This window comes from Cystobacter fuscus, from assembly GCF_044360685.1.
Taxonomy (GTDB): domain Bacteria; phylum Myxococcota; class Myxococcia; order Myxococcales; family Myxococcaceae; genus Cystobacter; species Cystobacter fuscus_C.
This window is the reverse complement of sequence record NZ_CP043491.1, coordinates 5,692,556-5,921,118: the sequence shown is the minus strand read 5'-3', so window position 1 is coordinate 5,921,118 and position 228,563 is coordinate 5,692,556. Positions and strand designations below refer to the sequence as shown.

Annotated in this window: 192 protein-coding genes and 3 tRNA genes (2 of these 195 running past the window's edge); 91 read left to right on the top strand and 104 right to left on the bottom strand. The window is 69.1% G+C overall.

Annotation, left to right across the window (positions count from 1 at the left end; genetic code table 11):
• The 7 genes from F0U63_RS24315 to guaB form a co-directional block, all read left to right on the top strand.
• Window positions 1–164 carry the final stretch of a VWA domain-containing protein gene (locus tag F0U63_RS24315; protein ID WP_395848295.1) on the top strand. It extends 1,234 nt beyond the left edge of the window, so only the last 164 of its 1,398 coding nucleotides appear in the window; the start codon falls outside the window, past its left edge; it ends in the stop codon at window positions 162–164.
• 19 nt (window positions 165–183) lie between these two features.
• Window positions 184–687: a hypothetical protein gene (locus F0U63_RS24310; RefSeq protein WP_395848294.1), complete on the top strand. Its 504-nt coding sequence runs from the start codon at window positions 184–186 to the stop codon at window positions 685–687.
• 83 nt (window positions 688–770) lie between these two features.
• On the top strand, window positions 771–2,153 hold the full coding sequence (miaB, locus tag F0U63_RS24305) for a tRNA (N6-isopentenyl adenosine(37)-C2)-methylthiotransferase MiaB (RefSeq protein ID WP_395848293.1): 1,383 nt from the start codon (window positions 771–773) through the stop codon (window positions 2,151–2,153).
• 35 nt (window positions 2,154–2,188) lie between these two features.
• Entirely contained in the window at window positions 2,189–2,701 is a 513-nt protein-coding gene (locus F0U63_RS24300) for a gamma carbonic anhydrase family protein (protein ID WP_395848292.1), read from the top strand.
• Between the two features lie 41 nt (window positions 2,702–2,742).
• A complete protein-coding gene (locus F0U63_RS24295; protein ID WP_395848291.1) occupies window positions 2,743–3,198 on the top strand; it encodes a cyclic nucleotide-binding domain-containing protein in 456 nt (151 codons plus the stop codon).
• A 365-nt stretch (window positions 3,199–3,563) separates the two neighbouring features.
• Window positions 3,564–4,316, top strand: coding sequence for a DedA family protein (locus F0U63_RS24290; RefSeq protein WP_395848290.1), 753 nt, complete (start codon window positions 3,564–3,566; stop codon window positions 4,314–4,316).
• 126 nt (window positions 4,317–4,442) lie between these two features.
• Complete coding sequence (gene guaB, locus F0U63_RS24285) at window positions 4,443–5,900, top strand: IMP dehydrogenase (RefSeq protein ID WP_395848289.1); 1,458 nt, start codon at window positions 4,443–4,445, stop codon at window positions 5,898–5,900.
• A 31-nt stretch (window positions 5,901–5,931) separates the two neighbouring features.
• Here guaB and F0U63_RS24280 read toward each other — a convergent pair whose 3' ends face one another.
• Window positions 5,932–6,534: a hypothetical protein gene (locus F0U63_RS24280; protein ID WP_395848288.1), complete on the bottom strand. Its 603-nt coding sequence runs from the start codon at window positions 6,532–6,534 to the stop codon at window positions 5,932–5,934.
• A 96-nt stretch (window positions 6,535–6,630) separates the two neighbouring features.
• On the opposite strand from F0U63_RS24280, the gene guaA reads away from it, so the two are divergent.
• Complete coding sequence (gene guaA / locus F0U63_RS24275; RefSeq protein WP_395848287.1) at window positions 6,631–8,184, top strand: glutamine-hydrolyzing GMP synthase; 1,554 nt, start codon at window positions 6,631–6,633, stop codon at window positions 8,182–8,184.
• 108 nt (window positions 8,185–8,292) lie between these two features.
• Here the strand turns inward: guaA and F0U63_RS24270 are convergent, their stop codons facing one another.
• Entirely contained in the window at window positions 8,293–10,380 is a 2,088-nt protein-coding gene (locus F0U63_RS24270; RefSeq protein WP_395848286.1) for a S46 family peptidase, read from the bottom strand.
• Between the two features lie 383 nt (window positions 10,381–10,763).
• On the opposite strand from F0U63_RS24270, the gene F0U63_RS24265 reads away from it, so the two are divergent.
• A complete protein-coding gene (locus F0U63_RS24265) occupies window positions 10,764–11,306 on the top strand; it encodes a hypothetical protein (RefSeq protein WP_395848285.1) in 543 nt (180 codons plus the stop codon).
• Between the two features lie 4 nt (window positions 11,307–11,310).
• Here F0U63_RS24265 and F0U63_RS24260 read toward each other — a convergent pair whose 3' ends face one another.
• From F0U63_RS24260 to F0U63_RS24215, 10 genes are all read right to left on the bottom strand, one after another.
• Window positions 11,311–12,444, bottom strand: a complete 1,134-nt coding sequence (locus F0U63_RS24260; protein WP_395848284.1) for a serine/threonine protein kinase — start codon at window positions 12,442–12,444, stop codon at window positions 11,311–11,313.
• Window positions 12,445–12,583: 139 nt separating this feature from the next.
• Complete coding sequence (locus F0U63_RS24255) at window positions 12,584–13,468, bottom strand: ribonuclease H-like domain-containing protein (protein WP_395848283.1); 885 nt, start codon at window positions 13,466–13,468, stop codon at window positions 12,584–12,586.
• Window positions 13,468–13,899 carry a (deoxy)nucleoside triphosphate pyrophosphohydrolase gene (locus tag F0U63_RS24250; protein ID WP_395848282.1) on the bottom strand — a complete coding sequence of 144 codons (432 nt, stop codon included), beginning with the start codon at window positions 13,897–13,899 and terminating at the stop codon, window positions 13,468–13,470. The genes F0U63_RS24255 and F0U63_RS24250 overlap by 1 nt, the downstream gene beginning before the upstream one ends.
• Window positions 13,896–15,026, bottom strand: coding sequence for a PQQ-binding-like beta-propeller repeat protein (locus tag F0U63_RS24245; RefSeq protein WP_395848281.1), 1,131 nt, complete (start codon window positions 15,024–15,026; stop codon window positions 13,896–13,898). The genes F0U63_RS24250 and F0U63_RS24245 overlap by 4 nt, the downstream gene beginning before the upstream one ends.
• 40 nt (window positions 15,027–15,066) lie before the next feature.
• On the bottom strand, window positions 15,067–15,870 hold the full coding sequence (locus tag F0U63_RS24240; RefSeq protein WP_395848280.1) for a tol-pal system YbgF family protein: 804 nt from the start codon (window positions 15,868–15,870) through the stop codon (window positions 15,067–15,069).
• 78 nt (window positions 15,871–15,948) lie between these two features.
• On the bottom strand, window positions 15,949–17,496 hold the full coding sequence (gene der / locus F0U63_RS24235) for a ribosome biogenesis GTPase Der (RefSeq protein WP_395848279.1): 1,548 nt from the start codon (window positions 17,494–17,496) through the stop codon (window positions 15,949–15,951).
• An 8-nt stretch (window positions 17,497–17,504) separates the two neighbouring features.
• Window positions 17,505–18,446, bottom strand: coding sequence for a GTPase Era (gene era, locus F0U63_RS24230; RefSeq protein WP_095987632.1), 942 nt, complete (start codon window positions 18,444–18,446; stop codon window positions 17,505–17,507).
• A 181-nt stretch (window positions 18,447–18,627) separates the two neighbouring features.
• Window positions 18,628–19,395, bottom strand: a complete 768-nt coding sequence (gene rnc / locus F0U63_RS24225; RefSeq protein ID WP_395848278.1) for a ribonuclease III — start codon at window positions 19,393–19,395, stop codon at window positions 18,628–18,630.
• An 11-nt stretch (window positions 19,396–19,406) separates the two neighbouring features.
• Window positions 19,407–20,552, bottom strand: coding sequence for an acyl-CoA dehydrogenase family protein (locus F0U63_RS24220; RefSeq protein WP_395848277.1), 1,146 nt, complete (start codon window positions 20,550–20,552; stop codon window positions 19,407–19,409).
• A 36-nt stretch (window positions 20,553–20,588) separates the two neighbouring features.
• On the bottom strand, window positions 20,589–22,118 hold the full coding sequence (locus F0U63_RS24215; protein ID WP_395848276.1) for an acyl-CoA carboxylase subunit beta: 1,530 nt from the start codon (window positions 22,116–22,118) through the stop codon (window positions 20,589–20,591).
• Between the two features lie 199 nt (window positions 22,119–22,317).
• Here F0U63_RS24215 and F0U63_RS24210 point away from each other — a divergent pair, with 199 nt between their 5' ends.
• A complete protein-coding gene (locus tag F0U63_RS24210) occupies window positions 22,318–22,662 on the top strand; it encodes a YtxH domain-containing protein (RefSeq protein ID WP_395848275.1) in 345 nt (114 codons plus the stop codon).
• 91 nt (window positions 22,663–22,753) lie between these two features.
• Here the strand turns inward: F0U63_RS24210 and F0U63_RS24205 are convergent, their stop codons facing one another.
• From F0U63_RS24205 to F0U63_RS24175, 7 genes are all read right to left on the bottom strand, one after another.
• Entirely contained in the window at window positions 22,754–23,965 is a 1,212-nt protein-coding gene (locus tag F0U63_RS24205) for a hypothetical protein (protein WP_395848274.1), read from the bottom strand.
• 59 nt (window positions 23,966–24,024) lie between these two features.
• On the bottom strand, window positions 24,025–24,489 hold the full coding sequence (locus F0U63_RS24200) for a peroxiredoxin (RefSeq protein ID WP_395848273.1): 465 nt from the start codon (window positions 24,487–24,489) through the stop codon (window positions 24,025–24,027).
• A gap of 89 nt (window positions 24,490–24,578) precedes the next feature.
• Window positions 24,579–25,046, bottom strand: a complete 468-nt coding sequence (locus F0U63_RS24195; RefSeq protein ID WP_395848272.1) for a hypothetical protein — start codon at window positions 25,044–25,046, stop codon at window positions 24,579–24,581.
• A gap of 29 nt (window positions 25,047–25,075) precedes the next feature.
• On the bottom strand, window positions 25,076–26,245 hold the full coding sequence (locus F0U63_RS24190; protein WP_395848271.1) for a hypothetical protein: 1,170 nt from the start codon (window positions 26,243–26,245) through the stop codon (window positions 25,076–25,078).
• A gap of 13 nt (window positions 26,246–26,258) precedes the next feature.
• Complete coding sequence (locus F0U63_RS24185) at window positions 26,259–26,795, bottom strand: YceI family protein (protein WP_395848270.1); 537 nt, start codon at window positions 26,793–26,795, stop codon at window positions 26,259–26,261.
• A gap of 162 nt (window positions 26,796–26,957) precedes the next feature.
• Window positions 26,958–29,756, bottom strand: coding sequence for a M28 family peptidase (locus tag F0U63_RS24180; RefSeq protein WP_395848269.1), 2,799 nt, complete (start codon window positions 29,754–29,756; stop codon window positions 26,958–26,960).
• 89 nt (window positions 29,757–29,845) lie between these two features.
• Window positions 29,846–30,868 carry a hypothetical protein gene (locus F0U63_RS24175; protein WP_395848268.1) on the bottom strand — a complete coding sequence of 341 codons (1,023 nt, stop codon included), beginning with the start codon at window positions 30,866–30,868 and terminating at the stop codon, window positions 29,846–29,848.
• A 176-nt stretch (window positions 30,869–31,044) separates the two neighbouring features.
• Between F0U63_RS24175 and F0U63_RS24170 the strand changes: the two genes are divergently transcribed.
• Both F0U63_RS24170 and F0U63_RS24165 read left to right on the top strand, forming a co-directional pair.
• A complete protein-coding gene (locus F0U63_RS24170) occupies window positions 31,045–32,685 on the top strand; it encodes a LysM peptidoglycan-binding domain-containing protein (RefSeq protein ID WP_395848267.1) in 1,641 nt (546 codons plus the stop codon).
• A 181-nt stretch (window positions 32,686–32,866) separates the two neighbouring features.
• Entirely contained in the window at window positions 32,867–33,598 is a 732-nt protein-coding gene (locus tag F0U63_RS24165; protein ID WP_395848266.1) for a class I SAM-dependent methyltransferase, read from the top strand.
• A gap of 21 nt (window positions 33,599–33,619) precedes the next feature.
• Here the strand turns inward: F0U63_RS24165 and F0U63_RS24160 are convergent, their stop codons facing one another.
• Window positions 33,620–34,396, bottom strand: coding sequence for an enoyl-CoA hydratase-related protein (locus F0U63_RS24160; protein ID WP_395848265.1), 777 nt, complete (start codon window positions 34,394–34,396; stop codon window positions 33,620–33,622).
• 104 nt (window positions 34,397–34,500) lie between these two features.
• Between F0U63_RS24160 and F0U63_RS24155 the strand changes: the two genes are divergently transcribed.
• Complete coding sequence (locus tag F0U63_RS24155; protein WP_395848264.1) at window positions 34,501–36,471, top strand: TIM44-like domain-containing protein; 1,971 nt, start codon at window positions 34,501–34,503, stop codon at window positions 36,469–36,471.
• A 132-nt stretch (window positions 36,472–36,603) separates the two neighbouring features.
• Here F0U63_RS24155 and F0U63_RS24150 read toward each other — a convergent pair whose 3' ends face one another.
• From F0U63_RS24150 to F0U63_RS24135, 4 genes are all read right to left on the bottom strand, one after another.
• Window positions 36,604–37,818: a M23 family metallopeptidase gene (locus F0U63_RS24150; protein WP_395848263.1), complete on the bottom strand. Its 1,215-nt coding sequence runs from the start codon at window positions 37,816–37,818 to the stop codon at window positions 36,604–36,606.
• Between the two features lie 158 nt (window positions 37,819–37,976).
• Complete coding sequence (locus F0U63_RS24145; protein WP_395848262.1) at window positions 37,977–39,212, bottom strand: DUF1501 domain-containing protein; 1,236 nt, start codon at window positions 39,210–39,212, stop codon at window positions 37,977–37,979.
• 11 nt (window positions 39,213–39,223) lie between these two features.
• Window positions 39,224–40,846, bottom strand: a complete 1,623-nt coding sequence (locus F0U63_RS24140; RefSeq protein WP_395848261.1) for a DUF1800 domain-containing protein — start codon at window positions 40,844–40,846, stop codon at window positions 39,224–39,226.
• A gap of 111 nt (window positions 40,847–40,957) precedes the next feature.
• Window positions 40,958–41,764: an SDR family NAD(P)-dependent oxidoreductase gene (locus F0U63_RS24135; RefSeq protein WP_395848260.1), complete on the bottom strand. Its 807-nt coding sequence runs from the start codon at window positions 41,762–41,764 to the stop codon at window positions 40,958–40,960.
• Window positions 41,765–41,918: 154 nt separating this feature from the next.
• Between F0U63_RS24135 and F0U63_RS24130 the strand changes: the two genes are divergently transcribed.
• Complete coding sequence (locus F0U63_RS24130) at window positions 41,919–43,391, top strand: methyl-accepting chemotaxis protein (RefSeq protein ID WP_395848259.1); 1,473 nt, start codon at window positions 41,919–41,921, stop codon at window positions 43,389–43,391.
• A 36-nt stretch (window positions 43,392–43,427) separates the two neighbouring features.
• Here F0U63_RS24130 and F0U63_RS24125 read toward each other — a convergent pair whose 3' ends face one another.
• The 5 genes from F0U63_RS24125 to F0U63_RS24105 form a co-directional block, all read right to left on the bottom strand.
• A complete protein-coding gene (locus tag F0U63_RS24125) occupies window positions 43,428–46,556 on the bottom strand; it encodes an efflux RND transporter permease subunit (RefSeq protein WP_395848258.1) in 3,129 nt (1,042 codons plus the stop codon).
• A gap of 12 nt (window positions 46,557–46,568) precedes the next feature.
• Window positions 46,569–48,128 carry an efflux RND transporter periplasmic adaptor subunit gene (locus F0U63_RS24120; protein ID WP_395848257.1) on the bottom strand — a complete coding sequence of 520 codons (1,560 nt, stop codon included), beginning with the start codon at window positions 48,126–48,128 and terminating at the stop codon, window positions 46,569–46,571.
• Complete coding sequence (locus tag F0U63_RS24115; RefSeq protein ID WP_395848256.1) at window positions 48,125–49,327, bottom strand: TolC family protein; 1,203 nt, start codon at window positions 49,325–49,327, stop codon at window positions 48,125–48,127. Before F0U63_RS24115 ends, F0U63_RS24120 begins: the two co-directional genes overlap by 4 nt.
• A 90-nt stretch (window positions 49,328–49,417) precedes the next feature.
• Complete coding sequence (locus F0U63_RS24110) at window positions 49,418–50,413, bottom strand: M56 family metallopeptidase (protein ID WP_395848255.1); 996 nt, start codon at window positions 50,411–50,413, stop codon at window positions 49,418–49,420.
• Window positions 50,410–50,820, bottom strand: coding sequence for a BlaI/MecI/CopY family transcriptional regulator (locus F0U63_RS24105; protein ID WP_395848254.1), 411 nt, complete (start codon window positions 50,818–50,820; stop codon window positions 50,410–50,412). The genes F0U63_RS24110 and F0U63_RS24105 overlap by 4 nt, the downstream gene beginning before the upstream one ends.
• A 389-nt stretch (window positions 50,821–51,209) precedes the next feature.
• Between F0U63_RS24105 and F0U63_RS24100 the strand changes: the two genes are divergently transcribed.
• Together F0U63_RS24100 and F0U63_RS24095 are read left to right on the top strand one after the other, a co-directional pair.
• Complete coding sequence (locus tag F0U63_RS24100) at window positions 51,210–52,223, top strand: M91 family zinc metallopeptidase (RefSeq protein WP_395848253.1); 1,014 nt, start codon at window positions 51,210–51,212, stop codon at window positions 52,221–52,223.
• Between the two features lie 5 nt (window positions 52,224–52,228).
• Entirely contained in the window at window positions 52,229–53,479 is a 1,251-nt protein-coding gene (locus F0U63_RS24095) for a M91 family zinc metallopeptidase (protein ID WP_395848252.1), read from the top strand.
• A 27-nt stretch (window positions 53,480–53,506) separates the two neighbouring features.
• Here F0U63_RS24095 and fabF read toward each other — a convergent pair whose 3' ends face one another.
• On the bottom strand, window positions 53,507–54,748 hold the full coding sequence (fabF, locus tag F0U63_RS24090) for a beta-ketoacyl-ACP synthase II (protein ID WP_395848251.1): 1,242 nt from the start codon (window positions 54,746–54,748) through the stop codon (window positions 53,507–53,509).
• Between the two features lie 144 nt (window positions 54,749–54,892).
• Between fabF and F0U63_RS24085 the strand changes: the two genes are divergently transcribed.
• Entirely contained in the window at window positions 54,893–55,513 is a 621-nt protein-coding gene (locus F0U63_RS24085; RefSeq protein ID WP_395848250.1) for a TetR/AcrR family transcriptional regulator, read from the top strand.
• Here F0U63_RS24085 and F0U63_RS24080 read toward each other — a convergent pair.
• From F0U63_RS24080 to F0U63_RS24060, 5 genes are all read right to left on the bottom strand, one after another.
• Entirely contained in the window at window positions 55,510–57,063 is a 1,554-nt protein-coding gene (locus F0U63_RS24080) for a LysM peptidoglycan-binding domain-containing protein (protein WP_395848249.1), read from the bottom strand. The two genes, F0U63_RS24085 and F0U63_RS24080, sit on opposite strands and share 4 nt — an antisense overlap.
• Before the next feature lie 219 nt (window positions 57,064–57,282).
• Entirely contained in the window at window positions 57,283–60,750 is a 3,468-nt protein-coding gene (locus F0U63_RS24075; protein WP_395848248.1) for a methylmalonyl-CoA mutase family protein, read from the bottom strand.
• A gap of 73 nt (window positions 60,751–60,823) precedes the next feature.
• A complete protein-coding gene (meaB, locus tag F0U63_RS24070; protein WP_395848247.1) occupies window positions 60,824–61,807 on the bottom strand; it encodes a methylmalonyl Co-A mutase-associated GTPase MeaB in 984 nt (327 codons plus the stop codon).
• Complete coding sequence (scpA, locus tag F0U63_RS24065; protein WP_395848246.1) at window positions 61,804–63,993, bottom strand: methylmalonyl-CoA mutase; 2,190 nt, start codon at window positions 63,991–63,993, stop codon at window positions 61,804–61,806. Before scpA ends, meaB begins: the two co-directional genes overlap by 4 nt.
• A complete protein-coding gene (locus F0U63_RS24060; RefSeq protein WP_395848245.1) occupies window positions 63,993–65,870 on the bottom strand; it encodes a methylmalonyl-CoA mutase family protein in 1,878 nt (625 codons plus the stop codon). Before F0U63_RS24060 ends, scpA begins: the two co-directional genes overlap by 1 nt.
• 130 nt (window positions 65,871–66,000) lie before the next feature.
• Here F0U63_RS24060 and F0U63_RS24055 point away from each other — a divergent pair, with 130 nt between their 5' ends.
• From F0U63_RS24055 to F0U63_RS24045, 3 genes are all read left to right on the top strand, one after another.
• Entirely contained in the window at window positions 66,001–66,624 is a 624-nt protein-coding gene (locus F0U63_RS24055) for a DsbA family protein (protein WP_395848244.1), read from the top strand.
• A 58-nt stretch (window positions 66,625–66,682) separates the two neighbouring features.
• Window positions 66,683–66,997, top strand: a complete 315-nt coding sequence (locus tag F0U63_RS24050) for a PilZ domain-containing protein (protein WP_395848243.1) — start codon at window positions 66,683–66,685, stop codon at window positions 66,995–66,997.
• Window positions 66,998–67,350: 353 nt separating this feature from the next.
• Window positions 67,351–68,109, top strand: coding sequence for a hypothetical protein (locus tag F0U63_RS24045; protein ID WP_395848242.1), 759 nt, complete (start codon window positions 67,351–67,353; stop codon window positions 68,107–68,109).
• Between the two features lie 12 nt (window positions 68,110–68,121).
• Here F0U63_RS24045 and F0U63_RS24040 read toward each other — a convergent pair whose 3' ends face one another.
• Complete coding sequence (locus F0U63_RS24040; RefSeq protein ID WP_395848241.1) at window positions 68,122–68,721, bottom strand: hypothetical protein; 600 nt, start codon at window positions 68,719–68,721, stop codon at window positions 68,122–68,124.
• A 282-nt stretch (window positions 68,722–69,003) separates the two neighbouring features.
• Between F0U63_RS24040 and F0U63_RS24035 the strand changes: the two genes are divergently transcribed.
• Both F0U63_RS24035 and F0U63_RS24030 read left to right on the top strand, forming a co-directional pair.
• On the top strand, window positions 69,004–69,870 hold the full coding sequence (locus tag F0U63_RS24035) for a DUF1206 domain-containing protein (protein WP_395848240.1): 867 nt from the start codon (window positions 69,004–69,006) through the stop codon (window positions 69,868–69,870).
• A gap of 153 nt (window positions 69,871–70,023) precedes the next feature.
• Window positions 70,024–71,589 (top strand): penicillin-insensitive murein endopeptidase, encoded by a 1,566-nt coding sequence (locus F0U63_RS24030; protein WP_395848239.1) that lies wholly within the window; start codon window positions 70,024–70,026, stop codon window positions 71,587–71,589.
• Window positions 71,590–71,609: 20 nt separating this feature from the next.
• On the opposite strand, the gene F0U63_RS24025 is transcribed toward F0U63_RS24030, so the two are convergent.
• From F0U63_RS24025 to F0U63_RS24005, 5 genes are all read right to left on the bottom strand, one after another.
• The gene (locus tag F0U63_RS24025; protein ID WP_002621034.1) at window positions 71,610–72,530 is read right to left on the bottom strand and encodes a hydroxymethylglutaryl-CoA lyase; all 921 of its coding nucleotides are present in this window, start codon (window positions 72,528–72,530) and stop codon (window positions 71,610–71,612) included.
• A gap of 216 nt (window positions 72,531–72,746) precedes the next feature.
• On the bottom strand, window positions 72,747–73,475 hold the full coding sequence (locus tag F0U63_RS24020) for a class I SAM-dependent methyltransferase (protein WP_395848418.1): 729 nt from the start codon (window positions 73,473–73,475) through the stop codon (window positions 72,747–72,749).
• Between the two features lie 101 nt (window positions 73,476–73,576).
• Window positions 73,577–74,770: a methionine aminotransferase gene (locus F0U63_RS24015; RefSeq protein ID WP_395848238.1), complete on the bottom strand. Its 1,194-nt coding sequence runs from the start codon at window positions 74,768–74,770 to the stop codon at window positions 73,577–73,579.
• A gap of 17 nt (window positions 74,771–74,787) precedes the next feature.
• Window positions 74,788–75,738, bottom strand: a complete 951-nt coding sequence (locus F0U63_RS24010) for a phosphatase PAP2 family protein (RefSeq protein ID WP_395848237.1) — start codon at window positions 75,736–75,738, stop codon at window positions 74,788–74,790.
• Entirely contained in the window at window positions 75,735–78,233 is a 2,499-nt protein-coding gene (locus tag F0U63_RS24005; protein WP_395848236.1) for an RND family transporter, read from the bottom strand. The genes F0U63_RS24010 and F0U63_RS24005 overlap by 4 nt, the downstream gene beginning before the upstream one ends.
• Window positions 78,234–78,617: 384 nt before the next feature.
• Here F0U63_RS24005 and F0U63_RS24000 point away from each other — a divergent pair, with 384 nt between their 5' ends.
• Window positions 78,618–80,159 carry an aminotransferase class I/II-fold pyridoxal phosphate-dependent enzyme gene (locus F0U63_RS24000; protein ID WP_395848235.1) on the top strand — a complete coding sequence of 514 codons (1,542 nt, stop codon included), beginning with the start codon at window positions 78,618–78,620 and terminating at the stop codon, window positions 80,157–80,159.
• A 6-nt stretch (window positions 80,160–80,165) separates the two neighbouring features.
• Window positions 80,166–81,350: an N-acetyltransferase gene (locus F0U63_RS23995; protein ID WP_395848234.1), complete on the top strand. Its 1,185-nt coding sequence runs from the start codon at window positions 80,166–80,168 to the stop codon at window positions 81,348–81,350.
• A 57-nt stretch (window positions 81,351–81,407) separates the two neighbouring features.
• Here F0U63_RS23995 and F0U63_RS23990 read toward each other — a convergent pair whose 3' ends face one another.
• Both F0U63_RS23990 and F0U63_RS23985 read right to left on the bottom strand, forming a co-directional pair.
• On the bottom strand, window positions 81,408–81,974 hold the full coding sequence (locus F0U63_RS23990) for a phospholipid-binding protein MlaC (RefSeq protein ID WP_395848233.1): 567 nt from the start codon (window positions 81,972–81,974) through the stop codon (window positions 81,408–81,410).
• A 76-nt stretch (window positions 81,975–82,050) separates the two neighbouring features.
• A complete protein-coding gene (locus tag F0U63_RS23985) occupies window positions 82,051–83,559 on the bottom strand; it encodes a TolC family protein (RefSeq protein WP_395848232.1) in 1,509 nt (502 codons plus the stop codon).
• A gap of 233 nt (window positions 83,560–83,792) precedes the next feature.
• On the opposite strand from F0U63_RS23985, the gene F0U63_RS23980 reads away from it, so the two are divergent.
• Together F0U63_RS23980 and F0U63_RS23975 are read left to right on the top strand one after the other, a co-directional pair.
• Window positions 83,793–84,716 carry a class I fructose-bisphosphate aldolase gene (locus tag F0U63_RS23980; protein WP_395848231.1) on the top strand — a complete coding sequence of 308 codons (924 nt, stop codon included), beginning with the start codon at window positions 83,793–83,795 and terminating at the stop codon, window positions 84,714–84,716.
• Window positions 84,717–85,084: 368 nt separating this feature from the next.
• On the top strand, window positions 85,085–86,194 hold the full coding sequence (locus F0U63_RS23975; RefSeq protein WP_155893987.1) for a polyprenyl synthetase family protein: 1,110 nt from the start codon (window positions 85,085–85,087) through the stop codon (window positions 86,192–86,194).
• A 202-nt stretch (window positions 86,195–86,396) separates the two neighbouring features.
• Here the strand turns inward: F0U63_RS23975 and F0U63_RS23970 are convergent.
• The 6 genes from F0U63_RS23970 to F0U63_RS23945 form a co-directional block, all read right to left on the bottom strand.
• Window positions 86,397–86,469 (bottom strand) — tRNA-Ala (locus F0U63_RS23970).
• Between the two features lie 74 nt (window positions 86,470–86,543).
• A tRNA-Ala gene (locus tag F0U63_RS23965) sits at window positions 86,544–86,616 on the bottom strand.
• A 51-nt stretch (window positions 86,617–86,667) separates the two neighbouring features.
• Window positions 86,668–87,066 (bottom strand): hypothetical protein, encoded by a 399-nt coding sequence (locus tag F0U63_RS23960; RefSeq protein WP_395848230.1) that lies wholly within the window; start codon window positions 87,064–87,066, stop codon window positions 86,668–86,670.
• A gap of 60 nt (window positions 87,067–87,126) precedes the next feature.
• Window positions 87,127–88,521 (bottom strand): RsmB/NOP family class I SAM-dependent RNA methyltransferase, encoded by a 1,395-nt coding sequence (locus F0U63_RS23955; protein ID WP_395848229.1) that lies wholly within the window; start codon window positions 88,519–88,521, stop codon window positions 87,127–87,129.
• A complete protein-coding gene (locus F0U63_RS23950; protein WP_395848228.1) occupies window positions 88,518–89,192 on the bottom strand; it encodes a response regulator in 675 nt (224 codons plus the stop codon). The genes F0U63_RS23955 and F0U63_RS23950 overlap by 4 nt, the downstream gene beginning before the upstream one ends.
• 63 nt (window positions 89,193–89,255) lie before the next feature.
• Window positions 89,256–89,341, bottom strand: a tRNA-Leu gene (locus F0U63_RS23945).
• 93 nt (window positions 89,342–89,434) lie between these two features.
• On the opposite strand from F0U63_RS23945, the gene F0U63_RS23940 reads away from it, so the two are divergent.
• The 3 genes from F0U63_RS23940 (at window position 89,435) to F0U63_RS23930 (ending at window position 93,261) form a co-directional block, all read left to right on the top strand.
• On the top strand, window positions 89,435–90,181 hold the full coding sequence (locus F0U63_RS23940; RefSeq protein ID WP_395848227.1) for a tetratricopeptide repeat protein: 747 nt from the start codon (window positions 89,435–89,437) through the stop codon (window positions 90,179–90,181).
• A 328-nt stretch (window positions 90,182–90,509) separates the two neighbouring features.
• On the top strand, window positions 90,510–91,478 hold the full coding sequence (locus tag F0U63_RS23935) for a diguanylate cyclase (protein WP_395848417.1): 969 nt from the start codon (window positions 90,510–90,512) through the stop codon (window positions 91,476–91,478).
• Between the two features lie 58 nt (window positions 91,479–91,536).
• A complete protein-coding gene (locus tag F0U63_RS23930; protein ID WP_395848226.1) occupies window positions 91,537–93,261 on the top strand; it encodes a two-component system response regulator in 1,725 nt (574 codons plus the stop codon).
• Here the strand turns inward: F0U63_RS23930 and miaA are convergent.
• The 4 genes from miaA to F0U63_RS23910 all read right to left on the bottom strand — a co-directional run bounded on the left by miaA (window position 93,249) and on the right by F0U63_RS23910 (window position 97,094).
• Window positions 93,249–94,157 carry a tRNA (adenosine(37)-N6)-dimethylallyltransferase MiaA gene (gene miaA, locus F0U63_RS23925; protein ID WP_395848225.1) on the bottom strand — a complete coding sequence of 303 codons (909 nt, stop codon included), beginning with the start codon at window positions 94,155–94,157 and terminating at the stop codon, window positions 93,249–93,251. The genes F0U63_RS23930 and miaA overlap by 13 nt on opposite strands.
• 50 nt (window positions 94,158–94,207) lie before the next feature.
• The gene (gene hisS / locus F0U63_RS23920) at window positions 94,208–95,455 is read right to left on the bottom strand and encodes a histidine--tRNA ligase (protein ID WP_395848416.1); all 1,248 of its coding nucleotides are present in this window, start codon (window positions 95,453–95,455) and stop codon (window positions 94,208–94,210) included.
• Window positions 95,456–95,478: 23 nt separating this feature from the next.
• Window positions 95,479–96,321: an archaetidylserine decarboxylase gene (gene asd / locus F0U63_RS23915; protein ID WP_395848224.1), complete on the bottom strand. Its 843-nt coding sequence runs from the start codon at window positions 96,319–96,321 to the stop codon at window positions 95,479–95,481.
• Between the two features lie 62 nt (window positions 96,322–96,383).
• Window positions 96,384–97,094, bottom strand: a complete 711-nt coding sequence (locus tag F0U63_RS23910) for a hypothetical protein (protein WP_395848223.1) — start codon at window positions 97,092–97,094, stop codon at window positions 96,384–96,386.
• A 104-nt stretch (window positions 97,095–97,198) separates the two neighbouring features.
• On the opposite strand from F0U63_RS23910, the gene F0U63_RS23905 reads away from it, so the two are divergent.
• The 4 genes from F0U63_RS23905 to F0U63_RS23890 all read left to right on the top strand — a co-directional run bounded on the left by F0U63_RS23905 (window position 97,199) and on the right by F0U63_RS23890 (window position 102,056).
• Window positions 97,199–99,121 (top strand): ATP-dependent DNA helicase RecQ, encoded by a 1,923-nt coding sequence (locus F0U63_RS23905; protein ID WP_395848222.1) that lies wholly within the window; start codon window positions 97,199–97,201, stop codon window positions 99,119–99,121.
• Window positions 99,122–99,178: 57 nt separating this feature from the next.
• Window positions 99,179–100,558, top strand: a complete 1,380-nt coding sequence (locus F0U63_RS23900; protein WP_395848221.1) for an SET domain-containing histone-lysine N-methyltransferase — start codon at window positions 99,179–99,181, stop codon at window positions 100,556–100,558.
• Between the two features lie 63 nt (window positions 100,559–100,621).
• Window positions 100,622–101,545 (top strand): DUF2381 family protein, encoded by a 924-nt coding sequence (locus F0U63_RS23895; protein WP_395848220.1) that lies wholly within the window; start codon window positions 100,622–100,624, stop codon window positions 101,543–101,545.
• A 10-nt stretch (window positions 101,546–101,555) separates the two neighbouring features.
• Window positions 101,556–102,056 carry a hypothetical protein gene (locus F0U63_RS23890; RefSeq protein WP_395848219.1) on the top strand — a complete coding sequence of 167 codons (501 nt, stop codon included), beginning with the start codon at window positions 101,556–101,558 and terminating at the stop codon, window positions 102,054–102,056.
• 8 nt (window positions 102,057–102,064) lie between these two features.
• Here the strand turns inward: F0U63_RS23890 and F0U63_RS23885 are convergent, their stop codons facing one another.
• Both F0U63_RS23885 and F0U63_RS23880 read right to left on the bottom strand, forming a co-directional pair.
• A complete protein-coding gene (locus F0U63_RS23885; RefSeq protein ID WP_395848218.1) occupies window positions 102,065–103,252 on the bottom strand; it encodes a sialidase family protein in 1,188 nt (395 codons plus the stop codon).
• A gap of 81 nt (window positions 103,253–103,333) precedes the next feature.
• Entirely contained in the window at window positions 103,334–104,170 is an 837-nt protein-coding gene (locus F0U63_RS23880; protein WP_395848415.1) for a Uma2 family endonuclease, read from the bottom strand.
• 271 nt (window positions 104,171–104,441) lie between these two features.
• On the opposite strand from F0U63_RS23880, the gene F0U63_RS23875 reads away from it, so the two are divergent.
• The gene (locus tag F0U63_RS23875) at window positions 104,442–105,056 is read left to right on the top strand and encodes a PH domain-containing protein (protein ID WP_395848217.1); all 615 of its coding nucleotides are present in this window, start codon (window positions 104,442–104,444) and stop codon (window positions 105,054–105,056) included.
• A gap of 101 nt (window positions 105,057–105,157) precedes the next feature.
• Complete coding sequence (locus F0U63_RS23870; protein WP_395848216.1) at window positions 105,158–106,420, top strand: tetratricopeptide repeat protein; 1,263 nt, start codon at window positions 105,158–105,160, stop codon at window positions 106,418–106,420.
• A gap of 37 nt (window positions 106,421–106,457) precedes the next feature.
• On the opposite strand, the gene F0U63_RS23865 is transcribed toward F0U63_RS23870, so the two are convergent.
• From F0U63_RS23865 to F0U63_RS23805, 13 genes are all read right to left on the bottom strand, one after another.
• Window positions 106,458–107,564, bottom strand: coding sequence for an NAD(P)/FAD-dependent oxidoreductase (locus F0U63_RS23865; RefSeq protein WP_395848215.1), 1,107 nt, complete (start codon window positions 107,562–107,564; stop codon window positions 106,458–106,460).
• 125 nt (window positions 107,565–107,689) lie between these two features.
• Complete coding sequence (locus tag F0U63_RS23860) at window positions 107,690–108,415, bottom strand: double-CXXCG motif protein (protein ID WP_395848214.1); 726 nt, start codon at window positions 108,413–108,415, stop codon at window positions 107,690–107,692.
• A gap of 24 nt (window positions 108,416–108,439) precedes the next feature.
• Window positions 108,440–109,141, bottom strand: a complete 702-nt coding sequence (locus tag F0U63_RS23855; protein ID WP_395848213.1) for a TIGR02269 family lipoprotein — start codon at window positions 109,139–109,141, stop codon at window positions 108,440–108,442.
• Between the two features lie 99 nt (window positions 109,142–109,240).
• Window positions 109,241–109,864 (bottom strand): Uma2 family endonuclease, encoded by a 624-nt coding sequence (locus tag F0U63_RS23850; RefSeq protein ID WP_395848212.1) that lies wholly within the window; start codon window positions 109,862–109,864, stop codon window positions 109,241–109,243.
• A 310-nt stretch (window positions 109,865–110,174) separates the two neighbouring features.
• The gene (locus tag F0U63_RS23845) at window positions 110,175–110,837 is read right to left on the bottom strand and encodes a hypothetical protein (protein ID WP_395848211.1); all 663 of its coding nucleotides are present in this window, start codon (window positions 110,835–110,837) and stop codon (window positions 110,175–110,177) included.
• A gap of 215 nt (window positions 110,838–111,052) precedes the next feature.
• Window positions 111,053–112,513, bottom strand: coding sequence for an IS66 family transposase (gene tnpC, locus F0U63_RS23840; protein WP_395848210.1), 1,461 nt, complete (start codon window positions 112,511–112,513; stop codon window positions 111,053–111,055).
• A 73-nt stretch (window positions 112,514–112,586) separates the two neighbouring features.
• Entirely contained in the window at window positions 112,587–113,045 is a 459-nt protein-coding gene (locus tag F0U63_RS23835) for a hypothetical protein (protein WP_395848209.1), read from the bottom strand.
• A 359-nt stretch (window positions 113,046–113,404) separates the two neighbouring features.
• Window positions 113,405–114,136, bottom strand: a complete 732-nt coding sequence (locus F0U63_RS23830) for a metallophosphoesterase (protein ID WP_002620992.1) — start codon at window positions 114,134–114,136, stop codon at window positions 113,405–113,407.
• A gap of 9 nt (window positions 114,137–114,145) precedes the next feature.
• Window positions 114,146–114,496: a TIGR02266 family protein gene (locus F0U63_RS23825; protein WP_395848208.1), complete on the bottom strand. Its 351-nt coding sequence runs from the start codon at window positions 114,494–114,496 to the stop codon at window positions 114,146–114,148.
• A gap of 163 nt (window positions 114,497–114,659) precedes the next feature.
• Entirely contained in the window at window positions 114,660–115,586 is a 927-nt protein-coding gene (locus F0U63_RS23820; RefSeq protein WP_395848207.1) for a PfkB family carbohydrate kinase, read from the bottom strand.
• A gap of 93 nt (window positions 115,587–115,679) precedes the next feature.
• On the bottom strand, window positions 115,680–117,203 hold the full coding sequence (locus F0U63_RS23815) for an MlaD family protein (RefSeq protein WP_395848206.1): 1,524 nt from the start codon (window positions 117,201–117,203) through the stop codon (window positions 115,680–115,682).
• A 12-nt stretch (window positions 117,204–117,215) separates the two neighbouring features.
• Entirely contained in the window at window positions 117,216–117,956 is a 741-nt protein-coding gene (locus F0U63_RS23810; protein ID WP_395848414.1) for an ABC transporter ATP-binding protein, read from the bottom strand.
• Between the two features lie 29 nt (window positions 117,957–117,985).
• A complete protein-coding gene (locus F0U63_RS23805) occupies window positions 117,986–118,735 on the bottom strand; it encodes an MlaE family ABC transporter permease (RefSeq protein ID WP_395848413.1) in 750 nt (249 codons plus the stop codon).
• Window positions 118,736–119,021: 286 nt separating this feature from the next.
• Between F0U63_RS23805 and F0U63_RS23800 the strand changes: the two genes are divergently transcribed.
• From F0U63_RS23800 to F0U63_RS23785, 4 genes are read left to right on the top strand one after another with little or no spacing between them, the layout of a single operon-like run.
• On the top strand, window positions 119,022–119,600 hold the full coding sequence (locus tag F0U63_RS23800; protein WP_395848205.1) for a hypothetical protein: 579 nt from the start codon (window positions 119,022–119,024) through the stop codon (window positions 119,598–119,600).
• A gap of 40 nt (window positions 119,601–119,640) precedes the next feature.
• On the top strand, window positions 119,641–121,053 hold the full coding sequence (locus tag F0U63_RS23795; RefSeq protein ID WP_395848204.1) for a hypothetical protein: 1,413 nt from the start codon (window positions 119,641–119,643) through the stop codon (window positions 121,051–121,053).
• Window positions 121,050–121,748 (top strand): hypothetical protein, encoded by a 699-nt coding sequence (locus F0U63_RS23790; RefSeq protein ID WP_395848203.1) that lies wholly within the window; start codon window positions 121,050–121,052, stop codon window positions 121,746–121,748. The genes F0U63_RS23795 and F0U63_RS23790 overlap by 4 nt, the downstream gene beginning before the upstream one ends.
• Window positions 121,749–121,760: 12 nt before the next feature.
• Window positions 121,761–123,128: a M50 family metallopeptidase gene (locus F0U63_RS23785; protein WP_395848202.1), complete on the top strand. Its 1,368-nt coding sequence runs from the start codon at window positions 121,761–121,763 to the stop codon at window positions 123,126–123,128.
• On the opposite strand, the gene F0U63_RS23780 is transcribed toward F0U63_RS23785, so the two are convergent.
• From F0U63_RS23780 to xopAJ, 5 genes are all read right to left on the bottom strand, one after another.
• Window positions 123,113–123,820 (bottom strand): RluA family pseudouridine synthase, encoded by a 708-nt coding sequence (locus F0U63_RS23780; RefSeq protein WP_395848201.1) that lies wholly within the window; start codon window positions 123,818–123,820, stop codon window positions 123,113–123,115. The two genes, F0U63_RS23785 and F0U63_RS23780, sit on opposite strands and share 16 nt — an antisense overlap.
• Window positions 123,817–125,181: a M16 family metallopeptidase gene (locus F0U63_RS23775; RefSeq protein WP_395848200.1), complete on the bottom strand. Its 1,365-nt coding sequence runs from the start codon at window positions 125,179–125,181 to the stop codon at window positions 123,817–123,819. The genes F0U63_RS23780 and F0U63_RS23775 overlap by 4 nt, the downstream gene beginning before the upstream one ends.
• Window positions 125,181–126,536 carry a M16 family metallopeptidase gene (locus F0U63_RS23770; protein WP_395848199.1) on the bottom strand — a complete coding sequence of 452 codons (1,356 nt, stop codon included), beginning with the start codon at window positions 126,534–126,536 and terminating at the stop codon, window positions 125,181–125,183. The genes F0U63_RS23775 and F0U63_RS23770 overlap by 1 nt, the downstream gene beginning before the upstream one ends.
• Window positions 126,537–126,697: 161 nt before the next feature.
• Window positions 126,698–126,943 (bottom strand): hypothetical protein, encoded by a 246-nt coding sequence (locus tag F0U63_RS23765; RefSeq protein WP_395848198.1) that lies wholly within the window; start codon window positions 126,941–126,943, stop codon window positions 126,698–126,700.
• Window positions 126,944–126,981: 38 nt separating this feature from the next.
• Complete coding sequence (gene xopAJ, locus F0U63_RS23760) at window positions 126,982–128,160, bottom strand: XopAJ/AvrRxo1 family type III secretion system effector zeta toxin (protein WP_395848197.1); 1,179 nt, start codon at window positions 128,158–128,160, stop codon at window positions 126,982–126,984.
• Between the two features lie 414 nt (window positions 128,161–128,574).
• Here xopAJ and F0U63_RS23755 point away from each other — a divergent pair, with 414 nt between their 5' ends.
• The 6 genes from F0U63_RS23755 to F0U63_RS23730 all read left to right on the top strand — a co-directional run bounded on the left by F0U63_RS23755 (window position 128,575) and on the right by F0U63_RS23730 (window position 133,393).
• Entirely contained in the window at window positions 128,575–129,798 is a 1,224-nt protein-coding gene (locus F0U63_RS23755; RefSeq protein ID WP_395848196.1) for a cytochrome P450, read from the top strand.
• A gap of 119 nt (window positions 129,799–129,917) precedes the next feature.
• On the top strand, window positions 129,918–130,604 hold the full coding sequence (locus tag F0U63_RS23750) for a hypothetical protein (RefSeq protein ID WP_395848195.1): 687 nt from the start codon (window positions 129,918–129,920) through the stop codon (window positions 130,602–130,604).
• 365 nt (window positions 130,605–130,969) lie between these two features.
• Window positions 130,970–132,196 (top strand): DUF2380 domain-containing protein, encoded by a 1,227-nt coding sequence (locus F0U63_RS23745; protein ID WP_395848194.1) that lies wholly within the window; start codon window positions 130,970–130,972, stop codon window positions 132,194–132,196.
• The gene (locus F0U63_RS23740) at window positions 132,193–132,663 is read left to right on the top strand and encodes an NUDIX hydrolase (protein WP_395848193.1); all 471 of its coding nucleotides are present in this window, start codon (window positions 132,193–132,195) and stop codon (window positions 132,661–132,663) included. Before F0U63_RS23745 ends, F0U63_RS23740 begins: the two co-directional genes overlap by 4 nt.
• Before the next feature lie 21 nt (window positions 132,664–132,684).
• Window positions 132,685–133,155 (top strand): NUDIX hydrolase, encoded by a 471-nt coding sequence (locus F0U63_RS23735; protein ID WP_395848192.1) that lies wholly within the window; start codon window positions 132,685–132,687, stop codon window positions 133,153–133,155.
• Window positions 133,156–133,240: 85 nt separating this feature from the next.
• On the top strand, window positions 133,241–133,393 hold the full coding sequence (locus tag F0U63_RS23730; protein WP_395848191.1) for a hypothetical protein: 153 nt from the start codon (window positions 133,241–133,243) through the stop codon (window positions 133,391–133,393).
• Between the two features lie 95 nt (window positions 133,394–133,488).
• Here F0U63_RS23730 and F0U63_RS23725 read toward each other — a convergent pair whose 3' ends face one another.
• Entirely contained in the window at window positions 133,489–134,505 is a 1,017-nt protein-coding gene (locus tag F0U63_RS23725) for a hypothetical protein (protein WP_395848190.1), read from the bottom strand.
• A gap of 134 nt (window positions 134,506–134,639) precedes the next feature.
• On the opposite strand from F0U63_RS23725, the gene F0U63_RS23720 reads away from it, so the two are divergent.
• From F0U63_RS23720 to F0U63_RS23705, 4 genes are all read left to right on the top strand, one after another.
• Complete coding sequence (locus tag F0U63_RS23720; RefSeq protein ID WP_395848189.1) at window positions 134,640–135,110, top strand: NUDIX hydrolase; 471 nt, start codon at window positions 134,640–134,642, stop codon at window positions 135,108–135,110.
• A 35-nt stretch (window positions 135,111–135,145) separates the two neighbouring features.
• Window positions 135,146–135,943 (top strand): subclass B1 metallo-beta-lactamase, encoded by a 798-nt coding sequence (gene bla, locus F0U63_RS23715; protein ID WP_395848188.1) that lies wholly within the window; start codon window positions 135,146–135,148, stop codon window positions 135,941–135,943.
• A 123-nt stretch (window positions 135,944–136,066) separates the two neighbouring features.
• The gene (locus tag F0U63_RS23710) at window positions 136,067–136,981 is read left to right on the top strand and encodes a peptidoglycan-binding protein (RefSeq protein WP_395848187.1); all 915 of its coding nucleotides are present in this window, start codon (window positions 136,067–136,069) and stop codon (window positions 136,979–136,981) included.
• A gap of 77 nt (window positions 136,982–137,058) precedes the next feature.
• Window positions 137,059–138,273 (top strand): cytochrome P450, encoded by a 1,215-nt coding sequence (locus F0U63_RS23705; RefSeq protein ID WP_395848186.1) that lies wholly within the window; start codon window positions 137,059–137,061, stop codon window positions 138,271–138,273.
• 39 nt (window positions 138,274–138,312) lie between these two features.
• Here the strand turns inward: F0U63_RS23705 and F0U63_RS23700 are convergent, their stop codons facing one another.
• The 5 genes from F0U63_RS23700 to F0U63_RS23680 form a co-directional block, all read right to left on the bottom strand.
• Window positions 138,313–139,140 carry a hypothetical protein gene (locus F0U63_RS23700; protein ID WP_395848185.1) on the bottom strand — a complete coding sequence of 276 codons (828 nt, stop codon included), beginning with the start codon at window positions 139,138–139,140 and terminating at the stop codon, window positions 138,313–138,315.
• 40 nt (window positions 139,141–139,180) lie between these two features.
• A complete protein-coding gene (locus F0U63_RS23695) occupies window positions 139,181–139,807 on the bottom strand; it encodes a DUF4142 domain-containing protein (protein WP_395848184.1) in 627 nt (208 codons plus the stop codon).
• A gap of 120 nt (window positions 139,808–139,927) precedes the next feature.
• Window positions 139,928–140,698, bottom strand: coding sequence for a hypothetical protein (locus tag F0U63_RS23690; RefSeq protein WP_395848183.1), 771 nt, complete (start codon window positions 140,696–140,698; stop codon window positions 139,928–139,930).
• Between the two features lie 95 nt (window positions 140,699–140,793).
• The gene (locus F0U63_RS23685; RefSeq protein WP_395848182.1) at window positions 140,794–142,569 is read right to left on the bottom strand and encodes an ATP-binding protein; all 1,776 of its coding nucleotides are present in this window, start codon (window positions 142,567–142,569) and stop codon (window positions 140,794–140,796) included.
• Between the two features lie 84 nt (window positions 142,570–142,653).
• Window positions 142,654–144,531: a trehalase family glycosidase gene (locus tag F0U63_RS23680; protein ID WP_395848181.1), complete on the bottom strand. Its 1,878-nt coding sequence runs from the start codon at window positions 144,529–144,531 to the stop codon at window positions 142,654–142,656.
• A gap of 324 nt (window positions 144,532–144,855) precedes the next feature.
• On the opposite strand from F0U63_RS23680, the gene F0U63_RS23675 reads away from it, so the two are divergent.
• The 3 genes from F0U63_RS23675 to F0U63_RS23665 all read left to right on the top strand — a co-directional run bounded on the left by F0U63_RS23675 (window position 144,856) and on the right by F0U63_RS23665 (window position 148,410).
• Window positions 144,856–146,115, top strand: coding sequence for a hypothetical protein (locus F0U63_RS23675; RefSeq protein WP_395848412.1), 1,260 nt, complete (start codon window positions 144,856–144,858; stop codon window positions 146,113–146,115).
• Window positions 146,116–146,258: 143 nt separating this feature from the next.
• Window positions 146,259–146,885 (top strand): hypothetical protein, encoded by a 627-nt coding sequence (locus F0U63_RS23670; RefSeq protein ID WP_395848180.1) that lies wholly within the window; start codon window positions 146,259–146,261, stop codon window positions 146,883–146,885.
• 283 nt (window positions 146,886–147,168) lie between these two features.
• Window positions 147,169–148,410 (top strand): cytochrome P450, encoded by a 1,242-nt coding sequence (locus tag F0U63_RS23665; RefSeq protein WP_395848179.1) that lies wholly within the window; start codon window positions 147,169–147,171, stop codon window positions 148,408–148,410.
• 6 nt (window positions 148,411–148,416) lie between these two features.
• On the opposite strand, the gene F0U63_RS23660 is transcribed toward F0U63_RS23665, so the two are convergent.
• Together F0U63_RS23660 and F0U63_RS23655 are read right to left on the bottom strand one after the other, a co-directional pair.
• The gene (locus tag F0U63_RS23660; protein ID WP_395848178.1) at window positions 148,417–149,079 is read right to left on the bottom strand and encodes a response regulator; all 663 of its coding nucleotides are present in this window, start codon (window positions 149,077–149,079) and stop codon (window positions 148,417–148,419) included.
• A 4-nt stretch (window positions 149,080–149,083) separates the two neighbouring features.
• Complete coding sequence (locus F0U63_RS23655; protein ID WP_395848177.1) at window positions 149,084–151,180, bottom strand: serine/threonine protein kinase; 2,097 nt, start codon at window positions 151,178–151,180, stop codon at window positions 149,084–149,086.
• A 404-nt stretch (window positions 151,181–151,584) separates the two neighbouring features.
• Here F0U63_RS23655 and F0U63_RS23650 point away from each other — a divergent pair, with 404 nt between their 5' ends.
• From F0U63_RS23650 to F0U63_RS23620, 7 genes are read left to right on the top strand one after another with little or no spacing between them, the layout of a single operon-like run.
• A complete protein-coding gene (locus F0U63_RS23650) occupies window positions 151,585–152,364 on the top strand; it encodes a hypothetical protein (protein ID WP_395848176.1) in 780 nt (259 codons plus the stop codon).
• Between the two features lie 31 nt (window positions 152,365–152,395).
• Window positions 152,396–152,734, top strand: a complete 339-nt coding sequence (locus F0U63_RS23645; protein WP_395848175.1) for a c-type cytochrome — start codon at window positions 152,396–152,398, stop codon at window positions 152,732–152,734.
• A gap of 21 nt (window positions 152,735–152,755) precedes the next feature.
• On the top strand, window positions 152,756–157,033 hold the full coding sequence (locus tag F0U63_RS23640) for a DUF4114 domain-containing protein (protein ID WP_395848174.1): 4,278 nt from the start codon (window positions 152,756–152,758) through the stop codon (window positions 157,031–157,033).
• 14 nt (window positions 157,034–157,047) lie between these two features.
• Complete coding sequence (locus tag F0U63_RS23635; protein ID WP_395848173.1) at window positions 157,048–157,584, top strand: hypothetical protein; 537 nt, start codon at window positions 157,048–157,050, stop codon at window positions 157,582–157,584.
• Window positions 157,581–158,870, top strand: coding sequence for a PilW family protein (locus F0U63_RS23630; protein ID WP_395848172.1), 1,290 nt, complete (start codon window positions 157,581–157,583; stop codon window positions 158,868–158,870). Before F0U63_RS23635 ends, F0U63_RS23630 begins: the two co-directional genes overlap by 4 nt.
• A complete protein-coding gene (locus F0U63_RS23625) occupies window positions 158,867–159,487 on the top strand; it encodes a Tfp pilus assembly protein FimT/FimU (protein WP_395848171.1) in 621 nt (206 codons plus the stop codon). Before F0U63_RS23630 ends, F0U63_RS23625 begins: the two co-directional genes overlap by 4 nt.
• Before the next feature lie 58 nt (window positions 159,488–159,545).
• Window positions 159,546–161,258, top strand: coding sequence for an HAD-IG family 5'-nucleotidase (locus tag F0U63_RS23620; protein WP_395848170.1), 1,713 nt, complete (start codon window positions 159,546–159,548; stop codon window positions 161,256–161,258).
• Between the two features lie 3 nt (window positions 161,259–161,261).
• Here the strand turns inward: F0U63_RS23620 and F0U63_RS23615 are convergent, their stop codons facing one another.
• Window positions 161,262–162,074 carry a class I SAM-dependent methyltransferase gene (locus F0U63_RS23615; protein ID WP_395848169.1) on the bottom strand — a complete coding sequence of 271 codons (813 nt, stop codon included), beginning with the start codon at window positions 162,072–162,074 and terminating at the stop codon, window positions 161,262–161,264.
• A gap of 103 nt (window positions 162,075–162,177) precedes the next feature.
• Between F0U63_RS23615 and F0U63_RS23610 the strand changes: the two genes are divergently transcribed.
• The 3 genes from F0U63_RS23610 to F0U63_RS23600 are packed head-to-tail and all read left to right on the top strand — an operon-like array spanning window position 162,178 to window position 165,850.
• Window positions 162,178–162,684: a (2Fe-2S)-binding protein gene (locus F0U63_RS23610; protein WP_395848168.1), complete on the top strand. Its 507-nt coding sequence runs from the start codon at window positions 162,178–162,180 to the stop codon at window positions 162,682–162,684.
• Complete coding sequence (locus F0U63_RS23605; protein WP_395848167.1) at window positions 162,684–163,670, top strand: FAD binding domain-containing protein; 987 nt, start codon at window positions 162,684–162,686, stop codon at window positions 163,668–163,670. Before F0U63_RS23610 ends, F0U63_RS23605 begins: the two co-directional genes overlap by 1 nt.
• A 2-nt stretch (window positions 163,671–163,672) precedes the next feature.
• Window positions 163,673–165,850 carry a xanthine dehydrogenase family protein molybdopterin-binding subunit gene (locus tag F0U63_RS23600; RefSeq protein ID WP_395848166.1) on the top strand — a complete coding sequence of 726 codons (2,178 nt, stop codon included), beginning with the start codon at window positions 163,673–163,675 and terminating at the stop codon, window positions 165,848–165,850.
• Window positions 165,851–165,927: 77 nt separating this feature from the next.
• Here the strand turns inward: F0U63_RS23600 and F0U63_RS23595 are convergent, their stop codons facing one another.
• The 4 genes from F0U63_RS23595 to F0U63_RS23580 form a co-directional block, all read right to left on the bottom strand.
• Window positions 165,928–166,545, bottom strand: a complete 618-nt coding sequence (locus tag F0U63_RS23595; protein ID WP_395848165.1) for a hypothetical protein — start codon at window positions 166,543–166,545, stop codon at window positions 165,928–165,930.
• A 7-nt stretch (window positions 166,546–166,552) separates the two neighbouring features.
• On the bottom strand, window positions 166,553–167,959 hold the full coding sequence (locus tag F0U63_RS23590) for a hypothetical protein (RefSeq protein WP_395848164.1): 1,407 nt from the start codon (window positions 167,957–167,959) through the stop codon (window positions 166,553–166,555).
• Between the two features lie 482 nt (window positions 167,960–168,441).
• Window positions 168,442–170,607 (bottom strand): diguanylate cyclase, encoded by a 2,166-nt coding sequence (locus F0U63_RS23585; protein ID WP_395848163.1) that lies wholly within the window; start codon window positions 170,605–170,607, stop codon window positions 168,442–168,444.
• 4 nt (window positions 170,608–170,611) lie between these two features.
• Window positions 170,612–170,887, bottom strand: a complete 276-nt coding sequence (locus tag F0U63_RS23580; protein WP_095987753.1) for a septum formation initiator family protein — start codon at window positions 170,885–170,887, stop codon at window positions 170,612–170,614.
• A gap of 158 nt (window positions 170,888–171,045) precedes the next feature.
• Here F0U63_RS23580 and F0U63_RS23575 point away from each other — a divergent pair, with 158 nt between their 5' ends.
• Entirely contained in the window at window positions 171,046–172,872 is a 1,827-nt protein-coding gene (locus F0U63_RS23575) for a hypothetical protein (protein ID WP_395848162.1), read from the top strand.
• 12 nt (window positions 172,873–172,884) lie between these two features.
• Here the strand turns inward: F0U63_RS23575 and F0U63_RS23570 are convergent, their stop codons facing one another.
• Window positions 172,885–173,409, bottom strand: coding sequence for a peroxiredoxin family protein (locus F0U63_RS23570; RefSeq protein ID WP_395848161.1), 525 nt, complete (start codon window positions 173,407–173,409; stop codon window positions 172,885–172,887).
• The gene (locus tag F0U63_RS23565) at window positions 173,406–173,849 is read right to left on the bottom strand and encodes a Fur family transcriptional regulator (RefSeq protein ID WP_198316076.1); all 444 of its coding nucleotides are present in this window, start codon (window positions 173,847–173,849) and stop codon (window positions 173,406–173,408) included. Before F0U63_RS23565 ends, F0U63_RS23570 begins: the two co-directional genes overlap by 4 nt.
• Window positions 173,850–174,074: 225 nt before the next feature.
• Here F0U63_RS23565 and F0U63_RS23560 point away from each other — a divergent pair, with 225 nt between their 5' ends.
• The 4 genes from F0U63_RS23560 (at window position 174,075) to F0U63_RS23545 (ending at window position 177,291) form a co-directional block, all read left to right on the top strand.
• Window positions 174,075–175,289, top strand: coding sequence for a hypothetical protein (locus F0U63_RS23560; protein WP_395848160.1), 1,215 nt, complete (start codon window positions 174,075–174,077; stop codon window positions 175,287–175,289).
• Between the two features lie 14 nt (window positions 175,290–175,303).
• The gene (locus F0U63_RS23555) at window positions 175,304–175,657 is read left to right on the top strand and encodes an FmdB family zinc ribbon protein (protein ID WP_395848159.1); all 354 of its coding nucleotides are present in this window, start codon (window positions 175,304–175,306) and stop codon (window positions 175,655–175,657) included.
• Between the two features lie 293 nt (window positions 175,658–175,950).
• Window positions 175,951–176,547 (top strand): hypothetical protein, encoded by a 597-nt coding sequence (locus F0U63_RS23550; protein WP_395848158.1) that lies wholly within the window; start codon window positions 175,951–175,953, stop codon window positions 176,545–176,547.
• Between the two features lie 15 nt (window positions 176,548–176,562).
• The gene (locus F0U63_RS23545) at window positions 176,563–177,291 is read left to right on the top strand and encodes a hypothetical protein (protein ID WP_395848157.1); all 729 of its coding nucleotides are present in this window, start codon (window positions 176,563–176,565) and stop codon (window positions 177,289–177,291) included.
• 59 nt (window positions 177,292–177,350) lie between these two features.
• Here F0U63_RS23545 and F0U63_RS23540 read toward each other — a convergent pair whose 3' ends face one another.
• The 3 genes from F0U63_RS23540 to F0U63_RS23530 all read right to left on the bottom strand — a co-directional run bounded on the left by F0U63_RS23540 (window position 177,351) and on the right by F0U63_RS23530 (window position 179,779).
• On the bottom strand, window positions 177,351–178,658 hold the full coding sequence (locus tag F0U63_RS23540; RefSeq protein WP_395848156.1) for a PQQ-dependent sugar dehydrogenase: 1,308 nt from the start codon (window positions 178,656–178,658) through the stop codon (window positions 177,351–177,353).
• A 41-nt stretch (window positions 178,659–178,699) separates the two neighbouring features.
• Window positions 178,700–179,437 (bottom strand): PHP-associated domain-containing protein, encoded by a 738-nt coding sequence (locus F0U63_RS23535; protein WP_395848155.1) that lies wholly within the window; start codon window positions 179,435–179,437, stop codon window positions 178,700–178,702.
• Between the two features lie 66 nt (window positions 179,438–179,503).
• Window positions 179,504–179,779: a hypothetical protein gene (locus F0U63_RS23530; protein ID WP_002620895.1), complete on the bottom strand. Its 276-nt coding sequence runs from the start codon at window positions 179,777–179,779 to the stop codon at window positions 179,504–179,506.
• Between the two features lie 223 nt (window positions 179,780–180,002).
• On the opposite strand from F0U63_RS23530, the gene F0U63_RS23525 reads away from it, so the two are divergent.
• The 11 genes from F0U63_RS23525 to F0U63_RS23475 all read left to right on the top strand — a co-directional run bounded on the left by F0U63_RS23525 (window position 180,003) and on the right by F0U63_RS23475 (window position 195,496).
• Window positions 180,003–180,209 (top strand): hypothetical protein, encoded by a 207-nt coding sequence (locus tag F0U63_RS23525; protein WP_395848154.1) that lies wholly within the window; start codon window positions 180,003–180,005, stop codon window positions 180,207–180,209.
• A gap of 500 nt (window positions 180,210–180,709) precedes the next feature.
• Window positions 180,710–182,710, top strand: a complete 2,001-nt coding sequence (locus F0U63_RS23520) for an alpha-1,4-glucan--maltose-1-phosphate maltosyltransferase (protein WP_395848153.1) — start codon at window positions 180,710–180,712, stop codon at window positions 182,708–182,710.
• 17 nt (window positions 182,711–182,727) lie between these two features.
• On the top strand, window positions 182,728–184,386 hold the full coding sequence (gene treS, locus F0U63_RS23515) for a maltose alpha-D-glucosyltransferase (RefSeq protein WP_395848152.1): 1,659 nt from the start codon (window positions 182,728–182,730) through the stop codon (window positions 184,384–184,386).
• Window positions 184,383–185,720, top strand: a complete 1,338-nt coding sequence (locus F0U63_RS23510) for a phosphotransferase (protein ID WP_395848151.1) — start codon at window positions 184,383–184,385, stop codon at window positions 185,718–185,720. Before treS ends, F0U63_RS23510 begins: the two co-directional genes overlap by 4 nt.
• A complete protein-coding gene (glgB, locus tag F0U63_RS23505) occupies window positions 185,717–187,918 on the top strand; it encodes a 1,4-alpha-glucan branching protein GlgB (RefSeq protein WP_395848150.1) in 2,202 nt (733 codons plus the stop codon). Before F0U63_RS23510 ends, glgB begins: the two co-directional genes overlap by 4 nt.
• A gap of 102 nt (window positions 187,919–188,020) precedes the next feature.
• Entirely contained in the window at window positions 188,021–188,524 is a 504-nt protein-coding gene (locus tag F0U63_RS23500; RefSeq protein ID WP_395848149.1) for a DoxX family protein, read from the top strand.
• 57 nt (window positions 188,525–188,581) lie between these two features.
• Complete coding sequence (locus F0U63_RS23495) at window positions 188,582–189,142, top strand: hypothetical protein (protein ID WP_395848148.1); 561 nt, start codon at window positions 188,582–188,584, stop codon at window positions 189,140–189,142.
• A 169-nt stretch (window positions 189,143–189,311) separates the two neighbouring features.
• Complete coding sequence (locus F0U63_RS23490; RefSeq protein ID WP_395848147.1) at window positions 189,312–190,622, top strand: hypothetical protein; 1,311 nt, start codon at window positions 189,312–189,314, stop codon at window positions 190,620–190,622.
• Window positions 190,619–191,959, top strand: coding sequence for a hypothetical protein (locus F0U63_RS23485; protein WP_395848146.1), 1,341 nt, complete (start codon window positions 190,619–190,621; stop codon window positions 191,957–191,959). The genes F0U63_RS23490 and F0U63_RS23485 overlap by 4 nt, the downstream gene beginning before the upstream one ends.
• Window positions 191,960–192,116: 157 nt before the next feature.
• Window positions 192,117–194,159: a hypothetical protein gene (locus F0U63_RS23480; RefSeq protein ID WP_395848145.1), complete on the top strand. Its 2,043-nt coding sequence runs from the start codon at window positions 192,117–192,119 to the stop codon at window positions 194,157–194,159.
• Complete coding sequence (locus F0U63_RS23475; RefSeq protein ID WP_395848144.1) at window positions 194,156–195,496, top strand: hypothetical protein; 1,341 nt, start codon at window positions 194,156–194,158, stop codon at window positions 195,494–195,496. Before F0U63_RS23480 ends, F0U63_RS23475 begins: the two co-directional genes overlap by 4 nt.
• 16 nt (window positions 195,497–195,512) lie before the next feature.
• On the opposite strand, the gene F0U63_RS23470 is transcribed toward F0U63_RS23475, so the two are convergent.
• Window positions 195,513–196,571 carry an acyltransferase domain-containing protein gene (locus tag F0U63_RS23470; protein WP_395848143.1) on the bottom strand — a complete coding sequence of 353 codons (1,059 nt, stop codon included), beginning with the start codon at window positions 196,569–196,571 and terminating at the stop codon, window positions 195,513–195,515.
• 313 nt (window positions 196,572–196,884) lie between these two features.
• Here F0U63_RS23470 and F0U63_RS23465 point away from each other — a divergent pair, with 313 nt between their 5' ends.
• From F0U63_RS23465 to F0U63_RS23455, 3 genes are all read left to right on the top strand, one after another.
• The gene (locus F0U63_RS23465; RefSeq protein ID WP_395848142.1) at window positions 196,885–198,687 is read left to right on the top strand and encodes a serine/threonine protein kinase; all 1,803 of its coding nucleotides are present in this window, start codon (window positions 196,885–196,887) and stop codon (window positions 198,685–198,687) included.
• 65 nt (window positions 198,688–198,752) lie between these two features.
• Window positions 198,753–200,456: a sensor histidine kinase gene (locus F0U63_RS23460; protein WP_395848141.1), complete on the top strand. Its 1,704-nt coding sequence runs from the start codon at window positions 198,753–198,755 to the stop codon at window positions 200,454–200,456.
• Window positions 200,457–200,523: 67 nt separating this feature from the next.
• Window positions 200,524–201,801, top strand: a complete 1,278-nt coding sequence (locus F0U63_RS23455; RefSeq protein WP_395848140.1) for an extracellular solute-binding protein — start codon at window positions 200,524–200,526, stop codon at window positions 201,799–201,801.
• 18 nt (window positions 201,802–201,819) lie between these two features.
• On the opposite strand, the gene F0U63_RS23450 is transcribed toward F0U63_RS23455, so the two are convergent.
• Both F0U63_RS23450 and F0U63_RS23445 read right to left on the bottom strand, forming a co-directional pair.
• Window positions 201,820–202,515, bottom strand: coding sequence for a fumarylacetoacetate hydrolase family protein (locus F0U63_RS23450; protein WP_395848139.1), 696 nt, complete (start codon window positions 202,513–202,515; stop codon window positions 201,820–201,822).
• An 81-nt stretch (window positions 202,516–202,596) separates the two neighbouring features.
• Entirely contained in the window at window positions 202,597–204,891 is a 2,295-nt protein-coding gene (locus tag F0U63_RS23445) for an NADP-dependent malic enzyme (RefSeq protein ID WP_395848138.1), read from the bottom strand.
• Window positions 204,892–205,249: 358 nt separating this feature from the next.
• Here F0U63_RS23445 and F0U63_RS23440 point away from each other — a divergent pair, with 358 nt between their 5' ends.
• Together F0U63_RS23440 and F0U63_RS23435 are read left to right on the top strand one after the other, a co-directional pair.
• Window positions 205,250–206,023, top strand: a complete 774-nt coding sequence (locus tag F0U63_RS23440) for a hypothetical protein (RefSeq protein WP_395848137.1) — start codon at window positions 205,250–205,252, stop codon at window positions 206,021–206,023.
• Between the two features lie 23 nt (window positions 206,024–206,046).
• Entirely contained in the window at window positions 206,047–206,517 is a 471-nt protein-coding gene (locus tag F0U63_RS23435; protein WP_395848136.1) for an NUDIX hydrolase, read from the top strand.
• A gap of 32 nt (window positions 206,518–206,549) precedes the next feature.
• On the opposite strand, the gene F0U63_RS23430 is transcribed toward F0U63_RS23435, so the two are convergent.
• Complete coding sequence (locus F0U63_RS23430) at window positions 206,550–207,311, bottom strand: hypothetical protein (protein WP_395848135.1); 762 nt, start codon at window positions 207,309–207,311, stop codon at window positions 206,550–206,552.
• Window positions 207,312–207,429: 118 nt separating this feature from the next.
• Here F0U63_RS23430 and F0U63_RS23425 point away from each other — a divergent pair, with 118 nt between their 5' ends.
• Entirely contained in the window at window positions 207,430–209,094 is a 1,665-nt protein-coding gene (locus F0U63_RS23425; RefSeq protein ID WP_395848134.1) for a Na+/H+ antiporter, read from the top strand.
• Between the two features lie 32 nt (window positions 209,095–209,126).
• On the opposite strand, the gene F0U63_RS23420 is transcribed toward F0U63_RS23425, so the two are convergent.
• Window positions 209,127–210,284, bottom strand: coding sequence for a Gfo/Idh/MocA family protein (locus F0U63_RS23420; RefSeq protein ID WP_395848133.1), 1,158 nt, complete (start codon window positions 210,282–210,284; stop codon window positions 209,127–209,129).
• A gap of 149 nt (window positions 210,285–210,433) precedes the next feature.
• A complete protein-coding gene (locus F0U63_RS23415) occupies window positions 210,434–211,339 on the bottom strand; it encodes a LysR family transcriptional regulator (RefSeq protein ID WP_395848132.1) in 906 nt (301 codons plus the stop codon).
• A gap of 261 nt (window positions 211,340–211,600) precedes the next feature.
• Between F0U63_RS23415 and F0U63_RS23410 the strand changes: the two genes are divergently transcribed.
• From F0U63_RS23410 to F0U63_RS23400, 3 genes are read left to right on the top strand one after another with little or no spacing between them, the layout of a single operon-like run.
• Window positions 211,601–212,596, top strand: coding sequence for an aldo/keto reductase (locus F0U63_RS23410; RefSeq protein WP_395848131.1), 996 nt, complete (start codon window positions 211,601–211,603; stop codon window positions 212,594–212,596).
• 34 nt (window positions 212,597–212,630) lie between these two features.
• Window positions 212,631–213,161 carry a cupin domain-containing protein gene (locus F0U63_RS23405; RefSeq protein ID WP_395848130.1) on the top strand — a complete coding sequence of 177 codons (531 nt, stop codon included), beginning with the start codon at window positions 212,631–212,633 and terminating at the stop codon, window positions 213,159–213,161.
• Between the two features lie 15 nt (window positions 213,162–213,176).
• On the top strand, window positions 213,177–213,509 hold the full coding sequence (locus F0U63_RS23400; RefSeq protein WP_395848129.1) for a carboxymuconolactone decarboxylase family protein: 333 nt from the start codon (window positions 213,177–213,179) through the stop codon (window positions 213,507–213,509).
• A 112-nt stretch (window positions 213,510–213,621) separates the two neighbouring features.
• Here the strand turns inward: F0U63_RS23400 and F0U63_RS23395 are convergent, their stop codons facing one another.
• Window positions 213,622–214,059: a hypothetical protein gene (locus tag F0U63_RS23395; protein ID WP_395848128.1), complete on the bottom strand. Its 438-nt coding sequence runs from the start codon at window positions 214,057–214,059 to the stop codon at window positions 213,622–213,624.
• Between the two features lie 282 nt (window positions 214,060–214,341).
• On the opposite strand from F0U63_RS23395, the gene F0U63_RS23390 reads away from it, so the two are divergent.
• Complete coding sequence (locus F0U63_RS23390) at window positions 214,342–215,940, top strand: cellulase family glycosylhydrolase (RefSeq protein WP_395848127.1); 1,599 nt, start codon at window positions 214,342–214,344, stop codon at window positions 215,938–215,940.
• A 114-nt stretch (window positions 215,941–216,054) separates the two neighbouring features.
• The gene (locus tag F0U63_RS23385) at window positions 216,055–216,312 is read left to right on the top strand and encodes a hypothetical protein (RefSeq protein ID WP_395848126.1); all 258 of its coding nucleotides are present in this window, start codon (window positions 216,055–216,057) and stop codon (window positions 216,310–216,312) included.
• Between the two features lie 24 nt (window positions 216,313–216,336).
• On the opposite strand, the gene F0U63_RS23380 is transcribed toward F0U63_RS23385, so the two are convergent.
• The 3 genes from F0U63_RS23380 to F0U63_RS23370 all read right to left on the bottom strand — a co-directional run bounded on the left by F0U63_RS23380 (window position 216,337) and on the right by F0U63_RS23370 (window position 219,728).
• Window positions 216,337–217,143: an N-acetylmuramoyl-L-alanine amidase gene (locus F0U63_RS23380; RefSeq protein ID WP_395848125.1), complete on the bottom strand. Its 807-nt coding sequence runs from the start codon at window positions 217,141–217,143 to the stop codon at window positions 216,337–216,339.
• A gap of 141 nt (window positions 217,144–217,284) precedes the next feature.
• Entirely contained in the window at window positions 217,285–219,450 is a 2,166-nt protein-coding gene (locus F0U63_RS23375) for a malate synthase G (RefSeq protein WP_395848124.1), read from the bottom strand.
• A gap of 107 nt (window positions 219,451–219,557) precedes the next feature.
• Window positions 219,558–219,728: a hypothetical protein gene (locus F0U63_RS23370; RefSeq protein WP_395848411.1), complete on the bottom strand. Its 171-nt coding sequence runs from the start codon at window positions 219,726–219,728 to the stop codon at window positions 219,558–219,560.
• A 102-nt stretch (window positions 219,729–219,830) separates the two neighbouring features.
• Here F0U63_RS23370 and F0U63_RS23365 point away from each other — a divergent pair, with 102 nt between their 5' ends.
• The gene (locus F0U63_RS23365) at window positions 219,831–221,951 is read left to right on the top strand and encodes a prolyl oligopeptidase family protein (RefSeq protein ID WP_395848123.1); all 2,121 of its coding nucleotides are present in this window, start codon (window positions 219,831–219,833) and stop codon (window positions 221,949–221,951) included.
• 20 nt (window positions 221,952–221,971) lie between these two features.
• Here the strand turns inward: F0U63_RS23365 and F0U63_RS23360 are convergent, their stop codons facing one another.
• On the bottom strand, window positions 221,972–223,072 hold the full coding sequence (locus tag F0U63_RS23360) for a citrate synthase (protein WP_395848122.1): 1,101 nt from the start codon (window positions 223,070–223,072) through the stop codon (window positions 221,972–221,974).
• Window positions 223,073–223,166: 94 nt separating this feature from the next.
• Window positions 223,167–225,455, bottom strand: a complete 2,289-nt coding sequence (locus F0U63_RS23355) for a xanthine dehydrogenase family protein molybdopterin-binding subunit (protein WP_395848121.1) — start codon at window positions 225,453–225,455, stop codon at window positions 223,167–223,169.
• 190 nt (window positions 225,456–225,645) lie between these two features.
• Between F0U63_RS23355 and F0U63_RS23350 the strand changes: the two genes are divergently transcribed.
• The gene (locus tag F0U63_RS23350; protein ID WP_395848120.1) at window positions 225,646–226,899 is read left to right on the top strand and encodes a hypothetical protein; all 1,254 of its coding nucleotides are present in this window, start codon (window positions 225,646–225,648) and stop codon (window positions 226,897–226,899) included.
• Window positions 226,900–226,983: 84 nt separating this feature from the next.
• Here F0U63_RS23350 and F0U63_RS23345 read toward each other — a convergent pair whose 3' ends face one another.
• Window positions 226,984–228,563: the 3' portion of a DUF4082 domain-containing protein gene (locus F0U63_RS23345; RefSeq protein ID WP_395848119.1), read on the bottom strand. Its footprint extends 565 nt past the window's final position; only the last 1,580 of its 2,145 coding nucleotides appear in the window; the start codon falls outside the window, past its right edge; the stop codon is at window positions 226,984–226,986.

Genomic DNA, 228,563 nt, shown 5'->3' with positions numbered 1-228,563 from the left:
AGCGCAAGTGCAAGCGTCTGCTCTGGGTGTGCCCCGAGGGGCGCGACAACTGGGGGCTTGGCGACAGCGAGATGCTCACCTATTCGAAGCACTGCCACCACGCCGTGGTGGTCAACTCTGTGGCCGCGCTGTCCCGCATCGCCGAGCAGCTCGTCCCCGTCTGACCCAGAAGAGGCCAGTCCCATGTCCCGTTCCATGTTCGATGACCTCGACGCGACCCCCTCCGGAGCCATGGAGGCGGTCGATTCGCGCACGCTGCGGCTGTCCGCCCATCCCCTCACCGAGGAGGAGCTCCAGGGGCTCATCCGCTACCAGGAAGCCTTCCTCGCCCGCGTCGAGGGCCCCTCGGGAGGGCCGGCAGCGGTGGCCGACGCCCACCAGGCGGGCCTGGAGGCCTCCGGGCTGGACGTGAAGCGGGTGGAGCTGGGCACGGTGCTGCTGCGCGCCTACTGTGGCCAGCGCTGGACCGCGCGCCGGCTGCGCACCCGGCTCGTGGAGCTGGAGGCCCAAGCGGACGCCGCGTCCGCGGAGAAGGTGGCCAAGGCGCGCACCGAGCTGCGCCGGATCGAGGACCTGGAGCCCCTGGCCCGGCGCCATGGCCAGGCGTCGTTGGACCTGCTCGCCCCCCACGAGGAGCACCTCGTCGCCCTGCATGCCCGGATGCAGCGGGCGCTGACCCGGGCATGAGGCGCTCGCGTGCCCGCCCGCCCGGGTGTTGCAATCCGCCGGGCCCCGTCGGATAAGGGCCCGTTCTTCATACGGAAAGACCCATGAAGCGCTACTTCATCCACACCTTCGGCTGCCAGATGAACGTCAACGACTCGATGCGGATGGGCGAGGTGCTGGGCTCGCTCGACTACCGCCCGACGCCGGTGGCGGAGGAGGCGGACCTCATCATCCTCAACACCTGCTCCATCCGCGAGAAGGCCGAGGACAAGATGCTCTCCGCGCTGGGCCGCTACCGCACGGTGAAGCTCGCGCGCGGCACGCTCCTGGGCGTGGGCGGGTGCGTGGCGCAGCAGGAGAAGGAGAAGCTGCTCAAGAAGGTGCCCTACCTGGACTTCGTCTTCGGCCCGGACTCCATCGCCAAGCTGCCGGACATCATCGGCCGGGTGAAGGGCGAGCGCGAGCGCGTGGTGGAGACGGCCTGGGTGGACTCCGAGGAGTACGTCTTCCCGCGCGCGGACCCCGAGACGAGCCGGGGCAAGGTGACGGAGTTCGTCACGGTGATGAAGGGCTGCGACAACGTGTGCTCCTTCTGCGTGGTGCCGCACACGCGCGGCCGCGAGGTGAGCCGGCCCTTCCCGGACGTGCTCACCGAGGTGGCCAGCCTCGCCCAGGTAGGCGTGCGCGAGGTGACGCTCATCGGGCAGAACGTGAACTCGTACCAGGGCGGGGTGAGCTTCGCGCAACTGCTCCTGCGCTGCGCGGAGGTGCCGGGCATCGAGCGCGTGCGCTTCACCACGAGCCACCCGCACGACCTGTCCGACGAGCTCATCGAGGCGTTCCGCGTCCAGCCGAAGATCTGCCCGCACTTCCACCTGCCGGTGCAGAGCGGCTCCAATCCGGTGCTCAAGCGGATGCGGCGCGACTACACGGTGGCGGAGTACCTCGAGCGGCTGGGCAAGCTGCGCGCGGCGCGTCCGGGCATCGCGATGACCACGGACATCATCGTGGGCTTCCCCGGGGAGACGGAGGAGGACTTCGCCCTCACGATCGCGCTCACCGAGCAGGTGCGCTACGACAACCAGTTCTCCTTCATCTACAGCCCCCGGCCGAAGACGGGCGCGGCGCTGCGCGAGAACGACTGGGGCCCGGTGCCCCACGAGGTGAAGATCGAGCGGCTGGAGCGGCTGCAGAAGCTCCAGCGGCGCATCAGCGGGGAGATCACCCAGGCGCTGGTGGGGCAGGAGGTGGAGGTGCTGGTGGAGGGCCCCTCGCGCTACAACCCGCTCAAGCGCTTTGGCCGCACGGCGGAGAACCGCACGGTGAACTTCGACGGAGACGCCCCGGCGGGTGCCTTCGTGAAGGTGAAGGTGGAGAGCGCCACGCCCAACCAGCTCTCCGGCAAGCAGCTCGAGGTGCTCAGCCCGCCCACGGTGATGCCGCCCGCCGAGCTGCCCCAGCCCCCCGAGACCTGCGTCGTCGCCTGAGCAGCCCCCGTTTCCCCTCCCCGAGGTATCCCGCCATGGCCCTGCGCCGCTTCCGAGATCAGTCCCCGCGCATCCACCCGAGCTGCTTCATCGAGGAGTCGGCACAGGTCATCGGCGACGTGGAGTTGGGGGAGGACAGCTCGGTGTGGTTCAACTCGGTGCTGCGCGGGGACGTGAACGGCATCCGCATCGGCCAGCGCACCAACATCCAGGATCTCACGATGATCCACGTCACCGGCCAGACCGAGACGGTCATCGGGGACGACGTGACGGTGGGGCACCGGGTGATCCTGCATGGCTGCCGGGTGGGCCACCGCGTGCTGGTGGGCATGGGCGCCATCGTCATGGACGACGTGGAGATCGGCGAGGACTGCATCATCGGCGCGGGGACGCTCTTGACGCCCGGGACGAAGATTCCCCCGGGCTCGCTCGTGGTGGGCTCGCCCGGCAAGGTCAAGCGGCCGCTCACCCCCGAGGAGCGCACCTTCCTCATCGAGTCCGCCCGGCACTACGTGGAGACCGCCGGCGAGCACCGCGCCAGCCGTTAACGAAGTGACGTGCGCCCCCCCGCGTGCTAGGACCCCCCGTCATGGAGGTCGCAGCCGCACTCAAGGCGTGCCCGCTCTTCAAGGACTTTTCCGATGTCGGCATCCAGATTTTCGCCGCCATCGGAGTGGCCCGGGCCTTTCCCAAGGGCTCGGCCCTCTTTCAAGAAGGGCGTACCGGAGACTCGCTCTTCATCGTCCACGAGGGCTCGGTGCGCTTGAGCGCGAAGAGTCCCACGGGCGGAGAGGTGGCGCTCGCCGAGGTAGGAGGGGGCGAGCCCCTGGGCGAACTCGCCCTCATCCAGAAGGGAGAGCGGCTGTGCACCGCCACCGCCCTCACCGATGTGCTCGCCGTGGAGATCCGCCACGCGGACTTCCAGAAGCTCACCACCCAGAAGCCCCAGGCCTGCGTGAAGCTCCTGATGAGCGTCATCCTCCACTTCAGCCAGAAAGTCCGCGACAACCAGGGCGCCATGAAGTCGCTCGTGGGCAAACCGTGACCCGCTCCTTGTCGCGCTCCGTGCTACCTTTCGCCCGCGGCGAGGCCCGAATGCCCGGGGCGGAGCGGAGCGTGTGCGTGACGGGAAGTTCCTGGCATACAGGATGGCCAGCGGCTGCCACCTGGACCTACCTCATCGAGCGCTTTTTCAGAGAGGACGCCGCGGGAAAGATGGCGCGAGCGCCTGGCCGCTCCTACGCAGGGAAGCAGGGCGCCTCCAGGGAAAGAGCGAGCGGACAGGCATGAGCGCTATCCTGGAGCCGGTCCCGGAGTTTTCGCGAAGCAGGCGTGGTTGATGCGTGGGCGTTTCAAGGGCGGCGCCGGGTAGTGTCCGGGGCGTCCACGGAAGCGAAGAGAGACACGAGCGTGCAAGAATTCCTCACCAACTTGCTGGGCAGTACCCACGGCGTCCTCGCCTACGTCACCGTGTTCGGAATCCTGGTGGCGTGTGGCCTGGGGGTGCCCCTGCCCGAGGACATCTCGCTCATCCTGGGTGGCTTCCTCGCCCACAAGGGCGCGGCCAGCCTGGCCGGCATGATGTTGATTGGCTTCGGCGGCATCCTGGTGGGCGACAGCCTCATCTTCCTGGCGGGCCGGCGGTTGGGCTCGAAGGTGGGCCGCTCGCCCACGGGCTTTCTGGCGCGCGTCGTCACGCCCGACAAGCGCGCCCGGGTGGAGGGGCTCTTCGCCCTGCACGGGCAGAAGATCGTGATGATCGCCCGCTTCCTGCCCGGCGTGCGCGCGGTGACGTACTTCACCGCCGGCTCGGCGGGCATGTCCTACGCCCGCTTCATCTTCTGGGATGGGCTCGCGGCGCTCCTGTCCGCGCCCTTCTTCGTGTGGCTGGGCTTCCACTTCGGCGACAAGCTCGACTACGCCATCGAGCGGATGAAGGAAGGGCAGCTCGTGGTGGTGGGCGGCCTCGTGGTGGTGGGCCTGGGTGCGTTCCTGTGGCGCAAGCGGCTGGGCGCCCTGCGCGCCGAGGCGCTCAAGGCCGCGGTGAAGCCCGGGTCGCTGTCGGCCCACCTGTTGACCGGCATGGCCTCCGAGGCTCCCTCGGCCAGTGCCTCCGTTTTCGAGAAGTCCTCGGGTAGCGAGGGCCTGCGCATCCGCGAGTGAGCCGGGCGCGGATGAGCCCCTTTTTCCGCCTGGGGAGCGGGGGAACAGGGGGTGAAAAACACCGGATCATTGCGCCTGCCGTCTCCAACCCGTATGGAAGCGGCACTTTTCCCCCCGGGAGCGCCCATGCTGATCCCCGATGTCCCGCTCGCGTTGACCTTCGATGACGTCCTCCTCCTTCCGGCCGAGAGCGAGGTGCTTCCCCGCGACGCCGACCTGTCCACCCGGCTCACGCGCAACCTGCGGCTGAACATTCCGCTGCTCTCGGCCGCCATGGACACCGTCACCGAGGCGCGCACCGCCATCGCCATGGCGCAGGAAGGCGCCATCGGCGTCATCCACAAGAACATGACCCCCGAGCAGCAGGCGCTCGAGGTGAGCAAGGTGAAGAAGTTCGAGAGCGGCATGGTGGTGGATCCCATCACCGTGGAGCCGCAGGCGCCGCTCGCGCGCGCCATCGAGCTGATGCGCCAGTACAACATCTCCGGCATTCCGGTGGTGCAGGGCCGCAAGCTGGTGGGAATCGTCACCAGCCGCGACGTGCGCTTCGTCACGGACCTGGGCCAGAAGGTGGAGACGGTGATGACGCGCAAGCTCGTCACCGGCCGCGAGGGCATCAGCCAGCCCGACGCGCAGAAGCTCCTGCACGAGCACCGGATCGAGAAGCTGCTCATCGTGGACGAGCAGTTCGAGCTGCGCGGCCTCATCACCATCAAGGACATCGAGAAGCGCCGCACCCGTCCCAACGCGGCCAAGGACTCCAAGGGCCGGCTGTTGTGCGCCGCGGCCGTGGGCGCCTCGGCGGACCGCGAGGCCCGGGTGGACGCGCTGGTGAAGGCCGGCGTGGACGTCATCGTCATCGACACGGCGCATGGCCACTCGCGCGGGGTGATCGACGCGGTGCGCGACACGCGCAAGAACTTCCGCGGCTTCGAGCTCATCGCCGGCAACGTGGCCACGGCCGCGGGCACCCGGGCGCTCATCGAGGCGGGGGTGGACGCGGTGAAGGTGGGCATCGGCCCCGGCTCCATCTGCACCACGCGCGTGGTGGCGGGCGTGGGCGTGCCCCAGCTCACCGCCGTGGACGAGTGCTCGCGCGAGGCGGACAAGCACGGCGTGCCCATCATCTCCGACGGCGGCATCAAGTACTCGGGCGACATCGTCAAGGCGCTCGCCGCCGGGGCGAGCACGGTGATGATCGGCTCGCTCTTCGCGGGCACCGACGAGGCGCCGGGCGAGGTCATCCTGTACCAGGGCCGCAGCTACAAGAGCTACCGCGGCATGGGCTCCCTGAGCGCCATGAAGCAGGGCGCCAAGGATCGCTACTTCCAGTCGGACGTGGAGGCGGTGAAGCTCGTGCCCGAGGGCATCGAGGGCCGCGTGCCCTACAAGGGCAGCCTGGGGATGAACATCCACCAGATGCTCGGGGGCTTGCGCAGCGGCATGGGCTACGTGGGCTGCGCCACCATCGAGGAGCTGCGCGCCAAGGCCCGGTTCGTGCGCATCACCTCGGCCGGACTCAAGGAGAGCCACGTGCACGACGTGATCATCACCGAGGAAGCGCCCAACTACCGGGTGGAGTAGGGCGCGGGAGGGGAGCCGTGCGGCGCGGCGGCTACTTGCCGCGCTTGCGCGGGGCGGCGGGCTCGTCGTCACCGCCCGCGGGCCCCACCTGCTTCTCGGTGGCGAGCACCCGGGCGAGCAGCTGCTCCTTGTCCTCGGGGTTGAGCGTGTCGATGGCCTGGCGCAGGGTGTTGAAGTCCAGCCGGGCCACGGTGACGGTGTTGCCGCCCTTGATTTCCTGCACGGTGGGCACGCTCACCAGCTCGCGCACGTAGGTCTCGAACTCCACCTTCACGTCCGCGGCCTGCTGGATGCAGTTGTCCCGGGCGGCCACGAGCTTCTGGCTGCCCTCGGTGTAGTTCAGGTCCGGGTTGCGCGTCATCGCCTCGTCGAAGGTGGCCTTGCGCTTGATGAGCGAGCTGTAGAGCTCGATGTAGCTGATCACCCGATCGGTCTCGGGGCGGTTGACGTTGCGCGCCTGGTTGAGGGCATCGCCCGTGTCGTCGCAGTGCACCTTGCCCAGCGCGGCGGCGTCCTGCGTGCCACGGGCCTGCAGGAACTCCGTTTCGCGATCCAGGCGCTCATCCGAGGAGATTTCCTTCACGCAACCGGCGGAGGACAGCAACAAGACGGTTGCAACGGCGGGCAGGCGCATCCAGGACCTCTTCGAGCGGGACTTAAAGGTTGATTTCCGAAAGTTTCTAGCGGTAAGGGCCGCATCCGTCAACGCGCGCATCCCAGGGAGAGTGTGGTGGATATCCACGCAGAGAAGATTCTCATCCTCGACTTCGGCAGTCAGTACACGCAGCTCATCGCGCGCCGGGTGAGAGAGCTCGGTGTGTACTGTGAGATTCACCGGCCGGACCTGTCGGCCGAGGAGATCCGCCGCTTCGCCCCGCGCGGCATCATCCTGTCGGGAAGCCCCTTCTCGGTGGACGCGGAGGGCGCACCGCGGTGTGACGCCTTCGTCTTCGAGGCCGGGGTGCCGGTGCTGGGCATCTGCTACGGGCTCCAATTGTTGTCCAAGCTGTTGGGCGGCAGGGTGGATCGCTCGGCGCATCGTGAATTCGGGTCGGCGGAGGTGGAGGTGCTCACGTCGCGCGGGCCCCTGGCGGCGTTCGGCGTGGGCGAGCGGGTGAAGGTGTGGATGAGCCACGGCGATCGGGTGGACGCGCTGCCTCCGGACTTCGAGTCCATTGGCCGCAGCGGCAACTCGCCCTTCGCGGCGGCGGCGCACCGCACCCGTCCCATCTACGGGCTGCAGTTCCACCCCGAGGTGGTGCACACGCCCGCGGGCAAGGAGATGCTGCGCGCCTTCCTGTTCACCGACTGCAAGGTGAGCGGGAGCTGGACGATGAAGGGCTTCATCGAGGAGGCGCAGGAGGCCATCCGCCGCCAGGTGGGCGAGCACGGCCGGGTCATCTGTGGCCTGTCGGGCGGCGTGGACAGCTCGGTGGCGGCGTTGCTGTTGCACCGGGCGATCGGCGCGCGGCTGCAGTGCATCTTCGTGGACAACGGGCTCTTGCGGCAGGACGAGCGCGCGCAGGTGGAGGCGCTCTTCGTGGACCGCTTCCACGTGCCGCTCAAGACGGTGGACGCGCGCGAGCGCTTCCTCGGCAAGCTCGCCGGCGTCACGGATCCCGAGAAGAAGCGCAAGACGATCGGCCGCGAGTTCATCGCGGTGTTCGAGGAGGCGGCGCAGGAGGTGCGGGGCGCGGAGTTCCTCGCACAGGGCACGCTGTACCCGGACGTGATCGAGTCCGTGTCGTACAAGGGGCCCTCCGTCACCATCAAGAGCCACCACAATGTGGGCGGCCTGCCGGAGAAGATGAACCTCAAGCTGGTGGAGCCCTTGCGCGAGCTGTTCAAGGACGAGGTGCGCGTGCTGGGCCGCGAGCTGGGGCTGCCGGACGAGATGGTGTCCCGGCAGCCGTTCCCGGGGCCGGGTCTGGCCATCCGGGTGCTGGGGGAAATCACCGAGGAGCGCCTGGCGCTGGTGCGCCGCGCGGACGCCATCGTCCAGCAGGAGATCCGGGACGCGGGGCTGTACCGGGAGCTGTGGCAGGCGTTCGCGGTGCTGCTGCCGGTGCAGAGCGTGGGCGTCATGGGTGACGAGCGCACCTACGAGTCCACGTGCGTGCTGCGCGCGGTGACGAGCGTGGACGGCATGACGGCGGACTGGGCGCGGCTGCCGTACCCGGTGCTCGAGCGCATCTCCACGCGCATCACCAACGAGGTGCGCGGCATCAACCGCGTCGTCTACGACGTCTCGTCCAAGCCGCCCGCGACGATCGAGTGGGAGTAGGGCGAAGACACAAAACAAGAAGACAAAAAACAAAGGGGGCTGCCCGGACTCACCGGGCAGCCCCTTTTTGTTTTGTCCGCTTTGTTTTGTCCGGGAGGACGCGGCGGACTACTGCTGCGGTCCCGAGCCGCCCTTGCCGGTGGACGCGGTGCCAGGGCGCAGCTCCTGGACGATGCGATCGGCCTTGTAGACCTTCTGGAGCGCCTCGATGAGGGCATCGCTGTGGACGGCGACGGCGCGGTTGGCGGTCTCGTCGTAGCCGTAGTCCCCGCCGAGCGACTGGATGTTGCCGTCGAAGACGAGGCCGACGATCTCCGCGTTCTGGTTGATGACGGGCGAGCCCGAGTTGCCGCCGATGATGTCGTTGGTGGTGACGAAGTTCATCGGGGTGTTGGGCGACAGCTGCTTCTGCGCGGCGAGCCAGCTCTTGGGCAGGGCGAACGGCTCCTCGCCGGTGGCGTGCTCGAAGGTGCCGCTCATGCGGGTGAAGGGCTCCACCTGCTTGCCGTCCTCCGGGTAGCCCTTCACGGCGCCGAAGGACAGGCGCAGGGTGCCCGTGGCGTCCGGGTAGATCTTGGTGCCGTAGATGTCGAAGCGGGCCTGGGCCACCAGCTCGCTGTTCTTGCGGATGACGGCCTCGACCTCGGTCTCATACCGGGTACGGATGGCGCGGGCGTCGGGGTCCACCAGGAGCGCCAGCTGGATCATCGGATCCTTCGAGGCCGCGATGGCCGCCTTGCCACCGGAGAACAGCTGCTCGCGCACCTTGAGGTCCGCCAGCTTGGAGCCCTGGACGACCCGGGTGGCCAGGGTGCGCGGAGACTCCTTGCCGAGCACCTTCTTCACGAAGGGGTGATCCGGCCCGAGGTCCTCACGCATCTTGGTGAGCGAGAACGTCAGCTGGGCCACCTCCAGCTCCGGGTAGATGGGCGCCTTGCTCATCGTCTGGAGCTTGAGGGTGGGCAGGCTGGCGTCATTGAAGCCCCGCAGCCGCTCGGCATCCGGCTTGGGCAGCTCCTCGGCGGCCCGCACCAGGGTGCGCGCCAGGCCGAACAACTGCGAGCTCGGGCCGCCTTCCTGGGCCTCGTACTCCTTGAGCATGTTCCGGTAGGTCTGCTGGGCGCGGGCGATCTCGTCCCAGGCCATGCCGTACCTGGCCTTCATCTTCGGATCCGCGTTGACCTTCGAGCGCAGCTCCTGCTCGGCGGCGAGCTTCTGGGCGAAGAAGTTCTTGTCGGCGAGCTGCTCGAGCTTGCCCTTGTTGGCCTTGAGGCCGTTCTCCACGCCGAAGAGGAGGTTGTTGGAGGTGCGCTTCTGCTCGGCGCCGCGGTTCTGGTACTCGGTGACGAGTCCGCGAAGCTCCGAGAGCCGGAAGAGCTGCCGGGGCAGCGCCACGTCCCGGAGGAACTCGAGCTGGGAGATGGTGAGGCCGCGCGAGGTCCGGCCCGGGTTTCCCGGGATGAAGGTGAGTTCGCCTTCCTTGGCGCCGTGCTCGGACCACTTGAAGTAGTGGCTGGGCCGGGCGGGCTTGCCGTCCTTGCCGTAGACGCGCACGAACGCCACGTCCAGGTCGTACCGGGGGAACTCGAAGTTGTCCGGATCGCCGCCGAAGAAGGCGATCGCGTGCTCGGGCGCGAACACGAGCCGCGCGTCCTGGAAGCGCTGGTACTTGTAGAGGTTGTAACGGCCGCCCTGGTACAGGGTCACCACGTCGCAGCGGACCTGATCACTCGTGGTGCAGGCCTTCTCCAGCTTGGCCATCTCGGCCTTGAGGCTGTCGGCGTAGGCCTTTCCGGTGAGGCCCCGGGTGGCGGTGTTGAGCTGCTCGGTGACATCGGTGATTTCCTGGAGCTGATTGATCTCCAGGGCCGGGCATTGGAGCTCCTCGGCGGGCGTCTTGGCGTAGAAGCCGTTGGCGATGAGATCCTTCTTGGCGGTGGACAGCTGCTGGATGCAGCCACGAGCACAGTGATGGTTCGTCATCACCAGGCCATCCGCGGAGACGAAGCTCGCCGAGCACCCGTAGCCGAAGCGGGCCGAGGACAACCGGACGGTGTCGAGCCAGTCCTGGGAGGGCTCGAAGCCGTACTTCGCCTTGACCGTGGCGGAGGGGAAATTGTTGTACGTCCACATGCCTTCGTCGGCGAGCGCGGGAGCGACGCCAAGCAGAGAGGCGGTGAGAAGCAGGCGCTTCATGGGTTTCCTTTCGGGGCGGCAGGGGCGCGGAGTTGTTCCGGGAATCGTGGGTCGCCGTCAAAGCGCCCGAAAATTCCGGGCCCGCCAACACACGAGCAGGGCGTTGATTCCACGGTCACGTCCTGAGGTGCTTGCCGATCCGGTACACGGGCCTGGCTCGGCGCATCGGCCGTCCCGGTGGGCGTGGGGAGAGGCTGAGGGGCGCTGGAGGACCGGTGACGGAGCCCCAGTCTCCACCCAGCCACTTAGTTTACATAACGCATCTTATCAGACTCCAAGGCAGGAGTGCGTCCCAGGGCCCCCGGGCGGCTCCCGGGCTCCCGTACCCGGTGCATGTTCGCGCTTCTCGGGTTCCGCTTGGGGACATAGGGTCTCCCGCCTCTATGCGACTCCTCTCCTTGAGCGTCGTCGGCGCGGCCGCGCTGAGCCTGGCCGGATGTCCGAAGCCCTCCGCCCCCACCGAGGATGCCGGCACGGCTGCCATCTCCCCACCGGACGCGGCACTCGCTCAACCCGGGCCCGCCACCTTCACGCTTCGCTACACCCTGGCGGACGCCGGCACGGAGTCCATTCCCGTGGTTGGCGAGGAAGAAGGACGTCCGATCGTGGAGCCCACGTCGGCGCTCGAGCTGCGCAGCTCGCGGTCGCTGCGCAACTACCGCGTCCGTTTGTTCGACGAGTCCGATCGGGCCCTGGTATCGGATGACACCGCCGAGGAGTCTTCCGACGGAGTGCTCTACCGGATCTCCCTGCCCACGCCGCTCAAGTCCGGCCATGGCTATGTCCTGGTCATCGACGCGCAGACTGGCACCTCGATGACCGACGCCCAGGGCCGGGAAATCGCCGACATCCGGATGCCCTTCCAGGTGTCCGGGGAAAAGGAAAAACCACCACCGCCGCCCGCGAAGAAACGACGCTCTCGCTAAGGGTTCAGTGTTCGGTCGTCGTCGTCCGGCGCGAGGGCTCCGGGAAGACATCCGCTTCGAGAACATCCGCGGACGCGCGCAACAACTCCGCTTCCTTCACGGCCACCAGCACCTCGCGCGCCGCCTCCGGCCGTCCATAGGGCCGGCCCTTCACCACGAGCAAGGCCCGGAGCGCGTCACGCAGTTCCAGTCCCGACGCATAACGGGCGGACGGCTCGCGCTGGAGGGTCCGGTGCACCACGGCCCGCAGGGGCTCGGAGAGTCCTTGGGTGGCCCGCTCCACATCCGCGGGGCCGAACCGTTCGATGCGCGCGGCCATCTCCGCCACCGGCACCCAGCTGGGTTCCTCACAGCGAAGCTCATCCCGCACGTGGACCTCCACCGTTCCTGGGCCCGCCGCGCGCGCCGCCTGCTCCACGTCTTCCAGGTCGAACAGGTGCTTGCCGGTGAGCAGCTCCAGCATGACCAGGCCCAACGAGAACAAATCCGAGCGGTGATCCACCGGCTCCATGCGCATGCGCTCGGGGGACGCGTAGGCGATGTCCCCGCGCAAGACCGAGGCCGTGGTGGCATCCCGTCCTGGCAACAGCGAGTACGCGACTCCGAAATCCACCAGCTTCACCTCGCCATTGATGCCCACCCGGATGTTCTCCGGCTGGATGTCCCGATGGACAATCCCCAGGAATCGCCCCCGTTCATCCGTCCGGGTATGCGCATAATGAAGTGCATCCGCGATCTCCGAGGCCACGTGGCAGACGAAGGCCTCGGACATGGGCCGCTGCCGCATGGCCGCGACGCTCAGGACGGTTTCGAGGGAATGCCCCTCCACGTACTCCATCACCACGTAGGGCCGCCCTCCATGCAGCATCCACTGGTACACCTTGGCGATGCCGGGATGGTCGAGCCGGTACGCCAGTTGGACCTCCTGCACCAGGCGCTGCTTCTGCTTCTCATTGACCGGCCGCGACAGCCGCTTGAGCACGACGCATCCGGCCGGTCCCATCGCGTGGCGGCGCCGGGCCAACAGCAGCTCCCCCGAATGGCGGCGGCCCAACTTCCGAACGAGTTCGTACCGGGTTCCATCCACGGAAAAGAGAAGTTTGGGAGGGGTCGAGGACTCGGACCTGTCGATGGACATCTTCGGGCTCTCCTTTGTGCTGCACGCCAACGCCGCGCCGGGTAATGCCAGAGGTAGGGCTTGAGCGCCGAACCTCCAGCGTCAACCACCCTACCAGCCCGGACTGACACGGCCGCCCGACCTCCCCGAGCTGTCGGCCTCAGTCCTGGCGCAGATCCCGATCCTGGGCGCGCACCCGCTCGAGCACCTTCAAGTCGCGTTGCGTGGGCCCGAGCTCCAGGATGAGCCGGCTCACGTCGTAGAGGACCTCGCCCCGCTCGAACACGGGCAGCCGCGCGACGGCGTCCATGTTCAGATCGTCCAGGGCGCGGTTGTAGGCCGTGTCCATCAACGCGCGCAGCTGGAAGGAGTCATAGAGGTTGTACTCCACCAGGAAGCGCAGGGCTTCCACGTCGCCCCGGGCGAGATAGGCGCGCCACAACAGCACCGCATCCCACCCGTTCACGCCCTTCATGTGGGGAGGCCGTCCCAGGCCCAGCTTGTCCTCGAGCTCCTTCAGCCCGCCCCCCATGCCCAGCCGGCGGCACACGAAACGCAGATCGATGTGCGCCTCGGGCGTGGGAAAGCGCTTGCCGAAGTACTGCCGCAGCACGGGCACGTCGAAGCACGAGCCGTTGAACGTCACCCACAAGCGCCGCTGCGCCATGGCCTCGGGCAACTCGTCCATGTTGCGTCCGAGGATGAAGACGCGCAGGCCGTCCGCGTCGAACAGGGCCACCACCGTGGGCTCCTGCTCCTGGTTTCCATTCGTCTCGATGTCGAAGTACAGCGCGTCGCGAGCGAACTCGGGGTACAGCCGCCAGTGCTCACGAGGGGGAATCATGGCCGCCAGCGCTGCCAGATCCTTGCGCTCCAGGGCCTCTCGGGCCATGGCCAGACGCTGGCGGGCCAGTCCATCCACCTTCTGTCCGAGCACCACGCCACTCTCCGGGAAGTCCTCCCAGGTGTGGATGCCGCGGGCCCAGAGATCCTTCTCCTTCCAGGGGCCTACGCCAGGAATGAGCTGGAAGGTGCGCCGCACCATCAGCGCAGCGGACCCAACCTGCCCGCCACCAGCTCCTCCAGGGGTGGAAGATCCGCCTCGCAGAACGGCAGCGTCCGCATCTGCTCCGGCGTCAGGAACGCCAGCGCCTGGGCTCCCAGGGTCTTCGGCTCCCCCGACTCCAGCCGGGCCACGTACAGCGTCAGGTCCACCGTCAGATCCGGGTACTCGTGTCTGCCCGCCCATAGCCGCCTTCCCACGTGGAGCGTCACATCCAGCTCCTCCCGGCACTCGCGCACGAGCGCTTCGGGCTCGGACTCGCCGGGCTCCACCTTGCCGCCTGGAAACTCCCAGAGCAGTCCACGGCTTCCCCCCGGCAGGCGCTGCTGGACGAGGAACCGGGTGTCATCCCCGGGCCGGTAGATGAGGGCGGCCACCACCCGCACCGCCTTCTTCACCGCCCCCGAGGTCAACCACTCCTCCCATCCAGACGCAGGGCGTACAGGTAGCCGTTGTTGGACAGCACGTACGCCTTGCTCCCCACCACCCGCGGCGGAGCCGAGATGCCCTTGCCCGGGTTCCACGCGATGCGCGAGCGGCCCGTGCGCGGATCCACGAAGAGCAACGAGTACTGGGCGGGCACCAGGAGCATGCCCTTGACCAACACCGCCTCGAGCCCGGCCCGTTCCTCCAGGGGGCGCGACCAGATGAGCTTCCCATTGTCCGCCAGGTACGCATCCAGGCGGTCATCCCCCGTGGCGATCACCACGTCCCCGTGGACCATCAGCGAGGTGATGCCTTGCGCCACCGAGGTCCACACCACGTCGCCCGTCTCGGCCTCGAGGGCATACAGGCCCCCCGTGTACGACGCGGCGTAGACCCGGCCCGACGCATCCAGCACGGGCGAGGTGTCCACGTCCATGAACTGCCTGGCGCCCGTCTGCGCGAGCGACTTCTCCCAGCGCACGCCGCCATCGGCCAGGTCCAGCGACACGAGCGAGCCGTCGGAGAAGCCCACCCAGGCCGTCTCACCCCGCACGGCCGGCGTGGAGGTCCGGTGGATGGTGAAGCCCGCCGGAGGATCCCTCCGGTACAGCCACGCGAGCTCTCCCGTGGCGCGCTTCACCGCGAACAGCGTGTCACTCTGCGAGGCCACCAGCACCAGGTCGCCGGCGATCACCGGGGCCGTCGCCAGCGCCTCCTCCGCCGCGTACCTCCACTTCAACTGACCCGTGCGCGCGTCCAGGGCATGCAGCCCGCCATCCGTGCCCGGCACGTACACCGTGCCGTCGTCCACCGTGGCGCCCGCGTAGAAGAGCGTGCCCACCCGGTAGCTCCACGCCTCCCGGCCCCCGGCTCCGAGGCTGCGCACATACCCGTCCCGGGTGAGCGCGATCACCCGCTCGTTCCGCTCGTCATAGGCGGGCCGGGCCTGCTCTCGCGGGGCGTACTCGAGCAGCGTGGGCTCGACCAGCGGCTTCCACCAGTCCACCGAGAAGTAGTGACGGGGCGGCTGCACGGGGGCGGAGGTCACCGGATTGCCGTACACCGGCACCGTCTGGCAGGCCCCCAGAAGGCCCACCGCCCCGAGCCCACCCACCCAAGACTTCCACCAGCGCGAAATCCTCATAGGCCCGCGTCTACCCCGCGTCCTGGGCCGCGGCCGGAGCCGCCTTCGGCTCGGGAATCTTCACGCCCTCGGCCGCGAGCACCGCCAGCCGCTCGGTGGCGAGCCGTCCCGCCGCCGTGTTCGTCTGGGTCGACTTCAGGTCCGCCAGGAGCTGCGCCGCCTCGTCCTTCTTGCCCTGGGCCACGAGGATGCGCGCCTGGTGGTACTGCCCCATGCCCTGCAGGAAGCCCCCCGCGTCCAGCTTCGCCATCTCCTGGAAGGACGCGAGCGCCTGGTCGAGCTGCCCCTTGGCCTCGTGGGCATAGCCCTGGCCCTCGCGTGCCGACACCATCAGCGGCTCGTTCTTCTCGCCCTTGGCGATGTACTCGTCGAAGGCGGCGAGCGCTCCGTCGTAGTTGCCCAGCCGGTACTGCGCCTTGCCCAGGGGCAGCGCCGCCGTCACCGCCGCGTCCGAGCCCCCATTCGCCGCGCGGAAGTCGCTCAGCGTCTTGACGATCGCCTCGTCCTTCTCCTTCTCCGACTTGAAGGGCGGCTCCTGTCCCGCCTCCGCCGGCTGGAGATCCACCCCGGTCACCACCGGCCGCTCGAGCACCGTCAGCGCCTGGCCCAGCTGCTTGGAGGCCTTCTCCTCTCCGCGGCTGGAGAAGTAGTGCACCGTCGCGGCGATGAGTCCTCCCACCAGCAGCACGCCCAGCGCGGCGCCGATGATCTGCTGCCGCTTCATCAGCCAGTTACTCGCCTCGGCGCCATAGAGCTGGAAGGCGTCCTGCGCGGTCAGCTCCTGCTTCGTCATCTTCTCGGACTTTTCGGCCACGGTGGTGCGCACCTCTGCTCGGGGGTCGAAGGGCGCGCAATCTACGGAGCGCGCACCCGGAGTGTCAACGCGGACCGGCTAACGCTTCCCGGTCTGCTTCGGCCTCTTGCGGGCCGCTCGCTTCTCTTGTCCCGGCCGCTCGCGGAAGAGCAGGCGGATGGGGACGCGCAAGTCGAACGTCTTGCGCAACTGGTTGGTGATGTAGCGCCGGTACATGTCCGGCACGCCCTCGGGCCGGTTGCAGGTGATGGCGAAGGTGGGCGGCGCTGTGCCCACCTGGGCCATGTAGTACACCCGCAGCGGCCCCCGCCCCACGATGGGCGCCGGGTGGCTCTCCTCGATGTGCTTGAGCAGCCGGTTGAGCTGGGGGGTGGGCGAGCGGTAGCGGAACTGATCGGCCAGCTCCACCGCCAGCTCCAGCACCTTCTCCACCTTGGAGCCGGTGAGCGCCGAGGTGAAGACAATGGGCGCGTAGTGCACGAACTTCAGCGCGTACTTGAGCTCCTCGCGGAAGATCTCCTGCTTGCGCTGATCCGTGCTGATGAGATCCCACTTGTTCACCACGATGACCAGCGCGCGGCCCTTCTCCTCGGCCAGGCCCGCGAGCTTGGCGTCCTGGTCCACCGCGGGCTCGGTGGCGTCCATCAGCAGCACCGCCACGTCGCTGCGCTCCATGGACTTGAGCGCCGCCACCACCGAGAACTTCTCCAGCCGGTGGGCGATCGTCTTCTTGCGCCGGATGCCCGCGGTGTCCGTCAGGATGACCTGCCGGTCCTTGTACTTGAGCTCCGAGTCGATGGGATCCCGCGTCGTGCCCGGCACCTCGCTGGCCACCACGCGCTTCTCCTTGAGCAGCGCGTTGACCAGGGTGCTCTTGCCCACGTTGGGCCGGCCGATGATGGCGATCCGGATGGGCCGCTCCTCCTCCTCGTCCTCGCCCTCTCCGTTCTTCGCCCCGATGGGGATCGCCGCCGGAGCCTCGCCCTCCCCCTCCTCGTCCCCTTCCCCGTCCTCGTCTTCCTCGCCCTCGGGCACGTACCCGAACGCCGTCTCGTCCTCTTCCGACACAGGCTCGTCGAGCGCCGTCTCGGCGAAGGCCTTGGCGGCCAGTTCCTCGTCGTCCATGGGCGGCAGCTTGCCCACGACGGCCTCCATCATCGTGCCCACGCCCAGGCCATGCTCGGCGGAGATGGGGAACACCTCGCCCAGGCCCAGCCGGAAGAACTCCGAGGCGTGCGCCTGAACGAGCTGCGACTCGCTGTCGAGCTTGTTGGCGGCCACCACCACGGGCTTGCCGCTCTGGCGCAGGTAGGTGGCCACCTCCTGGTCCGCCGCGGTCAGCCCCGCGCGCGCGTCCGTCACGAAGACGATGGCGTCACACTCCTCCACCGCGAGCTGCGCCTGCTCGCGCACCTGCTGCAGGAGCGAGTCCTTCTCCCCGGGCACGAAGCCGCCCGTGTCGATGATGGTGATGAACCGGCCCTCGCACTCCACGTCCCAGTAATGCCGGTCGCGGGTGACTCCGGGGATGTCCTCCACCAGGGCGATGCGGCGCCGGGCGAGGCGATTGAAGAGCGTGGACTTGCCCACGTTGGGGCGTCCCACGATGGCGACCAGAGGCTTCATGTGGCTTTCTACTCGTAACCCAGCTTCTTGAGGCCCTCGGGCCGCTCGCTCCACCGGGGCTCCACTCGCACCCGGAGCGAGAGGTACACGTGCGCCCCCAAGAGCCGCTGGATGGCCTTGCGCGCGTCCGTACCGATCGTCTTCAACATCTGGCCCTGCTTGCCGATGATGATGGCCTTCTGACTGTCCCGCTCCACGTAGATGGAGCCCGAAATCCGGATGAGCCCCGCGAGCTTGCCCGGTGGCGTGCCCGGTGGCGGCTCGCGCTCGGACTCGTCGAAGAAGTCCACCAGCACCGCCGTGGAATACGGAATCTCCTGGCGGCAGTGGCGCAACACCTGCTCGCGGATGTACTCGGCCACCAGCGTCTTCTCCGCCTGGTCCGTGAGCACGTCCTCGGGAAACAGCGGCTCGCCCTCGGGCATGTGCCGCAGCACCGTCTGGAACAGGCCCTCCACCCCGTCGTCCTCCTTGGCGGAGATGGGTATCACCTCGGCGAAGGGGAACTCCCGGCGGTACAGGTCGATGAGCGGCAGGAGCACCGGCTTGGGAATGGTGTCGATCTTGTTGATGACGAGGAAGGTGGGCTTGCCCGTCTTCTGCAGCCGCTCGAGGATGTGGCGGTTGCCCGGACTCACCTCCTGCTTCTCCGTCCCCGTGGGCTCGATGACGAAGAGGACCAGGTCCACCTCGTCCGCGGCCTGCAGGGCCACCTCCACCATGTACCGGTTGAGCTCCCCCTTGGCCTGGTGGATGCCCGGGGTGTCGAGGAAGGCCACCTGGCCCTCCGGCCGCGTCACCACGCCCAGGATGCGGTTGCGGGTGGTCTGCGGCTTGGGCGAGACGATGGCGAGCTTCTCGCCCGTCAGTTGATTGAGCAGCGTGCTCTTGCCCACATTGGGACGGCCGATGAGCGCGGCGAAACCGCTGCGGTGGGTGGGAGGAGGCATCTGAAGCGTCGAAGGTCGAAGGTGATCAGGAAAACCCCCTCTCACGAGGAGACTTCCCCAGGACAGCGCAAGAACAACGGACCCGCCGCGCGTCATTGCGGGCGGACGGGCTACCGAGCCAACGGTGGAACGTGGGCCGACGCGCGACCTTATTCGTCCCGTCCAGTGGGACCAAGTAGTTTCAACCCGGTCTGTCCTCCTTCGGACCGGAATCCGCCGGGGAATCCGGAGGTTCCGGCTTTTCCCCCCGTGCCAACCACTTCAAGGCGGCATGGGCGGCGTTCTGCTCGGCCTCCTTCTTGCTGCGGCCCGTGGCGCGCGCGTACACGTCCGGCCCCAGCGACACCTGCACCTCGAAGACCTTCTCGTGGTCGGGGCCCGCCTCCGAGATGCACTGGTAGCGGGGCGTGACCTTGAGCTGCTCCTGGGCCGTCTCCTGCAGCTTCGTCTTGTAGTCCAGCCGGCTGAGCGCCTGCGCCACGCCGTCCAGGGCCTCGGCGAAGTGCCGGTCCACCAGCCCCATCACCGGCCCCAAGCCCGCCTCGAGGTAGAGCGCGGCGAAGATCGCCTCCAGCGCGTTGGCCAGGAGCGAGCTCTTGTCCCGGCCCCCGCTGAGCTCCTCGCCCCGTCCGAGCAGCAGCAGCTCACCCAGCGCCAGGCGGCGCGCGATGCGCGACAGGCCCTCCTCGTTGACGATGCGGGCACGCAGCGGCGTGAGCTCCCCTTCGCGCATCTGGGGAAAGCGCTCCATGAGCCGGTGGCCCACCGCCAGGTTGACCACCGCGTCCCCGAGGAACTCCAGCCGCTCGTTGTCCTGGAAGCCCTCGCCCCGGTGCTCGTTGACCCAGCTCTTGTGCGTGAGCGCGGTGAGCGCCAGCTCCGGCCGGGGGAATACCACCCCCAGGCGTTCCTCCAGGTGCTTCACGCGCTCGGCGAGCGGCGGTGTCATCCCAGGCCCCTTCACGTGCCCTTGAAGACCTCGCGCGCGATGATGGTGCGCTGGATCTCGCTCGTGCCCTCGCCGATCTCACACAGCTTGGCGTCGCGCAGGTAGCGCTCGACGGGGAACTCGCGCGTGTAGCCGTAGCCGCCGTGGACCTGCACCGCCTTGTTGCAGGCGCGTGTGGCCGCCTCGGAGGCGAACAGCTTCGCCATGGATGCCTCCTGGCTGTAGGGCCGGCCCGCGTCGGCGAGCAGGGCCGCGCGGTGCACCAGGAGCCGCGCCGCGTCCAGCTCCGTCTTCATGTCCGCGAACATCCAGCGCAGGCCCTGGAACTCGGAGATGGGCTGGCCGAAGGCGGTGCGCTCGCGCGCGTAGCGCACCGACTCCTCCAGCGCCCCCCGCCCCAGGCCCACCGCCAGCGCCCCGATGGTGATGCGGCCCTTGTCGAGGATCTTCATCGTGTCGATGAAGCCCGAGTCCACCTCGCCCAGGCGCTGGCTGTCCGGCACCTCCACGCCCTCGAGCACCAGCTCCGCCGTGTCGGAAGAGCGCATGCCCAGCTTGCCGTGGATGGAGCGCTGGCTGAAGCCCTTCATCCCCTTCTCCAGGATGAAGGCGGTGATGCCCTTCTGCTTCTTCTGCGGCGTGGTGACCGCCAGCACCACGAACACGTCACCCACCGTGCCCTGGGTGATGAACATCTTCGCGCCGTTGAGCACCCACGTGTCGCCGTGGCGCACCGCCGTCGTCTTCATCCCCGCGGCGTCCGAGCCGCTGCCCGGCTCGGTCAGGCCCCACGCGCCCAGCCACTCTCCGCTCGCGAGCTTGGGCAGGTACTTGCGCCGCTGCGCGTCGTTGCCGAAGACGCGCAGGTGGCTCGTCCCCAGGCCGTTGTGCGAGGCCACCGTGAGGGCGAGCGAGCCGTCGTAGCGGGCGATCTCCTCCACCGCCACCGCCACGGCCAGCGAGTCCATGGCCGCTCCGCCGTACTCCTCGGAGACCAGCATGCCCAGCACACCCAGCCCGCCGAGCTCCCGCACCACCTCCAGCGGGAAGGTCTCGTCCTTGTCCCACTCGCGCGCGAAGGGACGGACCTTGGCCTCGCAGAAGTCACGCAGGGAAGATTGAAGAGCTCGATGGCTTTCGGGAAGTTCGAAGTCCATGGTCGGGATGTATCGCAGAGGGGGGTAGGAGGGCTATCAAACCGGGTAGACGCCGTGCTTCTTGGCGGCCCGGGGTTGGAAACGGCGAGAATACAACTCGAAGCGCTGCAACAATTCATGACGCAGCCGCTCACCCGGGACGATCTCGTCCACCACCAGCTCGCTCGCCAGCTTGAACAGGTCCACGTCTTCCTTGTACTCGTCGCGCAGCTGCTGCACGTAGGCGGCGCGCTCGGCCTCGGGCTTGTCCTGGATCTTGTTGAAGTAGACGGCGTTGACGGCCGCCTCGGGCCCCATCACCGCGATCATCGCCTGGGGCAGCGCGAGCGTGGCGTCCGGCGCGAAGCCCGGCCCGCTCATGGCGTACAGGCCCGCGCCATACGCCTTGCGCACCACCACGCAGATGCGCGGCACGCTCGCCTCGCTCACTGCGGAGATCATCTTCGCGCCCGAGCGGATGATGCCCGCGCGCTCCACCTTGGTGCCGATCATGAACCCCGGCACGTCCGCCAGGTAGAGCAGCGGGATGTTGAAGGCGTCACACAGCCAGATGAAGCGCGCCGCCTTGTCCGCCGAGTCCACGAAGAGCACGCCGCCCTTGTACTTGGGCTGGTTGGCCACGATGCCCACCGGCCGTCCCCCGATGCGCGCCAGGCCGGTAATCAATTCCTGGGCGAAGAGCTTCTTCACCTCGAACCAGCTCCCCTCGTCGATGAGCTCCGCGATGAGCGCGTGCATGTCGAAGGGCTTGTTCTGATCCGCGGGGATGATCTCCTCCACCCGCTTGCCACTCACCTTGGGCGCGCGCGCCTCCACCACCGGGGGCGCCTGGGTGAAGTTCTCCGGGAAGAAGGAGAGGTACTTCTTGGCCGCCTCGATGGCCTCCGGCTCCGTCTTCACCAGCACGTCGCCGCAGCCGGACACCGAGCAGTGCATCTTCGCGCCGCCCATCTCCTCGAGCGTCACCTTCTCGCCGATGACCATCTCCGCCATGCGCGGGCTGCCCAGGTACATGGAGGCGTTGCCGTCCACCATGATGACCAGATCGCAGAACGCGGGGATGTACGCGCCGCCGGCCGCCGAGGGCCCGAAGAGCAGGCACACCTGCGGCACCTCTCCGGACAGGTGCACCTCGTTGTAGAAGATGCGGCCCGCGCCCCGCCGGCCGGGGAACATCTCCACCTGATCCGTGATGCGCGCTCCCGCCGAGTCCACCAGGTAGAGCAGCGGACAGCGCAGGCTGCGCGCCGTCTCCTGGATGCGGAGGATCTTCTCCACCGTGCGCGCGCCCCAACTGCCCGCCTTCACCGTGGAGTCGTTGGCCATGATCGCCACCGGACGCCCCGCCACCCGGCCCAGGCCCGTGATGACGCCGTCCGAGGGCAACTCCGGGTCCAGGTTGTTGGCGAGCTTCGCGTCCTCGACGAACGAGCCCTCGTCCACCAGGAGCCGGATGCGCTCGCGCGCGAACAGCTTGCCCGTTTCCTGGTTCTTCGCGTGGTACTTCTCGGCCCCGCCCCGCTCCACCTGGGCGCGCTTTTCCAGCAGCTTCTGGTCGGATGACATGGCGCCGGGGGCATAGCAGAAAGGGGCTCGCCTGGCTGCTTCCGACTTCCTCGCGAACGTTGGCCATGAAGCCGAGTGGACAAGCGCACGCCGGGGGGTGCCATCCCGGACAACCCTGCCTACCTTTCTTCCTACCAAGGACGAACTACCGTGGGGGAGTTCTGTGCCTTGCCTGGGTCATCGGACAGAGGAGGACGGAATGATGTTCGCGAAAAAGGCCACGCTCGCGGCGAAGAGTGACTTGTATCGGAAGTTCCTCGCCAAGAAGCTCCTGAAGGATCTGCCCAAGTACGCGCGCAACCGGTGGGAGGACTTCGATCCGGATGATGCGCTGCACTATGTGGGCCTGACCACCTACAAGCCCGCCAGCTCCTCGTTCGCGGGCATCGGCGCCTTCGTCATCGGCTGCGCCGTCGGCGGCATCGCCGCCCTGCTGCTCACGCCCAAGACCGGGCCGGAGCTGCGCACCAACGTCAAGGACAAGGCGATGGACTACCTCGGCAAGCAGGGCATCAACGTGCCGGAGAAGACCGCCAACGCCTGAGCCGCACCGCGTCAGGCATTGTTCTGAGCCCGGAGGGTGCCGGCACCCGGCATCCCCCGGGCTTTTTTGTTTTGTTTTGTTTGTTTCGACCTCAGTACACCCGCAGCAGCCGGGTCCGGATGTCGAAGTGGGGCCGACGCACGTCGAGGATCGTCACCTCGCCCCGCGTTTCCTCGAAGGAGCCCCCGAGCAGGCTCGTCGCGAGCAGCGCCGAGACATAGGCCGCGTCCGAGGCGTCGAGCGTGTGCAGCTTCGACAGTTTGATGGTGCGCGAGAAGCTCACGCGGCCCTCGACATTCCAGACGCTGCGCACCGTGGGCGCCCGGGTCCTCGCGGCGAAGTTCTCCGACGCGGGGCCCAACGCCGCCAGGGATGCGGGGACCTTGTCGAGGACATAGGCGTCGAAGAGGGGGTTGCCCGAGCCTCGCAGCAACTTCACCCCCAACAGCTGTCCCGTGGGCGACTGCTCCAGCTCGAGCTCCACCGACATCGTGTTGGCGCCCGCCACGCTCCTGTCCAGCTCTCCCAACGGATCGCGCGCCCGCCGAGCCCTCGCGCCCGCGGTCCCCGAGCGCGCCACGTCCTCCAACCGCTCCGTCCCCGAGGGCCCCCCCGTGGCGTCGTCCGGATTGCCCGTGGCCCCGTAGCGCGCGGCCCCCTCCAACAACCCGCGCGGATTGAGCGCGGGCAAGAAGTGCCGGAGCACTCCCTGGTAGTCGAAGAGCGGCGAGCCCGTCAGCCCCTTCTCCAGCGCATGGTCCATCTGGCTGAAGTAGGTGTCGACGAGGCCACCCTCCACACGCACCGTGGCCAGGCCGTCATCGAGCAAGCCCTGGACCCGGCCCCGCACCCGCTCGCGCTCCTCCGCCAGGCGTTGCTCGGGCGATGGCCCCTCCCCCGGTCTCCAGGTGTGACCCCGGGGCTCGTCCGCGGCGGCGCTCCCCTGCTCCACCGGCAGTCCTCCCGGGCCCGGAAACAGCCGCACCGCTCGCGGCATGTCCGGCGCCTGGAGAACATCCGGTGCCTCGGGGACGCTCGCAGGGCCCGATGCGATGGGCGCCGGGGCGGGCGCTGGCGCGGAGACCGGCTTCTGCGCGCGAGGTGTCCGGGACGGCCGGTGGGGCGTCTCCCGGGGCGGCACCGCGGGAGGCTCCACCCCAGGAGGCGCACGAGGCGCTTCGTGCTCGGTGAACTCGAGCAGGATGGGCTCGGAGCGGGCCTCGGTGGGAGACTCGAGCGAGGGGGGCCTCGCGCGCCACAGCAGCAGACCCAGGGCCCCATGCAGGACCAGGGACAGCAGCAAGGCCCCCAGCGGCCAGGAGCGCCACCAGGAACGAGCCCCGCGCGATCGCCGCGTGTCCGTCAGGAGGCACTCAGGCGCTTGAGGACTTCCATCGCCTCGGAGATGTGCTTGGTGGACTGGAGCTGGGAATTGAAGACGTGCCGGACGATGCCCTCACGGTCGATCACATACGTGACCCGGCCCGGCACCAGCCCCAGGAACGAGCGCGGCACACCGTAGCGCTTGCGCAGCTCGCCGTCCGCGTCGCTGACCAACGTGAAGGGCAGCCGATACCTGGCGGCGAAGGCCTCGTGCTTCGAGGCGTCGTCGGAGCTGACCCCGATGACCTCGGCGCCCGCCTGGACGAAGTCCTCGTAGGAATCACGGAAGGAGCAGGCCTGGGCCGTGCACCCCGGGGTGTCATCCTTGGGATAGAAGTAGAGAACGACGGCCTTCTGCTGACGCAGGGACTTGAGATTGGCCGGACTCCCATTCTTGTGGGTGAAGTTGAAGTCCGGGGCTTCGTCGCCAACCTTGATCGTCATGAGGAGGACTCCGCGTGAAAAGGAGCCCTCTGTATAATCGCCCGCCCTCTCGGCCGAAAGGAATGATGAGGGCGGGCCCGTCCGGACGCCTACTGCCGACGGCGCCTGCGCAAGAGCCACAGCCCACCGAGCAGCAGGCCCACCGGAGCGCCCGGCGCCACACCGCACCCGTAGGAGGGCTCGGGCAGCACATTGCCTCCACCCGGCTCCCCGCCCGGACCACTGTTCCCGTCGCTCACGTTGGGATTCCGGCCCGCCTTCAGCTCCTCCGTGTCCGGCGTGCCGTCGCTGTCACTGTCCACCTTCTCGGTGTCGAGCGCGGCCAGCGCCTTGCTCAACGAGGCCACGTCATAGGGCACGACCTTCCGGGCGAGCAGCGACTTGCCGAAGGGTGTGGTCACCGTGCCCATGCCAGGAGCGCCCTGGTGGCAGACCGCGCACGAGGGCTGGCTGGCGAGTCCCAGATCGTTGTGGATGACTTCCGGAAAGTTGGGGGTGGCCCTCGCGGCGGTGGCGCCGAGCAGGACGACTCCCAGGAGGCCGGCACGCGCCAGCATGTGCGGCAAGCCGCGATTGGATGGGTTGTTCATAGCAAGAGGTGCAACTGACTGAGAATGGAAAGGGTGTTGGTGCCGCCCGTCTCGGTCGCGAACCTCCGCACGACACCATCCACACGCAACTCGACCTGGGGCAGGAAGGAGAAGGCCAGTCCCAAACTTCCGCCCACGTTGGTGCCCACGCCTCCCACCGTGCGCAGGGTCTCACCCGAGACGATGACGTGCAGGCCCTGCACCGGCTCGATATCCGCCTGGAGCAGGCCGGTGTAGCCCAGCCCCGCGCTCTGATCCCGAGAGGAGTTGACGAGCAGATCCACCTCGCCGAGCAACACCACGGGACCGTTCACCGCCCAGCGGCCGAAGACGCCGTGCGCCTGCCGCCAGAAGTCCGGCTGCCGCGAGTCCACGTCATACGCGGCGCGCGTGGCGAGGCTGCTCACCCCCAGCGCCAGGTTCGTCCGCGGAGACCACTCGAAGTAGCCCGAGTAGCCGCGCTCCCGGTACTCATCGGGCTTGAGCAGGAAGTTGCCCGCGATGCCCATGAGCTCGCCGCGGAAGCCCTCGCCGTTGTAGGCGACGGCCAGGCCGTACTGCTGGTGCTCGTTGGTGTCGGTGCGCGTGCGCTCACGCACCCACGAGGTGTGCTCCACGTTGCGCAGACCGAACGGCAGGTTGATGCGGCCCGCGCGCACCAGCAGCGTCTGGTTCTCGTTGTCCCAGCCGAGCCAGTGGTCGCGCGACACGACGTTGTTGGCCTCGGTGGTGGTCAGGGCCGCCAGGCGCGCGCGGCGCAGCGCGAAGCCCAGGCTGGCGTTGGCGCGGAACTGGCCGAAGGTGGCCTGGGCGCGGATGTCGCTCGCCATCTGCACCGGCCGCACCGTCGGGTCCGCCGACCCCGCCTGGTTGACGAGCGCGCCACCGCGGAAGGACAGCCCCAACAGGAGCCAGTCCGGCGTGTTCACCGCGCCGAAGAGAAAGCCCGTGCTGGGACTGACCTCCTCCTTCACCTTGCCGTAGTTGGCGGCGAGCAACAGCTCGGACTGGGCCCGCCCGTAGGCGGTGACGAGGCCAGCTCCCGAGGGGTCCGCATGGCACGCGGCGCAACTGGAGTAGCCGTGGCGGATCATCCACGTGTAGGCCTCGGCCCGAGGCGACACGAGGAGTCCGAACAGGAACAACACGACGAGAGACTGACGCATGGGCGAGCGATTCCTACTTCTTCTTGAACTGGAACGAGGTGAGCGTCTCGATGTCGGGCTTGACCGTCACGCCCAGGTAGTTCGGCAGGATGATGTCGAAGTCCTTGAGGTTGAGGGGCAGCTTGCCACTCGCCTCGTAGGCATCCCCCGTGCGCTTGAGGGTGTAGGTGACGGACACGTCCTTCGTCTTGCCGTGCAGGGTCATCTTCCCCGGCACCGTCTGGGTGGTCGTCTTCCCATCCTCCGGCAACTGGATGGCGGTCCAGAGCACCTCCAGCACCGCGTGCGGGAACTTCTCCACCTCGAGGTACTTCTCGCGCATGTGACGGTCGCGCAGATCAATGCCTGTCTTGAGCGTCGCCAGCGGCACGGAGATGACCACCGTCTTGCCATCGTCCTTGAGGGTCACCTCCTCGGTCTTCCCCTCCAGCTTGAAGCCAGCCGGCCCCTTGCCGGAGAACGTCGCGCTCGCGGGTCCACTGCGCTCCAAATCCGCGAGCACGGGGGTCGCCACCAACATCATCAGAGTCAACAGGATCTTGGATCTCATTCAGCACACTCCCATCGGGTTGACTGGAACTTGACGCCAAACGTCATAGACGCTTCAAGGGCGATAGGGAACCCCCATCACCCTCGTGGGCGGGTCCGCGAAATCCACGGACATCATCGCGTCGCACATCACCAAGACACCGCACGACGATTTTCCAACAACTCAGCGTCGCTGGCTCTCCTGGAACGTCACGGACAGCTTCACCTCCTGGCCCTCGCGCAGGACGACGGCGGTGACGGTCTCGCCGGGCTTGGAGGCATTGAGCGCGTACATCAAATCCTCCACGCTCCCCACGTCGTGGGTGCCGAGCCGGATGAGCACATCCCCCCGCTTCATGCCGCCCTTGTCCGCTCCCCCACCCGGCCGCACACCCGCGAGCAGCACTCCGCGTGTGCCCTCGGGGGGCGCATAGTCCGGCACGGTGCCAAGCGAGGCGTTGAACGAGCGCATGTCCCCGGCGGGCGCGGGCGCGGGCACGTTGCGATAGGTGAGACGCCCGGGCCTCGCGCTCACCTCGGCGGCGACCTCGGACACGATGAGCCCCACCTGCGCGAGCCCCGCCGCGTTGATGCGCGACGCGCTGTCGGACGGCTTGTGATAGTCGCCGTGAGCGCCCGTGAAGAAGTGCAGCACCGGAACACCCGCCGCGTAGAACGGCGTGTGGTCCGACGGCCCATACCCATCCCCCGAGCCATCGCACTGCACGCGGGCCAGGGCGCACGCGGGCGCGAGCACGTCACGCCACTCCTGGCCGGACTCCACTCCCAGCACCGCCAGGTGGTTGTTGCGCAGCCGGCCCACCATGTCGAGGTTGATCATCCCCACCACGTCCTTCATCGCGAGCCCCGCAGGCGGCGAGCGCGTCCACGCGGTGGAGCCCAGCACGCCCAGCTCCTCGCCCGAGAAGGCCGTGAAGTAGACGTCCCGCTGCAACCGCTCCCGCTTCGCCGCGAGCAGCCGCGCCGCCTCCAGCAGGCCCGCCACGCCCGACGCGTTGTCATCCGCGCCCAGGTGCGGCTCGTGGCTGTCGGGCGCCAGCGAGCCCCGTCCGCCCGTGCCCAGATGGTCATAGTGCGCGCCCACCACCACCACGCCGGAGGCCGCGCGCGCCTCGGGAGCCGCCGCGGGCAGCCTACCCACGAGGTTCCACGCGTCCTTCTGCACCTTGTCGAGCCGCACCACGACGCGGCCGCGCACCTTCTTCTTCTGCTCGAGCTGCTGGAGCACGGGCTCGAAGCCCGCGCGCTGGAGGATGACGGCGGGCAGTCCCGCGTCCTGGGCGCCCTCGGGCCGCAGCGGCGGCAGGCGGGCCTCGGTGGGCGCGCCGTGCGCCCCCGTGGCCGCGCCCGCGGGCCAGTCCACCACGATGAGCGCGCGCGCCCCCGCCTCCTTCGCCACCCACGCCTTGTGACGCAGGTCTCCATAGCGGCGCTGCGCCTCGCTCGAGGCGAACGCGGGCTGGTCGGGAACGAAGCGCCGCACCACGACGATCTTCCCCTTCACCGCGAGCCCCGCGTAGTCATCCACGCCCAGCTCCTTCGCGCGCACGCCATACCCCGCGAGCACCACGTCGCCGCTCACGTCCCCCTCGGCGGAGAAGCCCAGGGGCAGGAACGCCTCGTCCTTCGCCCGGAGCGAGCCCAGCTCCAGCGCCGTGCCGGCGCCGGCCTTCACCTCGGTGGTGACGGAGAAGCGCTGGCGGAAGGTGCCGTTGTCCCCCGCGGGCACGAGCCCCAGCGCCGAGAAGCGCTGCTCGAGGTAGCGCGCCGCCTGCTCGAGCCCCGGCGTGTCCACGCCCCGGCCCCCCTGCTCGGGGGCCGCGAGGAAGCGCACGTCCTTCATCACCCGATCCGCCGGCAGGGGCGCGGCCGTGGAGGCCGGCACGTCGTCGTTCCACTCGGCGATGAAGACGTTGGTGTCCTGGCGGCCCGGCGCCGTCTCGCGGTTGGAGGAGAAGGCGAGCTGCTTGCCGTCCGGAGAGAACAACGGGAAGCCATCGAAGCCGGGCGCGGTGGTGATGCGCTCCAGGCCCGAGCCGTCCACGTTCACCGCCCAGATGTCGAACTCCCGCCCGCGAGCGTTCGGGTAGTTGGTGGAGAAGAGGATGCGCTCGCGCGTGGGGTGCCAGGACGGAGCGAAGGAGGCCACGTTCAGGTAGGTGATCTGCGTGGGGTTGGAGCCATCCGCGTCGGCGACATAGAGCTCCAGCTTCGTGGGCCGCACGAGCCCCTGGGCCAGCAGCGCCTGATAGTCCTCCAGCTCCTTGCCCGGCGCGGGCCGCGACGCGCGCCAGACGATCTTCGTGCAATCGCGGTTGAAGAAGGCGCCGCCGTCGTAGCCGGGCGTGGAGGTGAGCCGCTTCACGTTCCCCCCGTCCGCGTCCATCCGGTACAGCTCCAGGTCCCCATCACGCACGGACGTGAAGACGATGGAGCCATCCTTCGGGCACACCGTCGCCTCGGCGTCGTAGCCCGGCGTGCGCGTGAGGGGCCGCCGATCCGAGCCATCCGCCCGGGCCTTGTAGATGTCGTAGCCCTCGTAGAGCGGCCATACGTAGCCCTTGCTCATGTCGGGCTTGGGCGGACAGGCGGCACCGGCCTCGTGCGTCGAGGCGTAGATGACCTCGTCATCTCCCGGCAGCGCATAGGCACACGTGGTGACGCCCTCGCCGCTGGAGATGGGCCGCGTCGCGCCCGTCTTCGCATCCAGCCAGTAGATGCGATCGCACTGCTGCCCCTCGAGCCGGGCCTGGAAGGTGAGCGCCTCGCCCGAGAAGGCCCAGTACGCCTCGGCGTTCTCCCCCGCGAAGGTGAGCTGCCGCAGCGAGCCCAGGTGCCCCTCCCCTTCCCGCGCGGGAAGCGCCTTGGGCGGAGTGGACGGGGTCTCGCTGGACGGCGCGGGCGCGGAAGGCGCATGGGCACAGCCCAGGAAGAACAGGACGCCGAGGGAGAGTCTTTTCATTCGAGAGCCTGGAAGTTGATTTTGATTATCAATATCAACCCCTCCGGACATGTCGAGCGAATTCGGCGCGTGAACGCCGCACCGCGGGCTCAGTCGTGCTCGCTCTCGCAGTTCTTCTCGGCGTCCACGCGGAACGCGCCCTTCTTCGCGTCGCGCACGTAGGTGTGGCTCCGGGCGAAGAGCTCGGGACTGGTGAGTGACACGATGCCCTTGGCCGCGTCCGTCACCTTCCACTCCACCTGCTCGCCCTGGCCACCCTCGGGGGTGAGCTCCAACACGTAGGCCCCGGTGCCCGCGCCGGGCTCAAGCTTCGTCACCCGGACGCTCGTGCTCTCCTGCCCGAGCTGGATCTCCATCCGCGCGCCGTCCGGCTGGAGGGTGAAGGCACGGGTCTCGGCCGAGCAGGGCTTGAAGATGACGTAGCCCTTGCCCTTCTTCGTGAGCTCCACCCACTTGCCCGCGAGCGGCTGGAGTTGCTCGGCCTTCACCGCGGGCGGGGCCGCGGCGGCCGGAGCGGCCGCGCACTCGAGCTGGGTGCGCTGGAGCAATCCCGCCGTCGTCTTCTTTCCCTTGAAGCGCGCGGGCACCAGGTCCGGCTCGGTGGCGGGGAGATAGGCCTCCACCGTGTCGCCTTGCACCACGTACGCCTTGCGCTGGGTGTTCCCCTCGTCCGTGGCCTGGAAGTACACGCGAGGCGCGCTCACCTTGCACGACGCGGGAGGCGTGGCCGCCTGGGCGCGCGAGAACTCGTCACGGCCCGACCACCCGGCGCCACAGCAACCCGGGTTCGTCCCCTCCAGCACGAAGCGTCCTGGAGCCACGGCCAGGCTCAGCTTGCCAGGCGCGAGGTCCGGACCCGCCAGCGTCCAGCGCGTGGCCGTCTTGCTCTTCACCACCAGGGTGCATTCGCAGGTGCCCGCGCTCTCCCCCTGGGGAAACGAGCCCTGGTAGTGCACCAGCGTCTCGTTGTCGCCCTGGACGATGGCCAGCTTTCCGCCCGCCTTCTTGTACACGCCCGTCGCATCCCCCGCCGGCTGCGCCCCCGCCGCCAGGGCGCCCATCCCCACCACCCACCCCACGATTCCCATCCAGTGACGCATCGCGTTGCCCATCGGTTCGTTCTCCCTTTCGGACCGCTCGGCTGGTGAGCCTATCGCCTCATCCACTCTCTCCGTGGGTGGTCCCTTTGAGAAATCGAGAGGAAACTTTCTCATCAAACGTTCGATGATCCTGAAAATCATCTCCACGGCCCCGGCGGGGACGTGGCCTGCCCAGTCGGAGTCGGTCCATGACGGGAGTGAGTAACTACAAGGTTCGCTCGGGCGACACGCTGTCGGCCATCGCCGTGCGCTACAACACCACGGTCGCCGAGCTCGCCAGGAGCAACGGCATCAAGAACCCGGACAGGATCGCCGCCGGCCAGACCCTCAAGGTCCCCGACAACTTCGAGAGCAAGCCCCGCGCCTCCCTGCCCAGGGACGGTGACGGCGCCCTCCAGGTTCCCACCCAGGGCGGCTACACGGTCCGCGCCGGAGACACGCTGTCGGACATCGCCAAGAACCTGCACACCACGGTGTCGGCGCTGGCCAAGGCCAACCACATCCAGAATCCGGATCGGATCTCCACCGGGCAGAAGCTCACGCTGCCGGGCGGCTCGGGCTCGACGGGTGGAACGGCCCCGGCCGGCAAGCCCTCCTCCAAGCCCTCCACCCCGGCCGCCAACGCGGAGCTGGGCAGCCTGAGCCGCAAGTACGAGGCGCGCGGCCCGGGCACCGTCTCCACCGGCAAGGGCGACCACGGCGGCGTGTCCTACGGCTCGTACCAGTTCGCGTCCAAGAACGGCTCGGCGAAGGCCTTCGTCGATTCGCTGCGCACCAGCCACCCGGACTACCACGCCGCGCTGTCCGGCCACGCCCCCGGCACCAAGGAGTTCTCCGCCGCCTGGAAGCAGCTCGCGGCGAAAGATCCCAAGGGCTTCGACAAGGCCCAGCACGACTACATCAAGGCCACGCACTACGACGTGGGCGCCGCGGAGATCAAGAAGGCCACGGGCCTCGACGTCAACCAGCGCTCGCAGACGCTGCGCGACGTGGCCTGGTCCACCTCGGTGCAGCACGGGCCCAAGGCCGCCGATAACATCTTCAAGCGCGCGCTCGCCGGGCGGGATCCCGCCAAGGTGAGTGACGAGCAGCTCATCAAGGACATCTACGCCGAGCGCGGCCGCAAGAACGCCAACGGCGAGCTGGTGTACTTCTCGAGCAGCTCGAAGAAGGTCCAGCAAGGCGTGTCCGAGCGCTACAAGAGCGAGGGCCCGGACGCCCTGGCCCGGCTGGCGCGCGAGCGCGAGGGCGGAGTGGCTCCGGCCGAGACCGAGAGGGTGAAGCCCACCGGGGACGGCAAGACGGCGAAGGTGAAGGTGCCCTTCTTCAGCCAGTTCGAGGGCGGCCACGGCTACACGCCGAGCGATACGGCGTGCTTCAAGGCGGCCACGGCCATGGCGAAGGCGGCGGGCGCCACGGTGACGGGGCCGGATCGGCGCATCCAGCTGGGCACCAGCGAGAACAGCAAGGGCCGGCTCACGGTGAACCCCCAGAAGGCCGCCGAGGGACGCAACTACATCGACCGGCAGCTCAACGTGAACAAGCCCGTGGTGGTGGGCGTCAGCCACAAGGACGCCAGCTACAACGCGGACGGGCTGACGGACCACTTCGTCACCATCACCGGCCGGGGCACGGACGACAAGGGCCGCACCTACTACACCTTCCACGATCCGGGCACCCGCCACGCCAGCAAGGGCCAGGACACCCACCCCAACAACCGCTTCTACGTGGATGAGCGCACCGGCGGCCTGTACCGGCCGGGCTCGTCCGCCACGGGAGAAATCACCGGGCGCCACTACGACGTGGCCATGGTGCGCCCCAACGCCTGAGCGGCGGCCTTCCGTGCGCGGGCCCGGAGCCCTCTTCGGGCCCCCGCGCGTTCATCCCCGGGTGGGGCCTGATCGAAATCCCCGCCGATCCCGCCTGAACCCCCGCTCTCCCGCGGCTTCGGCTTCCGACGCATCCTCCCTCCACATCGCCCGCCTCCCGCGGGCCCACCGAGGATGCATCATGGCCCACCAGCACTCCGACCCCTCCGTCCACCACATCGTTCCGGGCTTTGGCGCCGACCGCGCCGTCCACTACGACACCCAGGCATCCGTCACCCTCGCCGGCGCCCAGGCCATGTATGAGCTCGGCGTCAGCGCGCTGACCGCCCAGCTCGACGGCCAGGACGCCGCGTCGCTGCTCTTCGTGGGACTGGGCACGGGCGCGGAGTTGATGCCCTACCAACGCTTCGACGTGCCGGGCTGGCGCTTCACGGGCATCGATCCCTCCGAGGCCATGCTCGCCGTCGCCCGTAACCGCCTGGAAGCCGAGGGAATGCTTTCCCGGACGCACCTGCACGTGGGCGAGCTGCACACCCTGCCCCCCGGGCCCCCGTTCGACGGCGCGCAGATGATGGGGGTGCTGCACCACGTGGAGGGCGAGGAGGCCCGCCTCGCGCTGCTGCGCGAGGTGACCCGGCGGCTCAAGCCCGGAGCACCCCTCGTCGTGGGCTGCCGCGTCGGCATGGACCCCGAGCTGATGAACGTGGAGCTGCGGCGCTGGCGGGCGTATGGCCTCCCCCCGGAGTCGCTGGAGCATCGGCGCCAGGCCTTCTCCAAGATGCGGCCCATCGAGTCCGATGCCGCCCTGTTCGCGATGTTCGCCAAGGTGGGACTGGTGGCTCCACGTCCGATCTTCGTCTCGCTCCAGTACAAGGTCTTCCTCGCGCGCTTCGAGCCCGGGGCCGCGAGCTGAGACCCCGGGTGCGCGCGCGTCTCAGCGGCCCTTGTAGACGGGCTTGCGCTTCTCGGCGAAGGCCTTGAGGCCCTCGAGCCGGTCCTCGGTGGCGAGCACCGTCTCGTAGTGCCGCAGCTCCAGCGCGAGCGCCTCGTCCAGCTCCAGCGACACGCCCTCGTCGATGGCGTGCTTGGCCGTGGCCACCGCCAGGGGCGCGTTCTCCACGATGCTCTCCGCGAGCGAATACGCCGTGTCCAGCAGGTGCCCCTCGGGTGCCAGCCGGCCCACCAGCCCGATGCTGAAGGCCTCGGCCGCGTTGAGCCGCCGCCCGGTGAGGATGAGATCCTTGGCCCGCCCGGGGCCCACCAGCCGCGTGAGCCGCTGCGTTCCGCCTCCGCCGGGGATGATGCCCAGCTTCACCTCGGTGAGCCCCAGCTCGGCCGCGGGCGCCGCCACCCGCAGGTCACACGCGAGCGCCAGCTCCGTGCCCCCGCCGAACGCCGCCCCGTTGAGCGCCGCGATGAACACGCAATCGCTCTTCTCGATCGCCCGGAGGGTGCGCCGCAACCCGTCCAGGAAGGCGCGTACCTCGGGCTCGCTCATGGTGCTGCGCTCCTTGAGGTCCGCCCCCGCGCAGAACGCCTTGTCCCCCGCTCCGGTGATGATCACCGCGCGCGTGTCGTGCCCCCGCGACACCCGGTCCACCAGCGCCTCCAGCTCCGCGCGCATCGCCCGGCTGATGGCGTTGCGCCGCCCCTCGCCGTCAATGGTCCAGATCTCTATGGGCCCGCGTGCGTCGACCTTGAACTCCGCCATGTACCCCTCCCTGAAGACCGGCCCTCCACCGGGCCGCCACTCGGCCGCCAGCCTGCGGCGAGTCCTCGGACCTGACAAGGCGGAAACGGTTAGAGTGAGGGGTGATGCGAACCGCGCTCCCCAGCTCCCTCGTCCGCCGGGCTCCCTGGCTCCTCGCGAGCCTCGGGCCCCTGTTGCTCCTTCCCCTCGTGGCCGATGCCCGTGGCGGAGGGGGTGAGCACTACACCGCCCCCTCCCGGGACCATGACTCGGATGGCGGTGGGGGCGGCGGTATTCCCATCTGGCTCATCTTCGAGCTCGTGCGGTTCACCTTCCGCTACCCACACATCATGCTGCCGCTCTTCGCGCTGTGCTGGGTGGGCTGGCACTTCTACCGCAAGAACCTCCACCCCACGGGCGCCACCCAGCGCGCGCTCCAGCAGCGCGAGGCCGAGTACCGCACCACCTTCTCCTCCCGGGACGTGCAGGGCTGGGTCAACGCGCTGCGCCTCAAGGATCCCCAGTTCGAGCTGCAACCCCTGCTCGACAAGACGCGCCAGCTCTTCCTCCAGCTGCAGGACGCCTGGTTCCGGCGCGACATGTCCCCCGTGCGCCCCTTCCTCTCGGACGCCACCGCCCAGCGCTTCGACGTGCAGTTGCGGCTCATGCACGCCCAGGGGGTGCGCGACGCCATCACCGACATCCAGGTGCTGGACGTGCAGCTCATCGGGCTCGATCAGAGCAAGTGGTTCGACACCGTGCACCTGCGCGTGCGCGCCCAGATGCGCGACAACGACGTGCCCGCCTCGGCCTCGGACGAGGAGGCCATCGCCGCTGCCCGGCGTGTGCCCCCCGAGGTCTTCACCGAGGTCTGGTCCTTCGTGCGCAAGCCCGGGGTGCAGACGCGCATCGGCGAGGATCTCTTCCAGGGCAAGTGCCCCAACTGCGGCGCCCCGTACAATGGCGGCGCCACCAACCGCTGCGGCTACTGCGACGCCATCGTCAACTCGGGCAACTACGACTGGACGCTCTCGGAGATCACCCAGGGCATGGAGTACGTGCGCCACTACGCCCAGGTGGACCACCTGCTCGACGCGCGCGAGTCGGATCCCGCCCTCAACCTGCAGATCCTCGAGGACCGCGCCTCGCTGCTGTTCTGGAAGTGGGTGGACGCCCAGAGCCGCTCCAACACCCAGGGCCTGAACAAGGTGGCGGCGCCCGAGTTCGTCTCCCGGCTGAACGAGGACACGGAGCAGTTGCGGCAGCGGCGCCTGCGCCGGGTGTTCCTCGAGTGCGCCGTGGGCGGTGTCACCACCCGGGGCTTCGACGTGGTGCCGGGCGGGTTCGATCAGGCCCACGTCGAGGTGCGCTGGAGCGCGCGCATGGGCCAGGGGCCCGTGGGCAGCAAGCCCCCCGCTCTGCCCACCGTGCCCCAGCGCTGGGTGTTCACGCTCGTGCGCAAGCATGGCGCGCGCACCAACACGGACAACGGCATGTCCACCTCGCGCTGCCCCCAGTGCAACGCGGCCCTGACGGACTCGGCCGCCATCTCCTGCGACTACTGCGGCACGGAGCTGGGCCGCGGCGAGCGCGACTGGGTGCTGGCCTCCGCCGACCCCTACGAGTCGTGGAACGTCCGCGAGCAGCGGCGCTTCGACGCGTTGCCTCCCCGGCCCCGGCACGCCATCCCGCTCGAGGGCGTGACGCCGGTGGAGCCCGAACCCGCGCCCGCGCCCAAGCACGGGGATGACGTCATCACGGATCCCCAGGAGCGTCAGCGGCTGCTCTACATGATGGCCGCGCTCGCCAGCGCGGATGGGCAGGTGGATCGCACCGAGCGCAAGCTGCTGGAGGACTGCGCGCGCCGCTGGAGCGTGCCCTGGAGCAACGTGGAGATGGCCATCAACGCGGGGCCGTCGCTGTTCACCCGGCTGGTGCAGCGCGGCACCCCCGAGGCCGAGGTCTTCCTGCGCAACCTCGTGGACATGGCGCTCGTGGACGGACGCATCGATCGCAAGGAGCGGCGGATGCTGGAGTTCGCTGCCAGCCACCTGGGCTTGCAGGACAAGCTCGCGGCGCTGCTCAGCGACCACTGACGGAGGGCGGGCCCCGTCTCTTGGCGGACAAGGGATGGGGCTCGTGCCGCCCGATGTGTCCACCCTGCCCTGGCGTGGTGGCGTCGGCCTTTGCGAAGACGCGCGAATGGCAAGCACTTCGACGCGAACGCGCTATTTCGATCGCGGCTGATTGAAGTCGATCAGCATTCCCCGCACTGGAAGTTCACGTGTGCGTTTGTCCCGGTTCTTTCCGGTGTCAACCACGTATTGGTCGATCAGGTAAGGGATGCCTTCAGCCGCCATGAGGTCCGGTGCGGTCGCCAGCTGGAAATGGAGATGCGGTTCGCGAGCATCGCCCGAGTTGCCGATTCGCGCCAACACCTGGCCGCGCCTCACACGATCTCCCTTTTTCACGCGCAGGCTGCCCGCCTGCAGGTGAGCGTAGTACGCGAACTGCCTACCGCCCAGGTCGAGGACGACGCTGTTGCCCGCGGCTGTTTCCATGGTGATGGGCACGGCCGTACTGAATCCCGCGGCGGTGCGGGGAGTATTGTCCGGAAGGCCATCCTGGGTGCTGACGACCGTGCCATCGGCCACGGCCAGCACTTGCTGACCATAGGCATGGTACGCGTGGACATCGCGCGCATCACCGGAGAAGGAGGCGTTTTCCCGGATCTGCTTCCAGTCGATGGCGTAACGGCGGGAAATCTGCGCGACACCACCGGCGACGAACAGGCCCAGCCGATGGTGGGAGTCGTTGCTGGGACCGTTCGCGGCAATCCAATCCGTCCCCGACACGGGCGGTGCCAGCACACGTAGCGGCGTATGCGCGGTGCCGATGTCCGGGCTGCTGACCACGGCGTTTTCCAGGAAAACGCTGTGACGCAGCTTGCGCGGAACCGGTGCGCCCTCATCGAACGCCAGGCAAAAGAAGGCGACCGCGGAACTACCGCCAGCCAACTGGAACCCGTCATCCGCTCCACTGGAGGGGGCTTGGCCGCCAACTGGTTGCAACAGCGAATGGAGCTGCTGCGCTTTGAACTCCAGTATCGGCTTCTCGGCCGGAGTGTCCGCATCGAGCACGTCAACGGCGCGGATCTTCATGGCGGCGTCCGAGAAGTTCTGCAGGCGCAATTCGTAGATCAGGTAATTGCGGCCCGCACTGGGGAAGGACGTGGGCTCGAACGGCGTGCGGATTTCGAGCTGTGGCGGCGGAAAGACGGAGGTGTCACCCAGGAAGACCGAACTGGCCGCCAGAGACCGTCCGACCTTCTGGCAACCCTCCGCTGGATCGCCGCTCGCCGCGGCGACCGCCGTTTGGCTCGTGATGACCGCCAACAACATCGAGCCCCATGAATGCCGGCCGCCGCGTGGCCTGATCGACATCTGCTTTCTCCCTCGGCGCGGTGGTGCGTACCGCCTGCATGTCGCTGCGATTATCCGGGTTTGCAGAGTGACAGAAAGGAAAACAGCGGAGAAACCCCAGCAGGCACTGCCGATTGAAGAGGTGATGCACTCTTGAGGCCGCCTCCCCGGAAGCCCCGTCACCCGCGCAGCAAGCTCAGCCGCGCCTCGGGCCTCAACTGGAAGCCCGGGAACACGGACGCCAGGGAGCGCACGCCCAGGTGTCCCTCCAGCGCCTCGGAGAGCACGACGCGGAAGTCCGTGAGCGAGGGCACGTCCCGCCCGTCCAACAGGTGCTCGGGCGCGAGTCCCTTCCACGGCCCCACCACGCGCCCTCCGCGCACGCCGCCGCCGAGCACCAGCATCGCGCTCCCCGTGCCATGGTCCGTGCCCCGGCTGCCGTTCTCCTTCACCGTGCGGCCGAACTCCGTCATCACCACCACGAGCACGTCGCTCCACCGCGGCCCCAGGTCCTGGACGAACGCCCCCAGGGCCTCGCCGAGCTCCCGGGCCCGCGAGGCGAAGTGGCCCGTCGTGATGCCCTGCGCCATGTGCGTGTCCCAGCCCCCCATCTCGGTGGCGGCCACCTGGAGCCCCACGTCCGCGCGGATGAGCCGCGCGATGTCCTGCAGCCGCTTGCCCAGCGGCGAGCGGGGATAGGCCGCTCCGTTCGCCGGGGGCAGGTCCGCCAGGCCGTCATCCCGCACCCGCGCGAGCGCCGCGCTCGCCTCGGCGCCCGTGGTGCGCAGGGCCTCGTCCACCGCTCCGGCATAGAGGGACGCGAAGGTGGCGCCGCGTTGGGGCTCGCGCAGCCGGAAGTCCGCCAGGGCCTCCAGCGCCAGGGCCGGAGCCGTGCCCGCGAGCGCTAGCGGCAGGGTGTCCTGTATCGCCACGGCGCGAAAGGCACTCGCCGGCTCCGCGGGGAGCTGTGCCAGCACGCGGTTGAGGTAGCCCTCGTGGGTGGACTTCACCCCGGGCGTCCCGGTCTCGACGAAGTCCTGGGCGTCGAAGTGGCTGCGCATCGCCTGGGGCAGCCCCACCGCGTGCACCACCGCGAGCGTGCCGTCGCTCCACTGGGGCATCAGCGCGGCGAGCCCCGGGTGCAGCCCGAAGGTGTCATCCAGGCGCCGCGCGGCGTGCTCCCCCGTGGCGCGCAGCGCGATCGTGGGCCGCAGCCGGACATAGTCCGCGTCCCCCACCGGAGCCACCAGCGAGAGCCCATCCGCCCCTCCGCGCAAGAAGAGCGTGACGAGCACCCGGCGCCCGCCTCCGGGCACCTGCTGCGCGGCGCGGGCGAGGAAGGGGGGCGCGGAGGCCAGGCCCAGCAGGGACAGGCCCGAGGCCTGGAGCAGCAGACGGCGCGACAGGTGCGGCATGGCGGTTGACCTCACTGCTTCTGGAATTCGGGGGAGCCGAGCAGCAGGCCCGCCGCGCGGCGGACGTCCAGGGGCCGCAGCTCCCCATCCGGCATGGAATCGGGCGCGAGCGCGGAGAGCAACGTGGCGCGGGTCTCGGCGGACAGGGGCTCGAAGAGGAGCCGGGGGGCGAGCGAGTCCAGGAGCACCGCCACGTTCGCGGGAGGCAAGGCCCATCCCCAGGGGAACTCCACGCGGGTGCCCTTTATCCTGCCCCCGGAGAGATCGAGGGCGAAGTTGATGCGCTGCACGAGGGCGCCGGTATTCACCCAGGGGGCCGCGTGTTCCGGGAAGCCCGTGGGCGCGGGGGCGCGATAGAGGGACTGGCCCATGCGCTCCACCACGCGGGAGAGCGCCGGCCCGCCATCCGTCCGGGCCCCCAGGGCGCGAAGGCTGGAGACCACCAACTCCAGAGGCGTCTTGGTCAGCGAGCCCAGGGCCTCGTCGGACCAGAACTCGGGCGAGGTGAAGAGGGCCGAGTACACGGCGCGCAAGTCCCCCTCGGTGCGCAGGAACACCTGGGCCAACCGCTCCACCAGTGCAGGGGGCGGTGCTTCCGACACGAACTTGCGCGCCAGCTTCGTGGCGATGAAGCGCGCGGTGGCGGGGTGGCGCGCGAGGATGTCCAACACCCGCTCCCCATCCTCCTGTCCTCCCCCCGCGGGCAGCGCCACGCCGAGCACGTGCTTGTCTCCAACGTCGTGCATGGCGGGCTGGAAGGCGAAGACGGGCGCGCGATCGGGTTCGTCGATCGTCCAGCCCGTGAAGGCCCGCGCCACCTCGCGCACATCCTGTTGCGAGTAGCCGCCATCCACCCCGAGCGTGTGCAGCTCCAGCAGCTCCCGGGCATAGTTCTCGTTGAGTCCGGTGGACACCTTCTTGCCCCCGCCCTTGCCCGACGCGGGGCCCTCGCTCGCGCTGCGCCAGTTGTCCAGGTAGAAGAGCATGGCGGGGTGGCGCGCGGTGGCCGCCAACAGCTCGCGGAAGCGCCCGAAGACGTGGGGCCGCAGCGCATCGCGCTCGAAGGACATCACCATCCAGCGCACCGGCCCCTTGTCCACCGACACGTTGAAGTGGTTGAACCAGAAGTCCACCAGCACCTCCTGCAACTGGCGCTGGCCGTCCACCGCGCGCAAGAGCTTCTGGGTGCGCAGCTCCTGGTCCACGCGTCCGGGCAACATGTCCGCTCCCAGCATCTCCGTGAGCCGATCCCGATCCTCCTGCGTCTCCAGCCGGATCCCCAGCTCCCGCGCATGATCCTGGAGCAGCGGATAGCGCTCCCTCAGCTCCTTCATGCCGAAGGTCACCGTTGGCAGGGTTGCCAACTGGCGCTCCACGGCCTCGTCGGGGATGTGCTCGGGCCATAGCTGCCGCTCCACCCAGGACGCGACGCCCACGCGGCGCACCTCCTCCCAGTCCCGGGGCGAGGGCCCGAAAGCCAGCCGCCGCAGCACGTGCAGGGCCCGCTTGTCCGCGCTCCACCCGGTGGCGGGCCACGTGAGGCGCGGGGGCGTCGTCGCTCGCTCCCGGGGGCCGGACGCACACCCCGGCAGGGTCAGCAGGCCCAGGAGGCTCCACAGGAGGGCTCGGGACATGGCAGTCATCCTCCGTCATCACACCACAGAGAGGCCCCAGGTTGATTGCTCCGCCAATGAAACCCGAGGACGTCGTCCAACCACCTGGGATTCCTGGGGATTTCCCAGGCCCTACGTCCCGCTCGCGTTGAGGTAGCGGGTCATGCGCAGCTTGAGCGCCAGCGGCGCGAACCTCACGAACCAGGCGCTCAGCACGTTGAGGAAGCCCGGAATGACCACCGCCTTGCCCCGCTTCATGCCCCGGTAGCCCACCTCGGCCACCTGGCGCGCGTTGCCCGTGCCGAGCGGTCCCGCGAAGAGCCGGGGCCGCTGGTGCTCGGAGGCGCGCACGGAGAACTCCGTCTCGGTGTAGCCCGGGCACAGGGCCGTCACCCGGACGCCCTGCCCTCGCAGCTCCTCGTGGAGCGCGTTGGAGAAGGACAGCACGTACGCCTTGGAGGCGAAGTAGACGGCCATGAGAGGGCCCGGCAGGAAGGCCGCCGTCGACGCGACGTTGAGCACGTAGCCCCGGCCCCGCGCCACCATCCCCGGGAGGAACGCCCGGGTGAGCGCGGTGAGCGCCCGGATGTTCAGATCGATCATCCCGAGCTGGGACTCGGCGGGCAGCGTGGCGACGGGGCCCGCCAGGCCGAAGCCGGCGTTGTTCACCAGCACCTCGATGGAGAGCCCCCGCGCCTCCACCTCGCGTGTCACCTCGGCCACGCCCCCGGGGGTGCCGAGATCCGCGCCCACCACCACACAGGGGGTGCCATGGGCGCGCTCGAGCTGCTCGGCCAGGGCGCGCAGGGGCTCGGTGCGCCGGGCCACCAACACCAGCGCGTGCCCCTCGCGCGCGAGTACCACCGCCAGCTCCCGGCCAATGCCGCTGGAGGCTCCCGTCACCAGTGCATACGGCCGCGTCCGCGAGTCTTGATCCATGCCCTCCACGCTTCCCCGGGCCCGCACGGGCCGTCAACCGCTTTGTGTGGACAGAGGGAGCAGGCGGAGGGGCGCGCCGAACGCCCACGGTTCGCGTACACTCCGGGCACGCTGGTGTTTGGGGGGGCCCTCCCCCGGCCGAGGAGACGAGACGATGTTTTCGAGATGGACCGTGGGGCGGCAGTTCTTCGTGGGTTTGCTCCTGATCTCGACGTTGATTACGTGCTTCATCTTCCTGACCCGGAACAGCACCCAGAAGCTCATGAACGCCGCGCTCCTCGTCGAGCGGAGCCATCAGACGCTCGGGCAGCTCGAGCGGGTCTTCTCCCTCATCAAGGACGCGGAGTCGGGACAGCGCGACTACCTCATCACCGGCAACGAGGACGCGCTCGAGCCCTACCGCCAGGCGTCGACCAACCTGACCCGGGAGCTCGAGCCCCTGCGCACCTTGCTCTCCGGCAGCCCCGAGCAACTGCGGCGTCTGGACACGTTCAAGAGCCTGGCCGATCAGCGCCTGGCCAGCCTGCGCGCCAACATCGACACGCGCCGCGACCAGGGGCTCGACGCCGCCCTGGCGCGCCTGAAGAACAGTGAGGGCCCGCGGGTAATGGAGAGCCTGCGCGGGACGGTCGCCGAGCTGCGCCAGCATGAGGAGCAGCAGCTCGCGGCGCGCGAGCAGGGGCGCACGGACGAGACGGCCGAGCTGGACAGGTTCTTCTGGATCGACGGCTTCGCGCTCCTGGTCTTCACCTCGCTGGTGGCGCTGGTCATCGGCAGGAGCCTGGAGCGCAAGCTGCAGACGGCCATCGCCCAGGTGCAGGGCTCGTCGGCCGAGCTGCACTCGGCGGCCTCGCAGCAGGTGTCCGGTGCGCGCGAGCAGGCCTCGGCCACGACGGAGATCTCCATCACCGTGAAGGAGCTGTTGTCCACGTCGCGGCAGATCGCCGGCAGCGCCCAGCAGGTGGCGCGCGTGGCGGACGACACCGCGGGGGCGGCGCAGACGGGCAAGGACACGGTGCAGCGCGCCCAGGAGGCCATCGACGTGGTGAGCCGCCAGGTGGACGCGATCGTCACGCACATGCTGGAGCTGGGCAAGCGCTCGCAGGAGATCGGCGGCATCCTGGACATCATCAACGAGCTGTCCGAGCAGACGAACATCCTCGCCATCAACGCGACGATTGAAAGCGCGGGCGCGGGCGAGCACGGCAAGCGCTTCGCCGTGGTGGCGGATGAAATCCGCAAGCTGGCGGACCGGGTGGGCGGCGCGACCAAGGACATCCGCGTGCTCATCGACGAGATCCGCGCCGCCTCCAACACCACCATCATGGCCACCGAGGACGGCTCCAAGGCGGTGCAGAGCAGCGCCAAGCAGTTCAGCGAGGTGGCCGGCAACTTCCGGCGCATCGCGGAGCTGGTGCGCTCCAACCTGGACGTGGCGCGGGAAATCGAGCTGAGCACCCAGCAGCAGACGACGGCGGTGGAGCAGGTGAACACCGCCATCCTCGAGGTGGCGCAGACGGCCCGTCAGGCGGAGACGACCTCCTCGCAGACGATGCAGACGGCCAATCAGCTCTCGCAGCTGTCCAAGCAGCTGCACGCCATCGTCAACGCCCGCGCCGAGGCCTGAGCCGCGCGCCGAGGCCCCTGCCCTGGCGGTCCCACGTCACGGGGCCCCGGGGGGAGCCTCGGCCCCTTGCCTGTCCGCGCCACGCGCCAGCGCGCCGAAGCGGCGGTACAGGGCGGGCACGACGAACATGTTGAGCGCGGTCGAGCTCGACAGGCCGCACAGGATCACCACGGCCATGGGGGCCTGGATCTCACTGCCCGGCTCGCCACCGGAGAGCGCGAGGGGCACCAGGCCGAGCCCCGCCGCGAGCGCCGTCATCAGGATGGGCACGAGCCGCTCCTGGGCGCCGCGCCGGACGGCCTCGTCGATGTCGCGTACGCCCTCCTCGTGGACCAGGTGCCGGATGTGCGAGACGAGCATGATGCCGTTGCGTGTCGCGATGCCGAACAGCGTGATGAAGCCCACGAGTGACGCGATCGAGAGCACCCCACCCTGGAGCAGGACCCCGGCCGCGCCTCCGATGAGCGCCAGGGGGAGGTTGGCCATCACCAGCACCGCGTCCCGCACCGAGCCGAACGCCGTGTACAGCAGTCCGAACATGCCGACGAGGCACGCGAGGCCGAGCAGCCCCAGGGTGTGGGTGGCGCCTTCCGCGCTCTCGAACTGCCCCCCATACACGATCTGGTAGCCCGCGGGCAGGCGCACCGCGCGTTCCACGGCCGTCTGGATGTCGCGCACCACGCTCACGACGTCACGCCCCGCGAGGTTGCAGCTCACGACGAGCTTGCGCTGCACGTTCTCCCGGCCGATCTCGTTCGGCCCCCGGTCGCGGTGGACGTGCGCGAGCGCGCGCAGCGGAACCCTGGCTCCGCGCGGCGTCGTCACGAGCAGCTCCTGGAGATCCTCGAGGGACTGGACGCGGCTCGGCTCGGTGCGCACCACGAGATCGAAGACCGCCTGTCCTTCCATCACCTGCGACACGACATGCACGCCCGACCCCACCTCCAGAGCGCGCGCGACGTCGGCGATGCGCAGGCCATGGCGGGCGATGGCGACGCGATCGAAGCGGACGCGCACGAAGGGGATGTCCGCCTGCTGCTCCCGGGAGAGATCCACCACGCCCGGCACACCGCGCATCGCGGCTTCGACCTCGGTGCCCACGCGGCGCAGCTCGGCGAGATCGTCTCCGAAGACCTTGACCGCGATGCTCGCCCGCGTGCCGGAGAGCATGTGATCGATGCGATGGGAGATGGGCTGGCCGATCGTGATGCTCACCCCCGGCAGCAGCGAGAAGTCCCGCCGCAAGGCCTCGAGGAACGCCTCCCGGGAGCGCTCCGTCTCGCGCAGGCTCACGTCGAGCTCGGAGGCATTCACCCCCTGGGCGTGCTCGTCCATCTCGGCGCGGCCCGTGCGGCGCGCGACGGAAACCACCTCGGGATGCCGCAGGAGGAGCTGTTCGATCCGCCTTCCCGTGGCATCGAACCCGGCGAGCGAGGTGCCAGGAAGCGTCACCGCCGCGATGGTCAACGTGCCCTCCCGGAACTCGGGGAGGAAGGAGCGGCCCGACAGCGCGAGCGCGACACCCGCCGTCGCCAGCAAGGCGAACGAGACCGAGGCCACGAGCCGCCAGCGCTGGATGGCTCCGTCGAGCAGCGGCGTGTACTCGCGCTTGAGCCACAGGGACAAACGCGGCTCGTGCGCCGCGGAGACGGCCTTCGAGCCGGGCAGCAGGTAGGAGCACAGCACCGGGGTGAGCGTCACGGCGACGAAGAGCGAGGCGGCGAGCGAGACCACGTACGCGACCCCGAGCGGCTGCAGGAGCCGCCCCTCGACTCCGGAGAGGAAGAACAGCGGCAGGAAGACGAGCACCACGATGAGCGTCGCGAAGACGATGCTGCCGCGAATCTCCTGGCTGGCGGTGAGGACGATCTCGAGCGCGGGGCGCCGGGAGCCCTCGGGCAGCAGCGCGTTCTGCCGCAGGCGCCGCACGACGTTCTCCACGTCGATGACCGCGTCGTCCACCAGCTCGCCGACGGCGATGGCCATGCCGCCCAGGGTCATGGTGTTGAGGGTCGCACCGAACGCGGACAGCGCGAACACCGCCGTCACGAGCGAGAGCGGAATGGCGATGAGGGTGATGGCACTGGCGCGCCCGCTGCGCAGGAACGCGAGGACGATGAGGAGCACGAGCACGACACCATCCCGAAGCGCCTCGAGCACGTTGCCAATGGCCACCTCGATGAAGTCCGCCTGGCGGAAGATGTCGCGCTGGAGGGTCATTCCCGAGGGCAGCGTGCGTGACAGCTCGTCGAGTTCCCGGTCGATGCGCCGGGTGAGCTCCAGGGTGTTGGAGCCCGGTTGTTTCTGCACGCCGACGATGACCGCGGGCTGGCCGCCGAAGGAGCCTTTTCCCCGGGCGAGCGCGGCGCCGATCCGGACCTCGCCGAGGTGACGCACGAGGACGGGCTGCTCCCCGCGCCAGGTGACGAGCGTCTCCGCCACATCCTCGGGCGTGCGCACCCGGCCGACGCCGTGCACCAGGTACTCCTGTCCCCCCTCGTTCACGAAGCCCGCCGACACGTTGGTGTTCGTCTCCTCGAGTGCCCGGACCACCTCCCCCACCGTCACCCCCTGGGCCGCCAGACGCTCGGGCCGGAGCACGACCTCGAACTGCCTGCGCTCACCGCCCGTCACGATGACCTGCGACACGCCGGGCACGGCGAGCAACCGCCTGCGCAGCGTGAAGTCCGCGAACGTCCGCGCCTCCATCTCCGTCGCCTGCCCGGCCGTCACGGCGAGGAAGAGGATCTCCCCCATGATGGACGAGATGGGGGCGAGCACTGGCGCCTCCACCTCGGCGGGAAGCGCGTCGCGCACGAGCTGGAGCTTCTCGCTCACGGTCTGCCGAGCGCGGTAGATGTCCGTCCCCCAGTCGAACTCGGCGTAGATGACCGAGATGCCGACCCCCGTCGCCGAGCGCACGCGCCTGACGCCCGGCGCGCCGTTGAGGGAGGACTCGATGGGCAGGGTCACCCGCGTCTCGAGTTCCTCGGGCGCCATGCCATGCCCCTCGGTGATGACGGTCACCGTGGGCGCCGTGAGATCCGGGAAGACGTCGACCGGCATCCGCGAGGCGGTGTACGCCCCCCACACGAGCATCACGCTCGCGACGATGAGCACCGCGAGGCGATGCGAGAGGGAGCCACGAAGAATCGCGTCGATCATGCCGGCGCCCTCTCAGTGCGAGTGCCCGTGGGCGGGAATGGAGCCGCTCGACGCGGCGAGCTTCACGGACCACGCGCCGCGCGTGACGACATGCTCTCCGGCGCGAACGCCGCTCAGCACCTCGACCTGGCCCCGGTCGCGCACCCCGAGGCGTACCACCCGGCGCTCGAAGGCCTCTCCCTCCACCTGCACGAAGACGACGGACACGCCACTGTCGTCGACCACCGACGACTCCGGTACGGCGAGGGCACGGCGCTCCTCGCCGTTGACGAGGAAGACACGCGCGAACGCCCCCACCGCCCACCGGGCCCCCGCGTTGTCCACCGCGAACACGAGCGGAAGCGTGCGCGTGAGCGGATCGATGACGTGTCCCCGAGCGACCAGCGCGTCGGCGGGAAGCTCGATGGCCTCGTCACTGCCCTCGACGAGGAACGACGCGCCCCGGGGAGTGCCGAGCCGGCCCACGTCGACCTCGGGCACGCGGGCCTCCAGCCAGAGCTGGGTGAGATCGGTGACCCGGAACAGCGGCGCGCCCGCCTCGACGAAGGCGCCCGGGGCCACGTGCACCTCGGTGATGGTGCCCGCCAACGGAGCGCGCAGGGAAACCGTGCCCTCGCCACTCCCGGCCATCCGTTGCACGCGGCGGAACTGCTCGAGCCGCCGCCGCGCCGCCTCCAGCGAGGCCTGGGCGTCCTGGCTCGCATGGACCGCCTCCTCGACGCGCCGCTCGGGCACCGCTCCCTCGGCCCGTAGCTTCTCGAGGCGTTCGCGCTCGCGCTCCGCGAAGCGCAGCTCCAGCTCCGCGCGGGTGACGGCCAGCTCGAGGGACGCCACGTCCGCGGCCTCGAGCCGGGGCGCGATCGCCCCGAGTGGATCATCGACGGAGACCTGCTGGCCGAGGCGTGGAAAGGCCTTTCCACTCGTCGCGACCCGGCCCGCGGCGGGCGCCCTCACGAGGACCTCTCCGTCGGACCGGGCACGCACCTCGCCGGTGGCGCGCAGGGTCGGACGCAGGGCGTGCTCGGAGACGAGCGCGGTCGCGAACTCGATGGGCCACTGCTGCTCCTTGAGGAACGGGATGCGGCCCGGGACCTCGGGCTCCTCGGGGATCGCGGCGCGCGCGGCGGCGGCGCTCTCGAACACCGTCACGTCGCCGAGATCGTGGTCCGCGGACAGGCCCGGCGCCCGGATCTCCACGAGCAGCCGGCGCCTGCCCGCAGCGGCCGGCTTCACCACGGGGCGGAAGATGCCCGGAACCGACGGGCCCTGACTGTCGAAGCGCTCCTCACCGGAGTCACCCCGCAGCACCACGCTCACCCGCCCCTCGGCCAGCGCCGCGAAGCCCTCGAGCTTCGTCACGTGGGCCGCGCAGGGCGATTCCTCTCCACGCACCAGCGCTGGCAGCTCGATGAAGAGCTCACTGGCCTCGGTCCAGTGCGTCCATGAGAGCGCGGGCCGTTCGTCCGCCGCGTCATGCCCGTGCGCATGGCCGTGCTCCGCGTCACCATCGTGGGAATGTGAGTGGCACGCCACCACGAGCACGAGGGGCAGGAGAATCCTCAGACGTTTCATGGCAACCCCACTCCCGTGAGCCGATCCAGCTCGATGCGCGCCCGGCGCGCGGCGTGCGCCATGTCGAGCGCGGTGAGGGAATCGTCCGTGGCACCCCGGCAGGCATCGAGCAGCTCGAGCAGCCCCAGCTCCCCGCCCGCGTACCCCGCCGAGGCGATGCGCACGAGCTCGCTGGACACCTCGGTGGTGCGCTCGTGGAACTCCGCGGCGGCGCGGCGCAGCCGGACGGCTTCCGCCCGGGCGCCCGCCAACTCCCCGTCGAGCTCCGACTCGAGCAGCGCGCGACGCCCTCGCGCGGCCCGGGCCTCGCCCTCGGCGATATGGGCGAGCCCCGACGAGCGATCCCACAACGGAAGCGACAAGGACGCCCCGAGCAGGAACCCATCGGTGCGCCCCTGGCTTCCGAGGTCCACGCCCTTCCAGCCGCCCTCGAGCAGCAGGTCCGGTGCCCACCAGCGGGAGGCCGCGCGGTGCTCGAGCGTGGCGGCCTCGATGCGCAGGTCGAGCGCCAGCAACTCCGGACGCGAGCCACTCGAGGCGCGCAGGGCCGGGAGCTCCGCGGGGTCCGTCTCGGGCAGGAGCGTTCCCGTCACACCCGGCGCGGGCACGTCGGCGCCGAGGAGTGCCTGGAGCCGGGCCCGTGCGCGCTCGAGCGCGGCCTGCTCCGTTTCCAGCCGGCCCGTCGCCACGGCGCGCTCCCGCTCGACACGCCTCCGGTCGTACGTCGCGGCATCGCCTCGTTGCTCACGACGCGTCACGAAGGTCAGCGCCTGCTCGATCCGCTCCCCCCACCCTTCCAGCGTGCGGACCCGGGCTTGCCGATAGAGCACCTCGTGGAAGCGCAGACGGGCCTCCGCGGCGACCGACAGCCCCGCGGCCTCACCTTCCCGCCGGGCGGCACGTGCCCGCGCCTCGCCGGCCTCGCCCTGGAGCGCGCGCCGGGCGCCGAGATCGAACGTCTGGGCGAGCGAGAGATAGTCCTCGCGCGACCCGGAGGCGCCGAAGGTCTGCTCGCGCGTGAACGCGAGCTGCGGGTTGGGATGGGCGCCCGCGGCCCGTCCACGTCCCTGCTCGGCGGTGACGTCTCCCTCGAGGGTATCGCGCAGCGGGGCCCGGCGAAGCGCGCGGGCCACGGCCTCGCTCTCGGTGAGCACCGGGCCCGGTTCGGACTCCCGCGCCTCGGCGCTCGCGGCGAACACGAGGACGAGCAGGAGGCGCGCGAAAAACCGAGCGTCCCTCGGTTTTCCGCGCGGACGAAGACAGGTCGGGAGAGCGAGGGCCATGACAGATCAGTGAGCGACGACGGAGAGAAGGGACTCGGTCAGGTGGTGCAGCGTGGCGGAGGTGCCGAGTACGCCCATGAGCGCGGCGACGAGACCGAGCGCCACCCCGCGCAGCGACCGCGTGGGCACGGGCTCGGCGAGCAACGACTCCACGCGCCGCGCCACCGCGCATTGCCCGAACGCGACGGCCACGGGCACGAGCCGCTCGGCCACCGCGTGCCGCGTCGCGCGCTCGACGCTCAAGATCGCGGAGGCCACGGCGACACGATCGCCCACGGCCCTGGCGGCGTCCTCGTCACACGCCTGCTCGGCGGCGATCTCCAGCTCGCGCACGAGCCAGCGCGCGACCCGGGGCAGGTGCACTACGGCCAGCGCGCGCACGAGGCTGGCGACGAGGGCATCGCGGCGGCGCACATGGGCCCGCTCGTGGGCCAGGACGACGGCGCGCTCCTCCTCGCCGAGCGAGTCGAGCAGCCCGCGCGACAGCAGCACCCGGGGGCGCCAGAGGCCCGCCGTCAGGCACACGGGCCGCGAGGTCTCCAGCACGATGACCCCCAGGTCCCGGCGTGGCTCGCCGGTCCTCGTGAGGGCACCGAGCACGCGCACCGCGCGCACCACGTCCGAGGCCCCGAGGGCCACGCGCAGCGAGGCGTAGCTCACGAGGAAGACGAGCCCCAGGACCCAGGCCAGGTGGATTCCGCTGCCGGGCAGGTGGACGAAGCACAGGTGCGCATGCCCGTCGTCATGCGTGGCGCAGTGGTCGAGCTCCGGCACCACGAGCGAGAGCAGCGACGGGAGGCTCGCGGACAACATGAGCGCGAGCGCCGTGAGCACGGGCAACACCGCCAACAAGACGAGGGCACGATGGCGGGCCCTCGGCTCCCAACGCGACAACCGGGCCGCGAACGCGCGCGCCCCCACGGCCGACAGGAGCGAGCCGAGGGCGAGGAACGCGACCGCGGCCAGCAGGAAGAATTGCACGCTGTGCAGGGCGGGGCTCATCGCGACCCCCGTTCGAGTCTCCGCCGCCGCTCCGCCACGAGCGCTTCCAGGCGCTCGAGGTGCTCCAGGCCCGCGCGCTCGGTGACATCGACGAACGCCGACACCACGGCCTCGGCCTGCCCATCCATCAAGCCGCCGACGAGCTCGCCCACGAGGTCGCGGTGGAACTCCTCGCGGCTCACCCGGGCCTTGTACACGTGCGCGTGGCTGACCTTGTCCCGTTCGAGCAGCCCCTTCTCGAAGAGGCGTTTGAGCGTCGACTGGATCGTGTTGAGCGTGATCCCCCGCCGCTTGCCGAGTGCCGCGTGAACGGACTTCGCATCGCCGTCACCTCCCGACCACAGGTGGTTCATCACGGCGGCTTCGAGCTCACCGAGCAGCGGCGGACGAACAGGACCGGACCCCATGGTCCACGACGTTAGGGAAACAAAAACCGACCGTCAATCGGTGCTCCCCTCCATCGCTGGAGCACGAACAGTCCGTTCGTCGTGGGAGCGACAACCCGCCGCTCTCGTCCTGCGAGACTTTTCGTGCCTGATTCTCGAGAACTGGTTTTCAGGCACAAACTGGAAATGAATGGGGCCGGTTTCGCATCTTTCGTCGAGTCGTGACGATAATGTCGGAAATGAAAGTCAACCGGCCGAACGCCAGCGCACCTCCTTCACCGACGACCCCGACGGCTCGTAGTGCGCCGACATCGCCGACGACTCCCACTTCACCCTCGGCGCCCACGCAGCGCACCCAGGCCACGGGCCCCACCGCTCCGCCCCCGGTCACCGATTCACTCTCCACGACCATGCGGCCCTCGGCCCGGGGGGGCGTCAACCTGAGCGGCACCACCGCCCCTCCCCCCGCTCCACCGCCGCCTCCCGCTCCGCGCCCTCCCCCGGCCTCCGCCTCCGGCAAGCCTCCCCAGAGCGTGAACGCCTCGCTCCAGGAGGAACTCAATCGGGCGTCGCTCAAGCCGGCGAACCACGGTGTCGTGCATCCGGACCTGCCGGGCATCCGCACCCACCGCAATCCGTTGTCAGAGCCCCATGAGTACGCCGACTTCACGCGCGACGCCCGGGTCTCCACGCACCGGCTGATGGAGACTCCCACCGGCAACCAGATGTTGACGGACATCAACAACAGCACCGGGCGGCTCAACCCCGGCGCCACGGGGACGCCCCAGAAACCCCTGACGGCCGTGGACATCCACTCCGCCAACAAGATGACCCACCAGCCCCGGGTCTCCCCGGGAGCCACCGATGCGCAGAAGCTCGCGGAGTCGAAGCCCGCGTACCGCTTCGATGGCCAGCCGGGCACGGGCGCCGCCAGCACCGTCAAATACAATCCCAATGGCGGCAGGAGCGAGCCGGGGGACGTGGCGCTGCGTCCCGGGGACTTCCGCGCCAACAGCCTGGGGCACGAGATGGTTCACGCCCATCGCGCGGCCCATGGCGTCCAGGTCGCCCCGCTGGAAGCCAGCAAGCATGCCCAGCACCCCGCGCTCAAGCCCTTCGAGCCCAAGAATCCAGGGGATGTGAACTATCCCAAGGAGGTCATCAACCAGCACGCCCTCCTCAAGGAGGAGTTCGAGACGGTGGGCCGCCAGCGCACTCCGGGCAATCCCGATGCTCCGACGGAGAACAAGATCCGCAAGGAGCTTGGGATGCCCCCGCGCACGAACTACTCGGGTGAGGTTCCCGGGGGCGCCAACCATCAAGAGCTGCTCGAGGTCAACAAGCACGTCAAGGGCAGTGTCTTGGATCGGCTCACCCAGAAGCAGCCGCCGGTCGCCGAGATCGTCAACCATCTGGAGAAGTGACACCCATGAAAGTCAACCGGCCGAACGTCAGCACTCCCCCTTCTCCGACGACCCCGACGGCTCGCAGCGCGCCGACGACTCCCACCGCGACCCCGGCGCCCACGCAGCGCGCCCAGGCCACGGGCCCCACCGCTCCGCCCCCGGTCACCGATTCCCTCTCTCCGACCATGCGGCCCTCGGCCAGGGGGGGCGTCAACCTGAGCGGCACCACCGCCCCTCCCCCCGCTCCGCCTCCCCCTCCGCGGTCCGCCACGACCGCCGCGCCCGGCCAGCCTCCCCGGAACGTGAACGCGTCGCTCGAGGAAGAACTCAAGCAGGGCCGGGCGTCGCTCAAGAAGACCGACCACGGCGTGGTGCACCCGGACCTGCCCGGCATCCGCACCCGCCGGGACAACCTGCCGGCCCATGAGTTCGCGGATCACACGCGCGACTCCCGGGCCTCCATCCACACGCTGATGGAGAACAATCCGAATGGGACGCAGTCCGTCGGCAACAAGATGCTGACGGACATCAACGGCAGCACCGCGCGACTCAACAATGGCTCCCTGGGGACGGCCCAGAACCCGGCGACGGCCGTGGACATCCATGCCGGCAAGTCGATGACCCACGGGCCCCGGCTGGGCGAGTTCGACCGGGTGGCCATCGGCAACGATCTGGCCGCGCTGCGCCCGGGTGACAAGGCGGGCCAGGCCCAGGTGATGGAGAAGCACCAGCAGAAGGCGCTCCTCGAAACAACCCCGGCCTACCGTGCCGGTGGTCACGCGGGCGCGGGCCGGGCCAGCACGGTGACCTACAACGCCAATGAAGCCAGCTCCCCCACGAATCGCGCCAACAGCCTGGGGCATGAGATGGTTCACGCCCATCGCGCGGCCAATGGCATGCAGGTGGGAACGGTGCAGCACAGCAATCTCCAGCACCACCCTGTCTTCGATTCAGCCAGCGGAGGCGACCCGAAGCTCCAGGGGAAGGTCAACTTCCACGCCCAGCTCAAGGAAGAGTTCGAGACGGTGGGGATGCAACCGACCCCGGGGCGTCCCAATGCTCCGTCGGAGAACAAGATCCGCCAGCAGCTCGGGATGCCGCAGCGCACGGACTACTCGGGCTACACCCCCGAGGATGCCGCGGCGGGTCTGCAGGACATGAAGCAGGTGCCCGATACCCGCACCGCCTGGCAGAAGGTCAAGGGCGCGCCCATCCCCGGAGCGGACCAACGGGCCCAGGACGTCCAGCAGATCGTCAACCACCTGGAGAAGTGACCCGGGGAGGCGTGCCCCCTCCCCGCCTCATGCCGGCCGCTGGAACACGAGCGACACGTTCGTCCCCCCGAAGCCGAACGAGTTGCTCATCACCGCCTCCACCCGCTTCTCGCGCGCGCACTGGGGGATGCAGTCGAGGGTGATTCGGGGATCCTGCTTCTCGAGGTTGATGGTGGGAGGCAGCACCCCGCGCTGGAGCGCCAGCACACTGATGACGGCCTCGGCCGCGCCAGCCGCGCCATTCATGTGCCCCGTCATGGACTTGGTGGAGGAGACGGCGACCCGCTGGGCCGCCTCGCCGAACACCTGGGCGATGCCCTCCATCTCCAGCACGTCGCCCACGTCCGTGGACGTGCCATGGGCGTTGATGTAGCCGATGTCCGAGGGCGTGAGTCGCGCGTCCGCCAGGGCGAGCCGCATGCTGCGCTGGGCGCCCTCATGGCCGGGCGCGGGGTGCGTCACGTGGTACGCGTCCGAGCTGGCACCATAGCCGGACAGCTCCGCGTACACCTTCGCGCCGCGCGCCCGGGCGTGCTCCCACGTCTCCAACACCAACATCCCCGCGCCCTCGGCCACCACGAAGCCGTCGCGATCCACGTCGAAGGGCCGGCTGGCGCGCTCGGGGGCGTCATTGCGCGTGGACACCGCCTTCATCGCCGCGAAGCCGCCCACACCCAGAACCGTAATGGGTGCCTCGGCGCCACCGACCACGGCCGCATCGTAGTCGCCGCGCTGGATGCCCCGGAGCGCCTCGCCCAGGGCGTGGGCGCTGGTGGCGCACGCGGAGTTGGTGGACCAGCTCGGACCCTTGATGCCATGGCGCAGCGAGATGTGGCCCGGCGCCATGTTGATGATCATCTGCAGGATGAAGAAAGGGCTGATGCGGTCCGCCCCCTTCTCCAGCACCCGCCGGTAGGTCTCCTCCAGGCTGCCGATGCCGCCAATCCCCGAGCCGACGAGCACCGCCACCCGCTCGGCGTTCTGGGGGGTGATGACCAGCCCCGAGTCCTTCATCGCCATGTCCGCGGCGCCCACCGCGAACTGACAGAAGCGGTCCATCCGCCGCAGCTCCCGCCGATCGATGAAGTCCTCGGGGCGGAAGTCCTTCACCTCTCCGGCGATGCGGCAGTCCAGTCCGCTCGCGTCGAAGAGCGTGATGGGCCCCACGCCGCTCTGGCCTCGCACGAGCGCCTCCCAGCTCTTCTCCACGCCCGTGCCGCAGGGGCTGATGAGCCCCAGCCCGGTCACCACCACGCGTCGCTTCTCCATCGGGACCACCCTCCTCTGGCTCGGGCCCGCCCGGCTCCCTCCCGGGCAAGCGGCCTTGAACGAGGATGATATAATGGTCATAATCTCATTGTCCATGTCCTGAAGTTGCCAGGGTGGCTTCCATTCGATGATGATCGCCATTCCATGAGATACGGACCCGAGCACAAGCAGTCGACACGCACGCGCATCCTCGCGGCCGCGGAGTCGCTCTTCCGCAAGCACGGCTTCGAGGGGGCGAGCGTGGAGCGCGTCATGCGCGCCGCGGGCCTGACGGTGGGGGGCTTCTACGCGCACTTCGCGACGAAGGAGGCGATGGTCGTGGAGAGCCTGCGGGCCTTCCTCCAGCAGCGCCGGGCGCAGTGGGGCGCGGGGCTCGAGGAGCTACGGGGCCAGGAGTGGCTGGGCCACTTCGTGCGCCGCTACCTCAACCAACAGCTCCGGGATGATCCGACGACGGCCTGCATCATGCCGTCCGTCCTGTCGGACCTCACGCGCTCCTCTCCCGAGGTGCAGGCCATGCTCGCCGAGGAACTCGACGCGCTGGCGCGCGATGCCCAGGCGCACCTGGAGGACGAGCCGGGCAGGACGGCGCGCCAGAAGGCGTTGGCGACGATCGTGGTGTGCTTCGGGGCCATGACGCTGGCGCGGGCCACGGCCTCGCAGCCGCTGTCGGACGAGCTGCTCGCGGCCGCGCGGGCCCTGCTGCTGAACCCGGGGGAGGCACCGCCCACCTCCCCTGCCCCGGGCCCCAAGCAGCGCGCCTAGAAACCGCGCGAGGCCAGGTACTGGGCGCGGGCCCACACGTCGGACGAGTAGTCGCCCCCGGTGGAGCCGACATCCATGTTCGCCACGGTCCGCACGTCGTCGGTCCCCATGTTGTACGCGGCCACCGCGCCACGAAGCTGCTCGGCGGGGCTCCAGTCCGGGTGCTCGCTCTGGATGGTCCGCAGGTTGTCGCGCAGCAGCCCGGCGGCGGCGGCGACGTGCTCCCGGCTGTAGGGCCCACCCCGGACGAGTTCGGGGTTGTGCTTGGCGTCGATCTGCATCAGCCCGTAGCCGTTGGGATCGTACTTCGCGGTGCCATCCGGGTTCAGGGCATTGCCGCCACGGGACTCGCGGCTGGCGATCGCGGCCAGCAGCGCGGGAGGCAGACCGTACTCGTTGCCCACCTGCTGGAAGGTGTCCTGGAAGCGCTCCAGGCGCGCGCGGTCGCTCTCCGCCATCTGGTGGGAGCCCTCGACGCCCTCGGGCACGCGATCCTGCCCGGCCGTGCGAGCCGAGGCCCCGCGCGTCTGGAGCTGGCCCAGGACGGCATTGCCCCCGGTGGCGGCGGCGGCCTCCGCGGGCGCCAGCTCGGTGGGCGTGAGATCCTCGGGGCTGGCCTGCGCGACCGCGTCCTGGCCCTGGGGGCGCACCGGGTTGCCGCCGGAGAACGTCACGCCCTGGCCGCTGAAGCGGTAGTCGTGGCGGGCCCCCTCGACTCGCGAGGCCGTCAGTTGATTGCCTTCCCGGTGCAGGGTGAGCTCGCCGCCCCCGTTCGGATCGATGGCCCGGTAGCTGCCGTCCGAGTTGCGCCCCGTGACGGTCAGCCAGTGGTCCGGTTTCTCGGTGTTGGTGGTGCGGTAGTTCACGCCCACCAGCACGGGACGTCCGGCGTCGAGCTGCTGGTCGATGCCCTCGGGCGTGAGGCTCCCTCTGATGCGCGAGGGGACGATGGGCGGCTGGGTGTTGGCGGCTCCGCCCACGCGGGTGAAGTCCACGCTGTTGCCGCTGTAGCCGCCGGAGCGGTCCAGGTAGGAATCCATCTGCGTGGGCGTGATGGTCTGGCCGCTCAGGGCGCTGACCGCCATGGCGCTGGCGGTGATGGCGCAGCCCTGTTGCTGGATGCTGTCACGGCTGCTCGCGCCCACCTCGCCCGCCCCACCCAGCCGGGAGCCCGCCCAGTCCGTGTCCCCCTGGCTGAAGCGCGGCACGCCATCGCGGCTCGCATAGGTCTTGCCGGGATTGTTCGGATCGCTCCAGGTCCGCTCGGCGCTGGCCTGCGGGGTCTGCTGCGGCCCGGGCGTGAAGGTGTCGGCCCGATGCTGAGGGCGCGGCGCGGGGATCGGGGCCTGAGCGGGCGGACGCGGAGGCGGTGGCGGAACCCGGGGGCTCGTGGCGGGCGCCCGCTGGCTGGGAATGTCCAACCGGCTCCCCGCGGTGATCTTGTTCGGATCCCGGATGTTGTTGGCGTTGGCCAGGGCGTCCACGGTGGTGCCGTAGCGCCGGGCGATGCCGCTCAACGTGTCACCCGAGCGAATCCGGTAGCTGCTCATGTCCAACCCCTCGTGGGGAGGGTTCGCCGCGAGGCACGGAGGGTTCCCCATTTCCCATCCGCTGAGACATTCTCGTGAGCGGATGGGCCCGGGTTGCCTGGGGACGTGCTTTTTTCTCTACCGCCGAGAGCTTTTCTCCCAGCGGGCGAGTCCACCGCGCCGCGGCGAGGGCGGGCCCGCGGGGGTGACTCCGCGCGCCCCGTCCCGCCCTCGCGGGCACTACATGTTGCGCCGGTACTGCCCGCCCACCTCGTACAGCGTGCGGGAGATCTGCCCGAGCGTGCAGACCTTACAGGCGTCCATCAGCGCGGTGAAGATGTTGCCATTGTCGAGCGCGGCGCGCCGCACGGCCTCGAGTGCCTGGGGAGCCACCTGCTCGTTGCGCTTGCGGAAGGCATCGCGCGAGGCGATGGCGTAATCCTTCTCCTCGCGGTTGGCGCGGATGACCTCGGGCGGCGTCACGGTGGGCGAGCCCTTGGGATCCAGGAAGGTGTTCACGCCGATGATGGGCAGCGTGCCGTCATGCTTGAGGGTCTCGTAGTAGAGCGACTCCTCCTGGATCTTCGAGCGCTGGTACATGCGCTCCATCGCCCCGAGCACCCCGCCCCGCTCGGAGATGGAGCGGAACTCGGTGAGCACGGCGGCCTCCACCAGGTCCGTCAGCTCCTCGATGATGAAGGAGCCCTGGTTGGGGTTCTCGTTCTTGGACAGACCGAATTCCTTGTTGATGACGAGCTGGATGGCGAGCGCGCGCCGCACGCTCTCCTCGGTGGGCGTGGTGATGGCCTCGTCATAGGCGTTGGTGTGCAAGGAATTGCAGTTGTCGTTGAGCGCGAGCAGGGCCTGCAACGTGGTGCGGATGTCGTTGAAGGCGATCTCCTGGGCGTGGAGGCTCCGGCCAGACGTCTGGATGTGGTACTTGAGCTTCTGCGAGCGGTCATTGCCGCCGTACTTGTCGCGCATCGCCTTGGCCCAGATGCGGCGGGCCACGCGCCCGAGCACCGAGTACTCGGGATCCATGCCGTTGGAGAAGAAGAACGACAGGTTGGGCGCGAAGTCGTCGATGTGCATCCCGCGCGACAGGTAGTACTCGACGAAGGTGAAGCCATTGGCCAGCGTGAAGGCGAGCTGGGAGATGGGGTTCGCCCCGGCCTCGGCGATGTGGTAGCCCGAAATGGACACCGAGTAGAAGTTCCGCACCTTCTTGTCGATGAAGTACTGCTGGATGTCGCCCATGAGCCGCAGGGCGAACTCCGTCGAGAAGATGCAGGTGTTCTGCGCCTGGTCCTCCTTGAGGATGTCGGCCTGCACGGTGCCGCGCACGGACTGCAACGTGGACGCACGGATGCGCTCGTACACGTTGCGTGGCAGCACCTCGTCACCGGACACGCCGAGCAAGAGCAGGCCGAGCCCGTCATTGCCCTGGGGCAGCTCGCCCTGGTAGCGGGGCCGGGGCAGCCCGCGCTCCTGGTAGAGGGCGTCGATCTTCTTGTCGATCTCCCCCACCAGACCCTGGGCGCGGATCCACTTCTCGCACTGCTGATCCACCGCGGCGTTGAGGAAGAACCCGAGCAGCATGGGCGCCGGGCCGTTGATGGTCATGGACACGGACGTGGACGGGTCCGCCAGATCGAAGCCCGAGTAGAGCTTCTTGGCGTCGTCCACGTTGGCGATCGACACGCCCGAGTTGCCAACCTTGCCGTAGATGTCCGGCCGGGGATCCGGGTCCTCGCCGTAGAGGGTGACGGAGTCGAACGCCGTGGACAGGCGCTTGGCGGGCAGCCCGCGCGAGACGTAGTGGAAGCGCTTGTTGGTGCGCTCGGGACCGCCCTCGCCGGCGAACATGCGCGCGGGGTCCTCGTTCTCTCGCTTGAGGGGGAAGACGCCCGCGGTGAACGGGAAGGCGCCCGGGGCGTTCTCGCGCAGGAGCCACGTGAGGATGTCGCCCCAGTCCTCGTAGCGCGGCAGCGCGATCTTCGGGATGCGCAGGTGCGAGAGCGACTCGGTGTAGAGATCCAGCTCGATGACCTTGTCGCGCACCTGGAACTGGTACTTGGACGCCGCGTAGCGGCGCTTCGTCGCGGGCCACTCGCCGAGCAGCCGCCGGCAGTCCGTGTGCAGGCGCGACTCCAGATCGCGGTAGAGCTCCACCAGCTCGCCCAGGTAGGCCGGCTCCCCTTCCACGCGCTCGGTGACCTGCACCACGTCCGAGGCGTCCTTGGGCTCGACGATCTCCAGGCGCTTCTTACCCACGTTGTTGCGCAGCGCCTCGATGGTGCCGTGCAACTGGTACATCCGCCGGGCGATCGCCGCCTGCGAGCGGACGAACTGGTCATACGACTCGCACGTCTCGACGATCTCCGCGAGGTAGCGGGTGCGCTCGGGGGGGATGATCCACTTCTTCTCGCTCATGCCCGGGGTGAGCTGGAAGCTCGACTGGAGCGGCGCCCCGGTGCGCTTGGAGATGGTATCGACGATGGCCCGGTAGAGCTGGTTCATGCCCGGGTCGTTGAACTGCGAGGCGATGGTGCCGTAGACGGGCAAGGCCTCGTCGGGCGTGGAGAAGGCGTTGTGGTTGCGCTTCCACTGCTTGCGCACGTCGCGCAGCGCGTCGAGCGAGCCGCGCTTGTCGAACTTGTTGATGGCGATGACGTCGGCGAAGTCGAGCATGTCGATCTTCTCGAGCTGCGTCGCGGCGCCGTACTCGGCCGTCATCACGTAGAGCGACACGTCCGAGTGCTCGGTGATCTCCGTGTCGGACTGGCCGATGCCCGAGGTCTCCACCACGATGAGATCGAACCCGGCGGCCTTGCAGATCTCGATCGAGTCGCCCACGTGTTTGGACAGGGCGAGGTTGCTCTGGCGCGTGGCCATCGAGCGCATATACACGCGCGGATGGTCGATGGCGTTCATGCGGATGCGATCGCCGAGCAGCGCGCCGCCGGACTTGCGCTTGGACGGATCCACGGAGAGCACCGCGAGCGTCTTGTCCGGGAAGTCGGCGAGGAAGCGCCGCACGAGCTCGTCGACGAGGCTCGACTTGCCCGCGCCGCCGGTGCCGGTGATGCCGAGCACGGGGACGCGCGGGCCCTTCTCGACGAGCTGGGCGAGGGCTCCCCGAAGCTGCTCGCCCACGGTGGGGAAGTTCTCCGCGATGGTGATGAGCGAGGCGAGCTTCGCGGGATCGCGCGAGGCCGGCGACTCGAGCAGGGGCTTGAAGTCCGCGGAGCGCTTCTCGAAGTCACATTGGGAGATGAGGTCGTCGATCATCCCCTGCAGGCCCATGGCGCGGCCGTCGTCCGGCGAGTAGATGCGCGACACGCCGTACTGGTGGAGCTCCTCGATCTCCGCCGGGAGGATGGTGCCACCGCCGCCGCCGAACACCTTGATGTTCGCGCCGCGCTCGCGCAGCAGATCGATCATGTACTTGAAGAACTCGACGTGCCCGCCCTGGTAGGAGGTGATGGCGATGCCCTGGGCATCCTCCTGGATGGCGCAGTCGACGATCTCCGCCACCGAGCGGTTGTGACCCAGGTGGATGATTTCCGCGCCCGAGGACTGCATGAGGCGGCGCATCACGTTGATGGCCGCGTCGTGTCCATCGAAGAGCGAAGCCGCCGTCACGATCCGCACGTGGAAACGTGGCTTGTAGGGGCTGGGAACGGGAGTCAGTTGAACGTTTCTCACGCTCGTACACTTAGAGCGCGCCCAGGGCCGGAGCAAGCGATTGAACCGGGCGTCCGGGCCGCGACGCGGCCCGTCATGCTGGCGGTTTCGGCAGGAAACAATCCAACACGCGCAGTGCGGCGGATGTCGGGGTGACAAGTCCCTCGCGCACCTTGGGCTCCAGGGTGGGAATCAGGGCGGCCACCTCGGGGTGCGCCCGCAGGGCCGCTCGCAGTCCGTCCTGGATCATCGCCCACATCCAGTCCACCTGCTGGGCCCGCCGGCGGCGCGCGAGCTCCCCGGACGCCGAGCGGGTGCCGAGGTGCGTCTCGATGGAGGACCACAGCGCGGCGATGCCCGTGCCCTCCAGGGCGCTGCACGTGAGGACCTCGGGCTCGGCGCCCGCGCGCATGAGGTGCAAGGCGGCGCGGTACTGGGCCTGGGCCCGCGTGGCCCGGGGCGCGTTGTCCCCATCCGCCTTGTTGATGGCGACCATGTCCGCCACTTCCAGGATGCCGCGTTTGATGCCCTGCAGCTCGTCGCCCGCGCCAGCGAGCATGAGCACCAGGTAGAAGTCCACCAGGTCCGTGACGACTGTCTCCGATTGCCCCACCCCCACCGTCTCCACCAGCACCACGTCGAAGCCGGCGGCCTCGCACAGGAGCAACGTCTCGCGCGTCTTGCGCGCCACGCCTCCCAGGGTGCCACTCGAGGGGCTCGGGCGGATGTACGCCGAGGGTTCGCGCGACAGCCGGGCCATGCGCGTCTTGTCGCCCAGGATGCTGCCCCCGGTGACGGTGCTGGAGGGATCGATGGCGAGCACCGCGACGCGCCTGCCCTCCCCCACCAGGTGCATGCCCAGGGCGTCGATGAACGTGCTCTTGCCCACGCCCGGCACGCCGCTGATGCCCACGCGCCGGCTGCCTCCCGTGTGGGGCAGCAGCCGCGCGAGCACCTCCTGCGCGAGCGCCGCATGACGCGGGTGCTCGCTTTCCACCAGGGTGATGGCGCGGGCGAGCACGGCGCGGTCCCCCGAGCGCACGCCCTCCACGTAGGTGTCCGCCGTGAGGGGCTTCACTCCTCCCCCAGCGAGGCGGTCAGCTTGTCGAGCAGCTCGATGGCCGCCTTGGCGATGACGGTACCGGGGCCGAAGATGGCCGAGGCCCCCGCGGCGCGCAGCGCGTCGTAGTCCTGCACGGGGATGACGCCACCCACGACGATCATGATGTCCTCGCGGCCCAGTGCCGCGAGCGCCTGCCGGAGCTGGGGCACGAGCGTGAGGTGGCCCGCGGCGAGCGAGCTGGCGCCCACGATGTGCACGTCGTTCTCCACGGCCTGGCGCGCCGACTCCTCGGGCGTCTGGAACAGCGGCCCGATGTCCACGTCGAAGCCCAGGTCCGCGAACGCCGTGGCGATGACCTTCTGGCCGCGGTCGTGGCCGTCCTGACCCATCTTCGCGATGAGGATGCGCGGACGCCGGCCGAAGCGCGCGAGGAAGGCGTCGGCCCGGGCCCGTGCCTCGGTGATGCCCTGGGCGTCCTTGCCCGCCTCGCTCGCGTACACCCCCGTCACACCGCGCGCCGTGGCCTCGTAGCGTCCGAAGACCTTCTCGAGCGCGTCACTGATTTCCCCCACCGTGGCCTTGGCCCGCGCCGCGTCGATGGCGAGCGCGAGCAGGTTGCCCTCGCGCCGGTCCGCGGCCACGGTGAGCGCGTCGAGCCGCCGGCGCACCTCGTCCGCGTCGCGCTCCGCGCGCAGCTCGCGCAGCCGGGCGATCTGCGCCTCGCGCACCGCCGAGTTGTCCACCTTGAGGATCTCGAGCTTGTCCTCGTGTTCGGGCGGGTACTTGTTCACGCCGATGATGGCCTGCCGGCCCGAGTCGATGCGCGCCTGGGTGCGCGCCGCCGCCTCCTCGATGCGCAGCTTGGGCAGCCCCGCTTCGATGGCCTTGGTCATGCCACCGAGCGCCTCGACTTCCTGGATGTGCGCCCACGCCTTCTGGGCGAGCTCATGGGTGAGGCGCTCCACGTAGTAGCTGCCGCCCCACGGGTCGATGACGCGCGTGGTGCCGCTCTCGAGCTGGAGGTAGAGCTGGGTGTTGCGCGCGATGCGGGCGCTGAAGTCGGTGGGCAGCGCAATGGCCTCGTCGAGCGAGTTGGTGTGCAGGCTCTGGGTGTGGCCCTGGGTGGCGGCCATGGCCTCCACGCACGTGCGCACCACGTTGTTGAACACGTCCTGGGCGGTGAGGCTCCAGCCGGACGTCTGGCAGTGGGTGCGCAGCGCGAGGCTCTTGTCGCTCTTGGGCGAGAAGCCCTTGATGAGCTTGGCCCAGATCATCCGGGCCGCGCGCATCTTGGCCACCTCCATGAAGAAGTTCATGCCGATGGCCCAGAAGAACGACAACCGGGGCGCGAACGCATCCACGCTCAGGCCCGCCGCGAGCCCCGTGCGCACGTACTCCACGCCGTCCGCGAGCGTGTAGCCGAGCTCCAGGTCCTGCGTCGCTCCCGCTTCCTGCATGTGATAGCCGCTGATGCTGATGCTGTTGAAGCGCGGCATCCGCTCCGCGGTGAAGCGGAAGATGTCGCCGATGATGCGCATCGACGGGCCCGGCGGGTAGATGTACGTGTTGCGGACCATGAACTCCTTGAGGATGTCGTTCTGGATGGTCCCGCTGAGCTGCTCGGGCTTCACCCCCTGCTCCTCGGCCGCCACCACGTAGAGCGCGAGCACCGGGAGCACCGCCCCGTTCATCGTCATCGACACGCTCATCTGATCGAGCGGGATGCGATCGAACAGGATGCGCATGTCCTTGATGGAGTCGATGGCCACGCCCGCCATGCCCACGTCGCCCGCCACGCGCGGATGGTCGCTGTCATAGCCGCGGTGCGTGGCCAGGTCGAACGCGATGGACAACCCCTTCTGTCCGGCCGCGAGGTTGCGGCGGTAGAAGGCATTGGAGGCCTCGGCCGTGGAGAAGCCGGCGTACTGACGCACCGTCCACGGCTGCTGCACGTACATGGTGGAGTACGGACCGCGCACGAAGGGCGGCAGGCCCGGCAGCGAGCCCAGGTGCTCCACGTCCCGCAGATCCTCGGGAGTGAAGACGGGCTTGAGCGGCAGGCCCTCGGGCGTGAGCCAGGGCTCGGCGCCGCGGGTGGCCTCGCGCGCGTGCTGGCGCTGGGCCTCGAGCACGGACTCGGAGGGGCGCGTTTCAGGAGCGTCGAAGTCGATGCCAGAGAAGTCCGGGACGTGGGTGCGCATCAGGCCACTCCGAGCTGCTGGTGCAGTGAAGACAGGAGCGCGATCAGGTCCGCCCCCGCGTAGATGAAGAGTTCCACGCCCGCCGCGCGGAACGCGGCCTCGTGATCCCCGGGACGGCCCGCGACCGCCACCACCTGGGCCCCTCGGGCCTTGAGCGCGGCGCACAGCGCGGGCACCCATTCCGGGTAGAGCGCGTCCGGACCGGAGATGACCGCGAGCGCGGCGCCAGAGCTGGCGAAGAGCTCCGCCGCGGCGGCCGCGTCCGCGAAGCCGTGGTGCTCCTGGGCCTCGATGCCGCCGACGGCCAGAGCGTTGACGATCCACGTCGAGCGCGTGGTGTGCTCGGCCACCGTGCCCAGGTTGGCCATGAAGGCGCGCGGCCGCACGCCGTGCGTGAGGAGGTACCGGTCGCTCGCGTCCCGCAGCGCCTCGAACGTCTCGGCCACCCGCGTGGGGCGCAGCGACGGGTTGCCCGGAGAGGACGGACGGGCCTCGCGGCGCACGGGCGTCTCGCCCAGGTGGGGGAACTCGCTCACGCCCACGACGGGCAGGCGGCGCGTGCGCACGGCCTTGTCCCGCGCGGCGCGCGTCTCGGCGAGCACCCGCTCCACCTCCCCCGTGGCCAGCGCCCGGGCCATTCCGCCCAGCGCCTCGATGCGCCGCAGCTCCGCCCAGGCCGCGCGGGCGAACTCCCCGGTGAGCTGCTCGAGGTAGTAGCTGCCCCCAGCGGGGTCCGCCACCCGGTTGAGGCTCGACTCGTCACGCAGGATGAGCTGCGTGTTGCGCGCGAGCCGGCGAGCGCCCGCGTCCGGCGTCCCGAGCGCCTCGTCGAAGGGCGAGGTGCTCACGCTGTCCGCGCCGCCCACCACGGCGGCGAATGACTCGGCGGTGGCGCGCAGGATGTTCACCCACGGATCCCTCTGGGTCTTGGTGGCGCTCGCGGTGCGCGCGTGCAGCACCATGGCCTGCGCCTCGGGCGAGCCCCCCGAGGCGGCGACGACCTTGGACCACAGCAGCCGCGCCGCGCGCAATTTGGCGATCTCCGGGAAGAACTGGCCCCCGACGGACAGGGCGAACTGGAGGGAGCGCGCCGAATCCTCGGGGGGCACCCCCGCGCGCTCCAGCGTCCGCAGGTACTCCACGCCCGTGGCGATGGCCCACGCCAGCTCGTGCACGGACGTGGCGCCCGCGTCGGCGTAGGGGCGCGTCGAGACGAGCAGCGCGCGCAGGCCCGGCGCCTCCTGGCGCAGCGACTGGAGGAGGGACACCGCCTCGGCGTCCCACTCCACTCCAGGCGTCGCGGCCAGCGCATTCGTGCGCGCCAGGGCGCCGAGCGGATCGAGGCCGAGGCAGCCGCGAAGCTTCTCGCGCGGCACCCGGGCCTTGTCCGCGGCCTGCAACAGCAGGTGTGCGAAGGACAGCGGCCTCGCCTCCGGCTCGAGGTACACGGGCGTCCTGTCGAGCGGGACATGGGCGAGCAGCCGCTCCAGGGAGGCCTGCTCCGCCACGCGGATGCCCCGCGACTCGCCGAGGCACAACCACACGCCGAGGGCTCCGCGCTCCAGGTCCACGCGGATGGCCTCGGAGGCGAGCGCCACGTCCGGCTCGGAGTACTCCTGGCAGACGAGCCAGCCGCCCTCGGTGAGGCCGAGCGGCTGGGTGCCGCGCACATAGGGGGCGACCCCGGGAGGCTCGGGCGGAGGGGCGCCAGCCGCGTCCTCTGGCGTGTAGAGGGGCCGCAGCGACAGGCCCCCCTCGAGCGATGACTGGAGCGACGTGAAGGGCTTGCCCTTCAGGTCCTTGTCCACGAGCCGGCGCCAGTCGTCCACCGAGGGGGCTGGGAAGTCCGTGGCGATGTGAAGAGGCACTTGCGACATGCGGCGTCCTCGCTGGGTAGGCCTCTCCCATAGGCCCAACTTCGCGGCGGGGCAATGGGGCTCTGGGGAGGCGGCCGAGGGAGCGCGACAACGTGTTGCGTCAATCCCCGGGCGCCCACAGGATGGCCCCATGAAGATCGACGTGTTCTCCGACATCGTCTGCCCGTGGTGCTTCATCGGCACGGAGCGGCTCGAGCGTGCGCTCGACTCGCTCGGCATGGCCGCCACGGCCCGGGTGGAGCACCATGCCTTCCTGCTCCGGTCCGACACGCCCCGCACCGGGAGCAATCTCCACGAGGAACTGCGCGCGAAGTACGGCGTGGATCCCCAGGCGATGTTCGAGCGGGTCGAGTCCGCCGCGCGGGAGAGTGGCATTCCCCTGGAGCTGTCCCGGCAGCCCCTCACCTACCCCACCCAGTGGGCCCACACGCTCTTGCGGCACGCGGGACCCAAGGGCACCCAGAAGGCGCTCGCCCGAGCGCTCTTCGGCGCGCATTTCCTCGAGGGCCGCAACATCGCCGACCCGGTGGAGCTGCGGCGCCTGGCCGTCGCGCACGGCTTCTCGGACGAGGAGGCCACGCGCCTGCTCGAGGACCCGCGCGAGTTCGAGCTCACCCAGCGCGAGTCGGACGAGGCCCACCAGCGGGGCATCCGCGGCGTCCCCTTCTTCGTCTTCGACGGCCGCTTCGCCGTGTCGGGAGCCCAGCCAGAGAGCGTGTTCCGTGAAGCGATTCAGCGGGCCGCGACCGGATGAGGGGACGTGCTAGATTCACTCCTGGTCAGGCTGCCCATGGTCGAGAGGAGCGCAACCCGTGTCCCACGAGGATGAACGCCGTCGGCATCAGCGCTACCCCCTGAGGCTGCCCATCACGCTGCACCGGGACGGCGCGCAACTGGCGGCCCACGTCATCAACGCCTCGGAAGGCGGCTGCCTGTTGCTCATGTCCGTGCCCCTGGAGATGGGCGACGTGCTCGAGGCGAGCATTCCCCTGCTGGGCGTTCCCCGGACGACGCTGTACGTGTTGCGCTGCCAGGCGACCCCCGAGGGGGAGTACACCGTCGCGACCCGCTTCGACGAGGACTCGGCGGTGGAGCCCACCTCCCTGAACCGGCTGTCCCGGCAGTAGTCGCGCCCCTTCCCCCCACACGCTCCGCGCCTGGGCCCGGCGCCCTCCTCCGTTTCCAGAGGGGGGACGCGCCGCGCACGTGCGGGCTTTCCCGGGTCTGGCCTGGGTCAAACCCACCAGATGAGTCACTTCCGACCCAGGGCCGGTTTTTCTTTGGCTCGTGCACGTTTTCATGTGACGAATGGGTGACCCTTCCGAGGCAAACGCGCGAGAAACCATTCTTTCTGCCCTGTAGACTTTTGACTTCCATGAAATCCCGGGGTAATTTTTCACACACGCGAATGAGGGCTGGGGGTGAGAAGTGACCCACCCTCAAGAGCCGAATTCCACTTTTTCCTTACGAGGAGAAGGCCATGAAGCGTGTCTTGAATTACATCGAGAAGAAGAAGCAGGAGCTGTCCCGGTCCTCATTCCTCAGCTTCATCGAGGACTCGTCGATCGAGGCGCGCGAACGCTTCGCCTTCGTGCCGTGTCTGGCGCCCTTCGCGATGGCCTTCATGGATCTCAACAAGTACGTCATCCGGGATGACAGCTCGGAGGATCCGGTTCAGCAGATGCTCAACGTGCACAGCCGCGAGGAGGATGAGCACTGGCGGATGTACGTGAAGGACCTGCGCACGCTGAACATGAACACGACGATGGACCTGGGCAGCGTGCTGAAGATGCTCTGGGGCAAGCACTGCCGGCACACGCGGATGCTGGCGTACGAGCTGACGAGCCTGGTGACGCGCCACCCGGATCCGCGCATCCGCTTCCTCATCGTCGAGGCGGTGGAGGGCACCGCCGACGTGGCGTTCGACGCCTTCTGCAAGGCGGCGGAGGACTTCGAGGCGCAGACGGGCAGGAAGCTGCACTACTTCGGCAAGACGCACGACATGATGGAGGCCAACCACACCCTCACCAGCGACACGGTGGAGGAGATGATGACCCGCCACGAGCTGACCGAGGAGCAGCTCTCGGCGGCCCTGGACGCGGTGGACGAGGTGTACACGCTCTTCCAGGGCATGTTCGACGAGCTGCTCGAGTACGCCCTGTGGACGGGCAACTTCCACCGGGACATGTCCGGCATGGGCAAGTGGGCCGAGGTCTCCTGGTCCACCGCCACCATGTGAGCCCCTCGCGCCCTACTTCCAGGTCACCGAGTAGGAGCAGGAGGGGAAGCCGCTGTTGCGGCACTGCGTGGGGTTCTGGTGCACCAGGGTGGCCGTGGGCTGGAAGCGATGGGACATGGCCAGCACCAGACCCTGATCGAAGACGCACGAGTAGGGCGTGTTCGTCTCACAGATGATCTGCTTCTTCCCCGCGACGGGCTTGCACGCGAAGTGGCCAATGCCCTCGCCCATCTGGCCCGTCGTCGGGTTGAACAGGGGCACGCCGTTCTTGGCGTGGTTGAGATGGTAGGCGATGTCGATGGAGGCCAGTCCGCTCTCGATGTCCCTCACGGAGGGCGGGAACTTCGCGTTGCGCAGCAGGGCCGCGCTCATCTGGCGGATGACGATGCTGCCGTACTCGTTCTGGATCCGCTCGATCGCCCGCAGGTTGTTGGCGAGCGGATACCACTTCTCCGGATCGAACAGGATGGAGCCGTCCGCGGCCTGGGTGCCGAGCTGCTCGTCGAGCATGATCTTGCCCGCGAGCACGGAGAAGGCACCGAAGGCATCGAGGATGTTCTGGATGTTGGCGCCGAGGACCTGGAAGGGCGCGAGAGCATCGTAGTTCTTCATGGGGATCACCGGCTGGCAAGGGAGTGAGGGGGCTTGCTCCGTCAGTCCAGCATGAGGAGGGAGAGGCTTCAAGGATCGGTGTTCGTCCCTCCTCTACTCTGGAGATCACCCCGTGGCCGAGGTTTGGCCAGAGCGGATCTCTACATCCTCACGCGCTCGGCTGGCTGGTCTGGACGCCGCCGGGCGTGCGCTCGCCGAGACATTCCGCGCCGGGTGCCTACCTTCCGGCACGGACGCCCGGGCGATGACTCCGCGCACTTCCGGGCATGAGGGGGAACGGGGATGAACGAACTGGGCCGCAAAGCCGTGGAGCTGAAGAACCAGGGAGATCGACTGGGCGCGAAGGCGCTGCATCACCCCTGGCTGGTGCCGCTGGCGCGCATGGGCTACCTGGCCAAGGGCGTGGTGTACGCCGTGGTTGGAGTGCTGGCGCTGCAGGTGGCCTTTGGCCAGGGCGGAGAGATGACGGACACGCGCGGGGCGCTGGCCTCGCTGGCGCGCGGCACGTGGGGCACGGCGCTGCTGGCGGTGGTGGCCGTGGGCCTCCTGGGCTACGTGCTGTGGCGGGTGGTGCAGGCGTGGATGGATCCGGATGGAAAGGGCACGGGGACCAAGGGGCTCGTGGTCCGAGCGGCCTATGGGGTGAGCGCGGTGATTCACGCCTCGCTGGCGGTGGCGGCCTTCCGGCTGGTGCTGGGCCGCGGCGGCGCGGGACAGCATGGGGACCAGAGCATGCAGTCGTGGACGGCGAAGCTGCTGTCGGAGCCGTTCGGCCAGGCGCTCGTGGCGGTGGTCGGGCTGGTGATCGCGGGCATGGGGGTGTCGCAGCTCTACAAGGCGTGGACGGAGAAGTTCCGCCGCAAGCTGAGCCTGCGGGATTTGAACGCCTCGCAGGAGCGCTGGGCGATGCGCGTGTGCAAGGGAGGCATCGCCGCCCGGGGCGTCGTGTTCCTGATGATGGGCGTCTTCTTCCTGCTCGCGGCGCTGCGCTCCAACCCGAGCGAGGCCCGGGGGCTGGATGGAACCCTGGCGACGCTGGCGAGCCAGCCCTACGGGGACGTGTTGCTGACCCTGGCCGCCGCGGGACTCGTGGCCTACGCGGTGTACATGGCCGTCGTCTCCCGCTACCGCAGGTTCCAGGGGGCCTGAGGCCCGGTCCCGGCGGGTCCGAGAGCCCGACCGGCCGCGCCCCCCGGCGCGGCCTGCCTACCCCTCGGGTCCTTCCCGCCTGCTCGCCTGCTGTACTGCCAGGTTGGATCCTTTGTTTGGTGGACCAGGAATTTCAGGCGATGCTGTGACTCAGTGCGTTCCCCATCCTGGATAGTCCTGTTGCTGTGCGCGGGTTGCACCGCGCATGTCGCGTCCACCGTCCCCGCCCCCCCGGTGACGACCGCCTCCTCGGAAGGCCCGCCGCCAGCCGGGGCCACGGCTCCCACGGTGCCCTCCTCGTCCGAGGCGCTCCCGGCGACGAGCACCCCGGCCGAGGCCCTCGCCGTGGCGCCCTCCCCGGCCGCCCCGAGCGCCGAGGTGGAGGAAGAGGAGGACGACGAGTCGGCGGACGCCTCCGAGGGCGCGGAGGGCGAGGAGGAGACCGAGACGAGCACGGACGCCTCGATGCCCTCGGGGCCCTTCTACACGGCCGAGTACTCGGACGACGCGCTCACGGAGATGTGGAAGAAGCAGCCCAAGGAGCTCGGCTCCATCTCGGTGGGCTTCGTGCACAGCGGCCGGATGGTGAACTCGGTCCAGTTCCCGCGAGGGGATGCGTGGATCGTCGTGTCGCCCGAGCTGGCGTGGGCCACCCAGGAGACGATCGACTACACCACCCGCGCCATCCGCGAGGTCCGCGCCGCCTACCCCAAGGCTCCCGCCCTCCGGGTCAATCAGATCAGCTCCCGCGACGGCGGCTATCTGCGCCCGCATAAGAGCCACCAGTCCGGCCGCGACGTGGACCTCGGCTTCTACTACCCCACGGTGGATCCCATCCGGGCGCGCGAGCGCGAGAAGTACATTGATCTCGAGCTCAACTGGGCGCTCATCAAGTCGCTCATCCAGCACACCGACGTGCAGATGATCCTCGTGGACAAGCGCGTGCAGAAGGTCCTGCGCGAGTACGCCCTGAGCAAGGGCGAGGACCCGAAGTGGGTCTCCTCGCTCTTCGGCGACTCGGCCCTCATCAAGCACGCGCGCGGCCACCGCGATCACTTCCACGTGCGCTTCTACAACCCGCGCGCCCAGGAGCTGGGCTGGCGCATCGCCCCGCTGCTCGCGCTCCAGCCGGATCAGAACATGGTGATGCACCGGGTGCGCTCGGGTGACACGCTCGGCGGCATCGCCCTGCGCTACGGCTCCGGCGTGCAGGCCATCAAGAAGGCCAGCCGGATGCGCGGCACCTTCTTGCGGATCGGCCAGGTGCTCGCGGTGCCCCTGCGCGGCCCCTGCACCCGCTGCCCCGTGCCGCCCCCCGTCATCGTCCCGCCGCGCAAGCTGCCGCCGGAGCTCGCCCCGGAGGCCCCCGCCGTGGCCAGCACGCCCGCGCCCGCCCCCGCTCCTGTCGAGACGGCCGTGGCCCCCGCCGAGCCCGCGCCCTCGGCCAGCCCCACCGGGACGGCCACGGCCGCCGCCGAGCCCACGCCCGCTCCGGTCGAGCCCACGCCCGTTGCCGCCGAGTCCACCCCGCCCCCCAGCGAGCCCGCCGTGCTGAGCGCGCAGGAGCCCCCCGTGGCCACGGAGCCCGCGCCGGCGCTGCAGCCCGTCGAGACGAAGGAGCCCGCCCCCATGGAGATGCCCGCGCACGCGGCCTCCCCGGTGGAGAAGTCCGAGCGCGGCACCCTGTCCGCGGGCAGCGCGGCCGGAACCGTGCAGTAGTCCGAGCGGAAGGCCGAGCGTCAGGCCGGGCTGCGTGCCCGGCGGCTCGCCTTCTTCTCGCGCTCGCCGAGCGCGGCCTGGAGGAACTTCCCCGCGAGCTTCCGGCCGATGAGCTCCTGGGCGACCATGCCCGCCTCGACGAGGCGATCCAGGTTGATGCCCGTCTCCACGCCCATGCCGTGCAGCATGTAGACGATGTCCTCGGTGGCGAGGTTGCCCGCCGCGCCGGGGGCATAGGGGCAGCCGCCCAGTCCACCGATGCTGGCGTCGAACGTCGTCACGCCCATCTGCAACCCCACCAGTGCGTTGGCCAGGGCCGTGCCACGCGTGTCGTGCAGGTGCAGCGCCAGGCTCTCCACCGGCAGGTGCTCGAGCAGCGCGGAGAGGATCGTCTCCGTCTGCCGGGGCGTGCCCACGCCGATCGTGTCCCCGAGGCTCAACTGGTAGATGCCGTCGGAGATGAGCGCCCGGCTGATCTCCACCACGCGCGAGACGGGCACCTCGCCCTCGTAGGGGCAGCCCCACACCGTGGACAGGTAGCCGCGCACCCGCAGGCCGGCCTTGAGCGCCGCTTCACTCGTCTGCCGCGCCTCGGCCACCGCCTCGGCGATGCTCTTGTTGATGTTCTTGTGCGAGTGGGCCTCGGACGCGGAGATGAAGATCGCCGCCTCCTCCAGCCCCGCTTCCTTCGCGCGCGCCAGGCCCTTGAGGTTGGGCACCAGGGCGGAGAACGTCACGCCCTCGCGCCGCCCCACCAGCCGCAGGAGCTCCTCGGCGTCCGACAGCTGGGGAATCCACTTGGGGTGGACGAAGGACGTGACTTCGATGCGCTTCTCGCCCGCGGCGATCAACGCCTCGATGAGCCGCGCCTTGTCGCGCGTGGGAAGTGTGCGCAATTCGTTCTGCAAGCCGTCGCGCGGGCCGACCTCGTAGAGGTCCACCCGCCGCGGAAGACTGCCAAGCCCTGTGACGCGCGGGCCGCGATGTTGTTGGTTCGAGTCCACTGGATGATGTCCTGCGTCGAGCTTCCCGCCGACCGCCTCGACGTCTTCCTGGAGGGCGCCGACAAACACCTGGGGCGTCGGGTGCCCCCTGTGTAGATGATCTTCCGGGCCGCGTCGCGCAAGACTATCGCGCGTCTCTTCCCGCCCCTCATGTCAGCCAGGCCGCACCCGCGCGCCCACGATGAGATCCAGGGAGGACTCCGAGGGCGGCTCCCCCTCCAGCCCACCGTGGATCCACTCCACCGAAAATCCCGTGGATTCCAGCAGTTGGATCAACTCCTCGAGCCGGTAGTACCGGATGGCGTACCGGCCCGAGAGCACGCGCCCGTCGGGCAGCGTCAAGCGGCGGGTGGCCTCGTCCCGACCACGCACCGCGTCGAAGCGGCTCTGCTCTTCCAGGTGGCTGCCGTCGGGCAGGCGGCCCGAGAAGGACGCCTGGGGCTCGGACTCCAGGCGTTCGCGCGGCACGGTGTGCAACACCAGCAGGCCCCCCGGTCGCAGACTCCGCGCCACCTCGCGCAGCAGCGCCACGTGCTCCTCGTCGGAGAAGACGAACAGGGTCGAGTACCAGGCGTAGGCCCCGGCCAGCGAGCCGGGGCGGAAGGGAAGCGAGCGCAGATCGGCGCGCACCACGGGAAAGCCCGGGAGGCGCTCGCGCAGGGTCAGGGCATCCAACTCCAGGCCGAGGATGCGGCCCGCCAGGGAGCCCCGGGTGTTCAGCGGAGCGGCGTGCCGGCCATGGCCACAGCCCAGGTCCACGATGGGACCCGGGAGCGCGAGGCCCCGGAAGGCGCGCTCGAGGTAGGCCACTTCCCTCTGCGTCGTCTCCGCGGAGAGGAAGGGCAGCGTGGAGCGCAGGTACAACTCGCCGAAGAAGCTCAGAGCGGACCGCCCTTTCCGGTGGAGGGTGCGGACTTCGTAAGCTGGAGCCAGCACCCGGAGAGCCCAAGCCGCGAGACGAGCGCCCGGCGCGCGGGAGGCCCTCAGCGCGACGGGGCGAGCCCTTCCTTCAGCCGGCGGGCCGCCTCGTCGAGCACCGCGTCGGTCTTGCAGAAGGCGAAGCGCGCGAAGCCCCGTCCCAGGTGCCGGTGCTCGGGCCCGTAGAAGACGCTCGGCGGAATGGCGGCCACGCCCACGTGCGTCACCAGGTGGCGGCAGAAGGCCACGTCGTCCCCGTGCCCCTGCCCGGAGATGTCCGCGAGGATGAAGTAGCTGCCCTCGGGCGAGTGGGCCTTGAGACCCGCGCGCGCGAGGCCCGCGAGCAGGCGCTCGCGCCGGGCGTGGTAGCTGCTGCTCAGCTCCTGGAAGTACGCGTCCGGCAGCCGCAGCGCCGCCGCCATGGCGAACTGCAGGGGCGAGGCGGTGGCGAACGTGACGAACTGGTGCGCGCGCCGCACGGCGTCGTTGAGCGCGGGGGGCGCGATGAACCACCCCACCTTCCAGCCGGTGAGGCTGAACGTCTTGCCCCCGCTGCTCACCGTCACCGTGCGATCCGCGAGCACGGGCAGCGTGGCGGCGCGCACGTGCCGCGCCGGGCTGAAGACGATGTGCTCGTACACCTCGTCGGAGAGCACGCGCGCGTCGTGCTCGGCGCACAGGCCGCCGAGGAACTCGAGCTCCTCGCGGGTGAACACCTTGCCGGTGGGGTTGTGGGGCGAGTTGATGATGAGCAGGCGCGTGCGGGGACCGAACGCCGCGCGCACCTCGTCGCGATCGAACCACCACGTGGCATGCGTGGCATCCGGGGGGCGCAGCGGCACGTAGCGCGGCCGGGCCCCGACGAAGCCGATGTTGGCGTCGTACGAGTCGTAGAAGGGCTCGAAGAGCACCACCTCGTCACCCGGGTCCACCAACCCCAGCAGCACGCAGAGGATGGCCTCGGTGGCGCCGCTGGTGACGGTCACCATGGTGTCCGGATCGATCTGCTGGCCGTAGAAGCGCGCGGAGTGCTCGGCGATGGCCATGCGCAGCGCGCGCAGGCCGCTGCCCGGGGCGTACTGGTTGATGCCCTCGGTGATGGCCGTGCGCGCGGCTTCCTTGACGGCCTCGGGCCCATCGAAGTCCGGGAAGCCCTGCCCCAGGTTGACCGCGCCGTGCTGCAGGGCCAGCGCGCTGAACTCCGTGAAGACGGTGGTGCCCAGGGGGGCCACCCTACCCGCGAGTACCGGTCTGCTCATGCGTGACGCTCCCTTGCTCAGGAGCGCACGATAGCGTCCATCCCCACCGGGCGCTCCACAGTTCCGCGCCGCGCCATCGAACGGGTGTAGGCCATGGCGAAGCCCACCACCCCGAGCAGCAGGGGCACGGCGCACATCAGGTCCGTGGCGTAGTGGAAGCGGCCCACCAGCGTCGCGGCGATGAGGCCCAGGCCCGGCAGCAACATCACCCGGAAGACGCGCCGCTCGAAGCGCAGGGCGTACACCAGCACCACGAGCGTGGCCCCGGTGTGGCCCGAGGGGAAGCAGTCCTTGGCGAAGCCCGGCTGGCGCATGGCCGACTCCAGGTAGGGCGTGAACCACAGGCCCTGGAGCGTCTCGGGGAAGGCGCCATAGAGGAAGTAGCGCGGGCCGATGGCCGGCACGAGCGAGTACAGCACGAAGTTGAAGGCGAAGAAGAGGCTGAGCGCCAGGAGGTACTCGTCGAAGGCCTCGCGCTTGCCGGCGAAGTAGAGCGTCATCCCGAGCACCAGCGGCCACAGGAAGTAGCCGTAGTAGCACAGCAACAGCAGCTCGGTGAGCCAGGGCGGCGAGAGCTGGCCGAGCACCACCGACACCTGGGCGCCGAACATGCGCTGATCCAGGGTGGCGAGCTGCGCGTCCTGGAGCCCGGGAGACACAGCGGTCACCAGTGGACACATGGCGCCATGGCCCAGGGCCACCACGGGCAGGAGCCAGAAGGAGGCCAGGAAGGAGAGCAGGCGCTGGCGGGGGAAGTAGGACTCCAGGGTGCGCAGCACCAGGGGGCCGAGCGCGAAGATGAAGAAGGTGACAGCGGAACCCGCCGCGCCAGGAGCCCACTTGTAGGGCCCCACGAGCAGGAAGGCGGCACATGCACAGGCGACGATGATGACCACGTCGACGGGCTTGAACCGAACCTCAGGTGCGTCCGGAAGGACGCGGCGACGCTCCAATGTCCCTGTCTTCACGCAGATTTACGCTCCCCTGGCTCTACGGCCACCTCCCCTGGGGGAGCGCCGATTTCCAGGCTCTGAACCCGACCCGCCCCAACCTCGACCCCACCACCCTTCCGTCCCTTGTGTCGCTCGAGCAACGCGAGCAGGGCCGGAAAGAACACCGTGGTGCCCAGGAAGGTGCACATGACGCCCAGAAGTGCAATCTGACCAATCGATCTCAAGCCCGCGTGGTGGGAAATCAACAAAGCCCCATACCCCGCCGCGTTGGACAGGGTGGCCACCACGGCCGCCAGCCCCGTATGCCGCACGACATGGCCGAGCGAGCCCGGTCCCTCCTCCTCGTAGCGGTGGAAGAGGTGCACCGAGTTGTCCACGGCGATGGCGAGCAGGTTGGGCAACACCACGGCATTGATGAAGTTGAGCTTGACGTCGAAGAGGTACATCCCCCCCGCCAGACAGAGCATGCCCAGGAACAGCGGCCCGGCCACCAGGCAGGCGCGCTTGAAGCTGCGCAGGCTGACGAGCAGCGCGAGGAACACCACCGCCGCGGCGGACCAGAGGATGAAGGGCCCGTCGGCGCGCACCATGGAGAAGATGCGCGCGGCGATGAGGTTGCTGTCCAGCACCGCCAGATCCACGCCCCGCGCCTTCGCCCCGTCGATCACCTCGCCCACCTGCGAGGACCACGCCGCGAGCTCGCGCGTGTCGTGGTTGGACACCGAGGGCAGCAGCAGGAGGAACAGGCCCTTGCCATCGAGCGCCTCGAAGCGGCGCCGCACCTCCACGGGCACCTGGCCGGGCCCGTAGGGCTGGGACTCGAGCATCTTCGTCACGGCGGCCACGCGGGAGTCCGCCCGGACGTCCTCGGGCAGCTTCTCGAGCGAGGCACGCATGGCCGCGATCTGCTCGGCGTGCGCCGGCACGTCCTGGGGCAGCAGATCACCGAGCGACGCGGACATCTTGATGGCCGAGTCGGAGCCATGCCGCTGCTTCACCTCCTGGATGACCGCTTGCACCACCCGGGCCTCCTCCAAGTCCTTCACCAGGAGGATGGCGGGATTGAGCGATGTGCCGGTCTCCTCGATGATGTGCTCGTCCAGCCGCACGGTGGGCGAGTCGCCCTTGAGCTTGCGCATGTCCGTCTCGAAGCCCACGCGGGGGGCCACGTAGAGCGACCAGGCCGCCAGGCTCAGCACCGCCACGAGGATGCTGGCGACTCCCGCCGTGGGCCAGCGCTTGCCGGAGGGCACGAAGGCCTGAGTGGACGGCTCGGGGGCATGCTCCCCCGCCGGCTGACGACCCGGGCGCAGCCGCTCGGCGAGCACGAGCAGCGCGGGGCCCAGGGCATAGGCGCTGAGCACTGCCAGCAGCACGCCCACCCCGGCGAGCAGCCCGAACTGCTGGAAGGCGGTGAACTGGGCGAACACGAGCACGAAGAAGGCCGCCGCGTTCGTCAGCCCCGAGGTGAGCGCGCCGGAGAAGGTGCCCCGCACGGCCGCGGAGAGCGCCTCGGAGACCGGGAGTTCGCGCCGCTCCTCCCAGTAGCGCATGGACAGGTGGATGCCGTACTCCAGGCCCAGGCCGATGAGGATGGCCACCAGGAAGCCCGTGACGATGTTGAGGTGGCCGATCGCCAGCTCGGCGAAGGCGAACGTGAACGCCACGCCGAACACCACGGGCACGCCCACCACGGCCAGCGCCCACAGCCGCCGCGTGGCCAGCAGGATGATGCCCACCGCCATCAGCGCCGAGAGCAGGCCCGCGCGCGTGAGGTCCGCGCGCATCACCGCGTCCTCCTCCAGCCGCGCCTGGAAGGCCCCACCGTAGTCGAGCTTCACGCCGGGCGTGCCGCGCGCGAGCTGCTCGGACTCGCGCCGCACGTCATCCACGAGCTTCTGCGCGAACACCAGATCGGCCGCCGTGCCGTCCGGCTTCACCATGAGGTACATCTCCGTGCCGTCCCGGCTGGAGAGGTACTCGCGCATGGGCGCCTCGGGGCTGTACTTCTTCACGAGCGCCTCGAAGTCCGGCGGCGCGTCCTGCTCGTCGAGCAGGTCCACCGCGAGCGCCTTCTGCTTCTCGTAGCGCAGCCGCGCCTCCGCGTCCTTGCGCAACGCGCGCAGCTTGTCGATGGGCAGCAGCCACAGGCCACGCTCCTCGAAGAAGCCCACGTCGAAGTGGTGCTCCACGTAGCGCACCTCGGGCAGCGTCTCGAGCTGGCGCGCCAGCGTGTTGGCGAAGGCGCGCAGCTGCTCGGGCGGCAGGCCCTGGGCGCGCACCACCAGGTAGCCGTCGCCGCCGGCCTTCTGCGCCACGCGTGCGAGATCCTTCACCTCGCGTGCTTCGTCCGGCAGCAGCTCCACGAAGGAGCCCCGGAACTCGAGGCGTCCGGCCAGCAGGGCGCCTCCCAGCGCCAGGAGCGTGAACGCGAGGAGCACCCGCCCGGGCCGCGTGAGCGACGCCTTCAGGAAGGTCTCGAACCACCGCTGTCGATGCGACTCTGCCAAGCCTTGACCCCAATCCAGTGGAGGCCCTCAAAGAGCAAACTTCCGGATTCCTGTCACGGACCTCCCGATTCCAGCCCCAACCCCTTCCCCGCTCCGGACCTTCCAGCCAATCCCGGGGCTTGCCCCCCCGAAACCAGGGCAATCGAGTCCGGGTGTGCAGGCCGTTGCGCACTCGGACGCCCAGCAGGGGCGCGGGTGGGAGTTCTCACGAGGCGGGAAGGCACCGAGGGCTTCCGAGGAGGCGGAGCGTGGGAGGGGCCGATGCCTTGACACCTGGGAAGTGACTCAATATTGACGCCACGCCGCCCCCCCCGAGAAGGACCCTCGCCGCGAGGCCCGGATACCCCAAGGCCCCGGTGTGCGCCCCGGATTGAGAAGACAGCCATGAGTGACGTGTTCGACAAGTGCCGCAACTGGAACGACTACCGCATCGCCAAGGCCACGGGACTCTACCCGTACTTCCGCGCCATCGAGGAGTCCTTTGGTGCCACCGAGGTCCAGATCGAGGGCCGCCGCGTCATCATGGTGGGCTCGAACAACTACCTGGGCCTGAGCGCGGACCCGCGGGTGAAGGAAGCGGCGATCAAGGCGGTGGAGCGCTACGGCACCACGTGCTCGGGCTCGCGGTTGCTCAACGGCACGCTCGCGCTGCACGAGGAGCTGGAGCACCAGTTCGCGAAGTTCCTCAACCGTGAGTCGGCGCTCGTCATCTCCACGGGCTTCCAGACGAACCTGGCGATGGCCTCCATCCTGGGCCGTCACGACATCGTCTTCGCGGACCGGCAGAACCACGCCTCGCTGGTGGACGGCGTGCGCCTGTCCTTCTCCACCGAGCGCAAGTACCGCCACAACGACCTGGAGCACCTCGAGCAGCTCTTGCAGCAGTCGGTGGAGAAGGAGCCCAAGGCGGGGCGCATCATCGTCACCGACGGTGTGTTCTCCATGGAGGGCGACATCTGCGATCTGCCGCGCATCGTGGAGCTGTCGAAGAAGTACAACGCGCGGGTGATGACGGATGACGCGCACGCCATGGGCGTGCTCGGCGAGAAGGGCCGGGGCACCTCCGAGTACTTCGGCCTGGAGGCGGAGACGGACCTGGTCATGGGCACGTTCTCCAAGAGCTTCGCGTCGCTGGGCGGCGTGCTCGCCGGCCCCCACGACGTCATCAACTACATGCGCCACAAGTCGCGCTCGGTCATCTTCTCCGCGTCCATGACGCCCGCCTCCGTGGCGAGCGCGCTCAAGGCGCTGGAGATCATCCAGGCCGAGCCCGAGCGGCGCGCGCGCCTGATGGACATCGCGGAGAAGATGCACAACGGCTTCCGCGCCATGGGCTTCGACACGGGCGTGTCGGTGACGCCGGTGGTGCCGGTGCTCATCGGCGACCAGGTCAAGTGCTTCCGCTTCTGGAAGGCGCTGCACGAGGCGGGCGTGTTCGCCAACCCCGTGATTCCGCCCGCGGTGGAGCCGGGCCACGCGCTCATCCGCACCAGCTACATGGCCACGCACACCGACGAGCAGCTCGACCGGGTGCTCGACATCTTCGAGCAGATTGGCAAGAAGATGGACGTCATCCCCCAGACGCGGCCCTCCAGCTACACGCCGGTGCAGATCGCCCGTCCGAACACCTTCGTGCGCAACAACAAGGCGTCGGAGAAGTGGGCCGCCGCCGCCGCCGGAGAGCTCGCCCCCAACGGCTTCTCGCTGGATCAGCTCTCGCGCATGTCCTCGCGCGAGGTGGCCGGCCGGCTCTTCGACGCGGTGGAGAACCTCACCTGGCGCGCCGCCAACCTGCAGTCCGAGGATCTGCGCAAGCTCGGGCAGATGCCGATGAAGCTGTGGGAGAAGCGCGCGAACATCCCCGGGCTCTTGCTGGAGAAGGGCGCCAACCTCTTCATCCGCAACGGTCGCGAAGACAGGAGCTAGTCACCCATGGCCGCCGCCGAACCGTCCACCGCAGCAGGCAGCACTTCCCTGCCTCCCCTCCCCGCCAACGTGGAGGTGACGCCCGTGCGCACCTCGGCGGAGCGCACGGCCTTCATCCGCTTCCCCTACACCATCTACAAGGGGGATCCGAACTGGGTGCCCCACCTGGAGATGGAGCGCCGGGACTTCATCGATCCGCGCAAGAACCCCTTCTTCGAGTTCGGCGAGGTGGAGTTCTTCCTCGCCCGCCGGGAGGGACAGGTGGTGGGCCGCATCGCGGCGGTGAACAACCCGCGCTACAACGAGTTCCAGAAGACGAACGTCGGCTTCTTCGGGCTCTTCGAGTGCGTGAACGACGCGGGCGTGGCCCGGGCGCTGTTCGACGCCGCGGCGGGCTGGCTGCGCGCCAAGGGCTTCACCTCGGTGATCGGCCCGATGAGCTACTCGACCAACCACGAGGTGGGGTTGCTCGTCGAGGGGTTCAACACCCCGCCGGCCATCATGACGACGTACAACCCGCCCTGGTACGCCGCGCTCATCGAGGCCAACGGCTACGCCAAGGTGAAGGACCTGTACGCGTGGGAGCTGTCCTCCTCCACCCCGCCGCCGGAGAAGGTGGCGCGCGTGGCGGAGAAGATCCGTCAGCGCGAGGGCATCACCGTGCGCCCGGTGAACCTCAAGGACTTCGACGGCGAGGTGGCCCGCATCAAGGCCATGTACAACAAGGCCTGGGATAACAACTGGGGCTTCGTGCCGATGACCGAGGCCGAGTTCGACAACCTGGCGCGCGAGCTCAAGCAGATGGTGCGCCCGGAGCTGGTGCTCATCGGCGAGGTCAAGGGTGAGCCGGTGGCGTTCAGCCTCACCGTCCCAGATGCCAACGAGGCCCTCAAGGCCGCCAATGGCCGGCTCACCACGTTCGGCCTGCCCATCGGGCTCGCGAAGTTGCTGCTGGCCTCGCGGAAGATCCGCCGGCTGCGCCTCATCCTGCTCGGCACCATCGAGGGCTACCGGCGCCGGGGCCTGGACGCCATCCTCTACCTGGACACCCTGCGCACCGCGCGCGAGCTGGGCTTCGAGGGCGGGGAGATCTCCTGGACGCTCGAGGACAACCACCTCGTCAACCGCGCCATCGAGTCCATGGGCGGCAAGCGCTCCAAGGTCTTCCGCGTCTACGAGAAGTCCCTGTAACCGCCGTGTGAGGGGGGGGCCCTGTCGAGGGGCCCCTGTCCTCTCCTTCCCCAGGCCTCAGGGGATGATCGTCTTCTCGATCTGCGCCCGCTTGGCCTTGAGCGTGGCGAGCAGCCCGTCGAAGCCCTTGGTGGCGAGGATCTTCCGGAACTGCTCCTGGTAGGTCTCCAGGAGCGAGACGTCATCGGTGATCACGTCGTAGATGCGCCATCCGGCCTGCTCCCCCGCGCGGTAGAGCTTGTAGTTCACCGGGTACTTGTCGCGGTTGACGTTGACGGTGGTGTCCACGCTGGCCTCGTTGCCCTCGATGGACTCCTTGCCGTAGTGCACCTGGGTGCGGCCCTGGCCCAGCGCCTTCTGGGCGTACGAGGCGCGCAGCAGGCCCTCCATGGTGCTGGAGAAGTCCTTGCGCTGGGCGGCGGTGAGCTTGTTCCACGTCTCGCCGAGCGCGCGCTTGGACAGCTCACCGAAGTCCACGAAGCGCTCCACCACCTGGTAGACCTGCTCCGCGGTGGCCGCCTTGGCGGAGGCGACCTTCTGGACGTGGGTGTTGCCCTCCTTCACGACCTCGAGCGGGCCTGGCGAGGCGGTGAGGAGCACGGCGGTGAGCAGGGAGACGAGCATGGATGGGGGCTCCGGCATTGAGGGGTGAAACAGGGTGAGACGATGAGGGCCAGGACACTCCGCGTGGCCGGGTTATTCACGGCGCGCCGGGGACCCGGCCCAGCACCCGGTCCAGCTCGGCCCGGGCCACCTGGAAGTCATGCCAGCTCTGGGCCCGATCGGCTGACGCCTGGGCGAACGCCGTGAACGCCTCGATGAGATCCCGCGTGCCTCCCGTGCCGAGCTCGAACGCGCTCAGGGCCGCCGTCACCCAGCGCCGCGCTTCCCGCTCGGCCTGGCTGAGGGCCTGGGCGCGCTCGCGCGCCGCCACCAGCACCCCGTGCACCTGGGTCACCTCCAGGCGGATGGCCGAGAACAACAACCGCTGCTGCGCCTTGAGCTTGTCCAGCTCCGCCCGGGATTGATCCAACTGCGCCTGCTTCACGGGGATGTCGAAGGTGTAGCGCGCCACCAGCCCCACCCCCGCCTCCCGATCGTTGTACGGATCGTAGGCGAAGGGATCTCGCTGCCGCGTGGCGCTCGACGTGAAGCGCAGGGTGAGGAAGCCCGCGAGGCCGAGATCCGGATAGAAGCTGCGCTCGCGGATGAACACTTCCTTCTCGCGCGCGACGATGCCCGCGGCGATGCCGGCGATCTCCGGCCGCTGCCGCTCGGCCGTGGCCAGGGCCTGCTCGAGCGCGGGCGGCTCTCCGGCTTCCTCCGGCTCCAGCTCCACCTCGGCCACCTCCACGGGCTCGTCCGCGGGAGTGCCCGCGAGCAGGCGGATGGCGGCGAGCGCCACCTGCCGGCCCTGCTCCGCCTGGGCCCGGCGCGCGTCGAGCTGCTTGCGGAAGAAGCCGACCTTGTACAGGTCCATCCTCGACACCTGATCGGACTTCGCCGCCAGCATCTCCTGGATGCGCCCGGCCGCGTCCTCCAGCCGCCGGGAGGTCTCCTCGAGCTGCGCGAGCCCCGAGCGCGCCAACTGGTAGCCGTAGAAGGCCTGCGCGGCCTGGAACCCCGCCTCGTCCTCGGCGCGCGACTGGAGCGCCTTGCCGATGACGGGGCCCTGCTCCGCGGCCTGCTCCAGGGCCTTGAGTTTTCCGAAGGTATAGAGGGGCAGCACGGCGTTGGACTCGACGAACGCCGTCACGCCCATGCGGCCGAAGTCGAGATCCCCCTCCAGCGAGGCCTGGGTGGTGGGAGGACCGCCCAGGCCGTCGTTGCGGGCCTCGGGGATGGGGCCGCCCAGGCCCACCCGGGTCTCGAACTTGGGAAACCACGCCCAGCGCGCCTCGCTCAGCAGCGCGTGCAACCGGCGCAGCTCCGCGCGCGCGGCCTCCACCCGCGCGTCCTGCTCACGCGCGCGCCGCACGAGCTGCTCCAGCGTGAGCGGCGTGCGCCTCACCTCACCGGGCGCCGAGGACGGGGCCTCGTCCGGCACGGACTGCTCGGCCGCCTCGCCCACCTGGGGCGTGACGTCCGGGGCCGCGGGAAACTGCACCTGCCCGCTGGGGACGGGCGTCGGTGGCGCGGTGGGCGGCGCGAGCTGCGCTCCCGCCACCGTCGCGGTGAGCACCCACCCCAGCCCCATGACACGTCGCAATGTGCTGCGTTCCACCACGTACTTCCCTCCGTTACCCCGTGAATACCCTGGATCCTGCTCGACGCGGCGCGGCATCTCCCGCCTGGAATTCCCGAGAGGCTGAATCGTTCCCGCAAGAGAGACACACGCGCGACGAAGAAATGAATGATCGCTTGGTTGCGGGCCGCTCGCGTGGGAAGAATCCGCGCCGCCTATCCAGTCCCGGGGCATCGAGCCCCCAATCGAGGAACCCCATGGCGTACACCGATCGCGTCAAGCAGATCCTCTCGTGGTACCCGTCCGACAACCCCGGCACGCTGGCCAACCTGGCCCGCCTGCTCAACACCGGCACGCTCGCGGGCACCGGCAAGCTGGTCATCCTGCCCGTGGATCAGGGCTTCGAGCACGGCCCGGCGCGCTCCTTCGCGCCCAACGCGGCCGGCTATGATCCGGACTATCACATCCAGCTCGCCATCGACTCGGGCTGCAACGCCTACGCCGCGCCCCTGGGCTTCCTGGAGGCGGTGGCCGGCAAGTACATGGGCGAGATCCCGCTCGTGCTCAAGCTGAACAACTCGGACACGCTGGCCAAGACGGACTACCCCATCTCCGCCATCACCTCCACGGTGCGTGACGCCGTGCGTCTGGGCTGCACCGCGGTGGGCTACACCATCTACCCGGGCTCCGGGGCGCGCAACCAGATGTACGAGGACCTGCGCGAGATCATCGCCGAGGCCAAGGACTACGGCCTGCCCACCATCGTGTGGGCGTACGCGCGCGGCAACATGAGCAAGCAGGGCGAGACGGGCATCGACGTCATCTCCTACGCGGCGCAGATCAGCGCCCAGCTCGGCGCGCACATCATCAAGGTCAAGCCGCCCCAGGACTTCCTGGAGCAGGCCGAGGCCAAGAAGGTCTACGAGCAGTACAAGATCCCCACCGCCACCATGGCCGACCGCATCCGCGACGTGGTGAAGTCCGCCTTCAACGGCAAGCGCATCGTCATCTTCTCCGGCGGCGAGTCCAAGAAGACCGAGGACCTGCTCGAGGAGATCCGCCAGATCGCCGCTGGCGGCGGCTTCGGCTCCATCATGGGCCGCAACGCCTTCCAGCGCCCCCATGCCGAGTCCGTCAAGCTGCTCAAGGACGTGATGGCCATCTTCAAGAGCGCCCCCTGAGTTAGTTTCCCACTCAGGCTCACTCAGGCCCACACCCCAAGCGGCCGTGGCTCCTCGAGGGCTCGGCCGCTTGTTCGTTACTTGAGCAAGGAAACGTCTGCCGCTGAAAGAACCTCACGGGTATTGCGTGACCCAAGCCACGTTTCCACAGCGGGGCTCTTCCTTGCGGTTTTCAGCAGCAGTATTCCTTCCTTCGGAAGAAGTTGTTTGCTCGAAGAAAATTTTTCTGATAGTAAAATATCGAGGAATGTCCGAGGGGCGAGCTTGATCCCCGAAGTCCGCCCCGGAGGTTCTACATGCTGACGCTGGTGGCCGCAGTGCAAGATACAATGCCGACGCGCGGAACCTCGAGTGCACCCTACTCGGTCATGAAAGAGCGGAAGTCTTCTACCCAGGCCGAGGCGCCGGCGGCGGAGCAGCAGCAGCAGGCTCCCCCCTCCCCCGTTGACTTCACGTCGTGGGCGAAGACGGTCCAGTACCAGACCCAGGTCGTGCTGCATCAAATCCTGGAGCTGGAGGACGAGCGCCATCTGGATCCCGCGTGGAACAAGGTGCTCGAGCAGGTGCGCAGCTACAGCTTGCGGCCCTCCAAGCGCATCCGGCCGGCCCTGGTGCTCGTGGGCTACGCGTTGGGACGGGGTGACACGCGCGCTCCCTCGGGGTTGTGGCGGTTCGCGGCGGCCACCGAGTTGCTCCACACCTTCATGTTGATCCACGACGACGTCGCGGATCAGGCCGACACCCGCCGCGGCGGCGCGGCGCTGCACAAGATGCTCGGCGAGGGGCGCCTGGGCGAGAACCTGGCGATCGTCATCGGGGATCACCTCTACGGGCGCTCGCTGGAAGTGATGCTGGGCTGCAACCTGCCGGAAGCGGACGTGGCCACGCGCTACTTCCTCAAGGTATGCCGCTACACCGCCGCCGGGCAGTACATGGACATCCGGCTGCCGCACCAGCCCCTGGCCGAGCTGTCCATCTACAACGCGCTGCGCGTGGCCTACCTGAAGACGGCGCTCTACGGCTTCACCGCGCCGCTGGTCTGCGGGGCCATGCTGTCCGGCTCGGCGCCGGAGATCATCAACAAGCTGGAGCGCTTCGGCCGCTACGTGGGCACGGCCTACCAACTGCGTGACGATCTGCTCGGGCTGTACGGACAGTCCTCGGTGGTGGGCAAGCCCACCGACTCGGACCTGGCCCAGGGCAAGCGCACCTTCCCGCTGCTGGCCGCCTACCTGCGCGCCACGCCCGAGGCCCGCCAGGAGATGGAGACGCTCTGCATCCCCGGCCCCAAGGACGAGACGATGCTGCAGCGCGCCCGCGAGCTGGTGGAGATCCACGGCGGGCGCTCCGCCACCGAGCGCATCATCGAGCGCTCCACCAACGCCGCCGCGCGCATCCTGCAGACCCTGCCCGAGGCCGGCGGTCTCAAGCAGATGCTGCGCGACCTGCTGCAGATGTTGATGATCCGCGAGGCCTGAGCAAGGCCGGGCCGCTCCGGGCGGCCCCTCACGAAGCGCGAAAGCAAGAGCCCATCCGATTTCATCGGGTGGGCTTTTCACGTTGTGGGGCTGGCCGGGCGCGAAGCGGCGCGCTCGTGAAGGCCACTCGGGCCTCAGCGCCTCACGAGGCGTGAAAAGCAAAAAGCCCACCCGACTCTCGCCGGGTGGGCCTCTTACGTTGTGGAGCTAATCGGGATCGAACCGATGACCTCTTGAATGCCATTCAAGCGCTCTCCCAGCTGAGCTATAGCCCCTCATCTTCTGTTGTCTTCGACGGTTGGAGACGAGGCCCGAAGGAGTGACCGCCGGGCCTCGTCTCTTCTTCCAGTGGAGCTAATCGGGATCGAACCGATGACCTCTTGAATGCCATTCAAGCGCTCTCCCAGCTGAGCTATAGCCCCACAACGCGAGTGGCCACCTGGGGAGTGGCCGCCGTCGAAAGCGGCGCTCTTCTACAACTTCTTCGTGCGGGTCGCTACTCCCGAATGCGCGGGCCCGTTGTTTTTCTGCTTCAGGCGCTGGGCCGCTTCCTCCCCTTCCTGGAGCAGATCGCTGATCTCCCTCGCCTGGGCCTCGACCTTGAGCTGCACCTGGTCGATCGCCTTGAGCAGGGGGGCGAACGAGGTGGGCAACTCGAGGCGGCCCTTCTGCACCTGCTTGAAGACGGCCTCGCCCAGATCGCGCAGCACCCGATCCTTCTCCTTCTGGAGGAAGTCGCTCTGCGTCTTCGCCTGCGCCAGCGCGGAGTGCGTCTCCACCTGCTTGCGCAGCTCGCTCATCTTCTGCTGGGCGGACTCGAACGCCGATTGGATCTGTCGCAGGGCTTCGGACTGCTTGGGGTCGGCTGCCACCGGGCGCGAACCTCGCGGAAAAAGGGGGTTTTCCTGCGTAGCGTGCGCGCGACCGGACTGTCAACCCGGCCCGGGCCCCTTGCGCAGCCGGGCGGCGAAGAAGCCCCCCCCGGGCACCCGCGGCGGCAGGGCACGCAGGAAGGGGCCGTCGCACAGCAGGGCCGCCCGCTCGGGGCCGAAGACGGGCGCCAGGGGCTCCAGGCTGAAGCCGGACTCCCGGGCGAGGAAGTCGCGCACCACCGTGTCGTTCTCCTCCGGCAGCAACGAGCACGTGGCGTACACCACCAGCGCACCGGGCTTCACCTGGGGCGCCAGCTCGCGCAGCAACTCGAGCTGCGTCGTGTGGAACTCCGCCACGGCCTTGGCGCTGAGCTTCCACTTCTGATCCGGCTCGCGCGCCAGCGAGCCCGTGCCGCTGCACGGCGCGTCCACCAGCACCACGTCCGCGAGTTCCAGGGGCAGCGGGTGCGGAAAGGACACGTGGCGCAGGGACAGCTCCCGGGCCCGGTCGCGCGCGTGCGCCAGCCGGCGGCGCGAGCGATCTCCGGCCAATACCCGTCCCGCCTTGCCCACCTCGTCCGCCAGCGCGAGCGTCTTGCCTCCCGCCCCCGCGCACACGTCCGCCACCGTCCGCCCCGCGAGCGAGCCCCCGTGCCCCCCCTCCTCGATGAGGGGACGGCAGGCCTCGACGATGAGCTGGCTGCCCACGTCCTGCACCTGCAGGCGCCCCTCGCGCATCACCCGCGTCTCGAAAACCTTGTGGCTCGCCTCGGCGACGCGCACCGCGCCCGGCGCCAGCGCCACCGGCTCCGCCGCCACGCCCTCCTCCGCCAGCCGCGCGAGCACCTCGTCGCGGCTGCCCGTGGGGCGCGCGCGCAGGTGCAGCGCGGGCTCCTCGTCCAGCGCCGCCAGCATCGCCTCCAGCACGGGCTCGGGATGCAGCTCCGCCAGGCGCTGCACCAGCCAGGTGGGAAAGGAGTAGCGCGTCGCCAGGCGATCCGGGACGGACTCGGACAAGGGGGGCTCGGCGAGCGGCGACTGCGCCACCCGCTCGAGGAAGTCATCCTTGAGGGTGCGTGGGCGCACCGGGCCGGGCAGCTTCACCTCGGGGCCGATGCGCGCCCAGGTGGCGCCACAGAAGAGCCGCCGCCAGAGCACATAGCGCACCAGCGCCTGATCCTCCAGCAGTCCAATCTTGCTCGGCGCGTGGCCCAACGTGCGCGCCGCCAGATCCAGCAGCCGCTGGTGCCGGGACAGCTCGCGCACCGCCAGCGCGGTGAAGCGCCGCTCCTGCCCCCCCAGCCCTCCCGCGTCCTTGAGGGCCTCGGCGAGCGAGAGCTTGAGGGGCTCGCCCTTGAGCACGGACAGGTGGGCCTCGAGCGCCGCGGTCGCCGCGCGCCGCGAGGGCCGCCCCAGGCTGGCCTCGTCCAGGAAGGTGTCGGGCCAGAGACTCACGCGTCCACGGGGACCGTGACGGCCAGGCACCCCTCGTGGGTGCGCAGCTCGCGCGGACCGGCCGCCAGGAAGAAGTAGTGATCGCGCCCGCGCGTCTCGCCGTCCACCTCGAGCGAGCCCTCCACCACCAGGGCCGCGTGGCCCCGGCTCATGGGTGGGCGGTGGCTGGCTCCCGGCGCCAGACGCATCCACAAGCCCCCGTCTGGCCGCTGCGACAGCCGCAGGCCCGTGGTGGGCTCCGTCGTCCAGGAGTCCTCGGGCGGCACGGCCTGCGCGGCCAAGCGCTCCACCTCGCGCCGCAACCGCACGAAGCGCTCCACCAGGAGCATCATGTCCTCGATCTGGAAGGGCTTGTTGAGCACCGCGTCCGGCTCGTGGGGCCGCAGCACCCGCACCACCTCGTCGGCGGACGAGGCGCTGACGATGGCCACCGGTTGCAGCCGCTTGCGCGCCGCCTCGAGGATGATGCGCCCACCGCCTCCACTGTCACCGATGCGCAGGTCCGTGAGCACCAGGGCGAAGGACTCCTCCTGGAGCACCCGCAGGGCCTCGGCCACGCTGCCCGCCTCGCGCACCGGGGTCTGCTCGGCGATGAGCTCCGCCATGCCTTCGCGCAGCCCGGCGTCATCCTCCACCAGCAGCACCTTCATCGGGCTCTTCTCGCCGGGCATGTCAGGGACTCATCCGCGCCTGGGAGGCGTGCTTCTGCTCGTTGGGCGACAACGTCCCAGGTATGGCCCTCCCCGGACTCGAACCGGGACGCGGGGTCAGCCGCAGCGGATTTTGAGTCCGCCTCGTCTACCAATTTCGACAGAGGGCCCCTTGGGGGTGGGACGGCCAGACGTATACCGCGACTCCGCGCCGGACGCATCCGAAGATTGCGGTCCCCCGCGCTGATCGCTAAACGGGCGCCATGTACAACCTCCTCATCGCCCTGGGTGCGGGCCTCGCCATCACCTTGGGTATCAAGTTCGCCGGCTTCAACATCTGGGCGGCTCTCGTCCCGGGCACCCTCGCCTTCCTGGGCACCTACATCTGGCTCGGGCGGCGCATCGGGCAGAGGCTCCAGGCCATCATGGCCGCCGTGCAGCGCGAGCTCCAGGGCCAGCCCACCAGCCAGAAGGAAGCCCAGGCGCGCATCGAGCGGGCCGTCAAGATGCTCGAGTCCGGTCTCGTCTATGACAAGTGGCAGTTCCTCGTGGGCGCGGAGGTGCACTCCCAGATTGGAATGTTGAAGTACATGTCGAAGGACCTGGACGGCGCCCAGGCGCACTTCGCCCGCTCCAGCCCGCGCAACTACCTGGCCAAGGCCATGGAGGGCGCCCTCTTCTTCCAGAAGAAGGACAGCGCCGCCATGAAGAAGTCCTTCGAGGCCGCGGTCGTCTCCGGCAAGAAGGAGTCCGTGGTGTGGGCCGTCTACGCCTGGTGTCTCCTGCAGAACAAGGACAAGGACGGCGCTCTCAAGGTGCTCGGGCGGGCGGTCGAGGCCAACCCCTCCGACGAAAAGCTCAAGAGCAGCTTGTCGGCCCTGCAGAACGACAAGAAATTGAAGATGAAGCCGTACGAGCCCATGTGGTGGCAGTTCGGCCTGGAGACCCCTCCGCCCCAGATCATGGGCGGTGGCGGGGGCCGGCGCGTGCAGTTCAATCCCCGACGCTGACCCCTCCCTGCCGGGAATTCCTACCGGGTTGCATTCCCGGTAACGCTGCAACTCTTGCCTATCCCGTCGCCGGGAGCTCCTCGCGCTGATCGCAACCCCCCGGAATCACGGTCCGGAATCGGGACGGTCCCACGGCACGGCCCTTGCTCCTGGACTCTGCATCCCCGGAGAAGCGAATCCCCGGGGATCAGCAGGCGGCCGGGGGTCTTGGGTGATGGAGGACATGGGCAGAGCGGCGGAGGAAGAGCGGGCAGGCGGAGCCTCCGAGCGGTTCGCTCGGGACTCGCACTCCGGCTTCCAGGACCAGGCGCAGGAAGCGGAGCAGAGCATGCAGCGGCAGCACGACCGACGCGGAGAGACGCCCCTGATCCTGGTCGTGGAGGATGATACGGGCACCCGCGACAGCCTGACGGAGTTGCTCTCGGCCCGCTACCGCGTCCTGGGCGCCAGTGACGGCCAGTCCGGAGTGGAGCTCGCCCGGGAGCGGCACCCGGATCTCATCCTCCTGGATCGCTTCCTGGAGAGCGGCGAGGACGGCCTGGCCGTGCTCGAGGTGCTCCAGCACGACCGCGCCACCGAGTCCGTGCCCGTCATCTTCCTCACCGGGGACTCGGACGAGGCCACGCTCGAGCGCTGTCTGGAGCTGGGCGCGGTGGACTTCGTGCACAAGCCGGCGAGCGCGCGCGAGCTGATGGCGCGCATCAACCGCGCGCTGCGCCAGAGCGAGCAGCAGCAGCGGCTGCAGGCCATGGCCCAGACGGACGCGCTCACGGGCCTGGCCAACTTCCGCGCCCTGTCCATGCGGCTGGAGGAGGAGTTCAAGCGCTCGAGCCGCTACGACTACCCGATGTCCGTGGTGGTCATCGACCTGGATCACCTCAAGGCCATCAACGACGGCATGGGCCATGACGTGGGCAACCGCGCCATCCTGGCGCTCGCCAACCTCTTGCGCACCAACCTGCGCGAGGTGGACTTCGCGGCGCGCTTCGGCGGCGATGAGTTCGTGGCGCTCTTGCCCCACCAGACGGCGGCCGAGGCGGCGGTGCTCGCCGAGCGCATCCGCGCGGGACTGCGCACGGTGAAGGTGACACGCAGCGACGGACGGCCCGCCCCCTTCGGGCTGAGCGTGAGCGTGGGCATCGCGGATCACTCCCCCGCCCAGCCGCGCGCGTGCACCGACGAGCTCCTGAGGGCCGCGGACGCGGCGCTCTACGAAGCCAAGCGCGAGGGCCGGGATCGCGTGGTGGTGTACGGCGCCTCGGACCTGGCGTCCCCCAAGGCAGCGCAACGGCACTGACAGACAGACGGTTTCACTACCCCCAGAGGTCGCGATGGACGGTGGAGCAAGGGCGCGGATGAGCGGCAGTAGGCTGGCGAGTGGATCACGAGTGGCCATCGTCGGTGGGGGGATCGCCGGAGCGGGACTCGCCGCCTCGCTGATCTTCAATGGACGGGCCCGCGGGTGCGCGCTCGACGTGCGCGTGTACGAGAGCGGAGATCCGGACTCCGTGGCGCCCCCCGCCATCCTCACGCCCGAGTGCCGCTCGCGCCTGGCCGCGCTCGGCGCCCGCGTGCCCCAGGAGTGGCGCACCCATGAGCTGCGCGGTGTGGAGCTGCTCTCCCATGGCCAGCGCGAGGTGATGCCCGCGTCGGCCGGTGGCCTGTGGGTGGTGGATGCGTGGCCGCAGGGCCAGGGTGGACTGGCGCTGGTGCGCGAGGCGCTCGCGGGCGCGGCCACCTCCCAGGGCGCGCGCTTCGTGCCCCGGCGCGTCGAGCGCGTGGAGCACCTGCCCTCGGCGCCGGATGCCCCCGCGGCGGTGCGCAAGAATGGTCCCCTCGTGGTGCGCGCCCAGGGCAGTGGCGAGCGCTTCCACGCGGTGGCGCTCGCCACGGGCGCGGGTGCGTCGCTCGGCGACTCCTTCTTCCCGGGTTTCCAGCCCGCTCCCTCCGTGGCCGCCGTGCAGGCGCGCCTGCGGCTGCCCTCGCCCCGCATGGGTCCCCCGCCGCTCGCCCGGCTGTGGATGTCTCCCCTGCCTTCCGTGGATGGGCTCGTGCTCCTGCCGGGCGCCCACTCGGTGTACGCGCTCGCCTATGGCCCCGCGGTGACGCCGGCGGACCTGTGCCAGGCGTTGATGATGGCCGCGCGTGACGGGCTCGTGGAGGAGGGCTTCGAGTTGCTCTCCCTGGAGACCACGCGCCTGCCCTACGGGCCGGGCCGCTCGCTCGTGGCGCCCGGACAGCTCGTGGTGGGCACGGCGGCGTTCGGCCACCCGCTCCAGGTGGGCCTGTCGGACACCCTCGCCTCGTGCAGCCGCGCCGCCGTGGCCCTGCTGGACGCGGGCCTGGAGGCCCCCGCCCTGGAGCGCCGCTACGTGCGCGACGGCCTGGGGGATCTGCTGGATGACGCGGCCGCGGGCGCGCGCGCCGTGACCTGGTTGCGCCGCGCGGGACGCCGCGCCCCCCAGGCCTTCCTCACCGCTCGTCACCGCGTCGCCGCGGCGGGCACCGTGGGCTCGGGCGTGCTGGGCCTTCCCGCCCCCTCGCCCCAGGTGCTGCTGTCCGTGGCGCGCTGGGCCGGCATCCGCGAGACGATGTCCTCCTGGGTGCGCACCGCCGTGGAGCCCCTGCCCACGACGATTCCCACCCTGGAGCGGGATCTCTACTACATCGTGGACGACGATCCGGATCAGCGCGAGGCGATGACGCAGTTGCTCGAGTCCACGGGCGCCCACGTGGTGGCCTTCGCCGACGAGCTGGCCCTGTTCTGCGCGGTGGCCCGGCGGCCTCCCACCGCCATCCTCCTGGACGTGGTGCTGCACTGGGTGGACGGACTGCGGCTGTGCGAGGGGCTCAAGCAACACCCGCTCACCCGGGACACGCGCGTGGTGGTGATGAGCGGGATGAACCGGCCCCACGTGCGCCAACGCGCGCTCGACGCCGGCGCCGAGGCCTTCCTGCCCAAGCCCGTGGATCCCGAGCGCCTGTTGCGCCAGCTCATGGGCCTGGTGCCCGACACCTCGTCCGCTTCCGCCGAGGCGCCGCGCGACGCGGCCGAGGAGACGGGGCGCTACGCCTCCTGAGACTCCCACGCGGCCCTCACCGCGTCATAGGGCGGCTCCACGAAGAGCGCCCCGGGCTCCTTGCGGAACCACGTGAGCTGCCGCTTGGCGTAGCGGCGCGTCTCCTGCGCCACCAGCTCTCGCGCCCGCTCGAGCGAGAGCTGGCCCTCCACCACCGCCTTCGCCTGCGCGTAGCCCACGCTGCGCATGGGCGCCGCCTCGGCATATCCCCGGGCGATGAGCCCTCGCACCTCCTCCACCAGGCCCCGCTCGAACAGCGCCGTGGTGCGCCGGTCGATGGCCTCGTACAGCGCCTCGCGCGGCGGGGAGAGCACGTACATCCGGAAGGGATAGCGGCTCGGGGCGAAGGCATGCTCCCGGCGGAACTCGGAGGCGGGCCGGCCCGTCTGGCGGTGGATCTCCAGCGCCCGGATGACGCGCACCAGGTCTTGGGGAGGCAGCTTCGCGGCCGTCTCCGGATCCACCTGGGCGAGCTGGCGGTGCACGGCCTCGCGGCCCTCGGCGGCGGCGAGTGCCTCCAGCTCGGCGCGCAGTTGGGGATCCGCGCCGGGCGCCTCCACGAGCCCATGCAGGAGAATCCGCAGGTACATGCCCGTGCCGCCCACGACGAACACCCGACGGCCCCGCGCGGCGATGTCCGCGATGGCCTCGTCCGCCCGGCGCTGGTACTCGGCGGCGGAGAAGGGCTCGAGCGGCTCCACCACGGACACGAGGTGATGGGGCACCGCGGCGCGCTCCTCGACCGAGGGCTTGGCGGTGCCGATGTCGAACTCGCGGTACACCTGCTGCGAGTCCGCGCCGACAATCTCGCCCCCGTGCCGCAGGGCGAGCTCCACGGCGAGCGCGGTCTTCCCCGAGGCGGTGGGGCCGGCGATGACGGTGAGCAAGGGCTTCATCGGCGCTCGGGCCCCGCGCGGCGAGACGCGTGGGAGCCCCGAAGACTCGCTCAGGCGGCGGGCTTGCCCGAGCCGCCCAGCTCCTGGGCCAGCTCGGCGAGCTTCACGGGCCGGGGCTCTCCTCCCGCCATGGGCTTGAGCTGGGCTTCCCCGCTCTGCCGCTCCCGCTCACCCAGCACCAGGGTGTAGGTGGCGCCCACCTTGTCCGCGCGCTTCATCTGGCTCTTGAGGCTGCCACCGCGCGTGTCCAGCTCCACCCGGAGTCCCTCGCGACGCAGGCGGCTGGCCAGCACGAGCGCCTCGTCGGCCGAGCCCTCGTCCGCCACGGCGATGAAGAGCTGGGTGGGCTGGGAGAAGCGCTGGCCACTCTCCTGCAGGAGGATGCACAGCCGGTCCAGGCCGATGCCAACGCCCACCGCGGGCACGTCCGGCCCCCCGAGGCTCTTCACCAGCTTGTCGTAGCGGCCCCCGCCGCCCACCGTGCTCGCCGTGCCCAGCACCGGGTGCGCGGCGATGAACTCGAAGGTGGTGCGCGTGTAGTAGTCCAGCCCGCGCATGATGCGGTGGTTGATCTCGTACTTGATGCCCAGCGCGCCGAGCTTGCGCTGCACGTCGCCGAAGTGCGCGCGGCACGGCTCGCACAGGGAGTCGAGGATGCTGGGCGCGGCGAGGGCGATCTGCTGGCAGCGCTCCTGCTTGCAGTCGAGCACGCGCAGCGGGTTGCGCTCCAGGCGCACCTTGCAGTCCGCGCACAGCTCGTCCACGTGCGCGCGCAGGTGCCCCACCAGCTTCTCCTGGTAGGCGGGCCGGCACGCCTCGTCCCCCAGCGAGTTGATGTTAAGCGACACGTCGGTGAGCCCGAGCTTCTGGAGCAGCTGCACCACCGCGTCCATGATCTCCACGTCCTGGGCGGGCTCCTTCGAGCCATACGCCTCGGCGCCGATCTGGTGGAACTGACGGTAGCGGCCCGTCTTCATGCGCTCGTAGCGGAACATGGGCCCCATGTAGAACCAGCGCGTGAGCGGCTCCTGGTTCACCACCGAGTGCTCGATGTACGCGCGCGCCGCGGGAGCGGTGCCCTCGGGGCGCAGGGACAGACTGCGGCCGCCCTTGTCCTCGAAGGTGTACATCTCCTTGCCGACGATGTCGGTCTCCTCGCCCACGCTGCGCACGAAGAGCGCGGTGTCCTCCACCGTGGGGGTGCGCACCTCGCCGTAGCCGAAGCGCGAGAACACCTCGCGCGCCGTGCGCTCCACGTGCTGCCACACCTCCACCTGGCCGGGGAGGATGTCGTTCATGCCCTTGACGCCGGAAATCTTGCTCACGGAATCTCTCCAATGCGCCGGCCCATGCGCACCACCGCCTCGGGCTGCAGGCTGTCGTCCCACTTCACCCGGCCCGGCTCGAACAGCAGGATGACGGTGGAGCCCATCTCGAAGCGCCCCAGCTCCCCGCCCTTGTCCACCGCAATCCCGGCGTCATAGCGGTGCACCTTGCCGGGCTTGCCCTGGTGCGTGATGACGTCCTCGTAGGCCGCCTTGATGCGCGACACGCACGTGGCGCCCACCTTCACCACCGCGCACTGCCCGGCCACCGTGTCCAGATAGGTCACGAGCCGCTCGTTCACGCAGAAGAGCGACTGCTTGTTCTTCACCGAGGCGGGGTTGACGGGCCAGAACTCGCCCGGGATGTAGGCGTAGCCGGTCACCTTGCCGCCCAGCGGGGCGTGGATGCGGTGGTAGTCGCGCGGCGACAGGTAGATGGTCGTCCAGGCGCCGCCGTGGAAGGGCCTGGCCGCGGCTTCGTTGCCGAGCAGCTCGCCCACCGTGTAGTGGATGCCCTTGGCCTGCAACACCCGGCCGTGCTCGGAGTAGCCCACCTGGGACACCGCGCCATCCACCGGGGACACCACCACCTTCTCCCCCGGATCGATGGGGCGCGCGCCGCCCTTGAGCCCGCGGGTGAAGAACTCCGCGAACGTGGGGTAGTGCTCCAGCGTGTGCTCGGCCTCGGCCACGTCCACGTTGTAGAGCCGGGCGAAGGTCCTGATGGCGGCCCGGTGCAACGGCGCGGGCGCGGGCAGACGCGTGGCCATCCCCACCGCCGTGGACAGCGCGGACTTGGGGAGCACTTGCATCAACTTCATGAAGGTCTGTTCGTTCATGACAGGCGCGATGAGAAGAGAAAGAGGTGGGAGGAAGGAAACCGCGCGAAACCGCGCTTCATTCAACGGCCCGCATCCGCGGCGGGGCTCGGCGAGCCACCATCGGTGGGAATCGCCTGGATGGACTTCTTGGGCACCAGGGCCAGCACCTTGCCCTCTTCGATGATCAACGCCTGATCCTGGAGCGCGGAGAACTGCGCGCGGCACGCCGGGCTGTCGGACAAGTCCCAGCGATCACGCCGCCCCCGGCCCTGGACATCGAGGGATTCCCCCTGCTTGAAGCAGCCGGAGAAGCCGCTCGCCAGCTCCGCCGCGGGCGTGCCGACCCCCGGAGCGCCGCCCGCCGTGCCGGCATCCGTCCCGGCCTCCTCGGCCTCGGCTGTCTCGGTGGGCCGGGAGGAAGGGAACGACGGGGACCCTCCCGCGGGCATCTCTGTCGGCTGGTTGGCCCGGCTGCGGACCTCGTCCAGCGCGCGCTGCCGGGAGCGGGCCTGCTGCTTGCCCTCCTCGATGCGCGCGCGCAGCTCGTTGGCCGCCGGGGCGTCCAGGCTGTTGGCGGGCACCTGGGCGAGCAGCCCCTCGATGGCGGTCAGCTCGGGGTCCAGGAACGCATCGTCCCCCTTGGCCGCGTACAGCTTGCCAAAGCGCGTCTGCGCCTCGACATAGGCCTCCGAGGGCTGAGCGGGCTTGCGGCAGCCCGCGGGGACGGCGAGCAGCAAGGCGGTCAGGAGGGCAGCGAACGTCCGGCCAACACGAGGGCTGTAGGTGCGCATGGGTCCGGTTTTCTACGCCATTTCCGGGCGGACGCACCCCTTTTTCGCGCGGGGCCCTCCCCCACCGCATGCTGCGCGTCCCCCCTCCCCTGCCGAGCCCCCAGATGCCCTCCCCCGCCCACGTGCTCCAGTCCGTCTTCGGCTTCTCCGGCTTCCGCGAAGGCCAGGAGCCCGTCGTCTCGCGCCTGCTGGAGGCCCGGTCCGTGCTCGCCATCTTCCCCACCGGGGCCGGCAAGAGCCTGTGCTACCAGCTCCCCGCGCTGATGCTGGAGGGCCTCACGCTCGTCATCTCTCCGCTCATCGCGTTGATGAAGGATCAGATCGACTTCCTGAAGGGCCGGGGCATCCCCGCCGCCCGGCTCGACTCGACGCTCGGGCCGGAGGAGCTGCGCCAGCTCTACGCCGACTTGAAGGCGGGCACGCTCAAGCTGCTCTACATCGCGCCGGAGCGGCTGGCCAACGAGCGCTTCCTGCAGACGCTGCGCGGGGTGCGCATTTCCATGCTCGCGGTGGACGAGGCCCACTGCATCAGCGAGTGGGGACACAACTTCCGGCCCGACTACATGAAGCTCGCCCCGCTCGCCCGGACGCTGAAGGTGGAGCGGGTGCTGGCGCTCACCGCCACCGCCACGCCCTCGGTCGCCCGGGACATCGCGGGCGCGTTCGGCATCGCCCCCGGGGATGTCGTCCAGACGGGCTTCCACCGGAAGAACCTCACGCTGCACGTCTCCCCCACCCCCGGCGGCGACGCGCGCCGGGAGCTGCTGCTCTCACGCCTGCGCTCGCGCCCGCGGGGGGCGACGATCGTCTACGTCACGCTCCAGCGCACGGCGGAGGAGACGGCCCGGTTCCTCACCGGCCACGGCCTGTCCGCCCGGGCCTACCACGCGGGCCTCGCGCCCGAGGTGCGGCACGAGGTGCAGGACTGGTTCATGGGCTCGGCCGACGCGGTGGTGGTCGCCACGATCGCCTTCGGCATGGGCATCGACAAGAGCGACATCCGGGCCGTCTACCACTGCAACCTGCCCAAGAGCCTGGAGAACTACGCCCAGGAGATCGGCCGCGCGGGACGGGACGGCCAGCCCTCGGACTGCGAGCTTCTGGCGGCCCGGGAGGACGTGGTCGTCCTGGAGAACTTCACCTATGGCGACACGCCCACGCCCGAGGCCGTGGCCGGAGTGCTCGAGCACGTGCTCGGCCAGGGGGACACCTTCGACGTCTCGCTCCACGAGCTGTCCCAGACCCATGACGTGCGTCCGCTGGTCATCGAGACGTTGATGACCTACCTCGAGCTGGATGGCCTGCTGGAGTCCACGGGCCCGTTCTATACGGAGTACAAGTTCCAGGCCCTGCGGCCGCTCGACGAGGTCTTCGCCGGCTTCGACGCCTCCCGGGCCGACTTCCTGCGCCGCGTGTTCGCCCTCGCCGAGCCCAAGCGGACCTGGTCCCTGCTCAAGCTCGACGACATCTCCCGGAAGCTCGGCGAGCCGCGCGCGCGCATCATCGCCGCGCTCAACTACCTCGAGGAGCAGGGGGCGCTGAAGCTCCAGGTGACGGGGGTGCGCCAGGGCTACCGGCGCACGCGCGGCGGCGTCGAGGCCGCCACGCTCACCCGGACGATGATCGAGCGCTTCGACGAGCGCGAGCGCCGGGACGTGCGGCGGCTGCGCCAGGTGCTGGACTTCGCGGGCCACGAGGGGTGCCGCACCCGCTTCCTGCTCACCTACTTTGGCGAGGACCTGGAGGCCGACTGCGGCCACTGCGACTGGTGCGCGGGCGAGCGCCCCGGCCCCCTGCCCGCCCTGGCCGTCCCCGCTCCGGGGGCGCGGGAAGTGGAGCGGTTGAAGCGGTTGCGCGCCGAGCGGCACGAGGCCCTCGCTTCGCCGCGGCAGCTGGCGAGGTTTCTCTGTGGCATCGCCTCGCCGAGCGTGTCCCGGGCGCGGCTCGCTTCCCACGAGCTGTTCGGCCTGCTGTCGGACGTGCCCTTCCAGCAGGTGCTCGCCTTCGTGGAGGACGCCTCGCGGTAGGGCCCGCGCGGGCGACTTCCGCGCTCGTCCTGGCCTGGGGTAGCGTCCGGGCCACCCATGAACTCCGCCACCCCCCCGAGCCCCCCCGCGACGTCTGGATTGAGGACCTCCGCCGAGTCCTCGGAGCAGAAGCTGTCGAGCCTGCTGCGGTGGATGGAGCAAGGCGGAGCGCTGTTTCCCAAGATGCACATCGTCCGGCAGGCGGATGGGGAGCGCTCGGTGCTGGCGCGCTCGGACATCGCCGAGGGCGAGGTGGTGCTCCAGATTCCCACCACGCACCTGTTCACGCTGGAGCGCGCGAAGGCGTCGGACATCGGGCGCCGCATCCAGTCCCAGCTCCAGCCGGACAATGACTTCCTCTACCTGGCCTCGTGGCTGCTCGAGGAGAAGCACCGGGGCGCGGACTCCTTCTGGAAGCCCTTCGTGGACAGCCTGCCCGAGGCCTACCCCCACGTGCCCCTGTTCTACTCGGAGCAGGAGCGCGCGCAGCTCAAGGGCTCGCAGCTGGAGCGGCTGGTGGAGGTGCAGCGCCAGTCCTTCGAGCAGGAGTACGCGCAGCTGCGCGAGAAGCTGCCCGAGTACGAGCGCTTCGGCTTCGAGGAGTATGTCTGGGCGCGGATTTCGCTGTACTCGCGCCTGTTCTCGCTCAAGGGGGGCCTGCAGGGACCGAGCCTCGTGCCGCTGTCGGACATGTTCAACCACCGCCAGCCGCCCGACGTGCTCTGGTCGACCTCGGAGGATGGACAGACATTCCGGATGATCGCGCAGCGCGCGGTGCCGGCCGGAACGGAAATCCATACACACTACGGCGCCAAGAGCAGCGACGTGTTCCTGCTGCACTCGGGCTTCGTGCCCGACGGCAACGAGGAGAACGACGAGGTGTATCTCTCCGTGGGGCTGCCCCCGGGGGATCCGCTGGCGTCGGTCAAGCAGCAGATGTTCGGGCTCGGCTCGGCCACGGCGAAACATCCCTTCAAGGTGTCGCGCCAGGGCAAGTACCTCGCGTCCTGGTCGGTGTTCTCCTTCCTGCGCATGGCGCACACGTCGCCCGACGAGTTCCTCGCCCTGTCCAACCGGCTGCTGTCGGGCACGAAGACGATCGCCCCCGTGAGCGTGGCGTGCGAGGAGCGGGTGCTGGGCACCCTGGCCGCGGCCTGCGAGGAGCGGCTGAAGGCCTTCCCCACGACGCTGGAGGAGGACGAGCGGCTGCTGCGCGAGGGGCCCCTGACGCCGAACGAGCGCAGCGGCGTGCTCCTGCGCCGCCAGGAGAAGCGGCTGCTGCGCGACTACCTGGAGCTGACCCGCGCGGGCCGTGCCCTGCTGCGCCAGCCCCGCGAGGAAATCGAGCAGCTCGCCGCGCGCACCGACTCGCCGTGGGGATGGTTCGACGGCTACGTGCGCAACGATCTGCTCGGGCTGCTGCGCCAGAAGAAGTGACCTGACCCGAGGGAAACGCGTGCTTGAAGGCCACCGGACCCGCCTTGTAAAGTCATCCGGGACATGCGCGCGCCCCTACTCCTGCGGTCTACCCTGCTTCTTGTCCTCGTGGCCACGAACACCCTGGCGAACGAGCGCAATCAACCCGCCGTCCGCCCCCTGCTCCTGTCGGAGCATCTGGACGAGGAAACCCACCGCGTCTCCGTGAAGGGAGCGGTCGTCACGACGCTTCGCTTCGAGAAGCCGGTCGACCCAGACAAAACGAAGATGCTGGGTTGGGAGGGACGGCTCGAGCCCCTGGCGGTGGTGCGCAACAAGGTGATTCTCGAACCCCTCCATGACCTCAACGCCGACGAGGCGCTTCCCCTCCTCGTGACGCTGGTGGATGGAACCGAGGTGTCGTTTCTCCTGAGACCTCCGAGGCGCCAAGAGTGGGCCGGGGCGGACCAACAGGTCGATGTGTTCAAGGATCGCGAAAGCTACGCGGCCATGCACTCCGCCCTTCAGCGAGCGCTCGAGGAGAACGGCACGCTCAGCGAAGAGAACGCGCGTTACCGCAAGGAGGAGACCTCGGAGGATCACGCCCTGGCCGCCCTGCTCGCCTCGGGAGCGCTCGCGCAGACGCCGTTCAAGGCCGTGGACCGCTTCTCCGGCAGGGATGAGAAGGCCACCGTGAGGGCGAGGGTATTTCAAGGCAAAGGGAAGGCCGCGGTCGTTCTCAACATCAAGAACCTCGCTCCCGAGCAGCCCTGGAGCATGACCTCGACGCGTCTCGTGACCAAGGACAGAGGTGAGGAGCGAGTGGTCGCCATTCGCGCCATCTTTCGTGAAATCGCCCCCGGCGCCTCGGGAGTCATGGCCCTGGTTGTGGACAAAAGCGCCTTCTTGGAGGACGGCCAGTGGACGAGTCTGTTCCTCGAGGTCTACCAGCAGGAGGGATTCCGGCAGGTCCTCGTCCAGCTAGATCCGTATCTCGTGGCGCGCTAGGAGCGAAGACATGGCCTCCAACACCTTCGTGCTCTCGGGCTGTGCCCTACTCTTGTTGATGTCCTCGGGTTGCCCCGGAACCGCCACGGGACGCGTGTCCCTCCGGGCCGACGGCACTCCGGGACCGGAGGCGTGCCCGGCGGACGCACCCAAGGCGATGAGCTACTTGAGGATGTTCGTCGGCGAATCCGCTTGGGTCGTGCTCGATGCGAACCAGACCAGCACCTCTCCCGTCACCCTCTACGAGGGCAACATCGAGAGCATCCTGCAAGAGGATCTCGGACTCCTGGAGGCTCCGGCCCGGCTCTATGGCCGGGTCTGGACGAGTGGGCCCCAGGCCATCATCCGGTACTACTCCGCCCAGCCGATGAATGGAGGCGATCAGGTGCCCATCTGCGCGGTGGCGCGGCTCGGGCTGGGTCAACTCCGCAAGCGGCCCGACTCCCTACCAGGGACGGCGATCGTGGACTCGCCCCAGGCGGGCGTCTACATCGTGAACGAATTTCGCTGAACCATCACCTACCGCCGCAGGACGCGGTTGCCGCCGAGCGTGTCGATCACCACGATGACGTCGTTGGGAGCCCGCTCGAAGAGGCCCGGCGTGTAGTTGCGCGAGGTCGCCGTCCAGACGGCGCTCGGGGCGGACCAGGTCTCGAAGCTGGTGGTCGTGCTCACGAACCCGACATGGCAGTTGCGCTGATCGGGAGGCGAACTCGACAGGTCCGGCGCTCCCGCTTTGTCCTCGTCGGTGCAGAAGGCCACGCCCACCGGACCGTTGCCCACCCGGATGGCGAAGGGCACATAGGCGTTGTAGCGCCGCCCCGAGGCGGGATCGATCCGCGACTGATAGACGGTGCGGCGCAGGGAGTCGTCCCACGTCCTGCCGCCATCCCACGACTGCACGGCGTTGATGATGTTGGCGCGAGCGCCCCCCGTGGCGAACGGCTCCACCCCCTCGACGACGGCCATGAGGCGGTCACCCCCGAGCTGCACGACGGTCGCCATGCCCTCGCGGCTCAGCGCCCCGGCCCGCTTGTCACGCGACACGGTGACGACGCCATACGCGGTCCACGGCCCCGTCGTCCCAGTGCGCCCCTGCATGGCGATCCACTGGTGGCCGGGATATCCCCCCTGCTCGGCGAGCGGCTCGGAGTCGTAGTACACCTGTAGATCGCCGTTCGCGCGCTGGAAGAGGAAGGGCGCCCCCACGAAGCGGGAGACGGGACCCACGACGGTGCTGTCGTAGACCCAGCCATCCCCATCGTTGTCGCTCCGGGTGACGGTGACGCGGAACTGCCCATTGGCGAACTCGCGGAAGGCACAGAAGACGGTGTGCGTGCCCGGGATGGCGCGCATCGTCACGTCGCCGAACTCCACGGCCGGATTGCTCACGACGGAGCCGTGGACGGACCAGGTCGCGCCATTGTCGCGGCTCGCCCAGACCGTGATGCCATGACCCGTGCTCGCCCCACCCAGCAACACCCCGTCCGAGCGGCGGGTGATGCTGCGAATGGGTGCGCCGCCGCTGGCCATCAGCACCTGCCAGCCTCCACTCGGGAGCGCCTCCTCGCTCCGGACCACCGTCTCGCCGCGTTCCGGCGGCACGTCGGGCTCGCACGCCGGGAGCGATACGGCGAACAGGGTCAGTGCCATCAGGCGCGCGGGAAGCCAGGAGGCACGATGGATCTTCGCGAGTGTCGGAAGCATGGGCGCCAGCGTGCGGCAGGGAAACTCCCGGAATCAAGTCAATCCCGGAATTTCATTCACCCATGCATCATCCAGCTCGGCTCACACCCCTCGCGGCCTGAGGCGCTCCAACTCGGCCTGTGACTCCGCGAGGCGGCGCTCCAACTCCTCCCGCCGCCGTGTCTCGTCCGCCAGGCGCCGCTCCGCTTCCTGGCGCAGCCGCTCCGCCGTCTCCAGCTGCCGGGCCTCGTCATCCGCGCGCCGCTGCAGCCCCTCCATCATCTCCTGCATTCGGGCGATGAGCTCCTCGTACTCCAGCAACAGCGCGTGCCCCGCCCAGAAGCGCAGCCGCCCCTCTTCCACCTGCAACTCCAGCCCCAACACCTCCGAGGCGTGGCGGCCCTGCTCCGGGGTGATGGCGACGTACTCCCTCGCCTCGCTGGACGGCAGCCGATAACCCTCCAGCCGCTGACGGGCCCGGTCGTAGATGAAGTACTCGGGGATGCCCAGCCGCGCGTAGCGCCTCACGTTGTATTCGGCGTCCTTCTTCCGGTCGCCGCCGACGTGAACCTCCAGCACCCAGTCCAGCCCCTTGCCCTCCTGGCTCACCACCCACTTGTTTCGAGGGTGTGTCTCGGCATCCAGCACGGCCAACAGGTCCGGCGCGAAACGGCGCTCGGCGGGGTAGTACACCGGGAGCTCCGTGCCCAGGTACACCCGCCGCCGCTGCCGGGAGAAGTACCCCTTGAGGGCCTGCAACGCGCCCATCTTCGCCTGGGAGTGCAGGTCTCCCTCCGGCATCGCCATCTCGTCCCACGTCACCTCCCCGGGCAAGGCCTCCACCACCCGGACCCGCTCCTCCTCGCTCATCCTCGCCCACTCTTCCCGAGAGGGTGCCCGGGGAAAGGCGTCCTCCCGCTCCTGTTCGTCCCGTGCCATGCCCGCCAGGGTGAGGCGCGCGGCGGGCCCGGTCAATCGTCCCCGCGTCGCCAATGAGCAAGCGGTAGGCCGGGTGACACAGTCAGGCCCCTCCGAGTGGGCATCGCCAGGAGGCGCGACGAGCCCACTCCCTCGCACGCCTCGCGCGTCTCACAGGCGGGACGATCCAGGCTCGCGCCCCCAAGCCGGGCCGTCCGCCCTGGCCGTGCGGTTATGCTCGCATGGCCGCCGCGCGCTCATGCGCCATGGCCCCTACCCCGGGAGAATGCACATGTTCGGAAAACTCGCCGCCGACGCCCTTGGTCTCAGTGACATCGGCGCGGTCATCGCTCCGGCCGACTACGACAAGGTGGATGCCGACGACTACGTGATGCACGAGGACCAGGAGAAGATCTTCTTCCTGATCAAGTCCAAGTCCGACGAGTACTGCTTCACCAACAAGGCCCTCATCCACCTGGATGGCACCAGCGCCACCAGCAAGAAGCGCATGCTGCACCGCTACAGCTACGGCTCCCACCCGGTGTCGGACGTGCGGCTCGAGACCGCCGGCACCATCGACATGGACGTGGAGATCAAGTTCCAGCTCGGCGGGAAGAACTTCTCCATCGACGTGCACAAGAAGCACCTCGAGCAGGTGAAGGATCTCTACAAGGCCCTCTTCCGCATCTCCGAGCTGATGCACGAGAACGAGGTGGCACTCGGCCTCGCCAAGACGAGCATCGAGCTGGCCTCCACCACCCTGGGCCGCGGCCAGGCGGGCAGCGCGCCGCTCGTGGAGACCTTCAAGGAACTCAACCAGGCCGCATTCTCCTGGTTCCTCGGCGCGCAGCAGAAGTACTGGGTGAAGGACTTCGGCTTCGTGTTCGAGCGCTACCTCAAGTCCTGAGCTGGCAGGGTCCCCTGCTCCGGACCAGGTCCGGCACGCCTCTTCATGATTCTTCATGAAGGCGTCATGACCCGGAAAGAAGCCGGGGGTGTGATGGGAGCATGAACCCTCGTGCTCCCGTGGCTTCCCCGGCACCGTGTTCCCTCCGCGTCGTGCTCCTGTCCCTGGGGTTGGCGCTCGGAGGCTGCGCCACCGCGCCCCCCATGAGCACGCTCGCGCCCGAGCCCTCCCCGGAGGTCTGCGCCAATGCGGCCGGCTGCCGCGAGGCGCTCCGGGACTCGCCACGGGACACCCTGTCGGAGTGCGAGGTGCGGCGGCGGGTGGAGCTCACCCGGAGGGCCTGCGCGCTGGACGTGGCCGAGGGCTGCACCGAGCTGGGGCGGTGGGAGATACGCGGCCTGGTGAAGGAACAAGGCCCGGACCGCGCCGCGGCCTCGGAGCTGTTCCAGCGCGCCTGTACCCTGGGAGACGGCGAGGGCTGTGCCCTGAAGGCGCTGATGACGCTGCGGGGACAAGGGGTGGCACGGGACGCGGTGGCGGCCCGGGCGGGGCTCCAGGACGCCTGCGATCGCTTTCCCGGGAGCGCGTGCGGGCTCGCGGTGGAGGGGCTCGCCGAGGAGACCCTGAGGGAGGGCACGGAGCCGGAGTGGGAATGGATGGCGCTGTTCGCGCAGCGGGGTTGTGACGCGGGCGATGCCCTGTCCTGCCGGATTCTCGGGGAGGCGTTCTACTCGGGGCGCGGCGTCGCGCAGGATGCCGACAAGGCCGCCAGCCTTTACGCCCGCGCGTGCGAGGCGGGCGATGGCGAGGCGTGCGCGCGCCAGGGAATGCTCCTGCGCGCCGAGGGGCCCTGGGCCGAGCCACGTGCCGAGCAACTGCTCTCGCGCGGGTGCGAGCTCGGCTCACCGGAAGCGTGCCGGCTGACGGTGCTCGAGACGCTCGATGCCCAGGGGCGCCAGGAGAACACCGCGGACCGGCGGGCGCTCTTCCGCCACGCGTGCGACCGGGGCGCGGCGCTGGGTTGCCTCGCCCTCTACGATGAACTCCGCGGCGAGCCGCTCGCGCCCCGGCCGGTGTTCGAGCTGCCCGGGCTGCTCAAGCGCGCGTGTCTGCTCGGAGCGGGCCAGGCGTGCGAGTTCCTCGACGAGGTGAGCCAGGCGGCCCAGCCGCGCTGCGCCTCGGGGTCGGCCTCGGCGTGTGGAGTGCTGGGCGTGCTGCTGCTCAGCCCCCCGCTGCGGCAGGGTGAGAGCATCGAGGGCGAGCGGCTGCTGCACGTGGCCTGCGAGGGCGGAGACGTGGCGAGCTGCAAGGGATTGAGCGAGCTGAGCGGCGCCTCGGGAGATCTGACGTGTCGTTCGCGGTGAGACCTCGCCGACGGAGGCACCCCACCCGCTCCGGCCCTCAGGGCGCGGCGGCCACCCGGTTGCGCAAGGACCTGGGCAGCACCTTCGCCACGGTGTCGAGCACGGGCGAGTCGATGAGGGGCTGCAAGAGCCGGGTCGCCGCGAAGGACGCGGAGTACGCGAGGCGGCAGCGCGACTCGTAGCGCTCGAAGGCGCGCGCCTCGGTGCTCGCGCCGGTGAGCACGTCGCGCAGGGCCTCGGCGGCGAGGATGCCCGAGCGCATGCCCTGATAGATGCCCTCTCCGGTGGCCGGATGCACCATGCGTCCCGCCTCGCCGATCACCACGCGCCCGGGCGAGTGCAGCTTCTCGATGGCGTACGAGTAGAGGATGGGGTGTCCCTTCCAGCCGCCGATCTGCCGCGCGCCGCGCAGGCGGGGGGCGAAGTGGCTGTCGAGGATCTGCTGGAACAGGGCGCGGGCGTTGTGCTGGTGCGCGTCGTCCCGGTAGCAGATGCCGATGTTCACCCGGGTGTCGTTCTCCGGGAAGAGCCAGACGTACCAGGGGGCCACGCGCGGATCGAAGATCATCTCCACGTGGTGGGGGGTGAACTCGACGCCCTCCCACCAGCCCATGATGGCCTGGAGGATGGACTTGGGGCCCCGCTCGGGGACGAGCTTGGAGTGCCCGCCGTCGGCGACCACGGTGTAGCGCGCACGCACCTCGCGGCCCTCGTCGTCCTGGAAGCCCACCACGCGCCCGCCCTCCTCGAGGAGCGAGCGCACGAGGAAATTGGGGACGAACTCCACCCCGAGCGACTGCGCGCGGCGCAGGAGGATCTCATCGAGCGTGCGGCGATTGCAGATGATGGCGGCGGCGGCCTCGCCACCCGACAGGAACATCGTCTCTTTGCCCCGGGTGGTCAGCCGCAGGCCCTTGATCCAGTAGGCATGCGGCTCCACCGCATCCCAGACGCCCAGCGTCTTCAGACAACCGATGCCCTTGGGGCTCACCCCGCTGCCGCAGGTCTTGTCGCGGGGGAAGTCCGCCCGGTCCACGAGCACCACCCGCTTCACCCCGAGCTGACCCAGGCGCAGCGCGGCGGCCGTCCCGGCGGGTCCCGCTCCCACGATGGCGACATCGGCTTCCAGGATGGACTTGGACATGGGCGGGCCTCCGGGAGGGAATGTTCTTCTCCTGTACCCAACGGGCGATTCGGCCGTCCATGGTCCGTCCGTCCAGGACGCGGTGCTCCTATTCACTGGAGAGCAGAAAGCTCGGCGCGATGTTCTCAGCGGGCCTCCAGCGCCTTGAAGACGACCCCGTCCAGTTCCAGGCGGTGCACTGCGTCCACCAGGCGCTCGTTGGCGATGATGAGCGTCGAGGCATCGGCCAGCCGGAAGATGTCCACGTGCCGCGGAAGCGACGAGGCGTCGAGCCAATACGGGTCCGGGACGCCGTGGCCCATGGAGACACCACAGGAGGGACACGGGGGATTCGGAGGCGGCAGGCAGTCCGGATGGAATCGCCCGTGGGATTCGAGCTGGATGTCTCGCAGTTCGGGTGCGCTTTTGGTTCGGAATCGTACCTGGGTGGGGCAGCCGGTCAGGCCTCGCACGCCCGTGTCCTGCAAGCGATCCAGTGCCTCGCGGCGCATACAAAGGGACCAGGGGTTCTGCATGACGAGCTGGCCGAAGGAGCCCACGCCTGTGCCCTGGAGTGGGCCGAACGCCGCTCCTGATTCCAATACGGCGTGGGGAGGCGCTCGAGGGCGCACCAGCTCGCGCCTCCGGATGAACTCCTCACGCGGGACGGGCCAGGCACTGGACAGTTTCTTCTGGTCCGCCGAGGACAGACCCGACAGGTCCACGCACGGATATTGGGCCGATGTCCCCCCCTCTGGTTGCAAATCACAGGCAGGGCAGGACTCCACACCGGGCAACCACCACGTATGTTTGGCGTTCAGATTGCCCGTGTAGCGGGGCGACGGGTCTCTTTCCAGTTCGTAGTATTTCATGCGGCCAGAGCGCGGGTCCGAAGCTCAAGGAGGAAGAAGCTGGGGGCCGGGCGGAGGTACTGGAGCGTAGTACGGACGGAGGGGGCCGGCGATATCGAAACGCAGTGCCAACTCGAAGGCCTTGCGAATCAGGACCTGCTTGGGCACGACGCTGGGACTCGTTCTCATGACCTGTCGCCACGCGGCGTTCCATGCGCCTCCATTGGCGCCGTGGTGGATGCGCAGGTGCACGTGCTCCGGGAGGAGCATCGTCCACTCATGGATGTTGATCCCACTGCGGTTGAACCATTCCCTGAACTCCTGCGCCTGGGGGAAGAGGTGGTGTTTGATCAGCTTGCCTTCAAGCCGCGGAATGGCAGGGAGGAAGCCCTGTCGGTAGCGGAAGTGGAAGGTCATCCGGGGCCGGGCATCTTCCCGAAGCCCCGCGCGTCTCCAGTTGCGCTGGGTACTGGGCGCACGAAAAGGCGGGCGAGGGAATCGTGCCAGCTCCGCACCATGGGCCAAGGGCCCGTGCGTGAGTGCCTCCAGGTCCACGTCCTCGCAGGAGAAGAAGGCGCACTCACCCTCGTCACAGGCGAGCACGACGCACTGGTCGGCCTCTGCGTCGTCATAACCGGCGATGTCGTCCGTTCCGGCTCTCTCCATGACAGGCAATGAGGGTGCTGAGGTGGCGCACGCGGCCAGCAGCAGCGCGGGGAGGAACAGCGGCAATAGGGCTCGGGTCATGGACCCGCGAGTCTAGAGCGTGCGAAGGCCTGATGCGGATCATCGCCACCGGAGGAACGCGCATGCCTACCCCAACACCGGCCACTACAACCCTGGCGCTCACTCGGACCAGACGAGCGCCAAGTCCAGCTCGACGGCCTCGAAGGGCTCGGCACGGACGCTGTCCCCTCCCGTGAAGCACTCGCCGCGCCGCCACTGGCCCTCGTCGAGCCGGAAGAGCTCGATCGTCCGGGTGAGTGGATCCACGTGCCACAGGTGGCACACGCCCTCGCGAGCGTAGATGCGCATCTTCGGGCCCTGGTCCACGCGCCGCGTGCCCGGAGAGAGGATCTCGCAGGCCCAGTCCGGAGCGAGCTCGTAGTGCGCGGGAGCGTCCGCGCCACCGACGGCACGGGGCAGACGCTCACGCCGCCACCCGGCGAGATCCGGCACGACCTTGTCCGGACGCGGGCCAAGGTGAAGCTCGGGCTCGGCGAGGAGGACCCATCCGCCGGGTCCGTCCTTGCCGAACTTGAAGGGCCCCGAGAGCAGGCCCGCGAGGTTGTAGTAGACGTTGGCGTAGGGCCGGGCCGGACGGGGGCTGAGGTGCAGTTCCCCCTCGAGGATCTCCGCCACCAGCTCCTCGGGGGCCGCCTGGAAGGCCGCCTCGACGGACGGGGCGTTGCGCCCGGTGGACTCGGACTCGGGAGTACGGCGGAGGGCCATGCACGAAGAGTGTCGCATGACCCTCGCGTGGTGCAACGCGAAGGCCATGACGTGTCTCATCGCGTACATCTACCCTACATTCCAGGTAGAACGGAGCGAAGGATTCTCCAGCCGGAACTCATGACGAAGCTATCCGTCCAGATGTGAAGCGCGTGCGCGCTTGAATGCCCAAAATCGCCCTGCACAGTCACCTGAGGCATGTCCGCGCTCATACTCTCGTGTCTATCGGCTTCTTTTTCTTTCCTCGCGGCTACGACATCACCTGTCGAACGAGCGCGAGCATCTCGTTGGTCTTTCGCTGCTTGCGCCTTCTATTCGCTCTACCCCTTCACTTCACATTCTCTTCATCATTCGGATTCCATGAAAACACTCCGGTGCTATCAGCCAGAAGAGATCTCGCTGTCTGCACATCTACCCTGCCCCTCCTGACATCCATCAACAACCGGAACAATTCGACAGTACCCACCACCAATCCCCCGTCCTCCGCAAATGCCTCGACCTCATCGGGATTCGAATGCAAAGGCTTTTTTCGACTGGACGGGGCATCATTTACAAAGGAATTTACAACATACAAACAACGATTCGGGTCACGCCCAAGTTCCTTGAAAAACCTGCCTCGAAAACGCTCTATCTTAAGCAAATCGCTTGACTTGGCCGACTTACAATACCCCTTCACCTCGCATATGGACAGCCAGTCGCCTCTTTCTGACAAACCAAGCCGCAAATCCTCTCTGCGATCATTGACAGGCCAAACGGCATCCATGTCTTGGACTTGAAAGCCGAATTCCCGAAAGGCACTTGCCACCGCGCCCACCAACAACTCGCTCTGCTCTGTCAACAACAGTCGCTCTCCAGCATCCGCAGCAACATTCGCAGCATGGAGTTCGGCTGTTAACTCGCGTTCCATGGAATCCAATCGCGCGAGCATCTCGTTGCGCTCATTTCGGATCGACTTGAGCCGACCCACTAAAGCGGACTCCGTGGGAGTCATCCACGCAAGATCTCTTTCCCACCCAAGGTCCACCGGGAAACGCTCAGGATTTATTCGATGCCACTGACGAAGTGCCACTTCTACCCACGCGGGTATATTCAAATCAACAAAGGGAAGAAACCAAGCCTGAGCATTCCTCCCCTTGCGAGCAAAACAACCAGCAAGTGCCTGCGGTTCGGGAGTCCCAACAAAAAGCCGAGTAACCGTTCACCGACTCAGGCAGCGAGCGCGAGCTGAGATACGGGCAAGGCAGGAAGGAGCGAAGGCCCGCGCAAGCCGCGGCGGTGCGCGGCGAGGGTATCGGTCAGGAAGGCAAGCACGTCACGGCCCTGCAACTTGAGGGTGGTGGTGGCGGTGAAGATGCGCTCCACGAAGCGGCTGCCCTCCTCGCTCTGCGTGCCAAAGGACGTCTTCCTGTACATGACGGCGTGCCGGATGCAGCGCTCGCCGAAATTGTTGGTGGGCTCGAGGCCTGGCACATCGACAAACGTCCAGAGACACTTCTCCCACTGAAGGATTTCCCGGGCCATGCCAGCCGTCTTCTTCTCCGCCCGTCGCGCCGCCTCGCGCAGCAGTTGGCCGACTCTGTGTTCCACCTCGCGCATGCGCTCTTCAAAGTGCTCGCGTGCCAGGGTGCCGTCGCGCACGCGGTGGTACCACTTGAAGAAGCGGTTGCGTTCACGCATGAGTTCTCGGCCTATCCGCCCGCCCCGTCCTCCTCTGTCAATGAAGCCCTGGAAGTCGCGGGTGAGGTGTGCCCAGCACAGCTGGCGCAGCCCCGCATCCACCCACTCGTAGGCGCTCCACCTGTCGGTGGTGAGGAAGCCCGCGAAGTCCGCGCCGAGCAGTTGGCGGGCCACCTTGCCGCCGCGGCTGGTGGCGATGTGGAACACAACCACCAGCGCACTGGCCACCACCCACAGCCAGGCGCGGCCAGCCCGGCCGCCCTCTCGTCCTTGCGCGAATCCCGTCTCATCGGCGTTGGCTGCCTCCGAGGCTCGCACGTAGTCGAGGGCTTCGGCTGCCGCTGGCGCGAGCGCCTCCGACATCTCGCCCTCCAGGTTGCTGACGCTGCCCACCGACAACTCCACCCCCAGCATGTCCGACAAGGCGTCCTTCACCAGCCTTTTGGACAGGCGGTATTTGCCCACCAGCAATGAGGCGAGCGCCGCGAGCCTGTCACCGAAAACGCTGCGCGCGTGCGCGGGCACCTCCCCGCGCGTCACCACCCCGCACTCAGGGCACTGCAATGCATGACAGCGGTACTCGGTGACAATGGCTGACAGGGGCGGCACCTCCACCACCTGGTGACGCCGGGGGGCGCTGTCCTGCCCCCGCAGCTGTCGCTTGCAACCCCTGCACTCCCGGGGCACCACCTCCACGGCGTGCTGCACCTGCTCGGGCGGTAACAGCGCGCGCTCATGCTTCTTGTGTCCAGGCTGGCCTCCCGGACGGCGGCCCGTGGGCCTCTTCGGCTGGCGCCTCGTCCCGGGCCCATCGGAGGACGGCGGCCTCGAGGAGTTGCTCGAATCCTGGCGCAGGCGCGCCTCCAATTCCGCCACCCGCGCCGTGAGTGCTTCCACCTTCGCCATCAACTCGGCGATGCGCGCGTCTCGCTCCGCCACCATCGCTTCCAACTGCGCGATGCGCACGTCTCGGGGGTCCACCTCGGCCATGCTTCTGCTACACCACGTCTGCCGTCCCCTTGTCCAGCACCACTTCTGCGGTCACCTCTCCTCTGCCTCCTCCTCAACCGAGCCGGGTCGGTGAACGGTTACAAAGCCGAAACCACGGTCCCTTCAACGCAGACGTAAATACTGGTATCGCCAATCCCTCACTCAACACAGTTTCAATCGCCAAACACCTATGCACCTTCTCCGCCCTGAGACGTGGCAAAATATCAATACCTACAAGCCGACCTATGTCAGAATCAATATTGTCTGGAATGATGAATTCGGTAGCACGCGACTCCTGTCCATACATCCCTTTTGCCTTTTCCTGCACTCCATTCCCCTTGTACTCAACACCGCCGACCGACGCCATACCGAACGCCAGTACATACAAATGCGGCTCGGGAGCAGCATCACCACCCTTCATCAGTAGAACATCCCACTCTGCTTGCCTCACTTCACCTAGGTGGCTGATCTTCTTTTTTGTCGGGAAGAATTTCTCTAGCGCATCAATTTCTTCCTGGCTTTCAAAACCCATCAAGAGAGCTCTAGGTCGAGGCTTCTCATCTATAATCGCCATAGTCTCCAGGTCTCCATTTATACAAATATACTGTAGATGCTCACTTGGAGCGCACTGACGCCAAGACCTTCATCAGCCTCTTAAATAGCCGCGACTTCCTATGCTAGCTGAGAGTCCGACGACTCACCCAAATCGAGCGGCAGTGCTTCGGATTGCTCCCCCCTACTAAATAACGCTCGTCCAGGAGCAGCCTGCATAGGCTAACTCGGTGCTTACTTGCGCTCTGGAGCCGGAGGCATCGACATTGTCGAGGAGAGACACCGGCACTCCGCAGAAGCGCCTCGGACTCCCCTCCCCCAGGCCATTTCCCGGGGCCGCTACACCCCGAGGAACAGGCGCTTGCCGAAGTTGAGCGCGAGCGAGGCGTCGAAGATCTTCTGCGCCGCCGCCTCGATGTCGTACTCCACCCGGATGTACTCCACCGTGCGCGCGCCCGTGTCGCAGATGACGAAGCACGCCCGGTTGTCGTAGTCGCGCGGCTGCCCCACGCTGCCCACCGAGATGATGTACTTGTAGCCTCGGCGGATGCCGAACTTCTGCGCCACCACGTCATGCACCTCGCCATTGCCGATGGCGAACGCCTTGCACAGGTGGCTGTGCCCGATGAACGTCACCTCGGGCAGGTGCTCCACGTACGGCGCGAGCTCGCGCGCCTGCTCCAGCGCGAAGATGTACTCGTACGCCCGCGGCTCCACCGGCGAGCCGTGACAGAAGCCCACGTCCCCAATCCGGTACGTGTAGGGCAGCGTCTTGAGCCACTCCATGTTCTCGTCGGACAGCACGCTCGCGCTCCAGTCGAGCGCGTGCCGGGCGGCGTCGTAGTAGTACGAGTAGTCCATGCGCCCGGCCACCGCGGCGTCATGGTTGCCCAAGAGCGTCACCTCCGTCACCGAGCGCACCAGATCGCAGCACGCGTTGGGCGAGGCGCCGTAACCCACGATGTCGCCCAGCGACACGATCCGGTCCACCTTCTGCTCTTCCGTGACGCGCAGGACCTGGGTGAGGGCCTCGATGTTGGAGTGGATGTCGGAGATGATCGCGATTCGCATGGTGGGTCTCTACGAGAGTCCGAACGGGGGGCTCCGCTGCTCGTCGGAAATGATGCGCCTCAACAAGTCCTGCGCGCCAGAATCCAACCCCTCGAAACGCAGGCCCATCCCGGCGGGGCCCTTGTCCTGACGCCGGGACCGATTCCACATCACCGTGGCCTCGGCCGTCACCTCGTGCACCACCCCGCCCCCCAGACGCACCCGCGCCCGGCGGCCCGCATCCAGGGGAGTGCTCGTCTGCAAGAACATCCCCCCCTCGCTCAGGTTGGCCACCCGAGCATAGAGCGTGATGTCCTCCGACTCGCACCAGCAGCGCAGGCGCGAGGTGAACCGCGTGGTCTTCCGGTTATCGATCGGCACCCCGCTGCCCTCCTGCCCATTTCTCGTGGACCTACCATGTCACGGTCCTCCCCCCGGTTTCGAGGGAGTCCGGATTAACGGGAATCCACTCTAGGTGGATTGTAAAAATCCGTCAAGAGGCGATCCCGAACCGGGCGGGCGGGCTGCTTGGAGGGGGGGCGGCTCAGGCGTCGAGGACGGGCAGATCGTCGAAGTGGGTGAGGCGCTTGAACTCGGAGAAGCGCTGGTGGAGGTCGGAGCGGGAGATTTCGCGCAGGCGCTCGAGGCTGAACTTCTCCACGGTGAAGGAGGCCATGACGCTGCCCATGACCATGGCGCGGCGCAGCACGGGGGTGTCCAGGGAGCCGCCGGCGGTGGCGAGCGTGCCCATGAAGCCGCCGGCGAAGGTGTCTCCGGCGCCGGTGGGATCGAACACGTCGGCCAGGGGCATGGCGGGGCAGACGAACAGGTGCTCCTTCTCCACGAGCATGGCGCCGTACTCGCCGCGCTTGATGACGACGCGCTGGGGGCCCATGGCGAGGATGGCGCGGGCGGCGCGGATGATGTTGTGCTCGCCGGAGAGCTGGCGCGCCTCGGCGTCGTTGACGAAGAGCAGGTTGACGCGCTCGAGCGTCTTGAGGAGCGCGGGCCGGCTGCCGTTGATCCAGAAGTTCATGGTGTCGGCGGCCACGAGCTTGGGGGCCTTGACCTGGTCCACCACGCGCGCCTGGAGCTCGGGGTGGATGTTGCCGAGCATGACGTACTGGGCGTCGCGGTGGCGCTCGGACAGCTGGGGCGAGAAGCTCTGGAAGACGTTGAGCTGGGTGTCGAGCGTCTCGGCCTCGTTGAGCTGCCAGCTGTAGCGGCCCTTCCAGCGGAAGGTGCGGCCCTTCTCGTGGGACACGCCGTCGATGTCCACGCCGCGCGCGCGCAGGAAGTCGAGGTGGGCCTGGGGGAAGTCCTCGCCCACCACGGCCACCATCTGCACGGGGGTGAAGAACGAGGCGGCGGTGGAGAAGTAGCTGGCCGAGCCGCCGAGGACGTCCTCCTTGAGCCCGAAGGGGGTTTCCACCGAATCCAGCGCGACCGAGCCAACAACGAGAAGAGACATGGGCAATCCAGGGGGAGCGGCCGGCGGACACAGCGGCACGGGGGCTCCCAGGGGCCCGTGCCGAGGCGAGGTACGACTTTTGGGCCGGTCAGGTCAAGGGGTGGGAAGGACGGGCAGCAGCGCCTTGAGATCGTCGTCGGTGAAGTAGAGGCCACCGCCGAAGAAGAAGTCCCGGCCGGCGAGCATGCGCCGGTTGTTGATGTCGCGCTGGGGCGCGTTGAGCAGATCGTCCATGCCCACGGTGACGAAGATGCGATCGAAGGCCTGGGCCCGGAGCGAGGTGCGGATGCGGGGGTAGCGCAGCTCGTCCACCGAGAAGTTGAAGGCGTCCAGCCTGAGCATCAGGTGGTCCTTGAAGAAGTGGAAGTCGGCGCCCACACCGCCCGTGGACTCGATGATGCCGAAGCGCAGCGTGGTGAAGTAGTAGCGCTTGGCGAACTGCGCGCTGAAGGTGAAGCCCTGGCGGGTGATCTTCTGCTGCTGCAGCACGGGCTCGCCCGAGGAGGGCGGGTTGGTCTGGGTGTAGACCGTCTCCGAGATGCCGCGCGGATCATCCACCACCTCCAGCAGGTAGTACTTGTCCGGCCGGGGGGCCAGGCGCACCGACAGGCTGTTCTTCGACGTCTCCTGCCCGGTGAGCCACGTGGCCTGGAGCCCCACCTCGGTCTGCAGCCCGGTGATGGTGGAGGCGAGGCTGGACACGTCCTCCACGGTCTCGGCGAGCTTCTGGCCCAGGCGCTCGTCGCTCAGGAGCGTGCCCACGGCGCCCTCGCCGTTCTTCACCTTGGTGGTGACCTCCTCGATGTTGGCGAGCGAGCGATCCAACCGCTCCATCGTCCTCTTGAGGCTGGACACACTGTCCTTGAGGTCCCCTTCCCCGCTGCCGATGATCTGGCGCACCGTGACGAGCACCTCGCGGGTGTCCTGGGTGATGACCTCGATGTTCTTCACGATGTGGCCGACGCTCTCCTCGTTGGAGTGCGTCATGCCGCGCACGTCGTTGCTCACGCCCTCGAAGTTGCGCAGGATGGCGTCCAGGCGCTCGGAGCTGGTGCGCACCGTCATGTCCACCGAGTCCGACAGGCGCACCATGTTGTCCACGATGCGCCCGAGCGAGCCCGCGCCCTTCTCGCCGCCGAGCACGTCGCGCAGGGCGCCCGTCACCTGCTGGATGTCCTCGGTGATCTGACTGAGCGAGGCGAAGGCGGCCTCCATGCCCTGCACGTCCACCACCTTGCGGATCTCCTCGCCGTCCTTGAGCGGCGGGGTCATCTCGGTGCCGGGGTTCAAGTCCAGCAGGTAGTCGCCGAGCAGCGACTCGGAGCGTTTGATGAGGGCGGCGTCCTGGTGGAGCACCACGTCGCGGCGCACGCGCACGGTCACCTTGGCGCGCGTGCCCTCCAGGGTGACGCCCGTCACCTCGCCCACGGGGATGCCGGCGATCTGGATGCGGCTCTTGGTGCCCAGGCCCGAGGCGTCGCGGAAGTAGGCGTAGGCCTCCATGGCCTCGTCCTTGCCCATGCCCCCCTTGCGGGTGAAGAGGATGAAGGCCATGAGGCATCCTCCGGCGATGAGCACCAGCAGACCGACGCGGAAGGGTGTGATGAAGCGCTTCACCGGGAGTGACTCCTAGTCGTTCTTACCAAACCACGTCTGGAGGAAGATCTTCACCGCGGGTTGCTGCGAGGCGAGCAGCTGCTCCGGGGTGCCCTGCTCCAGGATGACGCCCTTGCTGAGGAAGGCGATCTGGTTGGCGATGTTGAAGGCCGAGGCGACGTCGTGGCTGATGACGACGCTGGTGATGCCCAGCTCGCGCTGGGCCGCGAGGATCATCTCGTCCACGTAGTCGGTGGTGATGGGATCCAACCCCGTGGTGGGCTCGTCGTAGAGGACGATCTTCGGATTCATCACGATGGCGCGCGCCAGGCCCACGCGCTTGCGCATGCCGCCGGACAGGTCCGCGGGGAACTTCGTCTCCACCGAGCGCGGCAGGCCCATGAGCTCGAGCTTGGAGCGCACGAGCGCCTGTTCCTCGTCCACGGGCAGCTTGCGGTGCTCGCGCAGGGGGAAGGCCACGTTCTCGTAGACGTTCATCGAGTCGAAGAGCGCCGCGGCCTGGAACACCATGCCGAACTTGTGGCGCACGCGCTCGAGGCCCTCGGCGCCCAGGGGGACGATGTCCTCGCCATCGATGAGGACCTCGCCCGCGTCGGGCTTGAGCAGGCCGATCATGTGCTTCATGAGCACCGTCTTGCCCGAGCCCGAGCCGCCGAGGATGACGCAGGTGCTGCCCGAGGGCACGGCGAGCTCGATGCCCGTGAGGACCTTGTTCGGGCCGAAGGACTTGTGCAGGCCGCGGATGTCGATCATCGGCCGCGCGGGAGTCGTATCGCCCATCATCAGTGCAGGAGCACCCCGACGATGAAGTCGAGGATGAAGATGGAGAGGGCGCTGTTGACCATGGCGGCGGTGGTGGCCTGGCCCACGCCCTTGGCGCCGCCGGTGGCGTTGTACCCCTTGAAGCAGCAGATGAGCGCCACGGACAGGCCGAAGACGGCGCCCTTGATGAGGCCCTCGTAGACGTCGATGGGATCCAACCACTGCTGCGTGCGGGCGATGAAGGTACCGGGGGACACGTTCTGCACCGACACCGCGACGATGTAGGCGCCGAAGATGCCCGAGGTGTCGAAGAGCAGCGTGAGCGCGGGCACCATGAGCAGGCCCGCCAGCACCCGGGGCACCAGCAGGTACTGCACGGGGTTGACGGCCATGGTCTCCAGGGCGTCCACCTGCTCGGTGACGCGCATGGTGCCCAGCTCCGTGCACATGGCGGAGCCGGCGCGCATGGTCATCATCAGCGCGGAGAACACGGGGGCCAGCTCGCGTGTGAGCACCAGACCCACCGTGGGGCCCACGAGGCTCTGGGCGTCGAACATGGCGAAGGCGCGCGCGGACTGGTTGGCGAACACCATGCCGGTGAACAGGCCGGTGAGCAGCACGATGAAGACGCTGCCCACGCCCACGAAGTCCAGCTGGAAGAAGAAGTTGGCGGCGCGAAACGGCGGGCGCACGCTCCAGCGCGCCACGTCCGCCCCGAGCGTCGCCAGCCGGCCGAGCTCCTCTACCCCCTCGACGAACACCCGTCCCAGGCTCTCGATGGCCCGGACGATCCACGAGGTACGCGGGGATTCCTCCACCTTCTGCTCTGTGTTCTCGGATGCCACCGGGGGCCTACTCTACGTGCCCCGGTTCCAGGCACAAGCAAAGGCTCCTCCTCCCCCACTCCCCGTGTGCGCCCAGGCTTCCCGGACCCCAGGCATCCAGGCACTGGCCCCCCGTGGCCGACAAAGGGGGTTTCTCCGGAGCGGTGTTGCCGTTATGTTGCGCCCCCCTTTTCATCCCCCCTCCACATAGAGAAGCGAGAAGCACACACCCATGGCGACCCAACTCAAGGTCGGCGGCGAGGTCGACGCGTTCTGCACCCGCTGCAGGCTCACGCTCGCACACACCATCCTGGCGATGGTGGGCACGAAGATCGCTCGCGTGCGCTGCAACACCTGCAACGGCGACCACGCCTTCCGGTCCGCGCCCGGCACCACGGACCGGCCGAGCACCTCGTCGCGCTCGAGCGGCGGCGGCTCCAGCACCCCCCGCGCCCCGCGCGCCAGCCGCGCGTCGGACGAGGACAAGGTCATCATCTCCTTCGAGGAGCAGCTGGCGGGCAAGGACATCGCCAATGCCCCGCGCTACAGCCCCAAGGACACCTACAAGGTGGATCAGGTCATCCAGCACCCCACCTTCGGCCTCGGCCTGGTGACGGCCGTGCGGGGCAACAAGGTGGACATCACCTTCAAGTCCGAGACCAAGACGCTCGTGCACGCCACCGGGGGCGCCAGCGCGGAGAAGCCCAGTTTCAGTCCGCCCAACGCGAAGATGACAGGCCCAGCGGACAAGCCCATGACGGCTCCCGTGGAAGAGCCCGCGGATATCCCGGGCGACACCGCCGAGGGTTGACACGGACGCCGGGGAGGCTGGACGGTAAGGGCCCTTGCCTATGCGCGTGCTCCTGACCCTGCTGCTGCTCGCCCTGCCGGGCCTGGCGGGGGCGGAGCCCTTGCCGGTGACGCTGTTGCCCCCCGAGGTGGTGCTCGGCCGGGATCCGGTGGTGGTGGTGCGGGTGGCGACCCCGCCGGACGCCCCGCCGCTCCGGGCCGCGGCCTCCACGGGCCGGCTCACGCCCCAGCGCTCCTCCAAGCCCGGAGAGTCCCTGTTCATCTGGACACCTCCGGACATCCGCTACCCGCTGCTGGCGGTGCTCGCCTTCTGGACGGACTCGCCCGACGGCCCGCCGGAGATCACCCGCGTGCCCATTCCGCTGCTGGGCCGCAACGAGCTCACGGTGGACACGGCCGCGGGCGCCCAGGTGGTGGTGGAGGTGGCCGGCCGCAGCTTCGGCCCCGCCCGCGCCGACCGCCGGGGCAAGGCCAAGGTGACGGTGCAGGTGCCCCCGGGGGTGAGCAAGGCCAGCGTGCGCGTCACCTCCACGCGCCAGCGGCCCTCGTTGCGCACCATCCCCCTCGACGTGCCCCCCGAGCAGCCCCTGCTCGCGGTGATGAGCCCCGAGTCCCTGCCGGCGGGTGGCAACGGCTGGCTCGTCCTCATGGGGGCGCAGCCCGTGCCGGGCTCGCAGCTGCGCCTGCGGGTTCAGGGCGCCAGCACCCGGGAGGAGCTGCCCAGTGTCTTCCGCGTGAAGCCGGAGCCCGGCGCGAACGCGGTCGTGGTGGAGGCCCAGCGGGCGGATGGCACCGGCTCGGCGCGTCTGACGACCCACGTCGTGACGGCCGTGGCACGATTCACCCCCGCGCCACCTCCCCCCGCCCTGGTGGTGCCCCTGGCCGCGGTGACGCCCGCGCTCGTCCTCGGGCCCGTGATGCCCCCCCCTCCCCGCCCTCCGCCTCCCTCCCACCCCTTTTCCGTACAGGTGCTCGCCGGGGGCGTTCTCGCCGGGGGGGACAACCGGGGGCCGCTGGCCTCGCTGGGCGTGGGCTACCAGCTTCCCCTGCTCAACGGTCGCTTCACCCTGGAGGCCGAGGCGGGCCTGCGGCGCTCCACCTCCCATCCCCTCGTCGAGGGCCTGGGCACGGTGGACTCCCGGGTGCTGGCCTACCCCCTGCTGCTCTCGGTGAGGGGGCTGGCGTTCGAGCTTGGACGCTTTTCCCTGCACGGCCGGGTGGGCGCCGGGCCGACGTACTACAATCACCGCGCGACGGGCTCCTTCTTCGACACCCCGCTCGTCCAGCAAGGGCGCACCTTCATGGGCTTTGTCGCGGCACAGGCCGTCTGGCGTCTGGGCGCGGTGAGCACCCTCCTCGAGGTGCGCGCGGGCCGTGCCGCCGCGAGCTCCTCGCTCGTCGATGCCCAGCTCGGCGGTCTTTCCGCCTGCGTGGGCCTGAGGTACCGGTTATGAGCAAGCGGTTGATCCTGGTGCTCGCCACGGTGCTGAGCGCGTGCGAACCCACTTCACCCCCCCTGAAGCCCTTCCAGATCCTCGACGTGGCGCCCCTCACCCAGAAGACCAACGAGTCGAAGAGTGTCCGGGTCCAGCTCGACACGGATCCCTCCTTCCTCGTGGACTACGGCGCGCCCGCGGCCCGGATGGTGGGACAGCCCCGGCTGGTGATTGGCCCCCACTCCCTTCCCCTCAACTACCTGGGCCATGGCCTGCTCGAGGGCACCGTGGAGCCGCTGGCGGTGGGCAACTACATCGTCGGGGTGAACCTGGGTGATGGGCGCGAGGCCACCTTCGCCACGCCCTACGTGGTGACGCCGGTGGAGGAGCCGAAGCCGCCGGAGCCGCGGGCGACGTACGAGTTCGCGCGCATCGATCCCCAGATCCAGGGCCGGCCCTTCCTCGTCACCATCACCGTCACCGTCCATGATCAGGTGGCGGGCGCTCCCCCCTTCCAGGGCACCGCCGAGCTGTCGGTCTACACCAAGGGCTCGTCCGTCTTCAGCGTGCAACTGGGGCCCTTCACGGCGGGCAAGCTCCAGCAAGAGATCATCATCGACCAGTCCGGCGACGACTTCGTCGCCAAGATCGAGGACGCCACGGAGGAGCAGGCGTTTTCCAACGCCTTCCCGGTGGATCCCTCCGAGAGCTGATTCACGAGACACATGAGCACGGACTCTTCTTCTCCCTTCTCCTGGCACTTCAACCTCGGCCGCATCCCGGTCGTCGTCGAGCCGAGCTTCTGGCTCATCACCACCATGTTCGGCATGTACGGCCAGATGGACGACTGGCGCCGCGTGCTGTCGTGGGTGGCCGTCTGTTTCGTCTCCATCCTGTTGCATGAGCTGGGACACGCGCTCATGGCGATGAGCCTGGGGTGCGACGTGGCGGGCATCCGGCTCTATGCCTTCGGCGGGCTGACGTACCCGGACCGGATGCTCAGCCGCTGGCGCGACGTGGCCGTCACCGCCGCCGGCCCGGCCGCGGGCTTCCTGTTCGGCGGACTGATGATCGCCGTCAACTACTTCGTACCCCCGCAGACGCCGCTGGCCCTCACCATCTTCCGCCAGCTCATGTGGGTGAACTTCGGCTGGGGCATCATCAACCTGCTGCCCGTGCTGCCCCTGGACGGCGGACAGATCCTGCGCGGCGTGCTGGGCCCCACCCGGCAGCGGCTCACCCTGTGGATAGGGGTGATCTTCGCGGGCGCGGTGACAGCCCTGTTCCTCTTCCTGCGCGCGTTCTTCTCCGCCTTCATGTTCGGCCGCATGGCGTACGACTGCTGGCAGGCGCTGTCGGTGGCCCGGGACGTCAAGCCGCTGCCCCCCGTGCAGGCCGTGGAGCCCGAGCCGGAAGCGCTCGCGCGCGGCTGGCAGGCGTTGCGCTCGGGCCAGGAGACGGAAGCGGCGCGGCTGGCCCACCTGGCGCTCGCGTCGGCCCAGCCAGGCGCGGAGACCAACGCGGCGAGGGACCTGCTCGCCTGGGTGGCGCTCGCCGAGGGCAACCCCCGCGCCGCCCTGTCCCACCTGGAGAAGGTGCAGCCGCCCCAGGACGCGCGGCCCTTCAGCTGGGCCATGGCCTACGAGGCCGCGGGCCTGCCGGATCGCGCCCTCGCGCCCGCGCTCGCCGCGCTGGAGCGCGAGCCCTCCGAGACGGTCGTGGCGCTGGCGGTGCGTCTGCTCGTGAAGGCACGGCGGCTGGAGGAGGCCGAGCGCACCGCGCGCGACTTCGCCTGGAAGTCCCTGGCCCGGCGCGACGCGCTGCTCGCGGACATCGCGGTGGCCCGGGGAGACTTCGACGCGGCGGCGGCGCTCTTCGCCGCCACCTTCGAGAGCACCGGCCGCGCGGAGGAGGCCTACCAGGCCGCCCTCAACCATGCGCGCGACGCTCAACTGGAGCGCGCCGCCGAGTGGCTCAAGCGCGCGCTGGACGCGGGGTATGACGATCTGGAGGCCGTCAGCCTGGAGCCCGCGTTCGCCCCGGTGCGCTCCGCGCCGGAGATCGCCGCGCGGCTCGGTCAGCGCAAGCCCTGACGGACGAGCCCCACGGTGCGCGCCATGTCCCCGGGGAGCGGGGACTCCAGGCGGCGCGCCCCCACGCCCGGCAGCGCGGGCCACTCCAGCCGGGCCGCGTGCAGGGGCGTGCGGGCCAGCACCACGTCCTGCCCCTCCCCGCCCAGCTCGCGCGCCGTCCACGGCGTGTCCCGCCCGTACTGGTGATCCACGAGCAGCGGGTGTCCCAGGGACAACAGGTGCACGCGAATCTGGTGCGTGCGCCCCGTGAGCGGCTCGGCCTCCACGAGGCTGGCCGAGGAGAACACCTCCACGGGCTGAATCCGCGTCGTCGAGGGCTTGCCCTCCTCACCCGGCCGGGCCACCCGCATGCGGCCCTTGCGCGCGGGCGCGAGCGCGGCGTCCACCACGACGGGCGCCTCCAGCCGGCCCTCCACCAACGCGAGGTAGTGCTTGTGCACCGCTCCGGCCTCGAAGGCCATGGACAGCGTGCGGTGGACCTCGGGCGTCAGGGCGAACACCACCACGCCCGAGGTGTCCCGATCCAACCGGTGCACCACGAACACCTTGCGCTTGAGCTCCGCCTCCAGCACCTCGCGCAGCGACGGGGCGCTGTCCTCGGAGCGCCCGGGGATGACGAGCATCCCCGCGGGCTTGTCCACCGCGAGCACTCCCCCGCCCTCGAAGAGGACGGGGATGCGCGCGCCGCTCACTCGTAGTCCGAGGCCGGCACCACCTTCACCGACCCCAGCCCCTTGAGCTGCTTCTTCACCGCGGACGCCTTGCCCAGGAGCACGATGAGCGGGGGGTTGGGGAAGAGGTACTTCGCCGCCACCTCCTGCGTCTGCCTGGGCTTCACCGCGTGCAGGCGCTCGCGGAACTTCTCCACCCAGTCGTCCCCGAGCGCGTGCACCCGGATGTCGCCGATGACGGACGCCACCGACTCGTTCGTCTCGGTGCGCATGGGGTAGAGCCCCGCCAGGTAGCGCTGCGCCTTCTTCAGCTCCGCCGCGCTGATGCCGCCCTCGCGCACCTTGGCCACCTCGGCGAGCGTCACGTCGAGCATCTCCCGCGTGCGCTCCGTCTGGGTGAAGGTGGAGATGGCGAACACGCCGCCCACGTTGAGCATGTCGAAGTAGCTGCTGATGCCGTACGTCAGGCCGCGCTCCACGCGCACCTCGTTCACCAGCCGCGAGGTGAAGCCACCGCCGAGCACGTTGTTCATCGCCGCGGACGGGAAGTAGTCCGGGTGCCCCATGCGGAAGCCCGGGCCGCCGATGCGCACCTGCGTCTGCGTCTGATCCGGCTTGTCCACGAGCAGGATGCGGCCCGAGGCCATCTTCCCCATGGCGAGCTGCGGCGCCACTTCCGGCCCGCCCGTCCAGCCCGCGAAGGCCTTCTCCGCCTCGTCCAGCACGAGCTTCGGATCCACCGCGCCCACCACCGACAGGAGCGCCACCTTGGGCCCCAGCCGCTCGCCGTGGAAGCGCACGAGATCCTCGCGCGTGAAGGTGCGCACGTGCGCCGAGCTGCCGCCGATGTCATGGCCATAGGGGTGTGCGCCCCACAGCGCCCGGGTGAAGGCCCGGTCGGCGATCGTCGACGGATCGTCCAGATCATTGGCGAAGCCCGCCAGGGTGCGCTCGCGCGCCAGCTCCACCTCGCGCTCGGGGAAGGACGGCTCGCGGACGATCTCCCCGAGCAGCCCGATCATCGCCGGGAAGTGCTCGGCGGGCGTGGTGACGAAGAACGACAGCAGATCCTCGTTGCTGCCCACCGAGAAGCTCGCGCCGACGAACTCGATGGCCTCGTCGAGCTCGTCCGCGCTGCGCTTCTGCGTCCCGCGGCGCATGAGCCGCGCGGTGAAATCCGCCAGGCCGTGCTTGTCCTTGGGATCCACCGCGCTGCCCGCGCGCACCACCAGCCGCATGGCGACGAGCGGCAGCGGCCCCCGCTCGGCCGCTAGCACCTTGAGGCCGCTGGAGGTGGTGCTCTCGTGCAGGGGGGGCAACATCAGCGCGCCCGTCGTGCTCGTCGCGGCCGGCTTCTTCGTCACGCTCTTCCGGGCCGCCATCACGCCACCTCCTGTGCGTCCACCGCGTCCAAAGCGGCGCCGGCCCCGTCCTTGGGAGCCGTGGGCCGCACCGTCACCACCGAGCGGCGCTCGGGCGCGAAGTACTTCGCCGCCACCGCGCGCACCTGCTCGTTCGTCGCGGCCGCGTACACGCTCGGCAGGGTCAGGCCGTCGCGCCACGAGCCCAAGAGCGCCTCGTAGTGGCCCATGGCGTGGGCCCGGCCGCTGTTGGTGGCCAGCTCGCGCAGGTGGTCTGCGCGCAGGTTGTTCTTCGCCTTCTGCAGCTCGCGCTCGGTGAGGCCCTCGGCCACCAGACGCTCGAGCTCCGCGTAGAGCGCCTCCTCCACCTTGCGCGGATCCGAGTCCGGCTTGAGCTCCAGGAAGAAGAGGATGATGCCCGGATCCAGGCGCCAGCCCCAGTCCACGCCCACCGACACGGCGAGCTGGGTGTCATAGACGAGCTTCTTGGTCAGCCGGCTGCCCTCGCCCTTGGCCAGCGCGTACTGGATGACGTCCAGCAGCAGCGTGTCCTCGTCGCGCGCGGCCGGGCCGCGGTAGGCGATCATCAGGGCCGGGGACTGGGCGGGGTGGCGCACCTCGGCGCGGCGCTCGCCCTTCTGCTCGGGCTCGGCGTCGAGCACGGGCGCGGGCGTGGGGCCCTTGGGGATGTCCCCGTAGTACTTGCGCACCAGCGCCAGCGTCTTCTTCGGATCGATGTCCCCGACGATGTAGAGCACCGCGTTGTTGGGCGCGTAGTAGGTGCGGAAGTACTGCTCGCAGTCCTGGCGGGTGATGTTCTCGATGTCCTTCTGCCAGCCGATGACGGGCCAGCGGTACGCGTGCGCCTTCCACACGAGCGTGCCGAGTTCCTCGTCCATGATGCCGGTGATGTCGTTGTCCACGCGCACGCGGCGCTCTTCCAGCACCACCTGGCGCTCGCTCTTGAGCGCCACGTCGTTGATGCGCAACGAGCGCATCCGGTCCGACTCCAGGTCGAGCACCGTCTCCAGCGCGTCCGAGGCGAAGTCCTCGTAGTACACGGTCATGTCCGTGGACGTGTAGGCGTTGGAGCGGCCGCCGTTGGACTCGAGCGTCTGATCGAACTTCTTGGGGCCGTACTTCTTGGCCCCGTTGAACATCATGTGCTCGAACAGGTGGCTGATGCCGGTGATGCCGGGCCGCTCGTTGCGGCTGCCCACCTGGAAGAAGGTGTAGAGACTGACCACCGGGGTCTGATGGTTGGCCAGCAGACGCACCCGGAGGCCATTGGGCAGCGTGGCCTCCTGGACGTCGAACAGGGAGAGGAGGACGGGATCCGCCGTGCGCGCGGCGGGTTTCGCGGGAGCCTTCGCCATAGAGGCTCACCGTATAACGACTCTCCGCCGGGGCAAGCACGCCTTTCACCTGGGACTGTCAGGCAGGCTTCCCTCTTCGCTCGCCCAGCGGAGGACCCCGCTCCCTCCACGCCTCGCTCCGGCCTGGAAGGCGACCGCCGAGGGGGCCGGGGCCCACGGGCTCAGCCCGCGTCGTGTTCGACGAGCTCCCGGCGGTACTCCGCGAACTCCTGCAGCGTCTTCACCTCCGTCGCCAGCAGGTAATACTGCTCCTCGTATTCCTCCACCGTCCGCGGCGTCAGCGGACTCTCGCCGATGTCCGCCGTCACGTCGTACACCTGGCGGAACTTCTGGATGTCGAACGGCTCCTTGTCGGGACTGCGCCGGGCCTCGGCGATCGCGTCACGGATTTCTTGTCTCGCACTCATGGGTGATTCCTCGGATGCGGGCTTTCAGGGTGCGCGGCTCAGTTGATCTTCTTGGAGTGCGCATCGAGCGCCTGTTCCAACGTCATGCCCTGGAAGCGCGACAGCGCCTCTCGCATGGGGGCCTTGAAGGACTCCGGCGCTTCGTCGACCTGCTTGTGGATGAAGTTCGAGTCGATCACGATGCGACGAGCCACTTCCACGGACTTGTAGGGGTTGCTCTTCACCGAGCGGTCGAACAACTGCTCCTGCTCTTGTGTCTTCGGGCCGTGCCATACGCCATCGCGCTTGTAGGCCACCCGGACCGGGATCCCCTTGTTGTCGGGCACGAACAGGTCGTAACTGGTGACTCGCGGGTTGTCGATGACGCCCTTGAAGCCGCGAACACGCGTGCCATCGGAGGCCACTTCGTCAGGACGCCCGAGGAGCACCTCCTCGCGGTTCACCCGGGTGCCGATGAAGCCCTCGGCCACCGCGTTGAAGGGGACCCGGGGTTCGGCGCTGTCGACAGGCCGCATCAGGACGCGGACGACCGAGCGGGTGAGACCCGAGTCGATGTCCACGACCTGAACTTTCTTGTCGTGCTGCTCCGCGGTCCGCAGCATCTCGCTGAACTCATGGCGCTTGGCGAAACGCTTGTCATACACCAGCGAGGCGCCCTTGGTTTTGAGCATGTCGTGCTCGACGCGCTGGGAGATGACGTTTCCCTCCTGATGTGCCTGTTTATGGCTGATGGTGTTCTGGCCATCCTTGCGTGCGAGCTGCACCAGGTCGGCCTTGATGGGATCGGGGTTGATGGCACCGTCGAGGTGCGCGCCCAGATGGGCGAAGTTGTCGAGCGTGCGCAGCGCCGTGGTCTTGCCCGCGGCGGTGTTGCCCATGACGGCGACGATGGTGTTGGGCTGGCCGTGGGCCGCCATGACATCCGAGAGTCGATTGGCCGCGTCCTTGCGCTGCTGGCCGAGCCGCTGCTGGATCTGGGCCCGCTCCGGGTGCCAGTTGCCCGGCTGGAGCAGGAAGCGCTCGGTCTGCGCATAGCTCGGCTTCTTGCCCTGGTGTCCCTCCACGGGGTTGGAGAAGACTTCCGTGGTGGACAGCTTGCCACCGCTGTTCGCTATCACCTTCGAGAGATCATCGTAGGGAGGGGGGGAGCGGCGGCGGACCATGGCCAGCACGTCCCGGGCGTTCTCGGGGGTGATCTGCTGGAGGCGCTTCGTCACGGTGGGGCCGCCCCACGGACGGAACTGCCCCTGATGTGGCACCCGCTGACCCCGGTGGTTGTCCAGAACGTGCGGAAGGTCCACGGGCCCCTTGGGGGGGGACCCCTGGGTGAATGAACTCGCCTCGTCCATCGCGGCCTGGTCTGCCTCCGCGGCGGTGGGGGTGGCGGTAGTGGCGGCGGTGGGATGCTCTCCCCTCACCTCCTTGCGATGTGCACCATGGGTGTTGTCGGTCGGCTTGTAGCGATGACCGTGCCCACCCCTCTTGATTCCATTGCTATCCATATTGGGAATCTAGTGTATTCCAATGTGGACCGGAATACCAGGATTGCTGGATCCCTCGCGGGGCAAGCACGTCTTTCATGTGGGGACGGTCAGGCATACTTCCTTTTTTCGCCCCCCGCCGGAGTCCCCATGCCCCCTGCCGTCATGCCGTGGTCGCCCGAACACCTGCGCGACCCCTACCCCTTCTACGCCTCGCTCCGGGAGTCCGCCCCCGTCCTCCAGGTGGAGCCCTTCAGGGGGGCGTATGCCATCACCCGCTACGACGACATCACCTCGGTTCTCAAGAATCCGGGAATCTTCTCCTCCGCGCGCGTGGAGCCCGTGGTGTCGCTGACGGCGGAGAGCGGCGAGAAGGCGCGCGGCTACTTCGGCAACTCGAAGAACCTCATCTCCGCGGACCCGCCCGAGCACACACGCCTGCGTGCCCTGGTGGGCCGGGCCTTCACGCCCCGCCGCGTCGCCGAGCTGGAGCCGTGGATGCGCTCGCTCACGCGCGAGTTGCTCGAGCGCATGCTCGCCCGGGAGGAGTTCGATCTGATGGCGGAGCTGGCTGTTCCCCTGCCCGTCACCGTCATCAGCGAGTTGCTCGGCGTGGAGCCCGAACGCCGCAAGGACTTCAAGCGCTGGTCCGACGACGTCATGAAGACGATGGCCATGGCCGTGGGCACGCACGATCCGGCCCCCATCCTCGCGAGCCTCGAGGAGTTCCACGCCTACCTGAAGCGGATCATCGAGCAGCGGCGGCGCGAGCCGCGCGAGGATCTCATCAGTGCCCTGCTCGAGGCGAGCGAGGGCTACCTGGAGGTGCCGGATCTCATCTCCTTCACCCGGGTGTTGCTCGTCGCGGGCAACGAGACCACGGCCAGTCTGTTGGGTAACGCCATGGTGGCCCTGCTGCGCCACCCCCGGGAGCTGGAGCGGCTGCTGGAAAATCCCTCACTCACCGCCTCCACCGTCGAGGAGGCGCTGCGCTATGACGGGCCCCTGCAGGCGCTCGTGCGGGTGACCTCGGAGGACACCCAGGTCGCGGGCCACCGCATTCCCGAGGGAGCACGCGTCATGCTGCTGCTCGCGTGCGCCAATCGCGACCCCCGCCGCTTCGTGGAGCCGGACCGGTTCGACATCACCCGCGACAACCCGAGCTCGCTGTCCTTCGGGCACGGCGTGCATTTCTGCCTCGGCGCGCCCCTGGCGAGGCTGGAGGCGAAGGTGGTGCTCGAGGAACTCGTCTCGCGGGTGCGCCATGTCTCGTTCGCCCCCGGCCAGGAGCAGCGCCTGGACTGGGGCGACTCGCTGCAACTGCGCGGCCCCCGCGCCCTGCGCTTGAGGGCCGAGCGGCGCCCCACCCCCTGAGCAGCCGTCGAGGAATGTGTCTCGCGGTGCGGGAGTGGACGTACCATGGGCGTGGGGGGGGACCGTGGCCAGGGGGGTGGCCCCGGGGGCGGTCCAGCCCTCGAACGATCGAGGACGATATGACTGCTTCTTCGCTTGCCGCTCCCCAGCTCGTCATCAACAGCCGCATGCTGTATTCGAGCTGGATTCCCGCCGACCCTCAAGCCGCCGCGGCACTGCTCGCCCCGGGGCTGCGTCCCGCCGCCAACCGGGCCGTGTACATGAACCAGTACGTCGTCGACTCGGCGGAGCAGACGTCGAGCTTCGGCGCCTACTCGCTCACGTACCTGGGGGTGGACCTGGCGGACCGCACCGCACCGGATGGCGTGACACCCGCGCGCTTCTTCACCCACTACTTCAACTCCTCGGAGACGGTGCGCGCCTACGTGCGCGAGCGGGGCGTGCCGGCCTCGCAGGGCGCGACGGTGCTGGAACTCACGGGCAACGAGCTCGTGGCCACCACGCGGGTGGACGGCGTGCCCATCATCCGCACGGTGGCGCGCGTGGGGTCGGCCATTGGCTCGGTGGCGCGCGGCCACCTGCTCTACGTGACGCGGGTGGGCAAGCGGCTGATGGCGGGCAACTACCCCTACGTGGGCGAGGTCGTCTCCCCCTTCGAGCTGGTGTCGCTGGAGTTCCTCGCCAAGGATCATCCGGTGTACGCGCTGCGCCCGGCGCAGCCCCTGCGGCGCGTGGAAGCCTGGTGCTGGTACGCGCCCCGGGACTCCTTCGTGTACCCGGGCGGCGAGTACGAATACGAGCCATGAGGGCCCGTGCGGGGGGCCCTCCGACATGAGCCTGGGAGTGGACAATGCGCGCTGACTCGCCAGGGACAAGGGGAACGGGGCTGTTGCTCGCCCTGGCATTGCTGTCCAACGCCTGTGCGTCGCTGAGGCCTCCGCCCGGCCGGGGGATGAGGCTGCACTACACGCCGCACGAGGCCACAGGGCCCACGGTGACCGGAGGGCCGAGCGAGGAGTCTCGGCTCGCCCGCTCCTCTCCGCCACCCTCCCCGACTGGGCCCGAGGCACCGGAGCGGCTGCACCGGCGCCGGGACTCGCGGGAGTCCGTGACAGCGGCGGGCCCTGACAGGGTTGAGGGAAGTGCGTGGCCAAACGCCCTCGCGGCCCACGTGGCGTTTCTCGGTGCCCTGGACGAAGTGTCCGTCTCCTCGCGCCGCCTCTCCAGCGAGCTCTCCAGGCTCGAGGTCAGCCACCCGGGCGTTGCCGGTGTCGGCAACGGCATCTTCGTCCGCTACGTCGACTACGGCGAACGTCAACTGCGATGGATTGACGCCGAGCTCGCAGCCGCCACCCGGCTGGCCACCACCGCCTCGGAGGTGGAGGACCCGGACATGCAGCTTGCCCTCCTGCGCCTGGCCGGCCCACGGCTGGAGGCCGCCATGATGGGCGCCTTCCTGATGGCCGTGTGGTTCGACTTCCTCCACCTCACCGACGCCGCGCTCTCCCGGCACCTGTATGGCGTGGAGACGCTGTTCATGAACATGGACCGCATCCAGAGGATGATCGAGCCCACCATGACGGCGCTCTCCTCATTGGAGCCAGAGCAGGTGGAGGCCGCGGCGCAAGACGTCCCCGCCCTGGTAGGTCACCTCACCGGCGAGTTCGCCACACTCCGTGAGGCCATACGCAAGGGGGCGGAAGTCCTCCAGAAGGCGCTGGCACTGAAGGAGGCCATGGAGGCGCTCACCATGCTATCGGCGCTGAGATTCTCCCTGCCCCGGCTGCTGCCGCGAGCCGGTCCCGCCACGCTCGGCGTGGGCTTCATGGTGAGTTCCAACGGCGTGATGATGGGCACACGGATTGTCGTCTCCGCCGAGTGGGTGGAGATGATGCGCCAGTTGGTGCGGGCGGGCGTCCTCTCCGTGCCCGCCGTCAGCGCCGCCGTGCGGATTCAGGCCGGCCAGGTGCTGATGGCCGAGGCACACGGCGAGCTACCCAGGGGCGTGCGCGAGGCGCTGGGCGACAGCCCCGAGGTGCGGGGCATGCGCGTGACGGGCAAAACGGGGGCCGGCATGGCCGAGCCTCCGCGGCACCACGTCATGCCCAAGGAGTTTCGCGAGTGGTTCGAGAAGCGCGGCTTCACCGGCGAGATGGACATCAACAAGTTCTGCGTCAGGTTGGAGCAGGCGCACCACGAGGCCATTCACGGCGGTGGCGACTGGAAGCTTGGCCGCACATGGCCCGGTGAATGGAACCGGATGCTCATGAAGGTGCTGCGCGACGCCGAGGTTGAAGCCGGCCGGACGTTGACGCGGAACGAGGTCCTGGACATCGTCGCGAGGTACATGAAGGAGTACAGAATCCCGATGAAATTTGTCCGGTGGAGAGGACCATGAGCGACGGAGGTGCTTGGGAAGGCAACGTGAAAGCGCGCCTGTATGAGCGGGTGCGCCAGCGTGGTTATGATTCGCTCACCGCCTTTGCTGAGGCGCGCCCGACCGCCTCACTATTGGAACTGGCGGATGAGCTTGGTCCTGATGACATCGCAGCAGTGCAGGTGTTCAGCGGGTTGGTGGCTGAGGCGGAGCGTAGCCGTCGGGTCACACGGTTGGTGCGCGGTCAGCTCGTGCGCGAACTGGCCGAAGCACTCCCCAACGGCTGGCCAGGCGTTATGGATGATGCGACCCGCTTCAAGGTTGCCGTGGCACTCGCCCGTTGGGGGACCTACACCCCAGAAACTCATGAAGAGCATGTCGAGCGGGCCAAGGCAGCACTTCGCGCTTCTCCACCACCACCCGGGTGGCGAGCGCTCGGCCCCGACGACGAGTTGCTCCTCACGCTCCTACCCGACGAAGAGGTTTGAACTTCCCCCTTGGAGAGCACGATGACCGACGGACGCTCCTGGGAGGGTAACTGGAAGGTGCGCTTGTACGAGCGGGTCCGCGAGCGGGGCTACGACTCGCTCACCGCCTTCGCAGAGGCGCGCCCGACCGCTTCGCTGGTGGCGCTGGCCGAGGAACTAGGTCCGGACGACATCGCGGGAGTGCAGGTGTTCGGCGGACTGCTGGCCGAAGCGGAGCGACGCAAGCAGATCACGCGCCTTGTGCGCGGCCTGCTCGTGCGCGAACTGTCTCAGCGTCTCCCCAATGGTTGGCCGACCGTGCTGGACGACGATAGCCGCCTCAAGGTTGCCGTGGCGCTCGGCACGTGGTTTGCCCATACTCCTGAAACCCATAAGGAGCGCGTTGACAAGGCCGGCGATTCACTCCTCGCCACGTCGCCGCCTCCCGGATGGCTCCCGCGCGGGCCCGACGACGAGCTGCTGCTGACTCTCCTGCCCGACGAAGAAGCCTGAGCTTCACCCCTGGAGATCAGCCCTCGAGAGGCGGCCCGGGCCAGGGAACTCCCCTCCCCTGGCCCGCTGGGTATGCTCGCCGCCCATGCTCTCCTTCGACACGCCGACGCATCGCTTCCACCTGCGCGCCGCCGCCGTCATCCGCCAGGGCCCGCGCGTGCTGCTGCACCGCCTCGAGACCGACACGTTCTGGGCGCTGCCGGGTGGGCGCGTGGAGCCCGGAGTGGAGGCCTGGTGATGGTACGCGCCCCGGAACTCCTTCGTGTACCCAGGCGGCGAGTACGAATACGAGCCGTGATGTCCCAGGACGCACGCCAGGGCCTTCTGCCTTTCTCAGTGGGCAGAAGGCATGGCGGAACTCCGTGACAGGAGTTCCTTCCCCGCCTCCAACATCAGCGGTGTACCACGCGAAACGGCTGTGTTGCCCAGATGCAGGGAACGCCGATTCTTGAAACTTCCCTTGAGCACCATGCCCCACTCCCTCTCATCCGAATCCTCAACCCGATACTTCTTGATGTCGATCGCCTCCACCTGGTCCGCCGACCAGAAGAACCCTCTCAAGTTCCTGACGACGGCCTCAAGGTATTGCTCGAATTCACCCTGCGGCAGCCTTCTCAGTTGCTCGAAGATGTAGATGGGGTCGGCCCGGGGCGCGGATTTCAGAGGGGAGCGGGAACCCACATGGAGCGCCTCGAACAACTCGGCGCCACTTTCCACGCAGTTCTGCTCCAGCGGAAGAAACGCCACCCGCCCAGGGACGATGACGGCGTAGCCATGCTGGCTCAGCAAGAAGCCGCTGTCATGGAACGCCCAGAAGACGGAGGCCTCGGACGAATGCTTACGGGGTCCGGAGATATCGTGCATTTGCGTCCGGACGTACAAACTGACAGTCAACAACTCCGCGTTCGTGATGCGGATGAGCTTGAGTGTTCGTCCGTCCTTCAGGCGCACGCACACGCTCTGGATCTTGCGATTCAGCTCGACACCATTGTCTTGGGAAATGCTGCTCAACGGCACCTCGATAGCGGGGCCTTGGCGTGGCACCCAGCGCAGGCGCTCCTCTTTGAGCTGGTACCGTCCAGAAGCGCGGAACTGGAGAAGAGTGACGACGGTCCTGCGAGTCAACCACAGACCGAGAATGCAGACCGCGGCCAGATTGAATTCCCTGGCGGAGTCCGTCATCTGGGCGAGTGCCAGCACCAGCATGCCCATGAGCAGCAAGGAGATGATCCACAGCCCATTCCTCGAGAACTCCAGAGGGTCCATGAAGAACTTCCCCTCGAGCAGCACCTCGTCATTGGGATCCGAGTAGGACTCGGGAGCAACTCCTTCAGGGGGGATCGGATTCACGGGGGCCGCAGAGGGGCTCATGCAGTAAAGCTACGCCCTGTCCTTTCACCCACGGTGACACGCGCGTGACTTGTGGGTGTCGGTGGCTCGCCCTGGAGCATCCTCCCCTGGCCCGCTGGGTATGCTCGCCGCCCATGCTCTCCTTCGACACGCCGACGCATCGCTTCCACCTGCGCGCCGCCGCCGTCATCCGCCAGGGCGCTCGCGTGCTGCTCCACCGGCTCGAGACCGACACCATCTGGGCACTGCCGGGCGGGCGCGTGGAACCCGGAGAGGAGTCCGCGGCCACCGTGGTTCGCGAGCTGCGAGAGGAATTGGGACTCGAGGCCACCGTGAGCCGTCTGCTGTGGGTGGCCGAGAACTTCTTCCCGCACGCGGGCCGGAACTACCACGAGCTCGGCATGTACTTCGAGGTCACCCTCCCAGACGACAGCCCTCTGTTGACCAGCCCCGGTCCGTACTTCGGCTCGGAGCCCGGGGCCGTGCTGAGATTCCAATGGTTCACCCTCGAGGAGCTCGAGCGGCTCGACGTGCGCCCCGCCTTCCTCACACGCGCGTTGGGCTCGACCTCGCCAGTCCCCATGCACTTCGTCGTCCGCGACTGAGCGAGGGGCGACGCCAAAGTAGAGTCGCCCCCACCATGAACCTCTCCCGACTCCGCCCGCCTCGCGCGTGGCTCTTGCTCCTGCTGGGCACGGCCTGTGCCTCCACCCCACCCGCTCCGGACCAAGGGACTCCGGCTCCGTCCGCTGTGGGCCAGGCCCCGGCTGCCGACGAGGCCGTGCTCGCCGAGGACGTCCGCATCCGGCGCATCGCTCCCGGTGTCTGGCTCCACGTGACGCTGGCGGGCGAGGAGTGGGGACGCACCCCCTCCAACGGGCTGCTCGTCGAGCAGGGCGACTCCACGCTCCTCGTCGACACGGCCTGGAACGCGCGGCAGACGGAGCTCCTGCTCGCGTGGGCGAAGGACACCCTGCACCGGCCCGTGCGCGCCGCCCTGGTGACACACTCCCACGCCGACCGGACGGGAGGCATGTCCGCGCTCGTGGCGCGAGGAGTGCCCGTCCACGCGAGCGAGGACACCGCGCGCCTCACCGCTGGGCACGGCCGGCCCGCCCCCGACCAGCGCCTGCCCGAAACGGGAACGCTGGGCCCGCTGGAGGTCTTCTTCCCCGGCCCCGGGCACTCGCGGGACAACCTCGTCGTGTGGCTGCCCGCCCACCGGCTCCTGTTCGGCGGCTGCTTCGTGAAGGACGCGGGCGCCCGGAACCTCGGCAACGTGGAGGACGCGGACGTGGCCGCCTGGCCCGCGAGCCTCAAGCGCCTGCGTCAACGCTTTCCCGACATGCGCGAGGTGGTGCCCGGCCACGGTGAGCCCGGGGGGCCCGAGCTCCTGACACACACCCAGGCCCTGTTGCGCGACGCGCCCCCGGGTTGACCCCCGTCCCGAGGGGGCTCGGCGCGGCTCGGCCCCTTTTCCTCACATGCGGAGGAAACTTTTTTTCAGGCCCTACGAAAATGGGAACAGTTGGTCCCCCTGCGAACAAGCGAGTCCGCCCCCATGGTCGCCATTGCCCGCGCCGCCCCCTCCTCCGCCCTCCGCACCACCGCGGCCCTGTCCAACCCCGTGCTGCGCGAGGGCTCCAAGGGTGCCTCCGTCACCGCGCTGCAGAACAAGCTCAAGGCGGCGGGCTTCAACCCGGGCTCGGTGGACGGCGCCTTCGGGCCCAAGACGGAAGCGGCGGTGAAGGCCTTCCAGAAGGCGCACGGCCTCGCGGCCGACGGCATCGTGGGCCCCAAGACGTGGGGCGCCCTGAACAAGGTGGGAGCGTCCTCGGGCGGCTCGGGCCCCACGCTGCGCGAGGGCGCCAGGGGCGAGGCGGTGCGCGCCCTGCAGAACCGGCTCAACGCCCTGGGCTTCAACGCGGGCAGCGCGGATGGCGCCTTCGGCCCCAAGACGGAGGCGGCGGTGAAGGCCTTCCAGAAGTCCCGCGGTCTCGCGGCTGATGGCGTGGTGGGTCCCAAGACGTGGGACAAGCTGGGCATCAAGGTGAGCGGCGGCTCGGGCCCCTCCGCTCCCTCGGGAGGTGGCCGCGTCGTCACCGGCTACGTCAACGGCGTGCCCCGGCAGATCACCCTCAGTGGCATTCCCAATGGCAAGCAGATGCGCTCGGACGCGGCGGCCGCCTTCAACCGCATGCACGCCGCGGCGGCCCGCGCCGGCATCAACCTGCACGTCAACAGCGGCTTCCGCACCATGGCCGAGCAGCAGGAGCTCTACCGCAAGTACCAGAACGGCACCGGCAACCTCGCCGCCAAACCGGGCTACTCCAACCACCAGGGCGGCATCGCCGTGGACGTCAACGTGGGCAGCACCAGCAGCGCCACCTACCGGTGGATGGCCGCCCACGCCGCCGAGTTCGGCTTCAAGCGCACCGTGCCCTCCGAGCCCTGGCACTGGGAATTCCGGCCGTGAGCCAGTGCTGAGCGGCGAACACCCGCCGCCCGCGTCCTCGTCCGGAGCGTGATAAATCCTTCCGGGCGAGGACCTTCATGTCGACCATCACGCCGCCTGATTTCAGTTCGCAGAACTTCAAGGCCAACCCTTTTCCGTTCTACGCGCGCCTGCGCCAGGAAGCGCCCGTCTACCACTTCACCAGCCTCACGAAGGAGCCCACCTGGCTGGTGACGCGCTACGAGGACGTCTCCCAGGTCTTGAAGCACGCGAGCCTGAGCAAGGATGTCTTCGGCGCCGCCGGCGCGGAGCGCCGTGCGCGGATGCCCTGGCTCTTGAAGATCTTCGAGCCCGTTTCCCAGAACATGCTGAGCAAGGATCCGCCGGATCACACCCGGCTGCGCTCGCTCGTGCACAAGGCCTTCACGCCGCGGTTGATCGAGCAGCTGCGCTCGCGCGTCCAGGCGCTGTCGGACCGGCTGCTGGATGAGGCCGCGCGCAAGGGCTCCATGGATCTCGTCTCGGAGTACGCGCTGATCGTCCCCGTGACCATCATCGCCGAGATGCTGGGGGTGCCCCCGAGCGACTACCGGAAGTTCCAGCACTGGTCCAACCGGCTCATCTCGAACACGAACCTGTGGGACGTGATCCTCTCCGTGCCGAGCGTGGTGATGTTCACCCGCTACCTGCGTCAGCTCATCGCGCGGCGGCGCTCGTCGCTGGGAGACGATCTGCTCTCGGCCCTCATCCAGGCGGAGGAGGCGGGAGACAAGCTGAACGCGGACGAGCTGGTCAGCATGGTGTTCCTGCTGCTGGTGGCCGGGCACGAAACCACGGTGAACCTGATCTCCGGCGGCACGCTCGCCCTCTTGCAACACCCCGAGCAGTTGGATCGGCTGAGGAAGGAGCCCGGCCTCATCGAGCCGGCGGTCGAGGAGCTGCTGCGCTACGCGAGCCCGGTGGAGGTCTCCACCGAGCGCTTCACGAAGGAAGACATCACCGTGGGCGGGGTGACGATTCCGCGAGGGAATCTGGTCTTCGCCGCGATCGCCTCGGCCAACCGCGACGAGCGTCATTTCAAGGATCCGGACACGCTCGATCTGGGCCGCGAGCCCAACCGGCACCTGTCCTTCGGAATGGGCATTCACTACTGCCTGGGAGCACCGCTCGCGCGGCTCGAGGGGCAGATCGCCCTGCAGACGCTGGTGAACCGGTTTCCGAAGCTGCGCCTGGCCACACCGGCGCAGTCGCTCAAGTGGCGCACGGGCGTGCTGATGCGCGGGCCCCAGCGGCTGCCGGTCTCGCTGTCCTAGGCCAGCCGAAGCGAGCCCCGTGCCCCCGCCCTGGCACCGTCATCGCGGGGGACGGCGCGTGGCCCACTCGTCGCAGAGGGACTCCTCGTGGGACTGGCCGACGCACTTCAGGCCCGGCTCCGTTTCCGAGCCCGGGACGAGCCGCTCGCACCAGCGCCGCAACACCCGGTGCACACAGGCCTCGTCCGCTTGGGAGGGCCGCTGCAGTTGGAGCTGGAACGCCCGTCCTCCCGAGGCCACGCCCGACACGATGGGACCCCGGGGGAACGCCCGCGCCTTCTCGCGAGTCCAGAAGGGGCGGGACGCTCCCAAGGCCGCTGCCACCTCGGCCTCGGGCAGGGGCTCACAGCGCCCGGCGCCCGGACACACCAGGAAGCGCGCCGTGACCTCCAGGTCGCACCGGGTGCAGCGGACCTTCGAGCGCTGGAGGAAGGGCGAGGCGCCGCCGCGCAGGAAGTCGAGCTCGACGGCGGCATGGTCCGCGGGGCGGGTGCGTGAACAGCTGTGGGTGCTCAGGCCCTTGGACTCGGAGCCCTCGGCGTACACGAGGTAATCGACGCCCATCTTGAAATCGTAGCCACACGCGGTGCCGAACACGCTCGTGGTGACGAGCCGCTGGGCCCGGGCCTTCCCCTTGAAGGTCTCGGTCACGGTGAAGGTGACGCGGTGCTCGAGCGGACGCCCCTCGCCCCCCACGCGCTGGAGGTCCTCGACCCGCCCTCGGAAGATGGTGGAGGCCCGCGCGCGTGCCTGCTGGAAGGCGACCCGGTCGTCCGGCTCGCGCCCGCAGCTGCACGCCCGCGCCTCCGAGATCCACGCGAGCGGGCCAAGGAAGACAATCACCCCCAGGATGCGGAGCCAGAGCATACGGCCACTCTAGGCCATCCGGGGTCGAGTGGGTCTCCAGTCATGGGCTCGGGGAGAGGTCCTTCCGGAGGAGGACAGCGGTATCGAGATGGTGTTGCGCCGTGCCTCGGGCCGCCAGGGCGAAGTCACGCAGCTCGGCGTTTCGGAGTTGGGGCTGGAGCACATTGTCCATCAGGAACAGGGTCGTCGCGTGGAGGGAGACCTGCACGTCCATGTAGGCCAGATCGAATGTCCCCGCGTCGGCACTCGAGCGGAGGATCGTGAGGAGCTGGTTCGACCCCGCCATGAGCTGCAGGCTGAGCGGGCTCTCTCGGGGCGTGATGCCCAGGGTTTGCAGGAGCGTTTGGAGTTCCTGGTTGGCCGCCGTGTGATCCTGGACCATCTGCTCGGCGAAGCGACGAACCTCTGGGCTCGTCGCCTGCTGTCGCGCGAGCTCGCCCTGTTGGATTTCGCCCATGTTCACGGTGATGACCACCTGGGAGATCTCCTCATCGCTCAAGGCGGGCAGGCCGATATCCGCGGCCACCGGGCATGACGTCCCATCGGTGTTGAGATGGGGACTGCCGTCGGTGGTCATCGGGCCGTCCACACACGCGCCAACCCCCAGCACCACGAGCGAGAGCAGGAGCAGCCGGGCGACGGAGCGCGGCGGGTTCTTCTGGTGCATGGTTTCCCCTCCACCTGGTCCGCGATCAAGGTGAATCCGGGGGGAGCCCCATGCCATCGTCCCGCGGTGGGGCTTTCCGATACGACTTTGCCGACGAGGAATCAGTTGAAGTGGTTCATGTCACGCCGATCCGGCGTCCAGTTCCTGGGGCGTGGGAATGCGTAGCAGCAAACGCATCTGGTGCCTGCGATTGTACCCCACGGAAAAGAGTTCGCTCCCGATGGAGACCACTGCCGGAAGCGGAGGTTCGGGCTGCTTCGCCAACCAGGACTCCGCCTCCTTGCGGCTCGAGAAGGAACGGGCGGGAGGCGAGGTCCTGGAGGAACGGAGGGTCTCCAAGTACTCCTCGAAGCCATGGTCTTCTCCCATGCGCATCACGAAGTCGAAGGAAGTCTTGGCGGTTCTGAGGGCCTCGAGTTCTTCAGGTGAGGCTACCCGCTGCTCCAGTTCGTAGAGGTGGAAGCAGACCACGTTGAAGAGGTCGAAGAGATGGAACTCCGTGCCGAGTCTCGGAGGGGGATGATTGGACTTTTCCTCAACCTCTTCTTCCTCGGGTTCCTCCTCCATCCGTGCCCACTCTTCCTGAGTAGGGAGAGGCAACAATTTGCGGTGCTTGAGTTCGCGCGCGTAGGCAACATGATAGCGCAACTCCCCTACCCCAACGAAAGCTCCGTGGGGTGGCGCGGGGTGGGATTCAAGCCAGGCGTCGGCCTCTTCCTTCGTCGGGAAAGCGAGAACCGGACTCAAAGACTCCCCGGCCTCGCCTCGCTCCAGGATGAAATGAAGTGCGATTCTTGAGTTCCTGAGCGCCTCGTGTTGCTCCGGAGTAGTGGCATGACGCTCTACATCGTGGAGAAGGCGAAGGATGCGCTTGATGAAATCGGAATTCATATAGGCGCTCCAGAGTGTCGTGGGCCGCGGGGAGGGTTGCGAGATCACCAACCGCGATCACGTTTCGCGGCTGACAATGACGAAGACCCGTCTCCCTACGCGGACACGCCCGCGGGGCGCTTGATGGGCAGGAACACCCGGAACGTGGTGCCCTGGCCCAGCGTGCTGTCCACGGTGATGCGTCCGCCCATGCCCGTGACGATGCCATGGCAGATGGACAATCCCAGTCCCGTGCCCACGCCCACCGGTTTGGTCGTGAAGAACGGCTCGAACAGCCGGCGGAGGTTCTCCTCGGAAATGCCCCCGCCCGTGTCCCGCACCGCCACCACCACCTGCTCACCCTCGTGGTGCGTGGAGATGCGGATTTCATTCGCTCGCACGTCCCCGTGCGGAATCGCCTGCGCCGCGTTGACGAGCAGGTTGAGGAAGATCTGCGCCAGCCGGGACTCGTTGGCCTCCACCAGGGGCACCTCGCCGTAGTCCTTCTCCAGCCGCGCCCGGTGGCGGATCTCACTCCAGGCGATGTTCACGCACGAGTCGAGCACCCCCCGCACGTCCACCCAGCCGCGTTGATCCTCGGTGTCGCGCGAGAACGTCTTCAAGTCCCTCACGATGTCGCGCACCCGATGGCTGCCCGACAGCGCCTCCTTGAGCGCCTCACGCAGCTCCCCTCCCCGCGCGCTCCCCAGCGGCTCGCCCGCCTCGGCCATGGCCGACAGCTCGTCGTCCACGAAGTGCAGGTTGCTCAGCAGATAGGACAAGGGATTGTTGATTTCATGCGCCACGCCCGCCGCCAGCGTGCCCAGCGACACCATGCGCTCGGTGGCGCGCAGCTTCTGCTGCACCTGGCGGCGCTCGGTCATGTCCCGCGCGATGCACACCTCCGCGGGCCGCCCGTCGAACACGAGCGACAACGTCACCACCTCGCCCACCACCTCGTGGCCCTGCCGGTGGCGGAAGCGCACCTCAAGCAGCCCACTGCTCCCGGGGGACTCGCGCAGCATCACCTCGCCCCCGGACAGCACGAACGTCTCGAGCTCGCGGCCCCGGAGCTGCTCGCCGCTCGTGTACCCCAACAGCCGCACCGCCGCCGAGTTGGCGAAGAGCAGCGTGCCCTGGCGGTGGATGAAGATGGCGTCCGGTGAGCGCTCGATGAGCAGGCGGAAGCTCTCCGCCGAGCGCCGCTGGGCGTCCTCGGCCCGCCGGCGCCGCTGCTCGTTGCGCAGGCCCTGGAGGATGGCGCAGCACGTGGCCAGCACGGGCCGCAGGAAGGTGATGACCCCGGTGTCGAAGCCCCCCGGCCGGTTGGCCAGCCCCACCATGCCCACCATCTCCGTGGGCGAGTGGAAGGGCAGCCCCAGGAAGCTGCTCAGCGGCGGGTGCCCCTCGAGCCGCGTGCCGAACTCCTCCCGGCACGGCGCGTTGTCCAGCACCGGCCGGCCACTCACCATGACGGCGCCGAAGAGCTTCTGCAGGTGGGAGAACTCCAGCCCCGTGGACAGCTCGCGGCGGTAGAACTCACGCAGCGCGTCCGTCCACTCCACGTGGGCCACGGCGCGCGTGCGCAGGAAGGGCGTGCCCTCGGGCGTGAACAGCACCTCGCCAATGAAGCCGTACTCGCTGTGCGTGAGCTTGAGCAGCACCGACAACAGCTTGTCGAAGAGCTGGTGCGTGTCGTGGCCCTGGATGAACTCCGTCTGCACCTCGGTGAGCGCGTGCAGCAGCAGGTTGCTCGCCCGCAGCGATTGCTCCGCCGTGGGCGCTCCGTCCCGCTGTGTCTCCACCGGCTCTTCTTCACTCGAAGTGCCGGGATTGCCGGGCCGTTCCATCCGTCCGATCACCCGCTCGTGTCCGTTCGCGGGCTCGACCATCCTCTAGAAAAACGGATGGGTCAACCTCTACCCACCATGGGGTCAATCCGACCGCTGATTTTCCCCGGAAGGTGGGCGTGGAGCTCAGGCGACGCGCTTGCCGCGGGGGCCTCCGGAGCCCACCAGTTCCCGAGGGCCAAGCACCCGGTCGGCGGGGATGCCGGCGTCGAGCGCCTCGCGCAGCCCGGGCGACAGGCCGTCGAGCAGCAGGAGCACCGAGGCATTCGTCCAGGCGAAGCCCAGGGTGCGCTCGCTCCGGGGCGCGAAGAGTGCGCCGCGGTCCGCGCCCTGGTTGCCGTACTCGACGGGGACCTCGGCCGAGCAGCGCACCACGTCGTACTTCTCCTTGATGAGGCCGTTGTGGCTCCCGGCGATGTCCAACACCATGGACAGCCAGCGGTAGGCCACCGCGTCGGCCTCGGCGTGGAAGCCGTAGCGGCGCAGGCCCTCCACGGCGATGATCTGGTGCGGCGCCCAGCCAAAGGGCCAGTCCCACTGCAGGTTCTCGCCCCCGGCGGCCTCGCGCGAGGCGCGGGTGCTCGAGGTCAGGCCCCCGTCGTGCAGGAAGCGCGGGAGCGCGGCGGCCACGCTGGCGGCCTCCTCGCGCGAGGCCCAGCCCGTCCACAGCGGGTAGAAGGTGGCGAGGCTCTCATAGGTGGAGCGTCGGCCGGCCACGAAGTCATGGTCGAAGAAGAGGCCCCGCTCGGCGTCCCAGAAGCGCGCGCGCATGGTGCGCGCCCGGGCCCGCGCCGCCTTGGTGAAGCGGGCCGCGCGCGGACTGTCCTCCCCCTCGATCCGCCGCCACACCGCCGCCAGGTCCATCTCGTACTGGAACAGCAGCGAGTTGAGGCACACCGGCTCGTGGTGGTGGGTGGCGGTGGCGAAGCGGTGGCACATGTCCCAGCCGCTCTCGCGGATGGCCCGGTCATGGCGGTGGAACTCGGCGTCGTCCGGCCGCGCGCCGTCGTAGAAGGCGGACAGGTCCTCGGCGTCGGGGCCGTCGGCGTCGTCGTGGTAGCGCGACAGCCCGCCAGGCGTGGCGCGGGGGCCGGTGCGGAAGACTTCCTCCCACTCCATCTCGGCCACGCGGGCCACGCGCTTGAGCAGCCGCCGGTCCGAGCGCGCCGCGTTCACCTCCAACGCCAGCCGGGGCATGAGCGGCGGCTGGGTGCGCGACAGGTGGTAGCTGAGGTTGGAGTTGGGAATCTTCCCGTAGTGCTCGATCTCGTAGAGCTGGTTCTCGAGCATGTCCCGGGCGAGCTCGACGCGGCCGGAGGACAGGGCGCCCCGGGCATTGAAGTAGCTGTCCCAGCCGAACATCTGCACGAAGCGGCCACCCGGGACGATGTAGGGATTGGGCAGGTAGAGCATGCCCGGCTCGCGCATGAGGGTGCGCCAGTCCTCGGCGCCACGGGGCTTGTGCAGCGGCACCGTCTCCAGGCCGCCCACGCGGCGGGCCTCGGCGCGCAGCTTCTTGAGCGCCTGGCGGTCGCGCGCGGGCACGTACACGCGCGCGCGGCCCTGGGGATCCTTCACGGGCATCACCGCGAGGGCCTTCTTCAAATCCTCGGCCCGGTCCGAGCGGCGCACGAGCCCCTCCCAGCCCCGGTCCAGCAGCCCGCGCAGCGCCGTGGTGCGCGACTCCAGCAGGCGCTCCAGGGGCAGTCCGGGCACGTCTCCCCGGCCCTCGTGCACCATCTCGGCGAGTACGTCCGCGGCGTGCGCCAGCCGCTCCGCGCCGGCCAGCTCCAGCCGCACGCCCGGGCCCAGCTCCAGATCCACCGCGAAGCGCAACCCCGCCTCGCGCGCCAGGCCGGCGTCGCGCTGCGTGAGCCGCCCGTCGCGGTCGAGATCCAGGGACATCAACAGCTCGAAAGCCAGACGCGCCGTGGCCGTGGCGACGGACAGCGGCGCCGGGGCCGCGCTCGCGACGGGCGCGGGGGTTGGCTCCGGAGCGCGCACGACAACGTTGGGCGGCGTGGGAGGAGTCTGGAGAAGAGGAGCGGAAGGAGCAGGGAGAGACGGCGTCCGTTGGGGCACGTTCGACCTTCGGCAGGAAATACGCCGTGACAAGGTACACGACTCCTCGACATCCCCCAATACCAGACAGACCTTCCACCCACGGGGGGAGGCGCTCGCGTCGCAATTCCTCCCAGGAATGTTTGCACTCAAAACTGATATTTGAATCCCAAAGTTTTTTCACGATCCGAGAAGGGGACGGCTTGGCGGGTGGGAGGCGATGAGTATCTTGCGCGCCGCCCCACCCCGCCCGAGCTCCTGGAGCGCATCCCCGTGAACCCCCCTGTCCGCCGTCTCGTGTCCACCTGGGCCCCCGCCGCCGTGGTGCTGGCCTCCCTGGTCCTGCTTCCGCGCGCCCACGCCGACACCCCGCCCACCCCGCTCGACGACAACCGCCGCATCACCCTGGGCTACATCGAGATCGCCTATGAGCTGGGCGGGCTGCTGGATCCCACGCTCCAGCCCGGCGGCAGCAGCCTCGTGCGTCCCAACTGGTTCGCCTTCGCGCCCCACGCCTCGCGCACGGGAGGCCAGGGCATGCTCTCCGCCGCGCTCGCGCGGAGGATCATCGCCACCGCCCGGGGCGAGCCCGCGTTCTCGGTCCTGCAATCGCTCACCCGCGCGGGCGTCACGGGCACGGTGCTGGCCACCCTGGAGCAGCTCTCCCTGGATCTCGTCCTCCAGGGACTGAGCATCGACGCGGCCACGTCCGTCGCCTCGCTCACCACGTCCCTCAACGGCGCGGCGCTGGCGGATCCCCGCACGCTGCTCACCACCTCCTCGCGCCTCGCCGCGCTCTACTGGAGCGCGCCGGGCGTCCATCCGCTCGACAAGGCGGAGGCGCTGGCCCTCACCCTCGAGCGGCTGCTGCACGAGGGCAACCTGGCCATCTTCACGGACATTGGCGGCTCGGCGCGGCTGTTCCTGGACTGGCGCCGGGGCCTCACGGGCGAGGTGACGCCGGAGCGCGTGCTGGCGGAGTTCCAGCTCGCGGGGGCCGTGGAGTCCGAGGCGCGGCTCGCCCACGCGTACGCCCTCGAGCACGCCCTCGACACGCCCCGGCCCCACCGGCTGGAGGAAGTGCTGCCGGCGATGAGCTGGAAGAGCCTGCTCGTGGCGGCCTTCGCGCTCTACGAGGAGGCCCGGCGCGCGTCCACGCCCGCCTGGCGCGACGCGCTCATCGCCATGGGCAACAACTACGTCGCCTGGCGCGAGCAGCATGACATGGCGCAGCCCGTCTTCGCCCCGGCGCAGCTCCTGCCGGGCGAGGTGTCCCGTGCCGCCCTGCTGCAGGCCCTCACGCCCCTGCTCAAGACGGACTTCGGTACCCAGGAGTGGACCTATGCCGACTACGCCTACAGCCAGCCGGATCGCGACGGCAACCTCCTCACCTCGCCGCCCACCGAGTACAGCTGGTCCGTCTTCTGGGATCGCTGGTCGGGCATCCTCTACGCCTTCGATCAGGCCTATACCGATCCCGCCGCGCTCTGGGTGATGCCCGACCCCATCGTGAGCCCCCTTCCCTGAGCGGCGAGCGGAGGGAAGAGGAGCGGGGTTGAACCCGCTTCACTCCCAGCGGAAAGCTCCCGCGCAAACGTCCACCTTCCTCCAACCCCACGGGGAGGCAAACTGGAGATGGTCGGCATCTCTGTTACCGTTGGGGAATGCCGGTGTTTCCCTCCTCTCCTGTCCTCGGGCGTTTGTTGTCGGGCCTCGGCTGCGTGGCGCTGATCCATGGCGCCGGGGACGCGCTCGGGATGGGACCCGCGGTGTTCGGCGCCTACGTGCTGCTGTCGTCGGCGCTGGTGCTGCGCTGGCGCCACCGGAGCGCGGCCCCTTCGGCCCGGAGCGCGTGGGCGGCGGGAAGCACCTGGCGGCTGGCTCGTTCCCAGGAGGCCAGGCCGGATGCGGGCAAGCTGCTCGCCTTTCCCGATCAGCGCACGTTCTGGTCGCGGGTGAAGCTGTGGGTGGGCGGCCTGGGCCTGCTGATGTGCGGCCTGTGGTGGCTGCTGCTCACCGCCCTGCTCGTCATGCCGGATCCCGCGCCCGCGCTCGATCAGCTCTTCACCAGCTCCTTCCTGCCCCTGGTGCTCGTGTCCCTGCTGCTGCCGGTGCTCTTCCTGGTCTTCCTGCGCTCGGGACTGCGCGGACCGGCGGACCCGTTCGTGCCCGAGTGGAGCACCCCGGAGTACACCCCGAGCCCGTCGCCGGGCCGCTCGGCGCGCGCACGCTCCGCCGCCTCGTCCCCGCGCGGCAAGAAGTCCCACCTGCGTCTGGTGCGCGACACTTCCTGCTAGGGCCCTCGCGCGCCGGGCGGGCGGGTGTGGTCCGACCCTCGGGGTGCATCCCTACTCCCGCGCAACTGTCGCCGGGCTGAAAGCCGCCCTGCCCCCGGGTTCAAGCGCGCGGGAGGCCAGCGCGAACCAGCTCGCATCTTTCCAGTCAGTCTGCGCGCCCCCGTGCCCGGACAGGCGCTGGCACAGCCTCTGCTGACAGCTCCCAGCACGCGGAGTCCGCGGCCGTGACCGTGCTTGAGCGGGACACGGCTCCACCGGGCTGCGCGCCTCGAGGGAGTCGCCCATGCAGAGCACTGTCGCCATGGTGGGGATGGATCGCAACCCGGTCAGTCCGCAAAACCTGAACAATCCCATTCCGCTCTACCACGAGCTGCGGGAACACGAGCCGGTGCACTGGTCCGAGCCACTCCAGGCCTGGTTCGTCACCCGCCACGAGGACGTGGTGGCCTGCTTCCGGGAGCCGCGCCTGAGCGCCGAGCGCTGGAAGTTCTTCGAGTATCAAATCCAGGGCCTGGAGCCGGACACCATCCGCGAGTTCATGGAGACCACGCGCGACCAGATGGTCATGCGCGCGGGCCCGGAGCACACGCGGGTGCGCCGGCAGGCGGGCGCGGGCTTCACGCCCATGAAGCTGGAGGAGATGCGCGCCTGCATCCACCACACCATGACGGAGCTGTTGGAGGGCGTGCGCGAGCGGCGCTGGATGAACCTCGCCCAGGAGATCTCCTACCCGCTGCCCACGCGCGTGCTCGCGGAGCTGCTGGGGGTGCCCGCGGAGGATCGTGAACGCTTCCGGCGCTGGTCGGACACGCTGGCGGAGTTCGCCACGCCCGCGGCGGGCAGCAGCATGCTGGGCGTGGCGCGCCGGGCCAACCAGGCCATGATGGAGATGAAGGCGTACTTCCTGCCCCTCATCGAGCAGCGCCGCGCCCACCCCACCCCGGACGTGCTCGGCATGATGGTGCAGGCGGAGGAGCTGGGCCACATGAGCGCGGGCGAGCTGGTGGCCAACGCCATCCTGTTGATGTTCGCCGGCCACACCACCACGACGGACCAGCTGAGCAACTGCGTGCATGATCTGCTCACCCACCCCGAGCAGCTCCAGCTGCTGCGCGAGGAGCCGGAGCGGGTGCGCGCCGCGGTGGAGGAGAGCGTGCGCTTCCACCCGGCGGTGCCCTTCGTCTTCCGCGTGGCCATCGCGGACGTGGAGCTGCGCGGCCAGCGTATCCACGCGGGCGACGTGGTGTTCCTGGGCATGGCCGCCGCCAACCGCGACCCCCGGGCCTTCCCCGAGCCGGATCGCTTCGACATCACCCGGGACCACACCCAGCACCGGCACCTGTCCTTCGGCTTCGGCACGCACCACTGCATGGGCGCGGGCCTGGCGCGCCGCGAGCTGGAGACCGGCATCACCCTGCTGCTCGAGCACCTGCCCGGACTGCGCCTGGACGAGACGCGGCCCCCGCGCCTCAAGTGCCACAGCCTCAACTTCCGCGGCTTCGACGTGCTGCCCGTGCGCTGGTGAAGGGCCTCACAGCTCCACGAGCCCCGCGCGCAGGGCGAGCACCACCGCCTCCACGTGCGAGTGCACTCCCATCTTCCGGTAGATATGGGACAGGTGCGTGCGCACCGTGCGCCGCTCCAGCGTCATCACCCGGCCCACCTCGGCGTTGGACAGGCCCTTGGCCACGTAGCGCAGCACCTCGAACTCCGCGGGCGTCAGGCCCCAGGGGTTGGATGCCCGCTCGGGCTCGGGGGGCCGGGCCTGGAGCGAGTGGAAGTAGTTCCAGAAGCGCCTGGCGATGAGGGGCTCGAGCACCGTGCCCCCCTCCATCACCTCGCGGATGCCCGAGCGGATCTTCTCCGGCCCCACCCGCTTGACGAGATAGCCCGAGGCGCCCGCCTGGATGGCCTCGTACACCTTCTGCTCGTCCTCGAAGGAGGTGAGGATGAGCACCTCCACCTCGGGCGCGCGGCGCTTGAGCCGCCGGGTGACCTCGATGCCATGCACGTCCGGCAGCTCCAGGTCCAACAGCACCAGCTCCGGACGCGTGCGCACCACCTCCTCCACCGCCTCCTCGCCCTGCTGGGCACTGCCCACCAGCTCCAGCTCGGGGAAGGTGCCGAGCACCTTGAGGAGGTTGCGCAAGAGGGTGGGTTGATCCTCGACGATGAAGACGCGGGTGCGGTCCATGGCCTCAGCGACGGCGGGGGGCGGGGAAAATCTGCTCGACCTTCTTGTGCTCGCCGCGCTCCAGGCGCAGCTTGAACACCTCGCGCTGGCGCGGGGCGCGCAGCGTCTCCACGGTGACCTCGCGCGTGCCCGGCTTGAGCGGATAGTGCACCAGGGGCAGCGGACGCTTGACGCGCACGCCGTCGATGTAGGCGCGCGCCGGGCGGTTGGCCTCGAGGGTGATCCACGCGAGGTTCGCCTTGGCGGCCTCGGGGATGGGCTCGAGGCTGGAGGCGGCGGGAGGCTCGGGGGCGGGCGCGGGAGGCGGGACGGCGACGGACGGCGGGGAGGCGGGCTCCGCGGCGGGCGGCGTCTCCTGGAGGTACTGCTGCACGGCGCCGCTGACCGCGTCCACCTTGGGATCCGTGTCCACCGGGGGCGGCTGGGAGAACTTCCACACCCCGAGGGCGAAGCACGCGAGGCCCACCAGCGCGATGGCACTGGCCACGGCCAGCATCCGCCTGCGGCTCCACGCGTCCTCCAGGAGGTTGCGCTCCTCGGTCAACATGCGTTGACGCTCGGCGATCACCGCGGGCATCTCCGGCGCGGTGGGCATGGGGGGCGAGGGCTCCGGCTCGGGCTCGGGGGGCGGCGCCGCGACGCGCGCCGGCGCGGGGCGCGAGCGCAGCGGCGCGGTGTCGATCAGATCATCCGTGTCCGGCCGGGCCACGGGCCGGGAGAAATCCTCCACCACGCGCAGGCGGGGATTCTTGCCCGTGCGCGTCCCCTCCCGGGACGAGCCCTGGGGCACGGACGCGCGGCGGGACCTGACCGGCGCGGCGCCGGGAGGAGCCACCCAGGTGGGCGCCTCATCCCCCGAGGCCCCGAGGGGGCTCCTGCCCACGCTCGAGGGCGCATCGTCCTCGCTCTCGGCGGACCCGGCTTCCGAGGGATGGAGCAACGCCCTCTCGCGGATGTGGGTATCCGCGGAGCCCGTCCGATCGAGCGTGGGATGCTCGGAGACGTGGGGGACGGGCTGGGGCGGCGCGGGAGCGCCCTCGAACGAGCCCGAGTACTCCTCGAAGGCGGGCGGCGCATCCATGGTGTCCGCTTCACTGAGCGCCGGGCTGAAGGAGGGGCGCGCCACCACGGACTTGTCCAGGGCGTCCGCGCTCACCTGGGCCAGGGTCACGCCGGAGATGGGCGTGAGGGTGAAGCGCTCGGTGATGGGCACCGGGCCGGAGGCGCCGAAGGACACCTGGTTGGGCAGCAGCTCCGTCATGAAGCGGCGTTGATCCTCGACGCCGGGCAGTCCGCCCTGGTTGGCCAGGAAGCCGCGCAGCGCGGTGGCGAACTCGGCGCACGAGCGGAAGCGCCGCGTGGGCGTGGGCTCCAGGGCGCGGAGGATGAGGGGATCCAACCGCGCGTGGACGCGCCGATCCAGGCGGCTGGGCGGAGGCAGTCCGGCGCGGCGGGTGCTGATGCCCCCCTCGGGGACGACGGCCTCGCGCAGGGTGAGCAGCTCGTAGGCGATGGCGCCGATGGAGTAGACATCCGAGAGCGCGTCGGGCTCGCCCCCCCGCCCCACTTCCGGCGCCCGGTAGGCGCTGCGGCCACGGCCCACGAAGGCGCGCTTGAGCTCCGGCACCGCCAGCAGCGCGTGAAGCGCCCCGAAGTCGCACACGTGGGGCACGCCCGAGCGCGACAGCAGCACGTTGCCCGGAGTGAGGGCGCCATGGACGATGCCCTCCGCGTGGGCGCGCTCCACGGACTCGAGCAGCTGGATGACGAGGCTGAGCGCGACGGCCGGCGGGAGGAGGACCTCCTTCGTGTTGAGCCGCTGCAGCGCGACGCCCAGGTTGGAGCCGTCCACCGCCTCGCGCACCACGACGAGCCGGTTCTTCACGAAGCCCATGTCCAGCACGTGGACGATGCCCTCGGAGCGCAGCGGGTTGAGCACGCTGTACGTCGCGGCGAGCGTGGTGGCGTAGCGAGGATCCGACGTCTTCGGGTGGAAGAGCTTGATGACCACCCCGGACCCGCCGGGCTCCTGGACAGCGTCATACAGCTCGGCGAGCTCGCCGGCCTCGATGCGTCCAGTCAACCGATAGGCGCTGCTCATCCCTTCCTTTCACACGGGCGGGGGGCGTCGGGGGGGCCGCGAGCGTGCCACGCCGGCTCATCCACCGGCAAGCAAGGACGCAGCGCCCCCCCGCCTGGCCGCTGTCATTCCCGGGTCTCCCCGTGATTTGCTCCTTGAAGCCGGGCCCAAGGCGGATTTTCCGGCCCCGCGCGCCCCCGCCCGGTTTCACCGCCCTCGCCTTCCTGGCCGTACTTCCGGTCGATCCTGAACAGTCGCTTCTTGACAGACTGTAAAGAGATGGGAGGATGGGAAGAGCTGGTATTTGCATGTGAAATGCGGAACTCGGAGTGTGCCCCCCGTCACCTTCCGAGGACCTCGCCCCCCATCGCCGGAGAGGCCCCCAGATGAAAAAGGTGCGCGCAGGCCGACGCTCCCAACGCGGCATGACGTTGCTCATCGCGCTCGCGGTGATCTCGGTGGTGACGGCGGCGACGCTGGTGAGCCTGCGCGTGGTGAGCCAGGAGAGCGAGCTGCAGGGGCGCGAGCGGCACTCACGCGAGGCGTTCTTCGCGGCGGAGGCGGGACTGGCCGAGGGGCGCGAGGTGCTCACGCTGCTGCTGTCCAAGCACAGCTCGTTCGGTGACGAGACCTCCGCCTACCAGGACAAGGCCTCCAACTTCACGGACGTGATGTTCAAGCTGGGCACGCTCATGGCCTCCAAGCCGGGGTTCAACACCCGGGGCGAGGTGGACGAGGCGAACTTCCCGGGCACCGGGCGCAGCTGGTACGAGGTCCTCCCCTACACCCCCTATACGTTGCTGCCCGGGACGGGCGGAACCGGCGGGGCGGTGGATCCCGCCGTGACCACGGCCGGCAAGGAACTGCGCGCCCTCAACAACAAGCCCTACCTGTCCTTCCCCGAGCAGCGCAACGTCTCCTACCGGGTCTTCGTGCACGACGACGAGGACGAGGGCGCGTTCGTGACGAATGATCCGCGCATCGACAACAACCACGCGGTGTGGGTGGTGTCGGTGGGCGAGGTGCGAGGCACGGGCGAAGTGGTGCTGGCACGCTCGGTGGTGCGCGCGCTCGTGTTCGCCGACCCGGTGTCGCCCCTGGTCAACCCCTGTTCCGCCCAGAAGGTCTGCGGCCCGGTCAACAGCGGCAGTCCCATCCCGACGCCGAAGCAGAACATCGATCTGTCCCAAGGCACGCAGATCTGAAGTCCCCGTGGTCAACCCCTGGAGGCCCGTGATGAATCGCTCCTTCCCGCTCCTCGTCCTCCTGATGGCACTGCCTGCCAAAGCAGGAGATGCCAGCCATGGCAAGACGGTCTTCACCAACGCGTGCAGCCACTGCCACGTGGCCCAGCCCCCCCGGAATGATGCTCCGGGGGCCAAGGCCACGGACAACCTGGCCACGTGGCTGGCCTCGCACAAGAGCAGCGAGCTGCGCCAGTGGGTGAAGGACCCCTGGGCCGTGAATCCCAAGACGCTGTGCGATCCGCGGCAACTGCAGCCCAAGGACGTCGATGATTTGTTGTCCTTCCTGCGGGGTGCCCAGGCCCCCGCCCCTTCCGCTCCCGCGCCCTGACGGCCTCCAGGAGATACACGCATGCACGCCTCTCGCCCTACCCTGCTGCTGGCACTGCTGTGCGCCTCTTCGTCCTGGGCTGAATCGAGTCCGGGATCGCTCGAACTCTGCCACGACGCCACCGAACAGGACCGGCAGCCGGACTTCAAGGCCCTGGACTTCAAGGACCTGTCCTCCGTCCTGCTCACCAAGGACAGCCCGCCCGCGCTGCGCCTGGACACCAACCTCGAGGTGCTCAACCCCGAGCGCATCTACTTCCCCTTCTCCCAGCAGGTGCGCGTCAGCTACCTGTACGAGGAGGCCGGCAACTCCACGGCGCTCGGCTACTTCTATTACAAGGATCTGGTCGACCTGAAGTTCATCAACACCGGTGCCAACCCGGACGACAGCTCGGACGACTCGCTCGTCGACAGCGACGGCAACGGCATCGCGGACTTCCACGAAGCGCTGTTCCAGATGAGCGACAAGTTCTCCCTGGACAGCTCGGGGCGGCGCTGCAGCAACACGTTCAAGTACACGTACACGAACGCGTCCGGGAAACAGAACACCAGCACGCTCTACGTGCCGGAGCTGGCCTCGAAGGATTGCGGTCCCCACTTCACGGCCTCGGCCGATGTGGTGAGCGGGCATCCCGTGGCCGCTGGCACCAAGCGTCCGACCCTCAAGACCGACCTCCTGGGCCAGGACGGCAGCGCGGACAGCGCCGATCAGTTCAGCGACCGGGGCCTCTACCGGAGCATGCCCAACCTGCTCGAGCCCCGTCACGAGAAGAACAAGAACAGGGGCATCGGGCACCTGATCTTCCTGCACTCCGACGACGACGGCGACAGGAACACCGGCGGCAACCTGGGTCCGGTGGCGGACTCCTCCACCGCCGCCAACGGCATCCCCGACTACAACGTCTCCGCCTACAACGCGGATGGCGTGCTCTGGGACAACCCGCCGGACAACCAGCTCGATCAGGAGAACGATCGCACGGTGAACCTGGGGATGATCGAGGGCAACCGCGAGATCGTCTTCTTCGCCGTGTCGTGGGGCTCGGCCGGACACAACCCGGTGAGCACCGGCAACGCCAAGGTCTACCCCTGCCTGAGCTTCAAGGCCAACAGCAACGTCTGCGCGCTGTATCTGAAGACGCCCACCTACGTCTATTTCTCCAAGACGTTCCTGAACCTGGATCAGAACCCCCAGGTCGCCACCCCCAAGCAGGTGGACAACCAGACGTTCAAGTCGGTGGCCGAGCTGGACATCGGCTGCGCCTACACCACCAACCAGGACAAGTGCAACCTGGGGCTGTCGGGCTGGCTGGACAAGGCGACGCTGGATCGCCTCAAGAACGTGTCGGCCTACAACAACCTGGTCATGCCGCACGAGCGCGCGTTCGTGAAGGCGGACACCAGTGGCCGGGATCTGATGCCCCACGTGCTGGTGGGCGCGCCCTCCACCGACAAGTTCCGCTGGGTGCTCGGCTTCGAGGACCTGCCCGGTGGCGGTGACCGCGACTTCAACGACGTGAGCTTCATGATCCACAAGTCCAACGGAGGCCTGGTGCGCTCGGGCGTGGTGTCGGGCGACATCTCCCCGGACATCTCCCAGGACTTCACCATCACCGAGGTGACGTTCCGGGCCCAGGACGAGTCCTACTACGCGGGAAGCAGCACCGACGCGGCGTTCTGCGCCTCGCGCCCCGCGGGAGAGCAGCCGCGCATCCGCTACCAGGTCGCGCTCGACTGCAAGGTCTGCACCTCCAACTGCTCCACGACCAACCCGGTCATGGCGGTCAACCCCAACCCCACCTGGGTGGACGTGCCGCTCGACTCCCCGCCCGCCAATGGCAAGCGCGATCAGACGGTGACGATGCGCGACTTCCTGGAGCGCAGCCTCACCGGCTCGCAGCTGTGCTGGCAGTCCATCATGGAGAGCAAGTACGACCAGTGCCAGCCGACCATCAAGAACATCAACGTCTTCTACAAGGCGGTGAAGGCGGGAGACTACGGCCGCGCGGCCGTGTCCACGGTGGCCAACACGGTCCTCTACGGCACCTTCGAGACGCCCGGCCGCAAGTGGTTCGAGGCCGGCAAGCCGCAGCCCTCCGTGCGCGTGGTGGATGGCCGGCCGGACCTGTCCGAGCGCGGCCACCTCTACCTCAAGGAGCTCTTCCAGCCGGAGACGCCCACCAAGACCACGGGCGAGCTGAAGTGGGACAGCGGCGGCCGGCTCACGAGCGATCTGCGCTCCCCGGCGACGCCCGAGCCGAGCAACTGGCGCAAGCTCATCACCATGAATCCGCAGGGCCAGCGCACCGAGCTGAAGAACGTGCTGACCGACGCCGACGGCGGCGAGGCCTTCTCCAGCGCCAACTGCGGAACGAACAACGGCGGCAAGTGGGTGTGTGACCTGAATGCCAGCGGGGGCTCGCCCAACGCCGCGGACCGCGCGCTGCTGCGCAACTGGCTGTATGGCTGGGAGCGGCGCAACGGCGACAACCAGGACACCAAGCGCGCCTGGGTCATGGGCGGCGTGCAGCTGTCCACCCCCGCCATCATCGGCGCCTCCGCGATGCCCTCCTGGGTGACGCTCGCCAAGGGACAGGAGCAGAACGCCTACGTGAACAACTTCATGAAGGATCTGCGCGTGAGCGAGCGCTCCACCATGGCCTACGTGGGCACCACCCAGGGCTTCTTGTATGGCGTGGGGGCCGGCGTGCTGCGGCTGGGCAACGACCCCTGCACCGCCGACGTGGATGCCAATGGCTACTTCAAGGTGAAGTCGACGCAGAAGTGCCCCGCCAACACCAGCGATCCCAAGCCCTACCCCCGCGAGTACGGCGAGGCCGTCGAGAAGTTCGCCTACATGCCGCGCAAGCTGCTGCCCTACTACGTGGAGACCTACCTGCGGCAGGGCAATGGCAAGCGGGCCTCCGTGGACGCGTCCCCGACGGTGGCGGACGTGGACCTGGGCTTTGGCAGCTACGATCCCACCAAGGGCTTCTCCGCCAACGCGGTGTCGGACAAGGCGTGGACGATCGGGCCGAAGGACACGGTGGGCTCCACCGAGGGCGCCAAGACGGTGCTCGTGGCCCCCACCGGCCCCTCGCACAGCGTGGTGTTCGCGCTCGACATCACCGACCCCACCAGCAAGAACTACCCCCAGCCCATGTGGGAGTTCGACATGGCCTCGGACAAGATCGACTTCGGGGGGCAGACCGGCAAGCTCACCGTGGAGGACGCCTTCGCCGATCTGGGCACCACGGGCACGCTGCTGCCGGACACGCGCGGCTCGCGCCATGCCCCCACCGTGGCGCGCATGGACTTCGGCTCCAAGGCCGGCCAGCGCTGGGTGGCGCTGGTGGGCACCGACTACGTCCCCAACCCCAACACCGCCGGCGCGATCTTCCTGGTGGACGTGAAGACGGGCATGCCGGTGCAGGTGACGGGCACGCAGATGGCCACCAAGACCGCGGGTGTGATTCCCCTGGCCCTCAACGAGGGCATCTCGGGCGAGCCGGTCGCGGTGGACGCCAACGATGACGGCACCGCCGAGCTCATCTACGCCACCACGACGAAGGGCAAGCTCTACCGCATCGCCACCAACAAGGTGGACGCCGCGGGCGGCTTCGGCCGGGTGCTCCAGGTGTGCAAGATCGCCGACGTGCAGACGGAGCTGAAGAACAGCCCGAAGACCGAGTACCAGAACGAGGCCAAGTACCAGGGCGTCTACTCCTCCATGGGCGTGACGCTGTACCGCGACACCACGGGCAAGGGCGTGCGCCTGTTCGTGGGCACCGCCAACAACCCGGACATCTCCGACGAGCCCGCGGACCTGATCAAGCCCGCGCCCCACGGCTACGTGCTCGCCTTCGAGGACCGCAACCCCACGGGCGCCAGCTGCAACAACGCCGTCCCGCTGTGGATCAAGCAGCTCGGCGCGGGTCAGATGGTGTGGGGCGGCATCGCGCTCGCCCGGGACACCTCCGGCAACGAGCTGGTCAACACCAGCACCGCGGTGGGCAAGGCGGCCAATGCCTGCTCGCTCAGCGGGGACGAGAGCGGCATGTTCTACAGCATCAACTCCGCCAACCCGAAGCCCGACGAGCAGGCGACCGGCACCGCGCTGGGCGGCCACAGCCTGGCCACTCCGGTGATGCATGATGGGCACATGATCATGCTGACCGCGGACGGCAAGGTGCTGGTGCGGGGAGACCCGAAGAAGTGGAACAACGCCTCCGGCGGCTCCAGCGTGGGCCAGGTGCGCGTCCACATGTGGGACGCGGATCCCTCCGGTGTCGTGAAGCCGTGAGGAGGACGGCGAGCATGATGCGGCCCTCGCGGCGCCGGCGTGGCATCACGCTGCTGGAGACCTTGATGACCGCGGCGGTGCTCATCCTGGGCATCGGCGTGGTCGCCAGCACCGTGGTGTCCATCGTGCGGCTCAACCGGCGCAACCTCGCCCAGGCCCAGGCCTACACCATCGCCGAGTGGTGGCTGGAGCGCGTCACCCGCATGGGGTGCAAGGCCGGTGAGCTCAACCCCTGCGCGGACATCGTGAAACTGGATAGCGATCCCCCCGTCACCCTGTACTGGAACTCCAGCGGCATCCCCTCGGAGACGCCGCCTCCGGCCGGAGCGAACCAGGAAGTGGCGCGTCCCTACCAGGTGACGATCGACGTGGATCCCCCCTTCGAGGGCGATGAAAAAGGGAGTCCAGCCTTGAACCGCCAGGTCCCGGGTACGGATGTGACCTTGGTCATGAAGAACACGCTCAACGTGCGCGTGACGGTGAGCTGGCAGGACGAGCTGAGCCGCGACGACTACCACGCCGTGGCGCTGCAGACGCGGGTGGGGCCATGAAGCGGCGCGCCTCCTCCCCTGCCCTCCGGGGCTTCACGCTGCTGGAGCTCGTGGTGGCCAGCTCCCTGTCGCTCATCGTGCTCGCCGCGGCGCTGTGGAGCGCCGCGGAGCTGCAGCGGCGCGGCACGTTCGAGGAATCGCTCATGGAGGCGCAGAACACCCTGCGCGCCGTGCGCGAGATGCTCGTGGTGGAGCTGCAACGCGCGGGCATGGGCGTGGGCAGCGCGCGCATGGTGTTCGGCAGGCAGGGCGCCGCGGCCGACGACGTGCGCTACGCCATCAACGTCAGCCCCGAGGAGCGCTTCGACGGCACGGGGGCCTTCCCCGCGGACCCCACCTTCGCGCCCCCCACGGGCTCCTACGCCGATCGCATCTCGGACGTCCTCCAGGTGTGGAGCTGGGACTCCGAGGCCATGAACGGCACCAATCCGATTGGCATGGTGCCCCTGACGCTGTGCACCCACGCGGCCAACGCCTCGGACCTGTACCGCTCGGGCAACGAGCTGTGCGCGAGCACGGTGCCCGTGGGCCTCAGGGACCGGCTGGTCATGGTCGTCAAACCCGAGACGCGCATCGCGTGCGTCATGCGGGTGACGGCGGTGAACCAGGATGCGTCGGCCCCCTACGCGCGCATCGTGGTCAGCCCGGGCATCACCGAGGGCCTGGCCTCCAACAACAACCCGTGCAAGAGCCTGGCCGCCGGCCAGCGTCCCAATGACGGCACGCAGGATTACTGGGGGGCGGACCGCTCCGGCGGCTTCATCCTGCTCATGCGCGGCTCGGCCTTCCGCGTGAACTGGAAGACCGGCACGCCCGTGTTGGAGCGCAGGGACATCTCCTCGGTCGTCAATCCCGCTCCGGCCGCCCAGTGGGTGACCCTGTCGCACGACGTCGAGATGATCCGGCTGCGCCTGGGCGTGATGGAGGACCTCAAGTTGCCCAAGTCGCCCGTGCTGTGGTTCCCGAACGCCGCGCCCCTGCGCCCGCATCTGGAGCAGTGCACGGGCACGGCGTGTGACCTCCTGGTGCCCGGGGGGTGGACGGCGGACCCGAGCAACCCGAGCAACGCACCCACCGCGCGCGACGCGTTGATGAGCCGCGTGCGCATGGTGCAGGTGCAGGTCATCACCCGCACGGCACGCCTGGACTCGTCGCTCATCCGCAAGGACGCCAGCGGCGAGTACCTCCGCGATGCGGACAATCATCCGCAGGATGGTTACAAGCGGCGCTCCTCCACCCTGGAGATCATGCCGCGCAACTTCGCCTTGGCCGGAGTGCTGCAATGAAGACGAGACGTGCTCGCGCGGGAATCACCACCCTGGAGATCCTGGTGACGGTGGCGATCGCGGGCGTGTTCGCCTCGATGGCCGTGATGAACATGGACATCGTCAAGCGCCGGCAGAGCGAGCGCAACGCGCTCCGGGAGATCTCCTCCCTGGCCAACCAGGCCCGGACGTACGCGCGCACGAGCCAGTACCCGGTGCGCCTGTCGGTGGCCGCCAACAGCATGGGCGCCACCGTGCTGCGCTGGGAGCAGCTGCCGTGCGACACGGCACACCGCTGGGGCGACGCCTGCCCCGCCACGGCCTGTCTGACCAATGCCTGTGGCAAGGGCGGCTGCGAGTGCGTGGCGCAGGGAGAGGCCATCTCCATCCCCGCCACCCTGGACGTGTCGGCCCTCGACGGCCTGTGCTGGCTGGGCCGCGGCGGAGCACCCCGCCACCAGACCCCGGGCAGCGCCACGTGCCAGGCGACGGGAAATCCGCCCCAGAAGCCCCTGAGGATCACCCAGAGCCAGAACGGCAAGCTCGATCACGTGCTCCAGGTGGACGGGCTCACGGGCAAGCCGCGCATGGTGGACTGCACGCAGCAGCCGGTGGACCCCACCTGCAACATCAACTGAGGGGCGGACACGGGCACGCGCCCCCGGGGTTGGTGGTTGACCCCCCGGGCCGCGTGGTATGTCTGTCTGTCCCTTGCCTTCCAAACTCTCTCCGACTGGCCCCATCCCCGGCAGTCCGACGACCTCGGATCCGCTGCACGGCAGCTTCCGCTCCTCGCGCAGCCAGGCCCATGCCGAGGAAGCCGAGCACCGTGCCCAGGCGCTGCTCACCGACGCCGAACTCCACCGCCTGCTGAGTGTCCCGCGGCACGGGCCGCACGAGGGCCCGCGCGCGCGCGACATCTTCGTCAACCGCAACCTGCGCATGTCGGGCATCGAGCTGGTCGGCTTCGACATGGACTACACGCTGGCCATCTACCACATGCGCCGGCTGGAAGAGCTCGCCTATGACATGACGCTCGCGCGGCTCATCAGCGAGCGGGGCTACCCTTCCGTCATCGGCCGCCTCCAATACGATCACCACTTCGTCATGCGCGGGCTGGCCGTGGACAAGGAGAACGGCAACCTGCTGAAGATGGACCGCTTCGGCTACGTGGGGCGCGCCTGGCACGGGCTGCGGCCGTTGGATCGCGAGGTGTGGCGCGCGCTCTACCGCAACCAGCGCGTGCGGCTGAAGGAGCCGCGCTTCGCGTGGATCGACACGCTCTTCGCCCTGCCGGAGGCCTGGCTGTTCGCGGGCATCATCGAGCTGCTCGAGTCGCTCGGCCAGCGCGTGGACTATGGCCGGCTGTACGACGACATCCGTGAGGCCATCGACACGGTGCACCGCGACAACTCGCTCAAGCGCGAGGTGCGCAAGGACTTGTCGCGCTACATCTTCCAGGATCCCGAGCTGGGCCCCGCGCTGCACAAGCTGCGCTCGGGCGGCAAGCGGCTGTTCCTGTTGACCAACTCGGCCTGGGACTACACGGACGCGGTGATGCGCTACCTGCTGGACGGGCAGCTCGCGGAGTACCCGAGCTGGCGCAACTACTTCGACTACGTGGTGACGCTCGCCGCCAAGCCGGCCTTCTTCGCCGAGCAGCGGCCCTTCCTGGAGCTGGAGGTGGCCGGGCCCGGCGAGGAGGCACGCGTGGTGGGCGAGGCCTCGGGCCTGGAGCGCGGCAAGGTGTACCAGGGCGGCAACCTGGTGCAGTTCGAGCAGTACACGCGCCGCTCGGGCGAGCGCATCCTCTACGTGGGCGACCACATCTACGGCGACATCCTCAAGTCCAAGAAGACCTCGCTGTGGCGCACGTGCATGATCGTCCAGGAGATCGAGGACGAGATCACCTACACGTATGGCCAGCGCGAGCGGATCGAGCGGCTGGCCGAGGTGGAGCGCACGCGCGCGCGGCTGGAAGAAGAGGTCGGCGACCACAAGAACCTGCTCAACCAGCTGGATCGCACGCTGGAGCGCGGGGGCCTCACGGCCGAGGCCCAGGCGGAGCTGGAGGCGCGGCGGCGAGAGGCCAAGGTGGCGCTGGACACACTGCGCCGGGCCCTGCGCGAGGCGACGGAGATCGCCGACGCGCTCGAGCGCGAGGTGGAGGAAGGCTTCAACCCGTACTGGGGGCTGCTCTTCAAGGAGGGCAGCGAGAACAGCCGGTTCGGCGAGCAGGTGGAGCGCTACGCGTGTCTGTACACGAGCCGGGTGTCCAACTTCCTCTATGACTCGCCGCTGCAGTACTACCGCTCGCCGCGGGATTTGATGCCTCACGAGCAGGCGGGCGCGTGGAGCGGGAAGCTGTCCCCCGAGGGGGGCGAGGGTCCGCCTCCGGGTGAGGGCTGAGGCTCACTCCCGCGCGGGTGGCAGCGCGGGAACGCGGCCCCAGATGACCGAGGTGTAGCGCGAGCCGGGCTCGGCCTCGAGTCCCAGCTTGCGCAGATCCTCCGAGTGCTTGGCGCCCTTGACCACCACCCACCGCCGCGCCACGCGCCGGGCTTCCTCCAGCACCTCGGGCGTGAGGGGGGCGTGCTCGGCGAAACGCCGGAGCATCTCGAAGGCCGGCTGGGACTTCTTGGGCTTCTCGAACATCGGATCGAAGCAGACGACGTCGAAGGAGCCCGGGGGCAGCGTGCGCAGGTATGCGTGCGCGTCGGTGTGCACCGGCTCCACGCGGCAGGACTCGGGGCCCGCGTCGTAGATCTTCAGACCCTCGGAGACCACGGCGTACAGCGCGAGGCTCTTCTCCAGCGCCACCACCCTCCCCTGCTGGCCCACCACCACCGCCGCCACCAGCGCGTCCTGGCCGAGCCCCAACGTGCAGTCGAGGACGTGATCTCCCTCGCGCAGCTCGGCCACGCGCGCCAGGGCGTCACTCCGATCTCCCTCGAGCCAGCGCAACCGGCGCAGGTGCGCCATGCCCGGGTTGAAGCTGAAGGAGTTCTCCGCATCCCAGAGGGAGACCTCACCCTCGCGCTCGAAGACGAGCAGGGCCTCGGCCGCGGTCTGGAGCAGCGGACCGAGCGGCGCCTTCTTGCGTCTGGGAATAAATGGCAGGCCCCAGGCCCGAGCGGCCTCGCGGGCCTGGAGGATCAGCGCCTCTTTCGGCTTGCCGCTCGTCGTCACCGCCAGGGGCACCCGGCCCTGTTCGCTCGAAGTCACGTCCAGACCCTATCCCAGGCCGCCCTCGCGCTGCTTTCGAAGCTTCGTCAGCAGGACCCCGCAGCTCATTTTGCCCCGGACGTGTTCCTCAAGGAGAGCGTGCGTGAGTTCCCCTGATCCCAACATCTCGAAGTGGACGCGAAACATTACCCTCGTCCTGAACGGCGAGCGTCGGAGCGTGACCGTCGATGTCCGGACCACGCTCCTGGATCTGCTGCGCGAGCAGCTTCACCTGACCGGAACGAAGAAGGGCTGCAACCAGGGCGAGTGCGGCGCGTGCACGGTCCATCTGGACGGCCGCCGGGTGAATGGCTGCCTGATGCTGGCCGTGCAGGCGGACGGGCGTGAAGTGACGACCATCGAGGGGCTCGCCCGGGATGGACAGCTGTCCGCCGTGCAGCGGGCCTTCATCGACCATGACGGCCTCCAGTGTGGCTTCTGCACACCGGGCCAGGTGATGAGCGCCACGGCCTGCATCGCCGAGGGACACACGCGCAGCGAGGCGGAGATCCGTGAGTGGATGAGCGGCAACCTGTGCCGCTGCGCCTGCTACCCCCAGATCGTCGACGCCGTCCGGGCGGCGGCGGACAAAAAGGCCGAGGTGCCCTGATGCGACCCTTCGACTACTCCCGCGCCACGTCCCCGCGGCAGGCACTCGAGGCCGCGTCGCAACCCGATGCCTCGTTCCTCGCCGGAGGCACCGAGCTGCTCAACTGGATGCGCCTGGGAATCATCGCCCCGGCGGCGCTCGTCGACATCGGCCGCGTCGAGGGCCTGGAGCGCATCGAGCGCACCCCCGGGGGAGGACTGCGCCTGGGCGCGCTCGCCCGGCTCTCCGACATCGGCGAACACGAGGCCGTGGTGCGGGACTACCCGGTGCTCTCCCAGGCCATCCTCAAGGCGGCCTCTCCGCAGATTCGCAACCTGGCGACGATCGGCGGCAACCTGCTCCAGCGCACCCGCTGTCCCTATTTCCGGGCCGAGGAGACCCTCCCCTGCAACAAGCGCGTCGCCGGCAGCGGATGCGCCGCCCGCCATGGCTCCAACGAACGGCATGCGATCTTCGGGTGGACCGAGGCCTGCGTGGCCACCCAGCCGTCGGATCCCGCGGTGGCCCTCGCCGCCCTGGACGCCGTCGTCATCACCGAGCGCGCCACGGGCGGCCGTCGCATTCCGATAGGTGAGTTCCACGTGCTGCCCGGGCAGGCTCCCGAGAAGCACCACGTGCTCGAGCCGGGTGAGCTGATCGTCGCCGTGGAGCTGGCGGCTCCCGCGCCCCACTCCGCCTACGTCAAGGTCCGCGAGCGCGAGTCCTACGAGTACGCGCTCGTCTCCGCGGCGGCGGCCCTCTCCCTGGAGAACGGCGTCATCCGCTCGGCACGCGTGGCGCTCGGCTCGGTGGCGATGAAGCCCTGGCGATTGGTGGAGGCGGAACGGGCCCTGGTGGGCACCCGGCCCGACAGCAAGGAGGCCCAGGCGGCGCTCGCGCTCGGGTTCACCGAGGCGCGTGCGCTCGAACACAACGGTTTCAAGATTCCCCTGGCCCGCAACGCGGCGGCCCGGGCGGTGCGCGATGCGGCGCGAGGTGCGTCATGAGCATGGGAAAGCCTCTCACCCGACTGGATGGGGCGGACAAGGTCACCGGCAGGGCGCGCTACGCGGCCGATCAGCCGCTGCCCGACGCGTTGCACGCCGTCTTCGTGACGGCGCCCATTCCCGCGGGACGCGTCACGTCCATCGACACGGCCGAGGCGCTCGCCCACCCGGGTGTCGTCCGCGTGCTCACCGCCCGGGACATGCCCCGGCTCAAGGCCGCCTCCTCGCCACCCGCCGCGAGTGTCTTCATGCCTCTGCAGGGGGATGAAATCCGGCACGAGGGACAACCCGTGGCGCTCGTGCTCGCCGAGACGTTGCAGGCGGCCGAGCACGGTGCGCGGCTGGTGCGCGTCGGCTACGCGCCGGGCGCGTTCATTCCGCAGGGGGCCGGGGAGCCGGTGGAGCCGCGGGAGAGCGGCTACATCATGGGCCCCGCCGACTTCGCCAAGGGAGACCTCGACGCGGGGCTCGCCACCGCGGCGCTGCGGCACGAGGCGCGCTACACCCAGCCCAGCCGCCACCACAACCCCATGGAGCCCTGCGCCACGCTCGCGCGATGGGACGGCGATCAGCTCACGGTCTTCGATTCCGTGCAGCACATCGGCGGCACGCAGGGCACGCTCGCGGAGGCCTTCGGCCTGAAGCCCGAGCAGGTCCGGGTCATCTGCCCGCATACCGGGGGAGGCTTTGGTTGCAAGGCCTACACCTGGCCGCACGAGTTCCTGGCGGCGGCGGCGGCGAAGGTGGCCGGGCGGCCGGTGAAGCTCGTGCTGACGCGCGCGCAGATGTACGCCAACGTTTCCTATCAGCCGCGGGTGGAACAAACGGTCACGCTCGGGGCGACGTCCGAGGGGCGGCTGACGGGCATCGGGCAGGACGTCATCAACCAGACGAGCGTGTCCGACGACTACGTGGAGTACGCCACCGAGGCGGGCCGGGCGCTCTACGCGACCCCTGCCCTGCGCACGTCCCAGCGGGTGCGGCGGGGCCACGTCAACATCCCCAGCCCGATGCGCGCCCCCGTCGAGGGCCCGGGCTCCTTCGCCATGGGCTGCGCGGTGGACGAGCTGTCGCGCCAGGTGGGCATCGATCCACTCGACTTCCGGCTGCTCAACTACGCGGAGAACGATCCGGCGGATGGCAAGCCCTGGTCGTCGAAGAAGCTGCGCGAGGCCTACGACGAGGGATCGCGGCGCTTCGGCTGGCGCACGCGCGCCAAGGGAGGAACCCGCGAGGGCGACTGGCTGCTCGGCTGCGGCATGGCGGACTGCACGATGGGGGCGTTCCGCTTCGGCTCGTCGGTCCGGCTCCGGCTCCGGGCGGATGGCACGGCGCTGCTGGAAGGCTCCAGCGCGGACATCGGCACCGGGGGCCTGACCGCGCTGCCCCAGATTGCCTCCGAGTCCCTGGGCATCCCAGTGGAGGCGGTGACCTTCACGGCCGGCGACTCGCGACTGCCCACCACGGGGCCCACCTATGGCTCCTCGACGATCGTCTGCACAGGCTCGGCGATCCTCGACGCGGCGACGAAGATCCGCGAGCAACTGGCGCGAGCCGCTGACCTGCGACCGGAGGAACTCGAGCTCCGGGACGGCAGGGTGCGCCGCAAGGGAGGAGGCGCGGGGCGGCCGATCGGCGAGGTGCTGCGGCGGGCCGGGCTGAGCGAGCTGGCCGCCGAGGGGAAGTTCGCGCCGAATGGAGAGGCCGTGAACATGAGCGGCCTGGGCACGCCCTACGCGATGCGGACGTTCGGCGCGGTGTTCGTCGAGGTGGCGGTGGATCCGGAACTGGGGCTGCTGCGCCTGCGGCGGATGGTGGGGGCCTACAGCGTGGGCCGCATCATCAATCCGCGCACGGCGCGCTCGCAGATCATCGGAGGGATGATCTGGGGCTGGGGTATGGCGGCCATGGAGCAGAGCGAGCACGAGCCGAAGCTCGGCCGGTGGCTGTCGAAGAACCTGTCGGGCGTGGCCATTCCGGTGAACGCGGACATCCCCTCGGCGCTCGACGTCATCTTCGTGGACGAGTTCGACGACAAGGTGAGTCCCCTGGGGGCCAAGGGACTGGGAGAGATTGGCGCCACCGGGGTCTCCGCCGCGATCGCCAACGCCGTCTACGACGCGGTGGGCATCCGGGTGAGGGAGTTGCCCATCACGCCGGACAAGCTGCTGGCCCGGTAGGGGCTCTCGAGTCCGTGCGCTGAGTGCCTCCGCACCGGCGCACGGTCTCGAGGTCCCAGCGCGAACTCGCGCCCGCCCTACATGAAAATCCCGGGGGCTGTCTCCAGGGCGGCGCGCAGCTCCTCAACCGTCGTGTCCATCTTCTCGGCCACGGTGGGCGCGTGCCATGTGACTGCGGCCGTGTCCTTGGTCGACTCGCAGACCACCTCGATGGTGACCCGGCCGACCCGACCGGGCCAAGTGTGCTGGCGCAGTTCCGCCGCGTGCTTGAGTGGTTCCAAGAATGTGAAGCACGGCCAGCGAGGCAGGCGAATCGTGCTCATGTCGCAGTTGTAGAAGGCGCATCCGTTGAGACGGGCCTCGGAGAAGTCGCAGTCCTCGATTCCACCAGTCATCCACCTGTCGTCCACGTCCTCGCGGAAGCCGAAGTCGTTACCGCCGAAGTGACCCTTGAACCTGCACCCCTTCAACTTCATTGGTGCCCACGGCAGGGTCTTCAGCTGGCTCTTCGCGTGAATGGTGCAGTCGATCAGGTTTCCCGACACCAGGTGCAGCCACCGCGCCGAAATGTTGGTGACCAGCGTACAGCCCCGAAGCGTGACGTCCGGCCCGAGCCAGTAGATGGCCTTCTTGTCCGTCAGCTCCAGCCGCTCGCCCACAATCTCTCGATGCTCGTAGTGAATGTTGGGAGTCACGCGGCCCTCAGAAGAAGATCATGCGGAAGAAGGTGCTCGCCATCCGGCGCCCATGCAGCGCGAAGTTTGACTCCGTACCAGACAGGATCTCGTAGTGGTAGCTCTGTCCACCTGGACCGGTGACGTCTACGCCTCGCTGGTTCCAGGATAGGTGCGGGAAACGGTTGGCTACCTGTCTCTCGACCCACCGCCCACGAGCCTGACGCTCGAGCAGATTCGCCCGGTGCTCCTTTCCCGCGTCCCTCATGGCCTTAATCGCGTCTCGCTCCTCCCTCGAGAGTCTCGCCTGGGACCATCTCGCCGCCTCCTCCCTCACGACCGCCTGCAGTTCGTCGCCGAGCCTGTCCTCCGCCGGAATGTCCTTGTAGCTCCTGCCTCGCGGGAGGTGCCAGCGCTCGCCGCTGCTGAGGATGACCTGCTTGTTGCCACCACGGTGCTGTATTGCGATGGTGCCTGAGTGCCCTCCAGCTGCTCCTGAGCTGCCACTCCTCGTCAGGACATTGATGGCAACCGCCGCCTGCGGGGACGTGAGAACGACAAGGGCGCGGCTCTGCTCCACCACCACCTCCACCGCGGCGGCTTCCTCCATGGCCACCGCCACCGAGCCTTCCATGCCCTGGGCCGCCCACTGCGCCTGCACCTGGTTGAACCTCGGCAGCGAGCGCAGGTGCGTGGCCACCTCTCCGAGCGTCCGCCCGGTGAGGGTGGCCACCCCAAGAATGAGGGCGCGAGCGGCGTTCGTGCCGATGCGCTTGCCAAAGGCCTCGCTGGCGTCGCGCAGCTCCTCGAACGTGGTGGCCTCGTGCGCCGCGTGCGCCATACGGGCCCACCCGTCCATGAGGCCCCACATGGCGTCCACGCCCAACCAGGCCAGCAGCACCACCGACAGCGCGGCGGCCGCTGCCTTCGTGCTCGGCTCGGGTAGCAGCCAGAGGGCCAGGTACAGGCCCGCGGCCCATACCAGCGAGGAGAGCAGCGCCTGAGGGCTGAGCTCGCGCCCGAGGGCCGCTCGCGTCTCGTCAAACACACCTCCGAAGGCCAGGGCGAGCGCCAGGGTGCGCCTGTCGTCGGTGCGCAGGTAGGGCCCATCCGTGAAGAGGCCCAAGCAGTCCCCGCCGCCCCGTGGCTGACACCACCGCAGGTACTTCGCCTTGAGCGCCGCCTCGGCCTCGGGGACGAGCGGGCCCTTGTCGGTGAGCGGCACCAGAGTGAGCACCTTGTCCCGGTACACCTCGGCGAGCAGCTCCTCCTCGGGCAGGGCCTGGAGCAGCCCCTGGGCGGCCTCCTGGGGCGTCCCGTGCACCTGATGGCGCTGGAGGAGTTGCGCCACCGCGCGCTGGTACTCCTCCCGCGTGACGGCCACCACCCGCGTGCTGCCGCGCGCCTCCACCTCGGCCGCGTACACGACAAGCACCGGCTGCAGCTCCCTCGGCGCCGCTCGTGCCTCGCTCTCCACGGCCTCGCCACCTGCCCGGCCGCCCCCGGTCTCCCTGCTTGACGCGGGCCCCTGCGACGCGCAGGCCGCGTGGAAAATCAGGACAATGAGCGAGAGGGCCCCAGCCCGCGCCCAGGGCGGCGGGCCTCGCCTCCGTGCCTCGAGCTGCGTACCGCCGCCCTTCCCCGCCCCAGGACTCCGGTTTTCATTCGCCATAGCGCTGGCCTATCCCCCAGGTGAAACAATCCTGGAGGATAGGATGCGGGATGCCCAACCATACAGGGGGGCGCAGATGCCCGGGGGGCTCAGTCGTCTCTGCCGCCCGCTCCTTGTGAGGGTCGCTGGCCCCGTGACCGCGAACCGACAGGGAGGCGAGGTTGCGAAAGCCAATGACTTTCAGGGATGTCAGCATGGGTATCCCCAGGACACCTCAACCCTCACTCCCCGTGAATCACCTCGCCCTACCCCTCGGCGGCCTGGAGCTTGCGGCCCCCTTGCGCCTCGGCCACGGTGACGGACTGGTTCCGGCCGTGGCGCTTGGCGTAGTACAGGCACTGGTCCGCCTGCTCCACCAGCACCAGCTTGTCCACGCCGTGGTCCGGCGCCGTCGCGATGCCCAACGACAGCGTCACCTTCAGCGGGCCCATCTCCGTCTGGAACACCTCGGCCTTGATGGCCTCGCGGATCCGCTCGGCGATGACCTTGGCGCCCTTGGCGTCCGTCTCCGGCATGAGGATGGCGAACTCCTCGCCGCCGTAGCGCGCCACGATGTCCGTGTCGCGCGCCTGCTGCTTGAGGATGCGCGCCACGCCCTTGAGCACCTGGTCTCCCGTGAGGTGGCCGTACGTGTCGTTGACGCTCTTGAAGTGGTCCACGTCCGTGAGCACCAGCGAGCACTTGCGCCCGTAGCGCCGCGAGTGCGCCAGCATCTCGTCCGCCTTCGCCTGGAAGGTGCGGTTGTTGTACAGGCCCGTCATGCCGTCCGTCGTCGCCATGCGCTCCATCTGCTCGTAGAGCTGGGCGCGCAGCACCGCCTGCGCCGCCTGGATGGCGATGACCTCCAACATCCGCAGCACGTCATGATCCAACGCCGTCTTGCGCCGCGAGCCCGCCACCAGCGTGCCGAGGATCCGGTCTCCCGCCGTGAGCGGGAAGATCTTCAGCGCGGCGAGCCCTCGAATCTGGCTCTCCTCGTCGAAGATGACCTGGCGGTCCATGGCCTTCAAATCCCGTCCGGGCAGCGGCGCGCCGTAGCGCACCACGTTGGCGACCAGGCCGTTGTTGTCCGGGAAGGTGCGGCCCTCGAGCGCCTTGCCCGCCGCGCTCACGCCGAGCATCCGCGCCACCTTGTGCACGCGCTTGCCCTCCACCTCGCTCACGATGGTGACGGCGCTGAAGTCCAGCCCCGCGAGCTGCCGCGCGCTCTCCAGCACCGCGAGGAACACCTGCTCGGGGCTGCCCGCGCGGTTGAGCTCCTCGATGGCGCGGAAGAACCTGTCCTTCTCGTCGCGCGTCTTGCGGATGTACGACATCACCCGCTCCACCTCGATGGAGCGCAGCACCTCGGCGGCGATGGTGGTGAAGAGCTTCTCGTCGTCATCCGAGAACGGGTTGTGCGTGAGCCGGTCCGCCACGAGCACGCCGCGCACCAGCCCTCCGCCCTCGATGATGGGCACGGCCAGCACCGCGCCCACCGTGGGCGCGCTCCCGTCGTACCAGGTGATGCCCTTGAGCCCGTGCGCCGAGTGCATCCGCACCGGGGCCCGGCGCTTGAGCACTCCGCCCAGCACGCCCTCGCCCGCGTTGAAGCGCTCGCGCTGCACGTGATCGCTCGCGCTGCGGCAGTCGTAGAGCTTGAGGCCCTTGTCGTCCGAGGTGAGCAGGAAGGCGGCGCAGGTGTTCGTCTTGAGCGCCGTCTCGGCGATCTCCAGCGCCGCGCCCACCGCGCCCTCGATCTCCTTCACCGAGGCGACCAGCCACTTCTCCTGATCCTTCTCGTCGGGAGGGTTGTCGTGGGCGCCGGAGCTGACGAGGCGGAAGGTGCGGGCGCGCTCCTCCACTTCCTTGATGCGCTTGTCCACCGCGGCGTTCTCGGCGCGGCGCGCGGCGGCGATGCGCGCGGCGAGCACCAGGTGGTTGAGGACCGCGAAGAGCGACAGGAAGAGCGTGTGGGTGAGGAAGGAGGACAGGCCGCCGCGCTCGGGGCCGCCCAGGGTGAGCAGCGCGTCGAACGCGAGCGCCACGGCCACCAGCGCGAGGCTGGCGCGGTGCGGCAGGAAGGCGACCAGGCACGCCATGAGCAGATAGACGAGCGGGAAGAGCTCGCCGCCGGCGATGGCCACCACGATGTAGGCCGAGGCGAGAAACACCGCGCCCAGCTCCAGGTCGTCCTGGAGGAAGAGCGGCGCGCCCACGGCGTCACGGGTGAAGCGCCGCCAGCCGATGACCCCGAGTCCGGCCAGCAGGAAGAGCACGAGCCCGGCCTCGTCCCAGCCCAGCGAGTGCAGGCTCCGGAAGCCCCCGCGCGCCAGGTGGACGAACGTGGCCAGCACCGCCCCGATGGGCACGGCCCGCACCGCGAGGCGCGGCAACTTGAGGACGGCGGAAAGTGCCGGGTGCGAGGTCATGGTGTTACTCCAGGTGGAAGACGATCTCGCCGGGTTTGATGTAGCCCAGCTCCTCGCGCGCCGCGCGCTCGAGGGCGGAAGGGTCGGTGCGCAGCGCGTTGATTTCACGCCGCAGGGCCTCGTTCTGCGCGGTGATGGCCTGATTGCGCTCGTGGATGGCCTCCACGTCCTGGCGCAGGCTCAGGTAGCGGCGAAAACCCTTCGCATCCGCCGCCGAGACCACGGTCAGGAGGGCGGCCACGCACGCCGCCACCGCCAGGAGCTTTCGCCGCACCGTCATGAGTGCGCGGAAGGTACCAGTGGCGACCCCTCCGGCAAGAAATCCGCTCCAGGGCTGTAGCGGGCCCCGCGCTCTTTCTCCCCGAGGACACTCCTCGCACATGGAGCGGGTCCGCGCCCCCCGTCCTGTCAGCATGACGCTTCCCGTCCACGCGCCGAATGCCGACCTTCTTCCCCGTGTCCCTCCCCCGCCCCAAGGTCCGGTGGCGCCGCGTGCTCCTCGTGCTCGCGGGCGCGCTGCTGCTCTTCCAGGTGCTCGTCAACGTCCTGCTCGCCACGGGAGGGCTGGCCGGACTGCTCAACCGCCTCATCCCCCGCACCGAGCTGCGCTGGCGCCAGGCCTGGTCCTTCGTGCCCGGGCGCGTCCACCTGCGCGACTTCTCGCTGCGCCGCGAGGAACCCAATAACGCCGACTGGCGGCTCGACATCGATCGGGTCTGGGTGGACGTGTCGCTCACCGGGCTGCTCCTGCGGCGCTTCGAGACGGTGTCCGTCGACGTCCGGGGAGTGCGCGCCCACATCCACACCGTCACGCCGAAGAAGGGCGAGCCGCCCCCACCTCCGCCCCCGCGCGAGAAGGCGCCCTGGCGCATCCACCTGAAGGACGTGCGGGTGCACGGGGTGCACGAGTTCGTGTGGAACGGCGCCCGACTCACCGGCATCACGCAGGTGTCGGGCAACCTGGATCTCCAACCCGGCGAGCGCATCCTCATGGAGGACGCCCGGGTGTCGCTCGGGCCCGGCGAGCTGTCCATCGACGAGGACACGGTGGCGCACGTGGAGGGGGGCACGGCGGGCGCCACCCTCGAGGTGCGGCGCCAGGAGCCGGAGGGGCTCGACATCATCACCGGCCTGACCGAGGGGAGGCTCCAGCTCACCGCCCGGGTGCCGTCGGCGAGCGCGTTCCGGAGGCTGGTGCCGCGGCTGGCCGACCTGCACATGAGCGGAGGCGCGGGCCGGGTGGAGGTGGACCTGCACGTGAAGGAGGGCCGGGTGGCGGCGGGCACCTCTCTGAAGGGAGCGGGCGAGCCGCTGCGATTGCCCGTGGGGCCCCTGGTGCTCAAGGCCCCGTGGCGCTTCGCCTCGGACGTCTATACGCGGGAGGACGGCGAGCAGCGGCTGGGCTTCAAGCTCACCCTGGGGCCCGCGCGGCTGGAGGGAGGACAGGGCCCGGCGGTGGGCATCCCCGAGGTGGCCCTGTTGATGAGCGCCCGGCCCCCGCGCCTGGGCTCGGCCCTGCCGGATGTGCACCTCCAGGTGCAGGCGGCGCGCAGCGAGCCCGTGGAGTTGCGGCTGCTCAACGGATGGATCGGCCCGTCGTTCCAGGTGGAGTCCGGGCGGGCGCTGCTGGAGGCCTCCTCCCATGCCAGCCCCGAGAAGGGACGAGGCGAGGCCCACCTGTCGCTGAGCACCGAGGGGCTCCGGGCGCACTGGGGAGGCGCGACCCTGGGCGGGCGCGTCCTCCTGGACGTGGATGCGTACAAGCTGGCCTTCCAGCGCGACGCGGTGGTGCTCGACGGCAGCCAGTTGCGGCTCGAGGAAGTCACGGTGCGCACCGGCGGGGACGACGCGCGCGGCTGGGACGGCACCCTCGCCTTCCCCGAGGCCACGCTCGCCCTGTCCCCGCCCTCGTTCCGGGGACGCTTCACGGGGCGCTTCTCCAACGCCGTCCCGTTCATCGCCCTGCTCACCCACCAGGGGGTGCTGCCTCGAATTCTGTCCCCCTTGCTCGCGGCGAAGGATCTGGAGCTGTCCGGCACGCTCTCGCTCGGCGAGGCGGGTGTGAAGGTGGAAGCGCTGCGCGCCCGGGGCCAGGGGCTCGACGTGCGGGGCCGGGTGTCGAGCACGGGCGGCGTGCCGAGCGCGCTGATGTTGGTGAAGCTCGGCGTGCTGCCCGTGGGCGTGGAGGTGGGCGCCACGGCCTCGCTCCAGCTGATGAATCCCCAGAGCTGGTACACCCAGAAGACGGGCGAGCCGGTGGAGTGAAGTCCCGGGGCCTCAGCGCTTCAGCAGCGCCTGGACCGCCTCGGACAGCGCCCCATGGCCGGCCATCCCCTGCCAGGCGCCGGCCACCTGCCCCTCCCTGTCCAAAAGGAAGGTGGCGGGCAGCGCGGGGATGAGCCCGAAGGCGCTCTGGCCCTGCTGCAGGGCTGTGTCGGACACCAGCACCGGGAACTCGAGCGCGTACTGCTCGGCGAAGGGGGCCAGGGTGAGGGCTCCGTCGAGATCCAACCCCACCAGCACAACCTGGAAGCCCTCGGCGCCGTGCTCCTTCTGGAGCGCCTGCAACGTGGGCAGCTGGGCCAGGGAGGGAAAGCTCCACGAGGCGAAGAAGGACACCAGCACCACCTTCCCCGGCAGGGCGCGCCAGTTCCAGGGCGCCGGCCCCACCGCGGGCAGCCACAACGCGCGCAGGTAGGGGGAAGTGGCAGCCTGTCCGGGCAGCGGCTCCTGGGGTGCGTGGTGACAGCCGGCCAGGGCGAGCACCAGGGCGAGTCCCAACGCCCGGCCCATGCGCCTCATGCCTCGCTCTTGGCCTTGCCGCCGCGCTGGCAGTTCCGGCACAGCCCGTACAGCTCCATCTTGTGCGACGTCACCGTGAAGCCGTGCTTGCGCGCCACGCCCTCCTGCATCTGCTCGATGCGATCATCCTCGAACTCGACGATGGTGCCGCAGTGGGTGCAGATGAGGTGATCGTGGTGGTGGCGTCCCGCGGCCGCCTCGTAGCGCGTCTGCCCGTCACCGAAATTGCGAGCGTGGGCCAGCCCACACTCCCCGAGGAGTTTCATCGTCCGGTAGACGGTGGCCACGGACACCTTGATGTCCTGCTCCCGGACCTTGTTCCACAGTTCCTCGACGGACAGGTGCCCCCCCACCGAGAAGAAGGTGTCGATGATGAGGCTGCGCTGCCGGGTGCTTTTCAACCCGTGCTGCGCCATGTAGTGCTGTAGCACCTCGTCCATATTCCGGTTCAAAGCTCGCCTGCCTCCCGAGCCACCACGCGGCCCTCATGGGTCACAAGGTGTGCACCCGTATGTGCGGGATGCACTCCCTTCTGCTCAGGTGTAGTACCGACTTGCAACATCCACGGACTGTTTAGATTGGCGTCCGCCGGATTCATTGACACCCGTCCGCCAGCGAAGATAGAGGCACCCGGCCTCGTAAACGAGCATTTTTCCGCGATTTTCATGAACCGTCCCTGGCAGAGACAACGGCAACCCGATGACGTGCCCACCCCCGTGGCGGTGGCCGTCTCCGACTACTGCCGGCGAGCCCATTCGCCTGCAACCCCCACCGAGGTCCGTGAGGCGCTCGCCTTGCTGGCCGAGTCGGACGACTTCCGCGTCCGTACCTTGACGGATGCCGAGCCCGGGGCCACGCCCCTCGGGCCCTTCGCCGTGATCGATGTCCTCCAGGGCACAGCCCCCGAGCTCGCCGCGACGCGGCAGGGCTGCGGCTACTACGACGTCGTGCGCGAGCTGGCCCGGGTGCACGAGGAGAAGCGGCCCCCCGCTCCCCCTCCCGCCCCCGAAGTGCCCTCCTTCGCCCTGCCGCCCTCGCGTCCGGTGCCGGCGCCCGTGCCCGCCCGGCCGGAGGTGGCCCCCGCCTCGGCCGGAGAAACGGTCCAGTCGCGCATCGCTCCGCGCAAGCGCCCGGCCGCCGAGTCCCTTCCCCCCGATGCCGACGAGCAGGAGTCCCCCAGCTTCCTCAAGAGGGATCTGCCCAAGCCCCGTGGCCGCTTCACCCGCATCGAGGCGCCCAAGACGAGCTACCAGGAGCTGCTGCGCCCCACCGGCAAGGACGCGCTGGAGGCGCTGGTGGAGGCGAGCGAGCACCGCTTCGCCCTGCTGCGCAACCTGGAACAGCAGTACAACGGCGCGCGCGGCGATCTGACGCTGGACGAGGTGGAGGGCGCGCTCAAGGCGCACGGGCTCCTGGAGGCCCTCAAGCGCCGCGAGCAGACGTCCCTGCTGTCCGCCTTCACCGAGCACCGGGGCGCCTCGGGCCGGGTGGGCTGGGCGCTGGGGCTGAGCCCCTCCGAGCTCAAGCTCGTCGAGAACCGCGCCGGCATCGCCAAGGAAGTCGAGGAGGTGCGCGAGCGCTTCCGCCGCGAGGCCCTCACCGCGCGCAATCTCACCCAGAAGCTGGATCTGCTCGGGCGCGAGAAGTACCTGCTCGACCTGGGTATCAAGAAGCGTTTCACGGACATGCTGCGCCGGGAGCTGGAGCTCCTCGTGCGTGATGATCTCCCGGAGGCCCCGTCACTCACCGCGCTCGCGGAGGCGGTGGGACGCAAGCATGGGGCCCCGTCCGAGCTGGTGCTCCGCGCGCTCGAGCGCCTGGGCGTGGCCGAGGCCCTGCGCAAGCGGACGCCGGATTCCACCCCTCCCTCCACGACCTAGAAAGAGGCCCGTCAATGCCCATCTACGAATACGCCTGCGGTTCCTGTGGAAAGACGATCGACGTGCTGCAGAAGGTCAGCGATCCGACGCCCGAGAAGTGCTCGGCCTGTGGCACCCAGAACTCGCTCAGCCGCGTCGTCAGCCGCACCAGCTTCGTCCTCAAGGGCGGTGGCTGGTACGCCGACCTCTACGGCTCCACGAAGAAGGACGGCGGCTCGTCCTCGTCGAGCAGCAGCAGCTCGTCCTCGTCCAGCAGCACGTCCTCGAGCGACAGCTCCTCGTCCTCCGCGAGCACGTCATCGGGCGGCTCGTCGTCCTCGGGCGCCAGCAGCGCGCCCAGCACGCCCGTGGCGGCCAAGAGCAGCTGAGGGGCGGAAAAGTCGCGAGCCCGCGGGAGCGGGGGGAAACTGGGTCTCGTGCCCTTTCCCCCCTCCAAGCGTCCACCTCGCCGCTGCGTGCTCTGTGGCCATCCCGAGTTGACCGATGCCCGTGGTCTGGGCCGTTTCCTGCTGGTGCCGGACCCCGACGGCCGCGGACCTATCTGTCCACCGCTGAAGGGTTGTGGAGAGCAGCGCTCACGGCCTGACGACAATGCATCGTTGAGTTCCGGCCATTGAGGTAGGAAGGCGTCCTCACCGTAGTCCAACCGAGGTCGCTCTTCATGTTCGTCTCACTGTTGGTTGCTTCCCTGTTGGCCGTCACCCCCGTGGAGTCCGCCGCGTCCGCCGCGGATCCCTCGATCTCCTTCGCCCAGAGCGCCGAGGGCCGTCACGCCCGGCTGCTGGAGGGCGTGGAGCTGGCGGCCACCTTCAAGCCTTCCCAGACGCCGGCCCTGCGCCTCACGGACGCCCAGCGGCTGGCGCTGATGGACGGCCCCATGCTGCCCCTGGACACCGGTGGCGCGGTGAGCTCCGGCACCGAGCCCGTGCTCGCGCTCGTGCTGGGTCTGCTCATCGGCTTCGGCACGGGTCACCTCATCGCCGGTGACACCGGTGGCTTCATCCTGTTCCTGGTCATCGACGTGGCCATCATCGTGGTGGGCAGCGTGCTGAGCTCGCTCGTGGTGCCCTGGTTCTGGGGCCTGGGCGGCCTGGGCCTGCTCGCCTCGCACATCATCCAGGGCATCGACGCCTACCAGAAGGCGGGCGGCGGCCGCATCGTCGAGGAGACGCGCAAGCGCGCGGTGCTCGTGGCGGACGTCACGGGTGGCCGCGAGGCGCCCCGCGTCACCACCCGGGCCTTCGCCTTCTCCTTCTGACGCGAGGCCCCTTCCATGACACGACGCCTCGCTCTGTCCCTGCTCCTCCCCGTGCTCGCCACGGCCTGCGTGAGCCAGACCAAGCTCAGCGCGGAGGACCGCACGGCGCTCCAGCATGACCTGACCACGGGCCCGGCGGCGGTGCGCCACCTGAAGACCTCCAGCTACCTCACCCCCTTCTTCGGGGACGCCTCCAAGCGGCTGCTGACGCCCTACCCTCCCGAGGAGGTGCGGCTGCTCAACGACACCAAGGGCAACCCCATCAACCCCGGCCCGGTGCAAGCCCTGGTGCCCGCGGGCACGACGGTGCGGGTGACCAAGGTGGAGTTCCCCACGTCCTGGGCCATGGCGGAGCGGGTGCTGTACTCGCCCCGCACCCAGCCCTGGGTCTACCTGGACGTGGAGGGCGCGCCCGGCGCCCCCGTCATCCTCGTGCTCCGGCCGGGGATCGACAAGAAGGAGGATCTGCTGGCGGAGATGGATCGCTACCTGCCGCCGCAGGAGCCGCGCCTGGCCAAGCTCCCGGCGCGCTTCCAGGACGCCATCAAGCAGAAGCGGGTGCTGGAGAACATGCCCGAGGCGGCGGTGGAGATGTCCTGGGGTCATCCCGAGAGCATCCGCCGCACGCTGGAAGGCCAGCGGGTGAGCCAGGAGTGGATCTACCCCGGTGGCAAGCGCCGGGTGTTCCTCACCGACGGCGTCGTGTCCCGCGTCGAAGAGGGGAAGCCGGACGCGGCGAAGTAGGCCCGGCGCCCCCGCCCGACTCGCGCCGTCACCTCCGGGGGCGGCGCGAGCGGGTGTCGTCAGCGGCGGGGCGCGACGCGCCACACGGTGTTGCTCGAGTCATCCGCCACCAGCAGGGCCCCGTCGGGCAGCACCGCGAGCCCCACCGGCCGGCCATACACCTCGGACGTCTCGGGGTGGGCGATGAAGCCCGTCAGGAAGTCCTCGGGCGCTCCGCTCGGGCGGCCGTCCTTGAAGGGCACGAAGACGACCTTGTAGCCGGACAGCTCCGAGCGGTTCCACGAGCCGTGCTGCCCGATGAACGCCCCGCCCCGGTACTTCTCGGGGAAGGCGCTGCCCGTGTAGAAGGCGAGCCCCAGCGAGGCGGTGTGCGCGCCCAGCGCCACGTCCGGCACCAGCGTCTGGCTCACCAGGTCCGGCCGCTGTCCGGCGAGCCGGGGATCCTCGTTGATGCCGAAGTAGGCGTAGGGCCAGCCGTAGAAGCCCCCCTCCTTGACGCCCGTCAGGTAGTCCGGCACCAGCTCATCCCCGAGGTAGTCGCGCTCGTTGACCACGGTCCACAGCGTGCTCGTGCCGGGCGCCCACCCCATGCCCACGGGGTTGCGCAGGCCGCTCGCGTAGACGCGCTCGCCGCTGCCATCCGGGTTCACCTCCAGGATGTTCGCGCGGCGCCGCTCCTCCTCGATGCCGTGCTCGGCGACATTGCTGGCGGAGCCCACCGACACGTAGATCTTCGAGCCGTCCGCGTTGGCCAGCAGGTTGCGCGTCCAGTGGTTGTTGTAGCCCCCGGCGGGCAGCTCCAGCAGCTTCTGGCCCTGGGCCTCGATGGAGGTCCGCCCCGGCTCGTACGGATAGCGCCAGAGCCCGTCCGTGTTGGCGACGTAGAACCGGTCCCCGAGCAGCAGCATGCCCAGCGGCTGCTTCAGCCCCTGCAGGAAGACTTCCCGCACGTCCGGAGCCCCATCGCCGTCGGTGTCACGCAGGAGCGTGATGCGGTTGGCGCTGTCGCCTATCTGCTGGGACTCGGCCTTGCCGGAGCGCTGGGCCTCGCGGAGCGCGCCCTGGCTCTTGGGCTCGGTGCTGGCCTCGGCCACCAGCACGTCGCCGTTGGGCAGGACGTAGAGCCAGCGGGGATTGCGCAGGCCGTCGGCGTACTTCGTCACCACGAACCCTTCCGGAGCCACGGGCGTCCTGCCCTCCGGCCAGCCGATGACCCGGCTGTAGTTCTTCACGTCGTGGTTCGTATCGGGGGCGGGAAGCGCGGGGCCCGGGTTGCCGTCCGGAGTGCCATCCGGGTTCTGCGGGGAATGGGAGCAGGCGGCGAGCAACACCACGGCCGAAAAACACGCGTTCTTCCACTTCTTCATGAACACCCCTCCTCGAGTTGAAAGCTCGAAGGAGGTGGTGACTACCGGCGGCGGCGTCCACCCCCACCGCCCCCTCGGCGTTGCTGCTTGCCGGACGCACGGGCCGCCTGGGCCTCGCCGGGACGCGTGAGCCGGGGCAGCTCCCCGGCCATGACGGGATGGAAGTCGCCGGCCAGCAGGGCCGCCACGAGCTGCTCCTGCGTCTGGATGGGCGTCTTGAAGAAGGTGGCGCCGTAGCCCACCTCGTCCACCGTGGCGCGCGCGTCACTGCCCCCCGTGCAGGGCACCTTGAGCGCCTCGGCGGCTTCCACCGCCAGATCATTCGCCGTCTGCTTCACGCGGGCGTTGTACCCCTCCACCGCGCACACCAGCCCGCCGAGCGAACGCACGTAGTCCATGGCCGGGTGACTCGAGTCCCGGTCATACGGTCGCGCCGCGACGATGGCCGCGCCGAGCGAGCGCACCTTGGGCAGGCACTCGGCGGCGCTCCAGGGCTTCTCGCGGTTGCTGCCCCACAACTGCACCGGCTCGGGGGCGTTCTCCGGCTTCGGGAAGAAGCACAGGTACTGCCCTCGGTCGGTGATGAGCTCCAGCCCGACGAAGACCTTGACCTTGGCCTTGGCGCCGATCTCGAACAGCTCGTCGCATCCGTCCTGGGTGTTGGTCTCCGTGAAGGCCACTCCATCCAGGCCGAACATCGCGGCGCGATCCAGAACCGCGCGCGGGTCCAGGTCACAGTCCTTGGACAGGTAGGAATGCGCGTGCAAATCGATGAGCATGGGCGCCGCTCCCTAACAGGCTCCCGTGGGAGCTGTCGAGCCTCGGCGCACCCCGCCCCGCCCGATTCAGGCGAACGCATAGCCCTGGATGCCCGACTGCTTCACCTGGGTGTTGCGCTCCTCGTGGGTGCGGATGAGGTAGCCCATCAGCATCAGCGACGAGGTGTTCTCCAGCACCCGCGAGGGATCCTTGGAGATGAGGTTGGCGCTGTAGTTCAAGAAGAACTGGGCCAGATCCTCCCCTGCTTCCTTGACGATCAGCGCGTTGAGCGCGGCGGGATCCATCGTGCGGATCTCGTTGATGAAGTCGACCGCCAGGTCCTTCTTGGTCTTCACATCCATGATTTGCCCCCTTCGCCCATCCCCAACACGCCCGAAGGCCCTTCCCCCGGGCGCTGCGACTCACCGACTCCTGCAATCTAGGCACGCCCTCGCTGGGGGGAACCCCCGGGGGTCGCGATCACCACAGGGCAGCCCAGAGGTAAGCTTTTTTGACACCTATGGAGAGCGCGCGGTAACCTTCCGTACACTCAGTACAAAATCACAGCGCAAGGAGTGGAAGGCGATGTTCACGGGCGTGAAGGTGTTCTCCGCGACGAAGGCCAAGGAGCGGGAGGAGCTGGGCGAGAACGTGACCCGCTGGCTCAAGAGCAACTCGGATCTGGAAATCGTCGACCGGGTCGTCTGCCAGTCCAGCGACAACGAGTTCCACTGCTACACCCTGGTCCTCTTCTACAAGCACAAGTCCCAGCAGGCGCAGCCCCAGCCGTAATCGTCCGCTCCGTCTTCTTCCTCCGACGCGCGACCCGCCGCGCTCCTCCCCTCCCCTCTCTTCTCACCAGGGGCACGTCGAGGACGCGGGCCGTACCCCCTTCTTCTCCTGGACGTGACGTGGAGTTCCGAGGCCCCTCCAGGCTTCGTCCCGAACTCCTTCCCCGTCCCCCCTCCGCCTGAACGACACGCGCATGGTGCTCCCGCCCGCCTGACCTGTCAAGTCCGGCGCACGAGGTCATCTTCGAGGTCATGTCCCCTCCGCGCGGCGAGCCCCTGCCCTCCCCCTCTTCGCGAGCAAGTCTCGCGGGCTCGGCTGCCCGCTCACGCGGCGGGGCGTGGGGCGCGAACGAAGTGACGTGCGCGGGTGGGCACCTCGCCAGGGCGTTCCTAACGTTCACCAGCAAACGGGCCGGACGCTTGGAGCGTCCATCATCAACCCAAGGTGAAAGACGGCGTCGGCATCACGACGCGGAGACCTATAAGGGGCCGCCTCCATCTATGAGCGAAAGAATCGGAAGCACGGTCATCGAGAATGTGCGGCCGCAGTTGGACGCGGGCCGCTGGGCGGTGAAGCGGGTCGAGGGCGAATCCCTCGTCGTGCAGGCGGACATCTTCAAGGAGGGACACGATGTCCTGGTGGCGGTGGTGCGCTGGAGGCAATCCGCGCCCAAGCCCCAGGCGACGGAGTGGGCGGAGATCCCCATGGTGGCCAGGGGCAACGACTTGTTCGAGGCCTCGGTGCCGCTCTTGAGCAACGGCCGCTACGAGTACACGGTGGAGGCCTGGCCGGACTTCTTCGCCACGTGGGTGTCCGAGCTCAAGCGCAAGGTGGACGCGGGCCGCGACGTGAAGAGCGAGCTGCTCGAGGGCGCCGCCATGCTGCGCGGCCACGCCGAGCGCGCCGAGAAGGCCGGCAGTCCCGAGCACGCCCAGCGCTTCCTCGAGGCGGCGAAGCTCTTCGACGCGGGGATGAACCACCGCGCCATCGCCGCGGCCATGGATCCCACCCTGCTGCTGACGGCCTCGGCGTACGCGGACCGCTCGGTGTCCACGCGCTATGACCGGGTGCTCGAGGTCTTCGTGGACCGGGAGAAGGCGCGCTACGGCTCCTGGTACGAGTTCTTCCCGCGCTCGGCGGTGCGCGACGGGCGCACGCACGGCACGTTCAAGGACGCGGAGAAGTGGCTGCCCTACGTGCGCGACATGGGCTTCGACGTCATCTACCTGCCGCCGGTGCACCCCATCGGCCTCAAGGCGCGCAAGGGCAAGAACAACAGCCTCACCGCGGGCCCCGACGACGTGGGCAGCCCCTGGGCCATCGGCGCCGCCGAGGGCGGCCACAAGGCCATCCACCCCCAGCTCGGCACGCTCGAGGACTTCGCGCGCTTCGTGAAGGAGGCCAACACCCAGGGCATCGAGATCGCCATGGACCTGGCCTACCAGTGCTCGCCGGACCACCCCTACGTGAAGGAACACCCCGAGTGGTTCCTCCACCGGCCCGACGGCACCATCAAGACGGCGGAGAACCCGCCCAAGCGCTACGAGGACATCGTCAACTTCGACTGGCTCGGCCCCGCGCGCGACACGCTGTGGCCGGAGCTCAAGAGCGTCGTCATGCACTGGGTGAACCAGGGCGTGCGCATCTTCCGCGTGGACAACCCGCACACCAAGCCCATGCAGTTCTGGGCGTGGATGATCCGCGAGGTGCAGACCGAGCGGCCCGACGTCGTCTTCCTCGCCGAGGCGTTCACCCGCCCCAAGGTGATGAAGGCCCTGGCCAAGCTCGGCTTCCAGCAGTCGTACACCTACTTCACCTGGCGCAACTTCAAGCAGGAGATGGAGGAGTACCTGGAGGAGCTCACGAGCCCGCCCGTGTCCGACTACATGCGCGGCAACCTCTGGCCCAACACGCCGGACATCCTCCCCGAGTTCCTCCAGCGGAGCGGTCCCGCGGGCTTCCGGCTGCGCGCCGCCATGGCCGCCACGCTCTCGAGCGTGTGGGGCATGTACTGCGGCTACGAGTTCTGTGAGGGCACCCCCGTGGCGCCGGGCAAGGAGGAGTACCTCGACTCGGAGAAGTACGAGCTCAAGGCGTGGAACCCGGACGCGCCCGGCAACATCCGCGACTACATCGCCCGGCTCAATGGCATCCGCCAGCGCCACCGCGCCTTCCAGCTCTACGACAACCTGCGCTTCTTCCGCTCGGAGAACGACCAGGTGATGGCGTATCTCAAGCGCACCCCGGACGGCACGAGCCAGGTGCTGGTGGCGGTGAGCTTCGATCCGTACAACGCGCAGGAAGCCGTGCTGCACGTGCCCCTGGAGGAGCTGGGGATCGCCCCCGACGAGACGTACCAGGTGCATGAGTTGATGACGGATACGCGCGGCTTGTGGCAAGGACCCACGGCGCACGTGCGGCTCACGCCCGAGCAGCCCGCGTTGATCTGGGCCATCTACCGCTTCCGCCGCAGTGAGCAAGCGTTCGACTACTACGAATAAGGCCAAGGCCCCCACCCATGACCCAGACGGACCCGCTCTGGTTTAAGAAAGCAGTCATCTACGAGCTCCACATCCGCGCCTTCCATGACTCGAACGGCGACGGACACGGGGACATCCCCGGGCTCATCGAGAAGCTGCCCTACCTGCAGGACCTGGGCGTCACCTGCCTGTGGCTCCTGCCGCACTATCCCTCGCCCCTGAGGGATGACGGCTACGACATCGCGGACTTCTACGCGGTGCACCCGGACTACGGCACGCTCGCGGACTTCCAGCGCCTCATCGACGAGGCGCACAAGCGCGACATCCGCATCATCAGCGAGCTCGTGGTCAACCACACGAGCGACCAGCACGCCTGGTTCCAGGAAGCGCGGCGCGATCCCAAGAGCCCCAAGCGCGACTACTACGTCTGGAGCGACACGGACGACAAGTACAAGGGCGCGCGCATCATCTTCCTGGACACCGAGCGCTCCAACTGGACGTGGGATCCGGTGGCCAAGCAGTACTTCTGGCACCGCTTCTTCAGCCACCAGCCGGACCTCAACTACGACAACCCCGAGGTCCAGGAGGCCATGCTGGACGTCATGCGCTTCTGGCTGAACATGGGCGTGGACGGCTTCCGCTGCGACGCCGTGCCCTACCTGTTCGAGCGCGAGGGCACCAACTGCGAGAACCTCCCGGAGACGCACGCCTTCCTCAAGAAGCTGCGCAAGACGATCGACGCGGAGTACCCGGACAAGATGCTGCTCGCCGAGGCCAACCAGTGGCCCGCCGACGTGCGCGTCTACTTCGGCGACGGCGACGAGTTCCACATGGGCTTCCACTTCCCCGTGATGCCCCGCCTGTTCATGGCGGTGCGCCGCGAGGACCGCACGCCCATCGTGGAGATCCTCCAGCAGACGCCGGACATCCCCGAGAACTGTCAGTGGGCCATCTTCCTGCGCAACCACGACGAGCTCACGCTGGAGATGGTGACGGACGAGGACCGGGACTACATGTACCGGGAGTACGCCACGGATCCCCGCATGCGCATCAACCTGGGCATCCGGCGGCGGCTCGCGCCGCTCATGGACAACGGGCGGAGGCGCATCGAGCTGATGCACAGCCTGCTGTTCACCCTGCCCGGCACCCCCGTCATGTACTACGGGGATGAGATCGGCATGGGGGACAACATCTACCTGGGCGATCGCAACGGGGTGCGCACCCCCATGCAGTGGACGAGCGATCGCAACGCGGGCTTCTCGCGCGCGGATGGCGCGCGCCTGTTCGCCCCCGTCATCGCCGACCCGGTGTATGGCTATCAGAGCATCAACGTGGAGGCGCAGGAGCGCACGCGCTCGTCGCTGCTCAGCTGGGTCAAGCGCCTCATCCGCGTGCGCCAGCGCTACCCCGCCTTCGCCATGGGCCAGCTGCGCTGGCTCAATCCAGACAACCGCAAGGTGCTCGCGTTCATGCGCGAGTACGAGGGGCAGTCCATCCTCATCGTCTGCAACCTGTCGCGCTTCGCGCAGCCCGGCGTGTTGGACCTGCGCGACTGGGAAGGACAGATTCCCGTGGAGCTCATGGGCGAGACGCCCTTCCCCATGATCTCCAGCCTGCCCTATCAGATAACCCTCGGCCCCTACATGTTCCTGTGGTTCCGCCTCGAGAAGCCCGCTCCCGGGAGGGGATTGCCATGACGGCACCAATCGATCTGACGAAGCTCCCGGACTACCTGCGCGGCCAGCGCTGGTTCGCCGGCAAGGCCTGGCCCATCAAGTCCGTGTCCACCGTGGACCACGTCACCGTGGACCTGCCCGGCGACCGCTCCTTCACCCTCGCGGTGGTGGAGGTCGTCTACGAGTTGGGCTCGCCCGAGCGCTACCTGCTGCCCGTGCTCCCCTCCGAGGAGGGCGTGAAGGACGCCTTCGAGGACGCGGAGGTGCTGCGCGCCCTCTTCCAGCTCATCCGCGAGAAGCGCGAGCTGCCCAGCGCCTCCGGCAAGCTGGTGGGCGAGTGGCTCGACACGCCCGAGGGGCTCATCGCCCTGCCCTCTCCCCTGCCCGTGCGCCGGCTCCAGGTGGAGCAGAGCAACACCTCGGTGGTGGTGGGCGAGCAGCTCATCCTCAAGGTCATCCGCAAGCTCGAGGCCGGCATCAACCCCGAGTACGAAGTGGGCCGCTTCCTGGCGACGAAGACGTCCTTCCGCGCCACGCCCACGCTGCTCGGCGCGTTGCAGTCCGAGGGGCCCGCGGGCGCCACGCTCGCCGTGGTGCACCGCTTCATCCCCGACGTCACCGACGGCTGGCGCTACACCCTGGACTGCTTCCGCCAGGGCCCGCGCCTGACGGACGCGTTCCTCAAGGATCTGCGCGTGCTCGGCGAGCGCCTGGGACAGTTGCACCACGCACTCGCCTCCAACACGGAGGATCCGGCGTTCGCCCCCGAGCCCCTGCACGCCGAGGACGTACAGCGCTGGAGCGCCTCCATCGTGGGGGAGATGGGCGTGACGCTCAGCCAGGCGGCGCGCCACTCGCCCGAGCTGGAGAACCGCCGCGAGGATCTCATCGGCCATGCGCGGCAGCTCGCGCACGTGCCGCCCTCGGGGCAGAAGATCCGCATCCATGGCGACCTGCACCTGGGCCAGGTGCTGCGCTCGGGAGGCGACTGGCTCCTGTTCGACTTCGAGGGCGAGCCGGGCCGCAGCTTCGCCCAGCGGCGCGAGAAGTACTCGGCGCTGCGGGACGTGGCGGGCATGCTGCGCTCCTTCGACTACGCCGAGGCCACGGTGCAGTTGGAGGGCCAGCCCGAGGGTGAGCGCCTCCAGCCCGCGCGCCAGGCCTTCCTGGAGGGCTACCGCGCGGCCACCGCCGGGGCGGCCTTCCTGCCGCAGAGCGAGGCGAGCTTCACCTCGATGCTGGGCGCCTTCGAGCTGGAGAAGATGCTCTACGAGGTGCGCTACGAGCTACAGAACCGGCCGGACTGGGTGCGTATCCCCGTCCAGGCCCTCATGAGGATGGAGGTCCGCAAGTGAAGAAGCCAAACGAGCGGCAACAGGTGGACGCGGAGCTGCAGCAGATCGTCGAGTTGCGGCACCCCGAGCCCCACCGCGTGCTGGGCATCCACCCGGATGGAGACGGGGTGGTGGTGCGCACGTACCGCCCGGACGCGGTGGGAATCCACGTCCTGCCGGAGTTCGGCGGACGCATCCCCATGACGAAGCGGGTGGACGGGGTGTTCGAGGCGCGCGTCAACGGCAAGACGGACGCCTTCAACTACCAGGTGGAGGTGGAGTACCCGGGCCAGAGGACGTTCACCCTGCGCGACCCCTACAGCTTCCTGCCCACGCTGGGAGATCAGGATCTGTACTACGCGGGCGAGGGCCGTCACGAGCAGCTGTGGAAGCGCATGGGGGCCCATCCCGTGCACCACAACGGCATCCACGGCGTGGCGTTCGCGGTGTGGGCGCCCACGGCCTCGAGCGTGTCCGTGGTGGGTGACTTCAACAGCTGGGACGGGCGGCTGCACCTCATGCGGCGCATGGGCTCCTCGGGCATCTGGGAGCTGTTCGTCCCCGAGGTGGGCGAGGGCACGCGCTACAAGTTCGAGATCCGCACCGGCCACGGCGGCCACCGCATCCTCAAGGCGGACCCCTTCGCCTTCCGCACCGAGGTGCCTCCCGCCACGGCCTCCGTGGTGCACAACCTGGATCAGTACCAGTGGACGGACGGGCAGTGGATGCAGGCGCGCGCCCACAAGGACGTGCACCGCGAGCCCTGGGCCGTCTACGAGCTGCACCTGGCCTCGTGGCGGCGGGTGATGGAGGACGGTGACCGCTCCCTCACCTACCGGGAGATGGCCACCGCGCTCGTCGACTACGTGAAGAAGATGAACTTCACCCACGTGGAGCTGATGCCCGTGGCGGAGCACCCCTTCGGCGGCTCCTGGGGCTACCAGGTGGGCAACTACTACGCGCCCACCGCCCGCTTCGGCCACCCGGATGACTTCCGCTTCCTCGTCAACCACCTGCACGAGAACGGCATCGGCGTCATCCTCGACTGGGTGCCCGGCCACTTCCCCCGGGATGCCCACGCGCTCGGCCAGTTCGACGGCACCGCCCTCTACGAGCACGCGGACCCCCGCCAGGGCTCGCAGCCGGACTGGGGCACCTACGTCTTCAACTTCGGCCGCAACGAGGTGCGCAACTTCCTCATCGCCAACGCGCTCTTCTGGCTCGAGGAGTATCACATCGACGGTCTGCGCGTGGACGCCGTCGCCTCCATGCTCTACCTCGACTACAGCCGCAAGGCGGGCGAGTGGATCCCCAACCGCTGGGGAGGCCGCGAGAACGAGGAGGCCATCTCCTTCATGCGCGAGCTCAATGATCGCGTGCGCGCGAAGTTCCCCGGCGCGGTGATGATCGCCGAGGAGTCCACGGCGTGGCCCAAGGTGAGCCAGCCCACGCAGGAGGGCGGCCTCGGCTTCCACTTCAAGTGGAACATGGGCTGGATGCACGACACGCTGATGTACTTCAGCAAGGATCCCATCTACCGCCAGCACCACCACAACCAGCTCACCTTCGGCCTGTTGTATGCCTTCAGCGAGCACTTCATGCTGCCGTTGAGCCATGACGAGGTGGTGCACGGCAAGGGCTCGCTCTACGGGAAGATGCCGGGGGACGACTGGCAGAAGCGCGCCAACCTGCGCGCCCTGCTCGCGTGGATGTGGGCGCACCCGGGCAAGAAGCTGCTCTTCATGGGCGGCGAGTTCGGCCAGCCCCACGAGTGGAACAACGACAAGAGCCTGGACTGGCACCTGTTGGACAACCCGGGCCACGCCGGCATCCAGTCCATGGTGGGCGACATCAACCGGCTCTACCGCTCGCACCCCGCCCTGTACGACGCGGACAACGAGCCGCTCGGCTTCCAGTGGATCCAACCCGACTCGGCCAGCACCAACGTGCTCGCCTTCGTGCGGCGCTCGCGCCAGCCCGGGGGCCACGTGGTGTGCATCGCCAACCTGTCGCCCACGCCCCGCGAGGAGTACCGCATCGGCTTCCCCCGGCATGGCAGCTACGTGGAGCTGCTCAACACGGACGCCGGCGAGTACGGCGGCTCCGGCATGGGCAACAAGGGCCGCATCCACACCGAGCCCCAGGGCTGGGACGGCCAGGACGCGTCGGCGGTGCTGACGCTGCCCCCGCTGTCCGTGCTCTGGTTCACCCCGGGGTAGGCGTCCCCCGAGCCTGCCCCCCGCTCGCTCCCCCGCCCCGGCCCCGTTGCCGCGGCGCGGGGGGATGAGGACGCTATCCGGACCACGACTCCGGAGGGCAGGATGACGACGACCACGACCGCACTGCTGCAAGGGCAACTGGCCCACCACTCGGCACTTCCCCTGCGGGCCACGTTGGGCTCGGCGATGCTCTACCACGGCATCACCAAGCTCCAGCCCGAGGGCCTGGAGCAGACGTCGCAGGTCTTCGAGAAGCTGGGCATCAAGCCCGGCCGCACCTGGGCGCTGCTGACGGGGTGGACCGAGGTGGCCGCCGGGGTGCTGTCCCTCCTGGGCATCGGCACGCGCGTGGCGGCGGTGTCCGTGCTGGTGACGCAGGCGGTGGCCATCGCCAAGGTGCATGGCCCCAACGGCTTCGACATCCAGCAGGGCGGCTACGAGTACAACCTCTCCCTCATCGCCGCGGCGTTGGGCCTGCTGCTGGGTGGCCCCGGGGGCCTGTCCGTCCACGAGGCGCTCCAACCGCGGAAGCTCTCGCGCCTGGCCCGGCTGCGGCGGCACACGGTGTCGCCCCGGCGCGAGCTCCTGACGCAACTGTTCGCCTGAGCGGGCGGTAGAGTAGGAGCCCTCTGCCTGGGGGCTTCATGACGTCACGGGTGCTCAATGCGCGCTGAGGCCCGGGCGCACGGGTGGGTGGCACTGCTGGCGGCAGTGCTGCTGTCCACCGGCTGCGTCACGCTCTCGGGCGAGGAGCTCGCGGACGTGGTGGCCAGCGCGGGGCCTGTCCCCCAGGAGCGGCCCTCGTGTGGAGGTCAGGCCGTGCCCGCGGGCTGGCCCGACTTCTCCTCCCACGACAGCCAGGCCCTCCTCGCCCCCTTCCTCGCGTGCAGCTCGCCCGCGGAATACGTCGCCCTCCAGGAGCACGTGGACATGCCCCGGCTGGTGGAGTCGCTCACGGACTGGGATGCCGTGCGCCTGGGCTCACTGGGGCCCGTGCGTGAGGACGCCGCCGGCCTGCTCAACCGCAAGCGGCTCTCCTTCCTCCTGCTGGCCACGGACAAGTATGGCGTCGCCCCGCCGAGGTGTTCGTCCGCTACCTGCTCGACTCGGCCCATGACGAGGAGCTGCGGGAGCTTCTCTTCTGGCTGGCCCGGGACAAGCGGCTGGAGACCACGCTGGGGCGGATGGCCCGAGCCCGTGCGGAATTGGAGGCGCGCGGCCTGAAGCTCTCGGCGCGTCCGGACAGGGACTTCCAACCCGGAGACCTGCTGCGGGGGCGGGCCGCGCCGTCACCGACCTGCTCACCCACGAGCAGCAGAAGAATGCCTGGTACACCCACTACTCCCGGCAACGAGGCCAGCTCCCCCCGTCCTACCAGGAGGACCTCGACGAGGTGGAGCGGGAGGGGGCGAAGCAGCACTACTCGGCGGGCAACGTGCTGCTGGGCAGCGTGGACCACGTCACCTTCGGCGTGCCGCTGGGCTTCTACTACCTCGCGGCGGGGACGGGCCACGGGCTGTCCTCGCTCTCGCGGGGCGAGTACGAGCAGGCCGTGCGCGAGCTGACGCCCGTCGCGCTGCTGGCCACCCTGTACGTGGGGGGCAAGGGCGTGCGTACGCTCCACGAGGCCCGGGGAGGAGGAGTCGGACTCCAGTGGGGACTCGGGACGGTGAAGGTGCGAGTGAGGCTCCTCGCGGAGAGGACGAGGGAGCTGCGAACACGGCTGGGTACGGGCGAGGAGGGACTGCGCGAGCTGGCCCGCTACATCCAGGCCAGTCGTGAAGCGGGCCGCTTCGTGGCCGTGGGGGGAATGGACGCGGCGCTGGCCCTGTACGAGGCCCGGGGGGAGGTGGCCAAGGCGCGGCCCCTCATGTCCAGGGCCAGGCCCGGGGCCACGGGCGCCCCACCGGGGCGCCAAGGCACCCTGGCCGCGCTGGTGGACGAGGGGGTGGGCCATACACCGGCGGTGGTGGAGGCGAAGCTGGCGGCCGCGGAGCAGGAGGCCACGGGCCCGCGCCTGCCCATGGACGAGAGGGTGCTGCGGCAGCACCGCCCGGCTCTCGACACCCCGCCACCCGAGGCCCGGGGCAACCCGCGCTGGCGCGAGTACGTCGACTACTACGAGAAGCGCTTGGGCGAGGTGAAGAAGGGCGAGGCCAGCAAGGGCCCCCTGAAATGGGAGGGCTACGAGCGGCTGCGCCGGTGGTTTGCCCGGGGCATGGCCTTCGAGCGCGACATGGTGAAGCGGGTGCGAGAGGACGCATTGAAGCCTCGGGCCGAGCGCCGCTTCCTCGGGGACTTCGACAGGCCCCGCGTTGAAACACAGGTGGGCGTGAGGAAGCCAGCCTCCGGCCTGCGCTACGCGGACGTGCTCGTCATCGAGGAAGGCGCGCTCGGCAGGCACCCACGGCGCGTGGAGACATTCAGCTTCAAGAGCCGAGATCTCGCGCTACTAGAGGAAGACGCAATGAAGGCGCAGATGAAGGCAGACGCGAGCGAGGCCCTACGGAAATACGGCGAGACGCTGGATATCCGTAGAGACTCCCTCCGGTCCCTGTTGCCAGGGGGCAGTGAGGTGCAGGTCCCGAGGGTACGCCTCATCTATGAGGGGGGCGCCCTCAAGCCCACGGATGTCAACCTGTTGAAGAGAGCCGTAAGCGAAACCAAGGCAACGGTTCCGGGAGTCGAGGTGGTGTTTCAATGAAGCGGCTGAGCGTGCATGATCTGAAACCGGAGGACCGCCTCCGACTCGAGTTCGACACTGTCTTCGACCAGCAGGAGGCGCTGGAGAAACAATTGGAGCCCTTTCTCCAGGCACTTGAAGAGCACGCCAACGAGTGGATGCCGGACGTTGTCAATGGCAAGCGGCAACGAAAATACTCTCGCCCTTCCTTCTGGAAGGCCCTTGAGGAGCGGCGCGACGGGAACACCTCAGGCCTCGGGCTCTATCGCACAAAGTGGCCCGCGTTGGACATGTCGCTCAGTCTCTGGTTTCCACCGTTGCATCCCAAGCTAGGAATATTCATCAACGTAAAGCCCCTCTCCTTCTTTGGGTTGGCGGAGCGCTGCCATGACTTCATTGAAATGGTGCGCGCATGGGCCTCCCATTATCCCGTTACACATGCCATGGCTTACAGCAGTGATGACATGATACTGGCGGGCTCTCCCAATTTCGGCCGCGACGACGAGACGGAGTACCGAGACGGATTCGACAAGATCTACGAGGTGTGCTGGCTCAACGTCTTCGGCCCCAAGCTGGTGGAGATCGTAGGCCGCGAGCGCATCCTCTCCACCCCTGCCCACCGTGTAGAGGAGTTGCCCAATGGCTCCGTGCTCCTGGTGACGTGGCCCACCGTGGCGGATTTCGCCAGCAAGGAGGCACGGCTCGCCCAGGCCCGCGCCCACGCCCACCTCCGGCCGGACCTCGACTTCGACACCATTCTGCGCTCCCTGCATGAGCGCAGTGCCACGCTCGCTCCCGTGGAGCCCCGCTTCCACCCGGACCTGGCTGCGCTCCTCTCGCGTGTGGTGGACCGCGCCGCCAGCCACGAGCGCCAGCGCAGGATCGCCGAACTCAACGCATGGCAACCCCCCGAGCCCGAGGAGTGGCGCCCCGCCGACTCCGCCCTGCCCCCGGACGTGGAGAATGTGGAACTCGCCCGCGAGCACTACAGCACCCTCGCCGAGCACCTGGTGGCGCTGCTGCACTCGGAGGTGCCGTCCGTCTTCGCGGCGACGCCCGAATCCCTCACGGATGCCGACTTCTACTTCTGGCGCGAGGACTTCCCGAAGAGCCGCCCGCGGGAAGCCCTCGACGAGCACGCGCTGCCCGCCATCGGCGCGTACCTGGGCGAAGTGCTGGTGCGCCACCTCGGGGGCCGGTGGATTCCGCGCCAGAAGCTCGAGGAGGCCCAGGTGCTCGTGGGCCACCGCGTCTGGTTGCCCTTCCTTCGGGCCCAGCGCTTCATGAGCTCGCGACAGGCGCTGCTCGACTATTCGCTCACCCAACTCTTCCGCGCCGCCGAGCGTCACCTCGGCTGAACAGACGCCAATGCGCCAGCGCATGCTCCAGCACGAGCAGTTCCCCCGTCACCTCAAGCGAATCGCTCAGGGTCATGCCAGAGGGAAGGACGTCTGCAAGCCACCTGCTAGAGTAGGAGCCCTCTGCCTGGGGGCTTCATGACGTCACGGGTGCTCAATGCGCGCTGAGGCCCGGGCGCACGGGTGGGTGGCACTGCTGGCGGCGGTGCTGCTCTCCACCGGCTGCGTCACGCTCTCGGGCGAGGAGCTCGCGGACGTGGTGGCCAGCGCGGGGCCTGTCCCCCAGGAGCGGCCCTCGTGTGGAGGTCAGGCCGTGCCCGCGGGCTGGCCCGACTTCTCCTCCCACGACAGCCAGGCCCTCCTCGCCCCCTTCCTCGCGTGCAGCTCGCCCGCGGAATACGTCGCCCTCCAGGAGCACGTGGACATGCCCCGGCTGGTGGAGTCGCTCACGGACTGGGATGCCGTGCGCCTGGGCTCACTGGGGCCCGTGCGTGAGGACGCCGCCGGCCTGCTCAACCGCAAGCGGCTCTCCTTCCTCCTGCTGGCCACGGACAAGTATGGCGTCGCCCCCGCCGAGGTGTTCGTCCGCTACCTGCTCGACTCGGCCCATGACGAGGAGCTGCGGGAGCTTCTCTTCTGGCTGGCCCGGGACAAGCGGCTGGATGCCACGCTGGGGCGGATGCCCCGAGCCCGTGCGGAATTGGAGGCGCGCGGCCTGAAGCTCTCGGCGCGTCCGGACAGGGACTTCCAACCCGGAGACCTGCTGCGGGGGGCGGGCCGCGCCGTCACCGACCTGCTCACCCACGAGCAGCAGAAGAATGCCTGGTACACCCACTACACCCAGCAACGAGGCCAGCTCCCCCCCTCCTACCAGGAGGACCTCGACGAGGTGGAGTGGGAGGCGGCCAGGCAGCACTACTCGGCGGGCAACGTGCTGCTGGGCAGCGTGGACCACGTCACCTTCGGGGTGCCGCTGGGCTTCTACTACCTCGCGGCGGGGACGGGCCACGGGCTGTCCTCGCTCTCGCGGGGCGAGTACGAGCAGGCCGTGCGCGAGCTGACGCCCGTCGCGCTGCTGGCCACCCTGTACGTGGGGGGCAAGGGCGTGCGTACGCTCCACGAGGCCCGGGGAGGAGGAGTCGGACTCCAGTGGGGACTCGGGACGGTGCGGGGGCGAGTGAGGCTCCTCGCGGAGAGGACGCGGGAGCTGCGAGCTCGGCTGGGCGCGGGCGAAGAAGGCCTGCGAGAGCTGGCCCGCTACATCCAGGCCAGACGTGAGGCGAGCCGCTTCGTGGCCGTGGGGGGAATGGACGCCGCGCTGGCCCTGTACGAGGCCCGGGGGGAGGTGGCCAAGGCGCGGCCCCTCATGTCCAAGGCCAGGCGCGGGGCCACGGGCCCCCCCCCGGAGCGTCAGAGCACCCTGGCCTCGCTGGTGGATGAGGGGGTGGGCCATACACCGGCGGTGGTGGAGGCGAAGCTGGCGGCGGTGGAGTTGGAGGCCACGGGCCCGCGCCTCCCCAGGGACGCCAAGGTGCTGAAGCAGCACCGCCCCTCCCTCGATGCCGTGCCGCCCGAGGCCCGCGGCAATCCGCGCTGGAGCGAGTACGTCGACTACTACGAGAAACGCTTGGACGAGGTGGAGAAGGGCACGGCCGCCGAGGGCCCCCTCAAGTGGGCGCCCTACGAGCGGATGCGCGCGTGGTTTGCCCGGGGACTAGCCTTCGAACGTGACATGGTGCGGCTACTGCAAGAGGACGCGAAGACGCCTCGGGCCGAGCGCCGCTTCCTCGGAGACTTCGACAGGCCCCGCGTTGAAATGCAGGTGGGCGTGAGGAAGCCGGGTCCTGGCCTGCGCTACGCGGACGTGCTCGTCATTGAAGAGGCAGGAACTGGCGGGCTGCCACGGCGCGTGGAGACGTTCAGCTTCAAGAGCCGCGCTCTGGCGCTGCTGGAAGAAGGAGCCCTGAGACGTCTGGTGATTGAGGACGCGAAGGAAGCTCTACGGAAGTATGGAGGGCATCTGGACATCCGCCGGGATTCCCTCCAACGCTTTTTCGGTGCAGCTGACGAGGTTCCCGTTCAGCGAGTCCGCCTCGTTTACGAGGGGGGCGCACTCAAGCCCACGAAGGTAGACAACCTGGATGCAGTCGTGACCGCTGCCGAGGAAGCGGTTCCGGGAGTGGAGGTGCTGTTCCAATGAATCGACTGAGCGTGCACGATTTGAAGCCGGAGGATCTCCTTCGACTCACCTTCGTCGGAGGCTTCGACCAGCAGGCCGCACTGGAAGGAGAGCTGGAGCCCTTTCTCCAAGCGCTCGAACGGTACGCCGATGGGTGGATGCCGGACGTTGCTGAAGGCAAGCGTCGACGCAAGTACGCTCGCGCCGCAATCTGGAAGGGTTTACAAGAGGGGCGCGACGATGTGTTCACGAGCTTGGGATTTTATCGCACGGAGTGGCCCGCGCTGGACATGACGCTCTGGCTCTGGCTACCTCCCCGACCTCCCAAGCTGGACATCGCGGTCAATGTGCAGCCGCTTTCTTTCTTTACCGAGGAGGAGCGCTGTCACCAGGTCGTGGAGATGGTGCGCGCCTGGGCCTCCCGCTACCCGGTCAGTCATGCCAAGGCTCACAGCGCCGATGACACGGAACTGGCGGGCTCTCCCCGTTTCGGACGCGATGAGAAGACTTCTCGGAAGGATGGTTTCGACAAAGTTTACGAGGTGTTCTGGCTCAACGTCTTTGGTCCGAAGCTGGTGGAGGCTGTCGGCCGCGAAAGGATGCTCTCCACACCAGCTCACCGTGTAGAGGAGTTGCCCAATGGTTCCGTCCTCCTGGTGACGTGGCCCACCGTGGCGGATTTCGCCAGCAAGGAGGCACGGCTCGCCCAGGCCCGTGCCCACGCCCACCTCCGGCCGGACCTCGACTTCGACACCCTTCTGCGCTCCTTGCATGAGCGCAGTGCCAGGCTCGCTCCCGTGGAGCCCCGCTTCCACCCGGACCTGGCTGCGCTCCTCTCGCGTGTGGTGGACCGCGCCGCCAGCCACGAGCGCCAGCGCAGGATCGCCGAACTCAACGCGTGGCAACCCCCCGAGCCCGAGGAGTGGCGCCCCGCCGACTCCGCCCTTCCTCCGGACGTGGAGAATGTGGAACTCGCCCGCGAGCACTACAGCACCCTCGCCGAGCACCTGGTGGCGCTGCTGCACTCGGAGGTGCCGTCCGTCTTCGCGGCGACGCCCGAATCCCTCACGGATGCCGACTTCTACTTCTGGCGCGAGGACTTCCCGAAGAGCCGCCCGCGGGAAGCCCTCGACGAGCACGCGCTGCCCGCCATCGGCGCGTACCTGGGCGAAGTGCTGGTGCGCCACCTCGGGGGCCGGTGGATTCCGCGCCAGAAGCTCGAGGAGGCCCAGGTGCTCGTGGGCCACCGCGTCTGGTTGCCCTTCCTTCGGGCCCAGCGCTTCATGAGCTCGCGACAGGCGCTGCTCGACTATTCGCTCACCCAACTCTTCCGCGCCGCCGAGCGTCACCTCGGCTGACTCGTCCCAGGGCGGCCTAGCAGCCGTCCTCCACGGACGAGTCCACCACACGGAACCGGGTGCCCGTCCGGCTCTCGCGCGGGCGGGGCCCGGACAGGCGCCGCAACGTCTCCAGCATGTGCTGGGTGGCCTCGCGTCCGCGCCGCATCGACGCGAGCACCGTCCCGGCCCGCCCCGCGTACTCCAGGCACGACTCCAGCCAGTGCTTCACCAGCGGATGCGGGCTGATCTCCAGGAACACGTCGTGCCCGCGCGAGATCAACGCGCCCGTGGCCTCGCGGAACAACACCGGCTCGGTGAGGTTGCGCACCCAGTGCTCCGCGCCGAGCCGCCGCGCCGCCACGTCGCCTCCCGTCACCGTGGAGAAGAGCGGCAGGCGCTCCGTCCGGGGACACAGGCCCTCGAGCCGCTCGCGCAGCTCCTCGCGGAAGGGCTCCACCTGGGGACAGTGCGCCGCCACCTCCGAGTCCACCCAGCGCGCCACCACGCCCTGCCGCCGCCAATGCGTCAGCGCCTGCTCCAGCACGGCCGGCTCCCCCGCCACCACCGTCCAGTCGGGGCTCGCGTGGATGACCCGCCACAGCTGCCCCTCCAGCCCGGGCGGCGCCTCTCCCGCCCGCTCCCACGTCAGCCCCACCACCGCCATCGCCCCCCGGCCTCGCAGCCGTCCCATGGTGCGCCCCTGCTGGCAGATGACGCGCATGGCGTCCTCCAGCGACAGCACCCCGGCCACCTGCGCCGCCGCCACCTCGCCGATGCTGTGCCCCACCACCGCCGCCGGCTCCACGCCCCACGAGCGCCACAGCGCCGCCAGCGCCAGCTCCATCGCCACGATGGCCGGACAGCTCACCTCGATGTCCCCGAGCGGCGCCTCCCGCTGCGTCACCGCCTCCAACAGCGACCACCCCAGGTGCCGGCGCACCTGCGCGTCACACGCGCTCAGCACCATCTCGAACACGGTCGAGCGCTCCAGCAGCTCCCTCCCCATGCCCACCCACTGCGACCCCTGCCCGGAAAACACGAATACCGGACCGAGCCGACTCGCCTCGCGTTCCGCATCAGTCTCGTGTCGCATCCGGGGCTCCTCGGAGGACCATCCCAGACCCACTCCCGCATTGCAGGCCAGGTGGACTGCTCGTGAAGGTGGGTAAAGACAGACTCAGTGAAGTAATTCAGTACACATGGATTTTTACCCCGATTTTCCAGCCTCGTGAAGAAATTTTTCCGGAATCCGCGACTTATTCGTTTTCCGTCCGGGGATGGACGAATTCGTTGGACATCGGCACATTCATGCCCTTGCTCGATCTGTAGCTCACCAGGCAGGAATGTGTGAGTTGCCCCGCCATGGTCTGGCGGAGGATGTGAGAGAGCCGTAAAACGTCGAACCCATGCAGGTTCGCTACCAGTTGCTCGGCCCCCTCTTTCCAGGCGAAGGCGCCAACCGGCCCCATCTCGCCCTTTCTCTCGAGGAGGGCAAGCCCCCTCGACCCGTCGTGTTGATCTGGGCGCCTGCCGAGATCGCCCAGGACGCCGCGGCGCTGGCGCGGCTGCGCAAGGAGACGGAGCGCGCCGTCGTCTTCGAGCACCCCAACATCCTCCGGGTCCATGCCCTGGTGACGCTGGACGGACGCGTGGCCCGGGTGACGGAGTACGCCGACGGCGAGCCCCTGCGCCACGTGCTGGAGGGCTGTCCGCGGCTGCCGCCCCTGTTCGCCGCGCTCATCGCCATGGAGGCGGCCACGGGGGTGCATTACGCCCACGTGGCGGGCAACGACGACGGCACGCCCTACGTGCACGGAGATCTGCGGCCGGAGACGCTGATGATCTCCGCCCAGGGCCAGGTGAAGGTGACGGGCTATGGCGCGCTCGGCGTGGCGCCGCGCGAGAAGGATGGCCGACGGGTGCGCAACCGCCGCCTGTACAGCGCGCCCGAGCAGTTGCTCGGTGGCCGCGAGGCCTCGTCCGTCCCCACCGACGTGTTCCTCCTGGGCTTGCTGCTGCACGAGTGCCTCTCGGGGCGCAAACCCTTCCAGGACTCGATCGATCGGGACAAGGCCATCCTCTCGCGGCCGCTGCCGCCGCTGCCGGAGGACGTGCCGCTCGCCTACAACGAGATCATCCGCCGCGCCACGGCCAAGCGCTCCAAGGAGCGCTACCCGACGGCCCTCGCCTTCCGCGAGGCCCTGGAGGCGCTCGTGGGCGAGCCGCCCTCGCCCACCGCGCTCGCCGAGTTCCTCATCCGGCAGATTCCCCACGACAACGAGATGCGGCGCTTCCGCAAGGCGATGATCGAGCGGGGCATGGCCGAGCTGGCCCAGAACACCCCCCCCGCGCTTCCCGCGCCCGTGGCCGCCGGCGCCGTGGCCCCGCCTGCTGGGGCTCCCGTGTACGTGGCCCCACCTCCGGGGACGCCCGTGTACGCATCCCCTCCCCCGGGAATGCCCGGTTACGCGCCGCCCCCACCAGGGGCTGCCGGGTATCCGGTCGCGCCCCCCACATCCGCCATGCGCTCGCGCCTCGCGGTGGGCGCGCTCGCCTTCGTGGGCACGCTCTTCTTCGTGAGCGCCGTGGGCTTCATCTGGAAGAACGTCCAGCACGAGCCCGAGTACCTGGGCCCCGACGCGGGCGTGGCCGCCGACGTCAACACCCCGATGATCGTCGAGGAGGTGCCGGCGCCGTCCGACGCGGGTGTGGCGGTGGCCCCGAGCGCGCCGCCCAAGGCGGGCGCCTCGGCGCCGCTCACGCCCGTGCAGATCTTCGTCACGCCCGAGGTGATGCTCTACGTCGATGGCCGCCAGGTGGGCCGCTCGCCCCAGACGGTGCCCATGACGCCCGGCCGCCACCTCATCTCCCTGGTGGATGCGAACCGGGGCCTGCGCACCGCGCGCAGCATCGACGTGCGCGCCACCCAGGAGAAGGTCCAGTTCAACATGCGGGTGAACCTGGGCTCCGTGCTCATCCTCGCCGAGTCGGGGGCCAAGGTCTTCCTGGATGGCCAACCCCTGGGCGTGGCCCCCGTGGCCGAGTACCCCGTCTTCGAGGGCGAGCACCACGTGCGCGTCATCAACCCGGACAAGAGCGTCCAGGAGCGGGACTTCGTCATGCCGGGCTCCCCTCCCGGTGAGCGCATCGTGCTCAACGCGAAGACCTCCGACGGCAGCGAGGGCGTCGCGAGCGAAGCGGGAGAGTGAAGTCGCGGGGCCTCCGCCATGCGTCGTCATGGCGGGAGGCCCGGGAGGCGCGGTAAGGAGGGCGGATGGCGGGCGAGAGAATCGCTGAACGTGTCTCCGTACTCCTGCGGCGGTTGTCTCGCGTTCATGGCGCGGTGGTGATGGCGGTGGGGCTCGTGGTCCTCACCGCGTGGGTGCTCGACATCCCCTCGCTCAAGGGGCTGCGGCCGGGCCTGCCCACGATGAAGGCCAACTCGGCCCTGTGCTTCATCCTCTCGGGAGCGGCCCTGGTGATCGCCGGCCTCACGCGGCCCCCACCCGCGCTGCGGCGCGCCTGGGTGGCGAGCGCGGGGCTCGTGGTCCTCCTCAGCGCCCTGACGCTCGTGCAGTACGCCCTGGACATGAACCTGGGCCTGGACGAGCTGCTCGTGGTGGATCCCGCGCGCAACGTGGAGCTTGGCTACCCGGGGCGCATGGCCCCCAACACCACCCTGTGCTTCCTGCTGCTCGGGCTGGCGCTCCTGTGTCTCGAGGTGGAGACGCGGGTGGTGGGCTGGCCCTCGCAGTACCTCGCCGCGCTCGTGGGCGTCATCGCCCTGGTGGGCCTGGCGGGCTACCTCTACGGCCAGCGGGAATTCACCGGCATCGCCCGCTACACGCAGATGGCAATTCACACCACGGTGTGCTTCCTGCTGCTGGCGCTCGGCGTCTTCGAGGCCCGCGCCACCCGGGGCGTCATGCGGGTCGTCTCCGGCCCGGGCCTGGGAGGGGCGCTCGCGCGCTGGCTGCTGCCTCCGGCGTTCGTGCTGCCCATCCTCATCGGGGGCGTGGTGCTCTGGGCCTACCACTCCGCGGCCTTCCCCCTGCCCTTCGCCCTGTCGCTCATCGCCTCGGGCAACGTGATGATCTTCACCGTGCTGGTGTGGGCGGCCGCGTTCGCGCTGGACCGGGCCGAGTCCCAGCGCCTGCGCATCGAGGAGGAGCGCATCGGCCTCCAGGCCCGTGAGCAGGCCGCGCGCGACGAGGCCGCCGCCCAGCAGCGCGAGCGCACCCGGGCGGAGAACGCCGAGCGCGACGCCCAGCGCGCCGTGCGTGAGCGCGAGGACATCCTCGCCGTGGTGAGCCATGACTTGAAGAACCCGCTGAGCAGCATCGGCATGAGCACCCGGCTGCTGCGGCGGCTGATCCCCGAGGGCGAGGCCGGCGAGCGGATGCGCAAGCACACCCACACCATCGAGCGCTCGGTGGAGCGGATGGATCGGCTCATCCGGGATCTGCTCGACATGGCGAGCCTCCAGGCGGACCAGTTGAAGCTGAACCTGGAGTCCCACGACGTGGAGGAGCTGGTGCGCGAGGGCCTGCTGCTGCTCGAGCCGCTGGCGGTGGAGGCCTCCATCGAGCTGCGCACGCGGCTGCCCGCGGAGCGCTGCCAGGTGCGGTGCGATCGGGATCGCTTCTTCCAGGTGTTGAGCAACCTGGTGGGCAACGCGCTCAAGTTCACCCCCGAGCGGGGCACGGTGACGGTGGAGGTGGCGCCCGAGGCGTCCGCGGTGCGCTTCCTGGTGCATGACACCGGCCCGGGCATTCCTGCCGAGGCGCTGCCCCACCTCTTCGAGCGCTTCTGGCGCGTGGAGGGCACGGGCAAGAAGGGCACGGGCCTGGGCCTCGCCATCAGCCGGGGGCTCGTGGAGGCCCAGGGGGGCACCCTGGACGTGCGCAGCGAGGAGGGCCAGGGCAGCACCTTCTGCTTCACCCTGCCCCGGGTGTCCGCGCCCGCCCCCCCGGGGTGAGCCGGCGGGCGGGGCATGCGATGGTCCTCCTCCCGGCCACCCGGCCGCGCCCCAAGGAGTCCCCCGCATGAAGAGCCGTTCGTCGCTGTCCCTCCTGCTTCTGCTGCTGCTCGCCTCGTGGAGCGCGAGCGCCCGTGCCGCCGAGGTCGTGGTGTGGCACGGCTACCGCGCCGCCGAGCGCACCGCCCTGGAGAAGGTCGTCGCCGCGTACAACGCCGCCCAGGGCGAGTCCGGCACGCGGGTGAAGCTGCTCGCCATCCCCTCGGATGCCTTCACGGACAAGATCTCCGCCACCCTGTCGCGCGGCGTGGGCCCGGACGTCTTCGTCTTCCCGCAGGACAGGCTCGGCGGCTGGGTGGAGGGCGGCGCGCTGCTCGAGCCGCTCGACTTCTTCCTGGAGCCCGCCGTGCGCGAGCGCTACGTGCCGGGCACCCTCGAGGCGATGACCTACCGGGGCTCCGTCTACGCCCTGCCCCTGAACTTCAAGGCCATCACCCTCATCTACAACAAGAAGCTGTTGCCCACCCCGCCGCGCACCACGGGCGAGCTGCTCTCCGCGTGCAAGGCCTTGCGCGCGAAGACGCCGGACAAGTCGAGCGTGTGCCTCGCCTACCCATACACGGACTTCTACTACCACGCGGCCCTGATGCATGCCTTTGGCGGGCGCGTGTTCGATCCGGGCCCCCAGGTGCGGCTGGACGCGCCGGAGAACGTCAAGTCCCTGGAGCTGCTGCTGCGCTGGACGTCCCAGGAGGGCCTGTTGCCCGCCGAGCCCTCCACGGCGCTCGTCACGAGCCTGTTCAACGAGGGCAAGGCGGCGCTCGTCTTCTCCGGCCCCTGGTTCGTCGGGGAGATCGCCCAGGGCATCGACTACGGGCTGGCGCCGCTGCCCACCGTGGACGAGGCGGGCGGCAAGCCGCTCAAGCCATGGATGACGGTGGAGGGCGTGGGCATCTCCTCGCACTCGGCGAACAAGGACGCCGCCTATGACTTCGTGCGCTACCTCACCGGCCCCGAGGGCGCGCGCCTCATGGCCACCCAGGGCCGGCAGAATCCCGCCTTCGCCCCCATCTACGAGGACAAGGCCCTTGGCGCGGACCCCGTGCTCGCCGCCATCCGCGAGCAGGCGAAAACGGCCCTGCCCATGCCCAACCTGCCGGAGATGACCATGGTCTGGTCCCCCGCGGCCTCGGCCATGAACGCCGTGCTCCACAAGCTCGCCACGCCCAAGGCCGCGCTGGACGAGGCCCAGCGCACCGTCCAGAAGAGCGTCACGGCCCTGCGGCGGGGCGCCAAGGCCCCGGCCAAGGCTCCGGCCAAGGCTCCGGCTCCCGCGAAGAAGTGAGCGCGGGCGGGCGGCGCGTCAGCTCAGGGTGAAGGACACCGTGCCCACGCCCTCGATGCCGCCCTCCACGCGGTCTCCGCGCGACAGGGGGCCCACGCCGTGGGGCGTGCCGGTGAAGATCAGATCTCCCGGCTCCAGGCGCCAGAGCTGCGACGCCTTGGCGATGATCTCCGCCACGTTCCAGATCATGTCCGCGAGCTGGCCGTCCTGCTTCGTCTGGCCATTCACGTTGAGGTGGATGCGCCCCTTGGGCAGCTCCCCGCCCTCGGCCCGGCGCAGCACGCCGATGGGCGCCGAGGCATCGAAGCCCTTGGACGCGTCCCACGGGCGCCCTTCCTTCTTGGCCACGGCCTGCAAGTCCCGGCGGGTGAGATCCACCCCCGCCGCGTAGCCGTACACCAGGCCCAGCGCCTGCTCGGGCGTGACGTTGGACCCGCCCCCCTTGAGCGCCACCACCAGCTCGATCTCGTAGTCGAGCTGCGCGGTGGAGGGCGGATAGGGCACGGGCTCGCCCGGCACGCGCACCGCGTCGGCCGGCTTGGAGAAGAAGAACGGCGGCGTGCGCGTCGGATCCCCTCCCATCTCCCGGGTGTGGGCGCCGTAGTTCTGGCCCACGCAGTAGATGCGGCGGATGGGGAAGCGGGCCGATGTACCCTCGATGGGCAGGCTGGGACGCTCGGCGGGGGCGATGACGAAGTCGGTGGCTTGGCTCATGGCCCCTACGCTTAACGCGCCGGGCCCCCCCGGCGAAAGCAAATGCCCACCCGGGTGTCCTCGGCCCGGGTGGGCGCCCGCTCAGCGCGCGGTGCCCTGCTCCAGCACGTGGGCCTGCGCCACGGCCAGGGCGGTCATGTTGACGATGCCCCGCGCGGTGACGCGCGGCACGAGCACCTGGACGGGCTTGGAGATGCCCAGCAGCAGCGGCCCCACCAGCAACGCCTCGGAGGCCGCGGACAGGAGCGTCATGGCGATGTTGGCCGCGTCCAGCGTGGGCATGACGAGCAGGTTGGCCGAGCCCGTCAGCGGGCTGTGGGACACGAGCCGGTGGCGCAGCGTCTCGCTGAGCGCCGCGTCGGCGTGCATCTCGCCGTCCACCTCGAGGTCCGGGGCGCGCTGGCGCACCAGCTTGAGCGCCTGGCGCATCTTGATGGCGGACTGGGAGTTGCCGGCGCCGAAGCTCGAGTGCGACAGCAGCGCGGCCTTGGGGGTGACGCCGAAGCGGCGCACGGCATCGGCGGCCAGCAGCGTCATCTCGGCGACCTGCTCGGCGGTGGGGTCGATGTTGACGTGGGTGTCGCAGAAGAACAGCGCGCCGTTCTGCAGGATGAGGGCCGAGAGCGCGTAGATGCGGCCCACGTCCTGGCGCTTGGGAATGATGGGCATGACGTACGTCATGTGCCGTCCCCAGTCATCCCGGCCGCCGCACAGCGCGGCGTCGACCTCGCCCGACTCCAGGAGCATGCAGGCGGCCACCGTGGGCCGGCGCACCACCCGGCGCGCGGCGGCGTCGAGCGGCACGCCCTTGCGATCCACCAGCGTCTGGTAGCGCTTGATGAGCGGCTGGATGATGTCGGTGTCCTCGCTCGGATCCACCACGCGCACGTCCCGGCCGACCTCCAGCCGCAACCCCAGCTCCTTGATGCGCTCGGTGATGACCCGGCGTCGGCCGATGAGCACGGGCTGGGCGATCTGCTCGTCCACCACGCTCTGCACCGCGCGCAGCACGCGATCGTCCTCCCCTTCCGCGTACGCCACGCGGCGGGGCGTGCGGCGGGCCACCTCGAACACCGGCCGCATGAGCTGACCCGAGCGGTAGACGAACAGCTCCAGCTCGCGCTGGTAGGCCTCGAAGTCCGCGATGGGCCGGCGCGCCACGCCCGAGTCCATGGCCGCCTTGGCCACCGCCGGGGCGATCTTCAGGATGAGCCGCGGGTCGAACGGCTTGGGGATGATGTACTTGGGCCCGAAGACGTGCGCGGTGCCACCATAGGCCTGGGCCACCACCTCGTTGGCCTCCACCCGGGCGAGCTCCGCGATGGCCTCGGCGGCCGCGCGCTTCATGAGCTCGTTGATCTCCGTGGCGCCCACGTCCAGTGCGCCGCGGAAGACGAAGGGGAAGCACAGGACGTTGTTGACCTGGTTGGGGAAGTCCGAGCGGCCCGTGGCGACGATGGCGTCGGGGCGGGCCTCCATGGCGGCGTCCGGGCGGATCTCCGGCTCGGGGTTGGCGAGCGCGAGGATGATGGGCTTGGGCGCGAGCAGGTGCAGCCACTCGGCCTTGAGCACGCGCGGCGCGGACAGGCCCAGGAACACGTCCGCCCCGCCGAGCACCTCGGGCAGGGTGCGCGCGCTCGTCTTGTGCGCGTAGCGGGCCATGTTGGGCGCCATCTCGTCGCCCCGGTCCGCGTGGACCACGCCCTTGATGTCCGTGAGCGTGACGTTGGCGACGGGCAGGCCCATCTCCACGAGCAGGTCCACGCACGCGAGCGCCGCGGCGCCCGCGCCGGAGGTGACGAGCTTGATCTCCTCGAGCTTCTTGCCCTGGAGCACGAGCCCGTTGCGGATGGCGGCCGCGCACACGATGGCGGTGCCGTGCTGGTCGTCATGGAAGACGGGGATCTTCATGCGCGCGCGCAGGGCGCGCTCGATGACGAAGCACTCGGGGGCCTTGATGTCCTCGAGGTTGATGCCGCCGAAGGTGGGCTCGAGCGCGGAGACGATGTCCACGAAGCGCTCGGGGTTGGTGGTGTCCACCTCGATGTCGAAGACGTCGATGCCGGCGAACTTCTTGAAGAGGACGGCCTTGCCCTCCATGACGGGCTTGCCGGCGAGCGGACCGATGCTGCCCAGGCCCAGCACGGCGGTGCCGTTGGTGATGACACCCACGAGGTTGCCGCGGGCCGTCAGGTCGCGCGCGGCGTCGGGGTCGGCGACGATCGCCTCACACGCGGCCGCCACGCCGGGGGAGTAGGCCAGCGCCAGATCGCGCTGGGTGGCCATGCGCTTGGTCGGCTCGATCGTCAGCTTTCCGGGCCGGGGCAGCCGGTGGTAGTCGAGCGCCGCTTTGCGAAAATCCTCGTCCATCGCCATCGCTTCGTGTCCTCGGTTCTACGGTCGGAAGGCCCTCGCCTCTGGGCGTTGGGCCAGCGGAAGCCCGTCAGTGTAGCCGCGGGGCGGCTCGCGGCCCCTGCATAACAGCGCCCGGGCGGACCTTCGGGCGCAACGGGGGCATAAGCCGCGCTGACAGCGGCGTGGGGCCGTGATGACGCGGTGCGTCCTGACGGAGGACGACAGCAACCCCCGCTGGGAGCGCATCGCGTGGAGGGTCGCGATCGTGGGGACAGCAACGGGTACGGGGGCATGCACGTGATGAAAACGATCCTGGGCTTTTCCAACCGGTGTGCATTCCCATCATGGATCCATGGTGCCTGGACAACCGTCTTTCCAAATGCCGTCCTTCCTTCATGGCCTCCGCTCCACGGTCCACCAGAAGGCGCGGAAAGAGGGGGAACGGTGCGGCGAGCAGTACCTCGAGGACGGTGCCTTCCCTCCTCCACGTCAGATGCTGGAGGTGCCTCCCGGAGAAGTGGTGCTGGTTCACGAGGTGACCGACCTTCAACACGAGCGCCCGGCCTGGCGACTGTACATGGTGTCGGATGTCATGGGCGGATTGTACGAAGCCCTGGATTGGCAGAACGTGTTCCCCATAAGGGACGCATACGAGGCGTTTTGTCGTGAGAGTGCCTGGGGTGCTCTGTACTTCGTGGTTTCGCCCACTGGCCCGGTGAGCGCGCAGCGAACGGCACTCCGCCTCCAGACGATGCTGCGCTTCTGGGACACCCTCCAATCCGCGCGTTACCGCTTCAAGACCCGCGATGCCGTACTCACCTTGGAGGAGTTGATAAAGGCCTCCTGTGATTGGGCCATGGATGCATGGTGTCCGGTGGCGGACGCCTCGGTCCACATGCGCCTGGAGATGGCCGCGAATCGCATGGCACGAGCGACGCGAGAAGACAGTATCGAGGCCATTCTTCGACAAATGCCCCGCGCCCTCAACTTCGCGCGCGGCCTGAAACACCGGGACGTGGTCGCCGACCCGGCATTCCAGCGCCAGCGTCTCACGACACTCGATCCAGTGTCCTTCGAGCATGTGTCAGGTGCTTGCACTGCAGATCTGCTCGAAAAATTGTATGAATGGGACAAGCAGCTCCAGACACAATAGAAAGTGTTTCCTTGGAGAGGGTGATGAAAGAGGGACATTCCTGGGAGGGCAACTGGAAGGTCCGCCTGTATGAGCGGGTCCGCGAGCGCGGCCACGATTCACTCACCGCCTTCGCCGAGGCGCGCCCTACCCTCCCGCTGGTGGAACTGGCCCAGGAACTTGGCGGAGACGACATCAACGCGGTGCAGGTCTTCAGCGGGTTGGTCGCCGAAGCGGAGCGGAGCAACCGACTCACCCGCCTGGTACGGGGGCAACTCGTGCGAGAGCTTTGGGAGGGTCTCCCCAACGGCTGGCCGGCCGTGCTGGACGAAGAAGCTCGTTTAGAGGTCGCCACGGCCCTGGGGTCGTGGAGTGCCTTCACTCCAATCACCCATGAGGAGCGTGCCAGGCAGGTCATGGTGGCCCTTCTCGCCACGCCACCACCGCCAGGTTGGCACCCGCTCGGGCCCGACGATGAGTTGCTGCGCATGCTGCTGCCTGACGAGGATGTCTAGCTCGAGTCTTTGGGATGGCTCCGGCGCCTCGTTCACGGCTCGACGGATTGTGGCAGCCTCCTGGGTTTGCCGACCGGCATGTAGCACTTGCCCTGGTACTCGGCCGCATCCGTGTCGTCGCACGGAGGCTTTTGCTCCAACGTCACCCAGCACCCCCCGTTGATCTCCACGATGGTCTTCCTGCCCGGGCAGGGAGCCGCCATCTGATTGCGGAAGGGCTCCTTGGGCATGGGATAGGCGAGAGCCTTCGGCTCCGACTCCGCCACATCGACGAAGGACGGCGCATCCTGGCGTGAGGAGGTTTCCGGGGCCGCCTCCCGACCATGGGGCGCCGGGCGCTCGGAGAGACTCGCCAGCAGCCACACGCCCAGGCCGAGCATAAGCCCCTTCCAACTCGCGACGGCGTGCCCCGTGCGTTGGTTTCCGGCGGGGCGTGAGGGGAGCTGACCCGAGGCGAGATGGGCCCGGAACCGGGCACTGTCCTGCACGCGGGTCACCGCGGCACTCGTGAGCACGAGCAGGTCCGCCAGTTCCACCACGGGCAGCGACGCGGGCGCTTCCTCCACCCGCACGGTCACCGTGACCGGCTCCGGCTCACACAAGAGGCTCACCCGCCAGGGCCCCTCGGGCCGCCATTCCACGCGCTCGGTGGGCAGCAGTTGCAGCACCGCCTTGCCCGTCTCCACATCCCAGGCCTCGTGAAGGCTGCCCAGCTCGGGCCCCACCTCGTCGTAGGCACCGCCCCGCTCGAAGGGCCCCCTCCCGCCACCCTTCCCGCTCGTCTCGTTCGCCACGTGGTTCCCTCCCCGCTCGATGCCCATCGGACTGGATTCGACCTTTCGAGTCAAGAGGAAGAACATGCCCTCATGGGTAGGCATCCCCAGCTCGCGGCGGTTGAGTTAAACAGGGCGCATGCACGTCTTCGAGATCATCATCGCGTTGTTGCTCGCCGGTGCGGGCCTCACCGCGTTGTCCCAACGCATCGGGACTCCCTACCCGGCGATGGTGGCGCTCGCCGGCGCGGCCCTGGCGCTCGTGCCCGGCACGCCGACACTGGTCCTGGATCCCGAGCTCGCGCTCACGCTCTTCGTCGCGCCGGTGTTGCTGGACGCCGCCTTCGATGCGTCCCCGCGCGACCTCCGGGCCAACTGGCGGACCGTCGCCGGCCTCGCCCTTGGCGCCGTCGCCCTCACCATCGTCGTCGTCGCGGGGGTGGCCCGCCTGCTCGTGCCCGGCATGCCCTGGGCCGTCGCGGTCGCGCTCGGCGCGATCGTCGCGCCTCCTGACGCGGCGGCCGCGACCGCCGTCCTCAAGCAGCTCCGTCCGCCGCATCGGCTCCTCGTCATCCTCGAGGGCGAGAGCCTCTTCAACGACGCGAGCGCGCTGTTGATCTACCGTCTCGCCGTCGGCGCGACGCTCGCGGGCACGCTGTCGGGGACAGACGTCATTCCCCTGCTCCTCGTCGTCACCGTGGGCAGCGTGGTGCTCGGGTTCGTGCTGTCGCGGGTCATACTCCTGGTGACCCCGCGGATACACGACGTCGCCATCGCGGTCGTCGTGCAGTTCTGCGGGACGTTCGCGGTCTGGATGCTCGCCGAGCGGCTCCATCTCTCCGGCATCCTCACCGTGGTCGTCTTCGCGATGGCGACCGCCCGCCGCGCCGCGGACATCATCCCGGCTCGCGTCCGGATCCCCTCGTACGCGGTCTGGGAGTTCGCCGTGTTCGTGTTGAACGTGCTCGCCTTCATCCTCGTCGGGTTCCAGCTCAAGGCGATCCTCGGCCGGCTCGACTCGAGCACGCTCCTGGAGTACGCGGGCGTCGCGGGCGCGGTGTGCGTCGCGACGATCCTCGCGCGCATCGCCTGGGTGTCGGGCGCCGCGGCCTTCAGTCGCTGGAGGTGTCGTCCAGCGCCGGACGGCACGGCGGGGCCTCACGACACGGTGGCCCTGTCGAAGCGCGCCGCGGCGGTCGTCGGGTGGTGCGGCATGCGGGGGATCGTGACGCTCGCCGCGGCGCTCGCCCTTCCGACTGGCGGGTCCGACGGGCCCGCGTTTCCCTACCGCGACCTGGTCCTGTTCACCGCGTTCTCCGTCGTGCTCGGGACCCTCGTCGTCCAGGGCATGACGCTGCGCCCCCTCCTCAACATGCTCCAGCTCGAGGACGACGGCTCGGTGGAGCGAGAGGTGCGGCTCGCCCGTGTCGAGACGTTGCGCGCCGCGCTCTCGGCCACCACCACGGCCGAGCTGCCCGGAGAGGAGCTGTCGGGGCTGCTGCGTCGCCGCTACGAACTCATGCTCCGGCGCGCCGAAGCGGAGCTGGCCGGCAATGGCAACGCGCCTCACGGGGCGGCCGGAAGTGACGGCCGCGCGTTCAACGTCGACGCGGCGGCCATCGCGCGCAGGGCCACCCTGGCCGAGCGGCAGCGGCTCCTCGCGCTGCGGGCGGACGGCACCATCGGCGATGCGGCCTTCCAGCGAGTCGAGCAGGAGCTCGACCTGGAGGAGCTGGACTTGCAGCAACTCGCCCCCGGCGCCGGCTCCGGGGTGGCAGTCAGCAACGAGCCCTCCCGGAACTGAGCCTGCCCCGGTTCAGGGGCGCTCCGGCGGCTTCAACCCGCGGCGGGCTCGACCCACGCCTTGCGCACGTTCGACTCGTAGAGCGCGGCGATCACCCGCTCCACCTCGAGGGCCCGGGTGAAGCCGGCGAGCGGTTCGCCGCCGTTTCTGACCGTCGTCGCGAACGTGTCGAACAGACGCACCATCGACAGCAGTTGCCCGCCCGTCGAGGGGTCGGCTCCCACGCTCGGGTCGAGCACCTTGCCCCGCACGGTGAACAGGCGCTCGGGGACCGGCACCTCCTGACCCTGGGGCGCCATCGTGCCCAAGGCGGCCTTCGCGGCATACAGCCTGGCCGTCGCCACGCTCGGATAGCGCAGCGCCTCCAGGCGCAGCCGCCCCTTGCTGCCAAAGGCCTCGATCCAGAAGCCCGGGCTGTCCGCCGCCGTCCACGACGTGGCCAGAGTGCCCATCGCGCCGTTGGCGAAGCGCAGGAGCGCGTGACACGTGTCGTCGGTCTCCACCGTCATGGTCTCGCCTGGCGAGAGCTCCCACGTCTTGAGCTGGGTCTCGATCCGGCCGACCACCGATTCGATCCGGCCGAACACGTGCCACAGGGCGTGCAGCATGTGCGAGCCGTGATTGCGGGTGACGCTGACCCCGTGGCCGGCCTTGCCGAACCAGACGTAGGGGAAGAATGGGATGACCGGCAGGAAGTAGCTCATCTGCCAATGGCAGTGAACTTGAAAGACCTCGCCGAGGTAGCCCTCGTCGATCATCTCCTTCATCAGCGACAGGTGCGGCAGGCCCACCACGCTGGCCGCCACGGCGCCGGTGACGCCCTTGTCGCGCTGAAGCTTCACCAAACGCTCGGCGGCCTCCCGCGACGGTGCGAACGGCAGCTGGTTGAAGACGTGCTTGCCGCCGTTCAACGCCGCCGTCACCAGCTTCTCCCGCAGGACGGGGCTCGTGCCGGCGTCGATCACGTCGATGTCCGGATCGGCGCACATCGCCTCGTAGCTCCAGAACGGCCGGGCGATGCCGTGTTCCCTGGCCGCCGCCTCGGCTGTCTCCCGCCGTGAGGTGCAGATCGCCGTGACCTCCACGTCGTCGCTCAACGTTCTCCATGCGGGCAGGTGGGTCTTCGCGCCCCAGTTCGCGCTGATGATTCCCACGCGAAGCTTGCCCGCGCGCGCCTTCGTTTCGCTCATGTGCACTCCTCTTGCCGACGGCCGTGGCGCATGTACACAATCGTTTACATCCCGGACATAACCCAGTCCCTCTCGCGAGTAAACAGCCGTGTACATACTCGGCCCGAGCGAGCCCAAAGCACATCGGCCGCGGCCATCCTCACGAAGACTCACGACGCGAGTCTGGTCAGCTCCCTGGCCACGTCCACGAAGAGGCGCAGCGCCGGGGAGCGCTGCGCACGGCTGGGGAAATAGAGGAAGAAGCCGGGCACCGTGGGCGCGTAGGACTCGAGCACCGTCACGAGCCGCCCCTCACGCAGTTGCTCCCTCACCATCGGCTCGAGGGTGTACGCCAGCCCCAGGCCTTGCTCCGCCAGGGACACGCTCAGCTGGGTGTCGTTGGTGACCACGCCCCCGCGCACCGGCACGCGCCAGTTCCTGCGGCCCCGCTCCAGCTCCCAGGCATAGAGCGCCCCGGAGGTGCGCATGCGGAAGGTGATGCACTCGTGGCGCAGCAGGTCCTCGGGGCGCTGGGGTGTCCCGTGGCGCTCGAGGTAGCTGGGGGCTCCCACCACGATGAAGCGGAAGGCGTCGGTGAGCCGCACCTGCACCATGTCGCGCTCGATGGCCTCGCTCAGCCGCACGCCCGCGTCGTAGCCCTCCGCCACGATGTCCACGAAGCGCTCCTCGATGACCACCTCCACCTCGATTCGCGGGTGACGCTCGCGGAAGGTGGGGACCACCGGGGTGATGACGGAAGGCACCGCCGCCCGCGGCACCGACAGCCGCACCCGGCCCACCGTCTCTCCCGGTCGAGCGGAGACCTCGGTGAGGGTGGCGAGCGCTTGTCCGAGTGCCGGGCCCGCGCCCTCCACGAGCCGCCTGCCCGCCTCCGTCAGTGACACGCTGCGCGTCGTGCGGGTGAGCAGCACCACGCGCAGCTGCTCCTCGAGCTGGCGCACCGACTGGCTCACCGCGGGGGTGGAGACGCCGAGCTCGCGCGCCGCGCCGCTGAAGCTGCGCAGGCGCGCCACGACGAGGAACACTTGGAGTTGCGGGAGGAGAGCCGTATTCATGACGAGACTCGAATGCGACGAGCGACCGGGGCGCGGACGCCTCGCTGTTAAGCAGCGCTTAACAGCCTATTGCCTCCCCGGCACGTAGTCATCCGAGGCTCTGGGGCGTACTTCTACTCGTGAACGGGGCGCAACGGCCCCGATCCCACGAGACCAGGAGACACGGCTGTCCCGCCCGGCGCGACCGCGGGCCCACGCCACACCCCGCAGCAGATGGCGATGGTCGACCGCTGAGATTCTCTTCAAGACGGAGGAAAAACAATGCAGAAGCGCAAGCTCGGAAACAGCAACCTGGAAGTCTCGGCCATTGGGCTCGGCTGCATGGGAATGAGCGGTGGCTACGGTCCGGCCGGGGACAAGCAGGAGATGATCTCCCTGATTCGGACGGCCGTCGAACGCGGCGTCACCTTCTTCGACACCGCCGAGGTCTACGGTCCGCTCAAGAACGAGGAGCTCGTGGGCGAGGCCCTCGCTCCCTTCCGGGGGAAGGTGGTGATCGCCACCAAGTTCGGCTGGGACATCGACCTGGAGACAGGGGTGCATCGTGGCGGTCTGGACAGCCGGCCCGAGCGCATCAGGAAGGCGGCCGAGGGCTCCCTCAAGCGGCTCAAGGTCGAGACCATCGACCTGTTCTATCAGCACCGGGTCGACCCGAACGTGCCAATCGAAGACGTAGCGGGGACGGTGAAGGACCTGATTCGCGAGGGCAAGGTGAAGCACTTCGGCCTGTCCGAGGCAGGTGCGAAGACGATCCGCCGCGCCCACGCGGTCCAGCCGGTCGCCGCGCTCCAGAGTGAATACTCGCTGTGGACGAGAGGCCCGGAAGCGGAAGTGCTGCCAACCCTCGAGGAGCTCGGCATCGGCTTCGTTCCCTTCAGCCCCCTGGGCAAGGGCTTCCTCACGGGCAAGATCAGCGACAGCAGCACCTTCGCCAGCTCCGACATCCGCAGCATCATTCCCCGCTTCACGCCAGAGGCCATGAAGGCCAACCAGGCCCTGGTCGAGCTGCTGGGCGAGATCGGCAAGAGGAAGAAGGCCACGCCTGCTCAAATCGCACTGGCCTGGCTGCTCGCCCAGAAGCCGTGGATCGTCCCCATCCCAGGCACCACGAAGCTCAACCGCCTGGACGAGAACAATGGAGCCGCCGCGCTCGAACTGACGCCCGGGGATCTCCGTGAGATCGAGAGCGCCGCCTCGAAGATCACGGTGCTGGGGGCCCGGTATCCGGAACGGCTGGAGCGAATGACCGGTCTGTGATGCAGGCACTTCACCACCCAACCGGAGAATGAACATGAAACGCCTCACCGCGACACTCTTCTCGCTCCCACTGCTCGGTATGGCCATGGCCCAGGCCAGCCCGAAGGGCGCCTCCCCCGACGCGGGCGCATCCCCGGCCGCCTCGCGTGGAGGGGCTCCGGCGCTGAGCATCACGCGCAGTGGCTCGCAACCCTCCACCAAGGGTCCCGCCGAGAACTTCACCGGCACCGTGCGCGTCGATCCGCTCTTCTCGGCGAATGCCCCCGCGCGCACCGCGGGTGCCTCTGTCACGTTCGAGCCCGGTGCCCGCACGGCATGGCACACCCACCCGCTCGGGCAGACGCTCATCGTGACGTCCGGCGCCGGCCGAGTGCAGCTCTGGGGCGGCACCGTCGAGGAGATCCGCCCGGGCGACGTGGTGAGGATTCCGCCCGGCCAGAAGCACTGGCACGGCGCCTCCCCGACCACCGCGATGACCCACATCGCCATCCAGGAGGGGCTCGATGGCAAGGTCGTCGAGTGGATGGAGAAGGTCACCGACGCGCAGTACGGCACACAGCCCTGAAAGGAGAAACGCACCATGAGCACCCCCAAGCCCACCACCGCCGCACAGAAGGCCATCGGCGACTTCGCGCCGAAGCTGGCCGAGCTGACCGACGACGTCCTGTTCGGGGACGTCTGGGAGCGGCCGCAGTTGTCCAAGCGCGACCGCAGCCTGATGACCTGCGCGGCGCTGGTGGCGACCGGAAAGACGGAGCAGATGAACTTCCACTTCCCGCGCGCACTCGAGAACGGCGTGACGCAGGAGGAGCTCGTCGAGCTCATCACCCACCTGGCTTTCTACGTCGGCTGGCCCAACGCCATGTCGGCCGTGGCTCGCGCCAAGGAGCTGCTGGGGAACAAGCAGCCCTGAGGTCCGCCGGAAAAAGAAGGCACTCCGCTCTCAAGGCTCGACGGATTGTGGCAACCTCCTGCGCAGATCCTCCAGGGTGGTTCTTCCCGTCAGCGAACGGCAACTCCCTTGATCAATCGCCAGTGCTGATCCTTTTGAACTGGGTCTTGTCCCAGTAGAAGCTGACTTGAGAGGACTCCGGCTTGAAGAGATGAATCACCGAGCCGTTGGGCTTGTGGATCTTCCCGGGTGCATCCGCCGAGGCCGTGGGGGCCTCCTGGAGTTCGAACTCGGCGAACTCACACCTCAGGTGCATTCCATTGGAAGCGGGTCCCGTCCAGAGCGAGTAGGCCTTGAGCCCTTTCTTCTCCTTGAGAATGGCGATGAGCTCACGGCCCTGGATCGTTTCGGCCAGGATGACCATATCGGGCAGCCCATTCTTGTCGAGATCGAGTTCACAGCTCGAAATGTATTTGAATGGCTGTCCATCACCGGTCCACTCTCCAAATGAAGGAGTGGAAGTTCCGAGCAGAATGATGGAGGGCAGGCTGAAAATGAGCTTCTTGTTCATGAAAAACATCCTCCTGTGGCGCCTCTTGGGTTTACCGATCAGCATGTAGCACTTTCTCCTCCCTCATGACCCGCTCGCCCATCGCCCTCCATTGTCACACACTCGTCACGGAATCCCATTCGGGGCCCGGCGGGTTGTTGCGGATTCTTGGATTTTGCGACTGGGATTCGTGTCTTGAATATGGCGTTGACCTTTGGGGGCTTTTCATGTTTTTCCTGGATGGCAATTTTCTTCCCGAACCATCCAGGAAGCCATCGAGCCCGTACAGCCGGAGGTCGTGTCATGAAAAGAATGGGGATGTTGCTGAGCGCGGTGCTGTTCACCGCCGCGTGTGGAGGCGGCATCGCGGAGGAGGAGTCGGCGCTCACGAAGTGGGAGCAGCAGCTTGCGGCCCCTGTGTCCTTCCTCCTCCAGACGTCGAGCAATGACTGGTGGATGGAGGCTCGGGTCACGGCCTCCCCCGCCCCGGCACGGGTGGAAGTGTCCGTGAACGGAGGCGCGTGGACGGCGTTGAGCCAGGCGGCCTGGGACGCGAACGTCTGGACGGGCAGCCAGTCCTTCCGGGGCACCCAGGTGCGCGTGCGCGCCGTGAACGCCGGGGGCTCGGCCACCTCGTGCTCGGCCCTCTTCCAGCCAGGGGCCACGCTGTCCCTGTGCGCCTCGGACGGCGTGTACGGGACGACCCCGAACCCCGACGCGGGCACCGACGCGGGGACGGACGCCGGAACCGACGCGGGCACCGATGCCGGCTCCGACGCGGGGACGGACGCCGGGACCGACGCGGGCACCGACGCTGGAACGCCGCCGCCGGGCACCGCGGGCTACCTGCACACCGAGGGGGCGAAGATCCTCTCGTCCACGGGCCAGGTGGTGCGGCTCACCAGCGTGAACTGGTTCGGCTTCGAGGGCCCCTCGCGCGTGCCCTACGGGCTGGATCGCCGCGCCATGGGCAGCCTGCTCGATCAGGTGAAGTCGCTCGGCTACAACTCGCTGCGCCTGCCCTACAGCAACACCATGCTGCGCGATGGGGTGTCCCCGGATCCGCTCAGCATGAACAACGCGCTCAATCCGGAGCTCGCCGGGCTCACGTCCCTGCAGGTGATGGATCGCATCATCGCGGCGGCCGGGGCGCGCGGGCTGCGCGTCGTGCTCGACCGCCACCGTCCGGACGCCAACAGCCAGTCGGAGCTCTGGTACCGCTCCAACCGCGCCACCGAGGAGCAGGCGTGGATCGATGACTGGAAGATGCTCGCCCAGCGCTACAAGGGCAATCCCACCGTGGTGGGCGTGGATCTGCACAACGAGCCGCACGGCCGCGCCACCTGGGGCGATGGCAACCTCGACACCGACTGGCGTCTCGCCGCCGAGCGCGCGGGCAACGCCATCCTCGGCGTGAACCCGGATCTGCTCATCATCGTGGAGGGCATCGAGATCTATCAGAACAACTGGTACTGGTGGGGCGGCAACCTGCGCGGCGCGCGCGACTACCCGGTGCGCCTCAACGTGCCGGGGCGCGTGGTGTACTCGGCGCACGACTACCCGGAGAGCGTCTACGGCCAGCCGTGGTTCCAGAACAAGGGCTCCACCGGCTACCCGGCCAACCTGCCGGGCGTGTGGGATGCCACCTGGGGCTTCCTCGTGAAGGAGAACCGCGCCCCGGTGTGGCTCGGGGAGTTCGGCACCAAGCTGCTCATCGACTCGGACAAGCAGTGGATCCAGACGCTCACGGGCTACCTCGCGGGCAACGGGATGAGCTTCGCCTTCTGGTCGCTCAATCCCAACTCCGATGACACCGGCGGCCTGCTCCAGGACGACTGGACGACGGTGCAGCAGGCGAAGCAGACGTACATCGCCCCCGCGCTCGCGCCCCTCATCCCCTGAAGTACCCCGCGTGGGCTCCCCGGACGCGCTGGCCTGGCGCTCCGGGGCGCTCGCGCCCGCGACGGCTTGTCCGCGCCCGAGGCGATGCGCACCCTGAAACCTCGCGAGGTGCGCATGCCACGGGAAGTCACGGACGGCGACGGAATCAAGTGGAGCTGCATCCAGGCCTTCGCGGGCCTGGGCAAGGATCCGGAGAAGACCGAGGCGGCGCGCGTCGGGGACTCGGGCAACCGCTTCCACGTCACCTGCACGCCCAGCGGCGGCGCGAAGTCCGTGCGCATCGAGTTGCCGGGCGACTGGGAGCAGGCCCTCTCCGATGAGGCGCTGCTGCGTGCCATCCAGCAGCAGCGCGCCGAGGACGACTCGCACTGAGGCGCGAGGCATCACCCCGGGGGTTCAGAGGCCCGCGCGCAGACGGTTCCAGTCGAAGTTCTCGGCGGGGTCGCTCTTGCGGCCCTTGGGCACGGCCACGTCCTTGTGCCCGAGGATGTTGTTGGCGGGCACCTTGTACTCCTGCTTGAGGTAGCCCACGAGCTGGGTGAGGGACTTGTACTGGGCATCGGTGAAGGGCGTCTTGCCCGAGCCGTCGTTGACGATCTCGATGCCGATGGAGCGGCCGTTCACGTCGGTGGGCACCCCGTGCAGCTCGCCCTTGCCCGCGTGCCAGGCGCGCTTCTCGTCGCCCACCAGTTGGTAGATCTTCCCGTCACGGTCCAGCATGTAGTGGGCGGACACCTGGCTCTGGGGATTGCGCATCCAGGCGAGGTCCCCCGCTCCATTGTTGGAGCCCGTGTGGTGCAGGACGATGGTGTCGATGTCCGCCCCGCCGCGCGAGTTGGAGTTGGGCGAGGGCGCGTTGACGACGGGCGGCTTGGTGAAGGTGCCGGGCTTGGGGGGCTTGGAGTCCGAGCCGAGCGCCTTCTTGAGCGCCGCGTGGGTCAGGTCCCCGTAGTAGCCGGTGGTGGGCAGCTTGTGGTCCGCCTGGAACTTCGTCACCGCGGCCTTCGTCTTCTCGCCGAAGATGCCGGGGCCGGTGGCCACCTGGGCCTTCGTCATGTAGCCGAGCTTCACCAGCGCGTCCTGCAACTGCTTCACCTGGGGGCCCCGGTTGCCGAGCTCCAGGCCGGCGGGCGGCGCGGTCACGGTCGCGGCGGCGGCCGTCCGGGCGGTGGCGGCGGTGGAGAGGGCGTTGCGGATTTGCATGGGCGTCTCGGGAAATGAGTATTCTCAGTTATCGCGAGATGGCGGCGGCGGTTGCGCCCCCCGCCCGATTTCCCTGTGCGCTACGTTCCCCGGTGACACGGATTCACTCCCTGTCATGTCCGAAGGGCGTCACCCGCGGCCCTACCGCCGGGAAGCCTTCGCCTCGCGGCGCCGGGCGTGGAGGATCCACTCGGTGTAGCCGTTGGGCTGCTCGCGGCCCTTGAAGATGAGCTCCCTCGCGGCCTGGAAGGCCACGCCGTCGAACCCCGGCCCCAGGGGCCGGTAGCCCGGGTCCCCCGCGTTCTGCCGATCCACCACCACGGCCATCCGCTCGAGGCCCTCGCGCACCTGGGCCTCCGTCACCACGCCGTGCCGCAGCCAGTTGGCCACGTGCTGGCTGGAGATGCGCAGCGTGGCGCGATCCTCCATCAGCCCCACGTCGTGGATGTCCGGCACCTTGGAGCAGCCCACGCCCTGATCAATCCAGCGCACCACGTAGCCCAGAATCCCCTGGAGGTTGTTGTCCAGCTCCTGGCGGATCTCCTCGGGCGTCCACTTCGCCTCGGGGGCCAGGGGGAGCGTGAGCAGCGCGGACAGGGGCGTGGGCGCGCGCTGTCGCAGGGCCTCCTGCCGGGCGGCCACGTCCACCTCGTGGTAGTGCAGCGCGTGCAGGGTGGCCGCCGTGGGCGACGGCACCCAGGCGGTGTTGGCGCCGGCCTGGGGGTGGCCCACCTTCTGCGCCAGCATGTCGGCCATCTTGTCCGGGGCGGCCCACATGCCCTTGCCGATCTGCGCGCGGCCCTTGAGCCCACAGGCGAGCCCCACGTCCACGTTGCGATCCTCGTAGGCCTTGATCCACGCCGTGGATTTGATCTCGTTCTTGCGCACCACGGGGCCCGCCTCCATGGAGGTGTGGATCTCATCGCCCGTGCGATCCAGGAAGCCGGTGTTGATGAACACCACCCGGTCGCGCGCCGCGTGGATGCACGCGGCGAGGTTGGCGCTCGTACGGCGCTCCTCGTCCATGATGCCAATCTTCAGCGTGTGGGCGGGCAGGCCCAGCAGCCGCTCGACGCGCGAGAACAAATCGTCGGCGAAGGCGACCTCCTCGGGGCCGTGCATCTTGGGCCGCACCGTGTAGACCGAGCCCGTGCGGCTGTTGCGCCGGGCGTTGGGGCCGCGCAGATCATGCACCGCGATGAGCGAGGTGACGACGGCATCCAGGATGTTCTCGGGAATGGGCGCGCCGTCCTTGTCCAGCACGGCGTCGGTGTAGATGTGCAGGCCCACGTTGCGCACGAGCATCAGGCTGCGGCCGTGCAGGGTGAGCTCTCCCCCACCCGGCTTCGTGTAGACGCGATCGGCGGCCATGCGGCGCTCCACCTTCTTGCCGCCCTTGTCGAAGTGCGCCGAGAGCGTGCCCTTCATCAGCCCGAGCCAGTTGCGGTAGAGCACCAGCTTGTCCTCGGCGTCCACCGCGGACACGCTGTCCTCGCCGTCCATGATGGCGGTGAGCGCGGACTCCACGAGCACGTCCGCCACGCCCGCCTTGTCCGTGCGGCCGATGGGGTGGTCGCGGTTGATGGACAGCTCCACGTGCAGGCCGTGGTTGACGAACAGGAGCGCCGAGGGGCGCGACGGCTCGCCGCGCAGGCCGGCGAACTTCGCGGGCTGGGCGAGGCCCGTGCGCTGGCCCTCCGCGAGGGTGGCCACCACGGCGCCCCCCTCCACGGCATAGGACGTCACGTCGCGGTGCGAGCCCCGGGCCAGGGGGAAGGCCTGGTCGAGGAAGGCGCGGGCGCGGGCGATGACGCGCTCGCCGCGCACGGGGTTGTAGGGCCCCGAGCGCGTGGCGCCGTTGTCCTCGGGGAGGACGTCGGTGCCATAGAAGGCGTCATAGAGGCTGCCCCAGCGGGCGTTGGCGGCGTTGAGGGCGTAGCGCGCGTTGGTCACCGGCACGACGAGCTGCGGGCCGGCCACCCGGGCGATCTCCTCGTCCACGTTCGCGGTGCCCACGCTGAAGGGCGGAGGCTCGGGCCGCAGGTAGCCAATCTCCTCCAGGAAGGCCAGGTAGGCCTTGGGGTCGAACGGCCGGGGGTGGGCGCGGTGCCAGTCGTCGATGGCCTTCTGCAGGGCGTCCCGGCGCTGGAGCAGGGAGCGGTTGACGGGGGCCAACGCGTGCACGAGGGCGTCCAGTCCGGAGCCGAACGCCTCGGCGTCCACGCCGGTGCCGGGCAGGGCCTCCTGCATGAGGAAGGCATGGAGCCGGGAATCCACCTGCAAGCCGCCCACTCGAATGCGCTGCATCTATCCATCCCCTTTGGCTGAATGGCCGCGCTCGTGACGCGGTGCCTCCTCCTTGGCAGATGGGTCCGGGCTTGTCGACGGGCGAAGGCGGGCTGCCGTGCGGGACGTCACAGAGCGACGGCTCGGAGACGACCCGTGGGCCCGGGCTCGTGTCGCCACGTGAACGAACGGAGCCGCCAGGCGTCTGCGCCATGGGCGTTGCAGCTGACCTTCACCGTCACGGTGTCGGATGGCGTGCCACCCGAGGGGGAACCCGACGAACAGCCGCTGCCGGCCATGGCCTGCACGGTGATGTTCGCGGTGCGGCCGGTGATCGGTCCCCGCGCGAAGGTCATGGATTAGGCTCCTTCGCGAACCTGTCGCGGACAACGGAGATGGGGATGTCATTACACAAGCAGGGAACGAAGTTCCTCGGGGTCTGGTCGCTCGTCGTTCTCGGGGGGTGTTCCCACCTCTCCGCGAAGACCCTGCCCCCGGCGGCCTCAACGACCGCGGAGGATCCCTACCTCTGGCTGGAGGAGATCTCCTCGGAGAAATCCCTCTCGGCCGTACGAGCCTGGAACCAGCGGACCGAGAGCGCGCTCGAGGCCCGGCCCTTGTATCCAGAGTTCACGAAGGAGGTGTCCGCCATCGTGCTGGCGAAGGATCGAATCCCTATCATCCAGCTTCAAGAGGGCCTGGCCTACAACTTCTGGCAAGACGAGAAGTCCAAGCGGGGCCTCTGGCGCCGGACGTCGTTGGCGGAGTACCAGAAGGAGACTCCGGCATGGGAGCTCTTGCTGGATGTGGATGAACTCGCGAAGAAGGAGAACGAGAACTGGGTCTGGCATGGAGCCAACTGCCTGCCCGCCCCCGCGACCCGGTGTCTGGTGAGTCTGTCCCGGGGAGGCTCGGACGCGGCGGTGGTGCGTGAGTTCGACCTGGCCACCCGGGATTTCGTGCCCCAGGGGTTCCTCGTTCCCGAGGCGAAGAGCGCGGTGGACTGGTACGACGAGAATCACCTGCTCATCGGCACCGATTGGGGAGCGGACACCCTGACGACCTCCGGCTATCCACGCCAGGTGCGGCTGTGGACGCGCGGCCAGGACCTGAGTCAGGCGAAGCTGCTGATGGAGACCGACAAGCAGGACATGAAAATCCTCGGCTACTCGGTCTTCTCTCCCGAGGGCACGAAGCGCTTCGTGTATCGCGAGAAGAGCTTCTTCTCGGGGGAACTCCACGCGCTCGAGCCGGGAGACGAGCCGCGGCTCACGAAGCTCCCCCTGCCCGAGGACTTCCAGACCCAGACATCCTTCGACCACTGGCTGCTGGGCAGCACGCTCAAGGACTGGACGGTGAATGGAAAGACATACAAGGCGGGCAGCCTGCTGCGCGTGGACCTCGACCACATGAACGAGCCCCCCACCCTGCTCTTCGAGCCCACCACGCGCCAGGCGCTCGGCCGAGTCATCCGGACGAAGTTCAGGATCCTGGTGACGATCCAGGACAATGTGCTGACTCATCTCTATAGCCTGGACCCGAAGGCCGCGCAGTGGAAGCTGACGCCGGCCCGCACTCCCAGGGATGGCGTCCTCAGCACCCAAGCCACACCCTTCATGGAGGAGAGCCTGGTGACGGTGAACACCTTCCTCCAGCCCAGCACGCTCCTGCTGCTCGAGGACGTGGGGGCCGAGCCCGTGCCCATCAAGCGCGCTCCGGAGCGCTTCCGCGCCAACGGGCTCGTCTCCGAGCAGCTGGAGGCGACCAGCACGGACGGAACGAAGATCCCCTACTTCGTCGTCCACAAGAAAGACATGCCCCTGGATGGCTCCAACCCGACCGTACTCTACGGCTACGGCGGGTTCATGTCCTCCCAACAGCCGTCCTACCTGGGCGTCACCGGGAAGACGTGGCTGGAGCGGGGAGGTGTCTTTGTCATCGCGAACATCCGCGGGGGCGGCGAGTTCGGTCCCGAGTGGCACCGGGCGGCCCTGAGAGAGAACCGGCAGCAGTCCTTCGATGACTTCGCCTCGGTGGCTCGCGATCTGATCGCGCGCAAGATGACCTCGCCGCGGCATCTGGGCATCCAGGGCGGGAGCAACGGCGGACTCCTGGTCGGCACGACCTTCACCCAGCACCCTGAGCTGTTCAACGCCGTGGTGTGCCAGGTCCCCTTGCTGGACATGATGCGCTACCACCGCCTGCTCGCGGGCGCGAGCTGGATGGAGGAGTATGGCAATCCGGATGACCCCAAGCTGAGGCCGAGCATCCGCGCCTACTCGCCCTACCAGAACCTGAAGAAAGGTGTGAAGTACCCCGAGGTGTTCTTCACGACATCGACGAAGGACGACCGGGTCCATCCCGGACATGCGCGCAAGATGGCCGCGCGCATGGAGGAGCAGGGCCACCCGTTCTTCTATTACGAGAACATCGAGGGTGGGCACGGCGGCGTGGCCAACCTCGAGCAACGCATCAAGATGAGCTCGCTGATCTGGACGTACTTCGATCTCCAGCTGCGCTGACTCTGGACCAGGAGAGCAACTCAGCCCGGCATCGGCCCCACGTAGCGGGAAGCGGGGCGGATGAGCCGACCGGTGGCCCGCTGCTCGGCGACATGGCCCAGCCACCCGGCGACCCGGCCGCAGGCGAACGCGGCCGAGAACAGCGAGCGATCCAGCCCCACCGCATCGAGCAACACCGCCGTGTAGAACTCCACGTTCGCGCGCAGCGGCCGGTCCGGGTAGCGCTGGCGCAGCAGCTCGTCCGCCGCGCGCTCCACCGCGCGTGCCAGCGCGAGCCGCTCCGTCTTCAAGCCCCCCTGCTCGAGCCGCTCGAGCGCGCGCTCCAACACCGCCGCGCGAGGGTCCCTCACCCGGTAGATGCGGTGGCCCATGCCCATGATGCGGCGCCCGGCCCGCAGCTCCGACTCGAGCCACGCAGCGGCCCGCTGCGGAGCGCCAATGGCGTCCAACATGTCCAGCACCGGCCCGGGTGCGCCTCCGTGGAGGGGTCCCTTCAACGCCCCGATGGCCCCCACCACCGCCGACACCGCATCCGAGCCCGTCGAGGCAATCACCCGCGCGGTGAACGTGGAGGCATTCAGCCCATGGTCGGACACGGTGACCAGGTAGGCCTCGAGTCCGGCCGCCCGCCCGGGCTGGAACTCGCCCGTCACCATGCGCAGCAGATCCGCCGCGTGCGAGAGCGAAGGATCCGGCCGCACCGGGGGCAGGCCGCGTCCGCGCCGCGCCCAGGCGCCGGCGAACACCGCCAGCGCGCCCGTCAGCTGGACGAACGAGTCCAGCTCCTCGCCCGGGTGCACCGGAACGTGGGCCGCCGCGGCCCGGAGCGCGTCCATCGCGTCCCTCGCCTCCAGCGCATCCCCTACCCGCTCGAGCAACCCGAAGGCGCGCACCCGAGCCTCGCCCAGGGCCGCCTGGAGCGACGCGGGCAAGGCCCCCTTCGCGTACGGGGCCCAGAGCCTCGCGCACACCTCCTCGAAGGAAATCGCTCCGGCGAGTGACTCCACGTCCCCGCCGGCAATGACCAACCGCCCCCGCTCGCCGTCCACCTCGCTCAACCGGGTCTCGGCCACCACCACTCCCTCGAGACCCGCCTGCACCGCAGCCTGCGTCGCGTCCATGTTCGTGACCTCCGCGGCAAGCTTTAATTTCCGCCCTCCAGGCTCGAAACTCGATTCGACAATCGACATGTCTGGGGCCCGGGAGCGCGCGGACTCAGCTCGTGCGCAGGTCGAGGGGCAGGTCGCGCAGCCTGCGGCCGGTGGCGTTGTAGACGGCGTTGGCGATGGCGGCGGCGACGCCCGTGATGCCAATCTCTCCCACCGACTTGATGCCGAGCGGGGCCGTGGACGGGTCCGGCTCGCCCACGAACAGGATCTCGATCTCCGGCACATCCGCCTGCACGGGGACGAGGTACTCGCCCAGGTCCCCATTCACCACGAGCGCCGTGCGCGGGTCGACGTGCCCCGCCTCGGTGAGCGCCATGCCGAGCCCCATCGTCATGCCTCCGAGCAACTGGCTGCGCGCCGCCTGGGGGTTGAGGATCCGCCCGCAGTCGAATGCCCCGACCATGCGGCGCACGCGCACGGTGCCCAGCTCCTCGTCGACGGCGACCTCGACGAACTGCGCTCCCCAGCTATAGCAGGAGCTGTCGCCCGCGGTCTGGGTCCGCACCGCCGCCATGGTGGTGAAGGCCTTGGGGCCGCTGAGCCGGCTGATGAGCGTGGGATGGGTGCGGTGGGTGGCATCGAGCTGCTCCTGGCCCGTGCCCGAAACGAGGGCCGCGAAGTCCACGCCCACCGCCGGGTCCGCACCCAGCACCACCCTCCCCTCCCGGACGGAGAGTTCCTCCCGGCTCCGGCGGTGGAGCGGGGAGGCCGGCTGCCGGCGCGCCAGATCGAACAACCGGTCGCGCAGCGTGCTCGCGGCGCCATGGACGGCGAGCCCGAGCGAGGAGGACAGCATGGAGCCTCCGGCGAAGGCCGAGCGCGGATGCCGGGTGTCGCCCAGCCGCACGTCGATGCGCGAGGGGGGCAGGCCGAGCACCTCGGCGGCGATGAGCGCGAGGGCGGTGTACGTGCCCTGGCCGATGTCGACGCCCCGGCTCTCGACGTACACGCCGCCGTCGCGGGAGATGCCCACCCGTGCCTCCGAGGGAGCGTGCCGGGTGGGATAGGCGGCGGTCGCCATGCCGAGCCCCACCCACTCGTGGCCCTCGCGCCGACTCCGGGGCTCGAGCGCGCGGCGGGACCAGCCGATGGCCTCGGCCCCCGCGGCATAGGCTTCCTTCAGTCTGCGCGACGACCAGGGCTTGCCGGAGTGCGGGTCGGAGTCGGCGTGGTTGAGCAGGCGCAGCTGGAGCGGATCGATCCGGGCCTGAGCCGCCAGCTCATCCATCGCCGATTCGATGGCGAAGCTGCCCGGGGCCTCGCCCGGGGCGCGCATCCAGCCGGGCACGGGGATGTCGAGCGTGACGAGGGAGTTCTCGGCCCGGTAGTTCGCCACGGCATAGGCCGACTCGGACGCACGCGAGCCCTGCTCGGCGTAATTCGAGTCCCGGTCCGACTCGTTCGTCGTCTCGTGGATGAGGGCCGAGAGCCTGCCCGTGGCCTCCGCGCCCAGGCGCAGCCGCTGGCGGGTGGCGGGCCGGTTGCCCACCGAATGGAACACCTGGGAGCGGGAGAGGACGAGCTTCACCGGCCGGCGCACCACGCGCGCCGCCATGGCCGCGATCCCCGCATGCGGGTAGAGGCTGAGCCGGCTGCCGAAGCCGCCGCCCACGAAGGAGGAGAGCACCCGGACGTGCTCCCGCTTCAAGTCGAACCAGACGGCGAGCACGTCCTGCGCCCCATCCACCCACTGGGAGCCCTCGCGCACCGTGAGGTGCTCCGCGTCGTCCCACCAGGCGAGCGTCGCGTGGGGCTCCATGGCGGCGTGGAACTCACGGGGCGTGGTGTAGACGGCGTCGAGGGTGAGCGGCGCGGAGGCGAGCGCGGCGTCGGGATCGCCTCGGTGCGAGTCCCCGCTCAACACCTTGGAGAAAAGCCCCAGGCTGGCGACGCGCCGGGCCTCCCCGGCATCGAGCGTGGCGGCGGGAGGTGTCTCGCGGTAGGTCACCCGCACCCGCGAGGCCGCGTGGCGGGCGACCTCGAGGCTCTCGGCGATGACGGCGGCGACGTGCTGGCCCCGGTAGCGCACCTGATCGTCTTGAAGCGGCGGGCGCCGGCTGCCGGAGGCGCCCAGGGGAAAGACGGCGGCCTTGCACAGGCGAGGCGCGTTCAGGTGGGTGAGCACGTCGAGGACGCCGGGCATCGAGCGCGCCTCGGTGGTGTCGAGGGTGGCGATGGTCCCGTGGGCGATCGTCGCGCCCACCAGCACGGTATAGGCGAGGTTCTGGGGCACGGCATCCGCGGTGTAGTCGGCGCGGCCCGTCACCTTGGCGACGCCCTCGAGGCGTGTCGTCGGAGGTCCATTGCTCGGAGGCGCCACGGGCGGGGTCTTCATGAGATCTCCAGGAGGAGTACAACGCCGGAGGACTCTACCAGACGAGGGAGCACCGCCCCTGACATGTCGAAGAACCCCGCCCTCCATTAAGATTTGACAGATGAAGCGGCGCGGCTCTATCTAGCCGCGCATCCCGTCGAGGCAGGGGGGGACCCGCCTCCGAGACCGGATGAGCAAGGAAAGAATAGACATGCGAAGAAAGCTCCTGGCGTTTCTCTGTGCCTCGATGGCCGTCCTGGGTTGTGGTTCGGAGCAGCCGTCTTCCCAAGTGCCGCGTGTCCCGTTGGCGCCTCCCGAGGGGATGAAGACGCTCTCCACGAGTGCCGCGCTCGTGTCGCCCCTGGCCGCCAACAATCACGATGCGAGTCAGGCCATTGCCATCAATCTGGAAACCGTCTACGGCGACCATCTCACCGCCGTGGGACAGGAGGATTGGTATTACGTCTATACGCCCTCCGCCGGGAAGCTCACGGCCCTCATGGTGCCCCCGAACGACGCGACCATTGATTATGACTTGAGCGTGTTCAGTCTGAATGCGTCCACGGGGTACCTGGAGAACCAGCTCGATTCCATGTACGGGCCGGGCTCGACCGAGCAGCTCAGCCTGTCGGCCAGCCAGGGAGGCTACTACTTCATCCGCGTCACCTCCTACGCGGGCTCGTCGGCGACCGCCCCGTTCTACCTGCTGGCGACGTTCTCGCCCAACCCGGACCCGGCCGAGCCCGATGACAACGTGACCCAGGCCCGGGCCGTCTCGGGCTCGCCCACGATCCAGCAGACGATCGACAACGTTTATGACCAGGACTGGGTCTCCTACCAGGTCACCTCCCAGACGAACCTGCGCGTGAAACTGGACGGGCAGACCGCGGGGAGCACCTTCTTCCTGGACATCTTCAATTCCAACCTGGGCAGCGTGGGTCGCGGTTCGCAAGGAAGCACGTACGTCCTCTCCCTGGCGCCCGGCACGTACTACTTCCGGATCGCATCCTCCAGTGGGACGGGAAGCTATACGCTGTCACTGTCTCCCGTGGTGACCCAGATCGGGACCCTGTCCTACATCCAGCCCTGCTGGGCCGATGACGCCCATCCCGTGAATTACGGATATGGAACGCGTTTCCGGGCGAAGGAGGGGTGTGAGCTGATCGTGACCGGGCAGGCCTTCGACAGCAACCATCAGGTGGCCAGCTCCGCCCATGTCACCGTCGTGTTCCAGACGGAGGGAATCACGAACATCAGCCGGAAGGACGTCGTCACGGATGTCTTTGGCTACTTCACGGCCTCCGTGTTCGTGCCGAATGGCTATGGCCTGCACTATTACGACAACTGGGTGAGCGGCCACTACTGGGACTGGGGTTACGTGAGCGTCTATTCGACCGATACCGCGGCCCTCGTGGGATCGGACTCCATCTACGCGTTCTCCTACCAGCTGTATCAGCCTCACTGAGGCTCCTCGAGGTGCGAGGCCCACGCACCCGAAGGAGCCGCCCCGCGACGCGGACCGTTGCGCCGCGGGGCCCGCGTCACCTGCTCAGTCCGGGATGCGGTACGAGTGGTGTGTGTACTCGGCCGCGAAGGAGTCGGTGAACCTGCCGCCGGAGTAGGAAATGGAGCGGTTCTCGCCCAGCACTTCGACGGTCCCGCTCGCGGGGAGCTCCGCCGGGAGGGTGAAGGTGTAGGTCCCGCTGGTGAACTGCCGCTTCTGCATGGCGAAGACGTAGGCCGCGCCATCACGGTACTTGAGCATCGTGCTCAGGCTCGGATTGAACTGCCACACATAGGACTGGGTGTTGAGCACCCGGGCCAGCGCGGTCACCTCGGCGTTGATCTTCTTCACGCGCTCGCGCGTCGCCTGGTACTCCGCCCGCGAGTCGTTGAGGACGTCGGTGGAGAATGGGTTCGCGGTGGAGTCGGAGAAGACGTGTGAGAAGTACCCGAGCATGCGCGCCTCGTGGATGAGCGTCGACCACACCGCCCCCTCCACCTGGTTGGCGGTGATGACACTGCCCTGGGCCTGTCCGCCCAGCTCCACGATGACGCCCAGCGGGATGCGCGGCTCGCCATTGTTGCCGGCGCCCGACGCGCTCCGCAGGTTCGTCATCAGGATTTCACCGTAGTTGGCGGCCCGGCGCACCTCGTTCGCGGGAATGTCGAACCAGTTGGGCGCCTCGCCGCCAATGTTGCCATCCGTGTAGAAGTAGATGTCGCCGGTGACCATGCCGAACCGCCAGTTCGCCCTCGGGTCCGGGCCATCCGCGCCGTTGATGCCAATCTCCCGCTGCTCGTCCGACCACCACATCAGCGCGCCCTTGCCCACGTTCGCGTAGATGAAGGCGTTCGGGTTGTTCAGCTCCTGGTACAGCGCGTTGTAGATGGTGAAGCCACAGCGGCGCGGGTCGTCCGGAATGCACACGTCATAGGTGGCCACATTGCCGGTCCATGGATCCCACCCGGGCCCGGCCCACATATCCGTCTCGTCGTAGAAGGTCGTTCCCACCGCCTCACCGCCCAGTCCCGAGCCGGCGAGGTTCCAGATGCCATGCTGGCGCATCCATCCCGCGGACGAGTCGTTGCCGGCATAGGTCTCCAGGAAGGTATTGATGCCGTGCGCCTTGTCGGTGGCGATGCGCCGCTCTTCGTCCGTGTACGCGCCCCAGTAGCCGATGGGAAAGAAGTCCTCGGACAGCCAGGGCGTGCCCGCCATGGCCGGGAAGCGTGCGTAGAAGGCGGGCCCGCCCTCCCAGGGAACACGGGGCAGGTTCAACCCATCCGGTGGCTGTTGCGCGGACGTGGTGGCCGAGGCCGTGTTGGAGGCGGCGCTGAGATTGCCAGCGGCGTCCCGGGCCTTCACCGTGTAGTGGTAGAGCGTGGAAGCCGCGAGGCCCAGGTCCCTGTAGCCGCGCGTCGTGCCAGGCACCGAGGCGACCTCCTCGCCCTCACGGAAGATGAGATAGGCCGTCACCCCCACATCGTCCGTGGCCGCGCCCCAGGTGAGCTGGATGCTCCCCGGAGCGGAGGCGGTGGCGACGAGCGAACCCGGAGCGGAGGGCGCGCTCGTGTCGGGGGTGGAGAGGAAGAGCACGTCCACGAAGTAATGGGTGTTCCCATAGC

What these genes read in the sequence shown, in the direction of transcription:
- F0U63_RS23380 (WP_395848125.1), bottom strand. Translation starts at nt 217,143, where the DNA reads ATGCAAATCCGCAACGCCCTCTCCACCGCCGCCACCGCCCGGACGGCC.
- F0U63_RS23900 (WP_395848221.1), top strand. Translation starts at nt 99,179, where the DNA reads ATGAACTCCGCCACCCCCCCGAGCCCCCCCGCGACGTCTGGATTGAGG.
- F0U63_RS23445 (WP_395848138.1), bottom strand. Translation starts at nt 204,891, where the DNA reads ATGGCGATGGACGAGGATTTTCGCAAAGCGGCGCTCGACTACCACCGG.
- F0U63_RS24110 (WP_395848255.1), bottom strand. Translation starts at nt 50,413, where the DNA reads ATGAGCCCCGCCCTGCACAGCGTGCAATTCTTCCTGCTGGCCGCGGTC.
- F0U63_RS23460 (WP_395848141.1), top strand. Translation starts at nt 198,753, where the DNA reads ATGGCGGGCGAGAGAATCGCTGAACGTGTCTCCGTACTCCTGCGGCGG.
- F0U63_RS23440 (WP_395848137.1), top strand. Translation starts at nt 205,250, where the DNA reads ATGCCGTCCTTCCTTCATGGCCTCCGCTCCACGGTCCACCAGAAGGCG.
- F0U63_RS23850 (WP_395848212.1), bottom strand. Translation starts at nt 109,864, where the DNA reads ATGCGACACTCTTCGTGCATGGCCCTCCGCCGTACTCCCGAGTCCGAG.
- F0U63_RS24130 (WP_395848259.1), top strand. Translation starts at nt 41,919, where the DNA reads ATGTTTTCGAGATGGACCGTGGGGCGGCAGTTCTTCGTGGGTTTGCTC.
- F0U63_RS23855 (WP_395848213.1), bottom strand. Translation starts at nt 109,141, where the DNA reads ATGACCCGAGCCCTATTGCCGCTGTTCCTCCCCGCGCTGCTGCTGGCC.
- F0U63_RS24255 (WP_395848283.1), bottom strand. Translation starts at nt 13,468, where the DNA reads ATGGTGCGGCGCACCTTCCAGCTCATTCCTGGCGTAGGCCCCTGGAAG.
- F0U63_RS23785 (WP_395848202.1), top strand. Translation starts at nt 121,761, where the DNA reads ATGAGCACGGACTCTTCTTCTCCCTTCTCCTGGCACTTCAACCTCGGC.
- F0U63_RS24000 (WP_395848235.1), top strand. Translation starts at nt 78,618, where the DNA reads ATGAGTGACGTGTTCGACAAGTGCCGCAACTGGAACGACTACCGCATC.
- F0U63_RS24135 (WP_395848260.1), bottom strand. Translation starts at nt 41,764, where the DNA reads ATGGATCAAGACTCGCGGACGCGGCCGTATGCACTGGTGACGGGAGCC.
- F0U63_RS23605 (WP_395848167.1), top strand. Translation starts at nt 162,684, where the DNA reads ATGCGACCCTTCGACTACTCCCGCGCCACGTCCCCGCGGCAGGCACTC.
- F0U63_RS23630 (WP_395848172.1), top strand. Translation starts at nt 157,581, where the DNA reads ATGAAGCGGCGCGCCTCCTCCCCTGCCCTCCGGGGCTTCACGCTGCTG.
- F0U63_RS23540 (WP_395848156.1), bottom strand. Translation starts at nt 178,658, where the DNA reads ATGAAGAAGTGGAAGAACGCGTGTTTTTCGGCCGTGGTGTTGCTCGCC.
- F0U63_RS23420 (WP_395848133.1), bottom strand. Translation starts at nt 210,284, where the DNA reads ATGAGCGAAACGAAGGCGCGCGCGGGCAAGCTTCGCGTGGGAATCATC.
- F0U63_RS24195 (WP_395848272.1), bottom strand. Translation starts at nt 25,046, where the DNA reads ATGCTGGCGCGTGCCGGCCTCCTGGGAGTCGTCCTGCTCGGCGCCACC.
- F0U63_RS23940 (WP_395848227.1), top strand. Translation starts at nt 89,435, where the DNA reads ATGTACAACCTCCTCATCGCCCTGGGTGCGGGCCTCGCCATCACCTTG.
- F0U63_RS24295 (WP_395848291.1), top strand. Translation starts at nt 2,743, where the DNA reads ATGGAGGTCGCAGCCGCACTCAAGGCGTGCCCGCTCTTCAAGGACTTT.
- F0U63_RS23990 (WP_395848233.1), bottom strand. Translation starts at nt 81,974, where the DNA reads ATGCTCGTCTCCCTGCTCACCGCCGTGCTCCTCACCGCCTCGCCAGGC.
- bla (WP_395848188.1), top strand. Translation starts at nt 135,146, where the DNA reads ATGAACCTCTCCCGACTCCGCCCGCCTCGCGCGTGGCTCTTGCTCCTG.
- F0U63_RS23575 (WP_395848162.1), top strand. Translation starts at nt 171,046, where the DNA reads ATGCCGACCTTCTTCCCCGTGTCCCTCCCCCGCCCCAAGGTCCGGTGG.
- F0U63_RS24045 (WP_395848242.1), top strand. Translation starts at nt 67,351, where the DNA reads ATGAAGCGTGTCTTGAATTACATCGAGAAGAAGAAGCAGGAGCTGTCC.
- F0U63_RS24150 (WP_395848263.1), bottom strand. Translation starts at nt 37,818, where the DNA reads ATGTCGATCAGGCCACGCGGCGGCCGGCATTCATGGGGCTCGATGTTG.
- F0U63_RS23845 (WP_395848211.1), bottom strand. Translation starts at nt 110,837, where the DNA reads ATGACTCCCACGGAGTCCGCTTTAGTGGGTCGGCTCAAGTCGATCCGA.
- F0U63_RS23690 (WP_395848183.1), bottom strand. Translation starts at nt 140,698, where the DNA reads ATGAATTCCGATTTCATCAAGCGCATCCTTCGCCTTCTCCACGATGTA.
- F0U63_RS23665 (WP_395848179.1), top strand. Translation starts at nt 147,169, where the DNA reads ATGCAGAGCACTGTCGCCATGGTGGGGATGGATCGCAACCCGGTCAGT.
- F0U63_RS23570 (WP_395848161.1), bottom strand. Translation starts at nt 173,409, where the DNA reads ATGAGGCGCATGGGCCGGGCGTTGGGACTCGCCCTGGTGCTCGCCCTG.
- F0U63_RS23625 (WP_395848171.1), top strand. Translation starts at nt 158,867, where the DNA reads ATGAAGACGAGACGTGCTCGCGCGGGAATCACCACCCTGGAGATCCTG.
- F0U63_RS23685 (WP_395848182.1), bottom strand. Translation starts at nt 142,569, where the DNA reads ATGGTCGAGCCCGCGAACGGACACGAGCGGGTGATCGGACGGATGGAA.
- F0U63_RS23770 (WP_395848199.1), bottom strand. Translation starts at nt 126,536, where the DNA reads ATGGCGAAGGCTCCCGCGAAACCCGCCGCGCGCACGGCGGATCCCGTC.
- F0U63_RS23560 (WP_395848160.1), top strand. Translation starts at nt 174,075, where the DNA reads ATGAACCGTCCCTGGCAGAGACAACGGCAACCCGATGACGTGCCCACC.
- F0U63_RS24080 (WP_395848249.1), bottom strand. Translation starts at nt 57,063, where the DNA reads ATGAGCAGCTACCGGATTCGCTCGGGTGACACGTTGAGCGGCATCGCC.
- F0U63_RS23875 (WP_395848217.1), top strand. Translation starts at nt 104,442, where the DNA reads ATGTTCGGAAAACTCGCCGCCGACGCCCTTGGTCTCAGTGACATCGGC.
- treS (WP_395848152.1), top strand. Translation starts at nt 182,728, where the DNA reads ATGACCCAGACGGACCCGCTCTGGTTTAAGAAAGCAGTCATCTACGAG.
- F0U63_RS23415 (WP_395848132.1), bottom strand. Translation starts at nt 211,339, where the DNA reads ATGAATACGGCTCTCCTCCCGCAACTCCAAGTGTTCCTCGTCGTGGCG.
- F0U63_RS23720 (WP_395848189.1), top strand. Translation starts at nt 134,640, where the DNA reads ATGCTCTCCTTCGACACGCCGACGCATCGCTTCCACCTGCGCGCCGCC.
- F0U63_RS23530 (WP_002620895.1), bottom strand. Translation starts at nt 179,779, where the DNA reads ATGGATGTGAAGACCAAGAAGGACCTGGCGGTCGACTTCATCAACGAG.
- F0U63_RS24105 (WP_395848254.1), bottom strand. Translation starts at nt 50,820, where the DNA reads ATGGGGTCCGGTCCTGTTCGTCCGCCGCTGCTCGGTGAGCTCGAAGCC.
- F0U63_RS23500 (WP_395848149.1), top strand. Translation starts at nt 188,021, where the DNA reads ATGACGACGACCACGACCGCACTGCTGCAAGGGCAACTGGCCCACCAC.
- F0U63_RS24060 (WP_395848245.1), bottom strand. Translation starts at nt 65,870, where the DNA reads ATGTCGCAAGTGCCTCTTCACATCGCCACGGACTTCCCAGCCCCCTCG.
- F0U63_RS23700 (WP_395848185.1), bottom strand. Translation starts at nt 139,140, where the DNA reads ATGCTCTGGCTCCGCATCCTGGGGGTGATTGTCTTCCTTGGCCCGCTC.
- F0U63_RS23800 (WP_395848205.1), top strand. Translation starts at nt 119,022, where the DNA reads ATGGCGACCCAACTCAAGGTCGGCGGCGAGGTCGACGCGTTCTGCACC.
- F0U63_RS23935 (WP_395848417.1), top strand. Translation starts at nt 90,510, where the DNA reads ATGCAGCGGCAGCACGACCGACGCGGAGAGACGCCCCTGATCCTGGTC.
- F0U63_RS23580 (WP_095987753.1), bottom strand. Translation starts at nt 170,887, where the DNA reads ATGACGGTGCGGCGAAAGCTCCTGGCGGTGGCGGCGTGCGTGGCCGCC.
- F0U63_RS24220 (WP_395848277.1), bottom strand. Translation starts at nt 20,552, where the DNA reads ATGGACTTCGAACTTCCCGAAAGCCATCGAGCTCTTCAATCTTCCCTG.
- F0U63_RS23905 (WP_395848222.1), top strand. Translation starts at nt 97,199, where the DNA reads ATGCCCTCCCCCGCCCACGTGCTCCAGTCCGTCTTCGGCTTCTCCGGC.
- F0U63_RS23640 (WP_395848174.1), top strand. Translation starts at nt 152,756, where the DNA reads ATGCACGCCTCTCGCCCTACCCTGCTGCTGGCACTGCTGTGCGCCTCT.
- hisS (WP_395848416.1), bottom strand. Translation starts at nt 95,455, where the DNA reads ATGAACGACATCCTCCCCGGCCAGGTGGAGGTGTGGCAGCACGTGGAG.
- F0U63_RS24190 (WP_395848271.1), bottom strand. Translation starts at nt 26,245, where the DNA reads ATGCGTCAGTCTCTCGTCGTGTTGTTCCTGTTCGGACTCCTCGTGTCG.
- F0U63_RS23885 (WP_395848218.1), bottom strand. Translation starts at nt 103,252, where the DNA reads ATGCTTCCGACACTCGCGAAGATCCATCGTGCCTCCTGGCTTCCCGCG.
- F0U63_RS24175 (WP_395848268.1), bottom strand. Translation starts at nt 30,868, where the DNA reads ATGGGCAACGCGATGCGTCACTGGATGGGAATCGTGGGGTGGGTGGTG.
- F0U63_RS23830 (WP_002620992.1), bottom strand. Translation starts at nt 114,136, where the DNA reads ATGCGAATCGCGATCATCTCCGACATCCACTCCAACATCGAGGCCCTC.
- F0U63_RS23480 (WP_395848145.1), top strand. Translation starts at nt 192,117, where the DNA reads ATGCGCGCTGAGGCCCGGGCGCACGGGTGGGTGGCACTGCTGGCGGCG.
- F0U63_RS24210 (WP_395848275.1), top strand. Translation starts at nt 22,318, where the DNA reads ATGATGTTCGCGAAAAAGGCCACGCTCGCGGCGAAGAGTGACTTGTAT.
- F0U63_RS24125 (WP_395848258.1), bottom strand. Translation starts at nt 46,556, where the DNA reads ATGATCGACGCGATTCTTCGTGGCTCCCTCTCGCATCGCCTCGCGGTG.
- F0U63_RS23620 (WP_395848170.1), top strand. Translation starts at nt 159,546, where the DNA reads ATGTCTGTCTGTCCCTTGCCTTCCAAACTCTCTCCGACTGGCCCCATC.
- F0U63_RS23790 (WP_395848203.1), top strand. Translation starts at nt 121,050, where the DNA reads ATGAGCAAGCGGTTGATCCTGGTGCTCGCCACGGTGCTGAGCGCGTGC.
- F0U63_RS23550 (WP_395848158.1), top strand. Translation starts at nt 175,951, where the DNA reads ATGTTCGTCTCACTGTTGGTTGCTTCCCTGTTGGCCGTCACCCCCGTG.
- F0U63_RS23775 (WP_395848200.1), bottom strand. Translation starts at nt 125,181, where the DNA reads ATGGCGGCCCGGAAGAGCGTGACGAAGAAGCCGGCCGCGACGAGCACG.
- F0U63_RS23565 (WP_198316076.1), bottom strand. Translation starts at nt 173,849, where the DNA reads ATGGACGAGGTGCTACAGCACTACATGGCGCAGCACGGGTTGAAAAGC.
- F0U63_RS23545 (WP_395848157.1), top strand. Translation starts at nt 176,563, where the DNA reads ATGACACGACGCCTCGCTCTGTCCCTGCTCCTCCCCGTGCTCGCCACG.
- F0U63_RS23465 (WP_395848142.1), top strand. Translation starts at nt 196,885, where the DNA reads ATGCAGGTTCGCTACCAGTTGCTCGGCCCCCTCTTTCCAGGCGAAGGC.
- F0U63_RS24280 (WP_395848288.1), bottom strand. Translation starts at nt 6,534, where the DNA reads ATGCGCCTGCCCGCCGTTGCAACCGTCTTGTTGCTGTCCTCCGCCGGT.
- F0U63_RS24180 (WP_395848269.1), bottom strand. Translation starts at nt 29,756, where the DNA reads ATGAAAAGACTCTCCCTCGGCGTCCTGTTCTTCCTGGGCTGTGCCCAT.
- F0U63_RS23405 (WP_395848130.1), top strand. Translation starts at nt 212,631, where the DNA reads ATGAAACGCCTCACCGCGACACTCTTCTCGCTCCCACTGCTCGGTATG.
- F0U63_RS23470 (WP_395848143.1), bottom strand. Translation starts at nt 196,571, where the DNA reads ATGCGACACGAGACTGATGCGGAACGCGAGGCGAGTCGGCTCGGTCCG.
- F0U63_RS24165 (WP_395848266.1), top strand. Translation starts at nt 32,867, where the DNA reads ATGGCCCACCAGCACTCCGACCCCTCCGTCCACCACATCGTTCCGGGC.
- F0U63_RS23765 (WP_395848198.1), bottom strand. Translation starts at nt 126,943, where the DNA reads ATGAGTGCGAGACAAGAAATCCGTGACGCGATCGCCGAGGCCCGGCGC.
- F0U63_RS23865 (WP_395848215.1), bottom strand. Translation starts at nt 107,564, where the DNA reads ATGTCCAAGTCCATCCTGGAAGCCGATGTCGCCATCGTGGGAGCGGGA.
- F0U63_RS23735 (WP_395848192.1), top strand. Translation starts at nt 132,685, where the DNA reads ATGACCGACGGACGCTCCTGGGAGGGTAACTGGAAGGTGCGCTTGTAC.
- F0U63_RS24055 (WP_395848244.1), top strand. Translation starts at nt 66,001, where the DNA reads ATGAAGATCGACGTGTTCTCCGACATCGTCTGCCCGTGGTGCTTCATC.
- F0U63_RS23350 (WP_395848120.1), top strand. Translation starts at nt 225,646, where the DNA reads ATGCGAAGAAAGCTCCTGGCGTTTCTCTGTGCCTCGATGGCCGTCCTG.
- F0U63_RS23475 (WP_395848144.1), top strand. Translation starts at nt 194,156, where the DNA reads ATGAATCGACTGAGCGTGCACGATTTGAAGCCGGAGGATCTCCTTCGA.
- F0U63_RS24170 (WP_395848267.1), top strand. Translation starts at nt 31,045, where the DNA reads ATGACGGGAGTGAGTAACTACAAGGTTCGCTCGGGCGACACGCTGTCG.
- F0U63_RS24095 (WP_395848252.1), top strand. Translation starts at nt 52,229, where the DNA reads ATGAAAGTCAACCGGCCGAACGTCAGCACTCCCCCTTCTCCGACGACC.
- F0U63_RS24185 (WP_395848270.1), bottom strand. Translation starts at nt 26,795, where the DNA reads ATGAGATCCAAGATCCTGTTGACTCTGATGATGTTGGTGGCGACCCCC.
- F0U63_RS24145 (WP_395848262.1), bottom strand. Translation starts at nt 39,212, where the DNA reads ATGCCGCACCTGTCGCGCCGTCTGCTGCTCCAGGCCTCGGGCCTGTCC.
- F0U63_RS23585 (WP_395848163.1), bottom strand. Translation starts at nt 170,607, where the DNA reads ATGACCTCGCACCCGGCACTTTCCGCCGTCCTCAAGTTGCCGCGCCTC.
- F0U63_RS23880 (WP_395848415.1), bottom strand. Translation starts at nt 104,170, where the DNA reads ATGGCACGGGACGAACAGGAGCGGGAGGACGCCTTTCCCCGGGCACCC.
- scpA (WP_395848246.1), bottom strand. Translation starts at nt 63,993, where the DNA reads ATGCGCACCCACGTCCCGGACTTCTCTGGCATCGACTTCGACGCTCCT.
- F0U63_RS24160 (WP_395848265.1), bottom strand. Translation starts at nt 34,396, where the DNA reads ATGGCGGAGTTCAAGGTCGACGCACGCGGGCCCATAGAGATCTGGACC.
- F0U63_RS24300 (WP_395848292.1), top strand. Translation starts at nt 2,189, where the DNA reads ATGGCCCTGCGCCGCTTCCGAGATCAGTCCCCGCGCATCCACCCGAGC.
- F0U63_RS23375 (WP_395848124.1), bottom strand. Translation starts at nt 219,450, where the DNA reads ATGCAGCGCATTCGAGTGGGCGGCTTGCAGGTGGATTCCCGGCTCCAT.
- F0U63_RS24270 (WP_395848286.1), bottom strand. Translation starts at nt 10,380, where the DNA reads ATGAAGCGCCTGCTTCTCACCGCCTCTCTGCTTGGCGTCGCTCCCGCG.
- F0U63_RS23820 (WP_395848207.1), bottom strand. Translation starts at nt 115,586, where the DNA reads ATGTCTCTTCTCGTTGTTGGCTCGGTCGCGCTGGATTCGGTGGAAACC.
- F0U63_RS23860 (WP_395848214.1), bottom strand. Translation starts at nt 108,415, where the DNA reads ATGAAATACTACGAACTGGAAAGAGACCCGTCGCCCCGCTACACGGGC.
- F0U63_RS23795 (WP_395848204.1), top strand. Translation starts at nt 119,641, where the DNA reads ATGCGCGTGCTCCTGACCCTGCTGCTGCTCGCCCTGCCGGGCCTGGCG.
- F0U63_RS24265 (WP_395848285.1), top strand. Translation starts at nt 10,764, where the DNA reads ATGCGACTCCTCTCCTTGAGCGTCGTCGGCGCGGCCGCGCTGAGCCTG.
- F0U63_RS23435 (WP_395848136.1), top strand. Translation starts at nt 206,047, where the DNA reads ATGAAAGAGGGACATTCCTGGGAGGGCAACTGGAAGGTCCGCCTGTAT.
- fabF (WP_395848251.1), bottom strand. Translation starts at nt 54,748, where the DNA reads ATGGAGAAGCGACGCGTGGTGGTGACCGGGCTGGGGCTCATCAGCCCC.
- F0U63_RS24215 (WP_395848276.1), bottom strand. Translation starts at nt 22,118, where the DNA reads ATGTCATCCGACCAGAAGCTGCTGGAAAAGCGCGCCCAGGTGGAGCGG.
- F0U63_RS23870 (WP_395848216.1), top strand. Translation starts at nt 105,158, where the DNA reads ATGAACCCTCGTGCTCCCGTGGCTTCCCCGGCACCGTGTTCCCTCCGC.
- guaB (WP_395848289.1), top strand. Translation starts at nt 4,443, where the DNA reads ATGCTGATCCCCGATGTCCCGCTCGCGTTGACCTTCGATGACGTCCTC.
- F0U63_RS23930 (WP_395848226.1), top strand. Translation starts at nt 91,537, where the DNA reads ATGAGCGGCAGTAGGCTGGCGAGTGGATCACGAGTGGCCATCGTCGGT.
- F0U63_RS23520 (WP_395848153.1), top strand. Translation starts at nt 180,710, where the DNA reads ATGAGCGAAAGAATCGGAAGCACGGTCATCGAGAATGTGCGGCCGCAG.
- F0U63_RS24260 (WP_395848284.1), bottom strand. Translation starts at nt 12,444, where the DNA reads ATGTCCATCGACAGGTCCGAGTCCTCGACCCCTCCCAAACTTCTCTTT.
- F0U63_RS23995 (WP_395848234.1), top strand. Translation starts at nt 80,166, where the DNA reads ATGGCCGCCGCCGAACCGTCCACCGCAGCAGGCAGCACTTCCCTGCCT.
- F0U63_RS23450 (WP_395848139.1), bottom strand. Translation starts at nt 202,515, where the DNA reads ATGAGCCAAGCCACCGACTTCGTCATCGCCCCCGCCGAGCGTCCCAGC.
- F0U63_RS24310 (WP_395848294.1), top strand. Translation starts at nt 184, where the DNA reads ATGTCCCGTTCCATGTTCGATGACCTCGACGCGACCCCCTCCGGAGCC.
- F0U63_RS23455 (WP_395848140.1), top strand. Translation starts at nt 200,524, where the DNA reads ATGAAGAGCCGTTCGTCGCTGTCCCTCCTGCTTCTGCTGCTGCTCGCC.
- F0U63_RS23755 (WP_395848196.1), top strand. Translation starts at nt 128,575, where the DNA reads ATGCCCCCTGCCGTCATGCCGTGGTCGCCCGAACACCTGCGCGACCCC.
- F0U63_RS23525 (WP_395848154.1), top strand. Translation starts at nt 180,003, where the DNA reads ATGTTCACGGGCGTGAAGGTGTTCTCCGCGACGAAGGCCAAGGAGCGG.
- F0U63_RS23655 (WP_395848177.1), bottom strand. Translation starts at nt 151,180, where the DNA reads ATGAGCAGCGCCTATCGGTTGACTGGACGCATCGAGGCCGGCGAGCTC.
- F0U63_RS24015 (WP_395848238.1), bottom strand. Translation starts at nt 74,770, where the DNA reads ATGAGCAGACCGGTACTCGCGGGTAGGGTGGCCCCCCTGGGCACCACC.
- tnpC (WP_395848210.1), bottom strand. Translation starts at nt 112,513, where the DNA reads ATGGCCGAGGTGGACCCCCGAGACGTGCGCATCGCGCAGTTGGAAGCG.
- F0U63_RS23890 (WP_395848219.1), top strand. Translation starts at nt 101,556, where the DNA reads ATGGCCTCCAACACCTTCGTGCTCTCGGGCTGTGCCCTACTCTTGTTG.
- F0U63_RS23370 (WP_395848411.1), bottom strand. Translation starts at nt 219,728, where the DNA reads ATGGCCGGCAGCGGCTGTTCGTCGGGTTCCCCCTCGGGTGGCACGCCA.
- F0U63_RS24100 (WP_395848253.1), top strand. Translation starts at nt 51,210, where the DNA reads ATGCGGCCCTCGGCCCGGGGGGGCGTCAACCTGAGCGGCACCACCGCC.
- F0U63_RS23535 (WP_395848155.1), bottom strand. Translation starts at nt 179,437, where the DNA reads ATGCTCATCGATTTGCACGCGCATTCCTACCTGTCCAAGGACTGTGAC.
- F0U63_RS23635 (WP_395848173.1), top strand. Translation starts at nt 157,048, where the DNA reads ATGATGCGGCCCTCGCGGCGCCGGCGTGGCATCACGCTGCTGGAGACC.
- F0U63_RS23395 (WP_395848128.1), bottom strand. Translation starts at nt 214,059, where the DNA reads ATGAACAAGAAGCTCATTTTCAGCCTGCCCTCCATCATTCTGCTCGGA.
- F0U63_RS23710 (WP_395848187.1), top strand. Translation starts at nt 136,067, where the DNA reads ATGGTCGCCATTGCCCGCGCCGCCCCCTCCTCCGCCCTCCGCACCACC.
- F0U63_RS24155 (WP_395848264.1), top strand. Translation starts at nt 34,501, where the DNA reads ATGCGAACCGCGCTCCCCAGCTCCCTCGTCCGCCGGGCTCCCTGGCTC.
- F0U63_RS23390 (WP_395848127.1), top strand. Translation starts at nt 214,342, where the DNA reads ATGAAAAGAATGGGGATGTTGCTGAGCGCGGTGCTGTTCACCGCCGCG.
- miaB (WP_395848293.1), top strand. Translation starts at nt 771, where the DNA reads ATGAAGCGCTACTTCATCCACACCTTCGGCTGCCAGATGAACGTCAAC.
- F0U63_RS23645 (WP_395848175.1), top strand. Translation starts at nt 152,396, where the DNA reads ATGAATCGCTCCTTCCCGCTCCTCGTCCTCCTGATGGCACTGCCTGCC.
- F0U63_RS23400 (WP_395848129.1), top strand. Translation starts at nt 213,177, where the DNA reads ATGAGCACCCCCAAGCCCACCACCGCCGCACAGAAGGCCATCGGCGAC.
- F0U63_RS23365 (WP_395848123.1), top strand. Translation starts at nt 219,831, where the DNA reads ATGTCATTACACAAGCAGGGAACGAAGTTCCTCGGGGTCTGGTCGCTC.
- rnc (WP_395848278.1), bottom strand. Translation starts at nt 19,395, where the DNA reads ATGACACCGCCGCTCGCCGAGCGCGTGAAGCACCTGGAGGAACGCCTG.
- F0U63_RS23695 (WP_395848184.1), bottom strand. Translation starts at nt 139,807, where the DNA reads ATGCACCAGAAGAACCCGCCGCGCTCCGTCGCCCGGCTGCTCCTGCTC.
- F0U63_RS23895 (WP_395848220.1), top strand. Translation starts at nt 100,622, where the DNA reads ATGCGCGCGCCCCTACTCCTGCGGTCTACCCTGCTTCTTGTCCTCGTG.
- F0U63_RS23980 (WP_395848231.1), top strand. Translation starts at nt 83,793, where the DNA reads ATGGCGTACACCGATCGCGTCAAGCAGATCCTCTCGTGGTACCCGTCC.
- F0U63_RS23360 (WP_395848122.1), bottom strand. Translation starts at nt 223,072, where the DNA reads ATGGACGCGACGCAGGCTGCGGTGCAGGCGGGTCTCGAGGGAGTGGTG.
- miaA (WP_395848225.1), bottom strand. Translation starts at nt 94,157, where the DNA reads ATGAAGCCCTTGCTCACCGTCATCGCCGGCCCCACCGCCTCGGGGAAG.
- F0U63_RS23950 (WP_395848228.1), bottom strand. Translation starts at nt 89,192, where the DNA reads ATGCCCGGCGAGAAGAGCCCGATGAAGGTGCTGCTGGTGGAGGATGAC.
- F0U63_RS23650 (WP_395848176.1), top strand. Translation starts at nt 151,585, where the DNA reads ATGACGTTGCTCATCGCGCTCGCGGTGATCTCGGTGGTGACGGCGGCG.
- F0U63_RS24085 (WP_395848250.1), top strand. Translation starts at nt 54,893, where the DNA reads ATGAGATACGGACCCGAGCACAAGCAGTCGACACGCACGCGCATCCTC.
- F0U63_RS23385 (WP_395848126.1), top strand. Translation starts at nt 216,055, where the DNA reads ATGCCACGGGAAGTCACGGACGGCGACGGAATCAAGTGGAGCTGCATC.
- F0U63_RS23495 (WP_395848148.1), top strand. Translation starts at nt 188,582, where the DNA reads ATGCGCGCTGAGGCCCGGGCGCACGGGTGGGTGGCACTGCTGGCGGCA.
- F0U63_RS24035 (WP_395848240.1), top strand. Translation starts at nt 69,004, where the DNA reads ATGAACGAACTGGGCCGCAAAGCCGTGGAGCTGAAGAACCAGGGAGAT.
- asd (WP_395848224.1), bottom strand. Translation starts at nt 96,321, where the DNA reads ATGAACGAACAGACCTTCATGAAGTTGATGCAAGTGCTCCCCAAGTCC.
- F0U63_RS23740 (WP_395848193.1), top strand. Translation starts at nt 132,193, where the DNA reads ATGAGCGACGGAGGTGCTTGGGAAGGCAACGTGAAAGCGCGCCTGTAT.
- F0U63_RS23810 (WP_395848414.1), bottom strand. Translation starts at nt 117,956, where the DNA reads ATGATCGACATCCGCGGCCTGCACAAGTCCTTCGGCCCGAACAAGGTC.
- F0U63_RS23975 (WP_155893987.1), top strand. Translation starts at nt 85,085, where the DNA reads ATGAAAGAGCGGAAGTCTTCTACCCAGGCCGAGGCGCCGGCGGCGGAG.
- F0U63_RS23750 (WP_395848195.1), top strand. Translation starts at nt 129,918, where the DNA reads ATGACTGCTTCTTCGCTTGCCGCTCCCCAGCTCGTCATCAACAGCCGC.
- F0U63_RS23600 (WP_395848166.1), top strand. Translation starts at nt 163,673, where the DNA reads ATGGGAAAGCCTCTCACCCGACTGGATGGGGCGGACAAGGTCACCGGC.
- F0U63_RS24140 (WP_395848261.1), bottom strand. Translation starts at nt 40,846, where the DNA reads ATGTCCCGAGCCCTCCTGTGGAGCCTCCTGGGCCTGCTGACCCTGCCG.
- F0U63_RS23730 (WP_395848191.1), top strand. Translation starts at nt 133,241, where the DNA reads ATGCTCTCCTTCGACACGCCGACGCATCGCTTCCACCTGCGCGCCGCC.
- F0U63_RS23910 (WP_395848223.1), bottom strand. Translation starts at nt 97,094, where the DNA reads ATGCGCACCTACAGCCCTCGTGTTGGCCGGACGTTCGCTGCCCTCCTG.
- F0U63_RS23660 (WP_395848178.1), bottom strand. Translation starts at nt 149,079, where the DNA reads ATGGACCGCACCCGCGTCTTCATCGTCGAGGATCAACCCACCCTCTTG.
- F0U63_RS23705 (WP_395848186.1), top strand. Translation starts at nt 137,059, where the DNA reads ATGTCGACCATCACGCCGCCTGATTTCAGTTCGCAGAACTTCAAGGCC.
- F0U63_RS23555 (WP_395848159.1), top strand. Translation starts at nt 175,304, where the DNA reads ATGCCCATCTACGAATACGCCTGCGGTTCCTGTGGAAAGACGATCGAC.
- era (WP_095987632.1), bottom strand. Translation starts at nt 18,446, where the DNA reads ATGCCTCCTCCCACCCACCGCAGCGGTTTCGCCGCGCTCATCGGCCGT.
- F0U63_RS23835 (WP_395848209.1), bottom strand. Translation starts at nt 113,045, where the DNA reads ATGGGTTTTGAAAGCCAGGAAGAAATTGATGCGCTAGAGAAATTCTTC.
- F0U63_RS24040 (WP_395848241.1), bottom strand. Translation starts at nt 68,721, where the DNA reads ATGAAGAACTACGATGCTCTCGCGCCCTTCCAGGTCCTCGGCGCCAAC.
- F0U63_RS23510 (WP_395848151.1), top strand. Translation starts at nt 184,383, where the DNA reads ATGACGGCACCAATCGATCTGACGAAGCTCCCGGACTACCTGCGCGGC.
- F0U63_RS24200 (WP_395848273.1), bottom strand. Translation starts at nt 24,489, where the DNA reads ATGACGATCAAGGTTGGCGACGAAGCCCCGGACTTCAACTTCACCCAC.
- der (WP_395848279.1), bottom strand. Translation starts at nt 17,496, where the DNA reads ATGAAGCCTCTGGTCGCCATCGTGGGACGCCCCAACGTGGGCAAGTCC.
- F0U63_RS23485 (WP_395848146.1), top strand. Translation starts at nt 190,619, where the DNA reads ATGAAGCGGCTGAGCGTGCATGATCTGAAACCGGAGGACCGCCTCCGA.
- F0U63_RS23410 (WP_395848131.1), top strand. Translation starts at nt 211,601, where the DNA reads ATGCAGAAGCGCAAGCTCGGAAACAGCAACCTGGAAGTCTCGGCCATT.
- F0U63_RS23355 (WP_395848121.1), bottom strand. Translation starts at nt 225,455, where the DNA reads ATGAAGACCCCGCCCGTGGCGCCTCCGAGCAATGGACCTCCGACGACA.
- F0U63_RS24120 (WP_395848257.1), bottom strand. Translation starts at nt 48,128, where the DNA reads ATGAAACGTCTGAGGATTCTCCTGCCCCTCGTGCTCGTGGTGGCGTGC.
- F0U63_RS23425 (WP_395848134.1), top strand. Translation starts at nt 207,430, where the DNA reads ATGCACGTCTTCGAGATCATCATCGCGTTGTTGCTCGCCGGTGCGGGC.